Origin of the sequence: Allomesorhizobium aridi, from assembly GCF_043769475.1 — a bacterium.
Classification (GTDB): domain Bacteria; phylum Pseudomonadota; class Alphaproteobacteria; order Rhizobiales; family Rhizobiaceae; genus Allomesorhizobium.
The window spans coordinates 5,105,108-5,326,340 of sequence record NZ_CP171729.1; the positions used below are offsets into that span (position 1 = coordinate 5,105,108).

225 protein-coding genes, 1 tRNA gene and 14 pseudogenes (2 of these 240 cut by a window edge) are annotated in these 221,233 nt (G+C 63.8%); 134 read left to right on the top strand and 106 right to left on the bottom strand.

The genetic code is table 11. The features are described 5' to 3' along the window. Together ACG873_RS27200 and lptC are read right to left on the bottom strand one after the other, a co-directional pair. Window positions 1–133, bottom strand: the start of a protein-coding gene (locus tag ACG873_RS27200; protein ID WP_394888846.1) for an LptA/OstA family protein. The gene continues 464 nt to the left of window position 1, outside the view; only the first 133 of its 597 coding nucleotides appear in the window; the start codon lies at window positions 131–133; its stop codon lies beyond the left edge, outside the window. Then, complete coding sequence (lptC, locus tag ACG873_RS27205) at window positions 120–830, bottom strand: LPS export ABC transporter periplasmic protein LptC (protein WP_394893736.1); 711 nt, start codon at window positions 828–830, stop codon at window positions 120–122. The genes ACG873_RS27200 and lptC overlap by 14 nt, the downstream gene beginning before the upstream one ends. 355 nt (window positions 831–1,185) lie before the next feature. On the opposite strand from lptC, the gene sppA reads away from it, so the two are divergent. The 8 genes and pseudogenes from sppA (at window position 1,186) to ACG873_RS27245 (ending at window position 8,332) form a co-directional block, all read left to right on the top strand. Then, on the top strand, window positions 1,186–2,142 hold the full coding sequence (gene sppA / locus ACG873_RS27210; RefSeq protein WP_394888847.1) for a signal peptide peptidase SppA: 957 nt from the start codon (window positions 1,186–1,188) through the stop codon (window positions 2,140–2,142). An 81-nt stretch (window positions 2,143–2,223) separates the two neighbouring features. Then, window positions 2,224–2,508: an integration host factor subunit beta gene (locus ACG873_RS27215; protein WP_394888848.1), complete on the top strand. Its 285-nt coding sequence runs from the start codon at window positions 2,224–2,226 to the stop codon at window positions 2,506–2,508. A gap of 51 nt (window positions 2,509–2,559) precedes the next feature. Next, window positions 2,560–2,886, top strand: coding sequence for a lipopolysaccharide assembly protein LapA domain-containing protein (locus tag ACG873_RS27220; protein ID WP_394888849.1), 327 nt, complete (start codon window positions 2,560–2,562; stop codon window positions 2,884–2,886). Window positions 2,887–2,929: 43 nt separating this feature from the next. After that, window positions 2,930–3,883 (top strand): annotated as a pseudogene (locus ACG873_RS27225) (ornithine cyclodeaminase family protein); the annotation flags it as partial. 918 nt (window positions 3,884–4,801) lie between these two features. Beyond that, window positions 4,802–5,854 carry an RsmD family RNA methyltransferase gene (locus ACG873_RS27230; protein ID WP_394888850.1) on the top strand — a complete coding sequence of 351 codons (1,053 nt, stop codon included), beginning with the start codon at window positions 4,802–4,804 and terminating at the stop codon, window positions 5,852–5,854. 82 nt (window positions 5,855–5,936) lie between these two features. After that, window positions 5,937–6,792, top strand: a pseudogene (locus tag ACG873_RS27235) (TrmH family RNA methyltransferase). 80 nt (window positions 6,793–6,872) lie between these two features. Next, window positions 6,873–7,283, top strand: a pseudogene (lspA, locus tag ACG873_RS27240) (signal peptidase II); the annotation flags it as partial. A 59-nt stretch (window positions 7,284–7,342) separates the two neighbouring features. Next, entirely contained in the window at window positions 7,343–8,332 is a 990-nt protein-coding gene (locus ACG873_RS27245; RefSeq protein ID WP_394888851.1) for an MDR family oxidoreductase, read from the top strand. Between the two features lie 14 nt (window positions 8,333–8,346). Here ACG873_RS27245 and nhaA read toward each other — a convergent pair whose 3' ends face one another. Beyond that, the gene (gene nhaA, locus ACG873_RS27250; RefSeq protein WP_394888852.1) at window positions 8,347–9,528 is read right to left on the bottom strand and encodes a Na+/H+ antiporter NhaA; all 1,182 of its coding nucleotides are present in this window, start codon (window positions 9,526–9,528) and stop codon (window positions 8,347–8,349) included. A gap of 149 nt (window positions 9,529–9,677) precedes the next feature. On the opposite strand from nhaA, the gene ACG873_RS27255 reads away from it, so the two are divergent. The 3 genes from ACG873_RS27255 (at window position 9,678) to ACG873_RS27265 (ending at window position 13,317) form a co-directional block, all read left to right on the top strand. Then, a complete protein-coding gene (locus ACG873_RS27255) occupies window positions 9,678–11,966 on the top strand; it encodes an ATP-binding protein (protein ID WP_394888853.1) in 2,289 nt (762 codons plus the stop codon). Between the two features lie 159 nt (window positions 11,967–12,125). Next, entirely contained in the window at window positions 12,126–12,959 is an 834-nt protein-coding gene (locus ACG873_RS27260; protein ID WP_394893738.1) for a GNAT family N-acetyltransferase, read from the top strand. Next, the gene (locus tag ACG873_RS27265; RefSeq protein WP_394888854.1) at window positions 12,928–13,317 is read left to right on the top strand and encodes an MmcQ/YjbR family DNA-binding protein; all 390 of its coding nucleotides are present in this window, start codon (window positions 12,928–12,930) and stop codon (window positions 13,315–13,317) included. The genes ACG873_RS27260 and ACG873_RS27265 overlap by 32 nt, the downstream gene beginning before the upstream one ends. On the opposite strand, the gene ACG873_RS27270 is transcribed toward ACG873_RS27265, so the two are convergent. After that, complete coding sequence (locus ACG873_RS27270) at window positions 13,318–13,950, bottom strand: trimeric intracellular cation channel family protein (RefSeq protein ID WP_394888855.1); 633 nt, start codon at window positions 13,948–13,950, stop codon at window positions 13,318–13,320. It abuts the gene before it with no gap. A 110-nt stretch (window positions 13,951–14,060) separates the two neighbouring features. Then, window positions 14,061–14,696, bottom strand: coding sequence for a nucleotide exchange factor GrpE (grpE, locus tag ACG873_RS27275; RefSeq protein ID WP_394888856.1), 636 nt, complete (start codon window positions 14,694–14,696; stop codon window positions 14,061–14,063). Between the two features lie 214 nt (window positions 14,697–14,910). Here grpE and ACG873_RS27280 point away from each other — a divergent pair, with 214 nt between their 5' ends. Beyond that, complete coding sequence (locus tag ACG873_RS27280) at window positions 14,911–15,201, top strand: hypothetical protein (RefSeq protein WP_394888857.1); 291 nt, start codon at window positions 14,911–14,913, stop codon at window positions 15,199–15,201. A 78-nt stretch (window positions 15,202–15,279) separates the two neighbouring features. Next, on the top strand, window positions 15,280–16,305 hold the full coding sequence (locus ACG873_RS27285; protein WP_394888858.1) for a fatty acid desaturase: 1,026 nt from the start codon (window positions 15,280–15,282) through the stop codon (window positions 16,303–16,305). A 69-nt stretch (window positions 16,306–16,374) separates the two neighbouring features. On the opposite strand, the gene ACG873_RS27290 is transcribed toward ACG873_RS27285, so the two are convergent. After that, window positions 16,375–16,989, bottom strand: a complete 615-nt coding sequence (locus ACG873_RS27290; protein ID WP_394888859.1) for a hypothetical protein — start codon at window positions 16,987–16,989, stop codon at window positions 16,375–16,377. 194 nt (window positions 16,990–17,183) lie between these two features. Here ACG873_RS27290 and ACG873_RS27295 point away from each other — a divergent pair, with 194 nt between their 5' ends. After that, entirely contained in the window at window positions 17,184–17,357 is a 174-nt protein-coding gene (locus ACG873_RS27295; RefSeq protein WP_394888860.1) for a hypothetical protein, read from the top strand. A gap of 201 nt (window positions 17,358–17,558) precedes the next feature. Further along, window positions 17,559–17,846 carry a hypothetical protein gene (locus ACG873_RS27300; RefSeq protein ID WP_394888861.1) on the top strand — a complete coding sequence of 96 codons (288 nt, stop codon included), beginning with the start codon at window positions 17,559–17,561 and terminating at the stop codon, window positions 17,844–17,846. A gap of 65 nt (window positions 17,847–17,911) precedes the next feature. On the opposite strand, the gene ACG873_RS27305 is transcribed toward ACG873_RS27300, so the two are convergent. From ACG873_RS27305 to cysG, 6 genes are all read right to left on the bottom strand, one after another. Further along, a complete protein-coding gene (locus tag ACG873_RS27305; protein ID WP_394888862.1) occupies window positions 17,912–18,535 on the bottom strand; it encodes a DJ-1/PfpI family protein in 624 nt (207 codons plus the stop codon). A 138-nt stretch (window positions 18,536–18,673) separates the two neighbouring features. Then, the gene (locus ACG873_RS27310) at window positions 18,674–19,210 is read right to left on the bottom strand and encodes a DUF934 domain-containing protein (protein WP_394888863.1); all 537 of its coding nucleotides are present in this window, start codon (window positions 19,208–19,210) and stop codon (window positions 18,674–18,676) included. Between the two features lie 11 nt (window positions 19,211–19,221). Then, window positions 19,222–19,974, bottom strand: coding sequence for a phosphoadenylyl-sulfate reductase (locus ACG873_RS27315; RefSeq protein ID WP_394888864.1), 753 nt, complete (start codon window positions 19,972–19,974; stop codon window positions 19,222–19,224). Next, window positions 19,949–21,619, bottom strand: coding sequence for a nitrite/sulfite reductase (locus ACG873_RS27320; RefSeq protein ID WP_394888865.1), 1,671 nt, complete (start codon window positions 21,617–21,619; stop codon window positions 19,949–19,951). The genes ACG873_RS27315 and ACG873_RS27320 overlap by 26 nt, the downstream gene beginning before the upstream one ends. Window positions 21,620–21,650: 31 nt before the next feature. Then, the gene (locus ACG873_RS27325; protein WP_394888866.1) at window positions 21,651–21,959 is read right to left on the bottom strand and encodes a DUF2849 domain-containing protein; all 309 of its coding nucleotides are present in this window, start codon (window positions 21,957–21,959) and stop codon (window positions 21,651–21,653) included. Further along, complete coding sequence (gene cysG / locus ACG873_RS27330) at window positions 21,956–23,404, bottom strand: siroheme synthase CysG (RefSeq protein ID WP_394888867.1); 1,449 nt, start codon at window positions 23,402–23,404, stop codon at window positions 21,956–21,958. The genes ACG873_RS27325 and cysG overlap by 4 nt, the downstream gene beginning before the upstream one ends. A 222-nt stretch (window positions 23,405–23,626) precedes the next feature. On the opposite strand from cysG, the gene ACG873_RS27335 reads away from it, so the two are divergent. From ACG873_RS27335 to ybaL, 3 genes are all read left to right on the top strand, one after another. After that, complete coding sequence (locus ACG873_RS27335; RefSeq protein ID WP_394888868.1) at window positions 23,627–23,839, top strand: hypothetical protein; 213 nt, start codon at window positions 23,627–23,629, stop codon at window positions 23,837–23,839. A gap of 17 nt (window positions 23,840–23,856) precedes the next feature. After that, on the top strand, window positions 23,857–24,306 hold the full coding sequence (locus tag ACG873_RS27340; protein ID WP_394888869.1) for a host attachment protein: 450 nt from the start codon (window positions 23,857–23,859) through the stop codon (window positions 24,304–24,306). Between the two features lie 220 nt (window positions 24,307–24,526). Beyond that, complete coding sequence (gene ybaL, locus ACG873_RS27345) at window positions 24,527–26,353, top strand: YbaL family putative K(+) efflux transporter (RefSeq protein WP_394888870.1); 1,827 nt, start codon at window positions 24,527–24,529, stop codon at window positions 26,351–26,353. Window positions 26,354–26,356: 3 nt separating this feature from the next. On the opposite strand, the gene ACG873_RS27350 is transcribed toward ybaL, so the two are convergent. Together ACG873_RS27350 and ACG873_RS27355 are read right to left on the bottom strand one after the other, a co-directional pair. Further along, entirely contained in the window at window positions 26,357–27,106 is a 750-nt protein-coding gene (locus ACG873_RS27350; RefSeq protein WP_353643668.1) for an SDR family NAD(P)-dependent oxidoreductase, read from the bottom strand. A gap of 158 nt (window positions 27,107–27,264) precedes the next feature. Continuing rightward, window positions 27,265–28,315: pseudogene (locus tag ACG873_RS27355) on the bottom strand (transglycosylase domain-containing protein). Between ACG873_RS27355 and ACG873_RS27360 the strand changes: the two are divergent. Beyond that, on the top strand, window positions 28,314–28,520 hold the full coding sequence (locus ACG873_RS27360) for a hypothetical protein (protein ID WP_394893829.1): 207 nt from the start codon (window positions 28,314–28,316) through the stop codon (window positions 28,518–28,520). The pseudogene ACG873_RS27355 and the gene ACG873_RS27360 sit on opposite strands and share 2 nt — an antisense overlap. A gap of 152 nt (window positions 28,521–28,672) precedes the next feature. Here ACG873_RS27360 and ACG873_RS27365 read toward each other — a convergent pair. From ACG873_RS27365 to ACG873_RS27375, 3 genes and pseudogenes are all read right to left on the bottom strand, one after another. Beyond that, window positions 28,673–29,481: pseudogene (locus tag ACG873_RS27365) on the bottom strand (transglycosylase domain-containing protein); the annotation flags it as partial. A gap of 182 nt (window positions 29,482–29,663) precedes the next feature. Then, complete coding sequence (locus ACG873_RS27370; protein ID WP_394888871.1) at window positions 29,664–29,993, bottom strand: hypothetical protein; 330 nt, start codon at window positions 29,991–29,993, stop codon at window positions 29,664–29,666. Between the two features lie 565 nt (window positions 29,994–30,558). Continuing rightward, window positions 30,559–32,490 (bottom strand): adenylate/guanylate cyclase domain-containing protein, encoded by a 1,932-nt coding sequence (locus ACG873_RS27375; protein WP_394888872.1) that lies wholly within the window; start codon window positions 32,488–32,490, stop codon window positions 30,559–30,561. Window positions 32,491–32,677: 187 nt separating this feature from the next. Between ACG873_RS27375 and ACG873_RS27380 the strand changes: the two are divergent. Continuing rightward, window positions 32,678–32,905: pseudogene (locus ACG873_RS27380) on the top strand (hypothetical protein); the annotation flags it as partial. Here the strand turns inward: ACG873_RS27380 and ACG873_RS27385 are convergent. Further along, entirely contained in the window at window positions 32,893–33,813 is a 921-nt protein-coding gene (locus ACG873_RS27385) for a class I SAM-dependent methyltransferase (protein ID WP_394888873.1), read from the bottom strand. The pseudogene ACG873_RS27380 and the gene ACG873_RS27385 sit on opposite strands and share 13 nt — an antisense overlap. A 391-nt stretch (window positions 33,814–34,204) precedes the next feature. Between ACG873_RS27385 and ACG873_RS27390 the strand changes: the two genes are divergently transcribed. Next, window positions 34,205–34,594, top strand: coding sequence for a hypothetical protein (locus tag ACG873_RS27390; RefSeq protein WP_394888874.1), 390 nt, complete (start codon window positions 34,205–34,207; stop codon window positions 34,592–34,594). A 130-nt stretch (window positions 34,595–34,724) separates the two neighbouring features. Here the strand turns inward: ACG873_RS27390 and ACG873_RS27395 are convergent. Further along, a tRNA-Ser gene (locus ACG873_RS27395) sits at window positions 34,725–34,814 on the bottom strand. 304 nt (window positions 34,815–35,118) lie between these two features. Between ACG873_RS27395 and ACG873_RS27400 the strand changes: the two genes are divergently transcribed. The 5 genes from ACG873_RS27400 (at window position 35,119) to ACG873_RS27420 (ending at window position 39,118) form a co-directional block, all read left to right on the top strand. Next, the gene (locus ACG873_RS27400) at window positions 35,119–35,439 is read left to right on the top strand and encodes a hypothetical protein (protein WP_394888875.1); all 321 of its coding nucleotides are present in this window, start codon (window positions 35,119–35,121) and stop codon (window positions 35,437–35,439) included. Between the two features lie 60 nt (window positions 35,440–35,499). Continuing rightward, window positions 35,500–36,165 (top strand): peptide-methionine (S)-S-oxide reductase MsrA, encoded by a 666-nt coding sequence (gene msrA / locus ACG873_RS27405; RefSeq protein WP_394888876.1) that lies wholly within the window; start codon window positions 35,500–35,502, stop codon window positions 36,163–36,165. Window positions 36,166–36,392: 227 nt separating this feature from the next. Continuing rightward, the gene (locus tag ACG873_RS27410) at window positions 36,393–37,382 is read left to right on the top strand and encodes a BMP family lipoprotein (RefSeq protein ID WP_394888877.1); all 990 of its coding nucleotides are present in this window, start codon (window positions 36,393–36,395) and stop codon (window positions 37,380–37,382) included. Window positions 37,383–37,531: 149 nt separating this feature from the next. Continuing rightward, window positions 37,532–38,725 (top strand): MFS transporter, encoded by a 1,194-nt coding sequence (locus ACG873_RS27415; protein WP_394888878.1) that lies wholly within the window; start codon window positions 37,532–37,534, stop codon window positions 38,723–38,725. Window positions 38,726–38,752: 27 nt separating this feature from the next. Then, entirely contained in the window at window positions 38,753–39,118 is a 366-nt protein-coding gene (locus tag ACG873_RS27420; protein WP_394888879.1) for a VOC family protein, read from the top strand. A gap of 3 nt (window positions 39,119–39,121) precedes the next feature. Here ACG873_RS27420 and ACG873_RS27425 read toward each other — a convergent pair whose 3' ends face one another. Then, window positions 39,122–39,553 (bottom strand): hypothetical protein, encoded by a 432-nt coding sequence (locus ACG873_RS27425; protein WP_394888880.1) that lies wholly within the window; start codon window positions 39,551–39,553, stop codon window positions 39,122–39,124. Between the two features lie 100 nt (window positions 39,554–39,653). Then, complete coding sequence (locus ACG873_RS27430) at window positions 39,654–39,863, bottom strand: SlyX family protein (RefSeq protein ID WP_394888881.1); 210 nt, start codon at window positions 39,861–39,863, stop codon at window positions 39,654–39,656. Window positions 39,864–40,075: 212 nt separating this feature from the next. On the opposite strand from ACG873_RS27430, the gene ACG873_RS27435 reads away from it, so the two are divergent. The 7 genes and pseudogenes from ACG873_RS27435 (at window position 40,076) to deoA (ending at window position 46,864) form a co-directional block, all read left to right on the top strand. After that, window positions 40,076–41,608, top strand: coding sequence for an ABC transporter ATP-binding protein (locus ACG873_RS27435; RefSeq protein WP_394888882.1), 1,533 nt, complete (start codon window positions 40,076–40,078; stop codon window positions 41,606–41,608). Continuing rightward, window positions 41,605–42,156, top strand: a complete 552-nt coding sequence (locus tag ACG873_RS27440; RefSeq protein WP_394888883.1) for a cysteine hydrolase family protein — start codon at window positions 41,605–41,607, stop codon at window positions 42,154–42,156. Before ACG873_RS27435 ends, ACG873_RS27440 begins: the two co-directional genes overlap by 4 nt. After that, a complete protein-coding gene (locus tag ACG873_RS27445) occupies window positions 42,153–43,292 on the top strand; it encodes an ABC transporter permease (protein WP_394888884.1) in 1,140 nt (379 codons plus the stop codon). The genes ACG873_RS27440 and ACG873_RS27445 overlap by 4 nt, the downstream gene beginning before the upstream one ends. Before the next feature lies 1 nt (window position 43,293). After that, complete coding sequence (locus tag ACG873_RS27450) at window positions 43,294–44,265, top strand: ABC transporter permease (RefSeq protein WP_394888885.1); 972 nt, start codon at window positions 43,294–43,296, stop codon at window positions 44,263–44,265. Window position 44,266: 1 nt separating this feature from the next. Further along, window positions 44,267–44,662: a cytidine deaminase gene (gene cdd, locus ACG873_RS27455; RefSeq protein ID WP_394888886.1), complete on the top strand. Its 396-nt coding sequence runs from the start codon at window positions 44,267–44,269 to the stop codon at window positions 44,660–44,662. Continuing rightward, a pseudogene (locus tag ACG873_RS27460) lies at window positions 44,659–45,464 on the top strand (purine-nucleoside phosphorylase). Before cdd ends, ACG873_RS27460 begins: the two are co-directional and overlap by 4 nt. 80 nt (window positions 45,465–45,544) lie before the next feature. Further along, window positions 45,545–46,864, top strand: a complete 1,320-nt coding sequence (gene deoA, locus ACG873_RS27465) for a thymidine phosphorylase (protein ID WP_394888887.1) — start codon at window positions 45,545–45,547, stop codon at window positions 46,862–46,864. Window positions 46,865–46,869: 5 nt separating this feature from the next. On the opposite strand, the gene ACG873_RS27470 is transcribed toward deoA, so the two are convergent. From ACG873_RS27470 to ACG873_RS27490, 5 genes are all read right to left on the bottom strand, one after another. Further along, window positions 46,870–47,436, bottom strand: coding sequence for a TIGR02281 family clan AA aspartic protease (locus ACG873_RS27470; RefSeq protein ID WP_394888888.1), 567 nt, complete (start codon window positions 47,434–47,436; stop codon window positions 46,870–46,872). 102 nt (window positions 47,437–47,538) lie between these two features. Then, window positions 47,539–47,874, bottom strand: a complete 336-nt coding sequence (locus ACG873_RS27475; RefSeq protein ID WP_394888889.1) for a DNA-binding protein — start codon at window positions 47,872–47,874, stop codon at window positions 47,539–47,541. A 1-nt stretch (window position 47,875) separates the two neighbouring features. After that, a complete protein-coding gene (locus ACG873_RS27480) occupies window positions 47,876–48,199 on the bottom strand; it encodes a type II toxin-antitoxin system RelE/ParE family toxin (RefSeq protein WP_394888890.1) in 324 nt (107 codons plus the stop codon). Window positions 48,200–48,241: 42 nt separating this feature from the next. Continuing rightward, window positions 48,242–48,868 (bottom strand): uracil phosphoribosyltransferase, encoded by a 627-nt coding sequence (gene upp, locus ACG873_RS27485; protein ID WP_394888891.1) that lies wholly within the window; start codon window positions 48,866–48,868, stop codon window positions 48,242–48,244. A 100-nt stretch (window positions 48,869–48,968) separates the two neighbouring features. After that, window positions 48,969–49,943 carry an adenosine deaminase gene (locus tag ACG873_RS27490; protein WP_394888893.1) on the bottom strand — a complete coding sequence of 325 codons (975 nt, stop codon included), beginning with the start codon at window positions 49,941–49,943 and terminating at the stop codon, window positions 48,969–48,971. A 114-nt stretch (window positions 49,944–50,057) separates the two neighbouring features. Between ACG873_RS27490 and ubiE the strand changes: the two genes are divergently transcribed. The 8 genes from ubiE (at window position 50,058) to ACG873_RS27530 (ending at window position 59,612) form a co-directional block, all read left to right on the top strand. Further along, window positions 50,058–50,834, top strand: coding sequence for a bifunctional demethylmenaquinone methyltransferase/2-methoxy-6-polyprenyl-1,4-benzoquinol methylase UbiE (gene ubiE, locus ACG873_RS27495; protein WP_394888895.1), 777 nt, complete (start codon window positions 50,058–50,060; stop codon window positions 50,832–50,834). Window positions 50,835–50,847: 13 nt separating this feature from the next. Continuing rightward, window positions 50,848–52,422 (top strand): 2-polyprenylphenol 6-hydroxylase, encoded by a 1,575-nt coding sequence (gene ubiB, locus ACG873_RS27500; RefSeq protein ID WP_394888896.1) that lies wholly within the window; start codon window positions 50,848–50,850, stop codon window positions 52,420–52,422. Between the two features lie 60 nt (window positions 52,423–52,482). After that, a complete protein-coding gene (gene coaBC, locus ACG873_RS27505) occupies window positions 52,483–53,946 on the top strand; it encodes a bifunctional phosphopantothenoylcysteine decarboxylase/phosphopantothenate--cysteine ligase CoaBC (RefSeq protein WP_394888898.1) in 1,464 nt (487 codons plus the stop codon). Between the two features lie 136 nt (window positions 53,947–54,082). Further along, window positions 54,083–55,723, top strand: coding sequence for a N,N-dimethylformamidase beta subunit family domain-containing protein (locus ACG873_RS27510; protein ID WP_394888899.1), 1,641 nt, complete (start codon window positions 54,083–54,085; stop codon window positions 55,721–55,723). Window positions 55,724–55,735: 12 nt separating this feature from the next. Further along, window positions 55,736–57,109, top strand: a complete 1,374-nt coding sequence (locus tag ACG873_RS27515; RefSeq protein ID WP_394888901.1) for an aspartate aminotransferase family protein — start codon at window positions 55,736–55,738, stop codon at window positions 57,107–57,109. A gap of 8 nt (window positions 57,110–57,117) precedes the next feature. Next, complete coding sequence (locus ACG873_RS27520; RefSeq protein WP_394888903.1) at window positions 57,118–58,062, top strand: 3-keto-5-aminohexanoate cleavage protein; 945 nt, start codon at window positions 57,118–57,120, stop codon at window positions 58,060–58,062. A 5-nt stretch (window positions 58,063–58,067) separates the two neighbouring features. After that, window positions 58,068–58,574, top strand: a complete 507-nt coding sequence (locus ACG873_RS27525) for a GNAT family N-acetyltransferase (protein ID WP_394888905.1) — start codon at window positions 58,068–58,070, stop codon at window positions 58,572–58,574. Between the two features lie 6 nt (window positions 58,575–58,580). Continuing rightward, window positions 58,581–59,612 carry a histone deacetylase family protein gene (locus tag ACG873_RS27530; protein ID WP_394888907.1) on the top strand — a complete coding sequence of 344 codons (1,032 nt, stop codon included), beginning with the start codon at window positions 58,581–58,583 and terminating at the stop codon, window positions 59,610–59,612. Window positions 59,613–59,653: 41 nt separating this feature from the next. Here the strand turns inward: ACG873_RS27530 and ACG873_RS27535 are convergent, their stop codons facing one another. The 5 genes from ACG873_RS27535 to gyrB all read right to left on the bottom strand — a co-directional run bounded on the left by ACG873_RS27535 (window position 59,654) and on the right by gyrB (window position 65,753). After that, complete coding sequence (locus ACG873_RS27535; RefSeq protein ID WP_394888908.1) at window positions 59,654–60,553, bottom strand: hypothetical protein; 900 nt, start codon at window positions 60,551–60,553, stop codon at window positions 59,654–59,656. Window positions 60,554–60,992: 439 nt separating this feature from the next. Beyond that, window positions 60,993–61,199: a hypothetical protein gene (locus ACG873_RS27540; RefSeq protein ID WP_394888910.1), complete on the bottom strand. Its 207-nt coding sequence runs from the start codon at window positions 61,197–61,199 to the stop codon at window positions 60,993–60,995. A gap of 114 nt (window positions 61,200–61,313) precedes the next feature. Further along, complete coding sequence (locus ACG873_RS27545) at window positions 61,314–61,640, bottom strand: hypothetical protein (protein ID WP_394888912.1); 327 nt, start codon at window positions 61,638–61,640, stop codon at window positions 61,314–61,316. Between the two features lie 437 nt (window positions 61,641–62,077). Next, window positions 62,078–62,941, bottom strand: a complete 864-nt coding sequence (locus tag ACG873_RS27550) for a Ku protein (RefSeq protein WP_394888914.1) — start codon at window positions 62,939–62,941, stop codon at window positions 62,078–62,080. Between the two features lie 364 nt (window positions 62,942–63,305). Beyond that, window positions 63,306–65,753 carry a DNA topoisomerase (ATP-hydrolyzing) subunit B gene (gene gyrB, locus ACG873_RS27555; RefSeq protein WP_394888916.1) on the bottom strand — a complete coding sequence of 816 codons (2,448 nt, stop codon included), beginning with the start codon at window positions 65,751–65,753 and terminating at the stop codon, window positions 63,306–63,308. A gap of 294 nt (window positions 65,754–66,047) precedes the next feature. On the opposite strand from gyrB, the gene ACG873_RS27560 reads away from it, so the two are divergent. Together ACG873_RS27560 and ACG873_RS27565 are read left to right on the top strand one after the other, a co-directional pair. After that, window positions 66,048–67,427 (top strand): PQQ-dependent sugar dehydrogenase, encoded by a 1,380-nt coding sequence (locus ACG873_RS27560; protein WP_394888918.1) that lies wholly within the window; start codon window positions 66,048–66,050, stop codon window positions 67,425–67,427. A gap of 81 nt (window positions 67,428–67,508) precedes the next feature. Continuing rightward, the gene (locus ACG873_RS27565) at window positions 67,509–68,879 is read left to right on the top strand and encodes a cytochrome P450 (RefSeq protein ID WP_394893739.1); all 1,371 of its coding nucleotides are present in this window, start codon (window positions 67,509–67,511) and stop codon (window positions 68,877–68,879) included. Between the two features lie 176 nt (window positions 68,880–69,055). Here ACG873_RS27565 and ACG873_RS27570 read toward each other — a convergent pair whose 3' ends face one another. The 3 genes from ACG873_RS27570 to rsmI all read right to left on the bottom strand — a co-directional run bounded on the left by ACG873_RS27570 (window position 69,056) and on the right by rsmI (window position 71,233). After that, the gene (locus tag ACG873_RS27570) at window positions 69,056–69,883 is read right to left on the bottom strand and encodes a cyclase family protein (protein WP_394888919.1); all 828 of its coding nucleotides are present in this window, start codon (window positions 69,881–69,883) and stop codon (window positions 69,056–69,058) included. 79 nt (window positions 69,884–69,962) lie between these two features. Then, window positions 69,963–70,337, bottom strand: a complete 375-nt coding sequence (locus ACG873_RS27575) for a YraN family protein (protein WP_394888920.1) — start codon at window positions 70,335–70,337, stop codon at window positions 69,963–69,965. Continuing rightward, complete coding sequence (gene rsmI, locus ACG873_RS27580) at window positions 70,337–71,233, bottom strand: 16S rRNA (cytidine(1402)-2'-O)-methyltransferase (RefSeq protein ID WP_394888921.1); 897 nt, start codon at window positions 71,231–71,233, stop codon at window positions 70,337–70,339. The genes ACG873_RS27575 and rsmI overlap by 1 nt, the downstream gene beginning before the upstream one ends. Window positions 71,234–71,363: 130 nt before the next feature. Between rsmI and ACG873_RS27585 the strand changes: the two genes are divergently transcribed. Next, window positions 71,364–71,561 (top strand): hypothetical protein, encoded by a 198-nt coding sequence (locus ACG873_RS27585; RefSeq protein WP_394888922.1) that lies wholly within the window; start codon window positions 71,364–71,366, stop codon window positions 71,559–71,561. A 2-nt stretch (window positions 71,562–71,563) separates the two neighbouring features. Here the strand turns inward: ACG873_RS27585 and hemW are convergent, their stop codons facing one another. The 4 genes and pseudogenes from hemW to rph form a co-directional block, all read right to left on the bottom strand. Further along, the gene (gene hemW / locus ACG873_RS27590; RefSeq protein ID WP_394888923.1) at window positions 71,564–72,718 is read right to left on the bottom strand and encodes a radical SAM family heme chaperone HemW; all 1,155 of its coding nucleotides are present in this window, start codon (window positions 72,716–72,718) and stop codon (window positions 71,564–71,566) included. A gap of 11 nt (window positions 72,719–72,729) precedes the next feature. Beyond that, window positions 72,730–73,375, bottom strand: a pseudogene (gene rdgB, locus ACG873_RS27595) (RdgB/HAM1 family non-canonical purine NTP pyrophosphatase). Further along, a complete protein-coding gene (locus ACG873_RS27600) occupies window positions 73,375–73,803 on the bottom strand; it encodes a VOC family protein (RefSeq protein WP_394888924.1) in 429 nt (142 codons plus the stop codon). Before ACG873_RS27600 ends, rdgB begins: the two are co-directional and overlap by 1 nt. An 8-nt stretch (window positions 73,804–73,811) precedes the next feature. Then, window positions 73,812–74,528 carry a ribonuclease PH gene (gene rph / locus ACG873_RS27605; RefSeq protein WP_394888925.1) on the bottom strand — a complete coding sequence of 239 codons (717 nt, stop codon included), beginning with the start codon at window positions 74,526–74,528 and terminating at the stop codon, window positions 73,812–73,814. Window positions 74,529–74,689: 161 nt separating this feature from the next. Here rph and hrcA point away from each other — a divergent pair, with 161 nt between their 5' ends. From hrcA to ACG873_RS27640, 7 genes are all read left to right on the top strand, one after another. Then, a complete protein-coding gene (gene hrcA, locus ACG873_RS27610; RefSeq protein ID WP_394888926.1) occupies window positions 74,690–75,760 on the top strand; it encodes a heat-inducible transcriptional repressor HrcA in 1,071 nt (356 codons plus the stop codon). 319 nt (window positions 75,761–76,079) lie between these two features. Next, complete coding sequence (locus ACG873_RS27615) at window positions 76,080–76,277, top strand: hypothetical protein (protein ID WP_394888927.1); 198 nt, start codon at window positions 76,080–76,082, stop codon at window positions 76,275–76,277. Window positions 76,278–76,418: 141 nt separating this feature from the next. Beyond that, entirely contained in the window at window positions 76,419–77,036 is a 618-nt protein-coding gene (locus ACG873_RS27620) for a LysE family translocator (protein ID WP_394888928.1), read from the top strand. A 143-nt stretch (window positions 77,037–77,179) separates the two neighbouring features. Then, window positions 77,180–78,160, top strand: a complete 981-nt coding sequence (gene cysK, locus ACG873_RS27625) for a cysteine synthase A (RefSeq protein WP_394888929.1) — start codon at window positions 77,180–77,182, stop codon at window positions 78,158–78,160. Between the two features lie 114 nt (window positions 78,161–78,274). Beyond that, on the top strand, window positions 78,275–79,234 hold the full coding sequence (locus ACG873_RS27630; protein ID WP_394888930.1) for a TAXI family TRAP transporter solute-binding subunit: 960 nt from the start codon (window positions 78,275–78,277) through the stop codon (window positions 79,232–79,234). 246 nt (window positions 79,235–79,480) lie between these two features. After that, window positions 79,481–81,589, top strand: a complete 2,109-nt coding sequence (locus tag ACG873_RS27635; protein ID WP_394888932.1) for a TRAP transporter permease — start codon at window positions 79,481–79,483, stop codon at window positions 81,587–81,589. Further along, window positions 81,586–81,969: a DUF1850 domain-containing protein gene (locus tag ACG873_RS27640; protein WP_394888934.1), complete on the top strand. Its 384-nt coding sequence runs from the start codon at window positions 81,586–81,588 to the stop codon at window positions 81,967–81,969. Before ACG873_RS27635 ends, ACG873_RS27640 begins: the two co-directional genes overlap by 4 nt. Before the next feature lie 44 nt (window positions 81,970–82,013). On the opposite strand, the pseudogene ACG873_RS27645 reads toward ACG873_RS27640, so the two are convergent. From ACG873_RS27645 to ACG873_RS27655, 3 genes and pseudogenes are all read right to left on the bottom strand, one after another. Continuing rightward, a pseudogene (locus tag ACG873_RS27645) lies at window positions 82,014–83,582 on the bottom strand (DUF4166 domain-containing protein); the annotation flags it as partial. 7 nt (window positions 83,583–83,589) lie between these two features. Continuing rightward, on the bottom strand, window positions 83,590–84,033 hold the full coding sequence (locus tag ACG873_RS27650; RefSeq protein ID WP_394888936.1) for a thiol-disulfide oxidoreductase DCC family protein: 444 nt from the start codon (window positions 84,031–84,033) through the stop codon (window positions 83,590–83,592). A 138-nt stretch (window positions 84,034–84,171) separates the two neighbouring features. Continuing rightward, entirely contained in the window at window positions 84,172–84,327 is a 156-nt protein-coding gene (locus ACG873_RS27655) for a hypothetical protein (RefSeq protein ID WP_394888938.1), read from the bottom strand. Window positions 84,328–84,725: 398 nt separating this feature from the next. Between ACG873_RS27655 and ACG873_RS27660 the strand changes: the two genes are divergently transcribed. Continuing rightward, complete coding sequence (locus ACG873_RS27660; protein WP_394888940.1) at window positions 84,726–85,232, top strand: ferritin-like domain-containing protein; 507 nt, start codon at window positions 84,726–84,728, stop codon at window positions 85,230–85,232. Between the two features lie 52 nt (window positions 85,233–85,284). Here ACG873_RS27660 and ACG873_RS27665 read toward each other — a convergent pair whose 3' ends face one another. Then, window positions 85,285–85,965, bottom strand: coding sequence for an ArsR/SmtB family transcription factor (locus tag ACG873_RS27665; RefSeq protein WP_394888942.1), 681 nt, complete (start codon window positions 85,963–85,965; stop codon window positions 85,285–85,287). Between the two features lie 68 nt (window positions 85,966–86,033). Here ACG873_RS27665 and ACG873_RS27670 point away from each other — a divergent pair, with 68 nt between their 5' ends. From ACG873_RS27670 to ACG873_RS27685, 4 genes are all read left to right on the top strand, one after another. Further along, a complete protein-coding gene (locus ACG873_RS27670) occupies window positions 86,034–86,249 on the top strand; it encodes a DUF1127 domain-containing protein (RefSeq protein WP_394888944.1) in 216 nt (71 codons plus the stop codon). Between the two features lie 114 nt (window positions 86,250–86,363). Beyond that, window positions 86,364–86,750, top strand: a complete 387-nt coding sequence (locus ACG873_RS27675) for an NIPSNAP family protein (protein ID WP_394888945.1) — start codon at window positions 86,364–86,366, stop codon at window positions 86,748–86,750. Beyond that, window positions 86,747–87,109, top strand: coding sequence for an antibiotic biosynthesis monooxygenase family protein (locus ACG873_RS27680; protein WP_394888947.1), 363 nt, complete (start codon window positions 86,747–86,749; stop codon window positions 87,107–87,109). The genes ACG873_RS27675 and ACG873_RS27680 overlap by 4 nt, the downstream gene beginning before the upstream one ends. Before the next feature lie 63 nt (window positions 87,110–87,172). Then, a complete protein-coding gene (locus tag ACG873_RS27685) occupies window positions 87,173–87,655 on the top strand; it encodes a DUF305 domain-containing protein (RefSeq protein ID WP_394888948.1) in 483 nt (160 codons plus the stop codon). Here ACG873_RS27685 and mbfA read toward each other — a convergent pair. Beyond that, the gene (mbfA, locus tag ACG873_RS27690) at window positions 87,652–88,635 is read right to left on the bottom strand and encodes an iron exporter MbfA (protein WP_394888950.1); all 984 of its coding nucleotides are present in this window, start codon (window positions 88,633–88,635) and stop codon (window positions 87,652–87,654) included. The genes ACG873_RS27685 and mbfA overlap by 4 nt on opposite strands. A 316-nt stretch (window positions 88,636–88,951) precedes the next feature. Between mbfA and ACG873_RS27695 the strand changes: the two genes are divergently transcribed. Further along, a complete protein-coding gene (locus ACG873_RS27695) occupies window positions 88,952–89,731 on the top strand; it encodes a ZIP family metal transporter (protein WP_394888951.1) in 780 nt (259 codons plus the stop codon). A 386-nt stretch (window positions 89,732–90,117) separates the two neighbouring features. Here ACG873_RS27695 and ACG873_RS27700 read toward each other — a convergent pair whose 3' ends face one another. The 4 genes from ACG873_RS27700 to ACG873_RS27715 all read right to left on the bottom strand — a co-directional run bounded on the left by ACG873_RS27700 (window position 90,118) and on the right by ACG873_RS27715 (window position 93,970). Beyond that, window positions 90,118–91,254: an ABC transporter permease gene (locus ACG873_RS27700; RefSeq protein WP_394893740.1), complete on the bottom strand. Its 1,137-nt coding sequence runs from the start codon at window positions 91,252–91,254 to the stop codon at window positions 90,118–90,120. An 11-nt stretch (window positions 91,255–91,265) separates the two neighbouring features. After that, window positions 91,266–92,183 carry an ABC transporter ATP-binding protein gene (locus ACG873_RS27705; RefSeq protein ID WP_394888953.1) on the bottom strand — a complete coding sequence of 306 codons (918 nt, stop codon included), beginning with the start codon at window positions 92,181–92,183 and terminating at the stop codon, window positions 91,266–91,268. 153 nt (window positions 92,184–92,336) lie between these two features. Further along, window positions 92,337–93,284 carry an HlyD family secretion protein gene (locus tag ACG873_RS27710; protein WP_394888954.1) on the bottom strand — a complete coding sequence of 316 codons (948 nt, stop codon included), beginning with the start codon at window positions 93,282–93,284 and terminating at the stop codon, window positions 92,337–92,339. Continuing rightward, window positions 93,281–93,970 (bottom strand): CerR family C-terminal domain-containing protein, encoded by a 690-nt coding sequence (locus ACG873_RS27715; RefSeq protein ID WP_394888956.1) that lies wholly within the window; start codon window positions 93,968–93,970, stop codon window positions 93,281–93,283. The genes ACG873_RS27710 and ACG873_RS27715 overlap by 4 nt, the downstream gene beginning before the upstream one ends. A gap of 80 nt (window positions 93,971–94,050) precedes the next feature. Between ACG873_RS27715 and ACG873_RS27720 the strand changes: the two genes are divergently transcribed. Genes ACG873_RS27720 through ACG873_RS27730 form a run of 3 tightly spaced genes read left to right on the top strand, consistent with a single transcriptional unit; the run spans window position 94,051 to window position 96,258 of the window. Beyond that, window positions 94,051–94,521: a CYTH domain-containing protein gene (locus ACG873_RS27720; RefSeq protein ID WP_394888958.1), complete on the top strand. Its 471-nt coding sequence runs from the start codon at window positions 94,051–94,053 to the stop codon at window positions 94,519–94,521. Beyond that, a complete protein-coding gene (locus ACG873_RS27725; RefSeq protein ID WP_394888959.1) occupies window positions 94,518–95,453 on the top strand; it encodes a CHAD domain-containing protein in 936 nt (311 codons plus the stop codon). The genes ACG873_RS27720 and ACG873_RS27725 overlap by 4 nt, the downstream gene beginning before the upstream one ends. Then, entirely contained in the window at window positions 95,446–96,258 is an 813-nt protein-coding gene (locus tag ACG873_RS27730) for a lipo-like protein (protein ID WP_394888961.1), read from the top strand. The genes ACG873_RS27725 and ACG873_RS27730 overlap by 8 nt, the downstream gene beginning before the upstream one ends. A gap of 4 nt (window positions 96,259–96,262) precedes the next feature. Here ACG873_RS27730 and ACG873_RS27735 read toward each other — a convergent pair whose 3' ends face one another. The 5 genes and pseudogenes from ACG873_RS27735 to ACG873_RS27755 all read right to left on the bottom strand — a co-directional run bounded on the left by ACG873_RS27735 (window position 96,263) and on the right by ACG873_RS27755 (window position 102,081). Then, entirely contained in the window at window positions 96,263–98,362 is a 2,100-nt protein-coding gene (locus ACG873_RS27735; RefSeq protein ID WP_394888963.1) for a putative bifunctional diguanylate cyclase/phosphodiesterase, read from the bottom strand. Window positions 98,363–98,573: 211 nt separating this feature from the next. Continuing rightward, a complete protein-coding gene (locus ACG873_RS27740) occupies window positions 98,574–99,050 on the bottom strand; it encodes an SRPBCC family protein (RefSeq protein WP_394888964.1) in 477 nt (158 codons plus the stop codon). 89 nt (window positions 99,051–99,139) lie between these two features. Beyond that, window positions 99,140–100,856 (bottom strand): annotated as a pseudogene (locus ACG873_RS27745) (SulP family inorganic anion transporter). Window positions 100,857–100,985: 129 nt separating this feature from the next. Then, complete coding sequence (locus ACG873_RS27750) at window positions 100,986–101,258, bottom strand: helix-turn-helix domain-containing protein (RefSeq protein WP_394888966.1); 273 nt, start codon at window positions 101,256–101,258, stop codon at window positions 100,986–100,988. 109 nt (window positions 101,259–101,367) lie between these two features. Further along, window positions 101,368–102,081, bottom strand: a complete 714-nt coding sequence (locus ACG873_RS27755; protein ID WP_394888967.1) for a phosphatase PAP2 family protein — start codon at window positions 102,079–102,081, stop codon at window positions 101,368–101,370. 166 nt (window positions 102,082–102,247) lie between these two features. On the opposite strand from ACG873_RS27755, the gene ACG873_RS27760 reads away from it, so the two are divergent. After that, window positions 102,248–104,236 (top strand): PhoX family protein, encoded by a 1,989-nt coding sequence (locus ACG873_RS27760; protein WP_394888969.1) that lies wholly within the window; start codon window positions 102,248–102,250, stop codon window positions 104,234–104,236. A 237-nt stretch (window positions 104,237–104,473) separates the two neighbouring features. On the opposite strand, the gene ACG873_RS27765 is transcribed toward ACG873_RS27760, so the two are convergent. Then, a complete protein-coding gene (locus ACG873_RS27765) occupies window positions 104,474–104,812 on the bottom strand; it encodes a hypothetical protein (protein ID WP_394888971.1) in 339 nt (112 codons plus the stop codon). A 201-nt stretch (window positions 104,813–105,013) separates the two neighbouring features. Here ACG873_RS27765 and ACG873_RS27770 point away from each other — a divergent pair, with 201 nt between their 5' ends. From ACG873_RS27770 to ACG873_RS27785, 4 genes and pseudogenes are all read left to right on the top strand, one after another. Next, window positions 105,014–105,718 carry an SDR family oxidoreductase gene (locus ACG873_RS27770; protein WP_394888973.1) on the top strand — a complete coding sequence of 235 codons (705 nt, stop codon included), beginning with the start codon at window positions 105,014–105,016 and terminating at the stop codon, window positions 105,716–105,718. A 153-nt stretch (window positions 105,719–105,871) separates the two neighbouring features. Further along, window positions 105,872–107,134, top strand: a complete 1,263-nt coding sequence (locus ACG873_RS27775; RefSeq protein ID WP_394893742.1) for a PQQ-dependent sugar dehydrogenase — start codon at window positions 105,872–105,874, stop codon at window positions 107,132–107,134. 114 nt (window positions 107,135–107,248) lie between these two features. Next, window positions 107,249–108,629: pseudogene (locus ACG873_RS27780) on the top strand (cytochrome ubiquinol oxidase subunit I). A gap of 169 nt (window positions 108,630–108,798) precedes the next feature. Further along, window positions 108,799–109,803: a cytochrome d ubiquinol oxidase subunit II gene (locus tag ACG873_RS27785; RefSeq protein ID WP_394888975.1), complete on the top strand. Its 1,005-nt coding sequence runs from the start codon at window positions 108,799–108,801 to the stop codon at window positions 109,801–109,803. Window positions 109,804–109,886: 83 nt separating this feature from the next. On the opposite strand, the gene ACG873_RS27790 is transcribed toward ACG873_RS27785, so the two are convergent. Then, a complete protein-coding gene (locus tag ACG873_RS27790) occupies window positions 109,887–110,207 on the bottom strand; it encodes a hypothetical protein (RefSeq protein ID WP_394888977.1) in 321 nt (106 codons plus the stop codon). 194 nt (window positions 110,208–110,401) lie between these two features. Between ACG873_RS27790 and ACG873_RS27795 the strand changes: the two are divergent. Next, window positions 110,402–110,497: pseudogene (locus ACG873_RS27795) on the top strand (cytochrome bd ubiquinol oxidase, subunit II); the annotation flags it as partial. A 39-nt stretch (window positions 110,498–110,536) separates the two neighbouring features. Here ACG873_RS27795 and ACG873_RS27800 read toward each other — a convergent pair. The 3 genes from ACG873_RS27800 to ACG873_RS27810 form a co-directional block, all read right to left on the bottom strand. Further along, entirely contained in the window at window positions 110,537–110,977 is a 441-nt protein-coding gene (locus ACG873_RS27800; RefSeq protein ID WP_394888978.1) for a carboxymuconolactone decarboxylase family protein, read from the bottom strand. Between the two features lie 169 nt (window positions 110,978–111,146). Continuing rightward, window positions 111,147–111,347: a DUF1127 domain-containing protein gene (locus ACG873_RS27805; protein WP_394888980.1), complete on the bottom strand. Its 201-nt coding sequence runs from the start codon at window positions 111,345–111,347 to the stop codon at window positions 111,147–111,149. Between the two features lie 74 nt (window positions 111,348–111,421). Next, window positions 111,422–112,369: a homocysteine S-methyltransferase family protein gene (locus ACG873_RS27810; protein WP_394888982.1), complete on the bottom strand. Its 948-nt coding sequence runs from the start codon at window positions 112,367–112,369 to the stop codon at window positions 111,422–111,424. Between the two features lie 244 nt (window positions 112,370–112,613). Between ACG873_RS27810 and ACG873_RS27815 the strand changes: the two genes are divergently transcribed. Next, on the top strand, window positions 112,614–113,270 hold the full coding sequence (locus ACG873_RS27815) for a TetR/AcrR family transcriptional regulator (RefSeq protein WP_394888984.1): 657 nt from the start codon (window positions 112,614–112,616) through the stop codon (window positions 113,268–113,270). 384 nt (window positions 113,271–113,654) lie between these two features. Here ACG873_RS27815 and ACG873_RS27820 read toward each other — a convergent pair whose 3' ends face one another. The 3 genes from ACG873_RS27820 to ACG873_RS27830 all read right to left on the bottom strand — a co-directional run bounded on the left by ACG873_RS27820 (window position 113,655) and on the right by ACG873_RS27830 (window position 116,190). Further along, window positions 113,655–113,837 (bottom strand): hypothetical protein, encoded by a 183-nt coding sequence (locus tag ACG873_RS27820; RefSeq protein WP_394888986.1) that lies wholly within the window; start codon window positions 113,835–113,837, stop codon window positions 113,655–113,657. A 102-nt stretch (window positions 113,838–113,939) separates the two neighbouring features. Then, window positions 113,940–114,155: a hypothetical protein gene (locus ACG873_RS27825; protein WP_394888988.1), complete on the bottom strand. Its 216-nt coding sequence runs from the start codon at window positions 114,153–114,155 to the stop codon at window positions 113,940–113,942. Between the two features lie 58 nt (window positions 114,156–114,213). Then, a complete protein-coding gene (locus ACG873_RS27830; RefSeq protein ID WP_394888989.1) occupies window positions 114,214–116,190 on the bottom strand; it encodes a PatA/PatG family cyanobactin maturation protease in 1,977 nt (658 codons plus the stop codon). A gap of 208 nt (window positions 116,191–116,398) precedes the next feature. On the opposite strand from ACG873_RS27830, the gene lepA reads away from it, so the two are divergent. The 4 genes from lepA to tnpC all read left to right on the top strand — a co-directional run bounded on the left by lepA (window position 116,399) and on the right by tnpC (window position 120,910). Further along, complete coding sequence (gene lepA, locus ACG873_RS27835; RefSeq protein WP_394888991.1) at window positions 116,399–118,207, top strand: translation elongation factor 4; 1,809 nt, start codon at window positions 116,399–116,401, stop codon at window positions 118,205–118,207. A 288-nt stretch (window positions 118,208–118,495) separates the two neighbouring features. Further along, entirely contained in the window at window positions 118,496–118,879 is a 384-nt protein-coding gene (gene tnpA, locus ACG873_RS27840; protein WP_394893487.1) for an IS66-like element accessory protein TnpA, read from the top strand. Between the two features lie 50 nt (window positions 118,880–118,929). After that, complete coding sequence (tnpB, locus tag ACG873_RS27845; protein ID WP_394888993.1) at window positions 118,930–119,223, top strand: IS66 family insertion sequence element accessory protein TnpB; 294 nt, start codon at window positions 118,930–118,932, stop codon at window positions 119,221–119,223. A 97-nt stretch (window positions 119,224–119,320) separates the two neighbouring features. Further along, window positions 119,321–120,910, top strand: coding sequence for an IS66 family transposase (gene tnpC, locus ACG873_RS27850; protein ID WP_394888994.1), 1,590 nt, complete (start codon window positions 119,321–119,323; stop codon window positions 120,908–120,910). On the opposite strand, the gene ACG873_RS27855 is transcribed toward tnpC, so the two are convergent. Beyond that, window positions 120,891–121,124, bottom strand: coding sequence for a DUF6429 family protein (locus tag ACG873_RS27855; protein ID WP_292592689.1), 234 nt, complete (start codon window positions 121,122–121,124; stop codon window positions 120,891–120,893). The genes tnpC and ACG873_RS27855 overlap by 20 nt on opposite strands. On the opposite strand from ACG873_RS27855, the gene ACG873_RS27860 reads away from it, so the two are divergent. Both ACG873_RS27860 and ACG873_RS27865 read left to right on the top strand, forming a co-directional pair. Beyond that, window positions 121,008–121,331, top strand: a complete 324-nt coding sequence (locus tag ACG873_RS27860) for a hypothetical protein (protein ID WP_394893830.1) — start codon at window positions 121,008–121,010, stop codon at window positions 121,329–121,331. The genes ACG873_RS27855 and ACG873_RS27860 overlap by 117 nt on opposite strands. 35 nt (window positions 121,332–121,366) lie before the next feature. Next, the gene (locus tag ACG873_RS27865) at window positions 121,367–122,191 is read left to right on the top strand and encodes an IS5 family transposase (RefSeq protein ID WP_394885740.1); all 825 of its coding nucleotides are present in this window, start codon (window positions 121,367–121,369) and stop codon (window positions 122,189–122,191) included. Window positions 122,192–122,233: 42 nt separating this feature from the next. On the opposite strand, the gene ACG873_RS27870 is transcribed toward ACG873_RS27865, so the two are convergent. Genes ACG873_RS27870 through ACG873_RS27880 form a run of 3 tightly spaced genes read right to left on the bottom strand, consistent with a single transcriptional unit; the run spans window position 122,234 to window position 125,395 of the window. Next, entirely contained in the window at window positions 122,234–123,304 is a 1,071-nt protein-coding gene (locus tag ACG873_RS27870; RefSeq protein ID WP_394888996.1) for a serine/threonine-protein kinase, read from the bottom strand. Continuing rightward, entirely contained in the window at window positions 123,301–124,353 is a 1,053-nt protein-coding gene (locus ACG873_RS27875) for a serine/threonine-protein kinase (RefSeq protein ID WP_394888998.1), read from the bottom strand. Before ACG873_RS27875 ends, ACG873_RS27870 begins: the two co-directional genes overlap by 4 nt. Further along, window positions 124,340–125,395: a PP2C family protein-serine/threonine phosphatase gene (locus ACG873_RS27880; protein ID WP_394889000.1), complete on the bottom strand. Its 1,056-nt coding sequence runs from the start codon at window positions 125,393–125,395 to the stop codon at window positions 124,340–124,342. Before ACG873_RS27880 ends, ACG873_RS27875 begins: the two co-directional genes overlap by 14 nt. A gap of 229 nt (window positions 125,396–125,624) precedes the next feature. Between ACG873_RS27880 and ACG873_RS27885 the strand changes: the two genes are divergently transcribed. Together ACG873_RS27885 and ACG873_RS27890 are read left to right on the top strand one after the other, a co-directional pair. Next, window positions 125,625–125,861, top strand: coding sequence for a type II toxin-antitoxin system Phd/YefM family antitoxin (locus ACG873_RS27885; RefSeq protein WP_394889002.1), 237 nt, complete (start codon window positions 125,625–125,627; stop codon window positions 125,859–125,861). Then, a complete protein-coding gene (locus tag ACG873_RS27890; RefSeq protein ID WP_394889004.1) occupies window positions 125,862–126,239 on the top strand; it encodes a type II toxin-antitoxin system death-on-curing family toxin in 378 nt (125 codons plus the stop codon). 747 nt (window positions 126,240–126,986) lie between these two features. On the opposite strand, the gene ACG873_RS27895 is transcribed toward ACG873_RS27890, so the two are convergent. Then, complete coding sequence (locus tag ACG873_RS27895; RefSeq protein ID WP_394889006.1) at window positions 126,987–127,169, bottom strand: hypothetical protein; 183 nt, start codon at window positions 127,167–127,169, stop codon at window positions 126,987–126,989. Window positions 127,170–127,187: 18 nt separating this feature from the next. On the opposite strand from ACG873_RS27895, the gene ACG873_RS27900 reads away from it, so the two are divergent. The 11 genes and pseudogenes from ACG873_RS27900 (at window position 127,188) to ACG873_RS27950 (ending at window position 138,756) form a co-directional block, all read left to right on the top strand. Next, the gene (locus ACG873_RS27900; protein ID WP_394889007.1) at window positions 127,188–127,436 is read left to right on the top strand and encodes a hypothetical protein; all 249 of its coding nucleotides are present in this window, start codon (window positions 127,188–127,190) and stop codon (window positions 127,434–127,436) included. Window positions 127,437–127,539: 103 nt separating this feature from the next. Then, a complete protein-coding gene (locus tag ACG873_RS27905; RefSeq protein ID WP_394889008.1) occupies window positions 127,540–127,944 on the top strand; it encodes a hypothetical protein in 405 nt (134 codons plus the stop codon). A 168-nt stretch (window positions 127,945–128,112) separates the two neighbouring features. After that, window positions 128,113–130,134 carry a hydantoinase/oxoprolinase N-terminal domain-containing protein gene (locus ACG873_RS27910; RefSeq protein WP_394889010.1) on the top strand — a complete coding sequence of 674 codons (2,022 nt, stop codon included), beginning with the start codon at window positions 128,113–128,115 and terminating at the stop codon, window positions 130,132–130,134. Window positions 130,135–130,271: 137 nt separating this feature from the next. Then, window positions 130,272–132,485, top strand: a pseudogene (locus ACG873_RS27915) (malate synthase G). A gap of 124 nt (window positions 132,486–132,609) precedes the next feature. Further along, on the top strand, window positions 132,610–133,293 hold the full coding sequence (gene tsaB, locus ACG873_RS27920; protein WP_394889012.1) for a tRNA (adenosine(37)-N6)-threonylcarbamoyltransferase complex dimerization subunit type 1 TsaB: 684 nt from the start codon (window positions 132,610–132,612) through the stop codon (window positions 133,291–133,293). 2 nt (window positions 133,294–133,295) lie between these two features. Next, complete coding sequence (gene rimI, locus ACG873_RS27925; protein WP_394889014.1) at window positions 133,296–133,778, top strand: ribosomal protein S18-alanine N-acetyltransferase; 483 nt, start codon at window positions 133,296–133,298, stop codon at window positions 133,776–133,778. Between the two features lie 29 nt (window positions 133,779–133,807). Beyond that, entirely contained in the window at window positions 133,808–134,599 is a 792-nt protein-coding gene (locus ACG873_RS27930) for a lysophospholipid acyltransferase family protein (protein WP_394889016.1), read from the top strand. 57 nt (window positions 134,600–134,656) lie between these two features. Then, entirely contained in the window at window positions 134,657–136,066 is a 1,410-nt protein-coding gene (miaB, locus tag ACG873_RS27935) for a tRNA (N6-isopentenyl adenosine(37)-C2)-methylthiotransferase MiaB (RefSeq protein ID WP_394889018.1), read from the top strand. Window positions 136,067–136,137: 71 nt separating this feature from the next. Continuing rightward, window positions 136,138–137,133, top strand: a complete 996-nt coding sequence (locus tag ACG873_RS27940) for a PhoH family protein (RefSeq protein WP_394893744.1) — start codon at window positions 136,138–136,140, stop codon at window positions 137,131–137,133. Between the two features lie 13 nt (window positions 137,134–137,146). Then, on the top strand, window positions 137,147–137,659 hold the full coding sequence (gene ybeY / locus ACG873_RS27945) for an rRNA maturation RNase YbeY (protein ID WP_394889020.1): 513 nt from the start codon (window positions 137,147–137,149) through the stop codon (window positions 137,657–137,659). A gap of 26 nt (window positions 137,660–137,685) precedes the next feature. Continuing rightward, window positions 137,686–138,756 carry a hemolysin family protein gene (locus ACG873_RS27950; protein WP_394889022.1) on the top strand — a complete coding sequence of 357 codons (1,071 nt, stop codon included), beginning with the start codon at window positions 137,686–137,688 and terminating at the stop codon, window positions 138,754–138,756. 100 nt (window positions 138,757–138,856) lie between these two features. On the opposite strand, the gene ACG873_RS27955 is transcribed toward ACG873_RS27950, so the two are convergent. Beyond that, window positions 138,857–140,392: an MFS transporter gene (locus ACG873_RS27955; RefSeq protein ID WP_394889024.1), complete on the bottom strand. Its 1,536-nt coding sequence runs from the start codon at window positions 140,390–140,392 to the stop codon at window positions 138,857–138,859. Between the two features lie 327 nt (window positions 140,393–140,719). Here ACG873_RS27955 and lnt point away from each other — a divergent pair, with 327 nt between their 5' ends. The 4 genes from lnt to trmB all read left to right on the top strand — a co-directional run bounded on the left by lnt (window position 140,720) and on the right by trmB (window position 145,028). Continuing rightward, the gene (lnt, locus tag ACG873_RS27960) at window positions 140,720–142,309 is read left to right on the top strand and encodes an apolipoprotein N-acyltransferase (protein ID WP_394889026.1); all 1,590 of its coding nucleotides are present in this window, start codon (window positions 140,720–140,722) and stop codon (window positions 142,307–142,309) included. 124 nt (window positions 142,310–142,433) lie between these two features. Further along, entirely contained in the window at window positions 142,434–142,856 is a 423-nt protein-coding gene (locus ACG873_RS27965; RefSeq protein WP_394889028.1) for a helix-turn-helix domain-containing protein, read from the top strand. Between the two features lie 185 nt (window positions 142,857–143,041). After that, window positions 143,042–144,325: a methionine adenosyltransferase gene (metK, locus tag ACG873_RS27970; protein ID WP_394889029.1), complete on the top strand. Its 1,284-nt coding sequence runs from the start codon at window positions 143,042–143,044 to the stop codon at window positions 144,323–144,325. Window positions 144,326–144,329: 4 nt separating this feature from the next. Then, a complete protein-coding gene (gene trmB, locus ACG873_RS27975) occupies window positions 144,330–145,028 on the top strand; it encodes a tRNA (guanine(46)-N(7))-methyltransferase TrmB (RefSeq protein WP_394889031.1) in 699 nt (232 codons plus the stop codon). Here trmB and ACG873_RS27980 read toward each other — a convergent pair. Further along, a complete protein-coding gene (locus ACG873_RS27980) occupies window positions 145,018–146,412 on the bottom strand; it encodes a sensor histidine kinase (protein ID WP_394889033.1) in 1,395 nt (464 codons plus the stop codon). The genes trmB and ACG873_RS27980 overlap by 11 nt on opposite strands. Beyond that, window positions 146,412–147,086 carry a response regulator gene (locus ACG873_RS27985; protein ID WP_394893745.1) on the bottom strand — a complete coding sequence of 225 codons (675 nt, stop codon included), beginning with the start codon at window positions 147,084–147,086 and terminating at the stop codon, window positions 146,412–146,414. Before ACG873_RS27985 ends, ACG873_RS27980 begins: the two co-directional genes overlap by 1 nt. Window positions 147,087–147,166: 80 nt before the next feature. Between ACG873_RS27985 and ACG873_RS27990 the strand changes: the two genes are divergently transcribed. The 15 genes from ACG873_RS27990 (at window position 147,167) to pnp (ending at window position 163,005) form a co-directional block, all read left to right on the top strand. Then, on the top strand, window positions 147,167–148,234 hold the full coding sequence (locus tag ACG873_RS27990; protein WP_394889035.1) for an ABC transporter substrate-binding protein: 1,068 nt from the start codon (window positions 147,167–147,169) through the stop codon (window positions 148,232–148,234). 278 nt (window positions 148,235–148,512) lie between these two features. After that, a complete protein-coding gene (locus ACG873_RS27995) occupies window positions 148,513–149,457 on the top strand; it encodes a Bug family tripartite tricarboxylate transporter substrate binding protein (protein WP_394889037.1) in 945 nt (314 codons plus the stop codon). After that, window positions 149,454–149,939 (top strand): tripartite tricarboxylate transporter TctB family protein, encoded by a 486-nt coding sequence (locus ACG873_RS28000; RefSeq protein ID WP_394889038.1) that lies wholly within the window; start codon window positions 149,454–149,456, stop codon window positions 149,937–149,939. Before ACG873_RS27995 ends, ACG873_RS28000 begins: the two co-directional genes overlap by 4 nt. Before the next feature lie 17 nt (window positions 149,940–149,956). Continuing rightward, on the top strand, window positions 149,957–151,474 hold the full coding sequence (locus ACG873_RS28005) for a tripartite tricarboxylate transporter permease (protein ID WP_394889040.1): 1,518 nt from the start codon (window positions 149,957–149,959) through the stop codon (window positions 151,472–151,474). Beyond that, window positions 151,474–151,686, top strand: a complete 213-nt coding sequence (locus ACG873_RS28010; protein WP_394889042.1) for a hypothetical protein — start codon at window positions 151,474–151,476, stop codon at window positions 151,684–151,686. The genes ACG873_RS28005 and ACG873_RS28010 overlap by 1 nt, the downstream gene beginning before the upstream one ends. A 340-nt stretch (window positions 151,687–152,026) precedes the next feature. Continuing rightward, a complete protein-coding gene (gene rimP, locus ACG873_RS28015; RefSeq protein WP_394893747.1) occupies window positions 152,027–152,599 on the top strand; it encodes a ribosome maturation factor RimP in 573 nt (190 codons plus the stop codon). Window positions 152,600–152,647: 48 nt separating this feature from the next. Beyond that, window positions 152,648–154,249 (top strand): transcription termination factor NusA, encoded by a 1,602-nt coding sequence (gene nusA / locus ACG873_RS28020; RefSeq protein WP_394889044.1) that lies wholly within the window; start codon window positions 152,648–152,650, stop codon window positions 154,247–154,249. Between the two features lie 38 nt (window positions 154,250–154,287). Further along, window positions 154,288–154,938: an RNA-binding protein gene (locus ACG873_RS28025; protein WP_394889046.1), complete on the top strand. Its 651-nt coding sequence runs from the start codon at window positions 154,288–154,290 to the stop codon at window positions 154,936–154,938. Further along, window positions 154,935–157,487 carry a translation initiation factor IF-2 gene (gene infB, locus ACG873_RS28030; RefSeq protein WP_394889047.1) on the top strand — a complete coding sequence of 851 codons (2,553 nt, stop codon included), beginning with the start codon at window positions 154,935–154,937 and terminating at the stop codon, window positions 157,485–157,487. The genes ACG873_RS28025 and infB overlap by 4 nt, the downstream gene beginning before the upstream one ends. Window positions 157,488–157,591: 104 nt before the next feature. Then, the gene (rbfA, locus tag ACG873_RS28035) at window positions 157,592–157,993 is read left to right on the top strand and encodes a 30S ribosome-binding factor RbfA (protein ID WP_394889049.1); all 402 of its coding nucleotides are present in this window, start codon (window positions 157,592–157,594) and stop codon (window positions 157,991–157,993) included. Beyond that, entirely contained in the window at window positions 157,993–158,385 is a 393-nt protein-coding gene (locus ACG873_RS28040) for a hypothetical protein (protein WP_394889051.1), read from the top strand. The genes rbfA and ACG873_RS28040 overlap by 1 nt, the downstream gene beginning before the upstream one ends. Then, complete coding sequence (locus tag ACG873_RS28045; protein ID WP_394889053.1) at window positions 158,354–158,962, top strand: hypothetical protein; 609 nt, start codon at window positions 158,354–158,356, stop codon at window positions 158,960–158,962. Before ACG873_RS28040 ends, ACG873_RS28045 begins: the two co-directional genes overlap by 32 nt. A 44-nt stretch (window positions 158,963–159,006) precedes the next feature. After that, a complete protein-coding gene (gene corA / locus ACG873_RS28050; RefSeq protein WP_394889055.1) occupies window positions 159,007–160,101 on the top strand; it encodes a magnesium/cobalt transporter CorA in 1,095 nt (364 codons plus the stop codon). A gap of 184 nt (window positions 160,102–160,285) precedes the next feature. Then, a complete protein-coding gene (rpsO, locus tag ACG873_RS28055; protein WP_394889057.1) occupies window positions 160,286–160,555 on the top strand; it encodes a 30S ribosomal protein S15 in 270 nt (89 codons plus the stop codon). 302 nt (window positions 160,556–160,857) lie between these two features. Next, entirely contained in the window at window positions 160,858–163,005 is a 2,148-nt protein-coding gene (gene pnp, locus ACG873_RS28060) for a polyribonucleotide nucleotidyltransferase (RefSeq protein WP_394889058.1), read from the top strand. 62 nt (window positions 163,006–163,067) lie between these two features. Here the strand turns inward: pnp and ACG873_RS28065 are convergent, their stop codons facing one another. The 14 genes from ACG873_RS28065 to ACG873_RS28130 form a co-directional block, all read right to left on the bottom strand. Then, complete coding sequence (locus ACG873_RS28065) at window positions 163,068–163,493, bottom strand: aconitase X swivel domain-containing protein (protein ID WP_394889059.1); 426 nt, start codon at window positions 163,491–163,493, stop codon at window positions 163,068–163,070. Then, window positions 163,490–164,749 (bottom strand): aconitase X, encoded by a 1,260-nt coding sequence (locus ACG873_RS28070; protein WP_394889060.1) that lies wholly within the window; start codon window positions 164,747–164,749, stop codon window positions 163,490–163,492. Before ACG873_RS28070 ends, ACG873_RS28065 begins: the two co-directional genes overlap by 4 nt. Beyond that, window positions 164,746–165,234: a GNAT family N-acetyltransferase gene (locus ACG873_RS28075; protein ID WP_394889061.1), complete on the bottom strand. Its 489-nt coding sequence runs from the start codon at window positions 165,232–165,234 to the stop codon at window positions 164,746–164,748. Before ACG873_RS28075 ends, ACG873_RS28070 begins: the two co-directional genes overlap by 4 nt. A gap of 5 nt (window positions 165,235–165,239) precedes the next feature. Beyond that, window positions 165,240–165,998 (bottom strand): molybdopterin-synthase adenylyltransferase MoeB, encoded by a 759-nt coding sequence (locus tag ACG873_RS28080; protein ID WP_394889063.1) that lies wholly within the window; start codon window positions 165,996–165,998, stop codon window positions 165,240–165,242. Window positions 165,999–166,029: 31 nt separating this feature from the next. Then, entirely contained in the window at window positions 166,030–167,166 is a 1,137-nt protein-coding gene (gene recF, locus ACG873_RS28085; protein ID WP_394889064.1) for a DNA replication/repair protein RecF, read from the bottom strand. Window positions 167,167–167,195: 29 nt separating this feature from the next. Then, window positions 167,196–168,314, bottom strand: coding sequence for a DNA polymerase III subunit beta (gene dnaN, locus ACG873_RS28090; RefSeq protein ID WP_394889065.1), 1,119 nt, complete (start codon window positions 168,312–168,314; stop codon window positions 167,196–167,198). 226 nt (window positions 168,315–168,540) lie between these two features. Continuing rightward, a complete protein-coding gene (gene dnaA, locus ACG873_RS28095; protein WP_394889066.1) occupies window positions 168,541–170,073 on the bottom strand; it encodes a chromosomal replication initiator protein DnaA in 1,533 nt (510 codons plus the stop codon). A gap of 813 nt (window positions 170,074–170,886) precedes the next feature. Next, a complete protein-coding gene (rpsT, locus tag ACG873_RS28100) occupies window positions 170,887–171,153 on the bottom strand; it encodes a 30S ribosomal protein S20 (RefSeq protein ID WP_394889068.1) in 267 nt (88 codons plus the stop codon). Between the two features lie 146 nt (window positions 171,154–171,299). Then, the gene (locus tag ACG873_RS28105) at window positions 171,300–172,073 is read right to left on the bottom strand and encodes an enoyl-CoA hydratase (RefSeq protein ID WP_394889069.1); all 774 of its coding nucleotides are present in this window, start codon (window positions 172,071–172,073) and stop codon (window positions 171,300–171,302) included. Between the two features lie 35 nt (window positions 172,074–172,108). Continuing rightward, window positions 172,109–172,999: a bifunctional DNA-formamidopyrimidine glycosylase/DNA-(apurinic or apyrimidinic site) lyase gene (gene mutM, locus ACG873_RS28110; protein ID WP_394889071.1), complete on the bottom strand. Its 891-nt coding sequence runs from the start codon at window positions 172,997–172,999 to the stop codon at window positions 172,109–172,111. Beyond that, a complete protein-coding gene (locus tag ACG873_RS28115; RefSeq protein ID WP_394889073.1) occupies window positions 172,992–174,233 on the bottom strand; it encodes a phosphopentomutase in 1,242 nt (413 codons plus the stop codon). The genes mutM and ACG873_RS28115 overlap by 8 nt, the downstream gene beginning before the upstream one ends. A gap of 115 nt (window positions 174,234–174,348) precedes the next feature. Further along, window positions 174,349–174,945 (bottom strand): TadE/TadG family type IV pilus assembly protein, encoded by a 597-nt coding sequence (locus tag ACG873_RS28120; protein ID WP_394889074.1) that lies wholly within the window; start codon window positions 174,943–174,945, stop codon window positions 174,349–174,351. Between the two features lie 276 nt (window positions 174,946–175,221). After that, the gene (locus ACG873_RS28125; RefSeq protein WP_394889075.1) at window positions 175,222–175,605 is read right to left on the bottom strand and encodes a TadE/TadG family type IV pilus assembly protein; all 384 of its coding nucleotides are present in this window, start codon (window positions 175,603–175,605) and stop codon (window positions 175,222–175,224) included. Between the two features lie 148 nt (window positions 175,606–175,753). After that, the gene (locus ACG873_RS28130) at window positions 175,754–176,182 is read right to left on the bottom strand and encodes a pilus assembly protein N-terminal domain-containing protein (protein WP_394889077.1); all 429 of its coding nucleotides are present in this window, start codon (window positions 176,180–176,182) and stop codon (window positions 175,754–175,756) included. Between the two features lie 353 nt (window positions 176,183–176,535). On the opposite strand from ACG873_RS28130, the gene ACG873_RS28135 reads away from it, so the two are divergent. From ACG873_RS28135 to ACG873_RS28180, 10 genes are all read left to right on the top strand, one after another. Then, window positions 176,536–176,712 (top strand): Flp family type IVb pilin, encoded by a 177-nt coding sequence (locus tag ACG873_RS28135; protein WP_394889078.1) that lies wholly within the window; start codon window positions 176,536–176,538, stop codon window positions 176,710–176,712. Between the two features lie 120 nt (window positions 176,713–176,832). Next, window positions 176,833–177,354, top strand: coding sequence for an A24 family peptidase (locus ACG873_RS28140; RefSeq protein ID WP_394893748.1), 522 nt, complete (start codon window positions 176,833–176,835; stop codon window positions 177,352–177,354). A 197-nt stretch (window positions 177,355–177,551) separates the two neighbouring features. Further along, a complete protein-coding gene (gene cpaB / locus ACG873_RS28145) occupies window positions 177,552–178,370 on the top strand; it encodes a Flp pilus assembly protein CpaB (RefSeq protein ID WP_394889080.1) in 819 nt (272 codons plus the stop codon). Next, window positions 178,367–179,956, top strand: a complete 1,590-nt coding sequence (locus tag ACG873_RS28150; RefSeq protein ID WP_394889081.1) for a type II and III secretion system protein family protein — start codon at window positions 178,367–178,369, stop codon at window positions 179,954–179,956. Before cpaB ends, ACG873_RS28150 begins: the two co-directional genes overlap by 4 nt. A gap of 14 nt (window positions 179,957–179,970) precedes the next feature. Next, complete coding sequence (locus tag ACG873_RS28155) at window positions 179,971–180,708, top strand: CpaD family pilus assembly protein (RefSeq protein ID WP_394889083.1); 738 nt, start codon at window positions 179,971–179,973, stop codon at window positions 180,706–180,708. A gap of 30 nt (window positions 180,709–180,738) precedes the next feature. Then, window positions 180,739–182,022, top strand: a complete 1,284-nt coding sequence (locus tag ACG873_RS28160) for an AAA family ATPase (protein WP_394889084.1) — start codon at window positions 180,739–180,741, stop codon at window positions 182,020–182,022. Window positions 182,023–182,045: 23 nt separating this feature from the next. Continuing rightward, window positions 182,046–183,551, top strand: coding sequence for a CpaF family protein (locus tag ACG873_RS28165; protein ID WP_394889085.1), 1,506 nt, complete (start codon window positions 182,046–182,048; stop codon window positions 183,549–183,551). Between the two features lie 19 nt (window positions 183,552–183,570). Continuing rightward, entirely contained in the window at window positions 183,571–184,584 is a 1,014-nt protein-coding gene (locus tag ACG873_RS28170) for a type II secretion system F family protein (protein WP_394889086.1), read from the top strand. A gap of 4 nt (window positions 184,585–184,588) precedes the next feature. After that, on the top strand, window positions 184,589–185,575 hold the full coding sequence (locus ACG873_RS28175; protein ID WP_394889087.1) for a type II secretion system F family protein: 987 nt from the start codon (window positions 184,589–184,591) through the stop codon (window positions 185,573–185,575). A 123-nt stretch (window positions 185,576–185,698) separates the two neighbouring features. Continuing rightward, the gene (locus tag ACG873_RS28180) at window positions 185,699–186,061 is read left to right on the top strand and encodes a VOC family protein (protein WP_394889088.1); all 363 of its coding nucleotides are present in this window, start codon (window positions 185,699–185,701) and stop codon (window positions 186,059–186,061) included. Window positions 186,062–186,097: 36 nt separating this feature from the next. Here ACG873_RS28180 and ACG873_RS28185 read toward each other — a convergent pair whose 3' ends face one another. After that, complete coding sequence (locus tag ACG873_RS28185; protein ID WP_394889089.1) at window positions 186,098–186,922, bottom strand: tetratricopeptide repeat protein; 825 nt, start codon at window positions 186,920–186,922, stop codon at window positions 186,098–186,100. 126 nt (window positions 186,923–187,048) lie between these two features. On the opposite strand from ACG873_RS28185, the gene ACG873_RS28190 reads away from it, so the two are divergent. Continuing rightward, the gene (locus ACG873_RS28190; protein ID WP_394889090.1) at window positions 187,049–188,407 is read left to right on the top strand and encodes a leucyl aminopeptidase family protein; all 1,359 of its coding nucleotides are present in this window, start codon (window positions 187,049–187,051) and stop codon (window positions 188,405–188,407) included. 40 nt (window positions 188,408–188,447) lie between these two features. On the opposite strand, the gene ACG873_RS28195 is transcribed toward ACG873_RS28190, so the two are convergent. Beyond that, window positions 188,448–189,047, bottom strand: a complete 600-nt coding sequence (locus ACG873_RS28195) for a YdeI/OmpD-associated family protein (RefSeq protein WP_394889091.1) — start codon at window positions 189,045–189,047, stop codon at window positions 188,448–188,450. Between the two features lie 224 nt (window positions 189,048–189,271). Between ACG873_RS28195 and ACG873_RS28200 the strand changes: the two genes are divergently transcribed. The 3 genes from ACG873_RS28200 to ACG873_RS28210 all read left to right on the top strand — a co-directional run bounded on the left by ACG873_RS28200 (window position 189,272) and on the right by ACG873_RS28210 (window position 191,837). Continuing rightward, a complete protein-coding gene (locus ACG873_RS28200; RefSeq protein WP_394889092.1) occupies window positions 189,272–189,622 on the top strand; it encodes a MarR family winged helix-turn-helix transcriptional regulator in 351 nt (116 codons plus the stop codon). After that, window positions 189,619–190,479: an NlpC/P60 family protein gene (locus tag ACG873_RS28205; RefSeq protein ID WP_394889094.1), complete on the top strand. Its 861-nt coding sequence runs from the start codon at window positions 189,619–189,621 to the stop codon at window positions 190,477–190,479. Before ACG873_RS28200 ends, ACG873_RS28205 begins: the two co-directional genes overlap by 4 nt. 884 nt (window positions 190,480–191,363) lie before the next feature. Next, entirely contained in the window at window positions 191,364–191,837 is a 474-nt protein-coding gene (locus tag ACG873_RS28210) for a hypothetical protein (RefSeq protein ID WP_394889095.1), read from the top strand. A 5-nt stretch (window positions 191,838–191,842) separates the two neighbouring features. Here ACG873_RS28210 and ACG873_RS28215 read toward each other — a convergent pair whose 3' ends face one another. From ACG873_RS28215 to ACG873_RS28225, 3 genes are all read right to left on the bottom strand, one after another. Next, window positions 191,843–192,844 carry an LLM class flavin-dependent oxidoreductase gene (locus ACG873_RS28215; protein WP_394889096.1) on the bottom strand — a complete coding sequence of 334 codons (1,002 nt, stop codon included), beginning with the start codon at window positions 192,842–192,844 and terminating at the stop codon, window positions 191,843–191,845. A 90-nt stretch (window positions 192,845–192,934) separates the two neighbouring features. Next, window positions 192,935–194,080, bottom strand: a complete 1,146-nt coding sequence (locus ACG873_RS28220) for an AI-2E family transporter (protein WP_394889098.1) — start codon at window positions 194,078–194,080, stop codon at window positions 192,935–192,937. Between the two features lie 131 nt (window positions 194,081–194,211). Next, a complete protein-coding gene (locus tag ACG873_RS28225) occupies window positions 194,212–195,270 on the bottom strand; it encodes an LLM class flavin-dependent oxidoreductase (RefSeq protein ID WP_394889099.1) in 1,059 nt (352 codons plus the stop codon). A gap of 218 nt (window positions 195,271–195,488) precedes the next feature. On the opposite strand from ACG873_RS28225, the gene ACG873_RS28230 reads away from it, so the two are divergent. After that, window positions 195,489–195,890, top strand: coding sequence for a DUF6481 family protein (locus ACG873_RS28230; protein WP_394889100.1), 402 nt, complete (start codon window positions 195,489–195,491; stop codon window positions 195,888–195,890). A 16-nt stretch (window positions 195,891–195,906) separates the two neighbouring features. Here the strand turns inward: ACG873_RS28230 and sugE are convergent, their stop codons facing one another. The 3 genes from sugE to ACG873_RS28245 form a co-directional block, all read right to left on the bottom strand. Then, the gene (gene sugE, locus ACG873_RS28235; protein ID WP_394889101.1) at window positions 195,907–196,221 is read right to left on the bottom strand and encodes a quaternary ammonium compound efflux SMR transporter SugE; all 315 of its coding nucleotides are present in this window, start codon (window positions 196,219–196,221) and stop codon (window positions 195,907–195,909) included. 151 nt (window positions 196,222–196,372) lie between these two features. Continuing rightward, window positions 196,373–196,501, bottom strand: a complete 129-nt coding sequence (locus tag ACG873_RS28240; RefSeq protein WP_394889102.1) for a hypothetical protein — start codon at window positions 196,499–196,501, stop codon at window positions 196,373–196,375. Between the two features lie 86 nt (window positions 196,502–196,587). Then, complete coding sequence (locus tag ACG873_RS28245) at window positions 196,588–197,847, bottom strand: DNA recombination protein RmuC (protein WP_394889103.1); 1,260 nt, start codon at window positions 197,845–197,847, stop codon at window positions 196,588–196,590. 97 nt (window positions 197,848–197,944) lie between these two features. Between ACG873_RS28245 and def the strand changes: the two genes are divergently transcribed. The 4 genes from def to truA all read left to right on the top strand — a co-directional run bounded on the left by def (window position 197,945) and on the right by truA (window position 200,791). After that, window positions 197,945–198,475, top strand: a complete 531-nt coding sequence (gene def / locus ACG873_RS28250) for a peptide deformylase (protein ID WP_394889104.1) — start codon at window positions 197,945–197,947, stop codon at window positions 198,473–198,475. 119 nt (window positions 198,476–198,594) lie between these two features. Next, the gene (gene fmt, locus ACG873_RS28255; protein WP_394889105.1) at window positions 198,595–199,530 is read left to right on the top strand and encodes a methionyl-tRNA formyltransferase; all 936 of its coding nucleotides are present in this window, start codon (window positions 198,595–198,597) and stop codon (window positions 199,528–199,530) included. Next, complete coding sequence (locus tag ACG873_RS28260) at window positions 199,527–200,039, top strand: GNAT family N-acetyltransferase (RefSeq protein WP_394889106.1); 513 nt, start codon at window positions 199,527–199,529, stop codon at window positions 200,037–200,039. The genes fmt and ACG873_RS28260 overlap by 4 nt, the downstream gene beginning before the upstream one ends. Then, window positions 200,039–200,791, top strand: coding sequence for a tRNA pseudouridine(38-40) synthase TruA (gene truA, locus ACG873_RS28265; protein ID WP_394889107.1), 753 nt, complete (start codon window positions 200,039–200,041; stop codon window positions 200,789–200,791). The genes ACG873_RS28260 and truA overlap by 1 nt, the downstream gene beginning before the upstream one ends. Here the strand turns inward: truA and ACG873_RS28270 are convergent. From ACG873_RS28270 to dapD, 7 genes are all read right to left on the bottom strand, one after another. Beyond that, window positions 200,776–201,369: a transporter gene (locus ACG873_RS28270; RefSeq protein WP_394889109.1), complete on the bottom strand. Its 594-nt coding sequence runs from the start codon at window positions 201,367–201,369 to the stop codon at window positions 200,776–200,778. The two genes, truA and ACG873_RS28270, sit on opposite strands and share 16 nt — an antisense overlap. Before the next feature lie 7 nt (window positions 201,370–201,376). Further along, entirely contained in the window at window positions 201,377–202,564 is a 1,188-nt protein-coding gene (dapE, locus tag ACG873_RS28275) for a succinyl-diaminopimelate desuccinylase (RefSeq protein ID WP_394889110.1), read from the bottom strand. Window positions 202,565–202,596: 32 nt separating this feature from the next. After that, window positions 202,597–203,286: a class I SAM-dependent methyltransferase gene (locus ACG873_RS28280; RefSeq protein WP_394889111.1), complete on the bottom strand. Its 690-nt coding sequence runs from the start codon at window positions 203,284–203,286 to the stop codon at window positions 202,597–202,599. Then, window positions 203,286–203,996 carry a hypothetical protein gene (locus ACG873_RS28285; RefSeq protein ID WP_394889112.1) on the bottom strand — a complete coding sequence of 237 codons (711 nt, stop codon included), beginning with the start codon at window positions 203,994–203,996 and terminating at the stop codon, window positions 203,286–203,288. Before ACG873_RS28285 ends, ACG873_RS28280 begins: the two co-directional genes overlap by 1 nt. 22 nt (window positions 203,997–204,018) lie before the next feature. After that, entirely contained in the window at window positions 204,019–204,390 is a 372-nt protein-coding gene (locus ACG873_RS28290; RefSeq protein WP_394889113.1) for a DUF805 domain-containing protein, read from the bottom strand. After that, window positions 204,383–204,745: a DUF805 domain-containing protein gene (locus ACG873_RS28295; RefSeq protein WP_394889115.1), complete on the bottom strand. Its 363-nt coding sequence runs from the start codon at window positions 204,743–204,745 to the stop codon at window positions 204,383–204,385. The genes ACG873_RS28290 and ACG873_RS28295 overlap by 8 nt, the downstream gene beginning before the upstream one ends. 74 nt (window positions 204,746–204,819) lie before the next feature. Further along, window positions 204,820–205,674: a 2,3,4,5-tetrahydropyridine-2,6-dicarboxylate N-succinyltransferase gene (dapD, locus tag ACG873_RS28300; RefSeq protein ID WP_394889116.1), complete on the bottom strand. Its 855-nt coding sequence runs from the start codon at window positions 205,672–205,674 to the stop codon at window positions 204,820–204,822. Between the two features lie 147 nt (window positions 205,675–205,821). Between dapD and ACG873_RS28305 the strand changes: the two genes are divergently transcribed. The 8 genes from ACG873_RS28305 (at window position 205,822) to ACG873_RS28340 (ending at window position 211,736) form a co-directional block, all read left to right on the top strand. After that, on the top strand, window positions 205,822–206,661 hold the full coding sequence (locus tag ACG873_RS28305) for an LOG family protein (protein ID WP_394889117.1): 840 nt from the start codon (window positions 205,822–205,824) through the stop codon (window positions 206,659–206,661). A gap of 97 nt (window positions 206,662–206,758) precedes the next feature. Then, window positions 206,759–207,583 carry an IS5 family transposase gene (locus ACG873_RS28310; protein ID WP_394885740.1) on the top strand — a complete coding sequence of 275 codons (825 nt, stop codon included), beginning with the start codon at window positions 206,759–206,761 and terminating at the stop codon, window positions 207,581–207,583. Between the two features lie 717 nt (window positions 207,584–208,300). After that, window positions 208,301–208,711, top strand: a complete 411-nt coding sequence (locus ACG873_RS28315; RefSeq protein ID WP_394889119.1) for a hypothetical protein — start codon at window positions 208,301–208,303, stop codon at window positions 208,709–208,711. Between the two features lie 33 nt (window positions 208,712–208,744). Further along, window positions 208,745–209,179, top strand: coding sequence for a hypothetical protein (locus tag ACG873_RS28320; protein ID WP_394889120.1), 435 nt, complete (start codon window positions 208,745–208,747; stop codon window positions 209,177–209,179). Between the two features lie 74 nt (window positions 209,180–209,253). Then, the gene (locus ACG873_RS28325; protein ID WP_394893749.1) at window positions 209,254–209,664 is read left to right on the top strand and encodes a lysozyme inhibitor LprI family protein; all 411 of its coding nucleotides are present in this window, start codon (window positions 209,254–209,256) and stop codon (window positions 209,662–209,664) included. Between the two features lie 182 nt (window positions 209,665–209,846). Then, window positions 209,847–210,263: a hypothetical protein gene (locus ACG873_RS28330; RefSeq protein WP_394889121.1), complete on the top strand. Its 417-nt coding sequence runs from the start codon at window positions 209,847–209,849 to the stop codon at window positions 210,261–210,263. Between the two features lie 64 nt (window positions 210,264–210,327). After that, window positions 210,328–211,287: a DUF1775 domain-containing protein gene (locus ACG873_RS28335; RefSeq protein WP_394889123.1), complete on the top strand. Its 960-nt coding sequence runs from the start codon at window positions 210,328–210,330 to the stop codon at window positions 211,285–211,287. Between the two features lie 59 nt (window positions 211,288–211,346). Beyond that, window positions 211,347–211,736, top strand: a complete 390-nt coding sequence (locus ACG873_RS28340; RefSeq protein ID WP_394889124.1) for a hypothetical protein — start codon at window positions 211,347–211,349, stop codon at window positions 211,734–211,736. Here the strand turns inward: ACG873_RS28340 and ACG873_RS28345 are convergent. Further along, complete coding sequence (locus tag ACG873_RS28345; RefSeq protein WP_394889125.1) at window positions 211,626–212,507, bottom strand: DUF817 domain-containing protein; 882 nt, start codon at window positions 212,505–212,507, stop codon at window positions 211,626–211,628. The two genes, ACG873_RS28340 and ACG873_RS28345, sit on opposite strands and share 111 nt — an antisense overlap. Next, a complete protein-coding gene (locus tag ACG873_RS28350; protein ID WP_394889126.1) occupies window positions 212,504–213,214 on the bottom strand; it encodes a pyrimidine 5'-nucleotidase in 711 nt (236 codons plus the stop codon). Before ACG873_RS28350 ends, ACG873_RS28345 begins: the two co-directional genes overlap by 4 nt. 163 nt (window positions 213,215–213,377) lie before the next feature. On the opposite strand from ACG873_RS28350, the gene ACG873_RS28355 reads away from it, so the two are divergent. Then, the gene (locus ACG873_RS28355) at window positions 213,378–214,139 is read left to right on the top strand and encodes a GGDEF domain-containing protein (RefSeq protein WP_394889127.1); all 762 of its coding nucleotides are present in this window, start codon (window positions 213,378–213,380) and stop codon (window positions 214,137–214,139) included. Here the strand turns inward: ACG873_RS28355 and ACG873_RS28360 are convergent. The 7 genes and pseudogenes from ACG873_RS28360 to ACG873_RS28390 all read right to left on the bottom strand — a co-directional run bounded on the left by ACG873_RS28360 (window position 214,105) and on the right by ACG873_RS28390 (window position 220,834). Further along, the gene (locus ACG873_RS28360) at window positions 214,105–215,079 is read right to left on the bottom strand and encodes a DMT family transporter (RefSeq protein WP_394889128.1); all 975 of its coding nucleotides are present in this window, start codon (window positions 215,077–215,079) and stop codon (window positions 214,105–214,107) included. The two genes, ACG873_RS28355 and ACG873_RS28360, sit on opposite strands and share 35 nt — an antisense overlap. A 10-nt stretch (window positions 215,080–215,089) precedes the next feature. Next, a complete protein-coding gene (locus ACG873_RS28365; RefSeq protein WP_394889130.1) occupies window positions 215,090–216,286 on the bottom strand; it encodes a mandelate racemase/muconate lactonizing enzyme family protein in 1,197 nt (398 codons plus the stop codon). A 68-nt stretch (window positions 216,287–216,354) separates the two neighbouring features. Further along, window positions 216,355–217,365 (bottom strand): TRAP transporter substrate-binding protein, encoded by a 1,011-nt coding sequence (locus ACG873_RS28370; RefSeq protein ID WP_394889131.1) that lies wholly within the window; start codon window positions 217,363–217,365, stop codon window positions 216,355–216,357. A gap of 62 nt (window positions 217,366–217,427) precedes the next feature. Continuing rightward, window positions 217,428–218,705: a TRAP transporter large permease gene (locus ACG873_RS28375; protein WP_394889133.1), complete on the bottom strand. Its 1,278-nt coding sequence runs from the start codon at window positions 218,703–218,705 to the stop codon at window positions 217,428–217,430. Next, a complete protein-coding gene (locus ACG873_RS28380) occupies window positions 218,702–219,238 on the bottom strand; it encodes a TRAP transporter small permease (protein ID WP_394889135.1) in 537 nt (178 codons plus the stop codon). The genes ACG873_RS28375 and ACG873_RS28380 overlap by 4 nt, the downstream gene beginning before the upstream one ends. Further along, on the bottom strand, window positions 219,201–219,947 hold the full coding sequence (locus tag ACG873_RS28385) for a FadR/GntR family transcriptional regulator (protein ID WP_394889136.1): 747 nt from the start codon (window positions 219,945–219,947) through the stop codon (window positions 219,201–219,203). Before ACG873_RS28385 ends, ACG873_RS28380 begins: the two co-directional genes overlap by 38 nt. A 118-nt stretch (window positions 219,948–220,065) precedes the next feature. Further along, window positions 220,066–220,834, bottom strand: a pseudogene (locus ACG873_RS28390) (IclR family transcriptional regulator domain-containing protein). A gap of 128 nt (window positions 220,835–220,962) precedes the next feature. On the opposite strand from ACG873_RS28390, the gene ACG873_RS28395 reads away from it, so the two are divergent. Then, window positions 220,963–221,233, top strand: the beginning of a protein-coding gene (locus ACG873_RS28395; RefSeq protein ID WP_394889137.1) for a CoA transferase subunit A. 605 nt of this gene lie beyond the right edge of the window; the window shows 271 of its 876 coding nt (coding positions 1–271); its start codon is at window positions 220,963–220,965; its stop codon lies off the right edge, out of view.

Here is a 221,233-nt window from a genome sequence, read left to right on the forward strand (position 1 = left end):
GCTCGTCGCCCGACATCTCGAGCCCCAGCCTTGTCGCGGTGCTTTCCTGGGCCGAAAGCACGCCAGGCGCCGCCGTCAGCGCAAGGAGACCGAGCGCCGCTGCTGCCAGCGTCCGAAAATCAATTGACCACATCCGGGTCTCCATTTGCCTGTTGTGCCGCCTTCAACCGCTGCGGATCGATGTCCATGCGGACGCGCTTCTCGAATACCAGAACCTTGCCGTTCTCGCGAATCGCCATCGTGTCGGACGTGATCGTCGCGCCGTCCATCCTGATGTCGACCGGATCGCCGGTCGTCATGCCGCCGCCGCCAATATCGAGCGAAGCCGATTTGAGCTTGGCCGTCATGCCGTCCGCGGTGGTTACCGTCAGTTCGCTGTTGATGTCGAGCGTGTTCTTGTCGCGGTCGTAGACGCCGCTTTCCGCGCCGAACGTCGCCCAGTTTTCGGCGTCGACCGGCAGCTTGGCGCTGATGCCCTCAAGCTGGACGATGCCTTCGTTCTGAAAATCCTGGATGGCGCGCAGCGCCGTCATCGAATAGGGGCGATTGTCCTTGGTGAAGCCGTTGAGCTTCGGATTGGCCATGACCAGCTTGCCGTCCGAGATCGCCGACCCGTCGGTCTTCATAGCCACCGCCGCGGGAGTCATGAGATAGGAGTATCCGAAAAAAACGGCCGCCATGATGACCGCAAGCAGCGGCAGCGCGGTCTTGAGCAGGCGGACGGTGCGCGAGTGCCTTTGCGCGCGCAGGAAGGCTTCGCGGGACGCGCCGGTCGCTGCGGTGCCGATAGCTTCCCTGTCGCTGCTCGTCTTTGCGGATCCCGCCAAGATCAATGCCTTTTTCTTTCCGGCTTGATGCCGGGCTTAGCCGTCATTGCAAGATCCCCGACATGCGAATGCTGGATCAAGCCTCTGAAAATCGCGAAATTATGGCTGCGCCGCTTCCGCCACCATATCGGCGGACCGCGCATTTGGCGCCATCCGCCGCAAAAGATGTTCCGTAACCCTTGTCCAAGCCTGGCGCAGAAAAACCGGCCACCGCCCGATGCCTGCGACTTGCACCCCAATATGGTTATATTTGGATGAATTGTCAGCCCTTTACGTGCAGGATGGAATCCGAAAAGCGGTAGCTCTCGTCGGCTGCTTCCTCTAGAACCGACGGCTACATCAAATGCGAGACGAAACCATGGCACACAGAGTCGACGACCTGATCGACCGCCGCCGTTTGCGGCGCAAGCTGACCTTCTGGCGCATCGCCGCGCTCGCGATCGCGGCGGTCGCCATCGTGGCCGCCTCCGCCTGGATCTATGGCGACGATTTCGGCGGAACGGCGGTCGACCACATCGCCAAGGTCGAGATCGAAGGCACCATCACGGAGGACCAGGACCTTCTCGACCTCCTCGAGGACGTCCGCAAATCGGCCTCCGTCAAGGGCGTTATCCTGTCGATCGATTCGCCGGGCGGCACGACCGCCGGCGGCGAGGCGATCTTCGACGCCGTGCGTCTGCTGGCAGCCGAGAAGCCGGTAGTCGCCCAGGTCGGCACGCTGGCCGCTTCCGCCGGCTACATGATCGCCAGCGCATCCGACCATATCGTCGCCCGCAAATCGTCGATCGTCGGCTCGATCGGCGTCCTGGTGCAGTTTCCGGACGTGACCGGGCTGATGGACAAGGTCGGCATCAAGCTGGAAGAGGTGAAGTCGTCGCCGCTCAAGGCCGAACCGTCGCCGTTCAGTCCGACGACGGAGGAGGAGCGGGCGATGATCCGGGCCATGATCCTCGACAGCTACGACTGGTTCGTCGGGATAGTCGCGGAGCGCCGCCCGCTATCGCGCCCGGAAGCGCAGGCGCTCGCCGATGGCTCGGTGTTCACCGGCCGACAGGCGCTCGAAAGAAAGCTGGTCGACAGCCTGGGCGGCGAACAAGCGGCCACCGACTGGCTGACCACGAAAGGCGTGCAGCCGGACTTGCGGGTGATCGAGTGGGAACCCGACGAGGACGATTCGGTGTTCTTTTTGGGCAGTTCGCTGGCCGAAATGGCCGGCCGGGCGCTCGGCATGCCCGGTTATGGCGCCGAATTCGTACGCGAGATCGGCGCCGATCGCTTGTTCCTTGACGGGCTGGTGTCGGTCTGGCACCCTTGAAAACGCGCGCGGAGGAACGAAAAAGCAAATAAAATCATCCGCGTACAGTTTGCATAGAAACCATTTGCGAGGGACGCGCTCATGATCAAATCAGAACTCGTGCAGATCATTGCCGCACGCAATCCGCACCTTTTCCTGCGGGATGTCGAAAACATTGTCAGCGCCATATTCGACGAGATCACCGATGCGCTTGCGGACGGCAACCGCGTCGAACTGCGCGGTTTCGGCGCGTTCTCGGTCAAGAACCGGCCGGCCCGCACCGGCCGCAATCCGCGCACCGGGGATTCGGTCGAGGTCGAGGAGAAGTGGGTGCCCTTCTTCAAGACCGGCAAGGAACTGCGCGAGAGGCTCAACGCGCAAAAATGATCTGTCAAATCCGCAGCGTTTGGCTGCGGATGGGCCTTTCCGGGAAAACATATGCTCAATCGTATCCTGCTCGTCGCCGTCGTGGTTCCGATCGCGATCATCCTGATCGCGCTGGCAGTGGCCAATCGTGCGCCGGCCGCCTTCACGCTCGACCCGTTCAACCCCGGCAATCCGGCGCTGACAGTGCAACTGCCGCTGTTTTTCCTTCTGTTTGCCGCGCTGGCGCTCGGCATGATCATCGGCAGCGTTGCGACATGGTTCCGGCAGGGACGTTACCGCAAGCTGGCGCGGCAGCGCGCGCGGGAAGCCGAGCTGCTGCGCGAGGCGGCGCCACGGCCCGAGCGCGATTCGCCCTCCCTGCCCAAGCCGACCCTTTGAGCGCCTCAACCTTTTCCGGAGAAACCGAGACAAGGACAAAAAAATGCTGACAATTTCGGCCGGCCAGGTCGACCGGGCGCTGACTTTTCCGGGACTGGTCGAGACGCTGCGGACAGCGTTTCGCGAAGGCGCGGTGCAGCCGGTGCGGCACCATCACACGATAGAGCGGCCTACCGGCGCGGCCTCGACGCTGCTCCTGATGCCGGCCTGGACCGATTTCAACACCGCAAGCGAAGCTGGCGGCCATATCGGCGTCAAGATCGTCACAGTCTCACCGGACAACAACGTCATCCAGAAACCGGCCGTGATGGGGCTTTACCTGCTGCTCGACGGGATTACCGGTGAACCGCAGGCGCTGATCGACGGCCAGCGGCTGACGCAATGGCGCACCGCTTGCGCCTCGGCGCTCGCCGCCAGCTATCTCGCCCGCGAGGATGCCTCGAAGCTGCTGGTCGTCGGGGCTGGCGCACTGTCGCCCTTCTTGGCCAGGGCGCATTCGGCGGTTTGCCCCATCCGCCAGATAAAAATCTGGAACCGCACGCACGCCAACGCCGAGAAAGTCGCGGCCGAACTTCGTGCCGAAGGCTTTCCCGCGCAGGCCGCCGACGATCTCGACGCCGCGCTCGGCGAGGCCGACATCGTCTCCTCGGCTACCATCTCGACAACTCCGCTCATCAAGGGCGCCGTGCTGAAACCCGGCGCGCATGTCGATCTGGTCGGCGGCTTCACGCCAATGATGCGCGAAAGCGACGATGAGGCGATCCGCCGCGCTCGGGTCTACGTCGACACTCGCGCCGGCGCGACCAAGGAGGCAGGCGACATCGTCCAGCCGCTGGCTTCTGGCGTTCTGTCGAAGGACGCGATCGTCGCCGACCTGCACGAACTGACGCGCGGCGAGAAAAAGGGCCGCGAGACCGCGGACGAGATCACGCTGTTCAAGTCGGTCGGCGCGGCGCTGGAGGATCTGGCGGCGGGAATAGCGGTGTACAGGGCGATGACAAACCAGGGCCCAACCCGGCGGCCTGGCTCCCGAACCGCCACGCTCAGCGCTTTCCTACGCCTCGTCCACCGCTTTCGGCGTTCCGGCATGGATCCTAGGGTCTCCGCTACGTCGCTTCGCTCCTGCTTCGCCCTAGGATCCATGCCGTATCATCGCGGCAGTGCTCCGGCGGTAAAGAACGCGACCCTCGAAAGCGGCAAAGACGCCCACTCACGAAGTGTGGATAAAACCAGTCCGATCCTGGCTGGTTTTCGCCGCTGCCGAAGATTCTTCGCAGCGATTTCAATTGCTTGGCGATTCTGCAAAAGAACCTTTTATCCACACATCCTGCCCCACCCGCATAATCCGTGGCATCGCCCTTGCGGGAACCGGTTCCGGACCGGGGATCGGTAGGGTGGCGGTGACCTCTCCCCGTGGATTCGGTTCCCACGGGCCTGAGGGCGTCCGACGGGCCGGCATTCCGAGCGAAGCGTCAATGCTTCGTGAACGGAAGGCGGATCATCCGCGCGTCATTGTCCATGGAAAGAACATGGAGCGGGGCGCGTGACCGGTCGACCGGGGCGACAGACACCGGCGGGGCGCGGAAGCTGCGCCACGTATTTCAGTTTCGGTAGGCAAGGCCATGCGCCCCGCTTCCCGGCTCCTGAAGCCCTGAGTTCATCGAAGGGTCGAAGGCTCTAACAATAGCCAGGGCGGAAACGCAGCGTGGCAATGGAGCGGTGTGTGCCAGGGACAGTTTACTTTCTTTACACAGAAGAGCAGCAGCAGTCACATGGCGGTCGCGGCGATCAAGCTTGTCGGCTTCATCATGGTCGCGCTGACGCTCGTCTCGATCCGGCGCAAAGACTAGCCTTTGTTGCGCCGCCGGATGCGCTGTGCCAAAAGCGGCCCGATGCCGCCGGGAGACGCCTCTTCTTGAAACCTTCGCGTGACAAACGCCGCGAGAGACGCCCGGAGCGCGAACGGCCGAAGCCCGCCGCGACGGCGGTCCAGCGTGCCGAGCCGCGCCCGGCGCCGAAGGCCAACGAACCCGCAGCCGGGCCGCGCGTGCTCCGCCGCCGCGAAGGCGCGTTGCCGGCCGAAAGACTGCCGGTCATCCTCGAAGTCGCGCCCAATGCCGATTATGCACTGATCGACAGCGGCGGCGGCGAGAAACTCGAACAGTACGGCCCCTACCGCATCGTCCGGCCCGAAGGTCAGGCGATCTGGCAAAAGGCGCTGCCGGCCCGCGAATGGCAGCAGGCGGACGCGATCTTCACCGGCGACACCGACGAGGAAGGCATGGGCCGCTGGCGTTTTCCCAAGACGCCGCTCGGCGAAACCTGGCCGATGCGGCATGACGGCATCGACTATCTCGGCCGCTTCACCTCGTTCCGCCATGTCGGAGTCTTTCCCGAACAGGCCTCGCACTGGGACCACATGGCCGGACTGATCCGGGATGCGAAACGCCCGGTAAAGGTGCTCAACCTGTTCGGCTATACCGGGCTGGCGTCGCTGGTCGCCGCCCGCGCCGGTGCGGAAGTGACCCATGTCGACGCTTCGAAGAAGGCGATCGGCTGGGCTCGCGAAAACCAGCAGGTGGCCCGGCTTTCCGACAAGCCGATCCGCTGGATCGTAGACGACGCCATGAAATTTGCCGAGCGCGAGGAGCGGCGCGGCAATGGCTACGACATCATACTGTTCGATCCGCCGGCCTATGGCCGCGGGCCTAAGGGCGAGGTCTGGCAACTTTTCGAGGATCTGCCGGCGCTGGCCGACATCTGCCGCGCGATCCTGACTCCGAAGCCGCTGGCGGTGGTGCTCACCGCCTATTCGATCCGCGCCTCGTTCTTTTCGATCCACACGCTGATGCGCGACACTTTCGCCGGCATGGGCGGAACCGTCGAATCCGGCGAACTGGTCATCCGCGAAAAGGCCGCCGGCCGGGCGCTTTCGACCTCGCTGTTTTCGCGTTGGATCGCCGCATGATCCCGAACCAACGGTCCGCGACAGCGAAAAGTGGAAGCCGGTTTTCGGACAAGATCATGCGGCAACTAAAGAGAACAGCTGCATGAGTGAACATCGCCACGGTGCGCCAGGCCAGGTCAAGGAGGTCACCAGCCTCGCCAACCCGCTGATCAAGGATATCAAGGCGCTGGCGCTGAAGAAATTCCGCGACCAGCAGCATGCCTTCATGGCGGAAGGACTGAAGCTGGTGATCGACGCGCTAGATCTCGGCTGGTCGATCAAGACGCTGGTCTTCGCCAAGGCCGGGCGCGGCAATGCCGCTATCGAGAAGGTCGCGGCGCGCACCGTCGCCGCCGGCGGCACGGTGCTGGAGGTTTCCGAGAAAGTGCTGACTGCGATCACCCGCCGCGACAACCCGCAAATGGTCGTCGGCGTCTTCGCGCAGCGCCTGATGCCGCTGAAGGACATTCAGCCGAAGGACGGCGACGTCTGGGTGGCGCTCGACCGGGTGCGCGACCCGGGCAATCTCGGCACGGTGATCCGCACCGTCGACGCGGTTGGCGCGAGAGGCGTCATCCTCGTCGGCGAAACCACCGACCCGTTCGCGGTCGAGACCGTACGGGCGACCATGGGCTCGATCTTCGCCGTGCCGGTGGCGCGCGCCACCACGGAAGCGTTTCTCGGCTGGCGCAAGGGATTTTCCGGCCTCGTCGCCGGCACGCATCTGAAGGGCGCGGTCGACTACCGTTCGATCGACTATTCGGGACGCCCGATCGTGCTCCTGATGGGCAACGAGCAGCAGGGCCTTCCGGACGAACTCGCCAATACCTGCGACAAGCTCTTGCTCATCCCGCAGGCCGGGCGCGCCGATTCTGCTCAACCTGGCGGTCGCGACCGGCGTCATGCTGTTCGAGATACGGCGTGGCGCGCTGAAGCTGGGCGCGGAGGATGCGCGGTGAATTACAGATCGCTTGCAGCCTATGGCGGCCTCGTCGCGGGAACAATCGTGCTCGACCAGTGGGTAAAGCGGCTGGTGGAAGCCGGGCTCGCTTTGCACGAACAGGTCGACGTCCTGCCCTTTCTCGCGCTCTACCGCACCTATAATACCGGCGTCGCCTTCTCCATGTTCTCCTGGGTCGGCGACAAGGGCCTGATGGTTATGTCGCTCGCCGTCATCGCCTTCGTGCTGTTCCTGGCGAGGCGGACTGAGCCCAACCAGGTCATGGCGCGCATCGGCTTTTGCCTGATCATCGGTGGCGCGATCGGCAATCTCATCGACCGCGCCGTGTACGGCCATGTCATCGACTACATTTTTTTCCACACTCCGGTCTGGTCGTTCGCCGTGTTCAACCTCGCCGACGCCTTCATTTCGGTCGGAGCGTTCGTCGTGGTGCTGGACGAGTTCCTGAACTGGCGAAGCGAGAAGCCGGAGGAGCCTTCGGGCGATTGATTTTGCCGGAGCGCGACCGCAAACTTGCTATCGATCAAGAGAGAACGAGCGAGGACAGAATGCCCGATACCTTCAAAGCCATCCTCGTTTCACGCGGCGAAGACAAGAAACAGTCCGTCGCGGTAACGGAAATCAGCGAGGCCGACCTGATGGAAGGCGACGTGACCGTCGCCGTCGAAGCGACCACCGTCAACTACAAGGACGGGCTGGCGATAACCGGCAAGGCGCCTGTCATCCGGCGTTTTCCGCTGGTTCCGGGCATAGATTTCGCCGGCACGGTGCTGGCGTCCTCCCATCCCGAATGGAAGAAGGGCGACAAGGTCATCCTCAACGGCTGGGGCGTCGGCGAAACCCATCATGGCGCCTACGCCGAGCGGGCCCGCGTCAAGGGCGAGTGGCTGGTGCCGCTCCCCGAGGGCATGAGTCCGCGCGACGCCATGGCGGTCGGCACCGCCGGCTATACCGCAATGCTCTGTGTCATGGCGCTGGAACACCACGGGATAATGCCCAAACGTGGATCGGTCGTGGTGACCGGGGCTGCCGGCGGCGTCGGCTCGGTGGCGATCTCAATCCTTTCCAGGCTCGGCTATCATATCGTCGCCTCGACCGGCCGAACCGAGGAGGAAAGCTATTTGCGCGACCTGGGCGCGACTGAGATCATCTCGCGCGACGAGCTTTCCGGGCCGGCCAAGCCGCTCGCAAAGGAGCGCTGGGCCGGCGGCGTCGACGCGGTCGGCAGCCACACACTGGCCAATGTGCTGTCGATGACGAGCTACGGCGGCGCGGTCGCAGCCTGCGGTCTTGCGCAGGGCATGGACCTGCCCGGCAGCGTCGCCCCCTTCATCCTGCGCGGCGTGTCGCTGCTCGGCATCGACTCGGTGATGGCGCCAAGGGAACTCCGCCTCGAAGCCTGGCGGCGCATTGCCACCGAACTTGACCACGCCAAGCTCGCGGCGCTGTCGACCACGATCGGCTTCGACGGCATCATCGACGCCGCTCACCGGATCATGGACGGAACTGTCCGGGGCCGCGTCGTCGTCGAGATGTGAGCCGTGGCGGATCGTCAGCGCTGCTTGGGAAAATCGGCCGTGGTCAGGCGCAGGATCAGCCAGCCTACGAGCCCGGCGGCCGTCGAGCCCAAAAGCACGCCGAACTTGGTCTCGTTCTGGAGTTGCTCCGAATAAGGGAAGGCGAGCAGCCCGATAAACAAGCTCATCGTGAAGCCGATGCCGCAAAGCACCGCCACGCCATAGAGATGAGCCCACGAAGCATACCGCGGCATGTCGGCAAGCTTCAGCCGGACCGCGAGCCAGGCAAAGCCGAACACGCCAACCTGCTTGCCGGCGAAAAGGCCGAGCGCGATGCCAAGCGGCACCGGTTCCGCCAGCTTGGCGAAGGTGAGGCCGGCGAAGGATACGCCGGCATTGGCGAAACCGAAGATCGGAACGATCGCGAACGCGACCCACGGCTGGAGCGTGTGCTCGAGCCGGTGCAGCGGCGATTCCGGGTGGTCGCCGGCCGAGACTTTCAGCGGGATGAAGAGCGCCAGCGCGACGCCCGCAAGCGTAGCATGGATGCCCGACTTCAGCACGAAGAACCAGAGCAATGCGCCGAGGGCAAGGTAGGGCGCAAGATGCTTGACGCCGGCCCTGTTGAGGGCCGCCAGCACCAGCAGCACCGCGGCCGCAAGACCGAGCATCAGCGGCGAGAGGTCGGCCGTGTAAAAGACCGCGATGATCAGCACAGCGCCAAGATCGTCCAGGATGGCCAGCGCCGTCAGGAATATTTTCAGAGAGATGGGCACGCGCGGACCGAGCAGCGACAGCACGCCGAGCGCAAACGCGATGTCGGTCGCCGACGGTATCGCCCAGCCGCGCAGCCGCTCCGGATCGCCCCAGGTCAATGCGATGAAGATCGCAGCGGGCACGACCATGCCGCCGAGCGCCGCTATGCCAGGCAGGACGCGGCGCGACCAGGTCGCAAGCTGCCCGTCCAGGAATTCGCGCTTTATCTCGAGCCCGACAAGCAGGAAGAACACCGCCATCAGCGCGTCGTTGATCCAATGCAGCACGGACAGGCCAAGCACATAGCGGTGCAGCACGTCGAAATAGAGCGGAGCCAGCGGCGAATTGGCGATCAGCAGCGCCAGGGCGGCGACAAACATCAGCGTCAGCCCGCCTGACGCTTCGCTATCGAGGAAAGACCGGAGAATCGAAGGGGCACGGAGCCGATTTTTTGTCTGCATGGTTCCACCTTCCACAAATCCAGCTCTGCCTCAACCGGAAGTGTGCGAAACGGGTGCTGCCGTGATCAGACGCGCCTTCGCGGCATACCGCTAAAATTCGAACGATCGGCCAAAAGCTTCCCTAAGCAATATCTGCCAATGAATTGCTCATGACGGCGGTATTGGGCGAAGACAGGCGGGTACGGGAGGCGAGCCACGCTTCCGGCGGGGGGCCGGCGGCGCCTGCGCGCAGCCACATTGCCGCGCCGCCGCTTGCGCCCGAGCTTCCGCCGAAGCGGTTTCGCCCGTTCGCCTATGCGACGCTCATCGCCGTCGTGATGCTGGCCGGGATAGCGAGGCTGACCGGCGCGCCGGTCTTCATCAGCGTGTGCCTGCTCGCCACCGCTGCCGCCGGGCTGTTGGTGCTGCTTCGCAGCTTCAGGGCGGAAAGGGAAACCGCCTCGATCATCGACGAGCGGGTGGCGCGGAGCCGCGCCGAGATCGAAACCCTCGCCGACCAGATGTGGGAGCTGCAGGAAAGCGAAGAGCGCTTCCACGGCCTCATCGATGCGCTCGGTGACCTTGTCGTGCACCGCGATCGCGAAGGGCGCATCGTCTACGCCAACAAGGTGTTCGCCGAACTCATCGGCGCGGATGCCCGCGATCTTTATGGGCAGGCGCTGTCGGAACTCGGCATCGAGGTCGGCATCGTGCCCGACGCCGCGTTTTCCGACGGTGAATGCCTGAGTTCGACCGACGTGGCGATCCAGGCTCCCGGAGGAACGCGCTGGTTTTCATGGATCGAGCTGTCGGTGCGCGACAAAGCCAGCAAGAGCGTGTCGCACCGGGCGATCGCGCGCGACATCACCGCGCGCAAGCGCGCCGAGACGGCCCTGATCAACGCCCGCGAGCGCGCTGAATTTGCAAGCCAGGCCAAGTCCCGCTTCCTGGCGACCGTGAGCCACGAGATCCGCACGCCGATGAACGGTATCATGGGGATGGCCAGGCTCCTGGCGGATACGAACCTGTCGCCCGAGCAGCGCACCTATGTCGGCGCGGTCTCGACGTCGGCCAGTGCGCTTCTGGCGCTGATCGAGGACCTGCTCGACTATTCGAAGATCGAAGCCGGGCGGTTCGAGCCCGAGCCCCAGCCCATGTCGCCGCGCGAACTGACCGAAAACGTGGTCGAGCTTCTCGCGGCGCGCGCCTTCGCCAAGAATATCGGCCTCGGATGCCATGTCGCGCCCGACGTGCCGCATATGATCACCGCCGATCCGGGGCGCGTCCGGCAAGTGCTGCTCAATCTCATCGGCAATGCCATAAAGTTCACCGATGCCGGCGGCGTGCTGGTCACCGTCACCCGTTCAGGTGCCGGCCGTTCCGGCATGATCCGCTTTAACGTCGCCGACACCGGACCCGGTCTGCGGGAAACCGACATCGAGCGCATATTCGAGGAATTCGAGCAAGCGGACGGAACGTCGACGCGCGCGCATGGCGGCGCAGGCCTCGGGCTCGCCATCTCGAAACGCATCGTCAAATCCATGGGCGGATCGATTTCGGTCGCCAGCGAATATGGCGCCGGGTCGGAGTTCACTTTCGAAATTCCGGCGGCAGCGGCAACTGAATCGCAGCAGGCGCGCGGCGCGGTGCTCAGCGGACATCATGCGGTCATCCTCTCCAGAAATGCGGTGGAGGCCAAGGCGATCGCGTGCACCGTACGCGCCCATGGCGGCACGGTGGATATCGCCGCCACGGTTGAGCAGACGACGGCGCTTGCAGGCCGTTGCGATGCGCTGCTCGTCGACGCAGCGCTCGAGGCGGGCGACGGCCGGGTGCTCAAGCGCCTTCGACAGGCTGGCTTCACGGCCGGCGAAGCCATCACGCTGATCGCGCCAACCGACCGCGGCATGCTGGGCGAGTTCCGCGCAAGCGGCTACGCGACTTTCCTGGCCCGTCCTGTCAGAGGCGAAACCCTGCTTCGCGTGTTGCTTGCGGGCGCCGCGCCGGCCGCGCAGGCCCAAACGGCGGCCTCCAAGGCTTCTTCGCTCCCGGCGCGGAACGCCAAACCGCTCGGACTGTCGATCCTGATCGCCGAAGACAACGACATCAACGCCATGCTGGCGCGAGCCACGCTGCAGAAGGCCGGCCACAGGGTCGAGATCGTCGGGAACGGCAAGGCCGCGGTGGAGGCCGTGACCGGTGCGGGCCCGAAACACCGCTACGACGTCGTGCTGATGGACCTGCACATGCCGGTCATGGACGGTCTCGACGCGATTGCCGTGATCCGCCGCCACGAGGAGGAGATGGGCGTCGCGCCGGTACCGATCATGGTGCTGTCGGCCGACAACCAGGAAAAGACCCGCCATGCGGTTCTGGCCCACGGCGCCAGTGGCTTCGTCACAAAGCCGCTCGACCCGGAAGCGCTGGTGGAAGCGGTCGAGGAACAGGCCGCGGCGTAAGTCTTTAGCCGGCTGTTGCAGCCAATCCGCTGGTCGCCTAAGGTCACAATCCTGTTGCATAGCCCCGCTAATTCCGCGGCAAAGGGATGGCTCGAAGGAGATTCGCCCGTGCAGACAGCATTGCCAGAGCTGGACGGTTTCCGAGGCGCCAACAGCGGCATCGCCCCGCCACATCACCCGGATACGGGTCTCGCGGCCTCGATTCTCGGCCGCATCGGCACTCTGCAGGTGCGGCTTGCGCGCAACGAAGCCGAAATCGCTGCGGCGCAGGAAGTGCGCTACCGCATCTTCTTCGACGAACTCGGCGCGACGCGGGAGGCATCGTCGCCTCAGCGCCTCGACGCCGACCGGTTCGACGCGGCCTGCGATCATCTCCTGGTCTTCGACACCGCGCTTCCCGGCCCCGAACACCGCCGCATCGTCGGCACCTACCGCTTGTTGCGGCAGGAGAAGGCGCTGGCCGCCGGCGGCTTCTACTCGGACGGGGAATTCGAGTTCGGCAAGCTCATTGCGCGCCATCCCGGCCAACGGTTCCTGGAGCTCGGCCGGTCCTGCGTGCTGCCGCAATATCGCTCGAAGCGCACGATAGAACTGCTCTGGCAGGGCATCTGGGCCTATATCAGCCATTACCAGATCGGCGTCATGGCCGGGTGCGCCTCGTTTCACGGAACAGTTCCAGCTGCCCACGCCGAGGCGCTTTCCTATCTGGCGCATCACTGCCGGACGAGCACCGAATTCGACGTGCGGGCGGTGCCCGAACGCTACCGCAGCATGGATTTGATGCCCGCCGAGGCGATCAATATCAGATCGGCGGCCATGGCCTTGCCGCCGCTGATCAAGGGTTATCTGCGGGTCGGCGCGAAAGTGGGCGACGGCTGCGTCGTCGACCACGAATTCGATACGGTCGACGTCTTCGTTGTCATGCCGGTCCGGGAGATCGGCCAGCGCTACATCAGCTATTATGGCGGGGAGACGCACCGTTTCGCGGCATAATCCGCAATTTACCGAGGTCGAGCTTGCTCCCGCTTTCGCGAAGCTGGTCCAGGCAGCCGGGTATCTGCCCGAAATTACGCAAAGCACCTGGTTCAACACCCCCTCGTTGAAGGTGCGTGGCAAATCGCTCTGCCGGGTCAAGGATCCGGATACCGTGGTGCTGATGTGCCCGCTGGAGGAAAAGGAACTGCTGATCGCCGCGGCGCCGGAAATCTATTTCGAGACCAGCCACTACAAGGGCTGGCCGGCGGTCCTCGTGCGCATCCATGCCATCGCGACCGCCGAACTTGCGCTCCGGCTCGAGCGCGCCTTCGCCATGCAGGCGCCAAAGGCGGTGCTCAAGGCATGGCGGAAATAGTCAGGGAATATCGTCCGGGTTCCTTCCCGGTCGGCTGCGATAGGCCGGAAACGACCAGCCGAATTTCAGCGCGCCGCCACGTACGATAAAGGCCGCCGCGAAGGCGATCAGGGCAGAGGCGACGGTTGGAAATCCGATGAGGTCGGCGCCTGTGAAGACCGCGGCGCCCGTCACGGCCGCGGTCACGTAGATTTCCGGGCGCAGCAAGACTGAAGGCTCGCCTGCAAGCAGATCGCGCAATATGCCGCCGAAGGTCGCCGTCAGCATGCCCATGATGATCGCAACGGTCGGCGAACCGGTGATCGCCAGCCCCTTTGCCGCGCCCATGACGGAGTAGGCGGCGAGACCCAGGGCGTCGAGCCAGAGCAGCAGCCGATAGCGCGATTCGACGAAATGGGCGGTAAAAAACACGACGACCGCGACCGCGGCGCAGACGAGCACATAGGCGTGGTGGTCGACCCAATACACCGGCACGTCGAGGATAATGTCGCGGAGCGTGCCCCCTCCGATGCCGGTGATGCTGGCCAAGAACAGGAAGCCGATAATGTCGAGCTGCTTGCGCGATGCGGCGAGCGCGCCGGTGGCTGCGAACACGGCGATGCCGGCATAGTCGAGAAGCAGGATTGGATTCATGAAGCGAGCGATAAGCAGCAGCGAATAGCGACAAGGGAAACGCAGGCCGTGGTGGCTTACATTACCCTCCAATTCCCTATTCGCTACTCCCTATTCGCTAATCGCTTGCTTCACGCATCCTTCTCGGCCTGTTCGTTGACCGGGCCCGGCTCAGGCGGCGCTTCGTTTGCCGCATGCTTCGGGCCGCCCTTGGCGACGCCGACCATGGCCGGACGCAGGACGCGCTCGCCGATGGAATAGCCCGGCTGCACGACCTGGACGACCGTGTTGGCCGGAACGTCGGGATTGTTTACCTCGAACATGGCTTGGTGAAAATTCGGATCGAACTTCTCGCCTTCCGGCTGCAATTTCCTGACGCCATGGCGCTCCAGCGCGGCAAGCATGGCCCGTTCGGTCATTTCGACGCCTTCGATCAACGTTTTAAAGCCGGCGTCGCCCGCAGCCTTCGCTTCGGCCGGAATGGCGTCAAGCGCACGGCGCAGATTGTCGGAAACCGACAGCATGTCGCGCGCGAAATTGGCGGCTGAATAGGCGCGTGCGTCCTGCAATTCGCGGGCCGTGCGGCGACGCAGATTCTCCATCTCGGCGGCGGCCCGAAGAGCGCGGTCCTTGAGATCCTCGTTTTCCTTCAGGAGCCGCACAAGCGCTTCGTAATCGCCATCGACACTCCCATCATTGGTCTCGGACGCCGCTTCTGCCGCTTCGTTCTCGTCAGGCGCGCGTTCGTCTTTTATCTGGTCGCTCATCGCCACATCCCGTCATTCGGAAAGGTTTGGAAGTTGCGCCCGATATCGAGCTTCGGGTGCCAAAAATCAAGGGGCAAGGGACATCCGCCGCCCTGACAGGGAGTCCCCCCTTCGCCGATTACGCAATCCCGGCCGCTATCCTCGACAGCGGCCGAAATCGCTCACCCGATCATGTAAAAATTAATTAAAACTTTACCGTGTCGGCGGGTTGCGCTTGCAACCGGCGACCAATGCAGGAACCTTTGCTTTGCGCAGGGAGTTTCGAAGTAAAACAAAAATCGGCCCTGGAATGATGACCCGCGACACCGAACATCGATTGGACAATCTATCGCCGGAGATCCGGCGGCAGCTTCGCGGCGAACCCATGAGGAGGTATGTCCGGTCCTTTTCGTCATTCGCCGTCAAGCCCGACATACCGAAAAACCTGCGCGATCTGTTGGACCGCCTGGATGATGCCGAGAAGGCATCCAAGGCAGGCAAGAGCAAGTCGAACGGCCGCTCCTGACGATCTGCCGCAGGCCATCCCCACAATTCGTCGGCTTTCCGCCTTGCACCAGCCTCAAAGGCACGCTTATGGTCCGCGATGAACATGATGCCCCCCAATCTTTCAACCGGCACGGCCGAACGCGCCTGGCTCAAAATCCTCGCACGCTATCGCAAGCCGGACCGGTTGCGCAGCGCCTTCGAACTCGCGGTCACCGTCATTCCGTTCGCGGCGCTCTGGGCGCTTTCCTGGGCGGCGGTCGAATATAGTCATTGGTGGGGGCTGGTGCTTACCATTCCGGCCGCCGGCTTCCTCGTCCGCCTGTTCATGATCCAGCATGATTGCGGCCATGGATCGTTCTTCGCCCATCGCCACACCGACGACTGGATCGGCCGCGCGATCGGAGTGCTGACGCTAACCCCGTACGATTACTGGCGGCGGGCGCACGCGGCCCACCACGCCTCGGCTGGAAATCTCGACGAGCGCGGCGTCGGCGACATCACCACGCTGACGGTCGCCGAATACCAGGCGCTGTCGCGCTGGGGCAAGCTTCGCTACCGGCTCTACCGGCACCCGGGCGTCATGTTCGGCATCGGGCCCGCCTGGCTCTTCCTGATTCAGCAGCGGCTCCCGTTCGGCATGATGCGGTCAGGCCTCACGCCCTGGATGTCGACCATGGCGACCAATCTGGCAATCGCCACGATCGCAGCCGGGCTGATATGGCTGGTTGGCATCGTCCCGTTCCTGTTGGTCCACCTGCCCATCGTCATCATCGCGGGCGCCGTCGGCGTGTGGCTGTTCTACGTCCAGCACCAGTTCGAGGACACCCACTGGGCCGAAGGCAACGAATGGGAGTTCCAGGAAGCTGCATTGCACGGCTCCTCGCACTACGATTTGCCAGGCATTTTGAGGTGGCTCACCGGCAACATCGGTATCCACCACGTGCATCATCTGTCCAGCAAGGTGCCGCACTACCGGCTTCCAGAAGTGCTTAGGGACTATCCGGAATTGCGCGATGTCGGACGCATCACTATTGCCGACAGCCTGCGCTGCGTGAAGCTCGTGCTGTGGGACGAGAGCCGGCGCAAGCTCGTATCGTTTCGCGAGGCGCACGCGCCGGGGTGACCGGCCGGACAGGGCGCGGATAGGTTAGCGCTGTCGGCCTGATGTCCCGCAGTTGGGCGACGTTGCAGGTCAACCCTCCAGGCCTGCGCCAGCCGGCGTTTGCTCCCTTGCAGCTTTCCGAAACAACCAAGCCGATCCGAGAAACAGCGCGACGAAGAATCCGTTCAAGGCCACTATTTCCGAGACGGAGCTGTAGCTGGCATGCTGCATACCGGCGATCAGCGCGATGGCTGCGACCAGCGCCTGAGCGATCGCCGTCGCGAATAGCGCGCGCGCCATTCCATGCGGCTGGCAGCGCGCGATGATCGCGCCGATGATCCCGACGGCGAGCACTCCGCCATACATAAAGTTGATGGGGTTATCCTCGTTCCCGATAATTCCAACGGCAAGGTTCATCCAGACGAGGATGAATGCTGCCGCAATCGCAACGCCGACGGCGGCTCGGTACGCGCCATTGCCCGTCATCCTCGCTGCCAGCTCGTAGGCGCCGCCAGCGCCGACCAGCATGGCGCCGAAGATAGCGAAATCGGCCACATCCCAGTCCACTTGATCGGTGACCTGCATCGCCAACAAGGGCAGCAGCAGTATGAGCGCCGCAAAGGCCCAAGCCGCTATCCTCCAACGGCTCCGGCCCAGTCCGCCATGGTTTTCCGCGTTTCCAGCCATCGCCTTGCCGTCGTGCATGAGTGAGGCTTTCAAGTTAGCATGGGCGGCGAGCGAGCGGCATGAGCAAATTCTGAGGTTCGGGCAACGTCTCCCTGCCGATGAGCAGGCTTTTGCCAACGTCCGGAATAGGCCGCTATGGTGGATTGCTGGCCGGAGAGGCGTGCAAGCCCCTCGGTTCAAGCGAGCGAAAAGGAACATGCTGAGGAAGCATCATGCCTCGCGAGATCGGCATCCATCATCCGGAACATCGCAGCAGAGCAATCGGGATTGGCGAGCGGCTCGCCGTCCTCATCGACTACCCGGCATCGCCTGGCTGCACGTCGCCCTACGCACCGGCCTGGATCGCGGAGATGGTTCGCCGACGCGAGGAGGCGGAAAGTCCATGACAACTGCGTAAGGTGAGGCCTGGCCAACCTTTTGCTGATAGGGAGTTGCTGCTGGCATCGCCGTTGGGCGCATTCCTCCGAGCCGATGAGGAATTCTTATCGGGCAGCTAAAAATTTCTCATTTGCTAAATTGTGCGACGCACCATACTTGCATGCTGCAACGCAGCAACAAGTGAGATTGGCTTCGGCCAACGAAAGAAAATGAAGAAAACAATCGTATCGTCTTTGGCCGCCGCGGCGGTTATCGCCACCGCAGTCTCGGCAACCGCCGTGGTGCTCTCCCCCAGGGGTGACACTTACGCAGTAAACAAGTTTTCGGTCGGCATGCCCGTCCGTCCGCAAATGTTTTACGGACAGGATCCGACCGCCTCCGATTTGCGTCCCGTCAACAACGGCTATGTGTTCACGGCCAAGCTTGAAGACGGCAAGCTCCGCCTTTTCCCGTATGGCGGCGCCGGCCGTTTCCCGCGCGAAGCGCCCTCGAATTGACGCTTGGCGTTCGGGTGGCTGGCAGGTCACCCGAACTTCCGGGTTTCGGAGGCGCCTGAATTAATCTATTCGGCAGCCTGCCGCGTCTCGCGCATCATGATTTCGCCATGGGCGATTTCGGTCCCGAGCACCTTCAGGCATTCACGCATGAAGGCGGCAAGGCCCGGCCAGCCCTTGGCCGATACGAGGTTACCGTCGACATGGGCGCCATCGGGCGCAACGTCGATATAGATGCCGCCGGCCAGCGTGACCTCCGGCTCGCAATATTGAAGCGCCGCGACCTCCCTGCCGCGCACCACGCCATCGACCGCTATCAGAACCTGCGCGCCGTGGCAGATGGTAAAGATCGGCTTTCCGGTCTCGTGGAAGTGGCGGACGATCTTCTGCACGCCCTTATCGATGCGGATATATTCCGGACCGCGGCCGCCGGCGCAATATACTGCGTCATAGTCAGCCGGGTTCACTTCGGAAAAAGTCTTGTTCACGTAATAGTCGTGACCTAGCTTCTCGGTATAGGTTTGATGCCCCTCGAAGTCGTGCAGCGAAGTCTTGATCATCTCGCCCGCCTTCTTGCCCGGACATACGACATGCACCGTATGGCCGACCGCGTGCATGGCCTGCTCGAAAACGAAAATCTCGTACTCTTCGCTGAATTCACCGACCAGCATCAGAATTTTCTTGCCCGGCATCTCGGTTCTCCTCCCAGATCAGATTTATTTCGGCAGCCGAAATAATCGCGCGCATCCTATGGCGGAAACTCTGAAAGGAAAAGCCGGAAATGCGGCGCGGCGTTGGCGGCGCGGATCACATATTTGGGTGAACGGCGGCTAAGCGGTGGGAGCCCGGCGCCACGAGTATCCGACGCTCTTGCCGGCCGGCTTGGCCGTCGGCTGATAGTAGAGCGGAATGCCGCCAGTGCGCCCGGCTTCGAGGCGGGCGATCAATGTCGGATGCGACACCTCGAATTCACTGAAGCCTAGCCGCAGCATGTGCGGAAGCTGGTCGATCAGCACCTGGCCCGTGGCGCGGACCGCGCCTTGGAAGCTGTAGCGGCTGCGCAGAAGCTCTCCCTTGGAGAAGCTGCGGCCGTCGTTGAACGCCGGAAACGCGAGCGCGACGAGCGAGACCGTGTCCAGCAGTTCGGCGATCTTTTCCAGCGCATCACCGGGAAGAAGCAAGACGCCGAGACGTTCCTTCGCGGATTTCCGCACCTCTGGATCGAGATCGAGGAAAGCCTGCAACGGTAGTATAAAACGGCCATTGCCGGAGAGCGCATCGGCGCTCTCGGCGTGGATCCATTCGTCCTCGCGAAAGCCTTGCGGCGTCCACAGGCGCGTGGCGGTCGGCGCGTTCGGTTCGGACATTCGAAAAGTTCCTAGTGGGCCGCGCTGGCGAGCGACCGGTCGAGTTCGGGCAGATGAATGCCACACTCGGTTTTGGCCTGTCCAGCCCAGCGGCCGCTGCGCGCGTCCTCGCCCGGCTGCACGATCGAGGTGCAGGGAAAGCAGCCGATGGAGAGATAGCCATAGGCAACTAAAGGGTTTTCCCGCAGTGTATGCGTTTTCATATAGTCGGCCAGATCGGCGGTGGTCCAGCGCGCGAGCGGATTGATGCGGATGCGAGTGCCTACGGCCTCGAAGACCGGCAATGCCTGCCGCGTAGCGGCCTGGAACCGCTTGCGACCCGTGAACCAGGCACGAAACGGCTCGACGCCGCGCGCCATCGGCTCGACCTTGCGAATGGCGCAGCAGGCATCGGTGTTGGTAAGGTGAAGCTTACCGTCCGGATCGTCGCGGTTTAGCGCGGCTTCCTCCGGCGTGATGACGCGGATGTCGCTCAGGCCGAGATCGGCGGCCAGCGCATCGCGGTAATCGAGCGTTTCGCCGAAATGCTTGCCGGTGTCGAGGAAGATGATCGGCAGCGACCGGTCGATCTCGGCAACCATATGCAGCAGCACGGCCGAATCCGCGCCGAAGGACGACACTGCGGCGATGTCGCCGCGACCAAACAGCTCTATCGCGCGCGAAATAATCTCGGCGGGCGGGAGGTGACCGTAGAGCGCGTCGAGACGCGCGGCTTCGGCCAGCGTCTCTGCTTCCAAGTCAGGCAGCCTTCGCTTCGCTTCCATAGAGCGCCTCCTTGAACGGAGCAGCGCCGACGCGGCGGTAGGCGTCGAGGAATTTTTCGGAACGGTCGGCGCGGATGCGCAGATAGGTCTCGACCACCGTCTCGATAGCGTCGGTGATCTCTTCCGGACCGAAGCCGCGACCGATGATCTCGCCGATCGACGTGTTTTCGTCGCCCGAGCCGCCGAGCGTCACTTGATAGAGTTCAGCGCCCTTCTTCTCGACGCCCAGTATGCCGATATGGCCGACATGATGGTGGCCGCAGGCATTGATGCAGCCGGAGATCTTCAGCTTCAACTCACCGATGTCGCGCTGCCGCTCCAACGAGGCGAAGCGGCGCGAAATCTCCTGCGCGACCGGGATAGAACGGGCATTTGCCAGCGCGCAATAATCCAGTCCCGGACAAGCGATGATGTCGCTGATCAGGCCGTAATTGGCCGTCGCAAGGCCGATCTCGACCAGCGCGTCATAGACGGCGCGGAGGTCGGCGCGCGCTACGTGCGGCAGCACCAGGTTCTGCTCATGCGTGACGCGGATTTCGTCGAAGCCGTATTTCTCGGCGATGTCGGCGACAGCTTCCATCTGGCTGTCCGAGGCATCGCCCGGAGCCTCGCCGATGCCCTTCAGCGAGATCGTCACTGCGGCATAGTCGGGATGGCGATGCGTGAACACGTTCTGGTCCAGCCACTCGCCGAAGCTCTTGCTGTCCAGCCGCGCGGTCTTGACCGCCTCGTCGCCCCCAGGGCGTGCGACTAAGGCGGGCGGCGCGAAATAGGCCTCTATGGCGCGAATGTCGGCTTCCGGCAGCTTCAACTCGCTGTCCTTCAGCGCCTCCCACTCAGCCTCGATCTGACGGGTGATTTCCTCGACGCCGGTCTCGTGAACCAGGATCTTCACTCGCGCCTTGTATTTGTTGTCGCGGCGGCCGTTGAGATTGTAGACGCGCAGAATTGCCGTGCAGTAGGAGAGAAGCTCGCTCTCCGGCAGGAAATCGCGCACCTTCTTGGCGATCATCGGCGTCCGGCCCTGGCCGCCGCCTACATAGACGGCGAAACCGAGTTCGCCCTTCTCGTTCTTCTTGAGATGCAGGCCGATGTCGTGCGTCTTGATCGCGGCGCGGTCGCGCTCCGCCCCCGTCACCGCGATCTTGAACTTGCGCGGCAGGTAGGAGAATTCCGGGTGGACCGACGACCACTGCCGCAGGATCTCGGCATAGGGACGCGGATCGGCGACTTCATCGGCGGCAGCGCCCGCGAAATGATCGGCGGTGACGTTGCGGATGCAGTTTCCGGAGGTCTGGATGGCGTGCATCTCAACCGAGGCGAGATCAGCCAGGATGGCCGGCACGTCCGACAAGGCAGGCCAGTTGAACTGAATGTTCTGGCGCGTCGTGAAGTGGCCGTAGCCCTTGTCGTATTTGCGCGCGATATGCGCCAGCATGCGCAATTGCCGCGGGTGCAGCGTGCCGTAGGGGATGGCAATGCGCAGCATGTAGGCGTGGAGCTGCAGATAGACGCCGTTCATCAGCCGCAGCGGCCGGAACTGGTCCTCGGTGATTTCGCCGGCCAAGCGCCGGTCGACCTGGTCGCTGAACTCGGCGACGCGGGCATTCACGAAATCCTGGTCAAACTCGTCGTAGCGGTACATTTTTGTCTTTCAGGGCTGGTCAGCCGGTGGCTCAGGCGGCTTGCGGCACGGCGGGCCGCGCCTGTTTGCCGAGATCGTTGCGGTTGGTGGGTCCGCTCGCGCGGATCTGCTCGCGCAGTCGGATCGGGCGGATAGTGCCGTCGACAAGCTGAATGTCGATCATGTCGACGTCGACGACCTCATTGTTCAGAAAAGCGGCCTTGCCGATCGCCTCGAGCTTTTCCTCGCCGGCCTTGTCGCGGGCGATTTCGGAATTGTCGATGGTTTCGGCCCAGGAATGGTCCGTCGCATACCAGACGGCTTCGCCATCGGTGAGGCGGTTTGCGGTGAGAACTTTCATCTTTCTGCTCCCTCGGTCTCTCGTGCCGCGGCAACGCGGTTTTGCGCGGCGAGCGGCGTCGACCGTGCGAAGTTGGCGCCGGCGACGGCGTCCCCGATGAGTGTCATGACCGGCCCGGTAAGTTCATCGCGGGCCTGAAGCGCCGGAAGGTCGGCGATCGTGCCGTGGAACAGCCGGCGATCGGCAAGGCTGGCGTTCTCCACGACCGCGACCGCGGTGTCGGGCGACAGCCCGGCTTCGATCAGTCGCGCCGCGACGTCTGCGGCGACCGAGCGGCCCATATAAACGGCGACCGTCGCGCCGGAAATGGCGAGCTTCGCCCAGTCCGGCAGCGTCGAGCCCTTGAGGTCGTGTCCGGTGGTGAACACCATTGACGAGGTCACGCCGCGCAGCGTCAGCGGCAGTTCGAAATCGGCGGCGGCGGCGAATGCGGCGGTGACGCCCGGCACCACTTCGTAGGAAATACCCGCATCGCGCAGCGCCTGCATCTCTTCGCCGGCGCGCCCGAAGACCAGAGGATCGCCCGACTTCAGCCGCACCACACGCTTGCCCTCGCGGCCGAGCTTGACCAGCAGCGCGTTGATTTCATCCTGCGACTTGGAATGGCAGCCCTTGCGCTTGCCGACCGGCAGCCGCTCGGCGTCGCGCCGGCCCATGGCGACAACCGCCTCCGGCACAAGCGCGTCATACATGATCACGTCGGCTTCCATCAGATGCCGCTGCGCCCGCAGCGTAAGCAGGTCCTCGGCGCCCGGTCCGGCACCGACCAGGGCGATATGACCCGAGGCGGGCGCATTGCGCGCCAAGAGTTCGGCGGCGGCCGCACGGGCCTCGGAAGCATGGCCGATCTCCATCGCACGCGCCGGCGCGCCGGTGAAGAAATCGTTCCAGAATCTGCGGCGGCGGCTGCCCTTGGGCAAAACCCTGTCGGCGGCCTCGCGCAGCGAGTTGCCGAGCGCGGCGAGCGGCCCGAGCGAGGGCGGCAGCATGCGATCGATCTTGGCCCGCACCATCTGCGCCAGAACGGGACCCGCGCCTTCCGTGCCAACGGCGACCGCCAGCGGCGCGCGGTTGACCAGAGCGGGCGTAAAGAAATCGCAGAGTTCGGGGCGATCCACGGCATTGACGGCGATGCCGAGCCGACGGGCGTCGTTCGACACCTGCCGGTCGAGCGCCTCGTCGCCGCTTGCGGCAAAAACCAGCACCGCGCCTTCGAGCAGCGCAGGCTCGTAAGGGGCATTCACATGCGTCGCGCCATTGGCGGCAATCCATGCGGCGAGGGCAGGCTCGGCGTGATCCGCAACGATCGTGAGGCGGGCGCTCGTCTGTCCCAGCAGCCGCGCCTTGGCCAGCGCCTCCTCGCCGCCGCCGACTATGATCACAGCTTCGCCTTCAACCCGCACGAAGACGGGAAATGCATTGAGTTTCGCTGCGCCGTTGGTCACTTCAGGCAGGCTCCTGGACACTGGATAGGGATTGTCGGCGAAAGCTCTTGCCATAAGAAGGCATGGCCTCGCGTCACGCCACGCGCATGACGATCCATTTTCCGGATTATGCCCGACAGGCAGAAAAATAATTCTTAGACCTCGCCGCCGCCGGTCGGATTGGCGGAACATCGGAGCCTAGCCGGCGTTAGTGACGACAGCCAACAATACGGAGATGACGGCATGGAACGCAAGAAGAGCGAACACGACAAACAGCTCGAAAGCGCCGAACATCTCGGCACCGAAGGCAGCATGGAAGGCGGCGCAAGCGGCGGCGGCGTGGCTCGCGACGTGGGCAGCCAGGACGATATGAAACGCGGCTTCGAGCGCCCCGCCGGCGCGACACGCGTGCAGAAGGAAGAGAAAAGCAAATCCCGCCACCATTCAAGCCGATAACAATGAGGAAGCGTCCGATGAGCGATGTCAGGCTGAAGCACGGCCTCTGGATACTGGTGGCCGATGGCGAGAAGGCGCTGTTCCTGAAGAATGACGGCGACGCCCGAACCCCCGACCTCAATGTTGTACGCGAAGTGCGCGACGAAAATCCGGCGACTCGAGAGCAGGGCACCGACCGCCCCGGACGCTTCAGCGACGGGCCGAACATACACAAGAGCGCGGTCGCCGACACGGACTGGCACCGGCTCGGCAAGGAACGCTTCGCCGACGAGATCGCCGAGCGGCTCTACACGATGGCGCATCGCGGAGATTTCGAGCAGATCGTGCTGATCGCTCCGCCTTTGGTGCTGGGCGAAATGCGCAGGAAGCTGCACAAGGAAGTGACCGACCGCATCCTCGCGGAAGTGCCGAAGACGCTGACCAATCATCCCGTCCCGGAAATCGAACGGATTCTTCAGGAGGCGTAAGAACGCCTCTTGCGCTGTAATGATTTCGCCGAGGGCCGTGCGCTCGTCACACGGCCCTCGTGCGGTTGCTTGGGGCAGGCGCAAAAATTTTCATTAAATGTACCGACGGCCGGATATCCCGCCAAGTCGGGGTTGCGCGGGGACTGACCTCTCCACCATATTGGAATCGCGGCGACTTTCGCGGCAGTCCTCCATTTTCTAGAAAGGCGCACTCTGAACAATGCCGCATGAAACGCCCCTGATCGCAACTATCGTAGCCGGTCTGGGGCTGGCATTCATCTTCGGGGCGCTGGCTAACCGTTTTCGAGTGCCGCCGCTGGTCGGCTATCTCATCGCTGGCGTTCTCGTCGGCCCGAACACGCCCGGCTTCGTCGCCGACCAGAGCCTGGCGCTGGAACTCGCCGAGATCGGCGTGATCCTGCTGATGTTCGGCGTCGGCCTGCATTTTTCGCTCAAGGATCTTCTATCGGTACGGGCGATCGCGATCCCCGGCGCCGTGGTGCAAATCGGATTTGCGACGGCGCTGGGCGCCGGCCTCGCCTGGATGCTGGGCTGGCCCGTCGGCGCCGGCATCGTTTTCGGTCTGGCTTTGTCGGTGGCGAGTACGGTCGTGCTGCTGCGCGCATTGCAGGAGCGCCGCATGATCGAGACCGAGCGCGGCCGCATCGCCGTAGGCTGGCTCATCGTCGAGGATCTGGCGATGGTGCTCGCACTGGTGCTGCTGCCGGCGCTCGCCGGTGTCCTCGGCGGCACGGAGCAGGCGACGCAAAGCGATGGCGGGCTCCTGTCATTGCCGTTCGACGCCGGCATATGGGGCGTCGTCGGCATCACGCTGGCCAAGGTCGCCGCTTTCGTCATCGTTATGGTCGTGGTCGGCCGTCGGGTCATTCCGTGGGTCCTGCACTATGTCGCGCATACCGGCTCGCGCGAATTGTTCCGGCTCGCGGTCCTCGCCATTGCGCTCGGCGTCGCTTTCGGCGCGGCGCAACTGTTTGGCGTATCGCTGGCGCTCGGCGCGTTCTTTGCCGGCATGATCATGAGCGAATCCGAACTGTCGCATCAGGCGGCGGAGGAATCGCTGCCGCTGCGCGATGCGTTTTCGGTGCTGTTCTTCGTCTCCGTCGGCATGCTGTTTGATCCGACCAGCCTGTTTCACGAGACCTGGCCGATCCTGGCGACGCTGTTCATCATCGTCATAGGCAAGTCGGTGGCGGCATTCCTTATCGTCATTGCTTTCGGCTACCCGATCGCCACCGCGCTGATCATCTCGGCCAGCCTGGCGCAGATCGGCGAATTTTCTTTTATCCTTGCCGAACTCGGCGTCGGCCTGAACCTGCTACCCGAGCAGGGGCGCGACCTGATCCTCGCCGGCGCGATCCTTTCCATCGTGCTCAACCCTCTGGTCTTTGCCAGCGCCGAGCGCCTCAAGCCCTGGCTGGAAAAGCGGACAGGAAAAACCACTGTTGCCCCTGCGGCCAAACCGGTCGCGCCGGCGACGGAGCCCGGTGAGGTAGCGACGTTGGCCGAGGCCGAAACGCCGGCCGACAACGGCCCGCCGCCGATGACCAAGCTCAACGAGCACACCATCCTCGTGGGCTACGGCCGGGTCGGTGGCCTGGTCGGTCAGGCGCTGAAGCAGGCCCGCTTGCCGTTTCTCGTCATCGAGGACGCCGACAAGACGCTTGCCCGGCTGCACGCCGACGGCATCGAGACCGTGGCCGGCAACGCCGCCAAGGGCGACGTCTTCGCCTCGGCCAATGCCGTCGGCGCCAAGCGGCTGATCCTCGCCATCCCTAACGCCTTCGAAGCCGGCCAGATCATCCTGCGCGCGCGGGCCGCCAATCCCGCCATCGCCATCATCGCCCGCGCCCATTCCGACGCCGAGGTCGAGCACCTGAAAGGGCTCGGCGCCGACACTGTGATCATGGGCGAGCGCGAGATCGCGCGCGGCATCGTGGAACAGGTTCTGGAAGGCAGCACGGAGCCGCCTTTGTCGGGCGATGGGCCTGACGAGCCTAAGCCGGACGACCCGCCGCCTGCCGCCTGATCCTCAGACGTGCTGGCCGCCATTGATGTGGATCTCGGACCCTGTGACATAAGACGCCTGGGTCGAGCACAGGAAGAAGATGATGTCGGCGACTTCCGAGGTCGCGCCGAGCCTGCGCAGCGGTATCGTCTCGACGATCTTTTCCGTGCCCGGCGACAGGATCGCCGTGTCGATCTCGCCGGGGGCGATAGCGTTGACGCGAATGCCGTGCGGACCGAAATCGGCCGCCATCTCGCGGGTCAGCGAGCCGAGGGCCGCTTTCGAAGTGGCGTAGGACGTTCCGGCGAATGGATGCACGCGGGTGCCGGCGATCGAGGTGACGTTGACGATCGAGCCGCCTGCCGCTGCCAACTCTTTGAATAACCCGCGCGCGAGCATGATCGGCGCGAAGAAATTGACCTGGAACACGTCGCGCCAGAGATGCATCGGCGTATCGATCGAGTTCATCCGGCTGCCGTCCTTGAGCTTGGGCGAAATGCCGGCATTGTTGACGAGAGCGTGGAGCTTGCCGCCATGCGCTTCGAGCCGGTGCCGTATCTCCGAAATGGCGATGCCGACGTCCTCCTGATCGGCCAGGTCGACCTTGATATGGTCGTCGGGGCCGGCCGGCCAGGGGCAGTCGGCAGTGAACGCCTGTCTGGAACAGGTGATGACGCGCCAGCCCTCGCGCGAAAAGCGCTTCACCGTGGCATGGCCGATGCCGCGGCTGGCGCCGGTGAGGACAATGGTTTTTCGGGTGTCTATCTCGGCCATAGGATCAATCTTCTCCAACCCGCTATGTAGCCGATGCCATTCAAGCTGGCGAGAGGGCGATCCCTCGTCTCAAAGGCGATCGATTCCGATTGAATCGCCTCTGCTTGTTCTTCCGCATGATCTTATCCGAAAAGTCTGCAACTTTTCGGGATCAAGCTCTAGTTGCCCAGGATGATGTCCAGGATCGAGGTCTGGCGCTTCACCGCCGGACCGCCGACTTCGGCCGACGGCACCGGGCGGCGTATCGAAGCGGTCGGCGCGTCCTGGCGGGGCAGTTCAAAGCCGCCGGCGGCCTCGACCGTCTCGACGGCGCGCTTCTGACGGGCCGGCTGCGGCGCTGTCTTTTCGGTCCCAGCGATCGCATCGGAAACAGCATCCTCGAAGCCAGGCGTCGTCTGCGGCGTGGGCGTCCATGAGCCGGGCAGGCGCGCCACCGGCACGCCCTCGTGCGCCGCCACCATGAACTCATGCCACGCCTGCGCCGGCAGGGCGCCGCCGGTGACCTTTTTCATCGGAGCGTCGTCGTCGTTGCCGAACCAGACGCCGGTGGTCAGATTGGCGGTGTAGCCGACGAACCAGGCGTCGCGCGACTTCTGGCTGGTGCCGGTCTTGCCGGCGGCCGGCCAGGCGAAGCCAGCCTTGGTGGCGGTGCCGGTCTCGACCGTTCCGGTCATCATCGAATTCATCATGCCGACGATCTCGGGCCGGATGACGCGCGGCGCGGAGCCGCCGGTGTTTTCGTAAAGCACCTCGCCGGAGGTCGTGGTGACACGCCGGATGAAATGCACTTCCGGGCGGTAGCCGCCATTGGCGAAGGGGACATAGGCCGCGGTGAGCTCCAGCGGCGTGACCTCGGACGTGCCGAGCGCAATCGAGGTGTTGGCCTGGAGCTCGGATTCGATGCCCATGCGATGGGCGGCCTCGACCACGGCTTCCGGGCCGACCTCCATGGTGAGTTGCGCCGCGACCGAGTTCAGCGATTTCGCCAGCGCCGTCGCCAGCGTGACCTTGCCGAAATATTTGCCGTTGTAGTTTTCCGGCGTCCATTTGCCGATTTTTATGGGCGCGTCGGTGCGGACGCTGGCCGGTGTACGGCCCTGCTCGAGCCGCGGCCAGGAAGACGAAGGGCTTGAAGGCCGAGCCGGGTTGTCGGCGCGCCTCGGAGGCGCGGTCGAACTGGCTGTTGGCGTAGTCGTAGCCGCCGACCATGGCGCGCACCGCGCCCGAATTGTCGATCGACACCAGCGCGCCCTGGCTGACGTTCAGCTTGTCGCCATTCTCCACGATCAGCCGGCGGATGGATTTTTCGGCGATATCCTGCAGCGTCATGTCGACCGTCGTGTCGACGATGATGTCGGCGCGGACATCGCCGATCAGGCCGGGCAGCTCCTCCATGATGCGGTCGGCGACGTAGTGCTCCGAGCCGGTCCAGTAGGCGGCGGCGCGGGTTGCCGGCGCGCTCATCGCTACGGTGAGTTCTTTCTCTCCGATCATGCCTTCGCCGCGCATCGCGGCCAATACGAGCTGCGCGCGATCTTCGGCTGCCTTCGGGTCGCGCGCCGGCGACAGCCGCGACGGCGCCTTCAGCAGGCCCGCGAGAAGCGCTGCCTCCGAAAGCGTCACGTCGCGCGCCGACTTGCCGAAATAACGGCGCGAGGCCGCTTCCACGCCATAGGAGCCGGAGCCGAAATAGACCCGGTTCAGGTACATTTCCAGGATCTGGTCCTTGGTGTGCTTGTGCTCCAGCCAAAACGCCAGCAGCACCTCCTGTACCTTGCGCTCGATCGTCCGGTCGGGTTTCAGGAACAGGTTCTTTGCAAGCTGCTGGGTAAGCGTCGAGCCCCCTGCGAGAAGCGGCCGCTGGTAACATTCTCGAACACCGCCCGCGCGAGCCCGATCGGATCGATGCCGAAATGCGAATAGAAACGGCGATCCTCGATCGCCATAACCGCCTGCGGGATATAGGGCGACATTTCGTGCAGCCCGACCGCCTCGCCGCCGGTCATGCCGCGATTGGCGAGAAGCTTGCCGTCGACGGAAACGATCTTGATGTTGGGCGAGCGGTCGGGGATGGCCCAGGTCGTAGCGCTCGGCATCTGCGCGCCGTACCAGGCGACGATGCCGGCGGCTGCGATGCCACCCCAGATCGCCATCACGAAGCACCAGTAGAACAGCCTCGCGAACCCGCCGAACAGTCCGCGCCGCTTTCTGGTCCGGCCGCGCGCGGTCTTGGCGGATTTGCGCTTGCCTGCTGCCGGCTTGCGATGGCGCGGCAAGACGCGGTCGTCCTCGCTCGCCGAAAGACCCTGCGAGGATTTTCCCCGCGACGGCCCGTCGAACGTCGGTTCGATCCGCGTCTTTTCCCGGTTCGCCATGCCGTCCGCTGTCCAGTCCCGTTTGCCGGCGCCGGATTGGACAGTAAATGCGGCGATTTAAGGGGGCGTTAAGCCGGGCGCGGCTCCGGCGCGGTCCCACCAACTAACGACGTTTTGGCGTGTCCGACAAAGAAAAGCCCGCCCCGGTCGACCGGAGCGGGCTTCGCTCGCTTTCAGGATTGTTACATCCCGCCGATGGTCCGGCACAGATCCGTGAATCTCACGTCGTCGTTTTTGTCGCAGGCCACCACCAAGCTAGTCCTGTCGGTCTCGGGCAAGGCCAGGTATGTGGTCCTGATCTCTACTTCGGGACGCAGGGTCGTCATCCCTTCATCCACATAGAACCGATGGATGTTGGGTCCTTCGAGATAGGTGGGGGCATCGGTTGCGCCGCCTCCTGCATCATCGTCGGTGCCGAGCGCGTCTGGCTGGGTGGCGCCAGTTTCCTGGGCGTAGACGGCTCCGGAGAGCGAGAGAACGACGGAGAATGCCGTGGCTAGAAGAATTTTCATGGCCTTTACTCCTGTACGGATTTCACGGGTCATTTCACTGACCCCTCGGTTTCAACAGCCGTGCCAATGAAATGTTCCGAGTTTTGCACGGCGAGCGAGTGCCCGCCGCCGCCTGAAAAAGTGGCTTTCCGCGGCTCTCAGGGGCAAATCCGCATCATTTCACGCATCTTTGATCGTAGCGTACGGCAAAATCCCGCCCTGCGGCCACGCAATCACGCAATCGCGGGGGAAGCCTATCTCACGCCCTGGGTGGATTCCCCCGGCAAAGGCCAGGAGGAATCCGAAGGGCGCGACACGGTTTCAGGCTTCCGACCGCGGATTTTTCAGGATGCGTGCTGTGACGCTGCTCCTCAAACAATGAAGAAATCGGCGTTGGTGAGTGCAAGCCCGGCGACAAGCTGGGCGAACTGCACCGTCCCTCCGACGCTGCTGCCATCAGCGTCATAGATCAGCTTGCCGGTGCTGCTATCGTAGATGATGCGGTCGTCGGCGTCCTGCGCCGTACCATTCCCAAAGCGTCGGCTTCTTCAAAGCGCCGGTCAGCGCCATGGAAGCGGCATGTTACTCAGCCCGCTTGGGCGCGGTGAACGTCCATAGGGGGCGATGCTGACGTCGCGACTTTGCCAAGCTTGAAGACCTCAGTCGCCTCGCCGCGTCCGCGCAGCCGGTGCTTGCCCGCCGGGATCGTTTCGAACCTTTCGTTGAGCCGCGACGCAGTCTCGCCGGAAATGGCGATTGCTGCGGTGGCGCCCGGTTCGAGCTGCTTGCCGAGGTCCTGCAGCCGTTGGCTGACATTCACGGTGTCGCCGACGATCGTATAGTTGACGCGGTCGGATGCGCCGATATTGCCGACGATGACGGAGCCCGTGTGGATGCCGATGCGGACATGAAGCGGAGGCCGGCCTTCGCCGACCGCTTCCAGATTGTCCTTCTCCAGCTCCTCGCGGATCGCCGCGGCGGCGCGGACGGCCGCGGCGGCATGGCCCTTCAGACGGTCCGGCGCGCCGAAGAACGCCAGCATGCCGTCGCCCAGGAACTTGTCGACAGTACCGCCATGTGCGTCGACCGCGCCGCACAGGATCGCGAAGTGGTGGTTCAGCAGCCTGGCCGCGGCGGCGGCGTCCATCTGCTCCGACAGCGTGGTGAACCCGGCGATGTCGGTGAACATGACGGTGACGACCGCTTCGCGCGGTTCGGCGATGCCGACCTCCCCGGTGCGCACCAGCTTGGCCACCAGCGAGCGCGGAATATAGGTCGAGAATGCACGCAGACCGATCAGCATGGCATTGAACGCCGAAGCCTGGTTGTCCAACTCCAGCACCCTGCTGCGCGGCAGGGGGCTCACGCCGTCGAGATCGAAATCGGCAACGCGCATAGCCTGGCCGGCGATCGCCTGGATAGGGCGCGACAGGCGCCTGCCAAGTAGAATCGCTACGATGACCGCCACCGCCATCGCCCCAAGACCAAGCAGAGCTGACCCCATGACCCGCTCGATCTCGTCACTGATCTGACTGCTTTCGAAATACCCGCCGATCGTCCAGGGCTTATCGCCATAGCCGGTGATCTTGCGGGTGATGGCGATGTAAGTGTTCTCTCCTTCCCATGAGGTAGGATCGTCTCGGTCATCAACGCGGATCTCGGCGATTTCTATGTCGCGGGCGTGGCGCGTGTCGAACTCCCGCTCTACCTTGCGCGAGCTATATGCGGCCAATACCGGATCGCCATACGTGGCCAGCGGCGTCAGCGGCAGGACGCCATTCTTCAGAGCGTCGGGATCGGCCAGCCTTTGGTCGGCGAGCACGCGATCTTCGCCATCGAGAATGAAGGCATGCGTGCCAAATCGCGATGACAGCTCCCGCGTGATATCGGACAGTTTCTGCAATTCGACCGCCGCGATCACCCATGCATGCGTCACGCCATCACGTGCCAGCGGCACGGAGACATGCGCGTATAGGCCGAACTCGTTGGCCACGAACGCCCCCCACTGCCGGCCGCCGACCCGTCGGCGTTGCTCGAGCGCGGCGCGGACTTGGGGCGACTTCTCGGGCTCGGCCGGAAAATGCTCGATCGCGCCCGTTGCAACGTTGTTTTCGATGGAGCGCGCGGCGCCGCGGCAGACCAGGTCAGGGGTGCAGATCAGCATCGCCTCGACCCCCGAAGCGGCAGCTAGAGCACCGGCAACGGCTGCAGACATCGCCCCGTCGTCGATCTGGAACTCGCCCTGGGCATAGAGCTGCGCGATGCCGTTCACCGCGTTCTCGGCGTCTCCCATCTCGGCGCGCAGCGAGTCCTCCATCGCGTCGATAAGAAGCGTTGATTGCGCGCCGAGCAGGTCGAACGTGTTGCGAAAATTGGCACCGACCGACAAAGCGAGCACACCGCCGACCGACAGGAACACGAGCGTGCCGAAACTCAATGCCATGATGACGGCAACGGGGATGCGACGCCGTTTCTTTTCGGAGCGGACCAGACGCGTTGGTTGTGCGGACGTGCTCATGCAGCCAATGTCGCAATGCGCCACCGCATTGCAAGCCCGGTGACGGCCTTAAGGAGAGGACGCGCCCGAAGCATTCGTACCAATGTGGCGCCGATGTTTCCAGCGCCTATGATTCCGATCCTCATAGGGGGTGTCCCTTTCGTAAATATAGAAGAGCGCCCGCCTCAGCCGCGGGCGCCTCGAAGAGATCCTGACGGCACTCGCCGCCGTGCTGGCCTTCATCCCCCTCACGCACTCCGTCTTCTGGGGATCGATGGCCTATACGCTGATCGGCGGCACGGCGGTCGGCACGGTGCTGATCCTGCTCTTCCTTCCCGCGCTCTATGCCGCGTGGTTCCGGATCAAGCCGGCTTCGGATGAGATCCATGAGGAGCCATCCGACTCGACAGATGAAAAGGTGTTCTACGCGCCTTGAAATCTCAACCATTTCCGGGCGAGATATTTTCTCCACTTAGGGAGGCGATAAACCGGATCGGGGATCGGCCTCTTCGGCTGCCTGGGGTCGAACTCAAGCACCACCTCGAAGAAGTCGGTTTTCAAGTCCCATTCGGGATATAGGCCGAGAGTCTGTTCGTTTGCGTCGTAATACTCGCGGTCGAAATGAACCTGCCAGAAATGCTCGTGGGTAATGAAGAACCCAAGCTGGCGGAAGTAGAACAGATATTGCTGGTAGGTCAGCTTGTTGACCCAAAACGCCCAGCCAAGGTCCGGCCGGTTGAATCGTGCCCTGATCTCATCAGGTGAAAACATCAGGTGCGGCCACGGTTCCTTGACTTGGCGGTACAGATGGCTGGCGATGGCCGACCGATAGAGATTTGCGCGCAGAAATTTCTTCCCGGTTGGTTTTAATAGCCGCTGGCAGTGCTGCAGTGCTGACCAGGGATGCCGGATGTGCTCCCATACCACGAAGGAAATAATTAGGTCGAAGCTCTCGTTTTCGAGCGGCGGCGGATTGGCGATGTCGCCCTCAATCAGACGGATGCGCGGGTGCTGCTGAACTTCCGGCCAGTTCGGGTGCGTCAGCGGGTCAATACCGACGACATCACAACCGTATTCCGAGGCGAGGACAACGCTCAAATCCCCAAGGTGCGGGCCGATTTCGAGAACGTGTTTGCCGCGCAGATCGAGCAAAGAATCCAGATGCTTAGCGTTTTTGCGGGCGCGTTTCACGCGCGAGTCGTTGTCGTATTGCGGTTTCGTTACCTCGCTCTTTATTTCGGAGCCCAGGAATTTTGCTATGGGCGTTCGACGCGGAGCAACAAACCCCATACGGGCCAACACCCGGCGGGCCAGCGACCGGCCAGCCTTAATGAGAACCCTCATCCTTTAGGAACCCCTCCGTCTGCGACAGCCGGCAGGATAAACGTAAACGGTCGCCGCTTCCAGTCAAACGCGGCGGGGCTTTTTTGCGTTCAGCAGTCTCGCTTGACCCCCGGATGCAGGTAAGCCGGCGGGGTTTTCATCCACGGCGCTGTATCGGCAGTAATGGCCTCAATCGCGCTAATAATCGCCGCATTGAGTTCTGTCAGCGTACGCGAATGAGCGCTCGACGGTGCGATGACCGCTCTGGCCTGCTGCTCCCGAGGCAATCGTCTGTCGAGAGCGTCGTTACTATGGCGATGAAATCGAGCGCGGCCTGTCGGGCGGTGGTCTGACACGTCTTGGCGAAGAAAAACCGCTTCGCGTCTGGTCGGCCAAAGACCTCGCATGGGAAGTGGAGTTTGATGAACGTCAGATAGCAGGCAAGCGCATCAAGAGCGAAGCGCGTCGGGCTGACATCCGCAACAAGCTGAAGGACACCAAGCGGCAACTCGCGTTCGCAAAAAAGTACGAAGCCGAATGCGCTCGCATCCTGAAAGCCTCGGGCATCCGCGCTGCCCAAACGCGCGAAGCTGAAACGGCGAAGGCGCTGACCGCTCATGTCGACGCCATAATGGCGCTCTCTGAAACCTCGATGGCGGGCATCATGATAAAGGCGCAGGCGATGTCAGCATGGGGCAAGTGCAGAATGACGAGCGGCCTTTGCGGGCTTCTTGAAGCGAGGAAGTGGGGGCCGAAGTTCGCTGCCTCCATCATTCGGCTCTCGGAAGGCGATGCGGCATGACGAAGATGAGGCTGCGGCGCGCACGGTTCATTAAGGGTGGCGTCGCCAACCCGAATTAGGGGTGGGATTGGCTAGTTCTGCCCGTGTTTCGGAAACTAACAACGAGTTCAAGTGCTTAGGCATGGGCGTATGGCGGAGAGAGCGGGATTCGAACCCGCGATACGGTTCCCCGTATACACACTTTCCAGGCGTGCGCCTTCAACCACTCGGCCATCTCTCCGCATGCGTCCGCTTCCGGCCAGAGCCTGATCCCGAAAGTTGCAAACTTTTCAGACGAGATCATGCGCTGATCAAACTTCGGAGCCCGTTCGATCGTTGGGCTCCAAGGCATGGCGGACGCCGGGGCTCATCTAGTCGATCTCGCGGCGAATGCCAAGCCGCGCGCCGTGCATTGTTTGTCGGTTGCGACCATATTTCCGCCGCTGCCGGCTTCGCTCCCGCCCTTGGACCTTCAAATTCGCGTGTGGCTGATTGCGAAGTGTCGCACCGCACCATATGTCTCGTCTCGAAATCTGAGGATATGAATGGTGCGCCTGCTGTTCCGGCTGCTTGCGATGATCGCGCTGGCTGTCGCCGTCATTATGGCGGTGCTGGACGCCACGCGCACCATAGCGGCCGAACAACTCGTGCTGACACCGCTCAATACCAGCTGGATGACGATGTCGCCCGACACGCTGGATGCCGTGCGGGTTTTCGTCCAGGACCGTATTCACCCGCTGATCTGGGATCCGGTCGCGGTCCTGGTGCTCGGTTTGCCCGGCTTTGTCGTCTTTGGCGCGATCGCTTTCCTGCTCTATGCGATCGGCCGCCGGCCGCAGCGGCGGGTTGGCCGTTTTGCCGCGTGAAATTGACATCCGGCCGCCGCAGCCGCCGGTGGATCGCCCGAACAAGGAAAGGAATTGCAGATGTTCTTCCTGAGCGACATGTTGAACAAGAAGCTGAACCTGCCCAAGCCCGAAGAGGCGCTGCCGGGCCGTGACAGGCCGATCCCGACCGCCTCGACGCATTTCGTTTCCGGGCGGCCGCTCAAGGGGCCTTATCCGGAAGGAATGGAAAGGGCGATGTTCGGCCTTGGCTGCTTCTGGGGCGCCGAGCGCATGTTCTGGCAGATGGATGGTGTATGGGTGACCGCGGCCGGTTATGCCGGCGGCGTCACGCCCAACCCGACCTACCAGGAAACCTGCACCGGCCTGACCGGCCATACCGAGGTCGTGCTGGTCGTGTTCGATCCGAAAATCATCTCCTATGCCGAGCTCCTGAAGGCGTTCTGGGAAAACCACGACCCGACGCAAGGGATGCGCCAGGGCAACGATGTCGGCACCACTTACCGTTCGGCAATCTACACTGTTGGCGATGAGCAGTACCAGGCGGCAGTCGCCTCGCGCGACGCCTACGAGGCTTCGCTGCGCGGCGCGGGCCGCGGCAAGATCACCACGGAGATCGCGCCGGCGCCGGAATTTTACTTCGCCGAGGAGGATCACCAGCAATATCTGGCCAAGAATCCCTACGGCTACTGCAATCTAAGGGGCACCGGAGTTGCCTGCGCCATGCCGCAGGCTGCATCGGCATAGAGCGGTTCCCCGGGCTGCCCCGACCAGGCCGTTTCGGCCGTTAACCTCGCGGGATGCTTGCCTCGCGGGGTTTTCCAAATGGTCAAGATTCCGCGTGAATTTTGTTTTTCGCCGTGCAAGAGTGGCTGCCGAGCGGGGGCGGAGCCCTGCGCCAAATGCTGCGAAGCGCCCGGGGAACGAGCTTGACGCGGCATCCAACGAAAAACAACCGACAGGGTGTGGATCACATGAAGCGTATGGTTCTTGGCCTTCTGGCCGCAACAGCAATGTCCTTCCCGGCTTTTGCCGCGGACATCAAGCCGGCGATCATCTACGATCTCGGCGGCAAATTCGATAAATCCTTCAACGAATCGGCCTTCAACGGCGCCGAGAAGTTCAAGTCCGAAACCGGCGTCGAATACCGCGATTTCGAGATCCAGAACGACGCCCAGCGCGAGCAGGCGCTGCGCAAGTTTGCCGAGGACGGCAACAACCCGATCGTCATGGCAGGCTTCTCCTGGGCCGCTACCCTCGAGAAGGTTTCGGCCGATTTCCCGGACACCAAATTCGCCATCATCGACATGGTCGTCGACAAGCCGAACGTCCGTTCGGTCGTCTACAAGGAGCAGGAAGGCTCCTATGTCGTCGGCGTGATGGCCGCCATGGCCTCTGAGACCAAGAAGGTCGGCTTTGTCGGCGGCATGGACATTCCGCTGATCCGCCGCTTCGGCTGCGGCTATGTCGGCGGCGCAAAGGCTGCGGGCGCGACCGATGTCATCCAGAACATGACCGGCGACACGCCCGCCGCCTGGAACGACCCGACCAAGGGCGGCGAGATCGCAAAGTCGCAGATCGACCAGGGCGCGGATGTCGTCTACGCAGCCGCCGGCGGCACCGGCGTCGGCGTGCTCCAGGCCGCCGCGGATGCCGGCAAGCTCGGCATCGGCGTCGACTCGAACCAGAACGGCCTGCAGCCCGGCAAGATCCTGACCTCCATGGTCAAGCGTGTCGACGTCGCGGTCTACAACGCCTTCATGGACGCCAAGAACGACAAGTTCACGCCCGGCATCAACGATCTCGGCCTCAAGGAGGGCGGCGTCGACTACGCCATGGACGAGAACAACAAGGATCTCGTGACCGAAGAGATGAAGGCAGCGGCCGAAAAGGCCAAGGCCGACATCATCGCCGGAACCATCAAGGTCCACGACTACATGTCGGACAATTCCTGCCCGTACTGATCCTAATTTCAGGAAATGAAGCCGCCGGCCTCGCGCCGGCGGCTTTTTTGTGGCCGGTGCGATCCGGCGGCGTCATCCGGAAACATTCATGCCCGAGTAATGCGGAGCCGACGCCTGTTGCGTGCGCGGCGGACGTAAAGGACAAGCCGATGACCGACAAAAGCATGCGCCTGACGGCGATCGCGGCTCTGCTCCTGGCCGGCATCCTGGCCGGAACCCAACTCGGCAAGATCGCGCCGCTGGTCGGCTGGTACCAGGACGACATCGGCTTCTCGCTGGTCCTGATCGGCTGGCTGACCTCGACGATCGGCATATTCGTGGCGCTGGCGGCACTTCCGGCCGGATGGGCCATCGAGCGCGCCGGCATGCGTGTAAGCTTCGCGGCAGCCTGCGTGGTCATGGCCGCCGGCGGCATCGCGCTCGCCTTCCTGCAGAAGCCTGAAGCCATCCTCGCTGCCCGCACCGTCGAGGGGGCCGGTTATCTGGTCTTGGTCATCGCCATTCCGGCGCTGCTAAATTCCATCTCGCCGCCAACTTGGCGCGCGCCAGTTTTGGCGATCTGGGGCGGCTTCGTTCCGGTAGGCTTCGCCGTCGCCGATTTCATGGCGGCCCGTATCCTGCCGGCGGGCGAGACCAACTATCTGCTTGCGGCGATCCTGGGCTTTGCGCTGTTTGCGGCCGCAGCGACCCCACTCGTATTCAAAGTCGCGGATTTCGATGGCCCGCAGCGCCCCAATGCGGAAGAGGGCGGCGGCGCGTTCGCCGCCACGATGACCGCCGGCGTGGCGCTGATCTCGCTCGCTTTCGGCGTCTATGTGATCCTGTCGGTCGGCTTCTTCGCCTTCATGCCAGCCTTCATCGCGGGGGGTGCATCGGCAATCGTGCTCTCGGCCGGAACGATCGCGCTGCTCGTTCCGCTCGGCAATCTCCTGACCGGCTGGCTGGTGCGCGGCCGCGACGCTCGCTTTGCCGCCTGGCTTGCCGCAATCGGCTTCGCCGCGACCGCGGCGGCCGCCTTGCCGGCTTTCGCCGGGACATCGGGTTGGTCCGCAACGCTCGCGGCAATCGTGCTGGCGATCTCGGGCGGTGTCACCGCTTCGGCGCTTTTTGCCTCTATTCCCTTGATTCTGCCGAAGGGCGGCTCGGCCGCTGTCGCCATAGGCCTCGTCTGCCAGGCTGGCGGTATCGGCACTGTGTTCGGCCCGCCGCTTGCCGGCCAGGTCATCGAGAGTTATGGCTGGCCGGGATTCGGCTGGTTCCTGGCGGTGTCGTCGGCGATCGGAATCGTGACCCTCACACCGCTGCTGATCGGAAGATCCCGGAGGCCGATCGTCGTCCGGTGAACCGGGCGCATGCAAGGGAGAGCAACAATGGCCAAGGTGACCGGCATAGGCGGATTCTTCTTCCGCGCGCGCGATCCGAAGGCGCTCGCCGCCTGGTATGAGACGCATCTCGGCATAGACGACATAGCAAGGACGGTGTGGCGGCAGCAGGCGGGGCCGACCGTGTTCACGCCCTTCGCCGAAAACACCGATTATTTCGGGCGCGCCGGGCAGCAATGGTTGATCAATTTCCGCGTCGACGATCTCGACGCGATGATGGCCGATCTCAAGGCGGCGGGTATCGCAGTCGAGACCCGTGCGGAGTGGGATTCGGAAGCCGGGCGCTTCTGCCGCATCCATGACCCGGAAGGCAATCCGATTGAACTGTGGGAGCCCTCGGCGGACAATCGGTAGAACTCACGGGTTGGTGCGTTCAACCATCCCAGGCGCTTCCGGAACGCTGGACATGCCTGCGACGTAGCCGAGTGCGAAGGCGGCGATCAGGCTGGCAGCCACGAGTGCTGTACGCCAGCCCCGGACGGAACGCAGGCCGACGCGATGAATGGCCACCTTGGGACCGGCTGTTTGCGGCATTGCTGCCAGGGTTATGGCAGGCGCGACGCCGCGCATTTGCGGCATTTCGGCGATGCGCTCAGAGATCGCCCGCCATTTGCTGTCCGGCGTGGGACCGGCGTCCAGCACATGCATCCGCTCGGCAATGCTCAGCACGGCGTCGCGAAAAGCCCCGTCGCGCTCGAGATCGCGTTCGGCGCGCTCGCGCTCCTCGTCATCCATCAGGCCGAGCACGTAATGGCCGGCCCGCGCCAGGCGATCGCCTTCATCGATCATGGCAACCCTCCGTTCGGCAATCATGCGACCGGCGGGCCAGCCCGTAAAGAGGCCTGTGTTCAAGAGAATGGGATCGCCGCCGAGAGACAGTTTCGCCGCGCTACCAGTGCGGCGGCCTGGTCACCGGCACGTCCGCCGCGCCTTGTTCCTCGAGCGCCAGAAAGCGGGCGGCCAGCGCATCGACCTTCTTTTGCAGGCTCTCGATCACCTTCCACTGCTCGACGATCTGAGTGGAAAGCTCCTCGATCGTCTTTTCATGTTCGGCGGCGCTGATTTCAAGCGTCGTCAGCCGGTCGCCGGGCATCGTCATCGTAGAATACCTCATCCTGCTTCAGCGTGGCGGCCAAAGGCCGCAAATCGCTGGATAGGAGATTGATTATAGTGCTCGGCCGGTCTTGGGAAATTGACAATCGCACCGGGATTTGCCGAGAGTGATCCTGATCCGCATGCCGATTGGCACCGCAAAGCCGGCATGCTAGTTTTTGACCAAGCGATAAAAAACAACAAGAGGTGGGACGTCGCATGGCGGAGGCCGCAATCGAGCTTGTCGGCATCAACAAGAGCTTCGGCGCCGTGCGTGCCAACCGGGACATCAATCTCGAAATCCAGCGCGGAACCATTCACGGCATCGTCGGCGAAAACGGCGCCGGCAAGTCGACGCTGATGTCGATCCTGTATGGTTTCTACCAGGCCGACAGCGGCGAAATACGGGTCGGCGGCAAGCCCGCGGTGATCAAGACGCCGAACGACGCGATTGCCGCCGGCATAGGCATGGTGCATCAGCATTTCATGCTGGTCGAAAATTTTTCAGTCATCGAAAACATCATTCTGGGCGCCGAGGGAGAAGCGCTGCTGAAAACCAGCATTTCCAAGGCGAGATCCGAACTGGTGCGGCTGGAAAAGGAATACGGCCTCGAAGTCGATCCGGATGCGCTGATCGAGGAATTGCCGGTCGGCCTGCAGCAGCGCGTCGAAATCCTCAAAGCGCTCTACCGCAGCGCCGATATTCTCATCCTCGACGAGCCGACCGGCGTCTTGACGCCGCCGGAGGCCGATCACCTGTTTCGCATCCTCCAGAAGCTGAAGGACGAGGGCAAGACGATCGTCCTCATCACCCACAAACTGCGTGAGATCATGGCCATCACCGACAATGTTTCGGTGATGCGGCAGGGCGCGATGGTCGCGACCCGCGAGACCGCCAGAACCACCGTCGGCGAACTGGCCGAATTGATGGTCGGGCGTCGCGTGCTGCTCAGGGTCGAAAAGGGCGAGGCGAAGCCGGGCGCAGTCAAGCTTCAGGTGAAAAACCTGACTGTGAAGGACTCCCGCGGCGTCACCATGGTCGACAACGTCTCCTTCGACGTGCGCGCCGGCGAGATCGTCGGCATTGCGGGCGTCGCCGGCAACGGCCAGTCGGAGCTGATCGAGGCAATTTCCGGCATCCGCCGGGCTATCTCGGGCAGCGTCGAACTGGACGGCGAGACGATCGACGTGACCGGCGTTGCCGATCCCGGCGAATTGCGCGACCGCGGCCTCGCACACGTGCCGGAGGACCGCCATCATGTCGGGCTGGTTCTGGCCTTCGAGGAGAACGAGAATTCGATCCTCGGCTATCACGACAAGCCGCAATATCTCAAAGGGCCGTTTCTTAACATCGAGGCGATCCAGAAGGACGCCGAGGAAAAGATCGCGAAATACGACATCCGGCCCGGCAATGCGCGGCTGAAGACCGCCAATTTCTCCGGCGGCAACCAGCAGAAGATCGTGCTCGCGCGCGAGATGGAACAGGATCCCGGCGTGCTGATCGTCGGCCAGCCAACGCGCGGCGTCGATGTCGGCGCCATCGAATTCATCCACAAGCGCCTGATCGCCATGCGCGACCAGGGCAAGGCCGTGCTGCTGATCTCGGTCGAGCTGGACGAGATACGCTCACTGTCGGACCGCATCCTGGTGATGTTTGCCGGCCGGGTCGTCGGCGAGCGCGGCGAAGACGCGACCGAAGGCGAGCTTGGCCTGCTGATGGCCGGCGTCGAGCGCCAGGAGGCCGCCGAATGACGACGCCCGCGCTTCTCGTCATCGATGTGCAGAACGCGATCGACGATCCCAAATGGGGCCGGCGCGGCCAGCCGGAGATGGAACAGACCATCGGCGAACTGCTGTCGGCCTGGCGCGAGCGGCGCCTGCCGATCGTCCACATTCGCCACGATTCGACCGATGCAGCCTCGCCCTACCGGCCGGGCACGCCCGGCAACGAATTCAAGGCCGAGGTCGCGCCGCAGCCGGGCGAGCCCGTGGTCGACAAGCGCACCAACAGCGCCTTCATCGGCACCGACCTGATGGATCTGCTCGACGAATTGCAGGTCAGCCAGTTGGTTCTCACCGGCGTGCTGCTTGAAAATTCAGTCGAGGCGACCGCCCGCATGGCCGGCAATCTCGGCTTCGAGGTGGTCATCCCGGAAGACGCGGTGGCGAGCATCGACCGCACCGACCTGCGCGGCAGGCATTGGCCGGCCGAGGATGTGCACGCACTGACGCTGGCCATCCTCGATAAGGAGTATGCGAAAATTTCTGACGCAAGATCGGTCATCGAGGCCCTGCCATGAGCGCGCCTTACGCAAAACTCCCGGGCTGGGCCGATTACGGGCTGATCCCCATAGTCAATCTGCTGGTCGCGTTCCTCGTTGCCGGCGTCGTCGTGCTGCTCGTCGGCGAAAATCCGCTGAGCGCCGCCGTCATCCTGATCGACGGCGCCTTTGGCAACGGCCAGAACATCGCCTACACGCTCTACTACGCCACCAATTTCATCTTCACGGGGCTGGCCGTCGCGGTGGCGTTCCATTCCGGCCTGTTCAACATAGGCGGCGAGGGGCAGGCCTACATTGCCGGCCTCGGCGTTGCGCTGGTCTGCCTCACCTTCGACGCCGTCCTGCCCTGGTGGCTGACATTTCCGCTGGCGATCATTGCTGCGGCTGCGGTCGGCGCGCTGTGGGCGCTCATCCCGGCCTATCTGCAGGCCAAGCGTGGCTCCCACATCGTCATCACCACCATCATGTTCAATTTCATCGCGGCCAGCGCGATGGTCTATCTGCTGGTCGACGTGTTGAAGCCGGCCGGTTCGATGGCGCCGCAGACGCGCGATTTCCTCGATGGCGCGCAACTGCCGAAGATGGGCTGGCTGCTCGAATCTTTCGGCTTGGCAGTGCGCTCCGCCCCGCTGAACATCTCCTTCCTGCTGGCGCTGCTTATGGCCTTCGCGGTCTGGGTGCTGATCTGGCGCACCAAGCTCGGCTACGAGATGCGCACCTTCGGCTTCAGCCCCAAGGCGGCGCGCTATGCCGGCATTTCGGAAAGCCGCATCATCATAATCGCCATGATGATCTCGGGCGGGTTGGCCGGCATGATGGCGCTCAATCCGATTATGGGTGACCAACATCGCGTGGCGCTGGATTTCGTCGCCGGCGCCGGCTTCGTCGGCATCGCCGTGGCGCTGATGGGGCGTTCGCATCCGGCCGGCATAGTGCCGGCGGCGGTCCTGTTCGGAGTGCTCTACCAGGGCGGCGCCGAACTCGCGTTCGAGATGCCCAACATCTCGCGCGACATGATCGTCATCATCCAGGGCCTTGTCATCCTGTTCGCAGGAGCGCTGGAACACATGTTCCGTGCGCCCATCCAGGCGGTATTCGCCTCGTTCAGCCCGCGATCGGTCGGGGTCGCGGCGCCGAAGGGGGAGGGCGCCTGACATGGAATTCGTCGGGATAATGCTGCAGATATTCGACGCGACAATCCGCGTCTCAGTGCCGCTCCTGCTCGCCTGCCTGGCAGGGCTCTATTCGGAGCGGGCCGGCGTCTTCGACATTGGCCTCGAGGGCAAGATGCTCGCCGGCGCCTTCGCGGGAGCCTCGGCCGCGGCGGTTTCGGGATCGGCCTGGATCGGTCTTGCGGCGGCGGTGCTCACTTCCGTGTTCTTCGCGCTGGTGCACGGCTTTGCCTCGATCACCCATCGCGGCAATCAGATCGTCTCGGGCGTCGCCATCAATTTCATCGCTGCCGGCTCAACCATCATCCTCGGCCAGGCCTGGTTCCGCCAGGGCGGGCGCACGCCGTCGCTTTCCGGGGACGCTCGCTTCGGGGCGATCACGCTGCCGGGCGCCGATGCGGTGCGGGACGTGCCGGTGCTCGGGGCGCTTTATTCCGAGTTGCTCTCGGGTCACTCGCTGCTGGTCTATGTCGCCTTCCTGATGGTGCCGTTCACCTGGTGGGTGCTGTTTCGCACCCGCTTCGGCTTGAGGCTCCGCGCCGTCGGCGAAAACCCGGCCGCCGTCGATACGGCGGGCATTTCGGTGGCATGGCTACGCTACCGCGCCGTCATCTTCACCGGCGTTTTGTCCGGCCTGGCCGGCGCCTATCTGTCGATCGCCCAGAATGCCGGCTTCGTGAAGGACATGACCGCCGGAAAGGGTTTTATCGCGCTGGCCGCGCTCATCTTCGCCAAGTGGAAGCCGGTGCCGGCCATGTTCGCGTGCCTGCTGTTCGGCTTCCTCGAGGCGGCGTCGATCCGTTTCCAGGGACTGCCCTGGCCGGTCATCGGCCGTGTACCGGTGCAGCTCATCAATGCGCTGCCGTTCATCCTGACGGTGATCCTGCTCGCCGGCTTCATCGGTAAGGCGATCCCGCCGCGCGCCGGCGGCGTGCCTTATGTGAAGGAAAGATAGCTTGTCTCATGATCTCTTCCTGGCGGCCAAAGCCGCCATGAAAAACGCCCATGCGCCCTATTCGAAATTCCCGGTTGGCGCGGCGATCCGCACCACCGACGGACGGATTTTTTCGGGCTGCAATGTCGAGATCGCATCCTATCCGGAGGGCTGGTGCGCCGAGACGACGGCGCTCGGCCACTATGTCACGGGCGGCGGCGGCGAGATCGCCGAGATCGCGGTCATCGCCGAGCGCATGGCCAAGGTGACGCCCTGCGGCGGCTGCCGCCAGCGCCTCGCCGAATTCGCGCCGGCGGAAGCCAAGGTCTATCTCTGCGACGATGCCGGCGTGGTTGGAACGGTGACCATGGGCGAGTTGCTTCCCTACGGCTTCAAAGGCGGGATTCTCAAAAAATGAAGGAAGCTGTCGGTCGGCTGGTCGAGAAGCTGGATGGGCTGATGCCCTCGGTCGCATTGGTGCTGGGCTCCGGCCTCGGGGGCTGGCCAGCGAGGTCGAGAACGCTGTTCACATCCCGTATGCTGAGCTGCCCGGCTTTCCGGCGAGCGGCGTCACCGGCCATGCCGGCGAGGTCGTCGCCGGCAATTTCGCCGGAACGCCGTTGCTGATGCTGGCCGGCCGCGCGCATTATTACGAGCACGGCAACGCCGCCGCCATGCGCCCGGTGCTGGAGACGCTCGCCGGCATAGGCGTGACCAAGCTCATCCTCACCAATGCCGCCGGCTCCGTCGATCCGGATATGCCGCCGGGCTCGGTCATGCTGATCACCGACCACATCAATTTCTCCGGCTCCAACCCGCTGTTCGGCGAGCCGACCGACCGCCGCTTTGTCGGCCTCACCGAGGCCTACGACTCGGGCCTGCGCGCAGCCTTCGAAAAGGCGGCGCTGGCGACCGGGACGAAGCTGCACAAGGGCGTCTACATGTGGTTTTCGGGCCCTTCCTTCGAGACGCCGGCCGAAATCCGCATGGCCCGTTTGATGGGGGCGACCGCCGTAGGCATGTCGACCGTGCCGGAGGTCATCCTCGCCCGATTCCTCGGCCTGCGCGTTGCGGCGGCCTCAGTCATCACCAATCTTGCCGCCGGCATGACCGGTGCTGAGCTGTCGCATCAGGAAACCAAGGACATGGCGCCGATCGGCGGTGCGCGGCTGGCGACGGTGCTGAAGCACATGTTCGCGGAGGGGCTGGTGGATGGGTAGCGCCATGAAGGAAGGCCACGCCGCATTCGGTCGCAACGTCGAGCGCCAATCTTCAGAGTTGTCGGACTGAGGGAGAAAAAATGCTCCCTCAGGAAATCATCCGCCGCAAGCGCGACGACCAGCCGCTCTCCGCCGAGGAGATCGCCGGGTTCATTGCCGGCGTCACCTCCGGTGCAGTTTCCGAGGGCCAGGCGGCGGCGCTGGCGATGGCCATATTCTTCAACGGCATGAGCCGTGACGAAGCGGTCGCGCTGACGCTTGCGATGCGCGATTCCGGCGAGGTGCTGGACTGGTCCGACCTGCCCGGTCCGGTTACCGACAAGCATTCGACCGGCGGCGTCGGCGACAATGTCTCGCTGATGCTGGCGCCGATTGTGGCCGCCTGCGGCGCATACGTGCCGATGATCTCCGGCCGCGGCCTCGGCCATACCGGCGGCACGCTGGACAAGATGGATTCGATTCCCGGCTACAAGACCCAGCCGGACATAGCGCTGTTCCGCAAGACGGTGCTGTCGGCCGGCTGCGCCATCATCGGCCAGACCGCCGATCTCGCTCCCGCCGACAAGCGGCTCTACGCCATTCGCGACGTCACCGCGACGGTGGAATCCGTACCGCTGATCACGGCGTCCATCCTGTCGAAGAAACTCGCCGCCGGGCTGCAGTCGCTGGTGCTCGACGTAAAGCTCGGCAAGGGGGCCTTCATGGCTAAATCGCGCGATGCAACCGCGCTCGCCACCAGCCTTGTCGAGGTTGCGAACGGCGCAGGACTGAAGACATCGGCGCTGATCACCGGCATGAACGAGCCGCTGGCCTCGGCCGCCGGCAACGCCGTCGAGGTCGAAAACGCGGTGGATTTCCTGACCGGGCGGTTCCGCGACGCGCGGCTGGAGGGGGTGACCCTGGCGCTCGCCGCCGAGATGCTGCAGGCCGCCGGCATCGCGGGATCCAACCGGGAGGGGATGGAGCGCGCCGGCCAGGCGCTGCGGAGCGGCAAGGCGGCAGAGGTGTTTTCGCGAATGGTGGCCGAACTCGGCGGCCCGGCGGATTTCGTCGAAAAGTGCCGGCACTATCTGCCCAAGGCCAAGGTCGAACGCGCCGTCAGGGCCTTGAAGGACGGCTATGTCGCCGGCATCGCGACCCGCGACATCGGCCTTGCCGTCGTCATGCTCGGGGGCGGCCGCACCCGGCCGGAAGACAGCGTCGACCACTCGGTCGGCATCACCCGGCTGCTTCCGGTGGGCGCGGAGGTGAAAGCCGGCGAGGCGCTGGCGCTGGTTCATGCCGGATCGGAAGCCGATGCGGGAGAGGCAGCAGCCGCGATCCAGTCGGCTTACACGCTCGGCGAAACGAAGCCGCCGTTGCAGAACGCGGTGATCAGGCGCATCGGCGCGCGGATGTAATCAAGCTACTGCACCAGCAGCAAAGCGCCGTTTTCCACCTCGAACCGGTCGAGCCGCTTGAGGAAGCTCATGCCGATGAGCGTGCCCGACAACGCCTTGTCGTCGAGCACCACGGCTTCGATGTTCTCGACATGGACGCGGCCGATCTCTATGCGGTCGATCATCACGGCTGCTGCCCTTGTCTCGCCGTTGGCTGTGTTGACGGAATGCCGAAAATCGGAGCTTTTCAGGGAAAGTCCGATGCGCCTGGCCGTGGAGGCATTGATCGCCACTGCGGTCGCGCCGGTATCGACCAGCGCCTCGACCCTGCGGCCATTGAGCTTGAAGTCGGCCAGGAAGTGCCCGCGCGCATCGGCCGCGAGCCGCACCTTCCTGCCGGTCAGCATTTCTGGTTTGGTAGGTGCTTTCGGCCTTACCGTCTTGACCGCGGCTATGGGCGTGGTGCTGGGCACGCGGTCATCGGCACCCGGTTGCAGCATAGCATGAAACGCCTGCGGGTTGGCCTGGTAGGCAATGGGGATCAGCACCGATGTGCCGGCGCAGACGCCGAGGATGATAAGTTGCCGCAGCATGGTCGTCGCGCCCTGGTTCAAAAACCATTCTGCTTCGCGAACATGACCACGCCTTTAACATGACGCATCAAGCTTTCCAGAACTGGGTTTTACCGGCACCTGTCAGGAATGGGTAGTTTGACGGGAAGCGGGCCGCACGGCCAAGTGCACGCCAGTCAGTTGCTGAAGGCTGCTGATTACGGAAAACAAGTTGTCAGCCCGGGGATTTCCCTTGGCGCTGAACATGCGCATCAGGCTCTTGGAGGGAGTTCCAACTTCTTCGGCGAGATCCTCGAAGCCGACGGTCGCATTGATGTAATCGCGAAGCACCGCCTTTCCGGTCCCGACATCACCGGACAGCAGGAGATCGACTGCCTCGGTCAACAGTGCTGAACGGAATGCAGAATCCGTCGCCGCTCGAGCCTTGATGGTATCCTTGAAGCTGCGAGTCAGGGGCATATCAGCGTGTTTTCCTTCGTTCCTTGTAAATTCGCCAATTTTCCTTGGCGCGCTCGATGTCATCTTGCTGACGCCGCTTGGTTCCTCCCCCGAGCAAGATCACCAGTTCATCGCCCTCTCTGCCGAAATAGATGCGGTATCCAGGTCCGAAATCGATCCGGTATTCCAAGACGCCGTCTCCAACACCTTTGACATTGGAAAGGTTGCCTTGCTCGACACGGACCAGAGCAACTGTGATCTTGACAGCGGCCGCCGCGTCAAGTTCCTCGAACCAGGACGCAAACGGGCTTCGATTGCGAAGGTCGACGTATTCGACGATCCTCATATCACATGTGGTAACGTTTGTGCAACTATCGTCACCCTCGCCCTACTTCGTCCCGTAGAGCCGGTCGCCGGCGTCGCCCAGGCCCGGCACGATATAGCCCTTTTCGTTGAGCAGGCGATCGATGGCGGCGGTATAGACCGGAACGTCCGGATGCGCCTTGGTGAAGCGCTCTATGCCTTCCGGCGCGGCGAGCAGGCAGAGATAGCGCAAATTGGTCGCGCCGCGGCCCTTCAGCTTGTCGATCGCCGCAATCGCCGAATTGGCGGTGGCCAGCATAGGGTCGACGACGATGACCAGCCGGTCGGCCAAATCGCTTGGCGCCTTGAAGAAATACTCGATCGCTTCCAGCGTTTCGTGATCGCGGTAGAGGCCGATATGGGCGACGCGTGCGGCCGGGACCAAATCGAGCAGGCCTTCGAGCAGGCCGTTGCCAGCGCGCAGCACCGAGGCGAAGACCAGCTTCTTGCCCTCCAGTATCGGCGCCTCCATCGTCTCGATCGGCGTCTCGATGGTCTTGGTGGTCAGCTCCAGGTCGCGTGTCACCTCGTAGCCGAGCAGCAGCGAGATTTCGCGCAGCAGCCGGCGAAAGCTCGCGGTCGACGTTTCCTTGTCGCGCATGATGGTGAGCTTGTGCTGGACAAGCGGGTGGTCGACGACGGTAACGCCCATAATGCTTTCTCCTGAGTTCCGGCTGCCGTGCGATACTATAGACTGCGCTGCCGGCAAGAAACGCCCGGTCCGGGCCCGACCACAGTTTTGTCGATGCGCGTCAGCGCTGGCCGCCGTTCAACCGCGCAAGAAGCTGCGCTTTCGTCTTCTTGTCGACGAAGGCTGCCTCGATCGCAGTGCGCGTCACTGCCGTAAGATCCTTGTCGCTCATCCCGAAATGCTCCGCCGCAATGTCGTATTCGTGTTTCAGCGTCGTCCAGAAATAGGGCGGGTCGTCGGAATTGAGCGTGACCTTGCAGCCGGCGTCCCGCAGCGCCGGAAACGGGTGCTCACCGAAACTGCCGAACACTTTCAGCGCGATGTTTGATCCGGGGCAGCATTCGAGCACTACGCCTTCGGCGGCGATGCGTTTGACGAGATCCGGGTTTTCAATGGCGCGCACGCCGTGGCCGATGCGCGACGGGCGGATGTGGTCGAGCGCCGCCTGCACGCTTTCCCATCCGCCGAATTCGCCGGCATGGACAGTGATGCCGAGCCCGGCTTCGCGCGCGATCTCGAAGGCGCGCACATAGTCTTCCATGTCGCCATGGCGCTCGTCGCCGGCGACCCCGAAGCCAGTCACCAGCGGGTGGCCGCATCTGGCGGCGAAACGTGCCGCGGCCTCAATCGATTCGAGGCCGACATGCCGCACTCCGGTGACGATCATGCGGCCTTCGATGCCGGTCTTGGCCTTGGCCCGCGCCATGCCTTCGCCCAGCGCGTCGGTATAGGCCTGTGGCGACAGGCCGGCCTTCATCGCATGATCGGGCGAGGTGAAGACCTCCGAATAGATCGCGCCGTCGCGCGCCAGGCTGGTCAGGTAGTGTTCAGAGAGCCGCGCATAGTCGTCCTCGCTGCGGAACAGGTCGGCGGCGAAGTCGTAAGCCTTCAGAAAGCTGGTGAAATCATGCCAGACGAAGGACCCGTCCTGGATGTAGGGGGAGACATCCTTGCCGTATTTCTGCGCCTGCCTGATCACGAGTTCGGGTGCTGCCGCACCTTCGATGTGGCAGTGCAGTTCGGCTTTCAAAGGCATTCGTTCGTCCCTGTGATCTGACGTCCCAAGCGCGGCTGTTCATCGCGGCTTAAACAATAGCGCCCCGTATTCCGATCGGCTATGGTCCGGCCGATTTTATGGCGGATCAAAATAATGTCAGAGCAGCGCACAACGGCCGCCGGCGGCATGGAAACCTCCTATGGTTTCAAGGATGTCGGCGCCGGCGACAAGCAGACGCTGGTCAACGATGTGTTTCATCGCGTCGCCGGCCGCTATGATTTGATGAACGATCTGATGTCGGGCGGCCTGCACCGCCTGTGGAAGGACGCACTGGTGTCCTGGCTCAATCCGCCGAAGCGGCCGGGCTGGAAGGTGCTGGACGTCGCCGGCGGCACCGGCGATATCGCTTTCCGTATCATCGACGCCTCGCACGGCAATGCCCATGCGACCGTGCTGGACATCAACGGCTCGATGCTCGCGGTCGGCCGTGAGCGCGCCGCAAAGCGCGGGCTGGAAGCCAACACCGACTTCGTCGAAGCCAATGCCGAGGAACTGCCTTTCGCCGACGAGACGTTCGACGCCTATACGATCGCCTTCGGCATTCGCAACGTGCCGCGTATCGAGGTCGCCCTGTCGGAAGCGTTCCGCGTGCTGAAGCCCGGCGGCCGCTTCCTCTGCCTGGAGTTTTCCGAGGTCGAGATGCCGCTGCTCGACCGGGTTTATGAAGCGTGGTCGTTCAACGCCATTCCGCGCATCGGCCAAATTGTCGCCGGCGACGGCGAACCCTACGCCTACCTGGTCGAATCGATCCGCAAATTCCCTAACCAGGCCAATTTCGCTTCGATGATCGGCCGCGCGCGCTTCGACCGCGTGACGTGGCGCAATTATTCCGGCGGCATCGCAGCGCTGCATTCAGGCTCGAAGCTTTGACGGGCGCATCCGCATGAGCAGTCTCGGAGCAGCATTCCGGCTTGCCTGGGCAGGCTGGATATTGACCCGCGAGGGCGTGATCGCGGCTTTGCCGGGCGACGAGCTCTATGGCCTGCCGAGGTTTGGCTGGCGGGTGGCGCGGCTGCTCACGCGCAGGCGCGCCATCGGCCGCGGCCGCTCCGAGAGGCTGGCGCAGGCGGTCGCGCGCCTCGGCCCGTCCTATGTCAAGCTCGGCCAGTTTCTCGCGACGAGGCCCGATGTCGTCGGCAACGACATCGCGCTCGACCTTGCGCTTTTGCAGGACCGTATGCGGACATTCCCGCAGGAGCAGTCCATCGTCGCGATCGAAGCCTCGCTCGGGCGGACCATCGACGACCTCTACGTCCGCCTTGGCGATCCCGTCGCCGCCGCCTCGATAGCGCAGGTGCACTGGGCCGAGGTCGCCCACAGCGACAGCGTGTCGAAGGTCGCCGTTAAGGTCATACGGCCCGGCGTGCGCAAGGCCTTCTTCCGCGATCTCGAAAGCTTCTTTCTCGCGGCTAGGCTGCAGGAGCGCTACATCCCCTATACCCGCCGCCTGCGGCCCGTCGAGGTCACGCAGACGCTTGCCGAAACCACCAAGATCGAGATGGATTTGCGGCTGGAGGCGGCGGCGCTGTCCGAACTTGGCGAAAACACGAAAAATGACCCGGGTTTTCGAGTGCCTTCCGTCGATTGGGAACGCACCGGCCGCGACGTCCTGACCCTGGAGTGGGTCGACGGCGTCAAGATGAGCGATATCGAGGGTTTGCGGGCGGCCGGTCACGACCTGAAGCTCATTGCGGCGAACCTCATTCAGTCATTCCTGCGCCATACGCTGCGCGACGGCTTCTTCCATGCAGACATGCATCCGGGTAACCTGTTCGTCGAGGACGATGGCACCATCGTCGCGGTCGATCTCGGCATTGCAGGCCGTCTGGACAAGAAAGAGCGGCGCTTCCTCGCCGAGATCCTCTACGGATTTATCACACGCGACTACTTCCGTGTCGCCGAGGTGCATTTCGAGGCGGGATATGTGCCCCGCCACTTCAACGTCGCAGGCTTCGCCCAGGCGATCCGGGCGATCGGAGAACCTATCCACGGCCAGCCTGCCGAAACAATCTCCATGGCCAGGCTTTTGACGCTGCTGTTCGAGGTCACCGAAATATTCGACATGCAGACCCGGCCCGAACTGGTGCTGCTGCAAAAGACCATGGTCGTGGTGGAAGGCGTTGCGCGCACGCTCGACCCGGCCTTCAACATGTGGAAGACATCCGAGCCGGTGGTCAGCCACTGGATCAAGGATAATCTCGGGCCGCGCGGGATGCTTGCGGATGCGCGCGACGGCGCCAACGCGCTTCTGACGCTCGCTCGCCAGGCGCCGGACCTCGCCGCCCGCACCGAACGTCTGTCGCGCGAGATCGACCTGATGGCGGAGCACGGACTGCGCTTCGATCCGGCGACCGCCAACGCAATTGGCAAGGCCGAAGCGCGTCATACCCGCTCCGGCCGTGTAGCGCTATGGGTGATTGCTCTGACGCTGGTGTGGATTGCCGTCCAGCTGGCTTGATTGCAATGCTGTCATTGACAGCACGAGGCTCTCGGCTACTATTTCCCGCAGGAGGCAAGGATGAGCGCTGTGACAGTCAGGAACATCGACGATTCCATAAAACTGGAACTGCGCAAGCGCGCCGCCGAACGCGGCATCTCGATGGAACAGCATCTGCGGGACGTTATTGCGGCAACGGTGGCAATACCTGCCGGACACACGGTGCCGATCGAGGAGATTCCGGCGCCGGCGCGGACGTCCATCGCGCGGCCGTATCAGACGGCGTCCACGAATTTGGAACGGCCTTATCTTGCAGACGACGGCCGCAAAATCCTTTCCGGCAAGCGCATTCTCCTGATCATCGGCGGCGGCATCGCGGCTTATAAGTGTCTGGATCTGATCCGCCGCCTGCGCGAGCGCGGCGCTTCGGTGCGCTGCGTCATGACCGCCGCCGCCCGGGAATTCGTCACGCCCTTATCGGTAGGAGCGCTGACTGCCGATCACGTCTTCACCGATCTCTTCGACCGGCATGACGAGCACGATGTCGGCCACATCCGCCTGTCGCGCGAGGCCGATCTGCTGGTGGTCGCGCCCGCCACCGCCGATTTGATGGCGAAGCTCGCCGGTGGACAGGCTAACGATCTGGCCTCGACCGTGCTGCTTGCGACGGACAAGAAAGTGCTGCTAGCGCCGGCGATGAACCCGAAAATGTGGGCGCATCCGGCGACACGCCGCAACCGCGCCACGCTGGAGAAGGACGGCGTGGAGTTCGTGGGTCCGGCAAAAGGAGAAATGGCGGAGCGCAATGAGGCCGGCGAGGGCCGAATGGCCGAGCCCCTGGAGATCGTCGCGGCGATCGAGGCAATGCTCGATCAGCGCCCGAAACCGCTGGCGGGGCGCAGGATCATTGTCACCTCCGGCCCCACTCACGAGCCGATCGACCCGGTGCGCTACATCGCCAACCGCTCGTCCGGCAAGCAGGGTCACGCCATAGCGGCGGCCCTCGCGCGTCTTGGCGCCGATGTGCAGCTGGTTTCCGGGCCGGTGACGATCGCCGATCCTGCCGACGTCGATACGCTGCATGTCGAAACCGCGCGGGAAATGCGTGACGCGGTGGAAAGCTTGCTCCCAGCGGACGCTGCAATCATGGTCGCCGCCGTCGCCGACTGGCGCACGGAAAATTCGGCCGGCGAGAAGATCAAGAAGGTCGCTGGCGAGGGGCCTCCGGCACTGCAGATGGTCGAGAATCCGGACATTCTGGCCGGCGTAGGACATCACAAAAAGCGGCCGTGGCTGGTCGTTGGATTCGCCGCGGAAACGCAGAATGTGCTGGAGAATGCCCGGGCCAAGCTCGGGAAGAAAGGCGCGGACATCATCGTCGCCAACGATGTCTCGCCCGAAGGCGGCGTCATGGGCGGCGACGGAAACCGGGTCAGGATCGTGTCGAAGTCGGGCGTCGAGGAATGGCCGGAAATGACCAAGCACGACGTCGCCGAAAGATTGGCTATGCTGATTGCCGACCGCCTGAAGACGATCGAAGTCTGAGGGCGCCTGTCTCTGCTGTTGCCGCAATCTGTATCTACCGGCGCGCGATCCGGTTGCGTAATCGGCGATGAGACGCGATGCTGGGTCCGGGTTGACAATGCCAGAAAATGCCGACGCGCCGGATAGCTGAGCCACGATGCACGATACACCGAGCGCGTTTCCCGACTTCGGCCTGACGCCCGAGCAGCGCCGCTTCGCCGTGCGCGGCTGCTATTACGAACATCCCGGTATGGACGGCGAGCGCGGCGAGATCTGGTGCTACACCGACCGCCTTTCCTACGCGCCGGGCGAGTCGGTCGCGCTTCATGTCAGTTCGACCGCATCGAGCTTCGGGATCGAAGTCACGCGCGACGGCGGCGTCGAGACACAGGTGCTCACGCGACAAAACCTGGCAGCGCGCTGGCAGGACACGCTCGACCATTGCTCGGTCGAGGGTTGCGGCTGGCAGGCGTCGTTCGAGTTCCGCGTCGAGGAAAGCTGGCCATCCGGCGCATACCGCATCACGCTGACGGCCGAAGGCCGGGACGGCGATCCGATCCGCTGCCATCATTTGTTCATCGTCCGCCCGCTTCCCACCCGGAAGCAGCGCCGCATCCTGCAGGTCGCCGCCACCGGCACCTGGCTCGCTTACAACACATGGGGCGGGTCGAACGCCTATGACGGCATAACCGGCCCCAATCGCAACGAATATGCCCGCATGGTCTCGACGCAGCGCCCATGGGGCCGCGGCTTCGTCGTGCTGCCGCCCGATGCCCCGCGCGTGCCGCTGGAAGTGTCGATGCCGCCGAAGACCGTGCCGCGCTATCCGCACATGGAATGGGCGTTCGCCACCGGCCATTCCAAGAAATACGCCTCGGCTGGCTGGGCGAGCTATGACAGTCACTTTTTCCGCTGGGCCGAGCGCGCCGGCTATGCCATCGACCTCGCCAGCCAGCACGATCTGCATTTCACCCCCGAAATCCTGGATGGCTATGATTGCGTCGTCTTCGTCGGCCATGACGAATACTGGACCTGGGAGATGCGCGACGCCGTCGACGCCTATGTCGAACTCGGCGGCCATGCCGCTCGTTTTGCCGGCAATTTCATGTGGCAGACCAGGCTGGAGGACGAGGGCCGCCGGCAGGTCTGCTACAAATACCGCGCCCGCGCCGAGGACCCGGCCTATCGCGGCGGCGACGCGACGCGGGCCACCAATTCCTGGGAAGCGCCGGAAATTGGCCGGCCGGGGGCGCTGACCTTCGGTCTCAACTCCACCAAGGGGGTTTACGCAGGCTGGGGCGGCTGCGCGCCGCGCGGCATGCGCGGCTTTCCCGTCTATCGTCCCGAGCACTGGGCGTTCGCCGGCACGGGATTGTTCTATGGCGATCTGCTGGGCGCCGACAGCCATGTGTACGGCTACGAAGTCGACGGGCTCGACTACGAGATCCGCAACGGCCGGCCATATCCCACGGCCGCCAGCGGCGCGCCGGCTGGACTGGAGATTCTGGCGATGGGCATGGCGAGCCAGGTCGAGGAGGCGGACTTCCTCCGGCCGGAAGACCAGTTCTTCGGCGACGAGGACGGCCGCTTCATCGCCGAGACGCTTTACGGCGACGCCAGCGACGAGAACCTGGAAAAGGTCCGCTATAGCAACGGAATGATCGTCAACTTTCCGAATGGCAAAGGCGAGGTTTTCCACGCCGGAAGCTGCGAATGGGTCGCCGGTCTGCTGCGGCGCGACGCAATGGTCGAGCGCGTCACCGCCAATGTGCTAGACCGGTATCTTGGCCGGAAATAGCAGAGGAATTGGATGACAGCCGTGACCGCCCAGCCCGTCGGAGCCAACCCGCGACCAAACCTTTTCCATTTTATCCGGCGGCCGCGCCCAGTGGTGGACCGCGCCGACGGCATCTATCTGTGGGACAGCAGCGGTCGCCGTTACATCGACGGAGCGAGCGGCGCGGTCAATGTCAATGTCGGCCACGGAAACCGCAATGTCATCGATGCGATGAAGCGGCAGATGGACCGCGTCAGCTTCGCCTACATCTTTCAATTCGAGAACGAACAGGCCACTGAACTCGCGCGGAGGCTGGCTGCGCGGCTGCCCAACACGCTCGACCGCATCTATTTTGTCTCTGGCGGTTCGGAGGCGATCGAGGCCTGCCTCAAGCTGGCGCGGCAATGGGCCGTGGCGATAGGTCAGGACAAACGCTGGAAAATCATCGGGCGCATGCCGTCCTATCATGGCGTCACAGTCGGCACGCTCGGGGTAACCGGCGACGATATGCTGACCAAAGCTTTCGACGCGATCGGCAGGCCCATGCCATTGATACCGGCCCCATTCGTTCACCGGGATCACGACAATCTGTCGATGGAAGAACGGGGCATCCGCTACGCGGATATGCTGGAGGAAAAAATACTGGAGGAGGGGCCGGAAAGCGTGCTCGCTTTCGTCGTGGAGCCGATAGGCGGCGCAGCGACGGCAGCGCTGGTCCCGCCCGATAGCTATTTTCCGCGTATCCGCGAAATTTGCGACAGATATGGCATCCTCCTGATCCACGATGAGGTGATGACGGGTATCGGGCGGACCGGAAAATTCCTCGGCGGCGATCACTGGAACTGCCGGCCTGATATCATCGCGCTCTCCAAGGGCCTTTCCTCCGGCTACGCGCCGCTCGGCGCGCTTGCCGCGACCGAGAAGATCGTCGGACCGGTTCTTGAGATGGGCGGCTTTCAGCATGGCCATACTTATGGCGGCAACCCCGTCGCTTGCGCAGCGGGCGTTGCCGTGCTTGGCGAGATCGACCGCCTTGGCCTGGTCGAGAATGCTGCCGCCATGGGCGAACTGTTGAGGAGTGAGCTTGAGGCCCTGTCTGGCCGCTTTCCTTTCATTGGCGACGTGCGCGGCAAAGGACTGCTCATAGGGGCGGAACTTTACGCCGATCCCGTGGCAAAGAAGCCATTGCCGCAGAATCTTAACGCCAATTTGCGGCTCATCGACTTGGCTTTCGAGCGCGGACTGATCATCTATTCGCGACGCGTGCACGGCGGGCCAGTCAGCGATAATTTCATGGTCTGCCCGCCGCTTATCGTGACCCGCGATCAGATCGGCGAGATCATCGCGGTCCTTGATGACACGCTCGCTGCACTGGCGACCGAACTCGACCTTCCAGTGAACGGCTGAGGTCGCACATGGCCGAGAACAGGAAGACCCGGAAGAAAGTCGTCATCACCTGCGCGGTCACGGGATCGGTGCACACGCCGTCCATGTCGCCCTATCTGCCGGTGACGCCGGACCAGATCGCCGCCGAGGCGATAGCGGCGGCGGAAGCCGGCGCATCGATCCTGCATCTCCACGCCCGTGACCCCAACGACGGCCGCCCGACCGCCGATCCGGACGTGTTCATGCAGTTCCTGCCGCGTATCAAGCGGGCGACGGACGCGGTCATCAACATCTCGACCGGCGGCTCGTCGCTGATGTCGCTCGACGAGCGGCTTGCCATCTCCGTCAGGGCCGAGCCCGAAATGTGCTCGCTCAACATGGGGTCGATGAATTTCGCGCTGTTCCCGGCGCTCGACAAGCCGACCGAATGGAAGCACGACTGGGAGCCGAAGCTGCTCGAGGCGACGCGTGGCACGATCTTCAAGAACAGCTTCGCCGACATCGAAGCGATCCTGACGCGCCTTGGCCAAGGCTGCGGCACACGCTTCGAATTCGAGTGCTACGATGTCGGCCACCTCTATTCTCTGGCGCATTTCCGCGACCGCGGCCTGGTTTCAGGCCCGCTTTTCATCCAGTTTGTGTTCGGCGTTCTAGGCGGCATCGGCGCCGACCCCGAAAACCTCACCCACATGAAGCGCATCGCCGACAAGCTGTTCGGGGGCGACTACAGCTTTTCCGTGCTGGCCGCCGGCCGCAGGCAGATGCCGATGATCACCATGGCCGCGGCCATGGGCGGCAATGTCCGCGTCGGGCTGGAGGACAGCCTCTATGACGGCCGCGACCTGGCTAAGTCGAACGCCGATCAGGTCCGCCGCATCCGCACCATCCTGGAGGCGCTGGCGCTGGAGGTCGCGACGCCCGCCGAAGCGCGCGAGATGCTGGCGCTCAAGGGCGGCGACCGGGTGGCGTTTTAGACGCTATGGCCGGCCACAATCACCCCCTCATCCGCCCGGCGACCATTGACGACGCCGAGACGATCCATGCTGCGATCCTCGGCATCGCCGAGGCGGTTGGCGAATTGCACAAGGTGAGAAGCACGCCGGATGACATACGCCGCTTCGGTTTCGGTCCAACTCCGGCATTCGAGGCGCTGATTGCCGAAGTCGAGGGCATCTTCGCCGGCCTCTGTCTCTTCTTCCCGAGCTTCTCGACTTGGCAAGGACGCCCGGGCGTCTATGTTCAGGATCTGTTCGTGGCGAAGGATTTTCGCGGACTTGGCGTCGGCGAGAAGCTGTTGAAACGGCTGGCGGCGGTGACGCGGGAACGCGGCGGCCACTACATCCGCCTTTCCGTCGACACCGGCAATCACAGCGCCCAGGCATTTTACCAGCGTCTCGGGCTTCGCCTATCGGACGCCGAGCAGATATATGCCGCCTATCGCGAGGATTTCAACGCGCTCGCCGACGCTGGCGATGACGAGGGGTAAGCTGTTATGAAAGCCTTCTTTGCCGACGAACAAAGACGCCACGACCCGAAGGCATTCTTATCAAGCGGGGCGCCGCAGCCCAATCCGGAAAAGCCGGAACGCGTCGAGCGGCTGCTTGCCGGCGCACGCGCTGCTGGATGCGAAATCGTCCGCCCGCGCGATTTTGGTCTTGGGCCGATCGCCGCCGTCCACACGCCGGAATATCTGGAATTCCTCGAAAACATCTTTGCGCGCTGGCGGCGCATCGAAGGCGCGTCGGCGGAAGTGATCCCCAACATCCATCCGATCGCGCGCGGCGGCAGCTATCCGGCGTCGGCGGTCGGACAAGCCGGCTATCATATGGCCGACACGGCCTGTCCGATCTCGGCCGAAACTTTTGACAGCGCCTGCTGGAGCGCATGGTCGGCGGTCGAGGCAGCCGAAGCGGTGATGTCCGGCGCACCGGCCGCCTATGCGCTCTGCCGCCCGCCCGGCCATCATGCCTTTGCCGATGTCGCCGGCGGCTTCTGCTTCATCAACAATTCGGCGGTCGCCGCCGAGCATCTGCGGAAATCGGCGGCCCGCGTGGCGATCCTCGATGTCGACCTGCATCACGGCAACGGCACCCAGGGCATTTTCTACGCCCGGCCGGACGTGCTGACGGTTTCGATTCATGCTGATCCCGTCCGGTTCTATCCATTCTTTTGGGGTCATGCCGACGAGCGCGGCGAAGGGCCGGGCCTCGGTTACAATTTGAACCTGCCGCTCACGCGCAAGTCTGGCGACGAGCGATTTCTGGAAGCGCTGGCCACTGCCCGCCAGCGAATCCGCGCTTTTGCGCCGGACGCACTGGTGGTGGCGCTCGGGCTGGACGCGTTCGAGGGCGATCCGTTCGGTGGACTGTCGGTCACTACGCCAGGATTTTCTCGCATTGCCGAGGCGATCGCTGGGCTTGGTCTACCGACTGTTATCGTCCAGGAAGGCGGCTATCTCTGCGACGCGCTCGGCGACAATCTGACCGCCTTTCTCGGCGGCTATGGCAACGCGTTGAAAGTATAGGGGTGAGAAAAGAGCTGCGCCGCCAGCGCAGCTCTCGATCGCTACCAGGGACGCCGCCAGTCGGCGAACACCGTCTTGTTGTCGCGGTGGTTGCCGCCCAATGTCGCGCCGTAATACGCGCCGACTGCGCTGACCAGAAACGAGGCGGCGGTGACGAAGGCCGCGATCATCGCCACTTTGCGCGCCGTTTCGGCCGCCTGCCTCGCTTCCGCTTCGGCCGCCTGCGCATCGGCCAGCAACGCATCGACGCGTTGCTGCGCCTGCGCCTCATCCAGGCCTGCGCGGGCGGCGATGGTTGTCGTCAGATATTGCCGGTCGGCGTCGTTCAGCGCGCCGTCTGATACGGCGGTGGTGAGCACGCGGCCTATTTCGTCACGCGCTTCGGCGCTCACCGGCGCCGCCGCCGGGTCTCCGGAACGCAGGAATCTGTCGACCAAAAGGTCGTAGGCGCCCGACAGAGGATCTTCGCCTTCGGCGGTGCCCGCGCCGCTGGCTGCGCCCGCCGCTATCGTGCTCATCGAAGTGGCGGCGGTGCTCGCCGCGCCGCTTATGCCGGATACGGCGATGAAGGCGCCGACCAGGGCGCCGAGTGCCCATACGATCAGCCCGTGCGAGCCGTCGCGAATGTCCGACTCGTCTTCGGTCGCGTCATGTTTGCGTCGCCGCAGCCTCCCGGTGAGGTAGCCGCCGGCGATGAAGCTCGAAATCTGCACCCAAAGCAGCCACAGCGCGGCGGCAATCAGGAACCAGAACAGCGACATGCCGCTGCCTTCATAAGGTGAAGTAAGCGACAGGCCGAGCGCCGAACCGAATGTCAGGAGCACGAATGATATGGCAGTGGCGAATATTGTGCCGGCAAAGATCGCCGGCCAGTCGACATAGGAACTTTCCTCGGCCTGCACGCCGCCGACCGATATCAGGGGAGAGTCGGAAATGGCCATCGAAGATCTCCTCGAAACGTTGCGGAAACTCAGCGCCGCCGACGTCAGAAGTCAGGCGGGAGGTTCCCGGATTGCGCGGCGGTCAGCGCAGCCCGAACAGCGACAGCACTGCTAGAATGACCACGACAAGGCCGATGAGATAAATGATACCGTGCATTTCGGTCTCTCCCTTCGCGCGCATTGAATAAATGCCCGAAATCAACCAGCAGCAGGCAAGTTGGTTCCCGCGGCGCGCCAGAACAGGTTTTGCGCAGCAGACGTTGGCCGTCCTAGGCATAACACGGAAGGCGTGGCCGAAGCGCTTCACGCCCTTGATGGCGGCTCAGGGCGAGCCACAAAGGCGGGCCACAGGAAGTTACTTGGCAATTGGCCAGGGCGGCCAGTTTGGTGGGGTCGGAAATCGGTGCGCGATTCTTCCCTTGTCACGCCTCCGTTGCGCTCAGTGCCTTGTGTGGGCGTCGCGCGGGGCTTGCGCGCCGGCATGGATGCCGGGGCTACGTTTCTGGAACGGAACCCATGGATTGGCGCGGATGATCTGTTCGAGCTGTTCGGGCCTGTCCACGGAACGGCCCAGTCCCTGCTGCCTGCGCTGGTTGAGCCACAGAGGCTTCATTTCTGCCAGGAAACTGCTGATCAATTTCTTCATTTGGCGTACCTCCCAGGAGCATCGGCCGCACCCACTCTTCAACAGCGGAGAAGCCCGTTGGTTCCCCATATTGCGCAAGAATGCGCCTTAAAACGGGCGGTTTAGGGCCGGAGGTCAATCGCCGAAGCGGCCGCCGTTGTCGGGCTTCCGGAGGTGGCTGCGGATAGCAGCTTCCTCCCCGTCGTCGGGCAGCGCCTCGTCGCTCTCCTGGTAGGGGTTGTCGTCGTCCTCCTCCTGCGAAAGGTCGACGTCCTCGGAGACTATTTCCACCTCTTCCGAGGCGAAAACGTCCTCCTCGTCGGCGCCTGCTTCAGCCTCGGCGGGGTCGATGCGTTCCCAATCCTCTTCCACAATCGGCTCATCGTCCTCTACCACAACCGGGGCATCGTCCTCTGTCGGATTGCTGGACTGCCCTGGTTTGTCCTGATCTGCCATCGTCATCGCGGATGCCTTTCTTGTTGCCCCTTCAGGTGTTCTTGCCGCCTCCCGCCGGGCGGTGGCAAAAGCGCGATTGGACGCCGTATCCGGTTTTCCGCCATTACGCGGTTGACCACCCAGCCGGCAAAGAGAATGGAGAGCATGCGAACCATGTTCAGCGTCTCTTCACGGGCTTGAAATCGGCCGTTTCGGGTGGCCAATGCGGAAACCAGCGCGCCTTCGCCAGGGCCAGAAGCAGATTGATCAACCTGTCCATCGCTTTCTCCCTTTAGAAGGCCGCGCGTCCTTTCGGACGCGCAAAGGACGCTCTTGATCCGCGCATGATCCTTTCCGAAACCGATTCCGGTTTTCGGGTCATGCGTTAGTGGGGAAAAAGCGGGTGAGCGCGGATTTGGTTCCGGGACGACGCGGAATTTTGTGACGGTCGACGAACGGCGGTTCTAGGCCTTCGTCTTGGCCTTGTCGGAGCCCGACGCCTTCTTGCCCGACGCGGGCTTGTCGTCCGTCTTGCCGCCCGATTTGCCGGCGTCCTCCGCCAGGCTCTTTCTCAAAGCGTCGAAAAGATTGACGACATTGGAGGGTTTCGTTTCCGGTTTTGCCTTCTGTACCTTCTTGCCGGCTTTCTTGGAGCGGACAAGTTCGGCCAGCGCGGCCTCGTAATGGTCCTCGAACTTGGAAGGATCGAACTTCGCCTTCTTCTTGTCGACGATGCCGGCGGCAAGGTCGATCATGTCCTTGTCGAGCTTTACGCTTTTGACGTCGTCGAACACCTCGCCGGGCCGGCGCACCGTGGTGTCGTAGCGCAGCGTGGTCACCAGCATGCCCTTGCCAAACGGCTCGACGAGCACGGGCCGTTCGCGGCGATAGAGCACGACGCGGGCCAACCCGGCCATCTTCTTGGCGCTGAGCGCCTCGCGGATGACGGCGAAGGCCTCCTCCGAGACCTTGTCGGCCGGCGCCAGATAATAGGGCGTGTCGAGATAGACCTCGTCGATTTCGGATTTGTCGATGAAACCTTCCATATCCATCGTGTGCGACGATTCGATCTGGACGGCCTCGATCTCCTCTTCCTCGATCAGCAGGAACTCGTCGTCGCTGATTTCATAGCCCTTGACCTGATCGTCCTCGCCGACAGGCTTGCCGCTGGCGCCATCGATATACTGGCGCTTCACCCTGTTGCCGGTCGCCCGGTTGATCGTGCGGAACGAGATCTTGCCGCCCTGCGTCGTGGCGTTCGACAATTCCACCGCACAGGTCACCAGCGAAAGTTTCAGATAGCCTTTCCATGCCGGGCGGAGCGCCATCACTATGCCTCACATTGTCATGTGCAGGGACAACTCCGACGAGCGGAGGGCCTGCGGAACGCCATAATACGCCTAAACCGGGTTAACGCTATCCTACGCAATGTGCGGCGCGCTCTCCGGTTCCGCGGCTACGATGTGCCCCTTGCTCGCAATAGTGAGGGTTTCGATCTCGCGGAAATAGCGGCTGCCCAGTTCGCCGGCCTTCCTCGCCAGTTCAACCGCGAATCCGGCTGCAACGCGCGAGCATTCCTGTATTCGGGAAACGCAGTGCTCCCCGCCATCTGACTGGCAGACCGATAGCAGGCTTGAATTGGCGGTCGAACTGGCAGCGGCCGCCAGGCTTCAGAAGAATTTCGACGCCCAATTAAACGTCCAGATTGGCCACCGACAGGGCGTTTTCCTGGATGAAATCGCGGCGCGGTTCGACATCGTCGCCCATCAGCCGCGCAAACAGCGAGTCGGCGTCGGTGGCGTCGTTCACCTTGACCTGCAGCAGCGAGCGCACGTTCGGGTCGAGCGTGGTTTCCCAGAGCTGTTCGGCGTTCATTTCGCCGAGACCCTTGTAGCGCTGCATGGTCAGGCCCTTGCGACCGGTGGCGAACACGGCGTCGAGCAGCGCCAGCGGACCCGAAATCGTCTCGGCATTGTCCTTGCGGCGTAGCACCGGCGATTGCGAATAGACCTCGCCGAGGCGATCGGCGTAGCGATGGAGCGCGCGCGCATCGGCCGAGTTGATCAGGCCCATGTCGAGATGCGCATATTCCTTCACGCCGCGCAGCATGCGCTCGAAAATAAAGCCGCCAGGCCCCTCGTTGGAGGTCGCGGTGCGGCCTTCCCAGCCGCGCTCGATGTCCTCGGCGATGGCGTCGAGCCGCTCGGCCACCCTCTGCGCCATCTCGTTGGCGCGGCCGAGATCGTTGAAGATTTCCGGGTTGAGCGCGCCTGCGATCGCCGCCTGCTCGACCACGCCACGATTGTAGCGCGTGTGCAGGCCGTTGATCAGCGAGCGCACGGCGAGCGCGTCGTCGATGGCGCCGCGCAGATCCTTGCCGGCGCGCACTTCGCCGGAAGACAGCGTCAGCGAAGCCTCCTCCAGCCCCGATCCGATCAGGAATTCCTCGAACGCGCCTTCGTCCTTGATGTATTGCGAACTCTTGCCCCGCGTCACCTTGTAGAGCGGCGGCTGCGCGATGAAGAGATGGCCGCGCTCGATCAGTTCCGGCATCTGCCGGAAGAAGAAGGTCAAGAGCAGCGTCCTGATATGCGCGCCGTCCACGTCGGCGTCGGTCATGATGATGATCTTGTGGTAGCGCAATTTGTCGGCGTTGAACTCGTCCTTGCCTATCGAGGTGCCGAGTGCGGTTATCAGCGTGCCGATCATTTCGGACGACAACATGCGGTCGAACCGCGCGCGCTCGACATTGAGGATTTTTCCACGCAGCGGCAAAATGGCCTGGTTCTGGCGCGAGCGTCCGCCCTTGGCCGAGCCGCCGGCGGAATCGCCCTCGACGATGAAGATTTCGGATTTGGCCGGGTCTCGTTCCTGGCAGTCGGCGAGCTTGCCGGGCAGCGAGGTGATGTCGAGCACGCCCTTGCGCCGCGTCAGTTCGCGCGCCTTGCGCGCCGCTTCGCGCGCCGCCGCCGCCTCGACAACCTTGGCGATCAGCGTCTTTGCTTCCGCCGGATGCTCCTCGAGCCAGGTGCCGAGCGCCTCGTTGACGAGGCTTTCGACCACGGGACGCACTTCCGAGGAAACCAGCTTGTCTTTGGTCTGGGAGGAGAATTTCGGATCGGGCACCTTCACCGACAAAACGGCAGTCAGGCCTTCGCGGCTGTCATCGCCGGTGATCGACACCTTTTCCTTCTTGGCGATGCCGGAGGTTTCGGCATAGCCGGTGACCTGGCGCGTCAGCGCACCGCGAAAGCCGGCCAGATGGGTGCCGCCATCGCGCTGCGGGATGTTGTTGGTGAAGGCCAGCACATTCTCGTGATAACTGTCGTTCCACCACATCGCCACTTCCACGGTGATACCGTCGCGCTCCGCCTTGATGGCGATCGGCGTGGAGATCAGCGGCTTCTTGGCGCGGTCGAGATATCTGACGAACTCGATCAGCCCGCCTTCGTAGAGCAGTTCCTGCGTCTTCACATCGGCATGCCGCGCATCGGTCAGGACGATCCTGACGCCCGAATTCAGGAAAGCCAGTTCGCGCAGCCGGTGCTCCAGCGTGCCGTAGTCGAACTCGACCATGGTGAAGGTCTCGCTCGACGGCATGAAGGAAACCTCAGTGCCGGTCGCGTCGCCCGCATCGCCGGTTTCACGCAATGGGGCGTCAGCCACGCCATGCGTGAAGCTCATTTCGAAGATCTTGCCCTTGCGGCGGATCTTCAGCTTCAGCCAGACCGACAGCGCGTTGACCACCGACACGCCGACACCGTGCAGGCCGCCCGAAACCTTGTAGGAATTCTGGTCGAATTTGCCGCCGGCATGCAGCTGCGTCATGATGACTTCGGCGGCCGAAATGCCTTCTCCGGTGTGGATATCGGTCGGAATGCCGCGGCCATTGTCGGTCACCGTCACCGAACCGTCCGGGTTGAGCGTCACCGTCACCAGCGTGGCGTGGCCGGCCAGGGCCTCGTCGATGGCGTTGTCGACCACCTCGTAGACCATGTGGTGCAGGCCCGAACCGTCGTCGGTGTCGCCGATATACATGCCGGGCCGCTTGCGCACGGCGTCCAGGCCCTTGAGAACCTTGATGGAATCGGCGCCGTACTCGGCCGATGCGCCGGCAGCGTTCTCGGAATTATCGCTCATGAAGGACCGTTTTCTCTATGCCGAAAGAAAGCGCGCGAAAAGCAATCGAATCGCGCGCGCTGAGATACTGCAGATATAGGCGTTCCAGGCGGTTTTTCCAAGGTTTGCGGGCGTTTTGATGGCGAGAGAGAACCGCCACGAATTTTGCGCCGGCGCACCTGTCGGCGCCGGGCGGCATCACATTCGGGTGACACTGCGGCCGCAGGCACCAAAGTGCGAAACAGATCGCTGCTTCACCAGTTGTCGGGCAGATAGGGACGAGAATCCGACCGCCACAAAGGAGGAAACGCTGCGATGATTTCCCTATTCAGACTGACGGCGGCGACCGCGCTTGCGACCGCCGCGTCCACAGTCGTCCAGGCGCAGGACGCCCAATCCCCCATGGCCGACCAGGAACCCGGCAAACGGTTCGAAATACGGGTCGAGAACCTGCCCGAACCCTTTGCCGACGAGGCGGTGCGCAACCCGCCGAAAGTGATCCCTCGCAATGGCGAGGCGCCTCAGGCCCCGCAAGGCTTCTCGGTCTCACTATTTGCCGAAGGGCTGAAACATCCACGCAAGTTGCTGGTGCTGGAGAATGGCGACGTGCTTCTGGCCGAACAGGACGCCGGCTACATCACCTTCCTGCGGGATGAGGACGGCGACGGCAAGGCTGATACCGTGTCGCGCTTCGCCGACGGCTTCGAGGAACCCTACGGCATGGCCGTCGTGCCCGACGGCGAGCACAAAGGCCATATACTGGTCGCGGATGCGCAGGGAATATGGCGCGTGCCGTTCAAGATGGACGGCATCAGGCCCGATATGGGCAATCTGCTCAAGCAGGGCGGGGAAGCGACTGGCCCGCAAACGCCTGCAGACCACATCGCCGTAACGGAACAGGGCGTGTTCGGTCCGGTGCAAGGCCATACCTCGCGCTCGCTCGCTGTCGATCCGAAGGACGGCTCCCTCTATGTCGGGGTAGGTTCGATGGGCAACATCGCGGAGGAGCCGGAGATGAAGGCCTCGATCCAGAGGTTCGACGCCGACGGAAAGAACCAGCGAACATTCGCATCCGGAATGCGCAATCCCACCGGCATCCATTTTCATCCCGACACCGGCGAACTATGGGCCGTCGTGCAGGAGCGGGACGGGCTCGGCAACCAGCTGGTCCCGGACTACATGACGCGGGTGACGGAGGGCGATTTTTATGGCTGGCCTTACGCGTATTTGGGCGGCAAGCCGATGCCGGGTTTCGCCGAGCGCGCGCCGGACAAGGTCGAGCAGACGAAAATGCCCGAACTGCTGTTCGAGGCGCATTCCTCGGCCATGGACTTCGCTTTCGTGCCGAACAGCTGGCCCGAAGAATATCGCGGCGACGCGATCGTCGTGCTGAAGGGCTCGTGGAACCGCGCCGACCCGACCGGCTACAAACTGGTGCGCGCGGCTTTCATTGAAGGCGCACCTGAAGGCTGGTACGACAATTTCCTCACCGGCTTCTGGACCGAGGGAGACGCCAGGGCGAATGTCTGGGGCCGCCCCGCCAGCGTGGCCTTCCTGCCTGACGGCGGACTGCTGGTCGCGGACGACAGCGGCGGCACGATCTGGAAGGTTAGCCCGGCCGATCCGACAGCGACTGGCGCGACCGAGCCCGCAATGCCGGCCGGCGAAACGCAGCCCGAAGCGCCGGCCGAGTAGCGGCCGTCCGTTGAAAGCCGGGCAGCGGCGGCCCGGCTTTTCACCGTGACGCCGCCGAGGGGCGGGCCTATATTCCCGGCCATGGACATCAAGCCGGCCCCCTTCATCCCACCCGCGCCGAAGCCGCGCACGAAACCGCCTTCGACGCTGGAGATGATCCGTATCGTCTACCGCAACCCGCTCGAATTGTGGGGTGAGCCCTCCTACAACGAGCCGTGGATTTCGGTTAACGGCATCGGCGGGCCGCTGGTCATCGCCAACGATCCGGGCCTCATCCGCCACGTCCTCGTCGACAACGCCAAGAACTACAAGATGGCGACAGTTCGCCAGATGATCCTGCGACCGATCCTGCGCGACGGGCTGCTGACCGCTGAAGGCGAGGTCTGGAAGCGTTCGCGCAAGGCGATGGCGCCGGTATTCACGCCGCGCCATATATTCGGTTTCGCCAAGCCGATGCTCGACCGCAGCCTCGATTTCGTCAAACGCTACGAGGAAGTCGACAGGACCGACATCTCGCACGACATGACGCAACTCACCTACGACATCCTCGCCGAAACGCTGTTTTCCGGCGAGATCGCAGGCACGCCGGGCGGCTTCAACGCCGAGATCGACCGCCTGTTCGAGACGATGGGCCGCGTCGATCCGCTCGACCTGTTGCGCGCGCCGGAATGGCTGCCGCGCCTCACCCGCTTGCGCGGGCGCAAGACCATGGCCTATTTCCGCAAGATCGTTGCCGACACGGTGGCGATGCGCAAGGAGAAGATCGCCCGCGATCCCAAGGCCGCGCCGGAGGATTTCCTGACGCTGCTGCTGCGCGCCGAAGGCCCGGACGGCCTGTCGCGCGCCGAGATCGAGGACAACATCATCACCTTCATCGGCGCCGGCCACGAAACGACGGCGCGCGCGCTCGGCTGGACCATTTATTGCCTGGCCGAAGCGCCGTGGGAGCGCGACCAGGTCGAGGCCGAGATCGACGCGGTGCTCGCCCGCGAGCCCGATCCGGTCAAATGGCTCGACGCCATGCCCTTTACCCGCGCCGCCTTCGAGGAGGCGCTGCGCCTCTATCCGCCCGCGCCCTCCATCAACCGCGAGCCGATCGAGCCGGAGACATACAAGGGCCTGTACATACCGAAACGTGCGGCCGTTCTGATGATGCCCTGGACCGTGCACCGCCACCGCAAGCTCTGGGACCAGCCCGACGCCTTCATGCCAGAGCGCTTCCACCCCGGCAACCGCGAAAAAATCGACCGCTACCAGTACCTGCCGTTCGGCGCCGGGCCTCGCGTCTGCATCGGCGCGAGCTTCGCCATGCAGGAAGCGGTAATCGCGCTGGCGGCCCTGTTCTCACGCTTCCGCTTCGACACGCTCGCCGAGACGAAGCCATGGCCGGTGCAAAAGCTGACGACGCAGCCGCAGGGCGGCCTGCCGATGCGGGTCACGCCGCGGCGGTAAGAATGGACATTGGATAGTGCCAAGCGCCCTCGTGGTTCGACAAGCTCACCATGAGGGCTACTGTTGCGCCTCCAGATTTTGCCCTCAGGCCGTGAGCCAGTCTCGATGAACGACGTACCTATTGCCTCATGGTGAGCCTGTCGAACCACGAGGCAACGCACAACCGGCCAACCGCTTCACACCATCGCAAATATCCGCGCCGGGCCGCCGGTGCCGCCTCTGATCTTCGGCGCGCCGACCACGATCGTCGCGCCCTTTGCCGGCAACTTGTCCAGATTGGCGACGGCCTCGATACCGTAGCGGCCGGTGGGCAGCCACGTTTTGTGAACGATGAAATCGGGCGATGGCCCGTGATCGAGCGACAGTGTATCGACCGCGATGGCCTTCACCGAAGGCTGCTCGATCAGGAACTGCGCCGCCTCGACATGAAATCCGGGGAAATGCAGCGTCTTGCCGTCATCGCCGACATTGCGGAACTTTTCGGTCGCCACATGCGCGCCCCAGCCCGACAGCATGGCCACCACCGCGCCTTCGGGCAGATCGCCATTGGCGGAGATCCACGCCTTGATGTCGTCCGGGGTCACCTGTGCGTCGGGGTCCTTGTCGGCCTTGGCGCGTATGTCGATGACCGCCAGAGGCGCGATCAAATCCTCGACCGGCAGTTCGGCCACCGATTTGCCGTCGGTGGTGAAATGCAGCGGCGCGTCGATATGGGTGCCCGTGTGCTCGCTGATGCGCCACTCATAAAGATTGAACGTGTCCTTGGCGAAGCTGAATTTCTGCTCGGCGAAGAATTGCTGGCCGCCGAAATAGGTCGGAAAATTATCCCAGAGTTCGTGAGTGAGGTCTTCCGCTTTGACCGGATTGTCGGCGGCGAAGAGAGGCTTGGGCGTGGCCGTCGCCGCCAGCGCCGCAGCCGCTGAGGCGGCGATGCTTCCCTTGAAGAAATTGCGGCGGCTGAGCATGCCCGCCTTCACGGATCTGATGACGCAATGATTGCACATGACGCTCTCTCCTTCTGGTAGTCACATCGAAGAGAATGTTGCGCGGATGACTTAAGGGCAAGGCAAAATCCGGTTCGCTTCAGTTCCGCCCGTAAAACGCATTCGGCACATGCACGGGCCAGCGCCACGGCAGCACCGCCACCATGTCGAACCGCACCGACAATTTCCCGAAATCCGGCTGCCGCGACAGCCAGAGATCGGCGCAACCCTCGATGCGCCGCTCCGATCTGCGCGCCAGCGCCTCCATCGCGGCGATCAGCGTTGGCCGCGCCTTGACCTCGACGATGAGCACGAGGTCGCCGCGCCGCGCGATAAGGTCGATTTCGCCGAGTTTTGTCCGGTATCGCCGCTCGACGATCCAAAAACCCTTGGCCATCAACGCCAGCGCCGCCAGCCACTCGCCGCGATGGCCGCGCCGGTAGGCCTTGAAACGTCTGGCCGAGGCGTCGGTCACTAGGCGCTGTCCTTGAGTTCCAGCAGTCGGCGATAGAGCGCCGGCTTCTGCCCGCCGGTCATGCGCGCCGCTTCGGCCGCCGCCTTCGATGCCGGCATTTCCTTTGCCAGCGACAGAAGCAGCCGGTCGACATCCCGCGGATCGGCCGCTTCCGCCTCTTGCGGTGGCCCGACGCAGACGACGATCTCGCCCTTTGGCGTAGGCGCTTGCGCGTAATGCGCCGCGAGCTCGGGAAGCGTGCCGGTGCGCATCTCCTCGAATGTCTTGGTCAATTCGCGGCCGATCGCCGCCGGCCGATTGCCGAACACCTCGGCCATGGCGACGAGAGTGTCGGAGAGCCGGCGCGGCGATTCAAAGAAGATCAGCGTCGCCGGCACAGCCGTCAGCGCAGAAAGCCGCGACCGCCGCTGCCCGTCCTTGACCGGAAGGAAGCCGGCAAACATGAAAGCGTCGGAGGGCAAGCCGGAAGCGGTCAGCGCCGCCAGAACCGCCGAAGCGCCCGGTATCGGCACGACGCGAATGCCCGCCTCCAGCGCCTGCCCGACCAGCCGGAACCCGGGATCGGAAACCAGCGGCGTGCCGGCGTCCGAAACCAGCGCTACGCTTTTCCCGGCCTCCAGCGCCGCGATCAGCCTCGGTCCCGCCTCGCCGGCATTGTGCTCGTGATAGGGTGTCGGCCGCTGGCGGATGCCGTAGCGGTCGAGCAGCACGCGCGTCACCCGCGTATCCTCGCAGGCCAGGATATCGGCGCCGGCCAGCGTCTCCAGCGCCCTCAGCGTGATGTCGCCGAGATTGCCTATCGGCGTGGCGACGAGATAGAGCGCCGGCTCCAGCGGGCGGGCGACGATTTCCGCCTGTCCGACCACGAACGCCCTGCTTTTTTCGTCTTTCTGCACGTTGATCCCCGCTGGCTTTCACCCTCTTCTGCCATGCGCGCGCGGTCGTTGCAAAAGCCGTTCGCGGCGCGCGGAATTTGCGGAACCAAACCGTCACTGCCGTGTTTCACCGGCCCAGCGGAGGATCGAGATGGGCGGTATTGAGTTCCAGGATGTGTTCGAACCCTATTATGCCGGCCGGAAGAACCCGATGCCGCATGAATCGGCTGCCAAGGACAAGGATGCGAACCGCGAGGAAATCAAGCATCAGCTCGCAGAACGCGCCAAGCGATCAAAGAGGCTGAAATCGGCTGCAGCCGCCGTTAAACACCCAAAGCCTCAGCGATAGGATCACCGCGCCAAGTCGGCCACCACGGCGTCGAGCACGATCATGCCCGACTGCGTCGCGCGCAGGCGCGAATTGCCGACCGGCGCCACCAGCCCTTCGCCCTGCAGGATCGATATGCGCGGCGAAGACAGCGGCCGGCCCGAAAGCTGCTCGTAGCGCGCCAGATCGATGCCTTCGGCCAGCCGCAGCCCCATCAGCAGGAACTCGTCGGCCTCATCCGAACGCGTCAGGACCTCTCCGCCGACGACGCCGTGGCCCTTGGCTTCGACCAGGTTCGCCCAGGTTTCCGGCATTTTTTCCGCGATCGTCACCACGCGCCGACCGTTCTCGATGAAGCGCCCATGTGCGCCCGGCCCGACGCCGACATACTCTCCGTAGCGCCAGTAGGTGAGGTTGTGCCGGCTTTCCGCGCCCGGCCTGGCGTGATTGGAAATCTCGTAAGCCGGCAGGCCGCGAGCAGCCGTAACCTCTTGCGTGATCGCATAGAGGTCGGCGGCATGGTCGCCGTCGGGAATTTCGAATTTCCCGGCCGCATAAAGCGTGTGAAAGCGCGTGCCTTCCTCGATGGTCAGCTGATAGAGCGACAGATGGTCCGCCGCATGGCCGATCGCCTGTTCGAGTTCGGCGCTCCAGGCCTCCGGCGTCTGGCCGGGCCGCGCATAAATCAGGTCGAAGGACAAACGTGGAAAGATCTCGCGCGCGAGTTCGATGGCTTGCAGCGCCTCCGAGACATTGTGCAGCCGGCCCAGGAACCGCAGATCGGCATCGTTCAGCGCCTGCACGCCGAGGGAAACCCGGTTGACCCCGGCTGCGCGGTAGCCGCGGAAGCGCTCTGCCTCGACCGAAGACGGATTGGCCTCCAGCGTGATCTCGATGCCGTCCGGCACCGTCCAATGTCGCGCCACCGAGTCGAGCACGCTGGCCACTGTTTCGGGCTGCATCAGTGACGGCGTCCCGCCGCCGAGGAATATGCTGGTCACTTCGCGCGGCCCGGTTCGGGCGCGCATCGTCTTCAGTTCGGTGTCGAAGGCGAGGGCGAAGCGCTCCTGGTCGACCGGCTGATGGCGGACATGGCTGTTGAAATCGCAATACGGGCATTTGGCCGCGCAGAACGGCCAATGCACATAGACGCCGAAGCCCGGCTCGCGGCCTGTCAAGACGCCCTCCGTCACGCCGCGCCGAGCTTCGCCGTGGCGAATTTCTGGAAGGCGCGGGCGCGGTGCGACAGCGCCTCGGCCTGGCCCGGCTTCCAGCCGTGCTTCTGCTCCGCGTCCATTTCGCCGAACGTCTTGTCATGGCCGATAGGCTGGAAAACCGGATCGTAGCCGAAACCCTTGGTCCCGCGCGGCGGCCAAACAAGCGTGCCCTCGGCCTCGCCGCGGAAATATTCAGCGTGCCCGTCGGGCCAGGCCAGGCAGATCACGGCGACGAACCGGCCGGTGCGGCGGTCGGGCTCGACCGCGCCTACTTCGTGGAGGGCTATCTCGGTGCGCTGCATGGCGATGGCGAAGTCGCGCCCCCTTCCGGGGTTTCGGCCCAGTTGGCGGTGTAGATCCGGGCTGGCCGTCCAGCGCGTCGACGCAGAGCCCTGAATCGTCCGAAAGTGCCGGCAGGCCCGTCGCCTTGGCGGCGGCGAACGCCTTGATGTAAGCGTTCTCCTCGAACGTCTCGCCGGTCTCGTCTGGTTCCGCCAGGCCGAGTTCCGCAGCCGACTTGGCCTCGAAGCCAAACGGCGCCATCAGTTCGGCGAATTCGCGCAGCTTGCCGTCATTGTGGCTGGCTACGACGATTTTCCTGTCTTCCAGCGGCCGCATCACATTCCCCAGATTCTTGGCTCGGCGAATTCCAGCGAATTGCCGGACGGATCGCGGAAATAGATAGAGCGGCCGCCTCCTGAGCTCTTGCCGGAGGAGGGCCACTCGAAATCGGCTTCGACGGCGATTTTCAGCGCTTCGAGATGCGCTTTCCACCGCACGATCTCCTCCGCCGTCGCGGCAAAGCATAGATGCCCCTGGCCGACGGCGCCGTGCGGCGGCACCGGCAATTTCGCGTCCGGCGCCGGCGCTTGCCGCGTTGCCTCGGCGTTGAACAGCAGCAGCACGCCCACCCCGCAGCGGAAGAAGATATGGCGGCCTTCCGCCTTGGCGATCACCTCCAGCCCCAGCACCTCGCGATAGAACGTCTCCGCCGCATCGAGGTCGGTAACGTAAAGCGCGGATTCAAGGATTGCCGAGGGGGTCATGTCAGCCTCTACCCCACCGCCATCTGCTGCAGGCTGACCAGCCGCGAAATGCCCTTCTTGGCCAGCGCCATCAGCGCCGCGAATTCTTCCTCGGTGAACGGCACGCCCTCGGCCGTGCCCTGGATTTCGACGAAGCCGCCCTTGCCGGTCATGACGAAATTGGCGTCGGTGCCGGCCGACGAATCCTCGAGATAGTCCAGGTCGAGCACAGGCTGGCCATCGTGGATACCGCAGGAGATCGCCGCGACATGGTCCTTCAGCACTTTCGACACGCTCGTCATCTGGCGCGCCTCCATCCAGCGCAGGCAGTCGTGCAGCGCCACCCAGCCGCCGGTGATTGCCGCCGTCCTGGTGCCGCCGTCGGCCTGGATTACATCGCAGTCGACGGTGATCTGCATTTCGCCGAGTGCCTGAAGGTCGACAACGGCGCGCAGGGATCGCCCGATCAGGCGCTGGATTTCCAGCGTTCGGCCGCCCTGCTTGCCGGCCGAAGCCTCGCGGCGCATGCGTTCGCCGGTCGAGCGCGGCAGCATGCCGTACTCCGCCGTCACCCAGCCTTTGCCCGAATTGCGCATCCAGCCCGGCACCCGCTCTTCAAGGCTCGCCGTACACAGAACGTGCGTGTCGCCGAATTTCACCAGGCACGAGCCTTCGGCGTGCTTGGAGATATTGCGCTCGAAGGAGATTGCGCGCATTTCGTCGTATTGGCGTTTTGAGGGGCGCATCAGGCACTTTCTGTTCAAAATTCGAATTTGGAGGCCGTTTCAGCCTAGTGGCGGCTTGTAGCGTCATGCCGTCGAAGGCGCAAAGGAAAACCGGCCGGCCATGGAGCAAGGTTGTGTTCCCGCAGGGCCCATCTATATCTTAGCCGGAGGTTGGAGTTTCGATGACGAAGCCGCTGCTGGACCAGAATCTGCAATCGCTCGACATGCGCTCGCGCGAGATCTTCCGGCGCATTGTCGATTCCTATCTGCTCGATGGCGAGCCCGTCGGTTCGCGCAACCTGTCGCGCATGCTGCCCTCGTCGCTTTCGCCGGCCACCGTGCGCAATGTGATGAGCGATCTCGAGCATCTAGGCCTCGTCTATTCACCGCATATTTCGGCCGGCCGTCTTCCGACGCAGAAAGGGCTGCGCTTCTTCGTCGATGCCTTCATGGAACTTGGCGACCTGTCGGACGAAGAGCGACGCTCCATCGAGGCGCAGCTCAAGGCATCCGGCAGCGGGGCTACGCTGGAACACATGCTGACCGAGGCCAGCCAGATGCTGTCGGGCATGTCGCGCGGCGCCGGCCTCGTACTCGCCGCCAAGAATGAGGTTCCGCTGAAGCATATCGAATTCATCCAGCTCGAGCCTGAGCGCGCTTTGGCTGTCATGGTCACGCAGAACGGCGACGTCGAGAACCGCGTGGTCGAACTGCCGGCCGGCGTCACCAACTCGCAGCTTCACGAAGCATCGAATTTCCTCAACGCCCATATACGCGGCCGCACGCTTGCCGAGGCCCGGGTGGAGATCGCGCGTCTCAAGGAGGAGACAAAGGCCGCCTTGGACACGCTATCGCAGGATCTGGTGGAAAAGGGCCTTGCCGTCTGGGCCGGTTCCGAAAGCGGGCTGCCGTCGCGGCTGATCGTGCGCGGTCGCGCCAATCTGCTGGAAAACGTAACCGCCCAAGCCGACCTCGAACTGCTCCGGCATCTTTTCGAGGATCTTGAGACCAAGGAGGGCATGGTCCAGCTTCTCGACCTCGCGGAGGCAGGTTCCGGCGTGCGCATCTTCATCGGCTCGGAAAACAAGCTGTTTTCGCTGTCCGGCTCGTCGCTGGTGGTGGCGCCGTACCGCGACAAGGACGCGCGCGTCGTCGGCGCGCTCGGCGTCATCGGCCCGACCAGGTTGAACTATGCCCGCATCGTGCCGATGGTCGACTACACCGCCCAGCTCATCTCGCGCATGCTTCGCTGATGCCGACGCAGGCAGATCCTTATTCGGAGGTTACGAGGTGGGCGGTTTGTACGGCTTTATGCTAGCAGCCATTCTTGGCTTGGGCCTTGTTGCGGTAGGGTTGGTACTGATCGTTCGAGGTTCGATGAAAAAGGACCACCGACGGGTCCAACGCTCGTCCTATTGGTTCGCGGGAGGCGCCGGCGTCCTGTTGGTGGCTTTGATTCTGACGTTCAGCGCCTAAGATTAGCTTGTCTCCCGCTTCGCTGAACAGGCCGCCTGTGGCGGCGGCGCGGCATCTGGTGTAGGGTTACGGTTGGAGTAAATGGGGGAACCCGCCATGGCGCTCGAACAGATCAAGGCCCAGATCAGCCTGCTTTTGGAAGGGATGATCAACCAGCCCGAGGATGAGCGTGAAATCCATGAGCAATTGCGTGAAAAGCTCAACGAGCTGCGCGCCATGGGCATGCCGCTGCCGGCCGACCTCGTGGCGCTCGAAAAGCGCCTCGACGACGGCCTTTACGCCGGCGGCAACTGAGCAGATCGCGTTTCGCCATTGATGATCGGCGTTGACGGCAGGCGAGGTTCGGCTGCGCCAAGCCAAGAGCGCCGCTGCCGTATTCTCTTGGCGGAACGCCTGTGCCATAGAGGCGCGCGATAACCGAAGGTATCTTCTTCCATGACCCTTGCCGGCTTTCTCGCCTACAGCGCCGCACTCGCAATCGCAGCCGCCATTCCGGGACCGGGTGTCACCGCCCTTGTCGCCCGGGCGCTCGGTTCGGGCTTCCGTTCCGCGCTCGCAATGTCGTTCGGGCTGGTCGTCGGCGACCTGACTTATCTCACCGCGGTGGTGCTCGGCCTGGCGCTGGTCGCGCAGACCTTCGGCGCCGTGTTCCTGGTCATCAAATGGCTTGGCGTCGCCTATCTCTCCTGGCTGGCATGGAGCTTCTGGAAGAGCGGCATCACGCCGGAAACGGTCGAGGCGCGGAAGGGCAAGGGCGGACTTTTCGCGAGCTTCCTCGCCGGACTCACCGTCACGCTCGGCAACCCCAAGACGATGATCTTCTATCTGGCGCTGACGCCGACGCTGGTCGACTTGAGGACCATCACCTTCGCCGATTACGCGATACTGGCCGGGTTGACCGTGGTCGTGCTGCTCGTTGTGCTCGTGCCTTATCTGGCGCTTGCTGCCAAGGCGCGCTGGTTCCTGAAGACGCCGCGCGCGCTGAAGGCGCTCAACCGCACCGCGGCCGCGTTCATGGCCGGCGCTGCGCTCGCCATCGCTTCGCGCCAGTAGCGGGATAGGCAGCTAATCCATTCTCCGGAATCGGGGCGGGCGGGAATACTTTTCCGCAGAACTTGCGGCTTAGGTACTTCGGCCACTCGGATTTTGCAGGGCGCAGGGATATCCTGAATTCGAATGCAGTGGGAGCGAAATCGATGAACAAGCCGGCCACCCCGACGCGCGTACCCGGCCGCGGGCGCGTCTTCAACTCGATCACCGAAACGATCGGAGATACGCCGCTGGTCAGGCTGGACAAGTTTGCGAAGGAAAAGGGCATCGTCGCCAACCTCCTAGCCAAGCTCGAATTCTTCAACCCGATCGCCAGCGTCAAGGACCGCATTGGCGTCTCGATGATCGAGGCGCTGGAAGCCGCCGGCACGATCTCCCCCGGCAGGAACACGCTGATTGAGCCGACATCGGGCAATACCGGCATCGCGCTGGCCTTCGCCGCCGCCGCCAAGGGCTACAAGCTGATCCTGACCATGCCCGAAACCATGTCCGTCGAGCGCCGCAAAATGCTGGCGCTGCTCGGCGCCGAGCTGGTGCTGACCGAGGGCCCGAAGGGCATGAAGGGCGCGATCGCCAAGGCCGAGGAACTGGTCCAGACCATCCCCGGCGCGGTTATACCGCAGCAGTTCGAGAACCCGGCCAATCCCGAGATCCATCGCACGACCACCGCCGAGGAGATCTGGAACGATACGCAAGGGTCCGTCGACATCTTCATCTCCGGCATCGGAACCGGCGGCACCATCACCGGCGTCGGCCAGGTCATCAAGAAGCGCAAGCCATCGCTGCAAGTCGTCGCCGTCGAGCCGGAAGCCTCGCCGGTGCTTTCGGGCGGTCAGCCCGGCCCGCACAAGATTCAGGGCATCGGCGCTGGCTTCGCGCCGAAAATCCTCGACACGACCATCTATGACGAGATCGTCCAGGTCTCCAACGAGGATGCAGTCGCCAATGCCCGCCTCGTCGCGCGGCTGGAAGGCGTGCCGGTCGGCATCTCGTCGGGCGCAGCACTCCAGGCCGCGATCGTCGTCGGCTCGCGGCCCGAAAACGCCGGCAAGGACATGGTGGTGGTCATCCCGTCCTTCGCCGAACGCTACCTCTCGACGATCCTGTTCGAGGGGCTGGGCAGTTAGGCATTCCAGCCAATAAACCCTTTGCATTTCCGTCCCAACCGCTAAAACAGTCACCCAGCCCGCGCCGCCGTCACGGCGGCGCGATCATGAAAAGACTGTCCCGGGAGGAATTGCATGCTCAACCTAAAAACCGGAATCCTTGCTGCCGGCGCGGTCGCGCTGTCGCTCGGGCTCAGTGCCGTGTCCGTCAAGGCGCAGGAATTCATCAATGTGCTCACCGGCGGCACCTCCGGCGTCTATTATCCGCTCGGCGTTGCCCTGTCGGAAATCTACGGCAAGGGCATCGAGGGTGCGCGCACGCAGGTCCAGGCCACCAAGGCATCGGTCGAGAACCTCAACCTCCTGCAGCAGGGCAAGGGCGAGATCGCGTTCGCGCTCGGCGATTCCGTCAAGCTCGCCGCTGAAGGCAACACCGAGGCCGGCTTCCCCGGCAAGCTCGACAAATTGCGCGGCATCGCCGCCATCTATCCCAATTACATCCAGATCGTCGCCAGCCAGGAATCCGGCATCAAGACGCTGGCCGACCTGAAGGGCAAGAGCCTGTCGGTCGGCGCCCCGGCGTCGGGCACCGAGCTCAACGCCCGCGCCATTTTCGCCGCCGCCGGCATGAAATACGAGGATCTCGGCAAGGTCGAATATCTGCCCTTCGCCGAATCGGTCGAACTCATCAAGAACCGCCAGCTCGACGCGACGCTGCAGTCGGCCGGCCTCGGCGTAGCCTCGATCCGAGATCTCGCCACATCGCTGCCCATCAATGTCGTCGCCGTGCCCAAGGCGGACGTGGAAAAGATCGGCTCGCCCTACATGTCGGTCGTCATCCCGGCCGGCACCTATGACGGCCAGACAGCCGATGTCGAAACCGCCGCGGTCGGCAATTTCCTCGTCACCCATGACGGCGTATCCGACGAGACCGCCTACCAGATGACCAAGCTGCTGTTCGAAAGCCTCGACCAGTTGACCGCCGCCCACGCCGCCGCCAAGGCGATCGACCCGGCCAAGGCGCTCGACGGCATGCCGGTCCCGCTGCATCCGGGCGCCGAGCGCTACTACAAGGAAGCCGGCCTGCTGAAGTAAGAGAGGCGCTGGCGCTGCCCCTCATCCGCCTGCCGGCACCTTCTCCCCGTGAACGGGGAGAAGGGAGATACTGCGCCGGTGAACGCTTATCCTGCTGCGCTGGAAATTGGCTTTCGCCATAGCTGAAGTCCCACCTTCTCCCCGTCCGTATACGGGGAGAAGGTGCCGTCAGGCGGATGAGGGGCAGCGCAAAGCCTGCCGGAATGGAATGCCCCGGACGATTCAGCTGAGCCTCGGATACCCGCAATGACTAACGCCCATCCCAAAACCCCGACCATACTCTCCCCATCCGTGGAAGAACCCATCGAAGGGCTGCCACCGGGCTTCGGCGAAGGCGTAGCGGGCCGCATCGCCTTCTGGATCGCCGTCTCCTTCTCCGCCTTCCAGCTCTATACCGCCGCCTACGGCAATTTGCCGAGCCAGGTGGTGCGCGCCATGCATGTCGGCTTCCTGCTGCTGCTCGGCTTCGCGTTGCTTGCCACGCTCCGCGCCAGGACGCCTGTCGGCAAAGCCTGGTTCTGGACGCTTGCCATCCTTGGGTTCCTCACGGGCATCTACAACTGGGTGTTCTATGACGACATCATCCAGCGGTCCGGTTTCCTCACCACTACCGATCTCGTTGTCGGCGCGGTGCTGATCGTGCTGGTCTTCGAAGCCGCGCGCCGCATCATGGGCCTGCCGCTCGCCGTCATCGCCGGCCTGTTCCTCGCCTACTGTTTCTTCGGCAATTACCTCCCGGCGCCCTTCATCCATCGCGGCTATGATTTCGCGCAGATCGTCGAACATTTCGGCTTCGGCACCGAAGGCATATACGGCACGCCGGTCTATGTGTCGGCAGCCTATATCTTCATCTTCGTTGTCTTCGCCGCATTCCTCGAACGCGCCGGCATGATCGCGCTGTTCAACGATTTCGCGCTCGGCCTGGTCGGTTCGTGGCGCGGCGGCCCGGCACAGGTCTGCGTGCTCTCCTCGGCGCTGATGGGCACCATTTCCGGTTCCGGCGTCGCCAATGTCGTGGCTTCGGGCCAGTTCACCATTCCGTTGATGAAGAAGTTCGGCTTCCGCTCCGCCTTCGCCGGAGGGGTCGAGGCGACCTCGTCGATGGGCGGCCAGATCATGCCGCCGGTCATGGGTGCCGTCGCCTTCATCATGGCCGAGACGCTGAACCTCCCCTATGCCGACATCGTCAAGGCGGCGATCATCCCAGCCGCGCTTTATTTCGGCGCCTGCTTCTGGATGGTGCATCTCGAATCCGGCAAGTTCGGCCTGCAGGGCATGGACAAGGCCTCGCTTCCCAACCCGTGGGACGCGGTGAAGCTGCATTGGCCACTGGTATTGCCGCTGGCAGCCCTCGTTTACCTGCTGTTTGCCGGCTACACGCCGATCTTTGCCGGCACGATGGGCCTGGCGCTGACCATCGTGCTCATCCTCGGAACGCCGCTCGCGGCGCTCATTGGCCCCTTCGCCTTCCGCGTCGTGTTCTGGGTCGCGCTCGGCCTGGCTGCCGCATCCTTCATGAGATACGGCGTCGATATTCTGGCGCTGGTCATCGGCGCGCTGGTCGCCGCCTGCCTGTTTTTCAAGGGCGGCCGCGAAACGCTCATCATCTGCATCGAATCGCTCGCCGAAGGCGCCAAGAACGCGCTGCCGGTCGGCATCGCCTGCGCCATCGTCGGCATAGTCATCGGCACGCTCACCTTGACCGGCATCGCCTCGACCTTCATCGGCGCCATCATCGCCATCGGCCAGAACAACCTGTTCCTGTCGCTGGTGCTGACCATGCTGACCTGCCTGGTCCTCGGCATGGGCATCCCGACCATCCCCAACTACATCATCACCTCCTCGCTCGCCGGCCCGGCGCTGCTCGAACTCGGCGTGCCGCTGCTGGTCAGCCACATGTTCGTCTTCTATTTCGGTATCATGGCCGACCTGACGCCGCCCGTGGCGCTCGCCGCTTTCGCCGCAGCGCCCATGGCCAAGACGTCGGGCATGAAGATCGCCATGCAGGCTTCGAAACTCGCCGTCGCCGGCTTCGTGGTGCCGTTCATGGCCGTCTACACGCCGGCCCTGATGCTGCAGGACGCCGGACCGATGGCCGCGAGCTACGGCTATCCGGTCGAGGTTTTCTACATCGTCTTCAAAGCCTGCCTCGCGATCGGTCTGTGGGGCGCCGCCGTGGTCGGTTTCCTGTTTGCCCGCATGGTCGCCTGGGAGAGGTTGCTCGCCACCGCCGCCGCCTTCAGCCTCGTGCTCGCCTTGCCCTACACGGACGAACTCGGCTTCGCGCTCGCGGCAATCGTCATCGGCCTGCACTGGTGGCGCAACCGAAGCCGCACCGCCGGCGCCCTGCCGTGAGCCTCTGCGTCTTCGCGGCCGGCAAGACGATCACCCTCGCCGCGACGGCGTTCACGCTCTCCTGGACCCATTCGGTCGAGAAGACCCGCTGGGAGGAGGACTGGCGCATCACCCCCGCCGGCCTCAAAATGGTCGAGGCGCGTATAAAGGGATCCGGCGCGGGCATGGAGCCGCCGCAGGATGCTCGTCTCGAGGACGGCTGGTGGGTCTATGTTCCGGAAATTCCGCCGAGGCCCGAAATCGTGCTTGCCGCCTCGGGCGCGACCGGCACCGGCTGGTCGCTTTGCGCGGCGGGCAGATGCATCGAGCTCGGCGCGGCCGCCGGCGAGCCGGTGCAGCTCAAGCCGTGCGGGGAAGCCGGCTCCAGCCAACCGCGGTAGCGCACGATCAGGCCGGCGAAAGGCATCGAGATTTTAACGTCGAAGCGGAACCTGCCGTCCGCTCCCTCATGCTCGAAGGTTTCGCTCCTCGGCATCAGTGCGCGCGGCAGCGGAACGCCAAGGACACGCCCGCTTTCGACGGGCCAAGCCACGCGGCCGCCCTCGGCGGAGAGCCTTAGCAGGAAGGAGAACGGCCCAAACCGTTCCCGGAGCATACTTGGCCCGTCATCCGGTTTTCGCGACAAATGCGAGACAAAGGATTTTACGCCAAAGCGTCGCGTCCACTTTTCGCCCGAGGCCGTCTTCTGCTTGGTCACGCTCACGGAAACGGCGGGCGCGGCAGGAGGGAAACCAAAAAGCGCGCCGATTAGACGAGCGGACAAACCAGCGCCGCGTTCCACCGAGGCCAAACCTTCGAAACGGTCGATGTCGTGGATTTCAGCGAGCCTGCGCCAGCTTTGCGGAAGCGCCGCGAATTCCACGGGCAGCACGCGCTCCAGCAGCGGCGTCGCCTGCTCGTCGCTGCGGCCGAACCGGATGCGAAACGGCGACAGGCCGGCTTCGATCTCGCTAAGGGTCAGCAACCCAACCGCTGGGCGGGCTCCAGCCGTCAGCCCGGAACCGCTCGCCAGCTTGAGCGCCAGAAGCAGCGCCGGTGTCGGCGGAACCTGCGGCCCGTCGCCTGCCTCGGCGATCAGCGTCCATCGTCGATCCACCGCCCGCCCCGCACTGTCGCGCCCGACTGCGTACACGACCATTCCGCCGCGGTCTGAGCCGAAACCTCCCAGCCATCCAGCCACTCGTCTAAGCAACCCGGCTAGGGGTCCGAGCGAGCCCGCGAGGCCAAAGCGGACTGGCAATGACAGAAGCCAGAGGCCGAGATGCATGACTTTCAATTCCAGCCCGGCGTGGAACAGAACCGAGCGTGCGCCGTAGCGTTCGGGAAAGAGGATGAGGTCGGGCGCGCCGATTGCGCTCGCCAGGCGGCCCTTCAACGGAGCAACTCCATCGGCTTCGAGCGCGAAACGCCGCAGATCGCCCCATGCCGTCATGTTCGTCCAGTTACCGCCTCGCCAGACGCGCAGCGGCCGTCCCGCCTGTTCGACGATGGCGCGCACGACCGAAAGACCGCGCGGCGCCTGGTTGCCGGGCAGGATCGCCGAGCCGACCAGCGAGACTGCCGCAAGCCCGTGCACCAGTTCGTCGAGCGCTGCAGCGGAAATCCCCGGGACGCTGCTCGCGCCGGAGATCACGGCGACGCCCGCCGCTTTCGCGCTATCATCAAGAGTGCCAATTCCGGCTACGAATGCGCCGTCGTCGGCGAGATCGAGATAATGCGCCTTCGCCGCAATCGCCGCTTCCGCGACCCGGTAGGGATTTTCACCATAGGCCTGAAACGGCCCGGCGGCGTCAACGACGATCGTCGGCCCGAGCCGCGCTATTTCGCCGAAGAGGTCGCCGTCGCGGTCGATCCGCACCGGCGTCCCACCTTTATGGTGGCAGTGAGCCGCTGCTTTTTCCAGCGAGCGCCCGCCGACAAGAACTTCGGCCTCGGTTTGCTGCACGAGCCGCTCGGTCAGCCTTCCTCCGAACGCCCCGTAGCCGCCGAGCACGAGGATCTTAGCCAATGATGCGCTCTCTCAAAGCGATGGAAGGTATCGCGCAACTCTCCTTTCGGCCGAACAGCGCATAGCGGTTGCGCGCTATGAGGCCGTAGAGCGCATCGCGCAGCCGCCGCGGCAGCATGCGGAGCATTTTCGCCGAGCGCCGCCAGCCCACCGCGTCGAGCACGGCGATGAAGCCATCCATCCGCGTGTACGCGATGCCGTCGATGATCACGAGATTGGTTTCGTAGACATCCGTCCGCAGGCCATGCCGCCGGTAAAGCGCCTCGCCGAACGGCGACTGGGCGGTGGTGAAGCGGAACCGCGCTTCCCGGTCGAGCCTGACGACGGTGCGGGCGAAGCCCGAACACAGAACGCATATGCCATCGAACACGATCAGCGGATGACTGCCGTCATATCCGGGCATGTGCTGGCGGGCGGGTAGAACGGCGTCTGCCACTTGGCTCCAGCCTGGCTGTTGCGTCGGGAAATCCTACGACGCCGGATGGCAGTGGCAAAGAGGCTGCGATGTCGCGCCTACGCCGGCGGCGCGCGGCCGCCGGCGAGCCGGTTAGGCTCAACCGTGCGGCGACAGCGGTTATTGAAACGAGGCACGGGCTCCGAGCGAGGCGCCGCCGCGACGCGCGCAGGCCGGGCCGGGGCCGCGCATGTAATAGCGCTCGGGCCGGTAGGTCGGCGCGACGAATTCGCGGAATGCGAACGCATAGCTCGTGATGTGATTCCAGATAGTCATTGTCCCTGTCCCAAATCCCTCGGATGTCCCTTCCGATTGGACGTGATCGTAGCGTTCGGTAGTGAATACTCTGTGAACGCGATGTTAATCTTCTCCAGGATCCGTCCCGGTTCGTGGCTGAAATGCGTTTGATTCGCGGCGTTTGAGCGCCAAATCCCAACATTCCCCCGCCTGTGCCTTTTGCGCCACAGTTGTTTCGCGCGTATGCCGCCGCGACGGCATTTTCGTTTCCGACGGGTAACAGAGAGTGCCTGCGCCGTGCCGGCGTTCTGCGCACAGATTTTTGGAACCGCGCGAGGTGCCGCACGTTCAGGCCCCAGTGCGGGACACCCGCCATGCAGGCGCCGGTCCGCCGGCACTGCATTTTTCAGTCAACACGAAAAGGAAGGGCCAGAGCCATGGGATTTTTTTCGAAGGACATCAAGTCGCTTGACGATCTCTTCGTGCATACGCTGCAGGACATCTACTACGCCGAGAAACAGATCGAGAAATCGCTTCCGGACATGATCTCCAAGGCAACGAACCCGCAGCTCAAGCAGGGTTTTGAAAAGCACATGGAGGAGACCAAGGGCCACATCCAACGCGTCGAGCAGGTATTCCAGATGCATGGCGTGCCTGCCAAGGCCGTGAACTGCCCGGCCATTGACGGCATTATCGAAGAGGCCGACGAGGTCGCCGGAGATGTGGACGACAAGCAGGTTCTCGACGCCGCCCTGATCGCGGCCGCGCAGGCCGTCGAGCACTACGAGATCACGCGCTACGGCACGCTGATCGAATGGGCCAAGCAGCTCGGCCGCGACGATTGTGCCTCGGTGCTGAAGCAGAACCTTGAAGAAGAGAAGGCCACCGACAAGAAGCTGACCGTGCTGGCCGAAAGCAAGGTCAACCTTCAGGCCGCCCAGTAGACATAAGTCGAAGCTGAAGGGGCCGGCGAGGAATCGCCGGCCTTTTGCGTCGCTATCCCAAAAACGCCTTCTCGAACGCTATCTTGCCCTTCGGTGAAAACACGACGGCGCGGCTGTCGGCGTCGCGCCTTGCCCACTTCTCCGCGATGATTTTGTCGAGGATCGCAGCGCCCAGCGCGCCGGCGAGATGAAAGCGCCGCACGCTCCAGTCGAGGCAGGCGCGGCAGGCTGGCCGCCGCTGCTTGCCGAGCGCGCCGGTGTCGATGCCGACTGCCGCGAAATGCGCCGGACCAGCTTGGCCGAGGCGTATTTCGCCATTGTCCGAGGTCAGCACGCCGCGCGCCAGGAAGCCGTCGAGCATGGCCACCGCATGTTCGCCGGCCAGATGGTCGTAGCAGATGCGCGCCTCGCGCATCACCGCCTCGCGCGGGCCAGGCCGCGTGCGCTTCGGGCCGACGGCCGCCGCCACGCCGATGATCGATTCCAGCATCGCCGCGACCTGCGGGCCTGCAAGCGAATAGTACCGGTGCCGGCCCTGCGCTTGAAGCGATAGCAACCCGCCTTCCATCAGCTTTCCGAGATGCGAACTCGCAGTCTGAGCGGTCACGCCGGCTTCCAGCGCCAACTCGCTGGCGGTCAGAGCGCCGCCGTCCATCAGCGCCGTCAGCATATTGGCGCGCGCCGGGTCGCCGACCAGATTGGCTATGCGCGATATATCGGGGCCGTCTCTCATACTTCGACGCTAATCGAACCGTCCGCGTAGGGCAAGTGGTAATCTCCACCCATGGAAAGGAGACGACCATGACCGCCCACCGCGCCACCGCCAGGAGCGCCCGCTGGCCCCTGTTGTCACGGCTACGACTCGCTGCCCGCGCCGTCGTCCTCTGGCTCGATCGCGTGATCGAACGCCGCAACCAGCGCCTCGCGCTCGCCGAACTCACCGACGAGCAGCTTGAAGATATCGGCCTCACCCGCCGCGACGTCGAGCGTGAATGCCGACCCTTCTGGAAGCGCTGACCGCGGTGTCGCCAAGAGCTGTCTACCCCAAATGTGGCCCGGACGCTTCGACCGCGATGGAAGCGTCTGCATCGCCGGCCTCGCTATCATCCCCGCATTCTTATGGAGAAAGAAATGACCATCACCTGCTTCATCCGCTACGAGATCGATCCGTTCGGCAAAGCCGATTTCGAGGAATACGCCCGCAATTGGGGGCAGGCGATCCCGCGTTGCGGCGCCGACCTGATCGGCTATTTCGCGCCGCACGAGGGTTCGGCCACGACCGCCTACGGCGTCTACAACATCGAGAATCTCGCTGCCTACGAGGCCTATCGCGCCCGGCTCGCCGCCGACTCGCTCGGCAGGGAGAACTACGAATTCGCACGAGCGAAAAAGTTCATCCACAAGGAGGACCGCATTTTTCTGAAGCTCGCTTCGGGGCCGCATGCGGCGTCGCTTGATCCCGAAAAGTTGCAGACTTTTCGGACAGAGATCATGCGCGCGGAAAAGGTGCGGCCATGATCGCGGTCATCTTCGAGGTCACGCCGGCCGCGGGCAAGCGCGACGCCTATCTCGGCATCGCCGCCGAACTGCGGCCCCTCCTGGAGAGGATCGACGGCTTCATCTCCATCGAGCGCTTCCAGAGCCTGTCCAACCCCGACCATGTGCTGTCGCTTTCCTTCTTCCGCGACGAAGAAGCGGTCAAGGAATGGCGCAACACGGTCGAGCACCGGCAGGCGCAGAATGCGGGCCGCGGCGGCGTCTTTGCCGACTACCGCCTGCGCATCGCCCATGTCGTGCGCGACTACGGCATGTTCGAGCGGGCGGAGGCTCCGGCCGACAGCCTGGAGGCGCATGCCGAACGATCGCCGACCTCGTGAAACCAAACCCGCCGGCGGTCGTTGAGCATCGGCGCGGCGGGCTGATTGCACGAGGAAAATGCCATGGCGGCGGACCATTCAATGCATTCGAGGCCGTACCTTCGCCTGTCGGCGATGGTGCTGCTCTCGTTCATCGCGATGTACATCCTCATGTACGCGATGGTGGACCGTTTTGGCCATGTCTACAACAGCCTCAACCAGGTCTACATGGCTGCCCTGATGGCGGCTCCCATGCTGGTCATCGAACTCGCGCTCATGGGCGCCATGTACCCCGACAGGCGGCGCAACGCGGTGCTGATGGCGGTCGGTCTGGCTGCGCTCCTGCTGTTCTGGCTTCTAATACGCTGGCAGGTGGCCATCGACGATCGCCAGTTCCTGCGCTCGATGATCCCGCATCATTCGGGGGCGGTGCTGATGTGTGAGGAAGCGTCGCTCAGCGACCCACGCTTGCAGGCCCTGTGCCGCCAGATTGTCGAGAGCCAGCTTGCGGAAATCGCCGAGATGGAAACGCTGCTGGCGCAGCCTCTCGGTCAGACGGCTCCCTAGGCGTTCCCGATCAGCACGCCCGCCGCGAACACCAGCGCGCCGCCGAGCACCACCTGGAACGTCGCGCGCCAGAACGGCGTCTCCATGAAGCGGTTCTGGATATAGGCGATCGCCCACAGCTCGATGAACACGACGATCGCCGCGAGCGTCGTCGCCGTCCAGAAATGCGGGATGAGATAGGGCAGGGCGTGGCCTAGCCCGCCGACCGTGGTCATGATGCCGGTCGCCAGCCCGCGCTTCACCGGCGAGCCGCGCCCGGAGAGCCTGCCGTCGTCCGAGGCGACCTCGGTGAAGCCCATCGAAATGCCAGCCCCGATTGAGGCGGCGAGCCCGACCAGAAAAGTCTGCCAGGTGTCGTGGGTGGCGAAGGCGGCTGCGAAGATCGGTGCCAGCGTCGAGACCGAACCGTCCATCAGCCCGGCCAGGCCCGGCTGGACATAGGTCAGGATGAACTGGCGGCGCTCGGTAGCCTCTTCTTTCCGGCCGACCTTCTCGGGCACGTGCTCCATGCCGAGCCGCTGCGCCAGCGACTGGTGGTCGCTCTCGGCCGCAGCCAGTTCGTCGAGCAGCTTTCGGGTCGATGCGTCCTCGGTCCGCCTGGCAGCCTCGAAATAGAAGCGCTGCGCCTGCCGCTCCATGGCCTCGGCTTGGCCGCGCACCTTCTCGATGCCGAGCGGCCGCACCAGCCAGTCTGGTTTGCGCTCGAAATAGCCGCGCACATGCTCGCGGCGGATCAGCGGAATGCGTTCGCCGAAGCGTCTGCGGTGCAGTTCTATGAGCTGATTGCGATGCCCGTCCTCCTCGTCGGCCATGCCGTCGAAAACCTTCGCCGACTGCGGAAAGTCCTCGCGCAAGCCGTCGGCATAGGCGCGATAGATCCGCCCGTCATCTTCTTCCGAGGAGATCGCCAGCGCCAGTATCTCCTGCTCGCTGAGCGAATCAAAGGAGCGGCGGCCGAAGCCGAAGACACGGGAAAGCATACTTGAACGATCCAGTTTAGAACGATTCTAAAGTAAGACGCGCACCTCCATCCGTCAACGGCCCGCGGCCCGACGGCGGACAACCGCGCTTCGGTTTGAGCTGCCCCCTCTCCCCCGTAAGGACGGGGAGAGGGGGCGCCAGCGTTGCAGCTAGTCTCCTCTCCCGTCCTGAGTTTGCCGAAGGATTACGGGGAGAGGATGCCGGCAGGCAGGTGAGGGGCAGCATGGGCCGATCCAGGAAGACGCGGCGGACCGCCCGAGCGCAACCTTATCGTTGTACGGTACGTTGACTCCTCTTTCGCGCGAGGAGCCAACTGTGGACGGGCAGTTTCTGGTTGTCTTTTCGGTGGCGCTCGCCGCTGCGCTGGCCTCGCCGCTCGGTGGCGCGATCGCCATATTCGTCCGGCCCTCGAGCCTGTTCCTGTCAATCGCGGTCGGTTTGGCAGCCGGCGTCCTGTTTGGCACCTTCGCTTTCGAGATGGTTCCCAAGGCGCTCGAACTGTCCCCGCTCGCCTCCGTGGTCGGAGCTTTCGCCGTCGGTTTCGCCCTCGTCTACGGCCTCGATCTCTACGTCAATCGCGGCGCGCTGGCCGGAAGCCGCGCCGAGCAGAGACAGCGCGTCGAGCGGTTTCACATGCGTCACCGGCCGCTCGGCAGCGAAGTCACGGTGCTTGCCGGCGCAACCAGCGTGGAGGAACTGATCGAGGGCATTACCATCGGCGTCGGCGCGGCGATCGAACCGGGCGTAGCCTTCATCGTCGGCCTGGCGATCTGCATCGACAATATCAGCGAGGCGCTTTCGATCGGCGAACTGGCGCGTGAGGAAAGCGGAAAGGACTACAAGGCAAGAATTCTGAAATGGACCGGGCTGATCGGCGCGTCACTCTTCGGTTCGGCCATGGCTGGATGGTTCCTGCTCCGCGGCCTGCCCGAGGGCGTGCTCGGGTTTCTGCTGGCCGTCGGCGCGGGCGGCATGTTCTATCTCACCGTCACCGATCTCATTCCTGAGGCAGAAACCCACCACTACCTGCAATCCGCCGCCATCGCCGTGGCCATCGGCTTCCTGGTCATGCTCGTCCTGTCGGAACTGATGTGACTACTGAGGCGACCCGTCCAACAAATTCAGATCGAACCACACATCCTCGTAATGCTCTGCCAGAAGAAAGCGCCAACCAGGCGGCAGTCCCAGATACGAGACGACTGCGGGGCATCGCTCTGTCAGATGTGCAATGTGCAACGGTTGAAAGAACTCCGGGTCCTGAGAAAAGATTTCACCCGCCCAGAAATACCATCCTGTTGTGCCTCGCTCCGGGGTGTGTCGTAGTCCATTGAGCGGCCAAGCGCCGACTCTCACATTCTCCGCGATGCCAACTTTCATTATTTGAGGGGAAGGCACAAACTCGACGCCAAATCGGTTACACAATTGACGCTGTTCCTCAGCCTGATATGGCAATGCCACCTCCGCGATTTTTGACCAGAACTTCAATCCAACGTCCGCCTGAACCTGAGCAGCGCCACCGCGGCAAACAGCGCGACGAAGATCGCCAGCGCGCCGACCTCTCCGGCGATCGCCGCGAAATCAGCGCCTTTCAGCATCACGGCGCGGGTGATGCGCAAGAAATGCGTCAGCGGAAAAATCTCGCCAAAGATCTGCGCCCAGCCCGGCATGCCTCGATAGGGGAACATGAAGCCGGAGAGCAGGATCGACGGCAGGAAGAAGAAAAACGTCAGCTGCAGCGCCTGCATCTGCGTGCGTGCCATGGTCGAAATGGTGTAGCCGAGCAGAACCAGCGACAGCACGAAGACGAGGATTGCGAAAAGCAGGAGCGGCATCGATCCCATGAAGGGCACCGAGAACAGGAGCTTTGCCGCAATCAGCACCACCACCACCTGCACCGCCCCGACGACGAGATAGGGCAGAATCTTGCCAAGCATGATCTCCAGCGGGCTTGCCGGCATGGCGAGCAGGTTTTCCATCGTCCCGCGTTCGGTCTCGCGGGTCAGTGCGATCGAAGTCATCATCACCATGGTCATTTGCAATATGACGCCGAGCAGGCCGGGCACGATGTTGTATTGCGAGATGCCTTCCGGGTTGTAGCGCCGGTGCACCACCACCTCGAGCTGGCTTCTTGCATTATCCGCCGCCGCGGCCTCCATGCCCCGTTCGCGCAACAGCGCGTTGGCGGCTACGGTGCCGAGCGTCGAAATCGCTCCGCTCGCCACCGCCGGGTCGGTGGCGTCGGCCTCGATCAGCAATTGTGGATTGTCGCCCCGTTCCACCCGGCGGGCAAAATCGGACGGGATCGTCACCACGAAGGCAACGCTGCCGCTGGCCATCAGCGCCTCGGCCTCGGCTGCGCTCTCGGCGACATGGTCGAAGCGATAGTAGCCGGTCGTCTGCAGCGCGGAGACCATGGCGCGCGTATAGTGATCGTTGCTGGTCGCGACCAACGCCGCCGGCAGGCTTTTCGGGTCGTTGTTGATGGCATAGCCGAACAGCACGAGCTGCATCAGCGGCACGCCCAGCATCATGGCGAAGGTGATGCGATCGCGCCGCATCTGGATGAATTCCTTCAGCAGCAGCGCGCCGAGCCTCGCGAAGGAGAACAAAGTGCTCAGGCGGCTCTTCTTCATGCCATGTTGTCCTTCGACCCGGCCATGAACTGGATGAACACGTCCTCCAGGCTGGTCTCCCCCGGCCGGACGGTGGTGCCTTTGCGCTGGCTGATATCCTTCAGCGCTGCCTCGAGCAGCTTCTTGTCCGAGCCGACGACATGCAGCGTAGTGCCGAACGGCGCGACCTGCTCGACGCCCGCCCGGCCCTCCAGCGCGTCCGCCACCTGGTCGAGCCGCGGCCCCTCGACCACGAAGGTCGTCAGCCCGGCATTCGCCACCACCTCGTTCACGGTGCCGGTGGCCAGCAGCTTGCCGTAGGAAATATAGCTGATGCGGTGGCAGCGTTCGGCCTCGTCCATATAGTGCGTCGACACCAGCACGGTCAGCCCGCCGCGCGCCAGGCGGTGGATCTCGTCCCAGAACTCGCGCCGCGCCTTGGGATCGACGCCCGCCGTCGGCTCGTCGAGCAGAAGCAGCTTCGGCTCATGCATGATGCAGGCGGCCAGCGCCAGGCGCTGCTTCCAGCCGCCCGACAGCGTGCCGGCAAGCTGGTTGCGCCGCGAACTCAGGCCCAGATCATCGAGCGTGCGGCCGACATACTCCTCCACCGGCCTCAGCCGGTAGAGCCGGGCCACGAATTCGAGATTCTCGGCGATTGTCAGATCCTCGTAGAACGAGAATTTCTGCGTCATGTAGCCGACCTCGCGCTTGATCTTGAGGCTCTCGGTCAGAAGATTGTAGCCGAGCACCTGGCCTTCGCCCTCGTCCGGCGTCAGAAGCCCGCACATGATGCGGATCGTGGTCGTCTTGCCCGAGCCGTTCGGCCCCAGGAACCCAACAATCTCGCCCTCGGCGACGTTCATCGTGACATGGTCGACGACGGTCTTGGTGCCGAAGCGCTTGACGAGATTGCGGACTTCGATGGCGTTCATGACGCTGCGCCTACGGCTTGCGGGGGAGTAGCGAATAGGGAGTAGCGAATAGGGGAACTGGGGTTTGACATGTCCTCGACCTGACCGGATGCCTTCGCTATTCGCTATTCGCTATTCGCTATTCGCTATTCGCTATTCGCTATTCGCTATTCGCTATTCACTCGCCAAACTCACATCCACGATCTGCCCCGGCTGCAGCGGCGATGCTTCGTCCTCCGGCCGCGCCTCGACGAGGTAGACCAGCTTCTGCCGGGTCTCGAGCGAGAATATCACCGGCGGCGTGAATTCGGGGTCGGGCGAGACATAGCTGACGCGCGCCGTCAGGCCATCCGGGCAACCGTCGCAGCGCACGTCGAGCAGGTCGCCGACCTGCACCGACGAAAACGCCGCCTGCGGCACGAACACTTTCAGTTTCACCGCGCCGTCGGGCAGCATCGAGATCACCGGGGCGGATGGCCCGGCGATGTCGCCGGCGTCGCGGATGACATCGTCTATGCGGCCGGGAGAGGGCGCTTGCAGCGCGCGCTTGGAAAGCCGCCACCGCGCCTGCTCAAGTTGCGCTTCGGCCTGCTTCACCTGGTATTCGGCGGCCCTGATCGTTTCCGCCCGCGCCGCCAGGCCCGCCACGGCCAGATTGGCCTCGGCCTGCCTGACCTCGGAATCGGCCAGTTCCGCCCTGGTGGACGCCTCGTCGAACTGCGACTGCGGGGCGATCCCGCGCTTGAAGAGGTCCTCGGCTCTTGCCAGCACGCGCTTTGCTTCCTCCGCCTGCGCCTTGGCCGAACGAACGGCTGCTTCCAGCACCGCGATCTCTTCCGGGCGCTTGCCGAGCCTGAGGTCGGCAAGCTGAGCCTGCGCCCTGGCCAGGCCTGCCTCGGCCTCGGCGACCGCGATTTCGGCATCGCCGCTTTCGAGCGTAGCCACGACCTTGCCGGTATCGACCCGGTCGCCGCGGCGCACCGAAACCGTCTCCACCTGCGCCGTTTCGATCGGCGCCAGCAGCACGAACTCGCCCTCGACATAGCCGACGGCCAGCGGCGCCGCTGGCCCGCAGGCGGAAAACAGCGAAGCTGCGAGCGGGATGGCGCAGAGGAAGCTCATGATTTTGCGCCTTTGCGAGCGGCGATGATCGCCTCGAGGTTGCTCTTGACGACGGAGATCACAGCCGCGGCTTCCGACGGGCCGACGCTTTCCCAGCCCAAGCGCCGCATCACCGCCGGGCCCGCGATCCGGAAATAGACGACCTGTCCGATCATGGTGAAGACGGTGATCTTGGTGCGCTCGCTTTCCGGATCCTCGCCGGTCGCCTGTGCCCAGATACGGCAGAGCCGGTTGTGGACCGGCTCGAACACGCCGTTGTAGATGATGTCGAGCGCCTCGCTCGGCTGCGAGAGTTCGCGCAGCACGAATTGCACGAATTCGCCGGCTTCCGGGCGGGCCACGATGAAGCCCACCATAGCTTCGAGCACGATGTTCAGCCGCTCATGCGCCGTCTCCGCGCCTGGGGTCTCGCTGGGATCCTCTGCCATTGCCGCTCCGGCAATGCCGCCGATCGTCTCGACGATGTGGTTAGCGCAGGCCGCCCTCAAGCCGTCCTTGCCGCCGAAATGATAGGCGATCGAGCCGATATTGGCTCTCGCCGCGGCCGCGATCTCTCGCGTCGAAGTGGCGTGAAAGCCTTGCCGGCCGAACAGCCTGAGCGCTGCATGGATGAGGGCGGCGCGGGTCAGGTCGGCCGAGGATGGCGGCGCTTTCGAAGGCGCAGGGTTTTGTGGCGTCTTGATCATGCAGGCATGTTTATTCAATCGAATGATTAAAGTCAAGGGTATCTTGCCCTGCGCGGCCCGGTGCGCTTTATTCACGCGCCATGGCCAAGGAAATCGAGCGCAAATTCCTGGTGACGAGCGACGACTGGCGCGGCCATGTCGACGGGAGGGCGGCGATCCGCCAGTTCTACCTCGCCGCGGTCGACGGCCGGTCCTTCCGCCTGCGCATACGCGACGGCAGTTCCGCGGTCCTGACGCTCAAGTTCGGCGCCCACGGGCGTGAAAGAGACGAATTCGAATATCCGATTCCCCTGCGCGACGCCGAGGAGATGCAGGAATTCGCCGTCGGTCTGGTGATCGAGAAGACTCGTCACGAGGTCCGGCACAACGGTTACGTCTATGAAGTGGATGTTTTTGCCGGTGCTCTTGCCGGGCTGGTCATTGCCGAACTCGAGACGCCCGACGACGTCCAGAAGGCGAAGCTTCCCCAGTGGCTCGGCCGCGAGGTCACCGGCGAGAGCGCCTTCTACAACGCCTCGCTTGCCCGCAACGGTCTGCCGGTAGCCGCATGAGCTACCGCATCGAACCACGGCTTCCGGTGACGGCCGAAGTAAGGCGCATCGCCAGCGTCGAAATCGACGCCGCGCTCGATGATCTTTCGGTCTCCCGGACCGCTCCCGAAACGGGCCTGCACGCGTGCCGCAAGAAGATCAAGAAGCTCCGCGCCCTGTTTCGTCTCGTGCAGTCGGGGGACGAGGCATTCTGCCGGGCCGAGAACATGCGCTATCGCGACATTTCGCGCAGCCTCGCCGGCGCACGCGAGGACACGGCGCTGATCGAGACGGTCGACCGCCTCGTCAAGACTTTCCCCGGTCAGACCGCCGGCGGCAAGCTCGATGCGGTGCGCGCAGCCCTGGTTTCCCGCCGCAGCCTGAAAGCGCGCGAAGGAACCGGCCGGGAAGACACGATCGACGCGGCTGTCAATGCCTTCGAGCAAGGCCGTCTGGCGCTCGCCAATATGGACTTGCCCGACGAGCCGCAAGCTGCGGCCGACATGCTGGCCGACGGCGCCAGGAAAGCCATGCGCCGGGCCAGGCGCGCGCTGAAGGCCGCCGCCAAGGACGGCCGGATGGAAGATTTCCACGAATTGCGCAAGGCCGTGAAATCGCACTGGCAACACGTCCTGTTGCTGCATCGGTTCTGGCCGGCGCCGGTCAGGCGTCGCCGCAAGGCGCTCGAGACGCTGGGCGACAGGCTCGGCGATTTGAACGATGTCTTCGTCTTGCAAGGATTGATCGCAACCGAACCCGGCGAACTCGGTCCGAAGGAGCAGATCGCCCTTCTGCTTCGGCTTCTGAAGCGCAGCGAGAAATCGCTGCGGAAAGAATGTCTCCGAAAGGCAAACAACCTGTTTGGCGATGCGCCGAAGCCGAGGGCCGGAAAGATAGCGGGCCGTTATCGGGCCGGCGTTTCCGATGTCGGCGACGGGCCGGCCCATGTCTGAAGCCGCCGACACGCTGCTGGACCGGTTTGGCCGCTGGATCGCGGGCCGGCTGCAGGAGGAATCCTCCGGCTACGAGCCGTATACGCCGTCCGATCCGCAGACGCTGCGCCGCTCTCTGGAGCCTGGCGATGTCCTGCTGATCGAGGGCAATCAGCGGATCTCGGCCACCATCAAATATCTCACCCAATCGACCTGGTCGCATTCGGCGCTCTATGTCGGCGACGCCTTGCCCGAGGCCCAGGACGGGTCCGAGCGTCCGCGCCTCATCGAGGTCAATTTGGGCGAGGGCTGCGTGGCCGTGCCGCTGTCGAAATACCGGACCTACAACACCCGCATCTGCCGCGCCCGCGGCCTGACGCCGGAAGATCGCGACCATGTCGTCGGCTTCATGGTCGCGCGGCTCGGCCTGAAATACGATCTGAAGAACATTCTCGACATGCTGCGCTTCTTCATGCCGGCGCCGCCCATCCCGGTGCGCTGGCGCCGGCGCGCTTTGGCCTTCGGCTCCGGCGACCCGACCCGCGCCATCTGCTCATCCATGATCGCCGAGGCCTATGAGGGCATTCGCTATCCGATCCTGCCCGAAATCACTCGCGCCCCCGGCCGCGCCTCGGCGCAGTCCACCTACATGCGCCAGGAAATCCTGCACATCCGCCACCATTCGCTCTACACGCCGCGCGATTTCGACCTCTCGCCCTATTTCCAGATCGTCAAGCCGACGCTGGAATACGGCTTCGACTACAAGACGGTCACCTGGGCCGAACAGGAGAAGCTGGACGCGGTTCCGGAGGGCGGCACGGCCTGAGCTGTCACCCGGCGAGAGCTTGCTCGGGCTCGGCGGCGCAGGCGCCGATCTGGCTGCGGCTGAGCGGCGGCGACAGCAGAAAGCCCTGCAATTCCTGGCAGCCCATGGCAACCAGCGCATCGCGCTGCTGGACGGTTTCGACGCCCTCGGCGGTAACCCGGATGCCCAGCGCTGCCGCCAGGTCCACCAGCGCCTTCACGATCGCTGCCGACTCATCCGAGCTGCCGAGCTGGCGCACGAAGGAACGGTCGATCTTCAGCTTGTCGATCGAATAGCGCCGCAGATAGTTTACCGAAGAATAGCCCGTACCGAAATCGTCGAGCGCGATCCGCACGCCGCGCCGGCGAAGCGCCTTCAGAACGGCCGTCGTCGCCGGAGTGTTCTCCAGGAGCACGCCTTCTGTGATCTCCAGCTGGATGCGGCTCGGCTCAACGCCGGCCTCCGCCATAATTGCGAACAGATCGGCCGCGAAATTCTCGTCGCGCAATTGCAGCGGCGAGACGTTGACCGCCAGCCATGGCAGGTCGCTGGTCGCGGCGAAGCTGCACGCCTCGCGCAGCACCCAGCCGCCCAGCAGGCCGATCATGCCGCGCTCCTCCGCAATCCCGACGAAATGCGATGGCGACAAAGCGCCATGCGCGGGATGGTCCCAGCGGATCAGCGCCTCTGCTCCAAGCAGGGTCCCGCTGTCTGCGGCATAGATCGGCTGGTAGAGAAGCCGTATCTGATCTCCCGTTTGCAGGGCCGCGCGAAGATCGCTCTCGATCATTCGCCGGCGCAGCAACAGGTCGTCCATGTCGCCGGCAAACACCTGGTGGCGTCCGCGGCCGCCGCGCTTGGCCTCGTAAAGCGCAATGTCTGCCTTGCGCAGCAGATCGTCGGGGTCGGCGCCGAAATCCGGCGAAATCGCAATGCCGATGCTCGCGCCCACGAACACCTGGTCGTCGGCGAGCTGGAATGGCCGGCTGAGTTCCTCCAGCAGCTGCACCGACACGTCTTCGGCCGTGCGCACATCCTTGATGCCGACCAGGATAACGGCGAACTCGTCGCCGCCGAGCCGCGCCACCGTGTCGAGCTCGCGCACTGCCTGCGCCAGCCGCATCGCAGTCTGACGCACCAGTTCGTCGCCGGCCGGATGGCCGAACGTGTCGTTGACATGCTTGAAGCGGTCCAGATCGAGATAAAGCAGCGCGATCCTGTCCTTGTCGCGCTTCACCGACACCAGCGCGCGCTTCAGCCGGTCCTCGAACAGCGCGCGGTTGGGCAGACCCGTCAGCGTATCGTGGAACGCCAGGTATTGCGCCTGGTCCTGGCTTCTCTGCAGTTGCGAGGAGGCTCGGCGCAGCCGCCGCAGCAGGAATATCAGCACGCCCATCGCCATGATCGCGCCGCCGATCAGGGCCGGGCTGGTCTTGTGGATCAGGGTCAGACCGGGCCGGTCCTGCTGCCACGCGATGTAGCCGAGCGCAATTCCTTCCGCATTCTCGAACGGGATCGCGGCGCCAGCCTGCGGCCGCTCGGTCGCGAGGCGCGCGTCTGCAAGCTGGTACTGCTCGGCGATCTTGCCGATCACCTCGCCGTCCAGATACTTCACGGTGACGTGGAGATATTCGGAGCCGGGCTCCTGCACGATCTGGTCGGTGCTCGGCACGATCGGCATGATGCTGAGAATGGCGGGCTGACCAGCCAGTTCCACCAGATCCGACGCAATCAGCTTTGGCGCTTCCGCCTCGCTCGCCTGTGCCTCGGTTATCAGGCCGCGAAGTCTGCGCACGTAGGCGCTGATGGCGCTCTCGTCCTGCCGGTATGTTGAAGGCTCGATGGTCTTGCCGTCGTGCATCGCGTGTATCGGCGCGTCATGCTCGTCGAGCACATAGATGCGATCGTGCCCATAATATTCATGCATCCACTCGCCGAGATTGTCGCGCATCCAGGGATCGTCGCGTCCCTTGGCCTTCACGACCGCGTCGTCCCAGACGGCTATGCTCTCCTGTTCGCGCTGAACGTTCCGGATCTGCTCGGCCAGGCCGTTGGCGACAAAGGTCTTCTGCTTTTCCAGAGCCTCGCCATCGGCCCGCTGGGTGGCGAAAAACCCAAATCCCACAACCAGCGCCAGACATAAAAAACCCACGGCTAGGACCGTGGACGTGACTTGATGGGTCAACTCGTTATGCCGTGCTTGCGATGTCATCCAGATGGCGTCCGCGCTCAGGTTGAGCCGGCATCCAAGCAACTCCGCCTTAATATCACGTTATGCTGAAATATCATGGCCGGCAGGACACTGCCGCGCCGGCCATTTTTTTGGCGGATGGCGCTTAGATTTTCTTGGCGAGGGCCGCCAACTGGTCGGCGCACTGGCCCCAGCCTTCGTGAAAGCCCATCTCTTCATGCGCCTTGCGGTCCTCGACGGTCCAGTGGCGGGCGATCGCCGTGTAGCGCGTCTTGCCGCCCTCGTCCTCGAAGGTGATGATGCCCGTGAAGAACGGCTTCTCGGAAGGCACCCAGGCCTCGGTGTAGGCGTCGGTGAAGACGATCTTCTCATTCGGCACGACTTCCAGATAGACGCCCAAATTCGGGAATTCCTGGCCCTCGGGGCTGCGCATCACGACCTTGCTGCTTCCGCCGGCCCTGAGGTCGACTTCGACATGCGACAGCTTCCAGGGCAGCGGCGCGAACCACTGCTTCATCAGTTCCGGCTGCGTCCAGCATTTGAACAGCTTTTCGCGCGGCGCGTCGATCAGCCGGGTCAGCACGAGTTCGCGGTCGTTGGCGGTCCGGGCGGTGTCGGTCATGGTCTTTCTCCGTTGATTGGGTGGTTCGGCCTAAGGACGAACCTTGAAAGACAAATCCGACAACGCTGTGAAAGTTTTTCGTGGAGCGGTCACTCCCTTTCGAGCCGCAGTTGCTGCAGCGCGTTTTCGATCGTCGCCTTGTAGCGGACATGCGGCGGCTTCACGCCATGAGTAAACAGCATACGCCGGACGTTGGGCGACGCGCCGGTGATGAAGAAGCGCACACCCGCCCTTTCCGCCTTGCGCACCGCGCCCTCCAGCACATTGGCCGCTGTCGAGATCGAGGAACGGCACGCCCGAGCAGTCGAGAATGAAGCTCTTGCGCTGGTCGGCGATGCGGTCGAGCACAGTGCCGACGGTCGTGGCCGCGCCAAAGAAGAACGCCCCCGATATCCGGTAGATCACTGTGTCCGGATCGCTCGCCTTCTCCGGATCGTAGCTCGTGCGGCGGCCGTTACGGTCGTCGGCGACATCGTCGCGCACCATCGGCACGTCCGCATCGACCGCGATCGCTTTCGACATGCGGTCGATGAACAGCACCGATCCGAGCGCGAAGCCGACCACTATGCCCTCTGTCAGGTCGCGGAATATCACCAGCGCGAAAGTCACCAGAAGCACGATGGCGTCGCCCCATGACGAGCGGATGAGCGCGGCGAACGCGGTTTTCTCGACCATGTTCCAGGCCACGACCGCCAGCACTCCGGCAAGGGCCGCGAGTGGAATGTAGCTGGCCAGCGGCGCGGCGATCAGCATGAAGAGCAGCAGGAAGCCCGAGTGGAGCATGCCCGAAACCGGACCGTGCGCGCCTGCCCGCACATTCGTCGCCGTTCGCGCTATGGTGCCGGTCACGCAGATGCCGCCGAACAGCGCCGAGCCGATGTTGGCGAAACCCTGCGCCACCAACTCGCAGTTGGAGCGGTGCCGCCGCCCGGTCATGCCGTCGGCCACGACCGCCGAAAGCAGCGATTCGATCGCGCCGAGCAGAGCGAAGGCGACGGCGTCGGGAAACACCGCCTGCACTTTCTCAAGGCTGAATTCCGGCAGCGAAGGCAGCGGCAGCGAGCGCGGTATGCCGCCGAACCGGGTGCCGATCGTTTCGACAGGTAGGCTGAAGACATATGCCGCGAGCGCTGCGGCCGCCACCGCAATCAGCATGCCCGGCCAGGAAGGCCGCAGCCGCTTGAGCCCAAGGATGACGCCGATCGTCAGGGCAGCGACGCCGACAGCCGCCGGGTTGACCGTGCCGGCGGCTTCGCCCAGCGAGACCAGCTTTTCAATCAGCTCTCCCGGCTCCTTGCCAGGAAGCGTCAGGCCGAACAATTCGCTGAGCTGGCTGGCGAAGATGATGACCGCGATTCGGAGGTGAAGCCGACCGTCACCGGATAGGGAATGAACTTGATATAGGTCCCGAGCCTCAGATAGCCGGCGGCGACAAGGAATGCGCCCGACATCATCGTCGCCAGAATCAGCCCTTCCACCCCGTGCCGCGCCACGGTGGCCGCGACCAGCACGATGAAAGCTCCAGCCGGCCCGCCGATTTGGAAACGGGCTGCCCCCAAGCGCCGAGACCAGGAAGCCGCCGACGATCGCCGTATAGAGCCCGCGATCCGGAGAGACGCCGGAGGCGATGGCGATCGCCATAGACAGCGGCAGCGCCACGATCGCCACCGTCAATCCCGCGAGCAGGTCGGCCTGCAACTGCGGTAGGCCGTAGCCCTCGCGCAGCACCGTCACCAGCTTGGGGGTGAAGAGCTCCCGGAATGTAGGCTGCCTCGTCGCCCGACCGGGATGGAGATCTGCTTTCATGTTTGCCTTTCGCGGTGCGAAGGGCGGCGGGATCGTCGGCTGGGATGTGTCGGATCACCGGTCAGGGCCGGCGCCCGATTCAACATCACCAAAATGTCGGCGTCGCCGTCGCGACTTGGTCTGCCAGATTCAGCCGGATCGCCGGTTCTGCCCCGACGGCTGGCGCAGGCGAACGCCCCTGCCGCCCTCGACGCTCGCCTGGTTGTCCGCGATCAGCTCCACGCCTGACATCTCCAGCGCGTGGATGACCTTGACCAGAGTGTCGACGACGCCCCTGACGACGCCGTCGCTCGCTTCCATCCGCTGGATGGTGGGAAGCGAAACGCCGGCGCGTTCGGCGAGCGTCTTCTGGTCGATGCCGGCCAGCGCCCGCGCGGCGCGCATCTGCGCTGCGGTGATCACGGACAGTGCTCCTGTCTGAGTCTGCGAGATGAATGTATCATACATTCATTATGATGTTTCAAGCATCATTTTGGAACATTGCGGAAATAGAGCTTGGGAGAAAACCGCATCAGGTGTCCGCCGGAGTAGAATTATCGATGTCTCCCGCCCGCCGCAGCATCAGCCGCGCGATGAGCCAGCACAGCATTGCCCAGGCGGCGCCTGCGCACCAGCCGGCCAGCACGTCGGAAGGCCAATGAACGCCGAGATAGACGCGGCTGCCGCCGACGAGGAATGTCGCCAGAACGGCGACGCCGAGCACATATATCCTGAGCGCGGTGCTGGGCATTATCCGCGCCAGCAGCGCGCCGAGCGTCAGATAGGTTACCGCCGACATCATGGCGTGCCCGCTCGGAAAGCTCAGTGTGTGCACGTCGGCCAGATGCGACACGAGTTCCGGGCGCGGGCGGTCGACGCCGAGCTTGAGCACGCTGCTCAGCAACTGGCCCCCAGCGACGGAAACGAATACGAATAGGGCGGCCGCCGGTTTGCGGACGATAATCAGATAGAAGATGACGACCGCCGTGAAGAAGATAAGCACCGCGGCGCTTCCCAGGCTGGTCATGTCACGCACTGCCTCTTCCATCCAGAACGGACCGATCGGATTGTCGGGCTGGTCCGGCGTGCGGAAGGCGAGTAGTATGCGCGTGTCGAATGTGTGCGGCGTTGTCTCGCGCGCGATCTCCGTGAGTTCGACGAAGCCATAGGCGCCGCCGGCAATGATCATCGCCGCCAGCAGCACGGAAAACTCGATCCTCTTCAGAAAATCGGGAAAAAACGGCATGGCGTCTCTCGTTGAGGATGTGTGCGGGCGCGGCTTTCAACCGCGCTAGACCTATAGGCCCGGCGCCTTGGCCGGCAAGTCCGCCAGGCGCAAAAACTGTCATGCTCCTGTTATAAGTCGGCACTAGCCATCGCTCATCTCAAGCCGTCAGCCAGAGGTCATCCCGATGAACGAACATCCCGACACGAAATTCCGCACCAGTCTGCTCGAGGACAATGACGGTCCCGGCCACAATCCCACTGAAAACCGCACCATGGGCGAGATCATCGCCGCGCGCTTCTCGCGCCGCGGTTTTCTGAAAGGGTCGCTCGCTGTTTCGGCAATTGCCGCCACCGTCAGCCCGATCGCGTTGATCACTGCCGACAATGCACGGGCCGCTGCCGGTGCATCCGCCTTCACCTTCGACGAAGTCGAGGCAGGTATCGACGACAAGCACCATGTCGCGGCCGGGTATGACGCCGACATCCTCTTGCGCTGGGGCGATCCGATCTTTGCCGACGCACCCGAATTCGATCCCGCCAACCAGACGCCGGAAGCGCAGGCAAGGCAGTTCGGCTATAACAACGACTACGTCGGCTACATCCCGCTCGACGGTTCGTCCGAACACGGCCTGCTCGTGGTCAACCACGAATACACCAACGAACATCTGATGTTCCCCGGCATCGTCACCATCAAGGACGGCAAGGCCGAAGTCGCGCCGGCCGACCAGAAGCGGGTCGATATCGAAATGGCCGCCCACGGCATGTCGGTCGTCGAAATCCGCAAGAGGGACGGCAAATGGCAGGCCGTTCGCGACGGCAAGCAGAACCGCCGCATCACCGCGAGCACCGAAATGCTGTTGACCGGCCCGGCTGCCGGCCACGACCGGATGAAGACCAGCGCAGATTCGTCGGGAACCAAAGTGCTTGGCACGCTCAACAACTGCGCCGGCGGAACGACCCCTTGGGGCACCGTCGTGTCGGGCGAGGAAAATTTCCACGGCTATTTCCTCGGCGAACTTGCTGCAGGCCACGCCGAAGCCGCGAATTTCGAGCGCTACGGCATCCCCGGTGAGTCATACGAATGGGGGAATTTCTACGACCGCTTCGACGTCTCAAAGGAGCCGAATGAGGCCAACCGCTTCGGCTGGATGGTCGAGATCGATCCTATGGATCCGAACTCCGTACCGAAAAAGCGCACCGCGCTCGGCCGCACGAAACATGAGGGCGCCGAATCGATCGTGGCGCCGGACGGCCGCGTCGTCTTCTATCTCGGCGACGACGAGCGCTTCGACTATGTCTACAAGTTCGTCACCGCGGGCAAGTTCAACCCCGAGGACCGCGCCGCCAACATGGACCTGCTCGACGAAGGCACGCTCTATGTCGCCAAGTTCGCCGAGGACGGCTCGGTCGAATGGCTGCCTCTGGTCCATGGCCAAGGCCCGCTGACCGCCGAAAATGGTTTTGCCAGCCAGGCCGACGTGCTGATCGAGACGCGCCGCGCCGGCGATCTGCTCGAGGCCACCAAGATGGACCGCCCCGAGGACATCCAGCCCAACGCCGCCAACGGCAAGGTCTATGTCATGCTGACCAACAACACCAAGCGCAAGGCCGAGCAGGTCGACGGCGCCAACCCGCGCGCCGAAAACGCCTTCGGCCACATCATCGAACTGATCGAGGACGGCGGCGATTTCGCCGCGACCAAAGGCAAGTGGGAGATCCTGCTGAAATGCGGCGACCCGTCGGTAGCCGACGTCGGCGCTTCCTTCTCGACCTCGACGACCGCCAATGGCTGGTTCGGCATGCCCGACAACTGCGCCATCGATGCCGCCGGCCGGCTCTGGGTCTCCACCGACGGCAACGGTCCGAAAGAAACCGGCCGCACCGACGGACTGTGGGCAGTCGACACCGAGGGCGAGGCGCGCGCGACGTCGAAACTGTTCTTCCGCGTGCCGATCGGCGCGGAAATGTGCGGTCCGCTGTTCACCCCCAACGACGAAACCGCCTTCGTCGCCGTTCAGCATCCGGCCGACGGCGGCGAGGACTGGGAAGGTTTCGGCCGCCCGTCCTACTACGAGGATCTTTCGACCCGCTGGCCCGACTTCAAGGATGACATGCCGGTGCGTCCGTCGGTCGTCGCCATCACCAAACAGGGCGGCGGCAAGATCGGGGTGTAGAGCAAAGTCGCGCAGGCTGGTGCCGCCCCTCACCCTACCCTCTCCCCGTGAAGAACGGGGAGAGGGGGCGTCGACGTTGCGGCCATCGCTCCTCTCCCCGTCCTGAGCTTGTCGAAGGATACGGGGAGAGGATGCCGGCAGGCAGGTGAGGGGCGGCGCTAGCGTCAGATCGCCAGCGTGAATCGGCAGAGAAAAAACCGCGTCAGATGCCCGACGGAGTAGAATTATCGAAGATCTCTACCGCCCGCTCAACGCCGGCCCCAGCGTAATCAGCCCCACAGCCACGATCGCCAGCACGATGCCGCCGCTCTGCAGCCCGTTCAGCCGCTCGCCGAAAAACGCCAGCGCGATCACGTTCACCGCCACGAGCTGGATTACCGCCGACAGGCTGAAGGCCGACGCCATGCCGAACTCGCGCACCAGCCTCAGCATGATGAGGTTGCCGAGCGAATAGAGCGCCAGTGTCAGCAGCAGCTTGGGAATGCTCGGCGCCAGTGCCCAGCTTTTTGCGCCGGCCGCCGCCAGCAGAAAAATCACCGTCGAAGCGCCAAGCTGCAGGAAGCCGGATAGGGTCAAGTCGATTCTCCGCCACACCGGCGACTCTTGGTGGCCGGTAACCGTGGCGATCTCTCGGGCAAACCTCTAACCGCGTCAAGATGGCGGCAATGACCGAAGCCATGGGCCATGTGAGGCCCGGCTGTTTCTCGAATCTGGCTGCTTGCCCTGCCGCGTCGATATGGCTACCGCATCCCTCCGATGCAGCGACGGAGAGCAAAAATGTCAGAACTCAAAACGGCGATCATCACCGCAGGCGGCAGCGGCATGGGCGCGGATGCGGCGCGCAAGCTCGCCGAGGACGGCTTCATGGTCGCGATCCTGTCCTCCTCCGGCAAGGGCGAGGCGCTGGCGAAAAAGCTCGGCGGCATCGGCGTCACCGGCTCCAACCGCTCCAACGACGATCTGAAGCGGCTGGTCGACGCGACGGTCGACAAATGGGGCCGCATCGACGCGGTGGTCAACAGCGCCGCCCATGGCCCGCGTGCGCCGGTGCTGGAGATCAGCGACGAGGACTGGCATCTCGGCATGGAGATCTATCTGCTCAACGCCATCCGCGTCGCCCGCCTCGTCACGCCCGTCATGCAGGCTCAAAAATCCGGCTCGATCGTCAACATCTCGACCTATGCCGCCTTCGAGCCCGAGGCGCTGTTCCCGACTTCCGGCGTGTTCCGCGCCGGGCTTGCTTCCTTCACGAAACTCTTCGCCGACAAATACGCACCCGACAATGTCCGCATGAACAACGTCTTGCCGGGCTTCATCGACAGCCTGCCCGAAACCGGCGAACGCCGCGAGCGCATCCCGATGGGCCGCTACGGCCGCGTCGAGGAAGTATCGGAACTCATCGCCTTCCTGGCCAGCGACCGCTCCGGCTACATCACCGGCCAGAACATCCGCATCGACGGCGGCATTACGAAATCGGTGTAGCGTCAGCCTGGCGGTCGGCGCCCGAAACAATGTCCGCCGAAGCGAGTTAGGCGAGTTCCATCCCCGGATCGGAGCAGGCCCGTGAAAAGAATCCTCGTCGCCATCGCCATACTCGTCGTGCTCGCCATTCTTGCGGGCGTCGCCGTCTTCTTCATGTCGCGCGAGGAGGCGACGGTGCCGGTCGGCGAGGGCTACGGCGCCAATCCGACCTTGCCCGAGCCGAACGCGACCCTGATCCCGACGGTCAATATCGCTCCGGCCAGTCCATGGCCCGAGGGAATGACGCCGACGCCGGCACCTGGCTTCGCGGTCAACGAATATGCCGGCGATCTCGACCACCCGCGCTGGCTGCACGTCCTGCCCAATGGCGATGTGCTTGTCGCCGAAAGCGCCAGTCCGCCCAAGCCCGAGGAGGAATTCAGCTTTCGCGGCTGGATTACGGGCCTGATCATGGGGCAGGCCGGCGCCGAGACGCCGAGCGCCAACCGCATCACCCTTCTTCGCGACGCCGACGGCGACGGCATCGCCGAAACCCGCTCGGCCTTCATCCAGGGCCTGAACTCGCCCTTCGGCATGGCGCTCGTCGGCGACAAACTCTACGTCGCGAACACGGATGCAATCATGGCGTTTCCCTACACAGAGGGCGCAACCGAAATCACCGCGCCCGGCGAAAAGATCGCCGATCTGCCCGCCGGGCCGCCCAACAACCACTGGACCAGGGACATCATCGCCGGCCGCGACGGGACAAAACTCTACGCAACCGTCTGCTCCAACAGCAATGTCGGCGAAAACGGCATGGAAGCCGAGGAGAACCGCGCCGCCGTGCTGGAGATCGACCTGGCGACGCGGCAGACCCGCCTCTTCGCCTCCGGCCTGCGCAATCCGAACGGCCTGGCTTGGCACCCCGACACCGGCGCCCTCTGGGTCGCCGTCAACGAGCGCGACGAGATCGGCAGCGATCTGGTCCCCGACTACATGACCTCGGTCAGGGACGGCGGCTTCTATGGCTGGCCCTATAGCTATTTCGGCCAACATGTCGACACCCGCGTCGAGCCGCAGCGTCCCGACCTCGTCGAAAGGGCGATCGTGCCCGACTATGCGCTCGGCGCGCATACGGCTTCGCTCGGCCTGACCTTCAATGAAGCCGACCTGTTCGGCCCGGAGTTCCGGGGCGGCGCCTTCGTCGGCCAGCACGGCTCGTGGAACCGTCGCCCGCGCAGCGGCTACAAGGTCATCTTCGTGCCTTTCCAGAACGGCAAGCCGTCCGGCCCGCCACGCGATATCCTCACCGGCTTCATCAGCGCCGACGACAAGGCGCTCGGCCGGCCGGTCGGCGTCGCCATCGACCGCCAGGGCGCTCTGCTGGTCGCCGATGATGTCGGCAACAAGGTCTGGCGGGTGGTCCCGGCGCAGTAACGGTACCGCAACCGCAGGCTGCGACACTCCGCCTCCGCGCCATAGCGCCGCTTTGACCGCCGGCCGCGCCGGGCTTACCTTTCGGTTGCAACAGCCGGGAAGGCTCGACTAGCCATGGAAGCAGACCCGCTCATCCTGTCGCGCATCCAGTTCGCCGCGAACATCTCGTTCCATATTCTGTTTCCCGCGATCACCATCGCCCTCGGCTGGATGCTCCTGTTCTTCAAGCTCCGCTATAACGCCACCTCCGACACCGCCTGGATGCGCGCCTACTTCACCTGGGTGAAAGTGTTCGCGCTGTCCTTCGCCATGGGCGTGGTCTCAGGCGTCACCATGAGCTTCCAGTTCGGCACCAACTGGCCGGGTTATATGGAAAAAGTCGGCAACATCGCCGGTCCGCTCCTCGCCTACGAGGTGCTCACCGCCTTCTTCCTCGAGGCGGTGTTCCTGGGCATCATGCTGTTCGGCTTCCGCCGCGTCTCCAACAAGGTCCACACCGCCGCGACCTTCCTGGTCGCCTTCGGCACCACCATGTCGGCCTTCTGGATTCTGGCGCTGAATTCCTGGATGCAGACGCCGGCCGGCTTCGAGATGCGCGACGGCGTCGCCCACGCCACCGACTGGTGGGCGATCATCTTCAACCCGTCCTTCCCCTACCGCCTCGTCCACATGCTGCTGGCCTCCGGCCTCACCGTCTCCTTCTTCATCGCCGGCCTGTCGGCGCTGCGCTATCTCGTCGGCGACCGCTCCGAATCGATGTGGAAGGCGCTGCGCACCGGCGTCTTCGCCGCCGCTATCCTGATCCCCATTCAGATCTTTGCCGGCGACCAGCACGGGCTGAATACGCTCGAGCATCAGCCGGCCAAGATCGCCGCCATGGAGGCCAACTGGGAGACGCAGGCGAACATGCCGCTGGTTCTCTTTGCATGGCCCGACGAGGTCGCCCGCGAAAACCGTTTCGAGATCGCCATCCCCAATGCCGGCAGCCTGATCCTGACCCATCACGCAAGCGGCGTCGTTCCCGGCCTCAACGACTTCGTCGGCAATCATCCGCCGGTCGCGCCGCCTTTTCTTTGGCTTCCGCATCATGGTCGGCACCGGCATCCTGATGCTCGTCATCTCCTGGTCCGCCGCATATTTCCTGTGGCGGCGGCGCACTTTGCCGCGGATGCTGGCCTGGCTCCTGGTGCCGATGACATTGTCGGGCTGGGTGGCGACGCTCGCCGGCTGGTACACGACCGAGATCGGCCGCCAGCCCTGGCTGGTCACCGGCGTCATGACGACCCACGAGGCGCTCGGCCCGGTCGCCGGCGGCCATGTCGCGTTGACGCTCGCCGGCTATCTGGCCCTCTATGCGGTCCTCATCATCGCCTATCTCGCCACCTTGGTGCATCTGGCGCTGAAAGCGGCGAAGGACGGCGACGAGTCTCCGCTTCCCTCCGTTCTCGGCCGGCCTTTGTCGCAACCGCTTCAGCATGAGGGGAAGATACCATGATCAATCGTTCCATTTGGTTCTGCCCCTCACCTGCCTGCCGGCATCCTCTCCCCGTAAGAACGGGGAGAGGAGAGATGGCCGCGACGCTGACGATCCCCTCTCCCCGTTCTTCACGGGGAGCGGGTAAGGGTGAGGGGCAGTTTTCAGGCCCCGCCGTTGGAGATGCGCCATGAACCTCGACTGGCCGATCCTCCTTCCGTTCATCTTCGCCGGCCTGATGGGCCTCGCTATCTTGATCTACGTCATCCTCGACGGCTTCGACCTCGGCATCGGCATCCTGTTCGCCTTTGCCGGCGACGAGGAGCAGGACACGATGATCGCCGCCATCGGCCCGTTCTGGGACGCCAACGAGACCTGGCTGGTGCTCGCCGTTGGCCTTTTGCTCGTCGCCTTTCCGCTGGCGCACGGCGTCATTCTGACCGCGCTTTATCTGCCGGTTTTCGTGCTCCTGTTCGGCCTGATTCTGCGCGGCGTCGCCTTTGATTTCCGCGCCAAGGTGCCGGCCCATCGCAAGCAGCGCTGGAACCGTATTTTCTTCGCCGGTTCACTGATCGCATCGCTGGCGCAGGGCTACATGCTCGGCGTCTATGTGCTGGGCCTTGCAACCGGGCTTCCCGCCATGGTTTTCGGCGCGCTGGTGGCGCTCTGCCTTGCTGCCGCCTACGCCGCCATGGGCTCGGCCTGGCTTATCTACAAGACGGAAGGCGAATTGCAGCAGAAGGCCGTGCTCTGGCTGCGCTCGGCGCTGGTCTTCACCGCGCTCGGCATGGCAGCCGTGTCGATCGCCACGCCGCTCGCCAGCCCGCGCATCTTCGACCGCTGGTTCATCTTGCCCGACATGGTCTATCTGGCGCCGCTGCCCATCCTCTCGGCAATTCTTTTTGCCTGGCTCTGGTGGCAGACCTTTCATCTGCCCAAGGCCAATGATCGCCACTCCATGCTGCCCTTCCTGACGCTCGCCGCCATCTTCACGCTGGGCTTCGCCGGGCTCGCCTGGTCGTTTTATCCCTTCGTGGTGCCCGACCGGCTAACCATCTGGCAGGCGGCGTCGGCGCCCGAAAGCCTGGCCATCATTCTCGCCGGCACGCTGTTCGTGCTGCCAGTCATCATCGGCTATTCCTTCTACGCCTACCGCGTCTTCGGCGGAAAGGCGTCGGACCTGCGCTACGATTGAGCGGGCAACGAATTCGTGGAGGGATGGCGATGCCAGATCGGCAAGCCGAGAAGAAGACTAGTTGAGACAGCCGTGACGCGCGGTCATCCCCAACGGGCAGGTTCAAAAATTTCGTATTTCCCATCAGGCTTCATCCTGACGCGCCAGGGTTCACTCAATTTCTCTAGTTCGGCGTTCATCCAAACGGCAGGAGGATTTTCAAGGCCCATTTGCATGCGGGGGGATGCGGAGTCCCGATGAGTATCGAGATAACGGCCGGTCAATTGGCCGATGAGGTAGTGCCTCTTTGCGCTATTTCCATCGTCGTCGTCGCCAGCGTTTGCCAACTGCTTCTCCAAGGCGGCAATGGTTTCGTCACGCTTAGTGATCCGCTCGTTTAGTGTGGCGATCCTCTCTCCAAACATGAACCGGCCAGCGGCCCCATCCACTTGCCAAAAGGAGTAGCGCCAAAGACGCAAACACCCACGGTGCCTGCGTGATCAAACCCCATACTGGTTGTAGATTGTCCAGAAGCCCCATGCACGACTCATATCAGAGTCTAGGGGCTGAAGGCGAGGGAGCGTCCCCTGTGCGGCTTTCGCCAGGCAGGACAACGGCCGCCCGCACGCTGTTCGTGCTGCCGGTCATCATCGGCTATTCGTTCTACGCCTACCGCGTATTCGGCGGAAAAGCGTCGGACCTGCGCTACGATTGACGATCCCCGGCATGCGCCGGGGATCGTCGTGCGCCGGCTTCAGTCGCCGCCGAATTCCGCCTTGAACGCCTCGAAGTCGATCTGCATGCCGTTCAGCACCGCGCTCCAGTGCCGGGTCAGGCCGGCCTGCGCCACCGCCTCGGCGATCTCCTGGTCCGTCGCGCCGGCCTGCCTGGCGAATTTGGTATCGAGCCAGACGCAGTAGCGGCACGGGATCTGCGCCGCCACCGCGATGTTGATCAGCGACTTGATCTTCGGGTCGAGCGCGCCTTTCTCGATCTCCAGCCTCTTGGTCAGTGCCCAGGCGCCGGCGATGCCCTGCTTCGGATAGACCTTCATGAATTCCGGCAGAACGCCGTAATTCGCTTCGATGTCCTTGTAGGTCTCCTCGACGGACGGCGCCTGCTGGGCGAAGGCCAGCGAGGCGAAGGTGAGCGCTGCGGCCGCAGCGGCAGCGGCGACGATGTTGTTCGTTCTCATGTCGTTCCTTTCGGTGGTGTGAAGGCGAGGGGGAGGCTCCCTGCGCGGCCTTCGCGCGCAGGGCTGTGCGGGGCCGGCCTGTCGGCCCGCCGCGTCATCCGCCAGGCCGCCCCTGAGGAGGGCGGCCGGTCCAGGATCTGGTTGTGCGGTGTTGGGTGGCTAAAGGGTTTCAAAACCGCATCAGATGCCGCCAATGGCCATGGGGTTCGCGGCGGATGCCGATGTCCCGCAGCAAATGATCGTTGAATGTTTCGAGCGACGCGAATTCCCGCGCCCTGCGGCGATTGTCGCCTGCGGCCGCCAGCCGACGTCTCAATCGGCCGGCAATGCCGTAGTGGCGCGTCTCGTCGGGAAAGGTCGAAATGGTCATGGCAATGCTCCGCCTCGGCGGGACGATCCGTCCCGCCGCAAAGTGGGTTCAACTGTTCGGATTGCTCTTTCGCGCTACGCCGCTTGCGGCACACACGCCTCGCAGATCGCCGCGATGTGGCGGTGGTCGGTGCCGCAGCAGCCGCCCAGAATCCGCATCGTCGGAAACGAGGCTCTCAGCCCGCTGTAGCGCCGCCCAAGATCGTCCGGGTCGCCCGCGTCGAGCGTTGTGGATTCATCCAGTTCGGCATGACTCTTGGCCGAGGCGTTGGCCTTCACGCCATAGACGCGGTCGAACCATTTCTCGCCCTTTTTCAGCGCCTGCGTGAAATGCGTCGGATGCGCGCAATTGATCATGTAGTAGGCCGGCGAGCCGCCCGTCGCGTCGTCCACCCTCTCGATCGCCTCGCCGAGCGCCGTACCCGTGGCCAGCCTGCCATCGGTCTCCACGGTGAACGAGATCATGCAGGGCATCCGCGCCGCTTTCGCCGCGCTGGCGATGCCGATCGCCTCCTCGACGGTGTTCATCGTATAGGCCGCCACCATGTCGGCCTCGGTGCGCGCAAAACTCTCGATTTGCGCCGAGTGATAAGACTGCGCCTCCCCGGTTTCCATCCGGCCGGCCTTGTAGCCGTCGCCGCGCGGTCCGATCGTGCCGCCGATCACGCAGGGCGTTTCTGACGTCTCGAATTCCCGCCGCAGTTCGAGCAGCAGCGCGATTGAATCCTCGTTGACTGCGCGCAGCGCCTCCGGTCCGTAGCCAAGCAACTTTCCCCAGTCGGGGTTAGCCCGCCAGGTCGGCGTATCAAGGATGAAGCCTGTCCTGCTCCGGCGTGCGATCGTCAGGTACCGGACATAGTACTCCTTGAGCTGCTGCCGTCCCTCCGGGGTCGCCATCAGCGCGAACGAAGCAAAATGCGGAAGATCGATGCCTTCGTGGAAGATGAGCGTTGTTTCCATGCCGCCGTCGCTCAGGAAAGTCCTGTTGGCGAGTTGCGGCAGATTTTGGCGGTACTTGGCCATGCTTGTCTCCGGTGGTAGAATAATTTCCGCGCCGCTCGGTTGCGGCCGGTTCGGAATGGTCGTGTTTTACTCGCAAGGGCCGACCGCAAACTAGAAAGCTTGTGGTCCGGTAGCTCCGTCGAAGCTGGAACCGCTGAAATTACAAATGGATAGCCGGACCCGATACTGTCCGTGTTATTGCCGGTTCATTGTTCGCCGGCTGAAAACCGTACCGCAGGTACAGTAATTCGAGGGGGATTTGGTCATGCGCAAGGGTGCGGAAACGCGCGAACGTATCCTGGAGATCGCCGAAGCCTCGGTGCTCGCCAAGGGCTTCGCCGCGACTTCCATCGAGGAGGTGATCGCCGAGGCCGGCATCACCAAAAGCGGCTTCTTCTACCATTTCAAGGACAAGAACGAGCTCGCCCGCGCAATGCTGCGTCGTTACGTGGAAGCCAACGACCGGCTGTTCGACGACATCTTCGAGCGCGGCCGCCAGCTTTCCGACGATCCGCTGCAGGCCTTCCTCATCAGCCTGAAGCTTCTGGCCGAAATCATGGCTGATTTGCCCAACGGCCATCCCGGCTGCCTGATCGCCAGCATCTGCTATCAGGAGCGGCTGTTCGACCGCGAGGTCCGCGAACTGACCACGCAGTCGGTGCAGAGCTGGAACGCCCGCTTCCGCGCCATCATCGACGGAATCGCCCGCGTCCATCCGCCTTGCCAGCACATCGATCTCGATGACGTAGCCGATATGCTGTCCTGCGTGGTCGACGGCGGCATCATAATGTCCAAGGCGCTCAACGACCCGCGCCGGCTTGAAAGGCAGGTGCTGGCCTTCCGCGGTTTCGTGAAGCTGGTGTTCACGCCGGCGGCACAGGCCGTAATGCCGCCACCTGCGTCCGCCGTCGCCGCCGAATAGGGTGTGCGGCGGAAGCTCGCCGCGGCCGTCGCGCGAGCGGGAGTCTTGCCGTGGAATAGTAAAGCTCACATAGCGGCAGCGAGCGGCATCAGCCGCTCGCTGCGTTCTGATCGCGCAAGTCGGATTACGCCTGGCTTAGCACTGGCCTATGTTGGGGATGCAAGCACCCGCACAATGGCCGAACACGCACGCGCCAACGCAGCATTTACCCGCGCCGCAGCAGTCGGAGGGCGCAATGCCCGAGGTTTCGTCATTGGCCTTGCTCGCCTGCCGGGCTACCGGCCGGGCCTGGATCGGGAATTTCATGTCAGTCTCCTCTGGATTGGCCGGCTTGATGCCGGTCCGGTGAATGATCGTGCGTCTGCGCCGATGCCTGCGCTGCCGTCAGCAAACCGCCTGGTCGCAAGCGATGTGGCAGGCCTGCTTCGCGAGCGGATTGCTGATGGCTTCGCAGGCGAGGTGGCACAGCGAGCATTCGATGCCGCCGGAGGCGGTCAGGCCTGTCTGGCCCAGGCGGCTCTGGCTCGTCTGCCGGGCAATCGGCCTGGCTTGTACCGGAAATTTCATCTCGGTCTCCTCTGCATGGCGGCCCGGGAGGCCGGTCTGTTGGACGAAGTCTCTCGCGAGACGGCTAGGCGCACCGCTCCCGCCACGATGCGCTGTGCGTGTTCACACGCAGTCGATGCAGCCGGCTGCGCCGATGCCGGCCAGGCATTGCGCGCAGGCTAAACCCCCGGTGCCGATGCACACGGCTCCGCATGCGGCAAGCGCCCCAGCGCACGAGATCTTCTTCCAGATGCTGCAGCCTGACGGGTCGATTGTGCCGCTCATCGGGCTGGTGCTGACGCCGCGCGCAACCGTCCGCGCCTGAATAGGGAGTCTCATGGCAGTCCTCTCCTTGTTGATGCCTGTTGCGATGTGCGAATGTTGGTGTGCTTTTTCATCACGCCCGCCTCGTCCAGCTTCGCACCGCGCCGACGGTGACGGGGATGACGTCGCTCACGTCGACCGTGAAGCGGTAGACCCTGTTGGCGACGTTGGTGTTGTTCGGATTGAAGAACGACAGTTCCACGTCGTAGCAATCCGAATCCGGCCGGCAGACGGGGCTCTTCTTGACCGCAAGCCGGTCGAGATCGAGCTGGTCCCTGGTCGTGCTGCGGATCACGTCGGCGATCTGCACCGCATTGGTCGCCGAATAATTGATCGCCCGCTCCTCGCCGGTGACGCCCAGGTTGCGCAGGTCGTAATAGACGCGGTCGAGGAAGTTGCTGAGTCCCGCCGAGAATCTCTCATAGGTCTCGCGCTCCGCCGCTGCTTTGGGCACCGCGCCGAGCACATGCGTGACCAGCGGCTGCGTCGCCCAGCTATACATGCCGCGGATCGCCGGCACGATGATCGGCACTACCTGGCCGGATTGCAGCCGCATGCTGCCGGAAATCACGCCTGGAACCGAGATCAGCTCGACGCCCTCGTTGAGCTGCGCCCTGAGCGCCTCGCGCAGGCGCATATAGGCGTCGGCGCCGAACGGCCCCATCGGCAGTATGGCGTAGATCGGCGTCGCGTCGAGATTGAGCGTCCAGATCACCGACGACGCGTCATAGGGGCTGGCGTCGAGATAGGAGAGCAGATGGTTCGGCAGCAGCGGATTGTTGGCCTCGCCGGTCATGGCCTGCGCCAGCGAATCCCGGCGCGCCTCGGTGCCGAAATCATAGCCGAGCTTGCCGAGCGCATAGACGAGCTGCGGCTTCTTGGCCTCGCCGCCCTTGCCTCCGCAGCCGCAACCGCAGTCCTTGTGCTCCTCGCCGCCATTCTTCTTGCCCTTGCCGCCGCAGCCGCAGCCGCAATCCGACGGCTCGATCTGCCCGGACGCGGTCACGGCAGCCGGCTGCGCGAACTCCTCCGCCGCTTCCGGCGCATCGTCGCTCGACATGGCGATCGCGCCGCTCGCTGCCGAAGGCGCGATTGCCGACGGTCGGAAGGCTTCGGCCGGCGCCTGCGAGACCATGTCCCGCTCCGCGAAAATATCCATGTCGGTCTTCATGTCGTGTCCCCCTCCAAGGTCTCTGATGGTTGCTTCGATATCGATGCGGCCGCCCAGGAATTTCCGGCATTCCTCGCCCGTCTTTTCCGGGCAGGGTTTCGCGTTGCGCAGGATCGCCGCGCGTATGCCGTGCGGGTCGGGCGCTTCGCCCCTCGCCAGTTGCGCCGCCGCGAGCAGCGCGCACACGCCCGAGACGTAAGGCGTGGCGAAGCTCGTGCCGCTCTTCGAAACCGTGCCGCCGCCGGGCGACGCGCCCAATACCGCCATGCCCGGCGCCAGCACGCCCTGTGCGAGATAGGCCGCGCCCCAATTGCTGGAGGCGAGCGGCGCGCCGAGATAGTCCATCGCGCCGACCGCCAGCACCGAGGGCGCAGCGGCGGGAATGTGCAGGCAGTCGCAGCCGTCATTGCCGGCAGCCGCCACGATCAGCACGTTGCGCCTGAGGCAGGTCTCCACCGCCTGCGCCAGCATCGGCTCAGCCAGGCCCGACGGCGTCAGCTGGCCGCCGCTGATGTTGATGATGTGCGCGCCGTGCTCGACCGCAAGCAGGATCGCCCGCGCCAGGTCGAGCTGCGAGCAGGTCAGCCCGCTGCCGCCGTCGGAGAAGATCGGCGCGATCAGCCCGCGGCAGGCCGGCGCGATCCCCCGCACCGCGCTGCCCGGCTGGCCGAAGATGACGCTGGCGACATGCGTGCCGTGCGCCAGCGCCCGTCCGTCGCCGCTTCCCGCCGCCAGCGTCTCGAGTTTCTCGATCCGCGCGCCGGCAAAGCACGGATGCGCAAGGTCCACCGGCCCGTCCAGCACCGCGATCGTGATCCGTTCGTCGCCGCCACCCGGCAGCGCCGTTTCCAGATCCGCATAGGCGGTTGACCCCTGCACGCGACCGCTCCCCTGGACCGATGTCCAACCCCACGGCCATGGTGTTCCTTCCCAAACGGAAAGTCAACTATAGATTGCATAAGCATAAGATGTACAACCACAACGATCTACGACCGCCGCACACCCCATGTCCCGAGCCCGCCGAAGGGCTGACCTTGCCGCAGCGCCGCGCTTGCCCCTGCATGTCGCCCCTGCTACATGCGCGCGAATGACAACACCCCTCTCCCACATCCGCAATTTCTCCATCGTCGCCCATATCGACCACGGCAAGTCGACGCTTGCCGACCGCCTGATCCAGTCGACCGGCGGGCTCGAGCTGCGCGACATGAAGGAGCAGGTGCTCGATTCCATGGACATCGAGCGCGAGCGCGGCATCACCATCAAGGCCCAGACCGTCCGCCTGAATTACCGCGCCAACAACGGCGAGGATTATATCCTGAACCTCATCGACACCCCCGGCCATGTCGACTTCGCCTATGAGGTGTCGCGCTCGCTCTCCGCCTGCGAAGGTTCCCTCCTGGTCGTCGACGCATCCCAGGGCGTCGAGGCGCAGACGCTCGCCAATGTCTACCAGGCCATCGACAACAACCACGAGATCGTCGTGGTCCTGAACAAGATCGACCTGCCCGCCGCCGAGCCCGAGCGCATCAAGGAGCAGGTCGAGGAGGTCATCGGCCTCGACGCCAGCCAGGCCGTCTACATCTCCGCCAAGACCGGCCTGGGCATCCCCGACGTGCTGGAGGCGATCGTCAACCAGCTTCCGCCGCCGCGCGAGGGCGACATCAACGCGCCGCTGAAGGCCATGCTGGTCGATTCCTGGTACGACACCTATCTCGGCGTCATCGTTCTCGTCCGCATCATCGACGGCCGCCTGAAGAAGGGCCAGACCATCCGCATGATGGAGACCGACGCAAAATATCTGGTCGAGCGCACCGGCGTCTTCACGCCCAAGATGATCACCGTCGACGAGCTAGGCCCCGGCGAGTTCGGCTTTCTCACCGGCGCCATCAAGGAGGTGGCCGACACCCGCGTCGGCGACACCATCACCGAAGACAAGCGCCCCACCGCACAGGCGCTGCCCGGCTTCAAGCCGGCGCAGCCGGTGGTGTTCTGCGGCCTGTTCCCGGTCGACGCCGCCGACTTCGAGGATCTGCGCGCCGCGATGGGCAAGCTGCGCCTCAACGACGCCAGCTTCTCCTTCGAGATGGAGACGTCCGCCGCGCTCGGCTTCGGCTTCCGCTGCGGCTTCCTGGGCCTGCTCCACCTCGAGATCATTCAGGAGCGGCTGGAGCGCGAGTTCGACCTCGACCTGATCGCGACCGCCCCCAGCGTCGTCTACAAGCTCAACATGCTCGATGGCTCGCAGCGTGAACTGCACAACCCGGCCGACATGCCCGACGTGATCAAGATCGTCTCGATCGAGGAGCCGTGGATCCGCGCCACCATCCTGACCCCCGACGATTATCTCGGCGGCATCCTGAAGCTCTGCCAGGACCGCCGCGGCGTCCAGGCCGACCTCTCCTATGTCGGCAAGCGCGCCATGCTCACCTACGATCTGCCGCTCAACGAGGTGGTGTTCGATTTCTACGACCGGCTGAAGTCGATCTCGCAAGGCTACGCCTCGTTCGACTATCACCTTTCCGGCTACCGCGAGGGCAATCTGGTAAAAATGTCGGTGCTGGTCAATGGCGAGCCGGTCGACGCGCTGTCCATGATGGTCCACCGCGCCGCCGCCGAAAAGCGCGGCCGCGTGCTGGTTGAAAAGCTCAAGGACCTGATCCCCAAGCACATGTTCAAGATCCCGATCCAGGCGGCCATCGGCGGCACGGTCATCGCCCGCGAAACCATCTCCGCCCTGCGCAAGGACGTCACGGCCAAATGCTACGGCGGCGACGTCACCCGCAAGCGCAAGCTGCTGGAAAAGCAGAAAGAGGGCAAGAAGCGCATGCGCCAGTTCGGCAAGGTCGACATCCCGCAGCAGGCGTTCATCGAAGCGCTGAAGATGGGCGACAGCTAGCCCCCTTCTCCCCGTCACTATACGGGCAGAAGGTGCCGGCAGGCAGATGAGGGGCGGCGCGAGCGCCGAAGGCGCGGCATCGAAATCCTCACCGCCAGCAGGGTTCTGGCTCCCGGCGATTGGCAGAAAGCGCGCCGGCCGGGAAGCGCCGCATACGCGGCGGAGTGAATTGCTGGGTTAGCACCCGGTGAGGACCGCCTTGTTTGTGAGGAGGTGAAGCGCTGTTGTCGTGGTTGATTTCATGACCACGATGCAAGCAGCGAGGATAGCCACGTGTCCATTCATCGGATGGAGATTGTGAGTGGGACAGGTCGGCGTCGGAGCTGGTCGACGGCGCTGAAGGAGCAGCTTGTCTCAGAAACGCTGGAGCCCGGGGTCACGGTGACCGAGGTGGCGCGCCGCCATGATCTCGATCGGTCGCTGATTTATCGCTGGCGTCGCGCCTTTGGGGTGAGACGCGTTCGTGCGGCCGGCGCCTTTCTGCCGGTTGAAGTCGTCGACGACGCCGTGGCAGCGACAGAATCTTCGCCGCCAAGGATGACCAGTGCTCCTGCGCCGGGCGCGGGGCGGATCGAGATCGAGTTCTCTGATGGCTATCTCGTGCGGGTCGACAATCAGGTCGATGACAACGCTCTTGCCCGTGTTCTGCGGGTTCTGGCGCGCCAAGGATGATTCCGGTCCCGACTGGTGTTCGGGTGTGGCTGGCCACTGGTCACACCGACATGAGGAAGGGCTTTCCGTCGCTGGCTCTGCAGGTCCAGGAGGTGCTGAAGCGTGACCCGCTGGGTGGCCATTTATTCTGCTTCCGCGGCCGCAGGGGTGATCTTTTGAAGGTCATCTGGCACGACGGCCAGGGGGCGTGCCTGTTCACCAAACGACTGGAGCGGGGACGCTTTTTGTGGCCATCGCCGGCCGACGGCGTGGTGACGATCTCGACTGCCCAACTCGCTTATCTGCTCTCCGGGATCGACTGGCGAAATCCGCAGGAAACCTGGCGCCCGACGTCGATGGGGTAGCGGTTTTGTCTTTGCGATCGGGGGAGGATGTGATTCGCTCGGGCCTGTGAAATCCGCCCCTGATTCGCTTCCGTCCGACCTTGCTAGCGCCCATGCGATGATCCTCGCCGAGCGGGCCGCGCGCATGGAGGCGGAGGCCGTTGCGGCGCGTGCTCAAGCGGTGAGCTCCTCGACAGAAGCGTTGATCGCATACCTCAAGCTGGAGATCGAGAAGCTGCGGCGCGAACTCTACGGCAGCCGCTCGGAGCGCAAGGAGCGGCTCCTGGCGCAGATGGAGCTGCAGCTGGAGGATTTGGAGGCGTCAGCCACCGAGGACGAGCTGGCCGCCGAGAAAGCGGCGGCGCAGACGCAGTCGGTCAAATCGTTCGAGCGCAAGCGGCCGTCGCGCAAGCCGTTCCCAGAGCACCTGCCGCGCGAGCGCGTCGTCATCGCCGCGCCCGAAAGCTGTCCCTGCTGCGGATCGGCGAAACTGTCGAAGCTGGGCGAGGACGTGACGGAGACGCTGGAAGTGATCCCGCGCCAGTGGAAGGTGATCCAGACGGTGCGCGAAAAGTTCTCGTGCCGGGAATGCGAGAAGATCGCGCAGCCACCGGCGCCCTTCCACGTAACCCCGCGGGGCTTCGCCGGCCCGAACCTTTTGGCGATGATCCTGTTCGAGAAGTTCGGTCAGCATCAGCCGCTGAACCGGCAGAGCGAACGATACGCCCGCGAAGGCATCGATCTGAGCGTGTCGACGCTGGCCGACCAGGTCGGCGCCTGCACGTTGGTGCTGCAGCCGCTGCATGCGCTGATCGAGACCCATGTGCTTGCCGCCGAGCGGCTGCATGGCGACGACACCACCGTGCCCATCCTGGCCAAGGGCAAGACGGCCACCGGCCACATCTGGACTTATGTCCGTGACGACCGGCCGTTTGGCGGAACCTCGCCGCCGGCCGCGCTCTACTACGCTTCGCGTGATCGACGACAGGATCACCCCGAGCGCCATCTGCAAGACTTCACCGGCATCCTGCAGGCCGACGCCTATAGCGGGTACAACACGCTTTACGATCCGTCGCGGGCTCAGGGACCAATCACACCGGCGCTGTGCTGGGCCCATGCGCGACGCCAGTTCTTCGAGCTCGCCGACATTGCCGCCAATACGGGGCGCGGAAAGAAGGCGCCGGCGATCTCTCCGGTGGCGTTGGAGGCGGTGAAGCGCATCGACGCGCTGTTCGACATCGAGCGCGACATCAACGGCCTGCATGCTCAACAGCGGCTGGCGGCACGCAAGGAAAGAAGTGTCCCACTGTTAATGAAGCTCGAAGAATGGCTGCGGGACGAGCGCTCCCGCCTGTCGCGCTCGGCCTCTGTCGCCAAGCCGATCGACTATATGCTCCGGCGGTGGGACCGCTTTGCCCGCTTCATCGAGGACGGCCGGATTTGTCTTACGAACAATGCCGCCGAACGGGCGCTGCGCGGTTTTGCCCTGGGCCGCAAATCCTGGCTGTTCGCCGGCTCCGAACGCGGCGCTGCCCGGGCGGCGGCCATGGCGACGCTGATCGTGACGGCGAAACTCAACGACGTCGATCCGCAGGCCTGGCTGGCCGACGTCCTCGCCCGCATCGCCGATACGCCGCAGAACCGGCTTCATGAACTGCTTCCGTGGCATTGGCAGCCCCGCCAGATGCTTATGGCCTCGGCCGCGTGAACAGCGCGCGGAACAGTTCCTCCGAACGCTGAAGACCTTCGTCCGTCAAGACCAAGGACTTAGCCTTGTTCACAGGGTCTGCAATCAGCCCCTTCCGATGCAGACGATCCGTCACATTCCAATCGAAGCTCTTCCAGGCGCATCGTTCATTGTGCAGCGTCAGCCAAAGCAGCGCCAAGACCGCATCATCGATCTTGTCCGTGTCGATCTCCATCCGCCCAGTCTAGCACGGATCGCGCGTCTGCCGCGGTCCAGACCGGATGCTTACATTGCTGGACAGAATCAGCAGGAGCGCATGCGCCAGTTTGGCAAGGTCGCCATCCCCCAGGCTGCGTTCATCGAAGCGCTGACGATGGGGGATTGGGGAGATCTGTCTAAGTGTCCGTTCCAAAAAGAGTTGAGTGATTTCAGCAGGTTGTGATTCCGTCGGATTTGCGAGATTCGATGGAGATCACGATGGCCTGGACTGAAATCACCCGTGCGCATTATGAGCGGCGTTGCGCCCGTTACGCAAGCGATCTGACCGATGCGGAGTGGGCGCTGATTGCGCCGATGATGCCGTCGGCGAACCGCATCGGCCGGCCGCGCAAGACGGACCTGCGCGAGGTCGTGAACGCACTTCTTTACCTCGCCTCGTCGGGCGGCGCGTGGCGATTGCTGCCGAAAGACTTCCCACCCTTTTCAACGGTGCAGAAGTACTTCTATCGCTGGCGTGAGGAGGGCCTGTTGCGGACCATCAGCAACAGCCTCGTCATGGCGGCGCGCGAGGCCGAGGGTCGGGAAGCGAGTCCGACGGCGGGCGTGATCGACAGCCAATCGGTCAAGACCACGGAAAGCGGCGGAATTCGGGGCTTCGACGCAGGAAAGAAGATCAACGGGCGCAAGCGTCACATCGTTGTCGACACCATCGGGCTGATGGTCGGTCTCGTCGTCCATGCCGCCGATATCCAGGACCGGGACGGCGCACCGGCTGCCCTCAAGACCATTCTCGAACGCTGGCCGTGGCTGCGACACGTCTTCGCCGACGGCGGCTATGCCGGGCCGAAGCTTAAGGGCGCGATGCAAAAGATCGGCACGTTCACCCTGGAGATCGTCAAGCGGACGGACAAAGCCAAAGGCTTCGAGGTCCTGCCGCGCCGCTGGGTCGTGGAGCGCACATTCGCATGGCTGGGGCGATGCCGCAGGCTGGCTAAGGACTGGGAGAAATCCATCGCCTCCGCAGAAGCCTGGTTATACGTCGCCCACATTCGCCTGCTCACACGCAGGCTCGCAAGAGCTTGATATCAAAACATCCTTTTGATTCAGGCTCTAAAAGGCTTGGCCTCAGCCAATAACTACTATTGGGTGCCCTCGATGGCGAGGATTTCCAGGAAACATGCAATAACAAAGTTTCGTATTTTTTGCTGTTCCTGGCCGAGTAGTGCCATAGACGCTTTCCATGCTAAAAAATATCTGCCCATCTCTGCCGGTGGCAAACCCACTATAGCCATTTTGAATGAAGTTGGTTACCGTTCCTTCCGATCTGTGTACATTGATGTAGCAAAGTTGATCGCATTCGGCCACAAGTTGGTCCGCAGTCGGTCGTTTATCTGGATCATATTCAAGGCATCTATCGACCATCGAAATTAGTTCCGACGCAAGCGGTTCGTACTGAGGATTCGCTTTCATAAAGGCAGGCCATGCTTTGCGTGTCTTGTTCCGCACATTTACGGCAGCATCCAAGAAAACCCCGAAAGGATATTCGCCTGTTAGAAGCCTGAACATCAACGCCCCGAGCGACCAAATGTCAGCCGGCGGTCCCGGATGATCACCTGGAGCCCGAAACATCATTTCTGGAGCCATATACGGTAAGGCTCCCTTAATCGTTCCTGAAGTTGAACGCGTCAAGTCACCCCCTCTTGCCGCCTCGTCGAGTAATCCCTCAGTTAGGGTCGCTATCCCGAAATCAGTAATTTTGAGCCTATGAAGATTCACACCAGGCTCAGCCATTATGTTGCTGGGCTTCAAATCGCGATGGACGACGCCTGCGTGGTGCGAAGCAGCAATCCCCTTCGACATGTGGTGCAGAATTCTTGCACTCAGGTGTGGATCCACAAGGCCGAAGCGAGCTAGCTTGTCCTCCAGTGTTTCACCAACGACATACTCTTCAATCAAAAAGAGTTTACCGTTCTCCTCGAAGTAGTCCAGGGTCTTCGCTACATTGTGGTGATTCACCCGAGCCGCAAGTATCGCGCTTTGAGAGAACCGCTTGTCTTGCTGGCCTGCCTGCGGCGTCTTAAGTGCGACCTCCATCTCCAACAACTTATCCATGGCTAGGTAGACGTCTTGCATACCCCCGCGTCCAACATGACGCTTAATCTCGTAGCGTCCGGAAATGACATCACTTGCGTTCACGGCATTGCCTCCGGATTGGAAACGTCGAAAGTGACAAACTTGCGCGCTCGCCCATCTCCAAAAGTGATAACGCAGCAGCCGGGAACAATATCCCCTACATTGATATCCGCATTGTTGAAGAAAACAGATCCGGTGACCGACGTTACCAAAAAATCCATTCCGTCATACTCGATGACAAGACCGCCGACACCAGGCGCATTGAGAGTTATTTTCCGGCTATTTTTATTAAGATGGTGCTGCCTTCCGTTCATTACTACCAATGCGCGATGCTGATCACGCAGCAGATGCCCAGCAAGCACCCCCTGGACCACTTCCATGTCGGGTCGCATTGAGGGATTTGGATTTAGGCAATTGAAAATGATGTCCCCAACATCAGCGGCCAGAGCGCCAATTATTGGGTTCAGCGTTGTCCGGCCAATTGGCTGAGGCGGTTCTTTTGCCAATCCTGTAGGTACAGAAGAACTGAGCAGTGCAAGGGCTGTTACTCCGAAGGCGTACGTATCAATTGACTTGCTAAAGCTTACGGTGGCCGTTCCCCACAATTCGGGCGCCATGAATACCGGCGTGCCAATGATGCTTCGGGTTTTAGCTTCCAATCCGGCAGTGCGCGCTAGCCCAAAATCAATGATTTTTATTACACCCTCTTTGTCAAGGCGAATGTTGCTTGGCTTGATATCTCGATGTATAATATTGGCGCCGTGTATGTCGCGAAGGCCACATGCAAGCTGCCACAAGATCTTAACGTACAAAAGATCGGAATTTAATTTTCCTACATCTAGGTTATCACCGTCTATAAACTCTAAGACAATAGCCCTCTCAAGGAAACCGCGGTCGGTTAGTTCAACGATATCGAAAAGTTGCACGACATGTTTTGATCGGAGCTTTGCTAAAGCCTTTTGCTCATCAACAAGGCGGCGTTGTTCTATCCCAGTTTGGAGGCGCTTAATGATTACTCGTCGTCGTAGATGAGTGTCGGTGCATTCAATAATTTCACCCATTCCCCCCGCCGCGACATTGCCGGTCGGTTCATAGCGATTAGCTATCATCATTTGTTTGCGCCGGGTTGCCAGATTGTTCTATCTCGATCTCAAACTGAATTTCTTTGGCGCCGTCTTTCGGCTTTTTCGGCTTCTTAGCTGTCGATCGGTTCCTTTGCTTATCTGTTTTTGTAGGTTGGGGAGCATCTCGGTCTAGCGGCGGCGATACCCGTTCTTGGGTAATATGCTCGGCTTGATCACGCTCATTTCGGCCTTCCTGGCGTAACCATAATGTCTGAAGGCTGCCAAATGGGTCCCAAAGCTGAATTCCCTCCACGTCCTTTGCGTCCAATGCGTATCGGAGTTCCGGAACATCTACGAGCGCGGATGACGCATTGTCCGAGCCACCAGACCACCGTGCCAGAGCAGCCAATCGATCCGTAGCTGCCTTGAGATCAGGCGCATTGTGCAGAATGTCGGTTAACGATTGATGGGAAACAAAGTGTATCCCATCGGTCGTAATAGCTATTCTTGATGCATCTCCTGGCACTTTTATGATGTGCGGCCGAATACCAGTGCCCATGCCCATGAACTGTAACAGCTCACGACCATGCCCCCCGACGGCTTCCGCAAGCGAATCGTCGACGGTAAGGCGCGATATGTTTTTACCAAAAGCGTAGACCCGGCTATCCCCTACATTTGCAACAAGTGGCTGTATATCGTGATCTATTAAAAATGCAGAAAGTGTGGCCCCGCCATTTCCGTTTGAGTAAGCAAAAACGCTGTCGTTCGCATGCAACACAGCGGCCATTGTTCGATCATCTAGTTGCTTATATCGGTAAAGCGTCAGCGCAAAGAAAAATGATGATAAAGCGATGGCAGCGCAACGGGCACCGTCGCGCATTCCACCCATGCCGTCAGCGACGGCAATGGCAATCAAGGGGCGTCCAGCGGAAGAACGTGCGGTAATCTTCATCGCTGCGACACGATCTTGGTTCTCGTGGCGTTGTAGTCCGATGTCGGTAGCCAATACGACGGGCAAGTCAAAGCATTGATTTACTGATCTTTCGGGTACTTTTCGGGAGAGCCAAGCTTCGATTTTTTCTTGGAACATTCCCCCTCCAAGTTTCCGGTGAATCCAGGTTTCTATATACATACCGCCAAGCAGGCCACCTCATTTGGCCTGCCAGAATCGCTGCGCCGACTGCGTCCTATCGGAAAACAAAGATATACAAAGCATGAGTCGGCTTTGCAAACCGAGTTGTCTAAGCCGTATCGAGCGTATTGCCACTCCGCTGTGCGCATTTCTTGCCCAAATTAGCCAATTCAGCTAATCTCTCTCCATGAAAACCCTCACTGCCACCGACGCCAAGAACCGATTCGGCGAACTGATCGACATGGCGCAGGCCGGGCCCGTCCGCGTGCAGCGGCAGGGCCGCGACGTGGCGGTGGTGCTGTCCCCGGAAGAATTCCGCCGTCTCTCCGAGGCTGCCAGCGGCAAGGTCAGCCCCGCCGTCCAGAAGCTGCACGCCGAAAGCGCGAAACGCTGGGCCAAGGTCTACGAGGCGCTGGCGAAATAGGTGGAATACCTCACCCTCGACGACGCGCTTTTTATCCATGCCGAGCAGTTGCGCCTGTTCGGCGGCGCTGAAGGCGTGCGCGACCTCGGCCTGATCGAATCCGCGCTGCTTCGCCCGCAGACCGGCTACTACGCCGACCTCATCGAGCAGGCGACGGCGCTGTGGGAAAGCCTGGCGATGAACCATGGCTTCGTCGACGGCAACAAGCGCGTCGCCTTCGCCTGCATGGACATCTTTCTCGGCCTCAACGGCGCGCGGCTGGAGGCCGAGCCGGACGACGTCATCGCGTTCATCTACCGCCACCTCGAAGCCGGCACCTTCCGCAAGCCGGTGCTGGAGGAATGGCTGCGCCGGCACGTCTCGCTTTCGTCATCCTAGGGCGAAGCAGGAGCGAAGCGACGTAGCGAAGACCCTAGGATCCATGCCGTACCATCGCGGCAGTGCTCCGGGGGGCGGAACAGTCGCTCACCTGCACCGCCGGCAGGCATGTTCGACGTTCCGGCATGGATCCTCGGGTCGAGCCCGAGGATGACGAAGGTGGGGAACGACACGGCGTTTCACCGCTCCCCAAAAAAAATTTCCACGCCTCTTTATCCACACCCCCCAACCCCTCCCGCATAATCCCCTCGTCCTTCCTGCCGGGAACGCTCCGGAGTCGTTCGAAAGCGGGGAAGGATCGGCGCCTCCGTTCCATGGCCGACGAAGCCGTGGGGCCGGGGAGGCTCTGCCCAATGGTTCCCCTCGGGACAATACGGTCCCGGCGTGCTGGAGGAGCACACAGGCCCGAAAAGCCGCAAGGTTTAAGGGCGCAGCGGAACGGGCGGGGACAGAAATCGCCGGACGGGCGGGTCGCGAGATCGCACATACATAAAAGATGAGCGATCCCGCGACCGCCCGTCTTCCCGGTCCTGAGCCTGCCGAAGGGCTTTCACCAACTCGGCCTCGCGGCGCGGGAACGGAGACGCTTGTGCAAAAAATCACCCCAGGAGCAAAACATGCCCGACGATAAACCCCAGCCGCTGCTCTCCCAGGCCGGCAACCCGTTCCCACCCCAGCTGACGCCGGTCTTCCTGGATATGAGGCCGGTGAACGGCGTGCCGCTCGAAAGGATGTGGCCGCGTCCGCTCAAGGAAGGAAAAAGACGGGCTGCAGGACCACGAAGGCTGCGTCACCACGAGCGAATATCTCTACGAGACGATCGAGCCGTACTGGCCGCGCTTCAAGCTGCGCCTCTGCCCGCGGACTGACGAGACCGACGCGCAATATGCGGCCTACCGGCGCGACATCGAGCACCATACGCTGGTCCACAGCGTCTATCTCGGCACGATGCAGCAGATCTGCACCGCGCTGGGCAACCACAAGGGCTGCGCCAGACGCGCCTGCCGCCGGCGCGGCCGCTGCTGCGGGCGTCGCGACGAGGACAGATACGCGATCTCCTTCGCCATTTTCCCGCCCTGCGTGCCGATCGACATCGACATCATCGAAACCTACCGCATGGCGGCGGTTGAGTTTCTGACGGCGGTGGTGCGGCAGTCGCCCGAACGGAAGCCGGACGACGGCGGAAACGGCGGTTGATGGGCGTGCGGTCCCGCCGATTGCCGCTTCCAAAACCCCCGGCCGCGTGCCAATCTCGCCGGCGCGGCCGGGTGGGCCGTTTCTTTGTTTTCGGGGGCTTATCATGAACTTTTCCGCCGTGGCGCGCCGCGCCGCATTTTCCGTTCGCCTGTGCGCGGCTGCCCTTCTCGGGCTTGCGGCGCTCGCCGGCTCGGCCACCGTCGCCGGCGCTGACGACGTCACCTTCGTCATGAACAACGGCCATCCCAATGCCGTGCGGGTCGAACTCTACAGCCAGGATCGCGACCATGTCTGGCCGGGCGGCGGCGAGGATTATTATCTCGACGATGGCGAAAGCAAGGAGATGTCGCTCGCCTGCGAGGCGGGCGAGTCCATCTGCTACGGCGCCTGGATCGACGGCGACGAAAACACCTACTGGGGCGTCGGCCCCAACAATGCGCAGACATGCGAAAATTGCTGCTACACCTGCGAGGGCGGCGAGACCGAGGAGATCAATCTGCTGCCGTGAGGCTCCTTTTCCTCGCCCCCGCGCAGCGGGGGAGAGGTGGTGAGCGAAGCGAACCGGAGAGGGGGCCAGCGCCAACCTGGTCCAAGCGGGCGGTGCTAGCCTGCCGGACGGCTATGGGCTAAGGGGCGCGGGAGAAAAATATCCACGCCCCTTGGAATGCCCTTTAGAATGACCGCCAGGAAAACACCGCCCGCCGCGCCGCTCTTCTTGGGCATAGACACCGGCGGCACCTACACCGACGCCGTGCTCTGGTCGGAGGCGGCGGGAGTGGCGGCGAAGGCGAAGTCGCTGACCACGCGGCACGATCTGGCGGTCGGCATTTCCGGCGCGGTCGGCGCCGTGCTGGAAAAGGCGAAGGTCGACCCGGCCGCCATCAAGCTGGTGTCGATGTCGACCACGCTCGCCACCAACGCCCTCGTGGAAGGGCAGGGCGGGCGGGTCGCGCTGGTCATGATCGGCTTTTCCGAAGCCGACCTCGCCCGCGACGGATTGAAGGCCGCGCTCGGCACCGACCCGGTGGTGTTCTGCGGCGGCGGCCACGATGTCCACGGCAACGCAAAGCCGCTTATGCTGGACGAACTGGAAGCGGCGCTGCCGGAACTGGCGAAAGGCGTCTCGGGCTTCGCCGTCTGCGCCTATTTCGCCACCCGCAACTCGGCCCACGAGATCGCCGCCCGCGATCTGATCCGCGAAAAGACCGGCCTCCCCGTCACCGCCAGCCACGAGCTTTCCGCCAAACTCGGCGGCCCGCGCCGCGCGCTGACCACGCTCCTGAACGCCCGCCTGATCTCCATGATCGACCGCCTCGTCGCCGCCACCGAAGGTTTTCTCGCCGACCGCAAGATAAAAGCCCCGCTCATGGTGGTGCGTGGCGATGGCGCTCTGGTCTCCGCCGCCTTCGCGCGCGCAAGGCCGATCGAGACCATTCTGTCCGGTCCCGCCGCCAGCCTCGTCGGCGCCCGCCACATGACCGGCCTCGAAGACGCCGTCGTGTCCGACATTGGCGGCACGACCACCGACGTCGCGGTGCTGGACAAGGGCCGGCCGCGGCTCGATCCGGAAGGCGCCACCGTCGGCGGCTATCGCACAATGGTCGAGGCGGTCGCCATGCGCACCTTCGGCCTCGGCGGCGATTCCGAAATTTCGCTGGAGGATGGCGGGCTGCGCCCGCGCCTTCTGCTCGGCCCCCGCCGCCTCGTGCCGCTGGCGCTCGCCGGCATGATGCATGGCGAGGTGGTCACCGGCCAGCTCGAACGGCAGCTGCGCGCGCCCAATCCCGGCCGCATGGATGGCCGCTTCGCGATGCGAACCGGCGTGCCGGAGCGGCTGGCCGCCGGCCTATCGGGACCGGAATCCAAACTTTACGAGGCAATCGGCGCTCAGCCTCTGCCGCTCGATACCCTGCTCACGTCCAATGCGCAGAATGCGACCCTCAACCGCCTAGTCGCGCGTGGTCTCGTCCATGTCGTGGGCTTCACGCCGTCGGACGCCGCCCACACGCTCGGCAAGCAGGCGAACTGGGACGCCGTTGCCGCCCGCCTTGGCGCGGAGCTCTTCGCCCGCAAGCGCGACGGCCGCGGCCAGCCGATCGCGGCGAGCCCGGAGGCTCTCTCCGAACGCGTGCTGGCCGCGCTCACCCGCTGGTCGGCCGAGGCGATCCTCGAAACCGCCTTCGCCGAGGACGGCCTGGATGGCGCGGCGACAGTAGCTCATGCGCTTGTCCAGCGCTCGGTCGACGGCCATGAAGGCATCGCCCGGCTCACCGTCGCGCTGGATCGTCCGGTGATCGGCCTCGGCGCATCCGCCCGGCTGCATTATGCCGGGCTGCCGCAACTGGTCGGCAATGAATGCATCGTGCCGGAGGATACGGATGTCGCCAATGCGCTCGGCGCCGTCGTTGGCCAGGTCCGCGTCTCGGCCGAGGCCGGCGTCAGCCAGCCCAAGGAGGGGCTGTTCCGCGTCTCGTCTGGCGACACCGTGCGCGACTTTGCGAGCGAGGCCGAGGCGATCGCGGTCGCGGAAGCCGATGTGCGCGAGATCGCCGCTTGGCGCGCCAGGGCCGCCGGCACCGACACGGCCGAGATCGAGGTGCTGCGCGAGTTCCGCACCTCGACGGTGGAAGGCCAGCGTATGTTCATAGAGGCGCAGATTCTCGCTGTCGCCACCGGCCGCCCGCGCATCGCGGTGTAGGCCGGCGGATTTGTCCACGGGGTGCGATCCCCGCGTTATCCTGTACGTATCCGGAACTTAGGGTGAATTGACCCGTTCCGCCCGGCATGGTCAAAGGCGCGAAAATGAAGCCCCGACGCCTTTTTGGAGAAGAAACGATGACGGATCTGGTCGAGGTCGCCGGCTTGCGAATTGCGCACCCGCTGCATGATTTTGTGGCGCGCGAAGCGTTGCCGGGCACGGGGATCGACCCCAATGCCTTCTGGGCCGGCTTTTCCGCGATCGTCCACGATCTCGCCCCGAAAAACCGCACTCTTCTGAAAAAGCGCGACCATATCCAGGAGCGCATCGACCTCTGGTACCGGGAAAACGGCGCGCCGGTCGACATGGCCGCCTACAGACGGTTCCTTGAAGAGATCGGCTATCTCCTGCCCGAGGGGCCGGATTTTCCCGTGACGACGGAAAATGTCGATCCGGAAATCGCCGTCGTCGCCGGGCCGCAACTGGTCGTGCCGGTTATGAATGCGCGCTATGCGCTGAACGCCGCAAATGCGCGCTGGGGCTCGCTCTACGACGCGCTTTACGGAACCGATGTGATCTCCGAGGAAGGCGGCGCCGAAAAGGGCAAAGGCTACAATCCGGCGCGCGGGGCGAAAGTCATCGCCTGGGCGCGAAAATTCCTGGACGATGCAGCCCCCATTGAGGGCCCTTCGTGGAGCGCGGTGACGAGGCTCGAAGTGGCGGACGGCGCGCTAGTGCTCGGCGCCGGCACGCCCGCCCAGCGTTCGGTCGGCGACGGCGAGGAAGAGCTGCAGCAGATCGCGCTTGCCGACCCAACGCAGTTTGCCGGCTACCGAGGTGAACCGGATTCCCCTTGGCGATCCTGCTGAAGAAAAACGGCCTGCACATCGAGATCGTCATCGACCGCAGCAGCGCGATCGGCAAGGCCGATCCCGCCGGCATTTCCGACGTGATCCTGGAATCGGCACTGACCACCATCCAGGACTGCGAGGATCTCGGTCGCGGCCGTCGATGCCGAGGACAAGGTCCTCGCCTACCGCAACTGGCTAGGCCTGATGAAGGGCGACCTGGAGGAAGAGATCGAGAAGGGCGGCAAGACCTTCGTTCGCAAGCTCAATCCGGACCGGACTTACACCGCGCCAGGCGGCGGCGAGCTGACGCTGCCCGGCCGCTCGCTGATGCTGGTGAGGAACGTCGGCCACCTGATGACCAATCCGGCGATCCTCGACCGGGATGGCAACGAGGTTCCGGAAGGCATCATGGATGCGATGATCACCAGTCTCATCGCGCTGCATGATGTCGGTCCGAACGGCCGGCGGAAAAATTCGCGCGCCGGATCGATCTATATCGTCAAGCCGAAGATGCATGGGCCCGAGGAAGTAGCCTTCGCTGTCGAGATATTTTCGCGCGTCGAGACGGTTCTCGGCATGGCGCCCAACACACTCAAGATGGGCATCATGGACGAGGAGCGCCGCACCACGGTCAATCTGAAGGAATGCATCCGCGCGGCCAAGGAGCGGGTGGTGTTCATCAACACCGGCTTCCTTGACCGCACCGGCGACGAGATCCACACCTCGATGGAAGCCGGCCCGATGATCCGCAAGGGCGACATGAAGCAGGCCGCATGGATTTCTGCCTATGAGGCCTGGAATGTCGACATCGGGCTCGAATGCGGCCTTTCCGGCCACGCCCAGATCGGCAAGGGCATGTGGGCGATGCCCGACCTGATGGCGGCCATGCTCGACCAGAAAATCGCGCATCCCAAGGCCGGCGCGAATACGGCCTGGGTGCCGTCGCCGACTGCGGCCACGCTGCATGCGACGCATTATCACAAGGTCGACGTGCAGGCGGTGCAGGAAAGTCTGAAAAGCCGGCCCAAGGCGAAACTCGACGACATCCTTTCCGTGCCGGTCGCCGTTCGGCCGAACTGGACGCCTGACGAAATCCAGCACGAACTCGACAATAACGCGCAAGGTATTCTCGGCTATGTGGTGCGCTGGATCGATCAGGGCGTCGGCTGTTCGAAAGTGCCCGACATCAACGATGTCGGCCTGATGGAGGACCGCGCTACGCTCCGGATTTCCTCGCAGCACATCGCCAACTGGCTGCATCACGGCGTCTGCACCGAAACGCAGGTGATGGAGACGATGAAGCGCATGGCCGATGTGGTCGACCGCCAGAACGAGGGCGATCCGCTCTACCGGCCGATGGCGCCCAACTTCGACAATTCGATCGCCTTCCTCGCCGCCTGCGATCTCGTCTTCAAGGGCCGCGCCCAGCCCAACGGCTACACCGAGCCGGTGCTGCATGCGAGGAGGCTGGAACTGAAGGCTGCGGAGCGGGCGGGGTGAACTCCAGAAATTTAGCTGGAAGCGGAACGACCGTGGTGCGCCAATTCGGGCGGCTCTGCGTGGACGGAGATGTTTTGCCCGGTTTTATACCTGCGGTCGCGCGCACCAAATCTGCGCGTGTGCCATGAAACTCCTCGCAATCGATTGCTCGGCAAGCCTCTGCGCCGCCTGCATCTATGACGCGCAGACCGACAAGGAACTCGGCCGCGCCGTGCTCGACCTCGGTAAGGGCCACGCTGAGCAACTGATGACCGTGGTTGGCCATGCGCTGAAAGAAGCCGGAATCGCCTTCCCTGACCTCGGCGCGGTCGCCGTTTCGGTCGGACCCGGCTCCTTCACCGGCGTGCGCGTCGGCGTCTCGGCCGCGCGCGGCTTCGCGCTGGCGCTTAAAATCCCGGCGATCGGCGTCACCACGCTGGAGGCGCTTGCCGCCGAGTCGCGGGACAAATTCGGCACACGCAATGTCCTCAGCGCGCTCGATGGCGGTCGTGGCGAAATCCAGGCAGCCGTTTACGATGGATTGGGAGGGATGCTGTATGCTCCGGCGGTGATAACATTGTCGCAGGCGGCGGAATTGGCGACGGAATTCTCACCCGTGCTCGCAGGCACGGCTGCGAAGGTGATCGCGGACGCGGTTCCGTCGCAGGCGTTCGACACCGGGCCGCTCAGCGCCACCGCCGACATCGCGGTCTATGCGCGCGTCGCCGCGAAGAAGGGTGCTGACGGCCAGAAGCCGGCGCCCGTCTATCTGCGCGAGCCGGACGCCAAGCCTCAGGCGGGCTTCATCCTGCCGAGGAGCGGTGGCTAGCCATGCGCTTCCCCTTTATTCCGCCGCGCCGCAGGGATTATTCCCTGGAGCCGCTCACCGTCGCCGACAGCGCGGCGGTAGCCGCTCTGCACCAGGAGGATTTCGTGCGGCCCTGGTCCGACGGCGAATTCGAGGCGCTGCTCGAACAGGACACAGTCTTTGGCTATGCGGCGCGCGAGGTCGGCCATGGAAACGAGCAGCCGGTCGGCTTCTTGCTGGCGCGGCTGGTCGCGGGAGAGGCCGAAATACTGACTGTCGCGGTCGCTCGCGCGCACCGCCGGCAGGGGCTCGGCTGGCAATTGCTCGACGCCGTGCTGCGCGAACTGCACGCGCAGCGCGCCGAGGCGCTGTTCCTCGAAGTCGACGAAACCAATATCGGCGCGATCGCGCTTTACCGGCGCATGGGGTTCCGCGAGGTCGGCAAGCGGCCGGGCTATTATCAGTCCGATCGAGGCGCGCTCGTCATGCGCCGCGACCTTCGCTAGCCGGTAGTCTTTGCGGGGGAAAGGCGGCGATGATCGGCAGGATCCGCATGTTTGTCGCGCTGCTGTTCGTCGCCATATCGACGCTCGTTCTCGTGCCGCTTCAGCTTCTTTCGATGAAGACGGGACTCTATCGCGAAAACCTGGTCCTGCGGATCTGGCACCGGATGATCCTCGCCGCGCTCGGATTCCGGGTCCATGTGAGCGGCGCGATGGCGGAAAAGCGTCCGCTCCTGATCGCGTCCAACCATGTTTCCTGGACCGATATCATGGTGCTCGGCTCCATAGTCGATGTCTCCTTCATCGCGAAATCCGAAATGGCCGGCTGGCCGCTGATCGGCGGCCTGTCCAGGCTTCAGCGCACGGTGTTCATCGAGCGCGAGCGCAGGCGCAAATCCGGCGAGCAGGCGAGCGAGATCGCCGCGCGTCTCGCGCGAAACGATGTGATGGTGCTGTTTGCCGAAGGCTCGACCGGCGACGGCAATCTGCTGCTGCCGTTCAAGAGCACGCTTTTCGGCGCGGCGGCGATGGCGATAAGCGAAGGCGCCGTCGAGCATGTGTTCATCCAGCCGGTGGCGATCGTCTATACAAGGCTTCATGGCTTGGCCATGGGCCGCCAGCACCGTCGCGTCGCGGCATGGATCGGCGACCAGGATCTGGCGCCGCATATCGGCGAACTGCTCGCCGAGGGCGCTGTCGACGTGGAAGTCCGCTTCGGCGAGCCTATCGAATTTTCGGCCGGAACGAGCCGCAAGGCAGCCGCAAAGCTTGTCGAGCAGCGCGTCTCCGCAATGATGCAGGAAGCGCTACGCAGCCCGCGCTGAACGGATGCAGGCAGAATCGTCTGTTTTTTGCCGCCGAAAAGCGTTAGAAGCCGCCGCATGGACTTGAATGACATCTCCCTACCGATGGCGGACACTCTGCCGGACGAGGCCGTCGCGGCTTCTCCGGCGGCGAAGAAGGTTTTTGTCAAAACCTACGGCTGCCAGATGAATGTCTACGATCTGCAGCGCATGACCGATGCGCTGGCGGCCGACGGCTATTCCCCGACGAGCGAGATCGGCGACGCCGACCTCGTGCTGCTCAACACCTGCCACATTCGCGAAAAGGCGGCGGAAAAGGTCTATTCCGAACTCGGCCGCATCCGCGAACTCAAGGCTGAGCGGGCGGCTTCCGGTCACGAGATGCTGATCGGCGTCGCCGGCTGCGTCGCCCAGGCGGAGGGCCGCGAGATCATCCGCCGCGCGCCGGCCGTCGACCTGGTGATCGGGCCGCAGACCTATCACCGGCTGCCGGAGGCGCTGAAGCGCGCCCGCGGCGGCGAAAAGATCGTCGAGACCGACTACGCGCTCGAGGACAAGTTCGAGCACCTGCCGAATACGGCGCGGGCGGAGATCATCAAGCGCGGCGTGACCGCGTTTCTGACCGTGCAGGAGGGCTGCGACAAGTTCTGCACCTTCTGCGTGGTGCCTTATACGCGCGGCTCGGAAGTTTCGCGCCCTGTGGCCCAGATCGTCGCCGAGGCCGAAAGGCTGGCGGAAGCCGGCGTTCGTGAGGTGACGCTGCTCGGCCAGAACGTCAATGCCTGGCATGGCGAGGGGCCGGACGGCGGTGAGTGGGGCCTCGGCCGGCTTCTGTTCCGCCTCGCCCAGATCCCCGGCCTGGCGCGCCTTCGCTATACGACCAGCCACCCGCGCGACATGGATGATGCGTTGATCGCCGCGCATCGCGACCTGCCAGCGCTGATGCCCTATCTGCACCTGCCGGTGCAATCCGGATCGGACCGCATCCTGAAGGCGATGAACCGCCGGCACACGGCCGCCGACTATCTGCGCCTGATCGAGCGCATTCGCGCCGCCCGGCCCGATATCGCCATGTCCGGCGATTTCATCGTCGGGTTTCCGGGCGAGACGGACGAGGATTTCGAAGCGACGATGCAACTCGTCCGCGACGTGCGGTACGCGCAGGCGTTCTCGTTCAAATATTCGCCGCGGCCGGGCACTCCGGGCGCGGAAATGAAGGCTCAGGTCGCCGAGGACGTGAAGGACGAGCGCCTCCAGCGTTTGCAGGCGCTGTTGATGGAACAGCAGGGCAATTTCGCCGTTAGCCTTATCGGCAGGACAATCGATGCGCTGATCGAGAAGCCCGGACGCCAGCCCGGCCAGATCGTCGGCCGGTCGCCATGGCTTCAGCCGGTTATTCTTGATGAAACGGCCGGCGAAATCGGTGACATTGTAAAGGCGCGAATCATCAGGGTTGGACAAACCAGCCTGTTCGCGCAGCCGGCTTGAACGGCACGGATGAGGAGAGACGGTTGAGCGCTACCGCAGACCTGAAGAACGTGCCCTCCGGGGCTTCGGACATGGCGCACATCGTACTGACCTTTGACAACAACAAGCTTGCCAGCGCCCTTTACGGCCAGTTCGACGAGAATCTGGCGCGGCTTGAGCAGAAGCTCGGCGTCGACATCAATTCGCGCGGCAATCAGGTCACCATCAAGGGCAGTTCTTCCGTGGCCGAGCAGGCGCGCCGGGCGCTCGACCATCTCTACGGCATCCTGCAGAAGGGGGCCGACATCGGCCAATCCGACGTCGACGGCGCGGTCAGGATGGCGGTCGCCGCCGATGACCAGCTGACGCTGCCGACGCTGGAGCGAAAAGGCAAGATGGCCGCCGCGCAGATCGCGACGCGCAAGCGCACCATCTATGCCCGCTCGCTCAACCAGGACGCCTATATGCGCGCGCTGGAGCGGTCCGAACTGGTGTTCGGCATCGGCCCCGCGGGCACCGGCAAGACTTATCTGGCGGTCGCCCACGCGGCCATGCTGCTCGAGCGGGGGTTGGTCGAGCGCATCATCCTGTCGCGGCCGGCGGTCGAGGCTGGCGAGCGCCTCGGCTTCCTGCCCGGCGACATGAAGGAGAAGGTCGACCCGTATCTGCGGCCGCTTTACGACGCACTCTACGACATGATGCCAGCCGACAAGGTCGAGCGGGCGATCACCGCCGAGGTCATCGAGATTGCGCCGCTGGCCTTCATGCGCGGGCGCACGCTGGCGCATGCCGCCGTCATCCTCGACGAGGCGCAGAACACCACGCCGATGCAGATGAAGATGTTCCTGACGCGTCTCGGCGAGAATTCGCGCATGATCGTCACCGGCGATCCGACGCAGATCGATCTGCCGCCCAACACCAAGTCGGGGCTGGTGGAGGCGCTGCGCATCCTTGACGGCGTTACCGGCGCGGTAACGGTTCGCTTCAACGAAACCGACGTGGTCCGCCATCCGCTGGTCGCCGAGATCGTCAAGGCCTATGACCGCGACGGCAAGATCGCGCGTGGCCTCGACGTGTCGGAACACTGACCGGCCGGAAGTCATGAGCGGAAATTCCAATGGAAGGGGCACGCCGGCGCCGCTTCCGGTCGAGATCGATCTGCTGGTCGAGGGCGGCGACTGGGCGCCCGAAGCAGAGCTCGAAGCCATCGTCCGCGAGGCGGTTGCAGCGGCCATGTCCGAAACGGGCGCGGTTGCCAAAGAGGGCACCGAACTTAGCGTCGTCTTCTCCGACGACGAACATATAAGGGAGCTCAACGCGCAGTGGCGAGGCAAGGACAAGCCCACCAACGTCCTGTCCTTCCCGGCCTTTATGCCGAAGCGCGGCGCTCCTCTTCCGCCGCTGCTCGGCGACATTGTGCTGGCCGCCGAAACCGTGATCCGCGAGGCGGCACTGGAAGGCAAGGCCGTCCGGCATCATATTACGCATCTCGTGATCCATGGCTTCCTGCACCTGTTGGGTTATGATCACGAGACCGGCGAAGAGGCGGAAGAGATGGAGGCAGTCGAGCGCAGGGCGCTCGCAAGGCTTGCCATTCCCGATCCCTACGCGTAACAAAGACCGATAACCGACGGACGAAAATGAACGAGATACCCGAGACCGCCGCGAGAAACGAAGCCGGCGGTATCCAGTCGCCATCCGACAGCGCCGAAGACGGACCTAGTCCCAGTACGGCCTATGGCGTCCCCGCGCCCGAACCTGCCACCGATCGCCCGTCCCTGTTATGGCGGCTCGCCAGCCTTTTCAGGTCCCGCAACGGATCGAGCCTCCGCGAGGACCTGACCGACGCGCTTGCCGAGATCCACACGGACGCCGACTCCTTCTCGCCCGCCGAACGGGCGATGCTCAACAACATCCTGCGGCTGCGCGAGGTGCGGGTCGAGGACGTGATGGTGCCGCGCGCCGATATCGAGGCGGTCGAAATCACCACCACGCTCGGCGAGCTCATGGTCCTGTTCGAGCAGTCGGGCCATTCGCGCATGCCAGTCTATGCCGAGACGCTCGACGATCCGCGCGGCATGGTCCACATCCGCGACGTGCTTGCCCACATCACCAAGCTCGCCCGCGTCCGGAAAGGCCGGCAGCCGAAGAAGCCCGCGCCGGTGCAGCTCGATTTCGCCAATGTCGATCTTTCCCGCACCATCGGCGAGCTGAACCTGATCCGAACCGTCCTGTTCGTGCCGCCTTCGATGCTGGCTTCGGACCTGATGGCCCGCATGCAGGCCTCGCGCACCCAGATGGCGCTGGTTATCGACGAATATGGCGGCACTGACGGGCTCGTCTCGTTGGAAGACATCGTCGAGATGGTGGTGGGCGACATCGAGGACGAGCATGACGAGGACGAGCCGCTGATCACCGAAACCGGCGACGGCGTCTTCGTGGTCGACGCCAAGGCCGAGATCGACGACGTCGCCAAGATGATCGGCAACGACTTCGCCGCCGGCGAGCACGGCGAATATGTCGACACGATCGGCGGCATGATCTTCAACACGCTGGGCCGGGTGCCCGCGCGGGGCGAAGTCGTGCAGGCGATCCCGGGCTTCGAGTTCCACGTGCTGGACGCCGACCCGCGCCGGGTCAAGCGTGTCCGTATCGTCAACGTACAGAAGAGCGATCGTCGCCGCCGCGCGATAAGAGCGGAGCAGGCCTGACGCGCGGTACCATCGCGGCGCGCCACAGCCAGCAGCCCTCATAGCTTGTCGAACCCTCATTGTGAGCTTGTCGAACCACGAGGGCGCCTGCGAAACGTCGTTACTCGCCGTGATCCGCATCGACCTCGATGTGCCGCAGCGCCATCACAGCTGCAACGGCGGCCGCCAGCGCGACCGCCACGCTGATTGCGGCCGTCATCTGTAGCCCCTGAGTGAAGGCGTCGCGCGCCGCCTCAAGCAGCGGTCCCGCCAGCTCGGCTGCCAGGCTTTCGGCCACTCCGACGGCGCCGCCAAGTGTGTCCCTGGCGGTCTCGACCAGATCCGGCTGGATGCCATTCGGCAGGTCGGCCGCCATGCGGCTGCGGTAGATCGCCGTGCCGACGCTGCCGAGCACCGCGATGCCGAGAGCGCCGCCGAATTCCGAGCCGGTCTCCGACAGCGCGGCGGCGGAGCCAGCCCTTTCCGGCGGCGCGGCGCCGACGATCATGTCGGTCGCGAGCGTGATTACCGGGGCCAGGCCCATTGAGAATATGATCGACGCGGTCACCAGAACCGCCAATCCGTAGTCGCCGGCGATCTGGGTCATCACGCCGAAACCCACGGCCGCGGCGGCAAGGCTCGCGCCCATCACATAGGCGGGGCGGACCCTGCGCAGGATCGTCGGCGTCGACATGGTGACGGCGATGAAGCCGATGGTCGACGGCAGCGACCAGAGGCCCGCCTGCAGCGGCGGCAGACCGATCACCAGTTGCAGATACTGCGCCATGAACAGGAACGAACCGAAGAAGACGAAGAATACCGAAATGTTTACCCCGAGCGCAGTGCTGAAGGCCGCGCTCCGGAAAAGCTCAAGGTCTATCAGCGGATCGGCGAGCCTTCGCTGACGCCGCACGAAAACCAGGCCGATCGCCACGCCGGCCAGGATCGAAAGGGCGGGCAGCCACCCGAAGCCGTTTTCGGCGGTCTGCTTGAGGCCGAATATAACTGCCAGTACCGACACGAGCGACAGGGCGGCGCTGGCAAGATCGAGCCGCCCGGCTTCCGGATCGCGGTATTCGGGCAGAAGGACCGGACCGAGGACGAGCAGCAGCGCCATGACCGGAACGGCTATCAGGAAAACCGAACCCCACCAGAAATATTGCAGCAGGATGCCGCCGACCAGCGGCCCGAGCGCCCCGCCGACAGAAAAGCTGGTGATCCACACGCTGATGGCGACCGTGCGCTGGCTCGGATCGAGGAACATGTTGCGGATCAGCGATAGCGTCGAGGGCGCCAGCGTCGCGCCGGCGACGCCGAGCATTGCCCGCGCCGCAATCAGCATCTCGGCGCTCGTGGAGAAGGCGGCGAGCACCGAGGCCAGGCCGAAGGCCACAGCGCCGATCAAAAGCAGCCGTCGGCGGCCGATCCGGTCGCCCAGCGTGCCCATGGTGATGAGCGACCCGGCGATCATGAAGCCGTAGATGTCGACGATCCACAGCAACTGCGAGGCGCTGGGCGCGAGGTCCTCGCTGAGCTGCGGCACGGCGAGGTTGAGAACCGTCAGGTCCATGGAATAAAGCATGCAGGGAAGCGCGATGATTGCGAGGCCGATCCATTCGCGTCGCGTTGCCTGCGGTTCGGCTGCCAAGGCAGTCATGACAAGTCTCCGTGCCCGTCGCGGGCGCTCGTGTTTCGGGCCGCGTCGGCCCGCCGTGGCGGATGCACTCACCTATAGACGTTTGAGCGAGGCACAAACCGACACACGATGCGGAAAAAGCCATCGCTACTCCACGGCTAAGGACGTCGAACCCGCACCGCCATCGGATCGTGAGCGACACAATCGCACATGTCTGCTGACAACTCTCTGTCAGCAGAGGGCGCGCCACGCCGGATGCTCGGGAGCAGCCCCAGCTGGCGGGTTTGGAGCAAATGGCTCGTCCTGTTAGAAAGTTGCTCGCGTGATTCTGGCGACGAGGGGCTGTGCATGGAGCGCCTGGCAGGGCGGATTATCTTGCTGTGGGGATGGCGTCGCGCCCTGACGGCGTTCCTGGCCGGCGCGTTCGCCGTGCTGGGCCAGGCCCCATACGATTTTTTTGCGGCCTGCTTTGTCTCTTTTCCTGTGCTGGTCTGGCTGCTCGACGGGGCTGCCGTTTCCGGGCCTGCGGGGCTGTTGCGGCGTCTTGCTCCTGCCTTTGCGGTCGGCTGGTGGTTCGGCTTCGGCTATTTCCTCGGCGGGCTCTGGTGGATCGGCAGCGCGCTGCTTGTCGAAGCTGACAGCTTCGCCTGGGCTTTGCCGCTGGCGGTGATCGGCATTCCGGCCTTGATGGCGTTCTTCTATGGCTTTGCGGTCGCGCTGGCCCGGCTGTTCTGGAGCAACAACATAGGCCGCATCGCTGCGCTGGCATTCGGCTTCGGCATCTCCGAATGGCTGCGCATGGTTCTGTTCACCGGATTTCCCTGGGCCGCCATCGGATATGCGGCCATGCCCGTGCCCATGCTCATGCAGAGCGTCTCGGCGGTCGGGCTGATCGGCATGAACGCGCTCGCTGTGTTCGTGTTCGCGATGCCTGCCTTGCTCGCGGGAAACCGTGGCGCCCGGCTGGGCCTGGCGCTTGCGGTGCTGATCGTAGCCGCCCACGTCGCCTTTGGATATTGGCGGCTTTCGGCGCCATTGGGGCCTCCGGAGCGCACACTGGCCGTCCGCATCGTCCAGCCGTCGATATCCATGAACGAGAAGTGGGATGCAGCCGTCCAGGATCGTGTGTTCGGATCGATCGTCGAACTGAGCGCCGGGCCGCCGCAGGACGCTTCCTTCAAGCCGCAATTCATCCTGTGGCCGGAAACGTCGGTGCCCTTCCTGTTCACCGACAGGCCGGACGCCTTGGCGGCGCTGGGCCAAATGTTGTCGGATGGACAGGTTCTGATCGCCGGGGCCGTGCGTTCCGAAGGCGCCGGCGGCAAGGAAGGCACGCGCTATTACAATTCTGTGGTGGCCATTGACGAAGGCGGCGAGATCGTCGACGCAGTCGACAAGATCCATCTCGTCCCATTCGGCGAGTACCTGCCCTTCGCGGACTGGCTCGGCAGGCTCGGGCTGGAAAAACTCGTTGCCGGCCCGATGGATTTCACCGCCGGTGCCAGCAGGCACCCGATCACTCTTCCGGGCGACATCCGCGCACTGCCATTCATTTGTTATGAAATAATTTTTCCGGACCTGGTGGCAGTTGACGTTGGGTCAACAGATATTATTGTGAATGTCACAAATGATGCGTGGTTTGGCGACACGCCCGGCCCGTATCAGCATTTCCGGCAGGCTCAGGTCCGTGCCGTGGAGACAGGGCTACCGCTCGTGCGCGCCGCCAATACCGGGGTTTCCGGCGTGATCGACCAGAGGGGGAGAGTGGTCGATGCATTGGCGATCGATGTACGGGGAGTGGTCGATGTGACCATCCCGTTCCACGATCCTGACACAATGACCCGCTTTCCCTTCCGCCTTATCGGTGTAGGAATTCTGCTCGGCTTCGCCGCCTTCGCTTTTGGCGCGAAATTGCGTCAGAGGCTACGCGCGAATTGACAGGACGTATATTAGAAACTCATACTGTAAGCATTGCATAGCCTGTGGACTGTCATCTGAAGGGGAGTGCCCGGCGCCAGAGAGATGAAACGAATTTAATTAGCCGGGAGACGGCGAGGACCAAATGGTTGACAAGGAAAACAAGAAAAAACCGAATCCGACCGATGTTCACGTAGGGAGCAGAATCCGCCTCCGCCGAAACATGCTGGGTATGAGCCAGGAAAAATTGGGCGAAAGCCTAGGCATAACGTTCCAGCAGATCCAGAAATATGAGAAGGGCACCAACCGGGTCGGCGCGAGCCGCCTCCAGGCGATCGCCAATGTTCTCGGCGTTCCGGTCTCCTTCCTCTTCGAGGACGCGCCCGGCCAGGCGCCGGCCTCGGGCAAGGGCTTCGCCGAAGACCACCCGGCGAATTTCGCCCTCGATTTCTGCAGCAGCACGGAAGGCCTGCAGCTCAACAGGGCCTTCGTGAAGATCCAGGACGTCAAGGTGCGCCGCAAGGTCATAGAACTGGTCAAGGCGCTGGCCGTCGACGACGCCGAATAGCCTCGCTGCCGGCCGGCAGGGAGGTCCTGATCGCCGAAGGGCCGGGGGCGAGCCGGCCACACGCCGAAACCGAGGCTCGGCGGATTAGGGCACGCTGTGTCTTGACGAATGGCACGCCGCTTCGCTAACACCTTTCCCGCTCGAACTCGGCATTCTGCCGACGACGCCTTCAAGAGGGGACACCCGTGACGCGGCAGAATTATCTTTTTACCTCGGAATCGGTTTCCGAGGGCCATCCCGACAAAGTTTGCGACCGCATTTCCGACGAGATCGTCGATCTGGTCTATCGCGAAGCCAAGAAGGCCGGCATGGACCCATGGGATGTTCGCGTCGCCTGCGAGACGCTGGCGACCACCAACCGCGTCGTGATCGCGGGTGAGGTGCGGGTTCCACCGACCCTTCTCAAGACGGGCAAGGACGGCAAGCTGATCGCGGACGCCAAGGGCAATCCGATCGTCAACCCCTCCAAGTTCCGCTCCGTCGCCCGGCGCGCCATACGCGACATCGGCTACGAGCAGGACGGCTTCCACTGGAAGACCGCCAGGATCGACGTGCTGCTGCACGGCCAGTCGGCCGACATCGCGCAAGGCGTCGACAGGGCTGCCGGCGCCAATGCGGAAGGCGCTGGCGACCAGGGCATCATGTTCGGCTATGCCTGCCGCGAGACGCCGGAACTAATGCCGGCGCCGATCTACTACAGCCACAAGATCCTGGAAGTGCTTTCGGCGGCGCGCCGCACCGGCATTGGCGACGTCGGCAAGCTTGGGCCCGACGCCAAGAGCCAGGTGACGGTCAGTTATATCGACGGCAAGCCGACCTCGGTCACGTCGATCGTGCTCTCGACACAGCATCTCGACGAAAGCTGGGACTCCAAAAAGGTCCGCCAGGTCGTCGAGCCGTATATCCGCGAGGCGCTGGGCGATCTGGAGATAGCGCCTAACTGCCAGTGGTATATCAATCCCACGGGCAAGTTCGTCATCGGCGGACCCGACGGCGACGCCGGCCTGACCGGCCGCAAGATCATCGTCGACACCTATGGCGGCGCGGCCCCGCATGGCGGCGGCGCGTTTTCGGGCAAAGACACCACCAAGGTCGACCGCTCGGCAGCCTACGCCGCGCGTTATCTCGCCAAGAACGTGGTCGCAGCCAAGCTAGCTGACCGCTGCACGATCCAGCTTTCCTACGCGATCGGAGTCGCCCAGCCGCTGTCGGTCTATGTCGACCTGCACGGAACCGGAAAGGTCGAGGCTGCGGTGCTGGAACGGGCGCTGCGCGAGGTGATGGACCTGTCGCCCTCGGGCATTCGCCGCCATCTCGACTTGAACAAGCCGATCTACGCCAAGACGACTGCCTATGGCCATTTCGGCCGCAAGCCGGGCGGCCGCGACGGTTCGTTCTCGTGGGAAAAGACCGATCTGGTCAAGGCGATCAAGGAAGCAGTGATCGTCAAGGAGCCGGTCGCAGCCTGACCCGATGAACGGCGAGCGCCGCGAACGGTCCACCGAAGGGTTCTTCGGCCGGCGTCATGGCAAGACAATCCGGCCTTTCCAGGCCGCCGCCCTGGCGGCGGGTCTGGAAAGATACAGGATCGATCTGGAAAAGCCTGCTCCGGGCGACCTCCGCACGCTGTTTCCGGCGGAAGTGTCGAAGCTCAGGCTCGAGATAGGCTTCGGCGGCGGCGAGCATCTTCGCCACGCCGCTGCCGACGACCCGGATACCGGCTTCATCGGGGTCGAGCCGTTCGTCAACGGCCTGGCCAAGATGATGGTGGCGCTGGACCGGCAGCCGCTCGCCAATCTGCGCATCTATGACGACGACGCGACCCGGGTGCTCGACTGGCTCCCGCCGGCCTCGCTCGACGGCATCGACCTCTTCTATCCCGATCCGTGGCCGAAGCGGCGGCACTGGAAACGCCGCTTCGTCAGCCCGGCCAATCTCGACCGCTTCGCTCGCGTGCTCAAGCCGGGCGGCAGCTTTCGCTTTGCCTCCGATATTGACGACTACGTCAACTGGACGCTGCTGCACTGCCGGGCGCACCCCGCGTTCGAATGGCAGGCGCGCGACGCCGATGATTGGAGGCTGCCGTACGAAACCTGGGTGCGGACCCGGTACGAGGCGAAGGCCATCCGTGAGAACCGCATTCCGGCCTATTTGACCTTCGTCAAGACGTGAGACCGGCGGGCGGAAACGAGATCCGCGCCCGCAGCCCTCGTCCCGAGTGCGATGCCAGCAGTTCGAGCGTCGCCCCGAACAGCGCGGCGATTTCCTCCACGATCGGCAGGCCGAGGCCGGCGCCGGGCTTGATGCCGCTGTTGCCCCGCGCAAAGCGCTGCCGCACGGCCTCGATCTGGCCGGGCGGGATGCCCGGGCCGCTATCCTCGACCTCCAGCACCACCGCGCCATCCACCATCACGCGGACCGTGGCCTCGGCTCCGCTGCCGGCATAGGCGATCGCGTTTTCGATCAGGTTTCCGACCAGTTCGGCCAGAAGCAGCGGCTCGCCGCGGACCATCGCCGGTTCGGCGCCCTCGAAGCCGAGATCGATGCCGGCATCGCGCGCCGCCAGGATGCGGTCGGCCGTGCAGCCTTGCGCAAGCTGGGTGAGGTCGACCGGAACCAGGTGCTTCAGCCGCTCGGAGGCGGTCTCGTCGATTTTGGCAAGCAGGAGCAGTTGCGCGAGAACCCGCTCTGCATGGGCAACCGCCTCGTCTCCGCTCTTGGCCGCCGCGCGCGCCTCTTCGAGAGAGCCGGCCCTCGCCGCGAGCGCAAGCTGCGTTCTGATGATGGTCAGCGGCGTGCGCAGCTGGTGGCTGGCATTGCCGGTGAAGTGGCGCAGCGCGTCGATCGCTGCGTTCAGCCGGCCCATGAACGAATTGACGGAATCGACCAGCCCCTTGACCTCGTTCGGCGCCGGCTGCTCGATCGGGTGCAGGTCGCCGGGATTGCGCTCGGCAATCGCGTCGCGCAGCCGGTAGAGCGGTCCGAGCGAGGCCGTCACCGCGAACCAGACGATGACCGCCGCCCCGAGGATCAGGATCGCCAGCCGGACCGCCGACCGCAGCAGGATCGTGTTGGCAAGCTGGCTGCGCGCAATCGTGGTTTCGGCGACTGTGACGACGAAGGGGATGGAATTCACGCCCGTCGAGGCCGATCGCGCCAGCGCCGCCACCCGGATCGGGTCGCCTCGGAAGCTGGCGTCTTCGAAGGTGGTGTTCTCTTGCCGCTTGCCGGCCACCGTGGGCAGGCTTTCGTAGCCGGTGATGAACGTGCCGGGCGGCCCATCGACGCGGTAGAACACCCGGTCCTGCGCCGCCGATGTCAGCATTTCGAGTGCCACATAGGGGATGTCGACCTCCAGGCTGCCGTCCTCTGCCACCACCACGCGTTCGGCGATGGCCAGCGCCGATCCCGCCAGCACCCGGTCGGAAACCGCGTCGGCGGTGCGGACCGCTTCGCGGTATGTGTCCAAAAGCGCGATCAGGCCGATCGCCACAAGCGGAACCAGCAGCCAGGCGAGCAGCCTTCGGCGCAGCGAATAGCCGGCGGGGCTGGCCATCACGAGGCCGGCATCTTTTCGAGGTAGTAGCCGATGCCGCGCGCGGTTCTGACGGTCAGGCCGTGCGGGGCCAGCCGCTTGCGCAGCCGGCTGACGTACTGCTCGATCGCATTGGCGCTCAAATCCTCGTCGAAGCCGGCGAGCGATTCAATGATCGACTGTTTCGCCACCACCTTGCCGGCGCGCATGAACAGCGTCTCCAGCAGGCTGATCTCTCGCGCCGGAATGTCGATGGCGACCCCGGCGGCCGAGAAGGTGCGCGAGTTGAGATCCAGCGAGACGTCTCCGAACGACACTGTCGCGGACTTTTGGCCGGCCTGGCGCCGCAGCAGCGCGCGTACCCGCGCCTCCAGTTCGCCGACGTCGAAGGGTTTGACCATGTAATCGTCAGCGCCGAGATTGAGCCCCTTGACCCTGTCGTCGGCCGCTCCGCGGGCCGACAGGATAAGCACGCTGGCGTCGTGCTGGCGCGCCCGCATGACGCGCAGCACCTCCAGCCCGTCATGCTCCGGCAAATTGAGGTCGAGGATGACGAGATCGAAGCGCTCGGTCGCCAGAACGGCGATCGCCGATGCGCCGTCGCCGACGATATCCACCGCGTAGCCGCTGCCTTTCAGCACCGCGGCCAGGCCGTTTGCCAGCGTGGCATTGTCTTCCACCACCAGTATGCGCAAGCAGTCCCCTCCCATGACCAATCCTAGAACCCTCGCCCCAACTTGTGAACACCGCCGGCATGCGGCATGGTCGGCCGACCATGCGGCTTTTCGCTCTCATCGCCTTTCTGCTGGCCGGTCCTTGTCCCGCATATGCGGATGTTACCCTGTTTCCTGCCGTCAACGGCGACGCCGAAGGCCGCACGCTCACCGTCTATTCCTCGCTCGACGCGCCGCTGGCCAAACCGATGATCGAAGGCTTTCAGAAAGCCAATCCGGCGGTCGCGGTCCGCTACGAGGAACTCCTGACCGTCGACATCTACGACCGCATCGTCGCCGAAACCGATGCCAAGGGCGAAACGGCCGACATAGCGTTTTCCTCGGCCATGGACCTGCAGGTCAAGCTCGCCAATGACGGCTACGCGCAGCAGAGCGACCTGCCGATGAGCGCGCGCTGGCCGCGCTGGGCGAACTGGCGCAACACCGCCTATGCGCTGACCTTCGAACCGGCGGTCTTCGTCTATCACAAGCCAAGCTTCAAGGACGCTGCACCGCCCGCCACGCGGCGGCAGTTCATGGATTTTCTCGAGGCAAGGGGCGACGCCGTCTTCGGCCGCATCGCCACATACGACATCGAACGCTCCGGCGTCGGCTTCATGTTCATGTCGCGCGACCAGGAGCAGTTCGGTGACATCTGGTCGGTGATCGGAGCGATGGGCGCTGCCGGCGTGAAGCTCTATTCGACCAGTTCCGCAATCCTCGAGCGTATCGCCGACGGCCGTTTTGTCCTGGGCTACAACATTCTCGGCTCCTATGCCGCCGACTGGGCGTCGCGCGATCCGGATGTCGGCATCGTGCTGCCCAGGGACTATACCGTTGTCATGTCGCGGATCGGGCTGGTGCCGGCGGCGGCGCGGTCTCCCGATCTCGGCCGCAAATACCTCGAATATTTCATGTCGGCGGAAGGCCAGGCGGTGATGGCTCGGGAGTTGCAGATTGCCGCCGTCAATCCCGACGTTTCTGGCGAGAACACGGCAAACACCATGCAGGCCAATCTCGGCGCGCAATTGCGCCCGGTGCCGGTCAGTCCCGGGCTGATGGTCTATCTCGATCAGGTCAAGCGCACCCGGCTTATCAAGCGCTGGAACGACGCCTTGCGAGGCCGATAGCGACCTGACAAGATGCTGGCCAGGTGTCAGCCTGATGACAGGTTGATGTGGTGATGTGATGCCCGGTCCGGTCGCCGGAGGCGGCCAGGCCTGAAGAAGTTTGGGAGGACTTCAAGCTCTTTTCCTCGACGCATCGTCCGGCCTCGCAAGCCGGCGCGGAAGCGGTACGAGGCTTCCAAACCGGAAGCAGGGGGCGTCGGCGCTTGCCGTGCGCTCCGGCGCGATAGCCACAATGACGCTGCCTCTCCGAAGGCAGGCGAACAGAAGGAGGAAATTCAGTGAAGCATTTCGTACTCGCATCCATCCTCGGCGCCGTTCTGGCGCTGCCGGCCCATGCGGCCGATTACAAGATCATGGCGCCCGCTGCTCCCGGCGGCGGCTGGGACCAGACCGCCCGTTCCATGCAGACCGCGCTCCAGGACGAGAAGATTTCCGGCAGCGTCCAGGTCACCAACGTGCCCGGCGCCGGCGGCACGATCGGACTTGCCCAGTTCGTCAACCAGGCCAGCGGCGACCCGAGCCAGTTGATCGTAGGCGGCTACGTCATGGTCGGCGCCATCCTCACCAACGCCTCGCCGGTGTCGCTCGATCAGGTGACGCCGATCGCCCGCCTTACCGGCGAATATGAGGCGATCGTGGTGCCCGCCGCGTCCGATATCAAGGACATGGCCGGTCTGGTCGAAAAGCTGAAGGCCGATCCGGGTGCGGTTTCCTGGGGCGGCGGTTCCGCCGGCGGCACCGACCACATCACGGCCGGCCTGATCGCCAAGGCTGTCGGCGTCGACCCGACGAAGGTCAACTACATCGCCTTTTCCGGCGGAGGCGAAGCGCTCGCCGCCATCCTGGGCGGCCAGGTGACGGTCGGTATCTCGGGCTACGGCGAGTTTGCCTCGCAGATCCAGGCCGGCGCGCTGCGCATCATCGGCATTTCCAGCGACGAGAAGATTGAAGGCATCGACGCTCCGACGTTCAAGGAAGCCGGCGTCGACGTCTCGATCCAGAATTGGCGCATGGTCGCGGCTGCTCCCGGCATCACCGACGAGCAGAAGACCGCCATCAACGCCGATATCGAGAAGATGGTGATGTCCGAATCCTGGAAGAAGATTCTCGCCGACAAGGGCTGGGCGAACACCTATCTCGCCGGCGACGAGTTCAAGGCCCAGCTTGCCAAGGACATCGAGGCGACTTCGGCCATCTTGAAAGACATCGGCCTCGTCAAATGAGCAATGGCGGCCAGCCAGTTCAGGAGCGCCGCCCCGACCGGGCGGCGCTTGTCATTGCCGCGGCGCTGGCAGTGGCCGCGGCCGTGATCGCATGGAGCACCGCCACCACGGGCGGCCCGGCCGCCGGCGGCCAGATCGGCCCCAAGGCTTTTCCCTATCTGATCGCCGCCTGCCTGTTCGGCTTTTCGATATGGACGGCCATCGAAGCCTGGCGCGGCGATTTCCCGCAGCGCGAGGCACAAAATCTGCCGCCGATGCTCTGGATCGTCGGGGGCCTCGCGGCGCAGATGCTGCTCCTGAAATATGTCGGCTTTTCCATAGCCACCGGCCTGCTCTTCGCCGCGACCGCGCGGGGCTTCGGACGCGGGCCTTTGTGGATGACGGTTCCGCTCGGCATCGTTCTCGCCCTTGCGATCTGGTTCATCTTCGCAAAGGGACTGCAGCTAGCCCTTCCCGCCGGCCCGATCGAGCGTCTTTTTTAAGCGAGGTAGACGAAGGCATGGATACTTTCGGTCTGCTCGCGCAAGGTCTGCTCGTCGCCCTCGAGCCCATCAATTTGTTTTATGCGCTGGTCGGCGTCACCCTCGGCACCGCCGTCGGCGTGCTGCCCGGGATTGGCCCGGCGCTCACCGTCGCGCTGCTGCTCCCGGTCACCTACAAGCTGGATCCGGCCGGATCGCTCATCATGTTCGCCGGCATCTATTACGGCGGCATGTATGGAGGCTCGACCACCTCCATCCTGCTCAACACGCCCGGCGAAAGCGCCTCGATCGTCACAGCGCTGGAGGGCAACAAGATGGCCCGCGCCGGCCGTGGCGGCCCGGCCCTCGCCACCGCCGCGATCGGCTCCTTCATAGCGGGCCTGCTTGCAACCATTGGCCTGGCTTTCCTGGCGCCGTGGGTCGTCAGTCTCGCGCTGGCCTTCGGCCCGGCCGAATATTTCGCGCTGATGGTGCTGGCCTTCATGACGGTGTCGGCGGCCTTCGGCGATTCCACGCTGCGCGGCCTGACGTCATTGTTCATCGGCCTGACGCTCGGCCTCATCGGCATCGACCTGCAGACCGGCCAGGCGCGGCTTGCCTTCGGCGTCCCCGATCTGCTCGACGGCATAGAGGTGACGACGCTCGCAGTGGCGCTGTTCGCCGTCGGCGAGGCGCTGAGCGTGGCCTCGAGCAAGACCGGCGCCGAACAGAAGATAGAGCCGGTGAGGGGATCGGTGTGGATGAGCCGGCAGGACTGGGCGCGATCCTGGAAAGCCTGGCTGCGCGGTACAGCAATCGGCTTCCCGATCGGCGCCATGCCGGCCGGCGGCGCCGAAATCGGCACCTTCCTGTCCTATTCGGTGGAAAAGCAACTCACCAAAAAACCCGAGGAATTCGGCCACGGCGCGATCGAGGGCGTCGCCGGGCCAGAGGCTGCCAATAACGCTTCCGCCGCCGGTACGCTCGTGCCGCTTCTGACGCTGGGCTTGCCCACGACCGCGACTGCGGCGATCATGCTCGCCGGCTTCCAGCAGTTCGGCCTGCAGCCCGGGCCGCTGCTGTTTGCCAACAGTCCTCAGCTCGTCTGGGGCCTCATCGCCAGCCTGCTGGTGGCGAATTTCATGCTTCTGGTGCTGAACCTGCCGCTGATCGGGCTATGGGTGAAGCTGCTGACTATCCCGCAGCCATGGCTCTACGCCGGCATCCTGACGTTCGCGACGCTGGGCACGATTGGCGCAAACCCGTCGAGCTTCGAACTCGGCCTGCTCCTGGCTTTCGGGCTGATGGGCTATATGCTGCGCCGTTTCCACTACCCGATCGCGCCGGTTGTCGTCGGGCTGATCCTCGGCCCCATGGCCGAACAGCAATTGCGCCGCGCGCTGGCGATCAGCCAGGGAGACTTCACGGTTCTGGTAAGCTCGCCGACCGCCGTTATCCTGCTGTTGCTGGCGCTTACAGCCGTGGTTTTGCCGATGATCCTGCGGGCACGCGGCAAGGGCAAGGTGCTGGCGCAACTGGCCGGCGACGAGGATTGATGTTTTCCGCCGCCCGGCAACAGTTGAACCTGGGCCGGGCTCAGACGAATTTAGAAGCGCTTGATCTGGCGGAATTGCTCGGGATCGATTCCGAGGCCGCGAAGATCGCGCGCCGCGGGTTGGCGGCCGTGCGAAACCGCGGAAGCAGCCGCAATGGCGTTGCCGAAGACGGTGAACAGTTCACCCAGTCTGGCGCGCTGCTGACGATATGACATGCTGTGTTCCTTTCGCATTGTGCGATGCAACATAGATAGATGCTCACCCGGCGGTTTGTCAGGCCTTCCGCCGCAACGCAGTCATGCGGCAGGCGCATTGGTGCTTCGTTTTGCGTTTGCTGCGGCGGGACCATCGTCGAGATCGTCTGGGGGTATGCGTCAACTCTTGCAAACGACTCCCGATGGGACTATATCGGCATCAAATTCTTGGTCGGTATGACGAAGAGTGGGTCCACCCGGTCCCGCTCTTTTTTGTTACCTGGACCGCCCGGAGACGGCATTGAACGCAAACACAGGCGAAAGCATCGGCGACGACCGCATCATCCGCGAGAGCGGCATGGATGCGCGCGTGGCGTCGATCATCCAGCCGGTGCTGCGCGCCATCGGCTTCCGCCTGGTGCGGGTGCGACTGTCGGGCCAGAACGGCCTGACCCTGCAGATCATGGCCGAACGCGAGGACGGCACCATGACCGTCGAGGATTGCGAGGAGGTCAGCCGCGCGGTGTCGCCGGCGCTTGATGTCGACGATCCGATCGAGAAGGCCTATCATCTCGAAGTATCGTCGCCAGGCATCGACCGTCCGCTGGTCCGCAAATCCGATTTCGCGACCTGGACCGGCCATCTCGTCAAGATGGAGACATCGATCCTCGTCGCCGACCGCAAGCGCTTTCGCGGCAAGATCGCGTCGGCCGACGAGGATGGCGTCGTCATCGAGCGCGACCAGGCGGCCTATGGCGAGGAGCCGAGCGTCCGGGTGCCTTTCGAGGCGATCGCCGAGGCGCGGTTGATCCTGACCGACGATCTCATTCGCGACGCGTTGTCGAAGGACAACAAGGCGCGCAAGGAAGCCAGGAAGCGCCGGGGCGAACCCGACGACGACCAGGAAGAACAGAACGAAACCGAAGATTGATTGAGCAGCTGCGCGAAAAAACCGCCGGCATTGTTCCAGGAGACGAAAATGGTAGTCAGTGCGAACAGGCTTGAACTGCTGCAGATCGCCGATGCGGTCGCGCGTGAGAAGTCTATCGACAAATCGATCGTGATCGCGGCCATGGCCGATGCGATCCAGAAGGCCGCGCGCTCGCGTTACGGCCAGGAAACCAATATCCGCGCCGACATCAATCCGAACACCGGCGAGATGAAGCTGCAGCGGCTGATGGAAGTCGTGGAAACCGTCGAGGACTACGCCACGCAAATCGCGCTGTCCTCGGCCCGCGAGCGCAATCCCGACGCGCAGCTTGGAGATTTCATCGCCGAGCAGCTTCCGCCGATGGATTTCGGCCGCATCGCCGCACAGTCGGCCAAGCAAGTCATCGTCCAGAAGGTGCGTGAGGCTGAGCGCGACCGCCAGTACGACGAATATAAGGACCGCATCGGCGAGATCCTCAACGGCACGGTCAAGCGCGTCGAATACGGCAACGTCATCGTCGATCTCGGCCGTGGCGAGGCGATCATCCGGCGTGACGAGCTGATCCCGCGCGAAAACTACAAATACGGCGATCGCGTCCGCGCCTATGTCTACGACGTGCGCCGCGAGCAGCGCGGCCCGCAGATATTCCTGTCGCGCACCCATCCGCAGTTCATGGCGAAGCTGTTCACGATGGAAGTGCCGGAAATCTATGACGGCATCATCGAGATCAAGTCGGTCGCCCGCGACCCGGGCTCACGCGCCAAGATCGCCGTGATTTCGCGAGATTCCTCGATCGATCCGGTCGGCGCCTGTGTCGGCATGCGCGGTTCGCGCGTCCAGGCGGTCGTCGGCGAGCTGCAGGGCGAGAAGATCGACATCATTCCGTGGTCGCCGTCTGCCGCCTCCTTCATCGTCAATGCGCTGCAGCCTGCCGAGGTGGCCAAGGTCGTTCTCGACGAGGACGCCGAGCGCATCGAGGTCGTGGTGCCGGACGATCAGCTTTCGCTGGCCATCGGCCGTCGCGGCCAGAATGTCCGCCTCGCCTCGCAGCTGACCGGCTGGGATATCGATATCCTTACCGAGCAGGAAGAATCCGAGCGCCGGCAGAAGGAATTCGTCGAACGGTCGACACTGTTCATGGACGCGCTCAACGTCGACGAGATGGTGGGCCAGGTGCTGGCCTCGGAAGGTTTCACCAGCGTCGAGGAAGTCGCCTTCGTCGACCAGGACGAGATCGCCTCGATCGACGGCTTCGACGAGGATACGGCTAACGAGATCCAGTCGCGCGCCAAGGAATACCTGGACAAGATCGAGCGCGAGCATGACAGCCGCCGCAAGGAACTCGGCGTCGCGGATGAACTGCGCGAGATTCCGGGCATCACCACCGCTATGATGGTCACGCTCGGCGAGGACGGGGTCAAGACGGTCGAGGATTTCGCCGGCTATGCGGTCGACGATCTTGTCGGCTGGAAGGAGCGCAAGGACGGCGAGACCAAGTTCTTCCCGGGCGTGTTTGCCAATCATAGCGTGTCGCGCGCTGACGCCGAGCAGATGGTCATGGCCGCCCGCCTCAAGGCCGGCTGGATCACCGAGGAAGAGGTGGCCGGCGAAGAAGACGAAGAAGCGGCCGATCTCGCCGCCGGTGCGTGAGGTGAACGCGCATCGCACACAAGCCGCTCCACGACGAGATGAACGATCGCACCTGCATCGTCACGCGCAGCAGCGCCGAGCCGGATGAGCTGATCCGTTTCGTCGTCGGCCCGGACGGCGCCGTCGTTCCCGATTTGAAAAGAAACCTTCCCGGCCGCGGTTGTTGGGTCACCGCTGATCGCCTACATATAGACAAGGCGGCAGCCAGGAACCTCTTTTCCCGTGCATTCAGGAAAGAGGTCGCCGTTCCGCCGGATCTTGGCGCCGCGGTCGACTCGTTGCTTGCGAAGTCCGCGCTCGGCGCACTCGGTCTGGCTCGCAAGGCCGGCGCCGTGGCGCTCGGAGCCACCAAGGTCGAGAGTTCGGTGCGCAGCGGCGAAGCGCTTCTCGTGCTCCATGCCGAAGAGGCATCGGCGGACGGGTTGCGCAAGATTACCCAGGCCAGGCGGGCGACCGCTTATGCCGGCGGCCCCCAAATCCATGCCTACAAACTTTTTTCGGAAGCCGATTTGAGTTTGGCATTGGGGGGTACAAATGTGATACATGCTGCCGTTCTCGCGCAAGACGCGGGAAAAGCGGTGCTGAAGCGCATGGTTGCGCTTGACCGATACCGGGGCGGATCCCCGGATGACCGGGCAATGTTTGCGGCGATTGCTGACGAAGAAGAAGCCGCAGAGGATATGGAATGAGCGATACGAAAACGGGTGACGACAACAAGCTGAGCGTCAACACGAAGAAGACCCTGACGCTGAAGCGGCCCGGCCTGGAGCAGGGCACCGTGCGTCAGAACTTCTCGCATGGGCGCACCAAGGCTGTGGTTGTCGAAACCAAGAAGCGCAAATTCAGCATGCCCGGCGACAAGTCGGAGGCCGCCTCGGTGTTCACGCCGAAGTCCGCGGCTCCCGCTGCGCCGGCCGTGCAGCAGCAGGAGGCGCCGAAGGCGCCGCCGGCAGCGGAGCGTCCGCACATCGTGCTGAACGAGCTTTCCACCAGCGAGATGGAAGCGCGCCGCCGCGCTCTCGAAGGTTCCAAGGTCCGCGAGGTCGAAGACCGTCAGCGCGCCCTCGAGGAAGCCAAGCGCCGCGCCGAAGAGGAAGAGCAGCGCAAGCGCGAACGCGAAGCCTCCGCCCGTCGCCAGGCCGACGAGGAAGCCCGCCTTCAGGCCGAAGCCGAAGCGCGCCGCCGCGCGGAGGAGGAAGCGCGCCGCCGCGCGCCGCAGTCCGACGTTGCGATCGACGAGGAGCCGGAGGTTAAGAGCAAGAGCCCGGCGCTCGCCCGCGGCGCACCGATCAAGCGCATTGTCACGCCGGAAGTGGCCCGTCCCGCCAAGACCAAGGGCGAGGAGGACCGCCGCCGCGGCAAGCTGACGCTCAGCACCGCGACCTCCGACGAGGACGCGCGCGCTCGCTCGCTTTCGTCGATGCGCCGCCGCCAGGAAAAATTCAAGCGCTCCATGCATCAGGAGCCCCGTGAGAAGGTGATGCGCGAAGTGGTGCTGCCCGAGACGATCACAATCCAGGAACTGGCGAACCGCATGTCGGAGCGCGCGGTCGATGTCGTCAAGTATTTCATGAAGCAGGGCCAGATTCTGAAGCCCGGCGACGTGATCGATGCCGACACCGCCGAGCTGATCGCTTCCGAATTCGGCCACACGGTCCGGCGCGTCGCCGAGTCCGACATCGAGGAAGGCCTGTTCGACGTCGTCGACAAGCCGGAAGACATGAAGCCGCGTTCGCCGGTCGTCACCATCATGGGCCATGTCGATCACGGCAAGACCTCGCTGCTGGACGCCATCCGCAACGCCAATGTCGTGTCGGGCGAGGCCGGTGGCATCACCCAGCATATCGGCGCCTATCAGGTCGAGAAGAACGGCCAGAAGATCACCTTCATCGACACGCCGGGCCACGCCGCCTTCACGGCGATGCGCGCCCGCGGCGCGCAGGCCACCGACATCGCCATCCTGGTGGTCGCGGCCGACGACAGCGTCATGCCGCAGACGATTGAATCGATCAGCCACGCCAAGGCGGCAGGCGTCCCGATCATCGTGGCGATCAACAAGATCGACAAGCCGCAGGCCGACCCGCAGAAGGTTCGCGCCGAACTGCTTCGCCACGAGGTATTCGTGGAATCGATGGGCGGCGAAGTGCTGGATGTCGAGGTTTCCGCCACCAAGGGCACCAACCTCGACAAGCTGCTGGAGACTATCCTGCTGCAGTCCGAACTTCTCGATTTGAAGGCCAACCCCGACCGCACGGCCGAGGGCGTCGTCATCGAAGCCAAGCTCGACAAGGGCCGCGGCGCGGTCGCCACGGTTCTGGTTCAGGCCGGCACGCTCATGGTTGGCGACATCGTCGTCGCCGGCAGCGAGTGGGGCCGTGTCCGCGCGCTGGTCACCGACCGCGGCGAGCATCTCGACGAGGCGCTTCCGGCCACGCCGGTGGAAATCCTCGGCATCCAGGGCACGCCCCAGGCCGGCGACCGCTTCGCCGTCGTCAACAATGAGGCGCGGGCCCGCGAGATCACCGAGTACCGCCAGCGTCTGGCGCGCGACAAGGCGGTGGCCCGCCATGTCGGCCAGCGCGGTTCGCTCGAGCAGATGATGACGCAGTTGCAGTCGAGCGGGCTCAAGGAATTCCCGCTGGTCATCAAGGGCGACGTGCAGGGTTCGGTCGAGGCCATCGTGGCCGCTTTGGACAAGCTCGGCACCGACGAGGTGCGTGCGCGCATCGTCCATGCCGGCGCCGGCGGCATCACCGAAAGCGACGTGTCGCTGGCCTTGACCTCGGGCGCGGCCATGATCGGCTTCAACGTTCGCGCCAATCCGCAGGCGCGCGTGGCCGCCGAAGCGGCGGGCATCGAGATCCGCTACTACAACATCATCTACAATCTCGTGGATGACGTTAAGGCGGCGATGTCGGGCCTGCTCTCGCCGGAGCGTCGCGAGACCTTCATCGGTAACGCGGAAATCCTCGAGATCTTCGATATCACCAAGGTCGGCAAGATCGCCGGCTGCCGTGTCACCGAAGGCAAGGTCGAGCGTGGCGCGGGCGTCCGCCTGATCCGCGACAATGTCGTGATCCACGAGGGCACGCTGAAGACGTTGAAGCGCTTCAAGGACGAAGTGTCGGAAGTCCCAGCCGGCCAGGAATGCGGCATGGCCTTCCAGAACTACGAAGACATGCGCGCCGGCGACGTCATCGAGTGCTTCCGCGTCGAGATGGTGACAAGGACGCTGTAGCCGCCTTGTAGCGCATACAGGAACGGCGGCAGACGCCTCCGTTCGTAACGACCAGACATGGAACGCGGTCCCACACCCGTTCCATGTCTTTTGGATTTTGCACGATGCCCCGATCCCAGTCTTCAGGCCCATCACAGCGCATGCTTCGCGTCGGCGAGCAGGTGCGCCACGCACTTTCGGAAGTTCTGCAGCGCCGAGAAGTCAGTGACGACGTGATCGAGGGAACGGTCATCTCGATCTCCGAAGTCCGCATGTCGCCTGATCTCAAGATAGCGACGGCTTTCGTCTCGCCGCTTGGCGCGAAGGACGACGAGGCGGTTATCGAGGCGCTGAACAGGAACGCCAAATTCATTCGCGGACGCGTCTCGTCGGCGCTCCGGCAGATGAAATACATGCCCGAGTTCCGCTTCCGGCGCGACACGAGCTACGACAATTTTGCGAAGATCGACGAGATATTGCGCTCGCCCGAAGTGGTGCGCGACCTGGACAAGGACGACGAGGAATAATGTCCCGCCGCGGCAAGAAAAAGGGCCGGCCGGTTTCCGGCTGGCTGATCCTCGACAAGCCCGTCGGCATGGGGTCGACCGACGCCGTCGCCAAGATCAAGTGGCTGTTCCAGGCCGAGAAGGCTGGACATGCCGGCACGCTCGACCCGCTAGCCTCAGGCATGCTGCCGATCGCGCTCGGCGAGGCCACGAAGACGGTGCCCTACGTCATGGACGGCGCGAAGGTCTACCGCTTCACCGTCGCCTGGGGCGAGGAGCGCTCGACCGACGATCTCGAAGGCCCGGTGACGAAAACCTCCGACAAGCGCCCCAGCGAAGCAGAGATCTCGGGCGCTACTGCCGAAATACACCGGCGTCATCATGCAGACGCCGCCGCAATTCTCCGCGATTAAGATCGGCGGCGAGCGCGCCTACGATCTCGCCCGTGAGGGTGAAACTATCGACATCCCGCCGCGCGAGATCGAGATCGGCCGGCTCGACCTGGTCGAGACCACCGCCGATGACCGCTCCGTTTTCGAGACCGAATGCGGCAAGGGCACCTATGTCCGCTCGCTGGCCCGCGACATGGGCCGCGACCTTGGCTGCTTCGGCCATATCGCCGAACTGCGCCGCGTCGAGGTCGAGCCGTTCACGGCAGAGGATTTCGTGACGCTGGAGATGCTCCAGGCAGCCGCGCCTCCAAAGTCCGACCCGGACCAGCCGGACGCAGCACTGGGCAGCCGCTCGGACCGCTTCGCCGCAATTGATGCCTATCTCGTCGATACCGGCGCCGCGCTCGAATGCCTGCCGCAGATCGTCGTCACCGACGACGCCGCGGCAAAAATCCGCCTCGGCAATCCGGTCATCATCCGCGGCCGCGACGCGCCCGTGGAGGCCGAGGAAGCCTGCGCCACGGTCCGCGGCCGGCTGGTCGCGATCGGCGCGGTGGAGGCCGGCATGTTCAAGCCCAAGCGGGTATTTACCGGCTGATTCCTGTATTCTCGCTACAGCGAATCGGCTGGGCGAGGGGCTGTATGGCGAAGGCTGAGACTGTAGCGAGGCGACCCCCGCGGAAGGCCAAGCGTTCGCCGGTCGGCGCTTCGCCCGGCACCCTGATCGTCCATCCCGCCGCCCGCCAGTCGGCGCTCAGCTTCACCCTGATCTCGCCCGACGAGTTCCGGTTCATCAAGGACGCCAGCCTCAAGGATGTCGCCGAGAGCTGCGCCGAATGGCCGGTCATCTGGCTCGATTGCGTCGGCCTCGCCAATGTCGACCTCATCGCCGAGATCGGTGCGATCTTCAAGCTGCACCCTCTCGCGCTCGAGGATACGGTCAATACCGGCCAGCGCCCGAAGGTCGATTTCTTCGACGATCACGCCTTCGTCGTGATCTCCATGATCGACGACGCGCTCGCCGGTCGGTACGAGCAGATCTCGCTTTTCTTCGGCGAGAATTTCGTGGTCACCTTCCAGGAGCGCGAGGGCGACCCTTTCGGGCCGGTGCGCAAGCGCATCCAGGCGGCGCTGCCCAACCGGCTGCGCACGCGCAAGGCCGACTATCTCGCCTATGCGCTGATCGACGCGATCGTCGACAGCTATTTCCCCATCCTGGAAACGAAGGGCGAAAGGATCGACGGCCTTGAGGACGAGATGCTGAGCGGCGTCAGCCACCGGCAGATGCGCGAACTGCACGAACTCAAGCGCGGCATGATCGTGCTCAAGCGGGCGCTATGGCCGCTCCGCGACGCGCTCGCCGGCCTGCTGCGCGCCGAGGTGCCCTTCATCCATCCCGAAACCAAGGTCTATCTCAACGACACCCACGACCATTCGGTCCGGCTGATCGAGGTCGTCGAGATGCACCGCGACATGCTGACCGGGTTGATCGAGATGCACCTTTCGCTGAGCCAGGCGCGCACCAACGACGTGATCAGCTTCCTGACCATCGTCTCGGCGATCTTCATCCCGCTGACCTTTCTGGCCGGCATATGGGGCATGAATTTCGATCCCGGCGCCTCGCCTTGGAACATGCCGGAACTCTTGAGCTATTACGGTTATCCGATCGCGCTGGGCATGATGGTCTTTATCGCGCTCTCGCTTGTCGGCTTCTTCCGCTGGAAGAAATGGCTTTGACCTGAGCCACCGCAGGCTCGCCAGCGCCGATTGTTTGCCGGTTTGGATTCGCTCTGGCTTTCCGTACGGTTTTGCACTATATGCGCCGCAGCATTGCGCAAGAGGCGCGATGTACACCGGCCCCTGCTGGACGACATCCCGGCTGAGGGCGTCCCGTTTCCTCAAATTCGAAAGGAAAAGCACGATGTCGATTACCGCTGAACGCAAACAGGAACTGATGACGGAATTTGCGGCCGCCAAGGGCGACACCGGTTCGCCGGAAGTCCAGGTTGCCATTCTTTCCGAGCGCATCAAGAACCTGACCGAACACTTCAAGGACCACAAGAAGGACAATCACTCCCGCCGTGGTCTGCTCGCACTCGTTTCGCAGCGCCGCCGTCTGCTCGACTACCTCAAGTCGCGCGAAGAAGGCCGCTACCAGACGCTGATCGAGAAGCTCGGTCTGCGCCGCTAACTACCGGAACGGCGGACTTCATCGAAGTCCGCCGTTCGCTTATCCGGGCCGCCCGTTAAAAGGCTGCCCGTCAGGACATGACCGAGGGATCATGCCCGAACAGGTTCCGGACGCGGCAGAGGGCAGCGTCGGAACCGCCTCATGAGACGGTCATGGGGCAGGATTGCAGGATGCCTGGGGCGTTGATTTGAACGCCGACTGTCCAGACACCCCGTTGTCTTGCCCGTGGCTCGTCTAAAACAAGCCAGGAGAAGGATGCCGCGCATGTTCGCGGCCCTTTCCGCATTACGCAAGGACAAGATATGTTCAATCATCACAGAGTAGAGATCGAATGGGCGGGCCGTCCGCTCGTTCTGGAAACCGGCAAGATCGCCCGCCAGGCCGACGGCGCCGTTCTCGCCACCTACGGCGAAACCGTCGTGCTCGCCACCGTCGTTTCGGCCAAGGAGCCGAAGCCGGGCTTCGACTTCTTCCCGCTGACCGTCAACTATCAGGAAAAGACCTACGCCGCCGGCAAGATCCCGGGCGGCTATTTCAAGCGTGAAGGCCGTCCGAGCGAGAAGGAAACGCTGGTTTCCCGCCTCATCGACCGCCCGATCCGCCCGCTCTTCGCGGACGGCTACAAGAACGACACGCAGGTCGTCGTCACCGTCGTCCAGCACGACCTGGAGAACGATCCGGACATCCTGTCGATCGTCGCCACCTCGGCCGCGCTGACGCTTTCGGGCGTGCCCTTCATGGGCCCGATCGGCGGCGCCCGCGTCGGCTACATCAACGGCGAATATGTGCTCAACCCGCATGTCGACGAGATGGAGGAATCGAAGCTCGACCTCATCGTCGCAGGAACCGGTGAAGCCGTTCTCATGGTCGAATCGGAAGCCAAGGAGCTTCCCGAGGACGTCATGCTCGGCGCCGTCATGTTCGGCCACAGGGGCTTCCAGCCGGTCATCGACGCGATCATCAAGCTCGCCGAAGTGGCCGCCAAGGACCCGCGCGATTTTACCCCGCCGAGCTACGCCGATCTCGAGACCGAGATGCTGGCGCTGATAGAAGGCGACCTGCGCGAGGCCTACAAGATCACCCACAAGCAGACCCGCTATGCCGCCGTCGACGCCGCCAAGACCAAGGTCAAGGCTGCATTCGCTCCGGCCGAGGGCGAGGAAGCAAAGTACTCTTCCGAACAGGTCGCGACCGTGTTCAAGGAACTCCAGGCCAAGATCGTGCGCTGGAACATCCTTGATACCGGTTCGCGCATCGATGGCCGCGACTTGAAGACCGTCCGCCAGATCGTGTCCGAAGTCGGCATCCTGCCGCGCACCCACGGTTCGGCGCTGTTCACCCGCGGCGAGACCCAGGCGATCGTTGTCGCCACGCTGGGTACCGGCGAGGACGAGCAGTACGTCGATTCGCTGACCGGCATGTACAAGGAGAAGTTCCTCCTTCACTACAACTTCCCGCCCTATTCGGTAGGCGAGACCGGCCGTATGGGTTCGCCCGGCCGCCGCGAAATCGGCCACGGCAAGCTCGCCTGGCGCGCTATTCGTCCGATGCTGCCGGCAACGGAATCCTTCCCTTACACGCTGCGCGTCGTGTCGGAGATCACCGAATCCAACGGTTCGTCGTCGATGGCTACCGTCTGCGGCACCTCGCTGGCGCTGATGGATGCCGGTGTGCCGCTGGCTAAGCCGGTTGCCGGCATCGCCATGGGTCTGATCAAGGAAGGCGAGCGCTTCGCCGTCCTTTCCGACATTCTCGGCGACGAGGATCACCTCGGCGACATGGATTTCAAGGTGGCCGGTACGCAGGGCGGCATCACTGCGCTGCAGATGGACATCAAGATCGAAGGCATCACCGAGGAGATCATGAAGGTCGCGCTCGCCCAGGCGCAGGAAGGCCGCGTGCACATCCTCGGCGAAATGTCCAAGGCGATCGCCGAGGGCCGTTCGGAACTCGGCGAGTTCGCGCCGCGCATCGAGGTCATGCATATCCCGACCGACAAGATCCGCGACGTGATCGGCTCGGGCGGCAAGGTCATCCGTGAGATCGTCGAGAAGACCGGCGCCAAGATCAACATCGAGGACGACGGCACGGTCAAGATCGCTTCGTCGAACGCCAAGGAGATCGAGGCGGCGAAGAAGTGGATCCACACCATCGTCGCCGAGCCGGAAGTCGGCGAAATCTACGAAGGCACGGTCGTCAAGACTGCCGACTTCGGCGCTTTCGTGAACTTCTTCGGCCCGAAGGACGGCCTCGTCCACATCTCGCAGCTTGCCAACGACCGCGTTGCCAAGACTTCGGACGTGGTCAAGGAAGGCGACAAGGTCTTCGTCAAGCTGATGGGCTTCGACGAGCGCGGCAAGGTCCGCCTGTCGATGAAGGTTGTCGACCAGGAGACGGGCAAGGAAATCGCACGCGAGAAGCGGACCGAAGGCGAAGAGACCGCCGCCTGATTTTCCGTACGCTGAACCAACAAACGGGCGCGCCGCAAGGCGCGCCCGTTTTTGTTTTTGCGTCAGCCCGGCTCCTCCGCCGTCACAATGCCGTCCTGCGAAACCGCGACCTCGCTGCCCGAGAAGCCGGCGAAGCGGCTCCTGTCCATTCTCACGGCCACCGGCGTCTGCCAGCCCATCTCGCGGGCGACGATCAGCCCCAGCAGCAGGATCGCATCCGGCTCGTGCAGCACGAGTGCCGCCGGCGCATGGCCATTGTGGACCAGTTCCATCAACACCGCCGAGGCCGACGAGGAGCCGATGGTGCCGGGTAGGAACAGCACCTTCCCGGAAATCGTCTCGCCGCATTGCGGGTGGCGCACGTCGGCGATGCGCCCGCTCTTCGGGTCGATGCCGCCCCAGAAGCTGATCGGCGCAGTCAGCACCAGCGCCCGGCCTTCGCCTGCGACGCCCGGAACCAGGATCTCGCCCTGCACGGCCGGGATCACGTAAAGACTTCCGAAAACACAGGCCTGCCGACAACCGCGCTCTCCACGCAGTCGGCCAGCGAGCCGTAAAGCACCGAATAGCCGGTATTGCCCGGCGCATATTGCGCGAATTTTCCTGAATTGGTCATCAGGATGCCGCCCGGCATGTCGGCCAGTATCGGCGTGACGACGACGCAGGTGTCGGCGACGATGACCACGCCCAGCGCCTCGAGCGCCTGCCGCCGCCCGCTCTTCTCCAGTTCCGATAGCACGTGCCGGCCGGTGCAGGCGTGGATAGGCACGGCGAGCCGCCGCCCGGCGATCAGCCGCTCAAGCGTGTCGAATTCGGCGGGCGACAGATGCGGACTGCCGATCGCCACCGCATCGATTGCGTCCGGCGCCTCGGTCGTCGACAGTCGCGCCTGCGCCTGCGCCACCATGTCAGGCATCACGCGGATCGTCGCTTCAGGCGGCGCGAAGCCCAGCGCCGTCTCGATGTCGGGCGCTTCCGGCGTCACCCCGGCGATATGAAAGAGCCCGACCGCGCCGGTCGAAGCCGCCGCAGCTCCGAATGCCTTCAGTGCGTCATCTCCCGGATGTTCCCGCACCCCGGCGATCACCCCGACCGTATTCCCAACCTCGCGGCCATAGAGGCTGCCGAGTACCGGCCAAGCGATCTCGGACGCCATGAAGCCGGTGGGCAGCGCGCTGACATCGAACAAAAGCGTGGCGATGCGGTTTTCCGGCCGGTGCAGGCCGTAGTCGGGCGCACGGCCGCTGATCGCGCAGGCGATGTCGAGGAAGTCGCCATAGCGGTTTGTGCGCGCGCCGAGCACCGAGTTGCAGAATGCGACCGCATTGGATTCGCCCCAGGCGACGTCGCTGCCCAATGCCGGGCGGTGGCCGGCCTGATAGGGCGCGCAGGTCCAGCTCTGCTCGCAGCCGAGCTTGCGATAAGCCTCCATCATACGCCGCGCCATGCCGCACTCCGGCTCTTCCAGACGCACCCGCGAGCAGCCCATCAGGTCGAGCGCGCCGACATTCAGCGTCGCCCGCACCGCCACCTGAGCGCCGCCTGCGACCAGCTTTTCGGCAAACAGCGTGCCGGAATCGCCGTGATAGAGCGCTCCGTCGATATGCGCCGAGGCGATCGGGATCAGCCGCGGCGCGCCGAGCAGCCGTGCGCTGTCGGCCACGATCCGCATCGCCATCGCCGCGCCGCTTCCATTCTCGCCCGCCGCGACGGCTTGCTCTTCCGGCGACAGCGCGAGCGTCACCGCAGCACCTTGCGCATGGTGACCGACGTCGCCCGGTCGTAGCCGTCATGCGCGGTGCGGCCCGTTTCGCGAAAGCCGAGCCGGGCGAATGCCGCATGATTGGCGGTGAGCTCTATGCGCGTCTGAAGCTCAAGCGCCATTTTCCCGTCAGCCGCCGCGAATTCCTCGACCGCCTCGACGAGTTGTTTCCCGATCCCTTGGCCCTGAAGCTCCGGATCGACCGCCAGCTTGCCTATGTAGCAATCGCGCTCACGCTCGACCACGAAGACGCAGCCGACGATCCTTCCCTCCCACGTCGCCAAAAATCCGGTCTCGTCCTCAGCCTTGCGGCGCAGACCTTCCGCCGTGAGCTGATGGGCGGACGATGGCGGGTCGATAACACCGTCCATATAGGCGAAGGACCGGGCGATCAGCGAAAGCACTTCTTCCCAGCGGCCGAAACCGGCGGGCAGCCGCTCGATCAGGACGGGCGGAGGGCGAAGCATGCAGACTATGCCCGCTTGTAGCGCATAGTGTCGAAGCGCGCGGCAAGCGCATCGTAGAGCAGCAGCCTTCCGACCAGCGGCTCGCCTATGCCGGTGACGAGCTTGATGACCTCCATCGCCTGCAGCGTCCCGACCACACCGGTCAGCGCGCCCAGAATGCCGGCCTCCGCGCAGGACGGCACCAGGCCGGGCGGCGGCGGGGAAGGGAAGAGATCGCGATAACTCGGATTGGGTCGTCCCTCCGCGTCGCTCTCGAACGGTTTCAGCACTGTGATTGAGCCGTCGAAGCGCCCGACCGCCGCATGCACCAGCGGCTTTCCTTCCGCCGCACAGGCGTCGGCGATCGCATAGCGCGTCTCGAAATTGTCCGAACCGTCGGCGACGATGTCGTATTGCGACACAAGCTGTGCGGCATTAGCCGCCGTCACGCGTAGATCGTGCAGGATGACGATGACGTTCGGGTTTATCCGGGAAATCGCCGCCCGTGCGCTTTCAGTCTTGGCCATGCCGATCGACTGGGTGTCATGCACCACCTGCCGCTGCAGGTTCGACAGCGAGACGTGATCGTTGTCGACGATGGCGAGCGTGCCGATCCCGGCCGCCGCGAGATACTGCAGCACCGGCGCGCCGAGCCCGCCCGCCCCGATCACCAGCACGCGCGCCCGCTTCAGCTTCTGCTGGCCAGCGCCGCCGATTTCAGGCAGCACGATGTGGCGCGCATAGCGTTCGAGTTCCTCGGGGGTAAGCGGCGTCAGGGCATCCATGGCGCGACCATAATCCGGTCCGCAGCGCTTGTCAGGCGTCGAGCGTCGGAAAGACGCGGCCGTGGTCGACGGTCAGGAACTGCGCCTTGCCTTTCAGGCTGGAAAACAGCGCCGGCTCCGTGCCGGTCATGAAGACCTGGCAGTTCAACTCCTCCAGGATGGAAAACAGCGCGGCGCGCCGGCCGGTGTCGAGATGCGCGGCGATCTCGTCGAGCAGCAGGATCGGCACCTGCCCCGACATCTCGCCGCAAAGCCTGGCGTGCGACAGCACGATGCCGACCAGCAGCGCCTTCTGTTCGCCGGTGGAGCAGAGTTCCGCAGGCATCGCCTTGGGGCGATGGCGCACGATCAGATCGGAGCGGTGCGGCCCTTCCAGCGTGCGGCCGGCTGCGCGGTCGCGGTCCCGCCCTTGCGCCAGCGCCTCGCGAAAACCTTCCTCCGTGTCGACCGCCGGCTCCAGCCCGATCCGCGCCTCTAGCGTTCCGGCAAGGCTGATGTCGGCCTGCGGAAACGGCCCGCTGTCGGGCAGCTTTTCGATCATCGCCGCAAGCAGCCGCACCAGTTCGACCCGTGCCGCCGCGATCGCCACGCCGGTCTCGGCCATCTGGCTCTCGATTGCCTCGAACCATGAACGATCGCGCAGATCCTCGCCGAGCAGCCGGTTGCGCCCGCGCATCGCCTTCTCGTAATCCAGCGCCCGCTGGCCGTGGCGCGCGTCGATTGCCAGCACCAGCCGGTCGAGGAACCGCCGCCGTTCGCCGGCCGGCCCGGTGAACAGCGCGTCCATGGCCGGCGTCAGCCACACGACGCGCAGCCATTCCAGCATGTCCTCGGCGGAGCGGGCGTTGGCGCCGTTTATGCGCACCCGCCGTCCGCCCTCTGCCTCCGCGCCGCCGGTCCCCGTGCCGATCTCCACCGGTCCCTCCGGCCCGTCGAGGCTGGCGTGGACGGCAAAGCCGCCGGCGCTGCCCTCGCGGGTGACATCGCTATAGGGCGCGCGGCGCAGCCCGCGCCCCGGTGTCAGGAAGGAAATCGCTTCGAGCAAGTTGGTTTTGCCGGCGCCGTTTTCGCCGGTGAAAACCACCGGTCCGGGCTTGAGCTCAAGCGCCAGCGCCGCGTAGTTGCGGAAATCGGCAAGCGTGAGCCTGCTTATGTGGACCGTTTCCACGTCGGGCTCCGGTCCGGGTCAGGCCCGTCCTAGACGCGCATCGGCATGAGCACGTAGAGCGCATGCTCGTCCGACATGTCGTGGATCAGGGTCGGCGACCCGGCATCAGCCAGCATGAAGCGCGCTTCGCTGCCGGAAAGCTGCGCGGCGACATCCAGCAGGTATTTTGCGTTGAAGCCGATCTCGATCGGATCGGCGGAGTAGTCGGCGGCCAATTCCTCGGTCGCGCTGCCCGAATCCGGATTGTTCACCGCCAGCGTGACCTGCCCGTCGGAAATGGACAGCTTCACGGCGCGGCCGCGCTCCGACGAAATCGTCGACACACGGTCGACGGCGCGCGCGAAGGTCTCGCGGTCGATGATTAGCTTCTTGTCGTTGCCGGTCGGGATGACGCGCTGATAATCCGGAAACGTGCCGTCGATCAGCTTGGAGGTCAAAATCACGCTGCCGATTGTGAAGCGGATCTTGGTGTCCGAAAGTTCCGTGGTGACCGCCACGTCCGGATCATCCACGAGCTTCTGCAATTCGCTGACGGTCTTGCGCGGTATGATGATGCCGGGCATGCCCTCGGAGCCCGCCGGCGCATCCATCTCGGCGCGCGCCAGGCGGTGGCCGTCGGTCGCAACCGAGCGCAGCTTCAATTTGCCGCCGGTCTCGATGGCGTGGAAATAGATGCCGTTCAGATAGTAGCGCGTTTCTTCGGTCGAGATCGCGAACTGCGTCTTGTCGATCAGTCCCTTGAGCGCCGCCGATTCCAGGCGGAAAATGTGCGAGAACGAGCCGGCAGAGAGTTCCGGAAAATCCGACTGCGGCAGGCACTGCAGGCGGAAGCTCGACCTGCCCGAGGCCACAGTCATGGCGTTGCCGTCCTCGTCCGTCTTCAGCATCACCTCGGCGCCTTCCGGCAGCTTGCGCACGATGTCGTAGAGCAGGTGCGCCGGAACGGTGGTGGCGCCGGCGCGCTCGACCTTGGCCGCCGTCGCCTCCGTGATCTCGAGGTCCAGGTCTGTCGCCTTCAGTTCGAGGCTCTGTCCCTCGGCGGCGAGCAGCACGTTGGACAGGATCGGAATGGTATTGCGCCGTTCGACCACGCGATGAACGTGGTTCAGCGACTTCAGGAGGTTTGAGCGTTCCAGGATTACACGCATGACGAAATAGGCTCGCTTGAACGAAGGAACGGAATTCCGGGCTCGGATTCCCGCTTACGGCCCAACAGGGACAGAATGCAGTCAGACTGACAGGAAAATTCTCCGAAAGGCAAGCCCGCGAAGCCGCAAGGGTACGGTTCCGCGGTCTTTCTGGGGATAAGCCGGCGCTGGCGGCCCTTCCGCGCCAGGCGCGTCGGGATTGAGTTCAGGCCGGCTTCACCTGAATTCAGGCCTGGTCGGTGATCAGCCTCCGCAGCAGCTCCAGTTCCTGCGCCAGCGTGTTGTCGCCGCCCGAGAGATCTTCGATCTTGCGCACTGCATGCAGCACCGTCGTGTGGTCGCGGCCGCCGAAGCGCCGGCCGATCTCGGGCAGCGAGCGCGGCGTCATCACCTTGGCGAGGTACATCGCGATCTGCCGCGGCTTGACGATGGTGCGCGTGCGCCGGTTCGACAGAAGCTCGGTCTTCGACACATTGTAGTGCCGCGCCACGATCCGCTGGATGTCTTCGATGCGCACCCGCTTCGGCTCGCCGGAGCGGTAGATGTGGCCGAGGATCTCGTCGATGCGGTCTATCGTGATCTGCGGCTCGAAGGACTGGCGGAACAGGAGCTGGTTGAAAGCGCCTTCCAGTTCCCGGCCGCTGCCGGTGACGGTGCGCGCCACATGGGTCAGGATTTCCTCCGATATGTCGAGCGAGCGGTCCTCGGCCTTGGCGTTGGCCAGGCGAAGCTGCAGCATGCCGAGCCGCATGCCGAAGTCGGGCGCCGACATTTCCAGCGCCACGCCTCCATTCAGCCGCGAGCGCACGCGCGGTTCGAGCGATTCCAGCTCGGACGGGGGGCGGTCGGCCGCCACCACGACCTGCTTGGCGCTGTCGAGCAGCATGTTGATCAGATGGCAGAATTCATGCTGGATCGATTTCCCCTGCAGGAACTGCATGTCGTCGATGATCAGGAGGTCGATGTCACGCAACTGTTCCTTGAGCGTCAGCGCATTGTTGTCACGGATGGCGGTGGCGAAGCGCCACATGAAATATTCGGCCGTCAGGTAGACGACCCGCGATTTCGGGTTCTGCTTGAGGGACTCGGCAGCGATAGCCTGCAGGAGATGGGTCTTGCCGAGCCCGACGGTCGCGTGAAGGAACAGCGGGTTGAACCGCGAGTTCGATTCCGCCACCGCCCGCGACGCTGCAAGCGCCACGCGGTTTGACGGCCCCTCTATGAATGACTGGAACGTGTAGCGCGGATCGAGCGGCGAGCCGAGGACACTCTGCCTGAATTCGGTGTCGACGCCATTCGTCCGGTTCGGCGCGGCGCGCTCAATCGCGGCAGTCGCAACCGTGCCTGCCGACAAAGCGGTATGCGCCGGCCGTGCGGCCTTGCGGGGAAAGGACGGCTCTGCTTCGCCTGCCCCCGGCGCCATGCGGGTTGCCGTGCGCACCACGATGTCGATCTTGAGGACATCCGGGTCCTCCTGCTTCCACAATTCGGAGATCAGGTCGAGATAGTGGCTGTTGATCCAGGAGCGCAGGAATGCCGTCGGAACCGAGATCCTGACCACGCCTTTCGAAGCCTCGGTGACCTTCATGCGGCCGAACCAGCTGGAATAGACCTCACCGCCCAGGCGCGCCTTGAGCTGCGCCTTCACTCTGTCGAATGCCTTTTCCGCGCTGCCCGACGCTGCCATGCCGTCCCCCCCGATCAGGTTTCCAGGAAAAGGAAAGCCGGACTTAGCGTCTCCTTCGATGCCGCTTTGCATTGATCTATCCCTCGTTTCATTTCTGTTTCCGCCGACGCCGCGCCGCGCGTTGTCGACAGTCGATCCCGTTCGCCGTGCACCTGCCCGACGACATGGGTTCCTTGATAGCCGGCACGGGCTTGTCCCCGCCCGCGCCGGCTTCACCCCAAACAAGGCAAAGGAAGTTCGTTTCCGGCAAAGAGCCAGAGCGCACTCGCTTCCTGAATTTTGTCTTGCCCCAAGTCCCCTACGCTCGAAAAGGCAAACCCAGACCGCTCGCAGAGATGAACCCCACGCTCTAATTCTGCGATTTCCAGCTAGGTCGTCAGGCCATTTGGCCCGCCCCTTTCGATAGACAGACATTACAAAAATCGCTGTGGACAGGGCAAGGCCGCAGCTAACGGATTTTTAAAGGAATCTGGTTGGGGAATTGCTTGACTCGGGAGCGTCGTCGGCCGCGCAAACGACAAAAGCGTGTGGATTCAAATCGTTTCTCGCCGGTTGCCGAATCCGGCCTCTCGCGGGAAATATTTTTAAAATATTTGCTTGACAGCAAATTGCCCCGGATCATCCACTGACATATTGAACAAGCTGTGGATGACCATCTGTAAGCTTGTGATTTTACAAGGGAAAACGTGCCAGGCTAGTTATCCTCCTAGATGGGGTTTTCGGCTGCCGGACTTCAGGAATCCTGCATATGCCGGCAAAACAGTTGCAACTCTTGGGACTTCCCCTGAGGCATCCTGTTGCGGGTATTTTACAACCCATTGTCGGCAAACGAAAAAACCCGGCGGGTTAGGCCGGGTTTGGTCGGATTGGAACGTCGCCGAACGGTTAGACGGACAGCGTCTTGAGGCGCTTGGCCAGACGCGAAACCTTGCGGGATGCCGTGTTCTTGTGCATGACGCCCTTGGTCGCGGCGCGCATCAGTTCTGGCTGTGCGGCGAGGAAGGCGGCCTCAGCCGCGCTCTTGTCGCCGGACGCGAGCGCTTCCTCGACCTTGCGGACATAGGTCCGGACTCGAGAACGGCGATTTTTGTTGACCGCGGTGCGACGTGCGATCTTGCGCGTAGCCTTCTTGGCCGAAGACGTATTGGCCATGGTGCCTCTCTTTGTGTCTCTGCATGGGCGCCCGGACAAGCTGGGGCGCAAAAAACAAACGGGCAGCCACAGGCCGCCTCGGTTGTCGCGGCTTATAGTGCAGCTTTCCCGGCGCGTCAACGCCGTTCGGCGGCGATTTTGCCGTATCACTGGTTCCTGAAGTTCGCGGACCGTTTTTCGGTAAATGCAGCCATGCCTTCCTTCTGGTCTTCCAGCGCGAACATGGAGTGAAAGAGCCGGCGCTCGAAGCGTAGGCCTTCCGCCAGCGTCGTTTCGTAGGAGCGGTTGACCGCCTCTTTCGCCATCATGACCGCCGGCAGCGAGAACTCGGCGATCTTGGCCGCGGCCTTAAGCGCTTCCTCGATAAGGTCGCTCATGGGCACCACGCGCGACACGAGGCCGGAGCGCTCGGCCTCCGCCGCGTCCATCATGCGGCCGGTCAGGCACATGTCCATGGCCTTGGACTTGCCGACGAAGCGGGTGAGGCGTTGCGACCCGCCCATGCCCGGCATCACGCCAAGCGTGATTTCCGGCTGGCCGAATTTCGCATTGTCGGCGGCGATGATGAAGTCGCACATCATCGCCAATTCGCAGCCGCCGCCGAGCGCGTAGCCGGCGACCGCCGCGATCACCGGCTTGCGGATACGGGCAAACTGCTCCCAGCCGGCGAAAAAATCCTCGAAATAAGCGTCGACATAGCTCTTCGACTGCATCTCCTTGATGTCCGCGCCGGCTGCGAATGCCTTCTCCGAGCCGGTTATCACCATGGCGCCGATCCGGGGATTGGCGTCGAAGGTCTGCATCGCCGCCAGCACCTCGGCTAGCACGGCCGAGTTCAGCGCGTTCAGCGCCTTCGGGCGGTTGAGCGTGACAAGGCCGACCTTGCCGCGCGTTTCGACGATGATCGTTTCGTAAGCCATCGGAAACTCCCTGGGTGTGCTCTTCAAGACGTAGCCTAATGCTGGCAGGCCGGGCAATAGAATGTCGACCGGCCGCTCTGCACGATCCGCGAGATCCGGCCGCCGCAGCCCGGTTTCGGGCAGGGCTCGCCCTCCCGGCCGTAAACCGAGAAGGAATGCTGGAAATAGCCGAGCGAGCCGTCTGTCTGGATGTAGTCGCGCAGCGATGACCCTCCCGCCTGTATGGCGTCAGCGATTACCGAGCGCACTGCATCCGCCAGCGCCTCCGCGCGGGCCGCGGCTTTCTTTCCCCGCTCGGCAATCGTCCCCGCCGCGCGCAGTGGAGAAAGCCCGGCGCGCCACAGCGCCTCCGCGACATATATATTGCCGAGCCCGGCGATCAGCCTTTGGTCGAGCAGCGCGGCCTTGAGCGGCGCTTTCCTGCCGCGGAAAAGTTCCTGGAGGAGCCGCCCGTCAAGAGCGTTTCCCGTAGGCTCGATGCCGAGGCCGGCAAGCATCGGATGTTCGTTGCTGGCCCCTTCCGCAAACAGCATGAAACCGAAGCGCCTCGGATCGTTGAACACCACGCGCACCGCATCGCGGCCTGGCGCCTCCATATGAAACACCACATGGTCGTGCGCCGACGCCTTGGAGCGGTTGTGGTGAAATGCGCCCGGCGGTTCGCTCTCGGCTTCCGCCTCCACCCGGAACGAACCCGACATTCCGAGATGGCAGATCAGCGCCGGACCGCCGTCGATATGCGCGGTCAGGTATTTTGCGCGCCTGCTGAGCGCGGTGATCGTGCGCCCTTCGAGCCGCTCGGCGAAGCGCTCGGGAAACGGAAAGCGCAGGTCGGGGCGCCGCGTTTCGACGCGCGCGATGCGGGCGCCTTCCATCGCCGGCTGCAGGCCTCGCCGGACTGTCTCGACCTCGGGGAGTTCAGGCACGGGCCGAGATCGTCTTATGGAAGGACGCGCCGTGGCGGCCGGGCGGCAGGCCGAGATGCTCGGCGACCGTTTCGCCTATATCGGCAAAGGTATTCCTGAGGCCGACCGGTCCGCCCGAAGCTCCAGGCAATGTGCCGATGATGGGCACGCGCTCCCGCGTATGGTCGCTGCCCTGCCAGGAGGGATCGCAGCCATGATCGGCGGTCAGGAGCAGGAGGTCGCCGCTTTTCAGCCGCGCCAGCGCTTCCGGCAGACGGCGGTCGAACTCCTCGAGCGCCGCCGCATAGCCGGCAATGTCGCGCCGGTGCCCGTAAAGCGTGTCGAAATCGACGAAATTGGCGAACACCAGGTCGCCGTCGCGGGCATCGTCCATGGCGATCAGCGTCTTGTCGAACAGGGCCATGTTGCTGGCCGCCTTGCGCACTACCGAAACACCGCGATGCGCGAAGATATCGCCTATCTTGCCCATGCCGATGACCCGGCTGCCGCGTTCGACGAGGCGGTCGAGCAGCGTCGGCTCCGGCGGCGGTACGGCGAAGTCGCGCCGGTTGGCCGTCCGCTCGAAATCGGCCGGGCTCTCGCCGTCGAACGGCCGCGCGATCACCCGCCCTATATTGAGCGGGTCGACCAGCTTCCTGACGATCAGGCAAAGTTCATACAGACGCTCAAGCCCGAAATGGCTCTCGTGCGCGGCGATCTGGATCACCGAGTCGGCCGAGGTGTAGCAGATAGGCTTTCCGGTACGGATGTGCTCCTCGCCGAACCTCGCGATGATCTCCGTCCCCGATGCATGGCAATTGCCGAGGATGCCCGGAACATTGCCTTCCTTGATAATCGCGTCCGTCAGCGCGGCAGGGAAAGCGGGTTCGGTCTGCGCGAAATAGCCCCATTCGAACGGCACCGGCACCGCCGCGATTTCCCAATGCCCGGAGGGCGTATCCTTGCCGCTCGACACCTCGTCGGCCGCGCCGTGGAAAGAGGAGGGAAGAAGCTGCGGCGCATCTTGGCCGAAGGAGAAACCAGCGGCGAGCGCCCCGGCGCGGCCGAGCCCCAGCGCCAGCATGTTGGGAACCTTCAGCGCACCCCGCCGCAGCCCTTCGCGATCGGCCTTTCCGGCCGCGCAGGCCTCCGCGATGTGGGCGAAGGTGTTCGACCCGGAATCGCCGAAGCGCTCGGCGTCAGCGGCTCCACCGATGCCGAAGGAATCGAGGACGAACAGGAATGCGCGGGCCATGAAGTGTCCGGTTCATTGTTGCGGATGGTCGTCCCAGACATAAGGTCGGAAGCAAGCCTTGGCAATTCGCCGCCGCAAGCGCCGGAACCGGCCGGCGCAAACTTGGAATGCCTTCTCAGCAATCCTCACATTCGATCGTGGAGCTCATGCGCGGCCGCAGGTAATAGGTCTCCTTCATCGAGATATTGTCGAAGGCGGCTGTGAGACCGAGCGTCGGCTTGGCCTCGGCCGACCAGGTGATGACCGGCTTGTAGTTCAGATAGCTTTCAACGCGGACGAGGAATGTGTTCGGTATGTTCAGCGCCGTAGGCACTGTTGCCGCCGATCCGGCGGCGGCGGCCGCACTGTAGGCTCCGTTTTCGACCTTGCCCGACCACGCAACCTGAACCCTGGATCCTGGATCCGGCGTGATTTGGATCGCGGTCACCACGATCTTGGGTGCGGACCGGTTGTAGGGTTGCAGGATCGACTCGCCGATCTTCATGATCGCCTTGAGCTGGTCCGGCGTGATCTCGGATTGCTGGGTGATCAGGTCGGCCACCATGCTGCCTACCCGGCCGACCTTCTTGTTGGCCTCGATACCCTGTGCCACCTCCATCGTGACGAAGTACATGCACAGGAGCAGCGGCGCGACCAGCGCAAATTCCACCGCCGCCACGCCGCGCCGATCCGGAATCAGCCGGCAGACCCCAGCCAGGAGCTTCGATATCATGGTTGGTGCCCCCGCACGAACAGACATTTCACTGACCTTCCCGTGTTTCGCGCCAGGCGCGACAGCGTCCCTCAATCGTCGAACGGTTCGTTTTGCCACGTGACAGTCGCGAAATGCAGCGTCTTGCCGCCCGCCAGGTTCGACATTTTGGCGCGCATGTAATCGGTTATGACGGGCCATTCGTAGAACACCCGCAAAACGTTCTTGGACTGCGACGGACCGGGATCGAAGGTAAAATTACTTGACGCTAGGGTCCGCGTTTCGTTGCTGCTGCCCTCATATATTATCTTCAGCGCCGCGGCTTTGCTCGAACGTGTCGAAGCTGCGCAGATCGACGTGAAGCCCCGGGCAGCCTGCGGCGACCATGATTTCCAATTGCTCGCAGACCATGTTCTCGAGCTTGACCTGGGTGAATTCGGCGTCGCTGGCCCTGATCTGTCCCGTCCGCAACCGGCGAGCGATTTCGTCGGTAACGTTGGACATGACCTGCTGCCCGGCAAAGGAGATGCAGCTCTCGAGTATGGCGAAGACCAGCGCCGCGAAAGGCAGCGCCAGCACGGTGAACTCGATCGCGGTGGCGCCGCTGCGGTCTCGCGCGAACCGGGATAGTATGCCCCGGCGCCGCTTGCGCGCACCGTCCATATCTGTGTTGACAATCATTTTCGGTTCCCGCCGAGCAAAGTCGTTGCATCCGGACATTAGTGGAAACCGGTTGAAGTCCGGTTTTGATAGCCAATAGAATTGGCTTGTCCGGCTTTACCCTGCGGTTACCATGAATTGTGCGCCGCTTACTCGGTGCCGACGCCTGCTACTGGCTCGCGCCGAGTTCCGCGTCCGATTCCTTCTCGGCATCGGTTCTGTAGGAACTCTCGCAATAGGGTGTGCACGACAATGTCTGGAGATTGGCGCGCCGGTAGATGCGGACCGAGGAAGCGGTCTGCCGCGCCACCGTCACCTGTTCGTCGACGATCGGGTTGCCCGCCTCGTCGAGGATGACGAGATTAGTCACGCCGAATCCCTTGCCTGTCAGCACGATAGTGGTGCCGTCCTGCACGGCCGCGTCGGCGATCGCCGGGTTTCCGATCACGATCGTGTCGGCGGCGCGCGAAAGCTTGACGATCTTGGCCTGGTTCATGGTCACTTCGATCCCTTCGCCTGCATGTGAGGCTAGCGTGGAGGCTGCAAGCAGCAGCGCTGCCGCGCCGGCGATGCGAAAGGAGGTTCTCGACGCGGCCATTGCAATTCTCCAGGCGGAGGAAGTGTTCAACGAAAGATGAAGCATATTGGTGAACCAACGGTTAAGCGCGCAGGCCGCAAATCCGACCGGGCGGGCAGCGGCGTTTGGCCTCTCTACTAGTAGGGCTCGAAAAGCCCGGCGCTGGGCGCAATTGCCGCGGCCTGTCAGGCATTCGCGGGCTTTCCGGATTTAGCCGGCTGTTAACCAAAGGCGGCGGCAAGCGGCCGAAAGGATTCGGTAAGGCTGTTTATTAAGCCGATCGAAAGAGCTCGCTTGTAGTTTGCGGATCATCCGATCAACCCCACAAAAAAGTTGACGGAAGTGCTGTAACACGTGGAGTAAGGAGCTCTCCAATGTCTAACCTCATCGCACGTTTTGTGAAGGACGAGTCCGGCGCGACCGCAATCGAATACGGTCTGATCGCCGCCCTCATCGCCCTCGCCATCATCGTTGGCGCCGGCGCAGTCGGTAACACGCTGAACGCCAAGTTCATCGGTATCTCCACCAAGCTCAACGAGGCCAACCCGTAAGGGCTGCCAAGCCTTTCGCAGCAATCCAAAGGCCGCTCCCAACAGGGCGGCCTTTTTTACTTTGACAACCGCCGCCGCCCGCCGCCGCCCTTCGGCGAAGGCGTGGATCTGGAACAGGTCATGCTCGAAGCGCTGATATTCGTGGTCTTCCCCTTCTGCATGGTCTTCGCGGCTGTTTCCGACATGCTGTCGATGACCATCGCCAACCGCGTTTCGGTGGTGCTGGTCGCGACATTCGCGGTCGTCGCGCCATTCACAGGCATGGACTGGGCGACCTATGGCTGGCACTTCGCCGCCGGCGGCCTCGTGCTTGCGGTCACCTTCGGGCTTTTCGCGCTCGGCGGCATGGGCGGCGGCGACGCCAAGCTCATGTCCGCGACGGCCGTCTTTCTCGGCTTCAACATTCACCTTCTCGAATATTTGGTCATTTCCGCCTTCCTCGGCGGCGTCATCACATTTGCTATACTGCGTTTTCGCGGTTCCGCGCTCGCGGTCTTCACCAGCCGCAACATGTTCCTGCGCCATTTCGCCGACGACGGCGTCGGCATTCCCTACGGGATCGCGCTTGGTCTCGGCGGCCTTGTCGCCTATCCCAGCTCACCGCTGGTGGTCTGGGCGCTGGAGCGGCTGGCGTCGATTTGATCCCGAAAGCTGGACAACAAAGAGGGCGGCTCGGCGGGCCGCCCTCTTTGTTTGTCGTCTCTGTTCGGCGGCATCGGCGGCATTTGAGTAAACTTTAAATTAAGCATGATCGTAAGCACTGCATTAACCGTAATTTGACGATTGGCGATGCAATGTCCGGTTGACTGGGGTGGGTTGCCAAGGGTGGGCTGGGACAGATGGCTGCTTCGAGATTGATCATTTTGGGCGTGGCGGTCGCCGCGGCTGGCGGTGCCGGCTACGTGGCGAAGAACATGTCGGCGCCTCCGGCCGAGATCGTCGTGGAGGCCGGCCCGCAACAGCCCTCCATCCAGACCTCCGAAGTGCTGGTCCTTTCCGGAGACGTCCCAATGGGCGCCCCGGTCGGCGGCCAACTGTCCTGGCAGGCTTGGCCGGTCGACGCGGTCAACGAGCATTTCATCACCCGCGAGGCCGAACCCGACGCGCTCGAAAAGGTCGGCGCCTCGCTGGCCAGGATCGCCATGTATGCCGGCGAGCCCCTGCGCCGTTCCAAGCTGGTCGGCGAAGGCCAGAGCTTCATGTCCTCGATCCTGCCGTCCGGGTCGCGGGCCGTCGCCACCCAGATTGCGGCGGACACGTCGGCGGGCGGGTTCATCCTCCCCAACGACTATGTCGATGTCATCATGACGCGCCGTTCCGACGCCGCCAACGGCAGCGCCGGTTCAGGCTTCGTTACCGAGACGATCCTCAAGAACATCAAGGTGCTGGCGATCGACCAGGCCATCCAGGAAGACGAGGAAGGCCGCCGCGTCAAGGTCGGCGAGACGGCGACGCTGGAACTCACCCCGCAGCAGGCCGAGATCATCACCGTCGCCCAGCAGATGGCCGACCGCCTGACGCTTGCCTTGCGTTCGGTCGCCGACGCCCAGGAAGAGCCGCAGGGTGAGGCCGACTACCTGCTTTCGGGCAACGGCCGGCGTGGCACGGTCCGGCTGATCAAATCGGGCGAAGTTTCCGAAGTGGGGGCCAGGAAATGATGACGATCGGCAATTTTTCCGTCGCGGCCCGGCCCGGCGCGCGCAAATCAGCCGCGAAGGCTGCCATGACAATCGCTGCAGCCTGCGCGATGCTGCTTGCCGGCACCAGCCTCGACGGCATCGTCGGCGTCCAGGCCGCCGGCCTGACCGACGGGTTGGTGGACATCGGGTCCACATCCGGCGCCAGCCAGCGTGTGAAGCTAGGCCTAAACAAGTCGGTCGTCATCGACCTGCCCAGCGATGCCTACGATATCCTGGTCGCCAATCCGGCGGTCGCCGATGCGGTCACCCGCACGGCGCGCCGCATCTACCTGTTCGGCAAGGCCGTTGGCGAAACCAACATCTTTGTCTTCGGGCCCAATGGCGAGCAGATTACGAGCCTTGATCTCGCTGTCGAGCGCGATGTCGCCGGTCTCGAAGACTACATCAAGCGCTTCATCCCCAATTCCGACATCACCATCGAACTCATCAACGACAATGTGGTGCTGACAGGCACGGTCGACACGCCGCTCGACGCCAAGCGCGCGGCCGAGCTTGCCGGCATCTTCGTCAGCGGCGGCGAGGCGACCACGGGCCAGTATTCGCAGACCGCATCGGGCGGTTCCAGCGACGGCGGGGTCGCCATCGACAATCCGGATTCCGCACGGCGCACCAGCCAGATCGTGAATCTCTTGAATATCGTCGGCGAGGATCAGGTCACGCTCAAGGTCACGGTCGCCGAAATCAGCCGCAATGTAATGAAGCAGCTCAATGTCGGCTTGATGGCGGAGGGAGCCTCCAACGGGATCAGCTGGGGTGCGATCAGCGAGAACGCGCTGGGGCTGGGCAGCGTCGTTCCCTCTCAAGCCTCTATAGCCAGCGTCGGCAGCACGATGATCGACGCCTATTTCCAGGCCATGGAGCAGGCCGGTGTCATGAAGACCTTGGCGGAGCCCACCTTGACCGCGGTGTCGGGCGAAAAGGCCACGTTCCGGGTCGGCGGCGAGTTCAATGTTCTGAACGGTATCAGCAGCGCACGAAGCGACGAGAACCGAGATGGTGATGTGCAACTCACGTACGATAAGATCGAATATGGCATCGGCCTCGAGTTCATGCCGGTGGTTCTCTCGCCAGGGCGCATCAGTCTGAAAGTTCGTACGGCCGTCTCGGAACCCACCAACGAATCCCCGGCCTTCGGCAGCGGTGGCAGAGGCCTGACGGTGAACATGCTGTCCATCCGCAAGCGTCTCGCCGATACCACGGTCGAGCTGCCCTCCGGCGGGTCGATGATGATCGCCGGCCTGGTGCGCGACGATGTCAGGCAGGCGGTGAACGGCCTGCCCGGACTGACCAAGATCCCGGTCCTGGGCACCTTGTTCAGGAGCCGCGATTTCGTCCGCAACGAGACCGAGCTGGTCATCATCGTGACGCCCTATCTGGTCAAGCCAACCGCGCGCAATGCGCTCGCCAAGCCGGACGACAACTTTAATGCTGCGAGCGACGGCGCCGGGATGTTCCTCGGCAAGGTCAACCGCGTTTACGGCACCATGAAGACCGACAGGCCGAATGGTCGCTACCACGGCATGGTCGGCTACATCTACAAATGATCGGGGATCAGGCAATGTCTAAGGCAATGTTGAAGAACCGGACGGACGCCGGACGCAAGGTCGCTGTCCCGACGCGTATCCGCCGGCCCGCCGTTTCGGTCCTCGGCGTCGCGGCGCTGGTACTTCTCGCCGGCTGCGCCGGGCCGCGCGACAGCGTCGTTGTGGGTGCGATCCCGGACGATTATCGCACCAACCATCCGATCGTGATCGCCGAAAAGGACCAGGTGATCGACCTGCCCGTCGGCGCCAGCGACCGCGGCATGACGTCGGGCCAGCGCGCCTCTCTGGAAGGCTTCTTCGCGGACTATGATCGCAGCGCCGCTCCCGCCTTGAGCATCCTGGTGCCCGTCGGCGCGGCCAACGACGTGGCCGCCTCGCATGCCGGCCACGACTTCGCCAGGCTGGCTAAATCGAACGGCGTTCCCGAAAGCCGTATCCTGATCAGTTCTTATCAGGCGCCGACGCCGGAAATCTCGGCTCCGATCCGCGTCGCCTACACGGCCATGAAGGCGCAGACCGGCAAATGCGGGCGCTGGCCGGAGGACCTTCTGCAGACCTCTGAAAACAAGCATTACGCGAATTTCGGCTGCTCCTATCAGAACAATCTGGCCACCCAGATCGCCAATCCGTCCGATCTGCTCGGACCGCGCAAGCAGAGCAGCATCGACGCCGAAAGGCGCGGGCGGGTCATCGACGGCTACCGGAACGCGGATGTCTTCGCTCCGGTGCCTGCACAGGAAGTTGACTACTGATCCAGTCGCAGCCTTGGGGGCGCGTGAAACATGAACAATTTGGCCTACGACTCCACACTGGAACACGGCGACATCGCGCAGCAGGACATCGCTGCCATGCACGCGCTGCGTCCCGTCCCGCGCATTTCGGTGCAGGCATTTTGCGAAACCGAAGGCATCGCCAACCCGATCGAGCGCGCCGGCGAGGACCGGCGCATGTCCAAGGCCCACCTGAAGGTCCATATGGGCGGCCTTGCGACTGCGGTGGAGTTTTACCAGACGGCGCCGACGCCCAACCTGATCATCCTGGAATCGCGCAGCGAGCCTAAGGAATTGCTCGTCGGGCTTCGTCAGTTGTCGGAATTCTGCGATCCGACGACCAAGGTCGTCGTCATCGGCCACTACAACGACGTCGGCCTCTACCGGGAACTGATCCGCACGGGCATATCCGAATATGTTGTCGCGCCGATTTCGATGGCCGACATCGTCAGCGTCATCTCCTCGATCTTCGTTGACCCGGAAGCCGAGCCGATCGGCCGGTCGATCGCCTTCATCGGCGCCAAGGGCGGCGTCGGCTCGTCGACCATCGCCCACAATGTAGCCTGGGCCATGTCCAACCTTTTCGCATCCGAGGTCGTGGTCGCCGACATGGACCTCGCATTCGGCACCGCCAACATCAATTTCGACCAGGACCCTGCGCAAGGCATTGCCGACGCCGTATTCTCGCCGGAACGCATCGACGAGGTCTATCTCGACCGCCTGCTGGCGCAGTGCGCCGAACGGCTCTCGCTGCTTGCCGCACCCTCGACGCTTGATCGCGTCTATGATTTCGACATCGACGCCTTCACCCAGATCATCGACACGGCGCAACGCAGCGCGCCGCTGCTCGTGCTGGACGTTCCGCATGTCTGGAACGGCTGGACCAGGAACACGCTGATGAAGGCAGACGAGATCGTCATCACGGTGACGCCCGAACTGGCCAATTTGCGCAACGCCAAGAACCTGGTCGACATGCTGAAGAAGATCAGGCCGAATGACGGGCCCCCGAAATTGATCGTCAACCAGGCCGGCGTTCCGAAGCGGCCCGAAATTTCGGTTGCCGATTTCGTCGAACCGCTGGGCGTCACGCCGATGGCCGTCATTCCCTTCGAGCCGCTCCTGTTCGGCAACGCCGCCAATAACGGGCGCATGCTCGGCGAGATGGACGCGAAGAGCCCCATCGTCGCTTCGATCAGCGAGATCGCCCACATTCTCACCGGGCGGAGTGAGATCAAGCCCAGGAAGAAGGCCCCGTTCGGCAATCTTCTGGGCAAGCTGAAGCTGAAGAAGAAGTGATCCAGCGGAATTGGTAGCCGAACATGTTTGGTAAAAGAGGCAATGACGACGCAGGCCGGACGGCGACGCCCGAATTCCGCGCGCCCGCTCCGGTGGCCCCGCCTGCCGCCCGCCCGGCGGTCGCCGCGCCGTCCGCTCCGGCTGCGCCGCCGCCGTCCGCTGCAGCTCCAGCGGCCTCTCCGGGCCGACGTGCGGTCGCTGCGCCACCGATAGCGCCTGAGCCGCGCCGCCCCGCGCGCGAGCGCAGCGAGACCTATTACGACACCAAGTCGCAGGTGTTCGCCGCGCTCATTGACACGATCGACCTTTCGCAGCTCGCCAAGCTCGATCCTGACAGCGCCCGCGAGGAAATCCGCGATATCGTCAACGATATCATCGCGATCAAGAATTTCGCGATGTCGATCTCCGAGCAGGAAGAACTGCTGGAGGATATCTGCAACGATGTCCTCGGCTATGGTCCGCTCGAACCGCTGCTCGCCCGCGACGACATCGCCGACATCATGGTCAATGGTGCGCGGCAGGTGTTCATCGAAGTCAATGGCAAGGTCGAGCAGACCGGCATCCGCTTCCGCGACAACCAGCAGCTCCTCAATATCTGTCAGCGTATCGTCAGCCAGGTCGGCCGCCGCGTCGACGAATCGAGCCCGATCTGCGACGCCCGCCTTCCCGACGGATCGCGCGTCAACGTCATTGCGCCGCCCCTCTCGATCGACGGCACCACCCTCACCATCCGCAAGTTCAAGAAGGACAAGCTGACCCTCGACCAGCTCGTGAAATTCGGCGCCATCAGCCAGGAGGGCGCCGAGGTTCTTAAGATCATAAGCCGCGTCCGCTGCAACATCGTCATTTCCGGCGGTACCGGCTCCGGCAAGACGACGCTGCTCAACTGCCTGACAAACTACATCGATCGCGAAGAACGCATCATCACCTGCGAGGATTCGGCGGAGCTCCAATTGCAGCAGCCGCATGTGGTGCGCCTCGAAACCCGTCCGCCCAACCTTGAAGGCGAGGGCGAGGTGACCATGCGCGATCTCGTCAAGAACTGCCTGCGCATGCGGCCCGAACGGATTATCGTCGGCGAAGTCCGCGGACCGGAGGTGTTCGATCTCCTGCAGGCCATGAACACCGGCCACGACGGCTCGATGGGAACCATCCACTCCAACAGCCCGCGCGAATGCCTGAACCGTATCGAATCGATGATCGCCATGGGCGGCTATTCGCTGCCGCAAAAGACGGTCCGCGAGATCGTCGTCGGCTCCATCGACGTGATCATCCAGGCCGCGCGCCTGCGCGACGGTTCGCGCCGCATCACCCACATCACCGAGGTGATAGGCATGGAAGGCGACGTCATCATCACGCAGGACCTGGTCCTCTACAACATCAAGGGTGAGGATGCGACCGGACGGCTACTCGGTCAGCATGTGTCGACCGGCATCGGCCGCCCGGCGTTCTGGGACCGGGCCCGCTACTACAACGAGGAACAACGCCTCGCCAGCGCCCTCGAGGCAATGGAAAAGCAGGCGGACTGATGCGCAAAGGCCTGCTCTGATGTTCGGGATCGACAGCACCATATTGGCGTTCATTGTGCTCGCGGGGTTCAGCGCCGGCGCGGTCGCCTACGCCTTTATGTTCAACACGATCGAGACCGAGAAGAACGCCGGAAAACGTCTGGAGACCGTCAAGCGCGCCGATACCGACCGCTCGGTGGTCAAGGCTTCGCGTGACCGTATAGCCGAGGCTACCAAGCGGCGCAAAAACGTCCAGGATTCGCTGAAGGATCTCGACGCCAAGCAGAAGGCGAAGGATCTCAACGTCAAGAAGCCGCCTCTCAAGGTGCAGCTCCGCCAGGCGGGGCTGGCCACGACCGTCGAGCGTTTCTATCTCTATTCGCTGGTCTGCGGTGCCGTTGTGACGGCTGCGGTCTTTATACTCGGCGCTCCCTTGCTGGCCGTGGGCGGCGCTTTCATCGCTTGCACCTTCGGCCTGCCGCGCTGGTTCGTCTCGTTCAAGCGCTCGCGCCGCGTCAAGGCGTTCCTGGAGGAGTTCCCCAACGCACTCGACATCATCGTGCGCGCGGTCAAGTCTGGGCTCCCCCTCAATGACGGCATCAGGCTGATCGCCAACGAATCGCCTGAGCCGGTGAAGACCGAGTTTCGTCGCATCGTCGAATCGCAGCAGGTCGGCCTGTCGATCCCGGAGGCGACGCTGCGCATGACAGAGACCATGCCCTGTCCCGAGGCTGGCTTCTTCGGCATCGTGATCCAGATCCAGAGCCAAGCCGGCGGCAACCTGTCGGAAGCGCTCGGCAACCTGTCGCGGGTGCTTCGCGACCGCAAGAAGATGAAAGCCAAGGTGCAGGCGCTGTCGATGGAAGCAAAGGCGTCGGCCGCCATCATCGGCGCCCTGCCTTTCATCATTGCCTTCCTCGTCTATCTGTCGAGCCCCAACTACATCATGCCGCTGTTCACCACGAGCACCGGCCACCTCATTCTCGGCATCTCCGGCGTCTGGATGTCGATAGGTATCTTCGTCATGCGCAAGATGATGAATTTCGAGGTCTGAGCACATGACCGATCAAGTCGTACGGGCACTCACCGATCCCTCCTTCCTCATCGCCATGCTGGTCAGCATCGCCGTCTTCGCCACCGTCTTCACGGTGCTGCCGGCATTCGGCGGCGATCCGCTCAAGGCGCGCATGAAAACCGTCGCGCTGGAGCGCGACGAACTGCGCGCCAAGCAGCGCGCACGCCTCGCGGCGGACGCCGAGCGCCGCCGCAAAGGCCTGCGCGAAGAGCAGTCGGTCGGCATGCGCAACATCGTCGAAAGGCTGGACCTGAAGCGCGCCCTGGTCGACGAGAACACGCTGAACAAGCTCAAGGTAGCAGGCTTCCGCGGCCAGAATCCGCTGACCAAGTTCCTGTTCTTCCGCCTGGTCCTGCCTTTTGTCGGCTTCGGCCTGGCGCTGCTCTACCTGTTCGTGCTCGGCGGCCTGGCCGAACAGCCGCCCCTGATCAAGCTGTTCGTCTGCATCGTGGTCGCCTATGCCGGCTTCTACGCGCCCAATCTCTATGTCAGCAACCGCGCCTCCAAGCGCAAGCAGTCGATCCAGATGGCGTGGCCGGATGCGCTCGACCTTTTGCTGATCTGCGTGGAATCGGGCATGTCGATCGAGGCGGCGCTGCGTAGGGTCGCCGACGAGATCGGCAGCCAGTCGGCGGATCTCGCCGAGGAGTTCGTGCTCACCAATGCGGAACTTTCCTATCTCCAGGAACGCAAGCAGGCTTATGAAAACCTGGCCAGCCGCACCGGCCTGGAGACGGTCAAGTCGATCACCCAGGCGCTGGTGCAAGCTGAACGCTACGGCACGCCCGTCGCTCAGGCGCTGCGCGTGCTCGCCGCCGAAAGCCGCGACATGCGCATGAACGCGGCCGAGAAGAAGGCGGCAGCACTTCCTCCGAAGCTCACCGTGCCGATGATCCTGTTCTTCCTGCCGGTGCTGTTCGCCATCATCCTCGGCCCCGCCGGCATCCAGGTCAGCAAGCAGGGGTTCTAGCGGATCGTCGAGCAGCCAATAGCCCTTCGGGAACCGAGGCCTGGAATGCTTCAAGCTGGCCATGACCGCCCTAGATAAGGAACCGCGCCAATAGTCTTGGCGCGGTGACGATAGGAGGGTCGGATGATTGTCAAGCGCATAGTCGCCAATATCGCTACGGAGAATCTCGGCGCAGCTCGCGCCTTCTATGGCGAAATCCTGGGCTTGAGACTGGTGATGGACCACGGCTGGATACAGACCTTCGCGGGCGAGGGACTGGCGGCGCCGCAAATCGGCATCGCCACGCAGGGCGGTTCGGGCACGCCTGTTCCCGACCTGTCGATCGAGGTTGATGACGTCGAAGAGGTCCGGCGGCGTGTCGTCGCCCGCGGGCTGGAAATCGAATACGGCCCGGCGGACGAGCCGTGGGGCGTGCGGCGCTTTTTCGTCCGCGATCCGTATGGACGTCTCGTGAACATCCTCTCGCATCAGGATTCGGACGGCTGATCTCCTGATCGCCCGCCTTCGCGGGTAAGCGCAGGCTTAATTCGTGTTGCCCTCGGGCTTTTCCTCGTCCGCCTTGATCTGGGTCCAGGCGTTCTGCTGCGCCAGCATGCCGCGCAGATAGGTCACGTTGGCCTTGGCCTGGTCGGGCGACAGCTCCTGGCTGGCGATCTGCTCGGCTTCCTCGAACCGGCCCTGCAGGCCGACGACCAGCGCCAGGTTCTGCCTGACGCGGCTGTCCGCCCCCGCGGCTTCCGAAGCCGATCGCATATAGGTCTCGGCGGTCTTGAGGTCGCCTTCCAGCACGTAGGACATGCCGAGATTGGAGAGTACCGACGGTTCGTCGGGTTTGAGGTCCAGCGCCTTGCGATAGAGCTGCCGCGCCTCGGCGGTCTGGCCGAGCTGGTCGAGTATCGCGCCCTCGGCCGAGACCAGCTTCCAGTCCGGATATTCCGGCGTCTGGGCGCGGCGTACGGCGTCCAGCGCCGGCTCGAACTGTCCGACGCCGGCGAGCGCCTTGCCATAGGCGGCGAGCACTTCGCGGTCCTGCGGATGCGCGATGGCAAGCTTGCGCATGACGGCCAGCGCCTGGTCGGACTGGCCGTTCATCTGCAGCACGCTGGCGTAGCGCATGGCGGTGGGCTTGTCGTTCGTGTCGCGCGTATAGGCCTTGCCGAGCGCGTCGGCCGTGCTCTGGAGTTCGCCGGTCGACATGTTCGCTATCGACTTGCCGGTGTCGCGCGAGATCGATCCCGTGGTCATCTTGGAGGTGCCGCAGCCTGCGACGCCGGCGGCGAGCGCGGCCAGGAAAACGCCTGTGAGGAGCCGCTTGCCTGTTGCGTTCATCGAGCGATTGGTCAACATCGGCTGCGAGCCTCCATCCGTCCCCGCGGCCGTTCTCCGGTCGCCTACCCCACCCCGGAGAAATATTCCGTTAACCCTAACGGATGGTTAAGGACCGCCAGCCAGCCAGCCCCAGGAACTTGAAGAATGCCTCTCGAACTCGTTGAAAAGCCGTCCCGCAAAGCTCTGCCCGTCCATCTCGTCGCCAAGGGCGATCTCGAAAGCCTCGACCCTGCCGCGGCCGCATGGGCCCGAGCCAACGGCTTTTCCGGCGATGCCGGCAAGGTGCTGCTGCTGCCAGGCTCCGACGGAGCCCTCGCCGGCGCGCTCCTCGGCATGGGCGACGGCGAGACTTCGCTGCATTCCGGCGCATTGGCCAAGGTGCTGCCGGAGGGCGAGTGGCATTTCGCGTCGGATCCGAAAAATCCGCCGCTCGCCGCGCTCGGGCTGGTGCTCGGTAGCTACGCCTTCACCCGCTACGGCAAGAAGCCTCGCAGCGACCTGCGCTTCGCGGCGCCTTCGGGCGTCGATCTGGCGCACACGCGCCGCGTCGCCGCCGCCGTGTTCCTGGCCCGCGACCTCGTCAACACGCCGACCAACGACATGGGTCCGGATGCGCTCGAGGCGGCGGTCCGCGCGCTGGCCGCCAGGCACAAGGCGAAGGTCGAGGTCGTAAAGGGCGACGCCCTGCTCGAAAAGAACTTCCCGATGATCCACGCCGTCGGCCGCGCCTCGTCCGAAGCGCCGCGCCTCATCGACATGCGCTGGGGGCCGAAGGGCGCGCCGAAGGTGACGCTGGTCGGCAAGGGCGTCTGCTTCGACACCGGCGGCCTCGACATCAAGCCGCCCAGCGGCATGCTGATCATGAAAAAGGACATGGGCGGCGCGGCCAACGTGCTGGGCCTCGCCTCGATGATCATGGAGGCGAAGCTCGCCATCCGCCTGCGCGTGCTGATCCCGGCGGTGGAGAACGCCATTTCAGGCAACGCCTTCCGCCCCGGCGACATTCTGCCGAGCCGCAAGGGCCTCACCGTCGAGATCGGCAACACCGACGCCGAGGGCAGGCTGGTGCTGGCCGACGCGCTGGCGCTCGCCGACGAGCAAGAGCCGCAGCTGCTGATCGACATGGCGACGCTGACCGGCGCGGCGCGAGTGGCGCTCGGGCCGGACCTTCCGCCCTTCTACACGGACGATGAGGCGCTTGCCGGCGAGGTCGCTGCCGCGGCGATCGCCGTCGAGGACCCGCTGTGGCGCATGCCGCTGTGGCGGCCCTACGAAGCGAAGCTCACCTCCAAGATCGCCGACATCAACAATGTCACCACTGACGGCTTCGCCGGCTCCGTCACCGCCGCCCTGTTCCTCCGCCGCTTCGTCGAGAAGGCGGCAAGCTGGGCGCATTTCGACATCTTCGCCTGGAACCCGTCGGACCGCGCCCACGGCCCGGCTGGCGGCGAAGCGCAGGGCATCCGCGCGCTGGAGCGGGTGCTGTCTCGAAGATATGGCTGAACCTCTTGGGTGGGCAGACGCGGCCGTCGCCCGCCAGGGCTCATTTCCTGCCCTGCGGGTAGATCGTTTCGCCACGCTTCAGCATCTCCACGAACGCCTCGATCTTCCTCTTGCGGCCCGCTTCGGTCTTCATGTTGTGGGTGCGGAAGGCTAGCGCGAAGCGGTTCTGCGCGCTGAGTTTAGCCAGCATCTCCCTGGCCTTCGGCTCGGCGTCTATTGCGGCCTGGAGATCGTCGGGGATTTTCATGTCCTTGCCGCTCCCGTAGGCGCGGTTCCAGCGTCCGTCGGCCTTGGCCGCCTCGACTTGCGCGAGCCCGTGCCCGGTCATCCGGCCTTCCCTGGTCAGCCGAGCGACGTTGTCGACATTGATCTGGCTCCAGATGCTCTTGCCTCGCCGCGGCGTGTAGCGCTGCAGGTAGCTCCTGTCGTCCAGCCCTTTGCGGATCGCATCGATCCAGCCCCAGCACAGCGCCGCGTCGATGGCTTCCTTGGGCGTGATCGATTCAAGCCCCGAACCCGCCTTGTGGATCTTGATCCACACCTCGCTTTCCTTGTCGTGGTGCTTGCCGAGCCAATCGTAAAAGCTCTCGGCGTCCTTGAACTCGTGGACCTTGTCGGGATCGACCTGGACGGGCGCCATCAGCTCGCCCGGCCATTGGCTTGCATGGAAGCCAAACTCGTGAGCGCCGGCGCCAGCCTTGGCTTGCGCGAGGGACGGAAAGATTTGATCTGCATGGTTCCTCCGCTGTCACGACGCCCAGTTATATCCGGGGGCGGATCGAATTCCAGCAGGCGACTGGCTGTTTGCGGCTGTCCCGGCCAAAATGAAACGGAACCGAAACGTTTTGCGCCCATTCTGCGGCCATGACCATCACCTTGCGCCCCAGCCAGGCCCTGCGGCTCTGGCAGCAGGTCAACCTTTCGGAGGTGCGCGATGCCGCGCCTGACCTGACCACGCGCCAGGCCGCGATCCTGCTCACCGTATATCTCGACCCGCCGCCGCATACGGTGCGCGGCCTGGCCGCCCGCCTCAACGTCACCAAGCCGGTCATCACGCGCGCGCTGGATTCGATGGGCGCGCTGAAGCTTGTCTCGCGCCACCGCGACCAGCTCGACAAACGCAACGTGCTGATCCGAAGGACGGTCGAGGGCGCGCTCTATGTCGAGCGGCTGGGCGATGTTATCATCGCCAAAGCCAGGGAGTTGCCGATTTGACCGCCCGAGACGTCCGCCTGCATGCCTTTCGTTCCGATCTCGCCGACGACCGGCTCAGGGGCAAAGTCTCGGCCGAGCGCTTCGTCGTAGGGCGGCCGGCGCGCATCGCTGCTGCTGTCGCGGATATCCGCAAGGCGCCGTCGCCGGATGCGGGTCTCGACACGCAGGCGCTTTTCGGCGACGACGTCCGGGTGTTCGAGCAAGCCGGCGGCTGGGCGTGGATCCAGGCCGAACGCGACGGTTATGTCGGTTACGTTGCCGAAACGATGCTTGGACCACAAGGAATTTCGCCGACCCATCTGGTGGCAGCGCCGCGCAGCTTTCTCTATCCCGGTCCCGACCTGAAGCTTCCGCGCTCCGGCGAGCTGTCGATGGGATCGGCGGTTGCGGTTACAGGATACGCCGAAACCCGCGGCACACGTTATGCACTCCTGTCCTCGGGCGACGCGATGATTGCCGGGCATCTGCGCCCGGCCGGCGATCCCGCGCCCGATTATGTCGCCGTCGCCGAAGCGTTCCTCAACACGCCCTATCTGTGGGGCGGGGTTTCGGGTTTCGGCATAGACTGCGCCGGCCTGGTGCAGCTTTCCATGCGCATGGCCGGCAGGGCCGTTCTGCGCGATACCGACATGCAGGCGGAAAGCATAGGCGAGCCGATCCGTCCGGGCGCCGGATTTTCCGGCCTGCGGCGCGGCGATCTCGTCTTCTGGAAGGGCCATGTCGCGATCATGACCGATGCCGACAACATGATCCACGCCAACGGCCACACCATGCTGGTCTCGCGCGAGCGGCTCTCCGACGCTATCGACCGCATCGGCTATCTCTACGGCGGGCCGACCGGGTTCAGACGGCCTTAGGGGCAGGGCACTCCACGCGGCGGGATCATGCCCCGAAGCGTGGTCGAGGCATTGCCGCCCAACTGTGGATAGAATCCACCTCCATCTCGGCTCGTTAGCAAAAAGAACTGTTGCGGATCAATGGCATGGCAGCCGGCGAAAAGAATTTTCGCGCCTCCGTTTATCCACACCCCCCGCTCCTCGCGCATAATCAGCTCACCGTTCTGGCGGGACCTGGTGCGCACCGGGTATCAGGCAGAATGGCGGTGACCTCCCGGCGTGGGTTCGGTATCCACGTCTCCGAGGGCGTCCGACGGGCCGGCATTCCGAGCGAAGCGTCAATGCTTCGTGAACGGAAGGCGGATCATCCGCGCGTCATTGTCCATGGAAAGAACATGGAGCGGGGCGCGTGACCGGTCGACCGTGGCGACAGACACCGGACGGGCGGGCATGGGAGTGCCTGTTCTTTTTTACGAATTCGTGCGGCGCTTTCTGCCCGCCCGTCTTCCCGACTACGTTAATGGCCAGACGCGAAAGCGGGCGTGGCAAAGGAGAGGTGCGCGTCTCTCCCTTCTCCCCTTGTGGGAGAAGGTGGATTGGCGCGAAGCGCCAAGACGGATGAGGGGTGTTGGAAGAAATGAGGCGGAGAAAATGGGACACATACAAAGCGATACGCAGACAATCACCTCTGTATTACTCCACGCAGCACCCCTCATCCGACCTCGCTCCGCTCGGCCACCTCTCCCACAAAGGGAGAAGGTGAGGCGCGCCCCAGCACTGCCGCACCGACCGCACCGACGGGCGCTTGCGCCGATTCCTGTCGGCGCACCCTCCTGACAGAAAGCTGTCAGGAGCAGTCAATTAGACTGCTATCATCGCAAGCGCATCGGGAGAGGGAGAGCAGCATGAATTCGCGGGCAAATGAGGGCGCGGCCGGTTTCGATTTCCTGATCGGAAGCTGGACGATCGAGAACGAGCGCTTGGCGGAGCGGTTTGTGGGAAGCGACGAGTGGACGCGGTTCACGGCCACCTCGACCTGCCGCAAACTCCTGAACGGCGCCGGCAACCTTGAGGAAATGGCGATCCCCGGAAGCGAATTTGCCGGGCTGGCGCTGCGGATATTCAATCCCGACGACGGGCTGTGGTCGATCCACTGGGCCGACAATGACCGCCACCACGTGCTGCCGCCGATGGTCGGCCGGTTCGAGAACGGGATTGGCCTCTTCTACGGCGACGAGGAGCATGAGGGCCGGACGGTGCGCGCCCGCTTCACCTGGACGCCGTCGGCGCAAAACCCGCGCTGGGAGCAGGCATTTTCGCAAGACGGCGGCGAGACCTGGGAAACCAACTGGGTGATGAAATTTTCGCGGACGGGGTGAGGCACCTACGCGGCTTGCGACAGTTCCCGGTGCGCGTCGGCCAGTATCTCGAACGACCTCACCCGCGCTGCATGGTCGAATATCTGCGCCGTGACCATCAGTTCGTCGGCGCCGGTGCGGCGGATGAAGGCGTCGAGGCCGCTGCGCACGGTTTCCGGCGAACCGGCGATGGCGCAGGAAAGCGCCTGGTCGAGCATTGCGCTGGCCATCGGCTCGATCTGGCTCCTGTAGCCGGCGACCGGCGGCGGCAGCGGTCCGGGCCTGCCGGTGCGCAAATTGACGAAGGCCTGTTGCAGCGAAGAGAACAGAAGCTCGGCTTCCGCGTCCGTCGCCGCGGCGATGACGTTCAGCCCGAGCATCACATAGGGCTTGTCGAGCTGTGCAGAGGGCTGGAATCGCGAGCGGTAGATATCGATCGCGTGCTCCATTTCGGCCGGTGCAAAATGCGAAGCGAAGGCGTAGGGCAGGCCGAGCATGGCGGCAAGCTGCGCGCCGTAGGTCGACGAGCCGAGGATCCACACCGGAACGTTCTGACCCTCGCCGGGCACGGCGCGGATGCGCTGGCCGGGTTCGGCCGGCTGGAAGTAGCCGATCAGTTCAACGACATCCTGCGGAAAGCTGTCGACGCCGGCATCGAGATTGCGGCGCAGCGCCCGAGCCGTCGCCATGTCGGTGCCCGGCGCCCGGCCGAGGCCGAGATCGATGCGGCCGGGATGGAGCGCCGCCAGCGTGCCGAACTGCTCGGCGATGACCAGCGGTGCATGGTTGGGCAGCATGATGCCGCCCGCGCCGACGCGGATCGTCGAGGTGCCGGCCGCGACATGGGCGATGACGACCGAGGTCGCGGCGCTGGCGATGCCAGGCATGTTGTGATGTTCGGCAAGCCAATAGCGCCGGTAGCCGAGCCGCTCGGCATGGCGCGCCAGATCGAGCGTATTGGCGAGCGACTGCGAGGCGGTGCCGCCTTCGGTGATCGGCGACAGGTCGAGAACGGAAAGGGGGATCATGGCGCGGTTTCCGGGGATCGGAATTCGCATATGGGGAGCGATGTCCTTGGCCGCAAATACTGGCCCACAGGATCGAGACAACCTGGAAGGTTATTCGGCGGGGCTGCCTTGCGACTGCTCCTCCGCCTCTTCCGCCGTCTGCTGTGCCGCCAGGAAATTGCCGACATGGCGCAGGCTTTCGAAATGGTCGCAGAAGACCTTGATGACGACCAGGATCGGCACCGCGATCAGCGCGCCTACGAAGCCCCACAGCCACGACCAGAAGGCGATCGCGATGAAGATCGCCACTGCGTTGATCTCAAGACGCCGTCCGACCACGAACGGCGTCACGAACTGGCCCTCGATCACGTTGCAGAGCACCACGAAGGCCGGCGCGGCCAGCGCATAGGTCAGGCTATCGAAGCTGATGATCGAAATCGCCGCTACCAAAAGAATGGTCATAAGCGCGCCGATATAGGGCAGGAAATTCAAAAGCGCCGCGATGACGCCAAAGACAAACGGATTGGGCATGCCGATGGCCCAGAGGCCGAGGCCGATCGCGATGCCGAGGCCGCCATTGATCAGCGCGACGGTCAGCAGGTAGCGGGAAATTTCGCGCTCGACATCGTAGACGACGCGCAGCGCCCGCTTCTTCTCGCTCATGCGGGCAAAGGACTGGATGATTTTCTCGTAAAACATCGTGCCGGAGGCCATCAGGAACAGCGACAGCACGAAAGTGATCGCTACGGTGGTTGCGGCCGACAGGAGGTTGCCGGCGGCCTGGGAGACAATGCCCGGCTGCGCCATTACGACTTTCTGCACGCCCGGCTCCTGCGTGGTCTCGGCGACCTGCTCGACCTGTCGGGAAACCTGCATCATCCGTTCGAATGGATGGCGCAGTTCCGCCAGCCGCTCGGTAAGTTGGCGTCCGATCGCCGGCGCGTCGTTGACGAGATCCATAACCGGACCGCTCATGAAATATCCCGTGCCGCCGATGCCGATGACCGACAGGAGAACGAGAAGCGTCGCGGAGATCGGCTCGGGGACGCCGTGCTTGCGCAGGAAACGCACGATCGGCGTCAGCATCAGAGCGAGCATGAAGGCGAGGATGACCGGCATGAAGAATTCGCGCGCGAAATAGAGCGCATAGACCGCCATGAAGATGAAGATGCCGATCAGAAGCGAGCGCATGAGCCTCGTGTCGGATGCGGTTCGAATGGCTTCCGGCGTCGCTTCACCGGGTGGCTGGGCCGTCATGGCGATGTCCCCCAAGTTTTCGCGGTGTATATGGCCGCACGGCCGCGCGAAAATCCTTTCATTCGCAACAATGCGCACGCAAAGCCGATGTTCCGCCGGCACGTGAAGCGGGCTATGTCGCTGGCAGGATTTCAGTCCGCCGCCGCGGATGCCTTCGTGGCCGCCGTCTCGCGTCGGACGATCGGCGCGACCTTGGTGCCATACAGCTCGATCGCCTTCATGAGCTTGGCATGCGGCATGATGCCGATCGCCATCTGCAGCAGGAAACGGTCGTTCCCGAAGATGCGGTGGTGGGCGACGATCTTTTCGGCGACCTCTTCCGGATTGCCGACGAACAGCGCGCCGCTTGGGGACCGCGACTGGTCGAAATGCGCCCGCGACGTCGGACCCCAGCCGCGTTCGCGGCCGATGCGGTTCATCACCTCGGCCTGCGGGAGATAAAAATCGTCGGCGGCCTGTTCGGTGGTTTCGCCGACGAAGCCGTGCACGTTGATGCTGGTGGCGAGGGCTGCCGGATCATGGCCGGCGCGGCTTGCGGCCTGCCGGTAGAGGTCGAAGAGCGGCGCGAAACGCGCCGGCTCGCCGCCGATGATGGCGAGCGCCAGAGGCAGGCCGAGCACGCCCGCGCGGGCAACCGAATTGGGCGTGCCGCCCACTGCGATCCAGATCGGCAGCCTTTCCTGGAACGGGCGCGGATAGACGCCGCGATTGTCGATCCGCGGCGTATGCTTCCCGCCCGGCCAGGAGACACGCTCGCTCTCGCGAAGCTTGAGCAGCAGCTCGAGCTTCTCGGCAAACAGCGTGTCGTAGTCGTCGAGCTGGTACCCGAACAGCGGGAAGGATTCGATGAAGGAGCCGCGCCCGGCCATGATCTCCGCCCTCCCGCCGGAGAGCAGGTCCAGCGTCGAGAATTGCTGGAAGACGCGCACCGGATCGTCCGAGGAGAGCACGGTGACGGCGCTGGTCAACTTTATGCGCTTGGTGCGCTCGGCGGCCGCGGCAAGCGCCACCACGGGAGCGGATGCTGCATAATCGGGCCGGTGGTGCTCGCCGAGGCCGAACACATCGAGCCCGACCTGGTCGGCCAGTGCGATCTCTTCCATGAGATTGCGCAGGCGCTGATGCGGCGTTATCGCCCCGGGCCCGTTGTCGAGGCTGACGTCGGCGAAGGTGTAGAGGCCGAGTTCCATGGCTTTTCCTCGCTATGTTGCCCGCCACAGGTAGCGGCGCGGCGGGGCAACCGCCAGTGCCTCTCCGGTGAACAGTCCATTCGAGGATGCCGCAAAAGCGTTCCCCTGCGGCAACATAGCGGGCGATTTCATGGCTGGCATGCCGATTTGACGCTTGAACTATCGGCCATCGCGCGTATGTAAGCGGCGCGATCGACGACAAGAATTGAAGGCGGACATTGGCTATCTATAAAGAGAAAGACATTTTCGAGCGGCGTAACGCGGCGAACGAAGCAAAGAGGGCTCTGCTGGAGCGGTTCAAGGCAAAGCCGGCCGCGGATGATCCGCAGGTGCTGGCAAAGCAGGCAGAGCGCAAGGCGATCCTCGAGGCGCGCGAGAAGCGGGCCGCGGAGAAGGAAAAGCTGAGGCAGGAAAGGCTGGCGCGCGAAGCAGCCGAGCGGGCCGAACGCGAAGCGGCGGCGGAAGCCGCGCGCATCGCCGCGGAAGAGGCCGCGCAGGCCGAGGCCAAGGCCAAGGAAGCGGAAGATAACGAGCGCATCGCCCGCCTTCTCGCAGACGAAGCCGAGCGCAAAGCCAAGCGCGACGCGCGCTATGCCGCGCGCAAGCAGCGCAAGCGCTGAGCTTTCGCAGCCGGCCTCAGGCGACCAGCTTGAGGCCGACAATGCCCGCCACGATCAGGCCGATGCAGACCAGCCTGATGACCGTGGCCGGTTCGCCGAGCAGGTAGATGCCGAGGATCGCGGTTCCGACCGTGCCGATGCCGGTCCAGATCGCGTAGGCGGTGCCAACCGGCAGCGTCTTCAGGGCCAGGCCGAGCAGGCCAAGACTTACCACCATACTGGCGACGGTGAGCAGCGTCGGCGTGAGGCGGGTGAAGCCGTCGGTGTATTTCAGGCCGATCGCCCAACCTATTTCAAACAATCCCGCGAAGAAGAGATAAGTCCAAGCCATGCTGGCACTCAGTGTCTCGGCGGGCCGTCCCTACCGACAAAGTTAAGACGCAGGGCCGTCCCCGCGCCGGCGCGGAGCGCCCTTTGCGCCGCGCTCTAAAATTGCGGCCGGCGTTATCGCGCCGGCCGCCCGTTGCGAAGCCTTCCGAAGACTATTTCTTTTCCTTCAGCTTGGCTGCGGGAACCGGCGCCGCCTTGAGCGCGGGCGCGGGCGCCGGCTTCTTGGCGTCCTTCTTCGGTTTCCTGGCTTCCTTGTTGCTCTTCATCTGACCCTTGGCCATGATTCGTTCCTCCGGCTGGTTGGCGGCAGAGTGAAACAGGGGAATCGGGCGAGGGCAAGAGGGCGCGCGGAATGCTGATCCGTCGCCTATGCGTCTGCCTCGTCGACCACGCGCAATCGCAACTGTCCGGTCCGGGAATCTGCGCTCCGCGCCTGCGCCTGCGCGGCGACGATCTCGGCCGGCTCCGCTCCAGGCGTTCCGAACTCAAGCGCCTCGATCTTCTGGCCGCGCTTGGTCACCTTTGAGGACGAGACCAGGATGTCGTCGATGTCCTTCGAGGCCTGGCCGAAATGCGTCTGCAGTTTGCGTACCCGGTCGTCGAGCCGCGAAACGTCCTCCATCAGGCGGATGACTTCGCCCTGGATCAGATGCGCCTGCTCGCGCATCGAGGCGTCCTTCAGGATGGCCTGGATGACCTGGATCGACAGCATCAGCAGCGAAGGCGAGACGATGACGATGCGTGCCTTGTGGGCGCGGTGGACGATCGATTCGAAATTCTCGTGGATCTCCGCGAAGATCGATTCCGACGGCACGAACAGGAAGGCGGTGTCCTGCGTCTCGCCATTGATCAGGTATTTTTCCGAGATCGCCTTGATGTGCACTTCGAGGTCGCGCCGGAAGGCCTGCGCGGCATACTTCTGTGCCTCGGAACCCTCGATGTCGGCGGCAGCACGAATAGCGTTCCACGCCTCCAGCGGGAATTTCGCGTCGATGACCAGCGACGGCGCGCCGTTCGGCATCTTTACGACGCAGTCCGGCCGGTTGCCGTTGGAAAGCGTCGCCTGGAACTCGTATGCGCCATGCGGCAGGCCGTCCGCCACGATCGCCTCCATGCGCGACTGACCGAAGGCGCCGCGCGTCTGCTTGTTGGAGAGGATCGCCTGAAGCTGAACGACCTGGCCGGCGAGCGACTGGATATTGCCCTGCGCCGTGTCGATGACCGCCAGCCGCTCCTGCAATTTCGCCAGGCTCTCATGCGTCGATTTCGTCTGCTCGGTCATGGTCTGGCCGATGCGGCCGGTCATGGCGTCGAGGCGCTGGCCGATCGACTGGGTGAGTTCGGCCTGCCTGGCGCCGAACACCTCGGCCACGGCCCCGAGCCGGCCCTGCATTTCGGCCTGCGCCTGCAATATGCCGGCCATGCGCGCCTCGGCATCGCGGGCATGGTCGGCTGCTTCGGCCGCGGCCGCCGCACGCGCATTCGCAGCGCGCCAGAGCGCAGCGATCAGCGCCACCAGCAGGACAAGGAACAGCGTGGCGGCGGCTGCGAGCAGCTGGCCGAGCGTGACTGTCGAGGCACCGAGTTGCGCAACGGGAGCCGAGAGTATTGAGCTGAGTTCGTTCATGCCGCGCAGCGTACGCGATTCGGCTGCAGATCAAAACATGAACATTTGCGCATCTGTCACGGTTGACGGGATTAAGGCGAGCGATTACGTGAAAACGATGTCGATCAAGCCTCTCATCATCCTTCCCGATCCTGTCCTCCGCCAGGTTTCAAAGCCGATCGAGCGCGTCGACGCGCCGCTGCTCAAGCTGGCTGACGACATGCTGGAAACCATGTATGACGCGCCAGGCATCGGCCTGGCGGCGATCCAGGTCGGCGAACCGCTCAGAATGCTGGTGATCGATCTCGCAAAGGAAGGTGAGGAGCCCGCGCCGCAGGTCTTCATCAATCCGGAGATCGTCGTAAGCGGCGACGAGCGTTCCGTCTATGAGGAAGGCTGCCTGTCGATCCCGGATTATTATGCCGAGGTCGAGCGCCCGGCCGCCGTTCGCGTGAAGTACCTCGACCGCGACGGCAAGCTGCAAGAAATCGACGCAGAAGGCCTCCTTGCCACTTGCCTGCAACATGAGATCGACCATCTCAACGGCGTGCTGTTCATTGACCACATCTCCAAGCTGAAGCGCGACATGGTGGTGAAGAAGTTCAAGAAACTGGCCAAGGACCGCCCGCCGAGCCGCATGGTGGGATAGGCGACGACCACGATCCGAGTCTGGCGTTGATGCGACGGGCTTGACCTGAAACTCGTAAACCCGTTTGAAACAGGCGTGTAAAACACGCGCATCACGCCACGCCGCCAAACGGGAAATATATGCCGCTTCGCATCATCTTCATGGGAACGCCGGATTTTTCCGTGCCGACGCTTCGGGCGCTTGCCGAGGCCGGGCACGAGATCGCTGCCGTCTACACCCAGCCGCCGCGGCCGGCAGGAAGGCGCGGACTCGACCTGACGCCGTCGCCGGTGCAGCGCGAGGCCGAAAGGCTGGGGCTTGTGGTGCGCACGCCGGTTTCGCTCAAGGGCGAAGCGGAGCAGGCGGAATTTGCCGCGCTCGAGGCGGACGCTGCAGTGGTGGTCGCCTACGGCCTGCTTCTGCCGAAAGCCATTCTGGAAGGCACGAGGCTCGGCTGCTGGAACGGCCATGCCTCGCTGCTGCCGCGCTGGCGAGGCGCCGCGCCGATCCAGCGCGCCGTCATGGCCGGCGACCGGGAAACCGGCATGATGATCATGAAAATGGACGAAGGGCTGGATACCGGCCCGGTTGCGCTGGCCGAACACGCCGCGATCGCATCGGACATGATCGCCGGCGAGTTGCACGACCGCCTGATGGCGATCGGCGCCGACTTGATGGTCAAGGCTATGTCAGGGTTGGAACGGGGCGAACTGACGCTGCGGCCGCAGGCGGCCGAAGGCGTGACTTATGCGCGTAAAATCGATAAAGCGGAAACGCGCGTCGATTGGACGCGTGCAAACCGGCAGGTCCACAACCATATTCGCGGCCTCTCGCCCTTTCCCGGGGCGTGGTGTGAAGCGGAGATCGCCGGCAAGGTTGAGCGGCTGAAACTGCTTCGCTCAACTCTCGCCGATGGGCACGGCGAGCCGGGCGAAATTCTCGACGACGGGCTTACGGTAGCCTGCGGCGAGGGGGCGATCCGGCTGAGAGAAATTCAACGGGCGGGCGGCAAGCCTGTCTCCGCCGAGCAGTTTCTGCACGGCGCAAAAACAAGAAAAGGAATGAAATTGTCATGAGCATGATGTCGATCAGAACGGCAACGCCGAGGGATCGCGACGCGATCCGCCTCGTCGAGGAGCACGCTTTCGGCCAGAAGCTGGAGGCCGGGCTGGTCGACGCTTTGGTCAGCGATGGCGACGCGATCATCGAGCTCGTGGCGGAAGATGACGGCCAGGTCGTTGGTCATATCCTGTTTTCGCGACTCTTCGTGTCGAAGGGCGGCAAGAATTTTCCCGCCGTCGCGCTGGCGCCGCTTGCCGTCGAACCCGCCTTCCATGGCGCCGGCATCGGTGGCGCGCTGATCCGCGAGGCGCACCTCAAGCTCAAGGCTGCCGGCGAAAAACTCTCCGTGGTTCTGGGCGATCCCGCCTATTACGGCCGCTTCGGCTATTCGCATGAGCGCGCCGCGAAGTTCGAAAGCGAGTATCAGGGCGAGGCGCTGCAGGCGCTGGCCTGGGAAGAGGCCGCTCCTGAGACGGGAAGCCTGGTCTATGCATCGGCCTTCGGGTCTGCTCTTGCCGCTTGATGCCGCGCTACCGCCTCGACATCGAGTATGATGGCAGCACCTATGCCGGGTGGCAGCGGCAGGACGGGCCGCATTCGGTACAAGCGGCGATCGAGCAGGCGATCAAAAGTTTCTGCGGCGACGAGATAGCGCTGCGCGGCGCCGGCCGTACCGACGCCGGCGTTCATGCCACCGGCCAGGTGGCGCATGCCGACCTGACCAAGCAATGGCCGGCCGACACGGTTCGCGACGCCATCAACGCGCATCTGCAGATGGCCGGCGAAGCCGTGGCGGTGCTGGCGGCGAGACCCGTTCCGGACGATTTCGACGCGCGCTTCTCGGCGACCGGCAGGGAGTATCTCTACCGCATCATTAACCGGCGCGCGCCGGCGGCGCTGGAGAAGAACCGGGCGTGGTGGGTGCCGAAGCAGCTTGACGTCGAAGCCATGCAGGAAGCAGCGCTCATGCTGGTCGGTCGCCACGACTTCACCACGTTCCGCTCCGTGCAGTGCCAGGCGAGCAGCCCGGTGCGGACGCTGGAGCGGCTGGACGTCAGGCGCTCCGGCGAACTGATCGAGATTCGCGCCGCGGCTCGGTCCTTTCTGCACAACCAGGTGCGCTCCATGGTCGGCTCGCTGAAGCGCGTCGGCGAGGGTGGCTGGACGCCAGGCGATGTGAAAGCCGCGCTTGAGGCGAAAAATCGCGCGGCGTGCGGGGCGGTGGCTCCGCCGGAAGGGCTTTATTTGACCGGCGTCCGCTATCCGGGAATATAGATTCCAAGCGCCGCCTGCAGTAGGAAGAGCACAGCGAGCGAGGCGATGAACATGCCTGCAAACACTGCCGTGCCGATTGCAGGGCCCCTGCCGATGACGACATTGGTCAGCCGCCACGTCAGCACCATGGAAAGGCCGAACAGGCCGATCGACAGCAGCGACGCCAAGTCGGATGAGGACGGCGAAATCAGCCTGAGCAGGGCGGCTGGCAGCATAAGCCAGATGATCAGCGCCGAGCCCCAGTTGCTGGCGACGACATAGTGGACGAAGCGGGCGCCGATGCCGGCCAAGGGCGCTGCGAGCGCGAGCGCCGCGAGCGGTAGAACCCAGGCGCTGAGATCGATCGCGGCCAGCCGCAGCAGGACCGAGAGCCGACTGCCGGCTGCCGGTTCCGCGGTGATTTCGTTGGCCATGCCGATCCAGCCGACAAAAAGCGGCGGCAGGGCGACGACGATGGCGAAGAAGGAGTTCCAGAAACCGTCTGCCGAGATGTCGAGCATGAGCAGCCCGTCGGGCTTGCCCGTCATCAGCCGCCATGCGCCGGTCAGATATCGCTGGATTTCGGCTGCGCTCGGCATTTCGCGCTCAGCCGAACCAGTCTTTGATGAAGCGGGAATAGATCTGCGTCAGCGTTTCGAGGTCGGTGACCGCGACGCGCTCGTCGACCATGTGCATGGTCTTGCCTACCAGGCCGAACTCGACGACCGGGCAGAAATCCTTGATGAAGCGCGCGTCGGACGTGCCGCCCGAGGTGGAAAGCGCCGGCGTTCTGCCCGTCACGGCCCTTACCGATCCGCTCAGCGTCTCGATCAGCTTGTCGTCGCGGGTGAGAAAGACGTGGCTCGGACGGTCGCGCCAGGCGAGATCGTACTCGATCGGCTCGCGTCGGCCCTTGCGGTACTTTTTGCGGCGGCTGGCTGTATCGAGCCGGTTGTGGATCTCGGCCTGGACGGTCTCGGCGGTCCACGTGTCATTGAAGCGGATATTGAACGTTGCGGTCGCCTTGGCCGGGATGACGTTCACGGCCGGGTTCCCGACATCGATCGAGGTGATTTCGAGGTTGGTCGGCTGGAAATCGGCGGTGCCGGCATCGAAAGGCGGCTCAATCAGCGCATCGACCAGCGTCATCAGCCCGCGCACCGGGTTGTCGGCCAGATGCGGATAGGCGACGTGACCCTGCCGGCCGTGCACCGTGACCGAGCCCGACAGCGATCCGCGGCGGCCGATCTTGATCATGTCGCCGAGCGCGTCCGGATTGGTAGGCTCGCCGACGATCGCGGCGTCCCACTTCTCGCCCCGAGAGGCAGCCCAGTCGAGCAGCTTCACAGTGCCGTTGATCGCCGGGCCTTCCTCGTCGCCGGTGATCAGCAGCGACACGGAGCCCTTTGGGTTGCCATGCTTTTCGATGTGCCGCGCAAGGGCGGCGACAAAGCAGGCGATGCCGCCCTTCATGTCCACCGCGCCGCGGCCATACATCTCGCCATTGCGGATTTCGCCGGAAAAAGGCGGCTGCGTCCACGCCGAATCGTCGCCGGCCGGCACGACGTCGGTGTGCCCGGCAAACATCAGATGCGGACCATTGCCGGACAGCCTGGCGTAAAGGTTCTCGATATCCGGCGTGCCGCTTTCGGAAAAGCTCGGCCGCTCGACCGAAAAGCCGAGCGGTCTCAGCATGGCGGCAAGGACGGAGAGCGCGCCGCCCTCGGCCGGCGTGACCGACGGGCAGCGGATCAGGGTTGCGAGATTTTCGGCGGGATCGTCCGGCAGTTTCATGACAAGCGGGATACTGCAAACTTCCGCCCCTGTCACGCGGCGGCGGCTGGGCCAGCAGCGCGTCCTTGCGGCATGAGCGAGAAGACGGCGCTTGGCTTTGCTGCAGCATTGCCAGCCTCGCCGAATTCCAACACCGGATATTCGGCAATCAGCTGAAGCCGCGAGCGGGGCAGAAAGGCCCGCCACGGATCGCCGATCAGCACGTCGATGCCCGCTTCCAGGCAGCGATCGAGAAAAGCCGTGACGCGTTCGGCGAGATCGCGTGCGTAGAAAAGATCGCCGACGGCGACAACGTCCACGGGAGGCGGCGGACCGGCGGTCAGATCGTTAAGGACCGTCGAGATAGTCACGCCGTTTGCAGCGGCGTTCAGTTCGATTGCTGCCACCGCGTAGCGATCCGTTTCCGCCGCGATCACCTCGCTCGCGCCGGCCTTTGCCGCGGCGATGCCTACGATACCGGAACCGGCGCCAAGGTCGAGCACGCGTCGGCCTGCCACAATTTCCGGCCGATCGAGAATGTGCCGCGCGAGCGCCAGTCCACCGCCCCAGTAATAAGCCCAGTAGGGCGAGCCGAAACCATGCTCATCCAGTTCGGCAAGACGGCGCAGACCGCTCGCCGGACCAGCCTTGTGGAGACGGATTTCGGGGACGGCCGGAACCGGGGCGATCGGCAGGTTCGCCCGGATGAATTGCTCAAGATCCAGATCAAGGCCGCGCACCATCAGCCCCTCGTGCGGCCGCCGGATTGCTCGATCATCATGATCTTCTGCCAGATCTTGCGCGACAGGTTGGAGCCGAGGCTTTCAACGTCGTTGACGGCGTCGACGACCACCTCGTCATTCACTGATTGGGCAAAAAGCGCGGCGAGCTTTCCCGAGATCGAAAGCATTTCGGAGCAGTAATCGAGATAGCGGGCAAGATCGGCGGCGTCGAGTTCACGCACCGGCGAGTGCTCGGTCGGCGTGAAGCCGGCCGACAGCGTGGCCGGATCCTTGGTCAATTGATGCATGTCGATGACGTGGATGAGCGAACGCAGCCCGTGCAGTTCGCGAAACACCCGCTTGCGCTTGATGCGCTCCTCTGCCCGCACCAAGGCCAGAAAGCCGAGGCCCGCGAGCAGCAGTGTGTTGAGCGAAGCCTCGATGCCCTGCACGAAGTCGAATGCGCCGGTGGAGATGCGGTCGAAGGACAGGAAGGTCCCGACAAACAGGAAGACGGAAGCGCCAACGGCGATAGCCAGGCCGATCAGGATGCGGACCCACCAGATCGGCCGCTCCAGTTCCTTGGCTGCCTTGGCCAGGTCGCGGGACAAGTGAACCAGCCCGGCCGAAACCTTGCGCAAGCCTGAATTGGGGAAGCGGTCGGCGATGCGCTCCTCCAGCCGCTCGGCTGTTTCTATGATGAGCACCGGGTCTAGTGTGCGGTAGGACATGTTTCGTCCGTCCTGAACTAGCTTATTTCGGCTGGTTGGTCGCCGCGCCGTAGCGGTTCGGGCCGGGCGTTCCGGGAAAGATGCACAGCACCAGGAAGGCAATGATGGATATGACCGGTATGAACAGCGAAGCGGCGATGATGCCCGGCCTGTCGATATCGTGCAGGCGCTTGACGCCGAGCGCGACGTTCGACCAGATCGAGACCAGCACCACCGCCCAGAACGCCATCGCCCAGAGCTGCCCTTCGGTGCTGCCCTGCGGAACCAGCGTGAACCGGTAGAGCAGGAAAGCCTGGACGATCGCCAGAAGCATTCCCGCAAGAAAATAGGCCGCGCGGCTGACGCGGCCCGAGAAGCGGAAGAAAAGCCAGAAAAGCTGATCGCGGTCAGGCAAGTGGGTCCGGTCCGTACTGGTTGGCGCCTCTGTTGCCTTCGAGCATGCCGAGCTCGACGAGTATCCAGATGGCGCCGATGAAGGGCACGATGGCTATGAGCGACCACCAGCCCGATTTGTCGCGGTCATGCCAGCGTTTGGCGTAGACCGCCAGCGCCAAATAGATGGACGCCAGCGACGCGAGAATGCTGACGATGCCCATCTGGGCGCCGCCGCCGACATCGATCGACGAACCGATTATGATATCGATCACGGTAGCCACGATGCCGAGCAAGACCAGCACGCCGATCCCGGCCCAGAATTTGGCCCGGTTGATGCGGCCGTCAAAGCTGGTGAGAAGCCATTTCCAGTCCATGTCACCCCTCCTGATGTGGTTTGGAACGCGCTGGACTTCGCGCCCGCGGAGGTTGCTTCGGTTTCAGGGAAAGATCAATCTCTCAAAAGCTCGTTGATCGAGGTCTTGGAGCGGGTCTGGGCGTCGACGCGCTTGACGATGACGGCGCAGTACAGGCTCGGGCCGGGCTGACCGTTGGGGAAGGGTTTTCCCGGCAGCGCGCCGGCCACGACCACCGAATTTGCCGGAACCTCGCCATAGCTGATCTCGCCCGTAGCGCGGTCGACGATCTTGGTCGACTTGCCGATGAACACGCCCATGCCGAGCACCGAGCCCTCGCGCACGATGCAGCCCTCGACGACCTCCGAGCGCGCGCCGATGAAGCAATTGTCCTCGATGATGGTCGGCCCGGCCTGCATGGGCTCCAGCACGCCGCCAATGCCGACGCCGCCCGACAGGTGCACGTTCTTGCCGATCTGGGCGCAGGAGCCGACCGAGGCCCACGTATCGACCATGGTGCCCGTATCCACATAGGCGCCGAGATTGACGAAGGACGGCATCAGCACCGCACCGGGCGCGATGTAGGCCGAACGGCGCACTACAGCCGAGGGCACGGCGCGGAAGCCGGCTTTCTCGAAATCGACCGCGCCCCAGCCGGAGAATTTCGACGGCACCTTGTCCCACCAGACCGCGTCGCCCGGACCGCCCTTGACGATCTCCATCGGGTTGATGCGGAAGGACAGGAGCACCGCCTTCTTCAGCCATTGATTGACCCGCCATTCGCCGTCCGGCTGGCGCTCGGCAACGCGTACCTGGCCGCGGTCGAGCAGGTCGAGCGAGGTCTCGATGGCCTCACGGATTTCACCGCGCGTTCCCGTCGAAATGGCCTCGCGCTCGTCGAATGCCTTTTCGATGATCTTTTCGAGGCTGGCCAGATCGGGCTTGGACATGAAATGCTCCGCTACACGTGCTGTTAAGGGCGCTGTCGTTAACGTGGTTTAAAATCGCGCGGACCCTATGTCAGAGGGATGTATCGGGTCAATCACGCCCAGCGTCACGGGACGGCGCAGGCGGGCAGAATGTGGACGGGGAAGCATATGAATCCGACGGAAAAGGCGGGATGGACGCCGCTGCCGCACGCGGACGAGGATCTGGAGCGCTCTCGGAGCGTGCCGGACACGCCGCAGACCCGCGCCGCGACCTACCGGTTGGCCTGGAATGACGAGGAGTTCATGACTAGGCGCGAATTGCGCCCGGTCAGGCTGCAACTCGAACTGCTGAAACCCGAAATGATACTCGCCGAGCGCGGCATCCTCTCCACCGTGATCCTTTTCGGCGGCGCGCGCATTCCCGAGCCGGGCGGCGAGGCCTGGGCGGCCAAGGACGAGAGGCAGAAGCGCAACCTGGAAAAGAACAGCGTCTATTACGAGGAGGCGCGCAAATTTGCGCGGCTGTGCTCGCAGCATTCGGCGCTGTCCTACTATCGCGAATTCGTCGTGGTGACGGGCGGCGGGCCGGGCGTGATGGAGGCAGGCAACCGCGGCGCCGACGATGTCGGCGCCCCATCGATCGGGCTCAACATCGTCTTGCCGCACGAGCAGGCGCCCAACGCCTATGTGACGCCGGAGCTTTGCTTTAACTTCCACTATTTCGCGATCCGCAAGATGCACTTCGTCATGCGCGCCAAAGCCGTCGCGGTGTTTCCGGGCGGCTTCGGCACCATGGACGAGTTCTTCGAGACGCTGACTCTCATCCAGACCGGCCGCATGGAGCGAGTGCCGGTGATCCTGTTCGGCAAGGCGTTCTGGCAGCGCGCCATCGACCTCGATTTCCTGGCCGAGCAGGGCACGATCACGCCCGGCGACCAGGACATCATCGACTTCGTCGATACGGCCGACGAGGCCTGGCAGATCATCGGCAAGTTTTATGAACTCTAGGCATGATCCCAAGCCTTAGTGTCCGTTCCAAAAAGAGTTGAGTGATTTCAGCAGGTTGTGATTCCGTCGGATTTGCGAGATTCTGATGGAGATCACGATGGCCTGGACTGAAATCACCCGTGCGCATTATGAGCGGCGTTGCGCCCGTTACGCAAGCGATCTGACCGATGCGGAGTGGGCGCTGATTGCGCCGATGATGCCGTCGGCGAACCGCATCGGCCGGCCGCGCAAGACGGACCTGCGCGAGGTCGTGAACGCACTTCTTTACCTCGCCTCGTCGGGCGGCGCGTGGCGATTGCTGCCGAAAGACTTCCCACCCTTTTCAACGGTGCAGAAGTACTTCTATCGCTGGCGTGAGGAGGGCCTGTTGCGGACCATCAGCAACAGCCTCGTCATGGCGGCGCGCGAGGCCGAGGGTCGGGAAGCGAGTCCGACGGCGGGCGTGATCGACAGCCAATCGGTCAAGACCACGGAAAGCGGCGGAATTCGGGGCTTCGACGCAGGAAAGAAGATCAACGGGCGCAAGCGTCACATCGTTGTCGACACCATCGGGCTGATGGTCGGTCTCGTCGTCCATGCCGCCGATATCCAGGACCGGGACGGCGCACCGGCTGCCCTCAAGACCATTCTCGAACGCTGGCCGTGGCTGCGACACGTCTTCGCCGACGGCGGCTATGCCGGGCCGAAGCTTAAGGGCGCGATGCAAAAGATCGGCACGTTCACCCTGGAGATCGTCAAGCGGACGGACAAAGCCAAAGGCTTCGAGGTCCTGCCGCGCCGCTGGGTCGTGGAGCGCACATTCGCATGGCTGGGGCGATGCCGCAGGCTGGCTAAGGACTGGGAGAAATCCATCGCCTCCGCAGAAGCCTGGTTATACGTCGCCCACATTCGCCTGCTCACACGCAGGCTCGCAAGAGCTTGATATCAAAACATCCTTTTTGATTCAGGCTCTAAGGTCCGCCAAGGACTTCTAACCGACAGTTAGCCTCGCTCCAAAGAGCGTTGGCTGTAACTTGCGGCCACAAGAGCAACAACACAAAAGGCAATGAATTATCAACTTGGGTAGCGCCGGAACCTCACGCCTTCTCTGGCGTCAACTCGATTGAACTGACTAAGACTCCGCCATTGGGTTTTTCCTTAGATTCGAAGCCTTTAGCCTCGTTCTCGTCGCGCCAAAAAGCCTTTTCTGTTGGAATGACTTACAGGATAACTCGACACCAGCGAATGATGTTGAGCAGGTTATTCGCTGACGCTAAGTTTGATTTCGCAAATGGAAGTCAAAAGAACAAGATTAAATTTGAAGGGTTCACGGGAAACGAAGCAATTTTACTTCAGTAAATGATAAGTTTATTTAGTTAGCCGCCTATGATATCAGATTCTATCCTATCATTGTTGTCTAACATCTGATATTAGTATAATCTAAATTAAGGCAACGTCTTTTTATGCCTTGCCAGAGGTTCCATTCATGTGCAACCTTGGCGTGTCAGCAGGCATGCTGGCGCGCGTGGGTGGGCGGACCGAATGAATGAACGGAAAGGGCATCGAGATTGGTTGAGGCGGCTCGCCCAAGAACGTTTTGCCACGTCTGACTATGGATCTGATGAAGAATCCACCGCGGAAGCCAGTCAGGGATTAAACCATGAACTTCGCAATCTATGCGATCCTGGCCGCTGCTTTGCTGACGATCGCCGGCTGCACCACCGATGATTATGATGGCTGTCGCGGAACGGGCTGCCTGGTGGATAGGCCAGATGAAAGGCGGCGAAGCGTCATCGACGACAGGCCGCAATTCGACAGGAATGGCAATCCCAATTTCGATGCGCGGGGCCGCTATATCGGGTGCCGTGGGGTAGGTTGTGAAGTCGACGATCCTGATGATGACGATCAAACCGTCGACGACAGACCGCAATACGATAGCGAAGGCAATCCCAACTTCGATACACAGGGCAACTACCAAGGATGCCGAGGCATCGGTTGCGAGGTCGATACGCCCGACGACGACGGTTCGTCGGACAATGACAGTTCGTCGGACGACGATGATTCTGAGTGATGGGTCCTGCGATAAGGAAAGGAATAGCCACTCATGCCTGAATTCAACAGCCTTATCCGTCGACCTGCCAAACTCGTCATGATCAGCCTGGCGGGGCTGGGGATTACTCTGACGTCTGCCTTCGCCGCAAAGCACGACTGCGGCGGTGTAAAGGTCGAAGTGACGACGGCGCGCAAGCAGGAATATGCCCCTCTCGTCGCGTCGGCGATGGAGAACAAGGTCAAGTCTGCACAGGTGGAATTTAGCACGATCATGGAGAGCGGGGACTGGAGTGCCGCTTACGTCTCCACGCCCGTGAGCGATGACGGCATGATGTTCTTCCAGACAGTCAACGGAAAGAAGCATTTTCGCGAGGTATGGGGCGGCTACGCCGATCCGTCGGAAAAACCTGAACTGGTATCCTGGGCAGAGAAACTCGGAGCGCCGCAAGATCTGGCAAAGTGTTTTGCCGAGACAGTTACGGAATGACGGTGATGATCGCCGGAGACGGTACCATTGGCGGGGCGAACCTAGCCCGTGGATTTCTAAACGGAGGACGATCGATGAAAACCGCGATACTCACTGCTGCCACGGTTCTGGCTATGCCGGCTTTGGCATTCGCTCAGGACAAGTGCTACGACGACGCCAAGGATCAGCTTGCACTGAACGAGTGCGCCGATGTTGCGTTCAAGAAATCCGACAAGAAGCTCAACGAGCTTTATAAGCAGATCGAAACGCGCCTGAAGGACGATGCGGATACCAAGAAGCTTCTCATTCAAGCCCAGCGCGATTGGGTCAAATTTCGCGACGCCGAGTGCAGTTTCCAGACTGCAGAAGCGGCCGGAGGAAGCATGATGCCAATGCTCGTCGCGCAGTGCATGGACGGCTTGGCGCAGTCCCGCGTCAAAGATTTCGAGGGTTACCTGAATTGCGAGGAGGGGGACATGAGCTGCCCCGTTCCGGCCGCGAACTGATACATCCCACAACTGGCTGGATCACGATGAAGCCGGCGGCGAGCGTCACATCTCCGCCAAACTGACGCTACGGGAGTTGCATCTCACTTTCGGCCAAGATCATTCGGCAAAACAAGCATAGCGCCGCCATGCCGCAGAGCGGCGCGGTAGCGGGACGCCGGCGATTCCGTTAAGCAATTGCCATGGCAGGCCATAGGACATCGCTGGTTTGGTTTCAGACGCTGCGGCGCGACCGCGCGCTGTTTGCCGCGGCCGCGACGCTGGTTCTCTTCGCACATCTTTTCCAGCCGCTGGCCGAGGCGAATGCCGCAAACACCGCCAAGGCCTGGGTGATCTGCACTATGTTCGGCGAGGCCAAGTCCCAGGCCGCAGATGGCGCTTTGCCGCCTCCGGGAGCCGCAGACGATTGCCCGACCTGCATCGGCGGCCCCTGCGCCGGCATGGATGCCCCGCCAAAGCTTTCAGCGGGTTCCGAGCCCGCCTTCGCCGCGCCGCCGGCCTATGCCGGCCAGTTCCCGCATTGGCTCAAGACGGAGAACCCGCCGGGCCGTCTGAATGAACCTCCGCCGGCCATCCGCGCCCCGCCGCTTTCCGCCTGAAACAAGAATGCTCTTGCGCCCTGCGCGCGGGAGAAAATCTGTTTTGGACGCGAAAGGAAACACCATGCGCCGAATTCTCATGCCGCTTGCCGCAGCCTGTGCGCTGACGGCCATCTCGATCATCACCGCCCACGCCCACGCCTCGCTCGAAAGGCGCGAAGCCTCGCCGGGCTCATACAAGGCGGTCCTTAAAATCCCCCACGGCTGCGACGGGCAGGCGACCCATACGGTGCGCCTGCAAATCCCCGAGGGATATATCGGCGTGAAGCCGATGCCGAAGCCAGGCTGGACGGTCGCGACGGTCAAGGGCGACTATGCCAGGAAATACGACCTGCACGGCGAGGAGGTCGCTTCCGGCGTCACCGAAGTGACCTGGAGCGGTGGTGATCTGCCTGACGATTTCTACGACGAATTCACGGTCAGCGGCACGCTGGCCGGCGTCGAGGTCGGGCAGATGCTGTTCTTCAAGGCAACGCAGCTTTGCGCCGATGGCGAGGTTGCGTGGATCGAGGAGCCGGCCGAAGGCCAGGATCCGCATTCGCTTGAATATCCGGCGCCGATTCTGAAGATTGCTGCGGCCGGCAATGGCCATGAAGGACATGGCGCACCGGCTGATGCGGCAGTCACGATCGGAAATCTCGAAATCACCGGCCAGTGGGCGCGCGCGATGCTGCCCGGCCAGCCGGCCGGCGGCGGCTATATGACCATTTCCAACAAGGGCAGCGAGCCCGACCGCCTCGTGTCGATCACCTCGGCCGTTGCAGGCAGGGCCGAGGTCCATTCGATGGAGGTGGTGGACGGCGTGATGGTGATGCGGCCGGTGACCGGCGGGCTGGACATTCCGGCCGGCGCCACGGTCGAACTGAAGCCCGGCGGCCTGCACCTGATGTTCATGGAGGTGGCCGCGCGCTTCGAGGCGGGCGGGATCGTGCCGCTGACGCTGGAGTTCGAGAAAGCCGGCAAGGTCGAGCTGACGCTGCCGGTCAAGGCGGCCGCCGGCGGCGAGGATCATTCGAACCACTGATACGGGAACGTCGTGCGGGCTTCGGTGTTAACTTCGCCTATGCACAGGGGAGGACGCCGATGGCCCGCACGACGAAACCGATCGACGAAATGACCGCCAAACGACGCGCGGCCGAAGCCGGAAAGCCGGCGGTCGACCGGCCGGCGAGCGACGCGCTGGAGAAGCGCATCGAGCGGCTGGAGCGGCGGCTGGAGGACAGCGTTCGCGGCAATGACGGGCTAGGTATATCGCGAACCGATCGCGGCCTCGACGACAGCGAGACCGAAGACGCGCTGAAACGCGCGGTCGTCCGCTCGAACATCAAGCGCGGCAGCCGCAAGGCCTGGAGAGTCCCGCGCCTATTCCGCCGCTTGCGGTCTGGCGGCCAACTCGGCCTCGGCCGGCCTCGGCCGATGGACGAACGTCACCAGCACGAAGGAGATGATCATCAGAAGATACCAGGAGCCTAGCTTCTGGATCGATACCGGCGTCCAAGCGTCCCGCTGTCCCGGATAAATCCACGCACGGGACCATGTGCCAATATTCTCTGCGAACCAGATGAACAGCGCGACCAGCAGGAAGCCGACCAGCAGCGGCATTTTGTGGCGGACACGGAAGACGCGGTAGTGAACGACCGTGCGGAAATAGAGGATCGCCGTCGCGGCAAACAGCCAGTAGCGAATGTCGACGACATAGTGGTGAGCAAAGAAATTAACGTAGATCGCGACCGCCAGAACGGCTGTCGCCCAGAGCGGCGGATAAGCGGCGTAGCGCATGTCGAAAATTCGCGAGATGCGGGCGAGATAGGAACCCACCGCAGCATACATGAAGCCTGAAAACAGGGGCACGCCGCCGATCCGAAACAGGCTCTCCTCAGGATAGATCCAGGAGCCGGCCGATGTCTTGAACAGCTCCATCGCGGTGCCGACGACGTGAAAGATCAGGATCACTTTGGCTTCGGCGAGCGTTTCGAGTTTGAAGCCCAGCATGCCGATCTGGATTGCCAGAGCGGCGAGAAACAGGAAATCGTAGCGTTCGATGCTTGCGTCATCCGGCCAGAACAATCGCGTCGCGATGATCAGGGCCAGCATTGCGCCGCCGAACAGGCAGGCCCATGCCTGTTTCAGGCCGAACACCAGGAACTCGACCAATGCACCGTAAAGGCCGCGCGCCGGAAGCCGGTCGAGCACGCCATGGGCTGCGGCGTCGATCCGTGCTTCGACCGACGTGAAGCGTTTCAAGCCTTGGGATCCTGGATCAGCGTGTTGAGGAAGCTGGCGAGATCGTCGGTCACGAAATCAACCGCATCGTCGAAAGCCGGATCGCGTTCCCAGATTTCGGAGAACGTCGGCTCGAAATTCTTCGGCACGATCAGCACGGTCAGCATGCCGAGCGCCTTGGGCACGATGAGATTGCGCGCCAGATCCTCGAACATCACGGCATTGCGCCCGGCGATCTGGTGGAGTTCCAGGAATTTGTCATATGTCTGCTGCGCCGGCTTCGGGGTCAGGCCGGCCGCGACGATGTCGAAGATGTCGTCGAAATGATCAAGTATGCCGAGCTGCCGCGCGGTGCGCTCGGCGTGGCCGCGGTCGCCATTGGTGAAGATGAACTTGCGGCCCGGCAACTGCTTGATCGCGACGCCCAGCACCGGGTCGGGCACCAGCCAGGAATAGTCGATGTCGTGGACCTTGTTGAGGAAGTCGTCGGGGTCGATCTTGTGGCGCTGCATTAGGCCCGACAGGGTCGTCCCGTATTCTTGATAAAGCTCCTTCTGCAGCTTTCGCGCTTCCTCGCGCGGCAGCGTCAGCAACTCCGACACATAGGCCGTCATCTTCTGATCGATCTGCGAGAACAGATTGGTGTGGTGCGGGTAGAGCGTGTTGTCGAGGTCGAACACCCAGTCGGTGACATGGGCGAAGCGCGCGGAATCCGGAAGCTCGGTCATAGGGTTCCTTACGCAAACATCGAGACTTTTGGAAGCCGGTCGCCTGGCCGCTCTGTCGCAACCGATGGTGGTGCAAATGCCGCGATGGCTCAAATTTTAGCTATGGCGGAAAGGAGACCTTCAGCGCTTTGCGGCATTGAAGCTGCCTGGGCGGAGGCGGCGGATGACCAGCGTTATCGTGAGATCGGCAATCGTGGCGCTTCTGGCCGCCGCCGTCTCGGTGCTGATTGTTTCGGGGACCGTTCCAGCACTTGGCGGCACGGTGGACGGGACAGCCATCCTGATGTGCATCCTGTGCCCGCTGGCGACGGCGTGGCCGGCCAGCGCCTTCACCTTCTGGCAAAGCGACAGGCTGAAGCAGGCGCATCGCGAACTCGCCCGCGCGCACGCGCAGCTTGCCGCGGCGCATCGCCGCCTGGCCGAAAAGGCGAGCCGTGACGACATGACCGGGATGCTCAACCGCGAAAGCTTCTTCGCGGCTCTCGATCGATCGCGACGCAAGTCGGATCGCGGCGCGCTGCTGATTATCGACGCCGACCATTTCAAGAAGATCAACGACAGTTTCGGCCATCTGACGGGCGACCGGGCTCTGCTCGAGATCGCGGCGGCCATCACCCGCGGCGTCCGCGGCGGCGACGTGCTCGGCCGGATCGGCGGCGAGGAATTCGGGGTCTTCCTAGTTGGCGCTACGGCGAAGGAAACCGAGCGTGTCGCCGAGCGCATCCGCCGCGAGGTCGAATTGATCCGCTTCCGCCCGATCGACGAGCGGACGATCCCGCTGACTGTCAGCATAGGCGGTGCCAATTGTGCGGCCGAAGCAAGCGTGTCCGACCTGATGCGCGCCGCCGACAAGCGGCTCTACGAGGCCAAGAACGGCGGCCGCAATCTGGTCATCGTTGAAGACGGGATTGCCGAAGCGGCTTAGACGAAGCATTCCCGGCCTGATCGAGCGGCCAACTTACCCTTTGGCGGCGCTTCCTTTTTACGCGCTGCTCGCGGAAGAAGATGAACAGGCCAGCCGCCACGATGATCGCAGCGCCCGCCAGCATGGCCGGACGCGGAATGTCGCCGAAGACCAGCCAGCCGAAAATCACCGCCCATAGAAGCAGCGTGTACTGGAACGGCGCGACGGTCGCGGCGTCGGCGAGCTTCAGCGCGCGGTTGACGCAGACATGCGCGACCATCGCGACGACACCGAGCAGGGCGAGCAGGGCGAAATCCGGCGCACTGGGCGTCACCCAGCCGAACGGTGCGGTGGCGAGCCCGAACAGGCCTGCGCCGATCGTCTGCCAGAAGACCAGCGTCGTGTCCGGCGTGGCGCGCAACGAGCGGCCCGACAGCATCATGAAGGCGAAGGCGAAGCTGCCGAAGATCGAGATCAGCGCTGGAGCGGTCAGCGTGGCGGCGGACGGCTCCAGCGCCACGATGACACCGACGAAGCCGATGAAGATCGCGGTCCAGCGCCGCCAGCCGACATGCTCGCCGAGCAGGAAGGGCGAAAGCGCTGCAACGTAGATCGGCGCCGCCAGCCAGTAGGTCATCACGTCCGCGAGCGGCAGGTAGATCACCGCAAAATAGAAGCAGTAGACTTCGAGCGATGACAGGATGACGCGCAGCACCTGCATGCGGGGCTGTTCGACACTGACCAGCGAGCGAACACCCGCCTTCCAGATGAATGGCGACAGGATCAGCAGCGCCGCCGCGCTGCGGATCAAAAGCACCTGGCCGACGCTGTAGGTCGCGACCAGCCATTTGCCCATCACATCGTTGAGCGAGAACAGGAGGATGCCGGCCAGCATCACGGCGATGCCTAGCTGCGTCGAGCGAGAGGCGCTTGGATGGGCCGGCAGTGCTTCCACGGTCATCTTTTGGTTCTCAGGAATTGCTGGTTCGCACGATGGCATCCGCGCGCTCGGTCAGTCCCGGCAGAAGCGTGAGGCCAAGGCCCGGTGCGTCGCCAAGGCTGATCTGGCCGTTCTTCACGCGCGGCAGTTCGGTGACCAGTTCGGTGTACCAGCCGGTATAGAAGGCGCGGACGGATTCCTGGATCAACGCGTTGCGAGCGTGCAGCGAGAAATGGCACGACGCCATGAACACGACCGGTCCGGTGCAGTCGTGAGGGGCGACGGGAATGTGGTGCGCTTCCGCCATGCCGGCAATCTTGCGGGCTTCCGACAGGCCGCCGCACCAGGATAGGTCGAGCATCGCCACGCCCGCGACGCCGGTCGCGAGATAGTCGCGGAATGCATGCGGATAGGCGAGCGTCTCGGAGGCGCAGATCATCGCCTTCGAATGCGGAGCATAGGCTTTCAGCGTCTCCAGCGAATCCATCCGCACCGGGTCTTCGTGCCAGTAGGTGTCGAAGGGCTGGAGCGCGCGCGCGATACGCTGCGCGGCGGGAAGCTGCCACAGCGAGTGGAACTCGACCATGATGTCGATGCGGTCGCCGACGGCCGAGCGGATCTTCTCGAACGGCTTCAGCGCGGTGCGGAGTTCCTCGGCGGAGATGTCGAGGCCGCCGGTGCGTTCGGCGGCGATGTCGAACGGCCAGATCTTCATACCGGTGATGCCCTGCTCCAGCAGGGAATGCGCCAGTTCGTCGGCGCGATTCAGGAAGCCGTCGAGATCCTCATACGGGCCCTCGGTTGCGCCGACGCCCCAGTTCTCGACCGCTTGGGCGCGAGCGTCGCGGACATATTTGTAGCCGGCGCAGGTGTTGTAGGTGCGGATCGAATCGCGGCTTTTACCGCCGAGCGCGACGCTGATCGGAACGCCGAGCGCCTGCCCGAAAAGATCCCAAAGCGCAATGTCGACTGCTGAATTGCCGCGCGTCTCGACGCCCGCGCCGCGCCAGCCGAGATAGCCGATCAGATCGCGGTTGATCGCCTCGATCTGCAGCGGGTCGCGGCCGATCAGCTTCGGCGCGACAGTCTCGTGGATATAGGCCTCGACGGCGGCGGCGCCCATGAAAGTCTCGCCGAGCCCGGTCAGGCCTTCATCGGTGTGGATGCGGACCCAGATGATGTTGGCGAATTCGCCCAGCCGGACGGTTTCGACGGATGTGATCTTCATGGAGCAACCCTGCAGAAAACGGGCGGCGAACTGTGCCGCCGCCCGAAAGTTTCAGATGGCAGATGCAGCTATTCGCCGCGTAGTTTCTTGAGGTCGGCCATCATCTTGTCGACGACCTCCTGGCCGATCGTCGCGGCGTGCTTTTCATAGACCGGCTTCACCGCCTCGCGCATCTGGGCCTGCGCCTCAGGTGTAAGCTCGGTCACCTCCATGCCCGCTTCCTTGACGTTGGCCAGCGATTTTTCGCCGAGTTCGCGGCTGGCCTTGCGCTGGACGTCACGCCCGACGACAGCGCATTCCTGAAGCGCCGCCTGCTCGTCGGCAGCCAACTGGTCCCAGAGAGGCTTCGAGTAGAGCACCATGAACGGCGTATAGGCGTGGCGCGACAAAGTGAGATGGTCCTGCACCTCGGAGAATTTCGAGGTGTCGATGGTCACTACCGGGTTTTCCTGGCCGTCGATGGCGCCGGTTTCGAGCGCGGTGAACACTTCGCCGAAGGCCATCGGTACGGCATTGGCGCCGAGGTTCTGGAAGGAATCGAGGAAGATGTTGTTTTGCATCACCCGGACCTTCAGACCCTTGATGTCCTCCACCCCGGCCACGGCGCGCTGCGAATTGGTGAGATTGCGGAAGCCGTTCTCCCAATAGGCGAGGTTGACGAGGCCGAAGCCCGGCATCTGGTCGGAAATGTACTTGCCGAATTCGCCGTCGAGAATGGCGTCGGCCTCTTTCTCGTCGTTGAACAGGAAGGGCAGGTCGAACACGCCGAGCGCCGGCGCGATTCCGACCAGCGGCGAGGTCGAGGTGACCACCATTTCCTGTGTGCCGGAGCGCAGCGCCTGGGTGGCGTCGAGATCGCCGCCGAGCGCGCCGCTCCAGAACGCGTTGAGCTTCATCTTGCCGCCGGACTTTTCGGTGAGGCAGGCGGTCATGGCCTCGACGCCGTCGCCGACGGGATGTTCCTCGGCGACGCCGTTGGAGACGCGAATGGTGCGATCCTGGAATTCGGCCAGCGCCGCTCCCGAATAGACGCTGGCGCAGAGCGCTAGCGTCAGGGTTTTTGTAATCATCGATGTCATTTGGTTTCCTCCGTTGGTGGACTTCGACTTCTTCTTCTCGAAAGACACGTGCGGCCCAGCTCCTAGCGGAGCAAGGCGAGCGGCACGAGAACGAGCTCTGGGAACATGACGAGCAGGAACATGACGATTGTCTGAGCCAGCAAAAATGGCCAGACGCCGACGATAACCTGGCCGAGCGGAATTTTGGCGACGCCGCTCACCACGTTGAGGACGATGCCGACCGGCGGCGTGAGCAGGCCGATGCAGTTGTTCATGACGAACAGGACGCCGAAATAGACCGGATCTATGCCGGCTTCGCGAATGATCGGCATCAGGACGGGCGTCAGGATCAGGATCGTCGGCGCGAGATCGAGCGCCGTGCCGACGATCAGCACCAGCACCATGATTGCAGCGAGCAGGAGCTTCGGCCGGTCGACCAGCGGCTCGATGAAGCCACCGATTTCGGCCGGTATGTTGGCCGAGGTGATGAGCCAGGCCGAGACCAGCGCGGCGGCGACCAGGAACATCACGACCGACGTCGTCTTGGCGGCGGTGAGGAATACGCCGTAGAGGTCGCGGAATTTCAGTTCGCGATAGATGAACATGCCGACGAAAAGGGCGTAAACGGCAGCGACGACCGCCGCCTCGGTCGGCGTGAAGATGCCGAAGCGGATGCCGCCGAGCACGATCACCGGCATGAACAGCGCCCAGCCGGCGCGGCCGGTCGCCTTGAGTTTTACCGACATCGGCTGGCGCGGCAGGATCGCGACATTTTCCTTGTGCGCCAGGAACATCCAGGTGACGACCAGCGACAGCGCCATCATCAGGCCTGGCACGATGCCTCCGATGAAGAGCTGGGTGATGGAGACATTGGCGGCGACGCCGAAGATGATGTAGGCGATCGATGGCGGGATGACCGGCGCGATGACGCCGCCGGCGGCCATCAGGCCGGCGGCGCGCGGCACGTTGTAGCCGGCGTCGCGCATCATGGGGATCAGGATCGAAGCCAGCGCGGCGGTGTCGGCCGCGGCCGAACCCGAGATACTGGCCATGATGACGGCAGCGACGATCGCCACAATGCCTAGGCCGCCGCGAATGTGGCCGACGCAGGCGATGGCGAATTCGACGATGCGCCGCGACAGGCCGCCGGCATTCATGATTTCGCCGGCGAGCAGGAAGAACGGAATGGCGAGCAGCGTGAAGGTGTCGGCGCCGGTGATCATGCGCTGCGAGACGATCTGCGTGTCGAAGATGCCGCCATAGGTCATCAGCGCGATGCCGCAGAACATCAGCGCGAATGCCACCGGCACGCCGATCGCCATGGACCCGAGCAGCGAAACTAGGAAGACGACGATGGTCATTCGGCGCGCTCCCGGATAGCGGCTGCTTCGGCGCCTTCGCCGGCGAAGGCGTTGATCTCATCCTCCGTGATCCGGCCGGTGACGGTGCGGACGAGCCGGATGATGACGAGCCCGCCAATGCCGATCGCGGTGAAGAAGCCGATCCCGTAAATCCAGTTCATCGAAATGCCGACGACGGGCGCGGTCATCGAGGCATTGATTGGATATTGCTTCCAGGTGCCCCAGAAGAACGCGGCCATGCACAAAAGGATGATGATGTCGCTCAGCACCATGCAGATGAGCCGGCCATTGCGGCCGAAGCGCTGGACTAGGGACTCGACGCCGAGATGCGCGTTTTCGCGGAAGGTCACGACAGCGCCGATGAAGGTCAGCCATACGAAGAAATAGCGGGACATCTCCTCGGAAACGAGGATGCCCGAGTTGAAGCCGTAGCGCAGCACGACGTTGCCGAAGACCATGATCGCCATGCCCGCGAGCAGGATGACGAGCAAGACTTCAAGCCCGCGGACCAGCCAGTCGATCCCTTTCAGCATTCGTTCCTCCCGTGGAAAGCGGCAGCACCTGGAAAATATCCTCGCGCGCTGATTCAATGAGTGCGGTGAGCGCAGCCTTGGCTGCCTCCGGATCGCGGCCGATGATAGCGTCGGCGACGGCCCGATGCATAGGCAGCGAAGCCCGCGCGCTATCCATGTTGATAACCGACAGGCTGAACGACACACGCAGCGTGTTCGCCATCAGCGGCGCCAACTGGCGCAGGAACTGATTGCCCGAGCCGAGAAATATGGTCTCGTGGAACGCCAGATCGGCCTGATGATAGTCGCCGTCGCCGTCCACCGCGGCCGCCATTCGGCGGAAGTATAGATCCAGCTTCTCCCCCGGAAATTCCGGGTTGGCAGCAGCTAGTCCGGCCGCATAGGGCTCGATGCCGAGCCTGAAGTGGATCAGATCCTCTATGAATTCACGCGTCAGGCCGCTCGACAGCCGCCATGAAACCACCTGCGGGTCGAACAGGCTCCAGGAATCGACCGGCTGCACCTGTGTGCCGTGACGCCGGCGCACATTGACCATGCCCTTGGCGACCAGCGTGCGCATCGCCTCGCGCACGACCGTGCGGCTGACCCCGAGCTCGTCGCCAATCTCGTCTTCGGTGGGCAGCACGGAATCGGCGGCGAACCGCCCGCCGACGATCCAGCCGGCAATCACGTCGACCGCATCCTGGTGCCGGGTCCGTAAAATAGCCATTGGAAACATCATACGTATGATTAATGACGCGGCAAGCGCCTAATTCGCAGTCACCAGAAATTTTTGCGAACCGGGCCAAATTAATCGCCGACAGGCGAGCCGCAAGCGATGAAGCGCTTTATTGGACGATGAAAAAGTCTTCAATATTGCGCGCAGCAGCGAGCAGATGCGGCAGGATTTCGCGCTTCATCTCGGCAGTCGAAAAACGTGACGACTGCGTCGACACGTTGATAGCGGCGACGATCTTGCGGGAGCGGTCGCGGATTGGCACCGCGATAGAGCGCAACCCTATTTCCAGTTCCTCGTCGACGATCGCAAAACCGGCCTGTGCGACCCGCTCGACCTCGGCGGCCAAGGCAGTGCGGTCGGTGATGCTCTTGGGGGTGTTGCGCTCGATCTTCGCGCTCTCCAGAAATTCCCGCAATTGCGGCGCAGGCAGGTCCGACAGAAGCACGCGTCCCATCGAGGTGCACCAGGCCGGCAGTCGGGTGCCGACATGCAGCGCGACGCTCAGTATGTGCCTGCCGGGAACGCGCGCGACATAAACCACGTCCTCGCCGGAGAGCACGGCGGCCGAACTCGATCTCGTTCAGCCGCGTCGCCACTTCCCGCATGAACGGCTCGGCGTAGGACCAGAGCGATGCGCCCTGCAGCCAGGTGCGTGCCACCGAGAGCAGCCGGGGCGAGAGGCTGAAGCGGCGACCGTTTTGGACGGCGTATTCGGCGGAAACCAGGGTCAGCAGGAAACGGCGCGCGCCGGCGCGCGTCAATTCCGCCTTGTCAGCCATTTCGGTAAGCGTCAAGCCGCCGGGATGGGCGGCCAGGATCTCCATCACGGCAAGGCCGCGCTGGAGCGAACCGACATTGTCGCGTGGCATCTCGGCCATGTGTCCTCCTGATCGCGGTCCGCGCCCGCTGCAACAGCTTGACATCTGCGCGTGCGCGGGTATCAATGTATTACATATGAAACAAATGTTCGCAATACGAACATCTGAAGTTTGGGGAGGAGATGCAAATGGCGAAGTTCCTGCCGCTTGCACAAGCGGTCGCCGAAAACCTGCGCGACGGCGACAAGGTCGCTTTCGAAGGCTTTACGCATCTGATCCCGACCGCCGCGGCGCATGAGGCGATCCGCCAGGGATTCAGAAATCTCACCCTGATCCGCATGACCCCAGATCTGATCTACGATCAGATGGTCGGCATGGGCATGGCGCAAAAGCTTGTCTTCTCCTATGCCGGCAATCCTGGCGTCGGGCTCCTGCGCCGGGTCCGCGATGCGGTCGAGA

Excerpts from the sequence above, each read along its gene's own strand:
- ACG873_RS27855 (WP_292592689.1), bottom strand. The coding sequence starts at position 121,124 with ATGGAGATCGACACGGACAAGATCGATGATGCGGTCTTGGCGCTGCTT.
- nusA (WP_394889044.1), top strand. The coding sequence starts at position 152,648 with ATGGTAGTCAGTGCGAACAGGCTTGAACTGCTGCAGATCGCCGATGCG.
- def (WP_394889104.1), top strand. The coding sequence starts at position 197,945 with ATGTCGATCAAGCCTCTCATCATCCTTCCCGATCCTGTCCTCCGCCAG.
- nhaA (WP_394888852.1), bottom strand. The coding sequence starts at position 9,528 with ATGCAGACAAAAAATCGGCTCCGTGCCCCTTCGATTCTCCGGTCTTTC.
- ACG873_RS27955 (WP_394889024.1), bottom strand. The coding sequence starts at position 140,392 with ATGACTGCCTTGGCAGCCGAACCGCAGGCAACGCGACGCGAATGGATC.
- ACG873_RS27420 (WP_394888879.1), top strand. The coding sequence starts at position 38,753 with ATGGCCAAGGTGACCGGCATAGGCGGATTCTTCTTCCGCGCGCGCGAT.
- ACG873_RS27630 (WP_394888930.1), top strand. The coding sequence starts at position 78,275 with ATGCTCAACCTAAAAACCGGAATCCTTGCTGCCGGCGCGGTCGCGCTG.
- ACG873_RS28165 (WP_394889085.1), top strand. The coding sequence starts at position 182,046 with ATGTTTGGTAAAAGAGGCAATGACGACGCAGGCCGGACGGCGACGCCC.
- ACG873_RS27440 (WP_394888883.1), top strand. The coding sequence starts at position 41,605 with ATGACGACGCCCGCGCTTCTCGTCATCGATGTGCAGAACGCGATCGAC.
- ACG873_RS27480 (WP_394888890.1), bottom strand. The coding sequence starts at position 48,199 with ATGAGGATCGTCGAATACGTCGACCTTCGCAATCGAAGCCCGTTTGCG.
- rbfA (WP_394889049.1), top strand. The coding sequence starts at position 157,592 with ATGCCCCGATCCCAGTCTTCAGGCCCATCACAGCGCATGCTTCGCGTC.
- hrcA (WP_394888926.1), top strand. The coding sequence starts at position 74,690 with ATGACGAAGCCGCTGCTGGACCAGAATCTGCAATCGCTCGACATGCGC.
- ACG873_RS28370 (WP_394889131.1), bottom strand. The coding sequence starts at position 217,365 with ATGACATCGATGATTACAAAAACCCTGACGCTAGCGCTCTGCGCCAGC.
- ACG873_RS27680 (WP_394888947.1), top strand. The coding sequence starts at position 86,747 with ATGATCGCGGTCATCTTCGAGGTCACGCCGGCCGCGGGCAAGCGCGAC.
- ACG873_RS27805 (WP_394888980.1), bottom strand. The coding sequence starts at position 111,347 with ATGACCATTTCGACCTTTCCCGACGAGACGCGCCACTACGGCATTGCC.
- ACG873_RS28080 (WP_394889063.1), bottom strand. The coding sequence starts at position 165,998 with ATGGATGCCCTGACGCCGCTTACCCCCGAGGAACTCGAACGCTATGCG.
- ACG873_RS28000 (WP_394889038.1), top strand. The coding sequence starts at position 149,454 with ATGAGCAATGGCGGCCAGCCAGTTCAGGAGCGCCGCCCCGACCGGGCG.
- ACG873_RS27220 (WP_394888849.1), top strand. The coding sequence starts at position 2,560 with ATGCTCAATCGTATCCTGCTCGTCGCCGTCGTGGTTCCGATCGCGATC.
- ACG873_RS28150 (WP_394889081.1), top strand. The coding sequence starts at position 178,367 with ATGATGACGATCGGCAATTTTTCCGTCGCGGCCCGGCCCGGCGCGCGC.
- ACG873_RS27450 (WP_394888885.1), top strand. The coding sequence starts at position 43,294 with ATGGAATTCGTCGGGATAATGCTGCAGATATTCGACGCGACAATCCGC.
- ACG873_RS27930 (WP_394889016.1), top strand. The coding sequence starts at position 133,808 with ATGATCGGCAGGATCCGCATGTTTGTCGCGCTGCTGTTCGTCGCCATA.
- ACG873_RS28160 (WP_394889084.1), top strand. The coding sequence starts at position 180,739 with ATGAACAATTTGGCCTACGACTCCACACTGGAACACGGCGACATCGCG.
- ACG873_RS28295 (WP_394889115.1), bottom strand. The coding sequence starts at position 204,745 with ATGGACTGGAAATGGCTTCTCACCAGCTTTGACGGCCGCATCAACCGG.
- tsaB (WP_394889012.1), top strand. The coding sequence starts at position 132,610 with ATGAAACTCCTCGCAATCGATTGCTCGGCAAGCCTCTGCGCCGCCTGC.
- dnaN (WP_394889065.1), bottom strand. The coding sequence starts at position 168,314 with ATGCGTGTAATCCTGGAACGCTCAAACCTCCTGAAGTCGCTGAACCAC.
- ACG873_RS27905 (WP_394889008.1), top strand. The coding sequence starts at position 127,540 with ATGAACTTTTCCGCCGTGGCGCGCCGCGCCGCATTTTCCGTTCGCCTG.
- ACG873_RS27215 (WP_394888848.1), top strand. The coding sequence starts at position 2,224 with ATGATCAAATCAGAACTCGTGCAGATCATTGCCGCACGCAATCCGCAC.
- tnpC (WP_394888994.1), top strand. The coding sequence starts at position 119,321 with ATGATCCTCGCCGAGCGGGCCGCGCGCATGGAGGCGGAGGCCGTTGCG.
- ACG873_RS27825 (WP_394888988.1), bottom strand. The coding sequence starts at position 114,155 with ATGAGACTCCCTATTCAGGCGCGGACGGTTGCGCGCGGCGTCAGCACC.
- ACG873_RS27470 (WP_394888888.1), bottom strand. The coding sequence starts at position 47,436 with ATGCTGCGGCAACTTATCATCCTCGGCGTCTGCGCCGGCACATCGGTG.
- ACG873_RS27980 (WP_394889033.1), bottom strand. The coding sequence starts at position 146,412 with ATGGCCAGCCCCGCCGGCTATTCGCTGCGCCGAAGGCTGCTCGCCTGG.
- ACG873_RS27425 (WP_394888880.1), bottom strand. The coding sequence starts at position 39,553 with ATGATCGATGAAGGCGATCGCCTGGCGCGGGCCGGCCATTACGTGCTC.
- sugE (WP_394889101.1), bottom strand. The coding sequence starts at position 196,221 with ATGGCTTGGACTTATCTCTTCTTCGCGGGATTGTTTGAAATAGGTTGG.
- ACG873_RS27720 (WP_394888958.1), top strand. The coding sequence starts at position 94,051 with ATGGCCAAGGAAATCGAGCGCAAATTCCTGGTGACGAGCGACGACTGG.
- trmB (WP_394889031.1), top strand. The coding sequence starts at position 144,330 with ATGAACGGCGAGCGCCGCGAACGGTCCACCGAAGGGTTCTTCGGCCGG.
- pnp (WP_394889058.1), top strand. The coding sequence starts at position 160,858 with ATGTTCAATCATCACAGAGTAGAGATCGAATGGGCGGGCCGTCCGCTC.
- ACG873_RS27800 (WP_394888978.1), bottom strand. The coding sequence starts at position 110,977 with ATGAGAACGAACAACATCGTCGCCGCTGCCGCTGCGGCCGCAGCGCTC.
- ACG873_RS28195 (WP_394889091.1), bottom strand. The coding sequence starts at position 189,047 with ATGGCGCCCGTCCAGGTCGATCCCGACAAGGTCCACGAGTTCAAGGAC.
- ACG873_RS27635 (WP_394888932.1), top strand. The coding sequence starts at position 79,481 with ATGACTAACGCCCATCCCAAAACCCCGACCATACTCTCCCCATCCGTG.
- ACG873_RS27715 (WP_394888956.1), bottom strand. The coding sequence starts at position 93,970 with ATGATCAAGACGCCACAAAACCCTGCGCCTTCGAAAGCGCCGCCATCC.
- corA (WP_394889055.1), top strand. The coding sequence starts at position 159,007 with ATGGCGAAGGCTGAGACTGTAGCGAGGCGACCCCCGCGGAAGGCCAAG.
- ACG873_RS27740 (WP_394888964.1), bottom strand. The coding sequence starts at position 99,050 with ATGACCGACACCGCCCGGACCGCCAACGACCGCGAACTCGTGCTGACC.
- ACG873_RS27940 (WP_394893744.1), top strand. The coding sequence starts at position 136,138 with ATGGCGCACATCGTACTGACCTTTGACAACAACAAGCTTGCCAGCGCC.
- ACG873_RS27540 (WP_394888910.1), bottom strand. The coding sequence starts at position 61,199 with ATGAAGAAATTGATCAGCAGTTTCCTGGCAGAAATGAAGCCTCTGTGG.
- ACG873_RS28350 (WP_394889126.1), bottom strand. The coding sequence starts at position 213,214 with ATGACCGAGCTTCCGGATTCCGCGCGCTTCGCCCATGTCACCGACTGG.
- ACG873_RS27860 (WP_394893830.1), top strand. The coding sequence starts at position 121,008 with ATGCAGACGATCCGTCACATTCCAATCGAAGCTCTTCCAGGCGCATCG.
- ACG873_RS28175 (WP_394889087.1), top strand. The coding sequence starts at position 184,589 with ATGACCGATCAAGTCGTACGGGCACTCACCGATCCCTCCTTCCTCATC.
- ACG873_RS28385 (WP_394889136.1), bottom strand. The coding sequence starts at position 219,947 with ATGGCTATTTTACGGACCCGGCACCAGGATGCGGTCGACGTGATTGCC.
- ACG873_RS28330 (WP_394889121.1), top strand. The coding sequence starts at position 209,847 with ATGGCAGGCCATAGGACATCGCTGGTTTGGTTTCAGACGCTGCGGCGC.
- ACG873_RS27565 (WP_394893739.1), top strand. The coding sequence starts at position 67,509 with ATGGACATCAAGCCGGCCCCCTTCATCCCACCCGCGCCGAAGCCGCGC.
- ACG873_RS27520 (WP_394888903.1), top strand. The coding sequence starts at position 57,118 with ATGGCCGAGAACAGGAAGACCCGGAAGAAAGTCGTCATCACCTGCGCG.
- ACG873_RS27490 (WP_394888893.1), bottom strand. The coding sequence starts at position 49,943 with ATGCCTTTGAAAGCCGAACTGCACTGCCACATCGAAGGTGCGGCAGCA.
- ACG873_RS28220 (WP_394889098.1), bottom strand. The coding sequence starts at position 194,080 with ATGACGGCCCAGCCACCCGGTGAAGCGACGCCGGAAGCCATTCGAACC.
- ACG873_RS27790 (WP_394888977.1), bottom strand. The coding sequence starts at position 110,207 with ATGTTTGGAGAGAGGATCGCCACACTAAACGAGCGGATCACTAAGCGT.
- ACG873_RS27620 (WP_394888928.1), top strand. The coding sequence starts at position 76,419 with ATGACCCTTGCCGGCTTTCTCGCCTACAGCGCCGCACTCGCAATCGCA.
- ACG873_RS27310 (WP_394888863.1), bottom strand. The coding sequence starts at position 19,210 with ATGTCCGAACCGAACGCGCCGACCGCCACGCGCCTGTGGACGCCGCAA.
- ACG873_RS27775 (WP_394893742.1), top strand. The coding sequence starts at position 105,872 with ATGTCGCGCGAGGAGGCGACGGTGCCGGTCGGCGAGGGCTACGGCGCC.
- rimP (WP_394893747.1), top strand. The coding sequence starts at position 152,027 with ATGGATGCGCGCGTGGCGTCGATCATCCAGCCGGTGCTGCGCGCCATC.
- ACG873_RS27315 (WP_394888864.1), bottom strand. The coding sequence starts at position 19,974 with ATGGAAGCGAAGCGAAGGCTGCCTGACTTGGAAGCAGAGACGCTGGCC.
- lepA (WP_394888991.1), top strand. The coding sequence starts at position 116,399 with ATGACAACACCCCTCTCCCACATCCGCAATTTCTCCATCGTCGCCCAT.
- rimI (WP_394889014.1), top strand. The coding sequence starts at position 133,296 with ATGCGCTTCCCCTTTATTCCGCCGCGCCGCAGGGATTATTCCCTGGAG.
- cysK (WP_394888929.1), top strand. The coding sequence starts at position 77,180 with ATGAACAAGCCGGCCACCCCGACGCGCGTACCCGGCCGCGGGCGCGTC.
- ACG873_RS27245 (WP_394888851.1), top strand. The coding sequence starts at position 7,343 with ATGCCCGATACCTTCAAAGCCATCCTCGTTTCACGCGGCGAAGACAAG.
- ACG873_RS28140 (WP_394893748.1), top strand. The coding sequence starts at position 176,833 with ATGCTCGAAGCGCTGATATTCGTGGTCTTCCCCTTCTGCATGGTCTTC.
- ACG873_RS28245 (WP_394889103.1), bottom strand. The coding sequence starts at position 197,847 with ATGAACGAACTCAGCTCAATACTCTCGGCTCCCGTTGCGCAACTCGGT.
- tnpB (WP_394888993.1), top strand. The coding sequence starts at position 118,930 with ATGAGGAAGGGCTTTCCGTCGCTGGCTCTGCAGGTCCAGGAGGTGCTG.
- ACG873_RS27525 (WP_394888905.1), top strand. The coding sequence starts at position 58,068 with ATGGCCGGCCACAATCACCCCCTCATCCGCCCGGCGACCATTGACGAC.
- ACG873_RS28365 (WP_394889130.1), bottom strand. The coding sequence starts at position 216,286 with ATGAAGATCACATCCGTCGAAACCGTCCGGCTGGGCGAATTCGCCAAC.
- ACG873_RS28155 (WP_394889083.1), top strand. The coding sequence starts at position 179,971 with ATGTCTAAGGCAATGTTGAAGAACCGGACGGACGCCGGACGCAAGGTC.
- coaBC (WP_394888898.1), top strand. The coding sequence starts at position 52,483 with ATGAGCGCTGTGACAGTCAGGAACATCGACGATTCCATAAAACTGGAA.
- ACG873_RS27560 (WP_394888918.1), top strand. The coding sequence starts at position 66,048 with ATGATTTCCCTATTCAGACTGACGGCGGCGACCGCGCTTGCGACCGCC.
- ACG873_RS28270 (WP_394889109.1), bottom strand. The coding sequence starts at position 201,369 with ATGCCGAGCGCAGCCGAAATCCAGCGATATCTGACCGGCGCATGGCGG.
- ACG873_RS27585 (WP_394888922.1), top strand. The coding sequence starts at position 71,364 with ATGGGCGGTATTGAGTTCCAGGATGTGTTCGAACCCTATTATGCCGGC.
- cpaB (WP_394889080.1), top strand. The coding sequence starts at position 177,552 with ATGGCTGCTTCGAGATTGATCATTTTGGGCGTGGCGGTCGCCGCGGCT.
- ACG873_RS27655 (WP_394888938.1), bottom strand. The coding sequence starts at position 84,327 with ATGACTATCTGGAATCACATCACGAGCTATGCGTTCGCATTCCGCGAA.
- dapD (WP_394889116.1), bottom strand. The coding sequence starts at position 205,674 with ATGTCCAAGCCCGATCTGGCCAGCCTCGAAAAGATCATCGAAAAGGCA.
- ACG873_RS27885 (WP_394889002.1), top strand. The coding sequence starts at position 125,625 with ATGAAAACCCTCACTGCCACCGACGCCAAGAACCGATTCGGCGAACTG.
- ACG873_RS27685 (WP_394888948.1), top strand. The coding sequence starts at position 87,173 with ATGGCGGCGGACCATTCAATGCATTCGAGGCCGTACCTTCGCCTGTCG.
- ACG873_RS28215 (WP_394889096.1), bottom strand. The coding sequence starts at position 192,844 with ATGATCCCCCTTTCCGTTCTCGACCTGTCGCCGATCACCGAAGGCGGC.
- ACG873_RS27710 (WP_394888954.1), bottom strand. The coding sequence starts at position 93,284 with ATGAGCTTCCTCTGCGCCATCCCGCTCGCAGCTTCGCTGTTTTCCGCC.
- msrA (WP_394888876.1), top strand. The coding sequence starts at position 35,500 with ATGTTCTTCCTGAGCGACATGTTGAACAAGAAGCTGAACCTGCCCAAG.
- ACG873_RS27770 (WP_394888973.1), top strand. The coding sequence starts at position 105,014 with ATGTCAGAACTCAAAACGGCGATCATCACCGCAGGCGGCAGCGGCATG.
- ACG873_RS27730 (WP_394888961.1), top strand. The coding sequence starts at position 95,446 with ATGTCTGAAGCCGCCGACACGCTGCTGGACCGGTTTGGCCGCTGGATC.
- ACG873_RS27320 (WP_394888865.1), bottom strand. The coding sequence starts at position 21,619 with ATGTACCGCTACGACGAGTTTGACCAGGATTTCGTGAATGCCCGCGTC.
- ACG873_RS27255 (WP_394888853.1), top strand. The coding sequence starts at position 9,678 with ATGACGGCGGTATTGGGCGAAGACAGGCGGGTACGGGAGGCGAGCCAC.
- ACG873_RS27785 (WP_394888975.1), top strand. The coding sequence starts at position 108,799 with ATGAACCTCGACTGGCCGATCCTCCTTCCGTTCATCTTCGCCGGCCTG.
- ACG873_RS28105 (WP_394889069.1), bottom strand. The coding sequence starts at position 172,073 with ATGGCTTACGAAACGATCATCGTCGAAACGCGCGGCAAGGTCGGCCTT.
- deoA (WP_394888887.1), top strand. The coding sequence starts at position 45,545 with ATGCTCCCTCAGGAAATCATCCGCCGCAAGCGCGACGACCAGCCGCTC.
- ACG873_RS28240 (WP_394889102.1), bottom strand. The coding sequence starts at position 196,501 with ATGGCCAAGGGTCAGATGAAGAGCAACAAGGAAGCCAGGAAACCGAAG.
- ACG873_RS28375 (WP_394889133.1), bottom strand. The coding sequence starts at position 218,705 with ATGACCATCGTCGTCTTCCTAGTTTCGCTGCTCGGGTCCATGGCGATC.
- ACG873_RS27410 (WP_394888877.1), top strand. The coding sequence starts at position 36,393 with ATGAAGCGTATGGTTCTTGGCCTTCTGGCCGCAACAGCAATGTCCTTC.
- ACG873_RS28125 (WP_394889075.1), bottom strand. The coding sequence starts at position 175,605 with ATGATTGTCAACACAGATATGGACGGTGCGCGCAAGCGGCGCCGGGGC.
- rph (WP_394888925.1), bottom strand. The coding sequence starts at position 74,528 with ATGCGCCCCTCAAAACGCCAATACGACGAAATGCGCGCAATCTCCTTC.
- ACG873_RS27725 (WP_394888959.1), top strand. The coding sequence starts at position 94,518 with ATGAGCTACCGCATCGAACCACGGCTTCCGGTGACGGCCGAAGTAAGG.
- ACG873_RS28130 (WP_394889077.1), bottom strand. The coding sequence starts at position 176,182 with ATGGCCGCGTCGAGAACCTCCTTTCGCATCGCCGGCGCGGCAGCGCTG.
- ACG873_RS27350 (WP_353643668.1), bottom strand. The coding sequence starts at position 27,106 with ATGGCCGAGATAGACACCCGAAAAACCATTGTCCTCACCGGCGCCAGC.
- ACG873_RS27370 (WP_394888871.1), bottom strand. The coding sequence starts at position 29,993 with ATGAAAATTCTTCTAGCCACGGCATTCTCCGTCGTTCTCTCGCTCTCC.
- ACG873_RS27705 (WP_394888953.1), bottom strand. The coding sequence starts at position 92,183 with ATGAACGCCATCGAAGTCCGCAATCTCGTCAAGCGCTTCGGCACCAAG.
- ACG873_RS28120 (WP_394889074.1), bottom strand. The coding sequence starts at position 174,945 with ATGATATCGAAGCTCCTGGCTGGGGTCTGCCGGCTGATTCCGGATCGG.
- ACG873_RS27295 (WP_394888860.1), top strand. The coding sequence starts at position 17,184 with ATGCCTCGCGAGATCGGCATCCATCATCCGGAACATCGCAGCAGAGCA.
- truA (WP_394889107.1), top strand. The coding sequence starts at position 200,039 with ATGCCGCGCTACCGCCTCGACATCGAGTATGATGGCAGCACCTATGCC.
- ACG873_RS28280 (WP_394889111.1), bottom strand. The coding sequence starts at position 203,286 with ATGGTGCGCGGCCTTGATCTGGATCTTGAGCAATTCATCCGGGCGAAC.
- ybaL (WP_394888870.1), top strand. The coding sequence starts at position 24,527 with ATGCCGCATGAAACGCCCCTGATCGCAACTATCGTAGCCGGTCTGGGG.
- ACG873_RS27300 (WP_394888861.1), top strand. The coding sequence starts at position 17,559 with ATGAAGAAAACAATCGTATCGTCTTTGGCCGCCGCGGCGGTTATCGCC.
- ACG873_RS27335 (WP_394888868.1), top strand. The coding sequence starts at position 23,627 with ATGGAACGCAAGAAGAGCGAACACGACAAACAGCTCGAAAGCGCCGAA.
- ACG873_RS27445 (WP_394888884.1), top strand. The coding sequence starts at position 42,153 with ATGAGCGCGCCTTACGCAAAACTCCCGGGCTGGGCCGATTACGGGCTG.
- ACG873_RS27265 (WP_394888854.1), top strand. The coding sequence starts at position 12,928 with ATGGCGGGGAGACGCACCGTTTCGCGGCATAATCCGCAATTTACCGAG.
- ACG873_RS27375 (WP_394888872.1), bottom strand. The coding sequence starts at position 32,490 with ATGAGCACGTCCGCACAACCAACGCGTCTGGTCCGCTCCGAAAAGAAA.
- ACG873_RS27360 (WP_394893829.1), top strand. The coding sequence starts at position 28,314 with ATGGCGCGCACCGCGCCCGAATTGTCGATCGACACCAGCGCGCCCTGG.
- ACG873_RS27965 (WP_394889028.1), top strand. The coding sequence starts at position 142,434 with ATGGTTGACAAGGAAAACAAGAAAAAACCGAATCCGACCGATGTTCAC.
- ACG873_RS28225 (WP_394889099.1), bottom strand. The coding sequence starts at position 195,270 with ATGGAACTCGGCCTCTACACCTTCGCCGACGTCAGCCTCGACAACGGG.
- ACG873_RS27875 (WP_394888998.1), bottom strand. The coding sequence starts at position 124,353 with ATGATGATAGCTAATCGCTATGAACCGACCGGCAATGTCGCGGCGGGG.
- ACG873_RS28040 (WP_394889051.1), top strand. The coding sequence starts at position 157,993 with ATGTCCCGCCGCGGCAAGAAAAAGGGCCGGCCGGTTTCCGGCTGGCTG.
- ACG873_RS27510 (WP_394888899.1), top strand. The coding sequence starts at position 54,083 with ATGCACGATACACCGAGCGCGTTTCCCGACTTCGGCCTGACGCCCGAG.
- ACG873_RS28335 (WP_394889123.1), top strand. The coding sequence starts at position 210,328 with ATGCGCCGAATTCTCATGCCGCTTGCCGCAGCCTGTGCGCTGACGGCC.
- ACG873_RS27535 (WP_394888908.1), bottom strand. The coding sequence starts at position 60,553 with ATGGCCATTTCCGACTCTCCCCTGATATCGGTCGGCGGCGTGCAGGCC.
- ACG873_RS28115 (WP_394889073.1), bottom strand. The coding sequence starts at position 174,233 with ATGGCCCGCGCATTCCTGTTCGTCCTCGATTCCTTCGGCATCGGTGGA.
- ACG873_RS27600 (WP_394888924.1), bottom strand. The coding sequence starts at position 73,803 with ATGACCCCCTCGGCAATCCTTGAATCCGCGCTTTACGTTACCGACCTC.
- ACG873_RS28135 (WP_394889078.1), top strand. The coding sequence starts at position 176,536 with ATGTCTAACCTCATCGCACGTTTTGTGAAGGACGAGTCCGGCGCGACC.
- ACG873_RS28190 (WP_394889090.1), top strand. The coding sequence starts at position 187,049 with ATGCCTCTCGAACTCGTTGAAAAGCCGTCCCGCAAAGCTCTGCCCGTC.
- sppA (WP_394888847.1), top strand. The coding sequence starts at position 1,186 with ATGGCACACAGAGTCGACGACCTGATCGACCGCCGCCGTTTGCGGCGC.
- ACG873_RS27865 (WP_394885740.1), top strand. The coding sequence starts at position 121,367 with ATGGCCTGGACTGAAATCACCCGTGCGCATTATGAGCGGCGTTGCGCC.
- ACG873_RS27615 (WP_394888927.1), top strand. The coding sequence starts at position 76,080 with ATGGCGCTCGAACAGATCAAGGCCCAGATCAGCCTGCTTTTGGAAGGG.
- grpE (WP_394888856.1), bottom strand. The coding sequence starts at position 14,696 with ATGAGCGACCAGATAAAAGACGAACGCGCGCCTGACGAGAACGAAGCG.
- ACG873_RS27660 (WP_394888940.1), top strand. The coding sequence starts at position 84,726 with ATGGGATTTTTTTCGAAGGACATCAAGTCGCTTGACGATCTCTTCGTG.
- ACG873_RS27755 (WP_394888967.1), bottom strand. The coding sequence starts at position 102,081 with ATGCCGTTTTTTCCCGATTTTCTGAAGAGGATCGAGTTTTCCGTGCTG.
- ACG873_RS27820 (WP_394888986.1), bottom strand. The coding sequence starts at position 113,837 with ATGAAATTTCCGGTACAAGCCAGGCCGATTGCCCGGCAGACGAGCCAG.
- fmt (WP_394889105.1), top strand. The coding sequence starts at position 198,595 with ATGCCGCTTCGCATCATCTTCATGGGAACGCCGGATTTTTCCGTGCCG.
- rpsO (WP_394889057.1), top strand. The coding sequence starts at position 160,286 with ATGTCGATTACCGCTGAACGCAAACAGGAACTGATGACGGAATTTGCG.
- ACG873_RS27340 (WP_394888869.1), top strand. The coding sequence starts at position 23,857 with ATGAGCGATGTCAGGCTGAAGCACGGCCTCTGGATACTGGTGGCCGAT.
- ACG873_RS27305 (WP_394888862.1), bottom strand. The coding sequence starts at position 18,535 with ATGCCGGGCAAGAAAATTCTGATGCTGGTCGGTGAATTCAGCGAAGAG.
- ACG873_RS28305 (WP_394889117.1), top strand. The coding sequence starts at position 205,822 with ATGAATCCGACGGAAAAGGCGGGATGGACGCCGCTGCCGCACGCGGAC.
- ACG873_RS28310 (WP_394885740.1), top strand. The coding sequence starts at position 206,759 with ATGGCCTGGACTGAAATCACCCGTGCGCATTATGAGCGGCGTTGCGCC.
- ACG873_RS28260 (WP_394889106.1), top strand. The coding sequence starts at position 199,527 with ATGAGCATGATGTCGATCAGAACGGCAACGCCGAGGGATCGCGACGCG.
- rpsT (WP_394889068.1), bottom strand. The coding sequence starts at position 171,153 with ATGGCCAATACGTCTTCGGCCAAGAAGGCTACGCGCAAGATCGCACGT.
- ACG873_RS28025 (WP_394889046.1), top strand. The coding sequence starts at position 154,288 with ATGAACGATCGCACCTGCATCGTCACGCGCAGCAGCGCCGAGCCGGAT.
- ACG873_RS28210 (WP_394889095.1), top strand. The coding sequence starts at position 191,364 with ATGAATTCGCGGGCAAATGAGGGCGCGGCCGGTTTCGATTTCCTGATC.
- ACG873_RS28180 (WP_394889088.1), top strand. The coding sequence starts at position 185,699 with ATGATTGTCAAGCGCATAGTCGCCAATATCGCTACGGAGAATCTCGGC.
- ACG873_RS27270 (WP_394888855.1), bottom strand. The coding sequence starts at position 13,950 with ATGAATCCAATCCTGCTTCTCGACTATGCCGGCATCGCCGTGTTCGCA.
- ACG873_RS27545 (WP_394888912.1), bottom strand. The coding sequence starts at position 61,640 with ATGACGATGGCAGATCAGGACAAACCAGGGCAGTCCAGCAATCCGACA.
- ACG873_RS28320 (WP_394889120.1), top strand. The coding sequence starts at position 208,745 with ATGCCTGAATTCAACAGCCTTATCCGTCGACCTGCCAAACTCGTCATG.
- ACG873_RS28185 (WP_394889089.1), bottom strand. The coding sequence starts at position 186,922 with ATGTTGACCAATCGCTCGATGAACGCAACAGGCAAGCGGCTCCTCACA.
- ACG873_RS27665 (WP_394888942.1), bottom strand. The coding sequence starts at position 85,965 with ATGAGAGACGGCCCCGATATATCGCGCATAGCCAATCTGGTCGGCGAC.
- ACG873_RS27880 (WP_394889000.1), bottom strand. The coding sequence starts at position 125,395 with ATGTTCCAAGAAAAAATCGAAGCTTGGCTCTCCCGAAAAGTACCCGAA.
- ACG873_RS28005 (WP_394889040.1), top strand. The coding sequence starts at position 149,957 with ATGGATACTTTCGGTCTGCTCGCGCAAGGTCTGCTCGTCGCCCTCGAG.
- ACG873_RS27910 (WP_394889010.1), top strand. The coding sequence starts at position 128,113 with ATGACCGCCAGGAAAACACCGCCCGCCGCGCCGCTCTTCTTGGGCATA.
- ACG873_RS28380 (WP_394889135.1), bottom strand. The coding sequence starts at position 219,238 with ATGCTGAAAGGGATCGACTGGCTGGTCCGCGGGCTTGAAGTCTTGCTC.
- ACG873_RS28075 (WP_394889061.1), bottom strand. The coding sequence starts at position 165,234 with ATGCTTCGCCCTCCGCCCGTCCTGATCGAGCGGCTGCCCGCCGGTTTC.
- ACG873_RS28355 (WP_394889127.1), top strand. The coding sequence starts at position 213,378 with ATGACCAGCGTTATCGTGAGATCGGCAATCGTGGCGCTTCTGGCCGCC.
- ACG873_RS27435 (WP_394888882.1), top strand. The coding sequence starts at position 40,076 with ATGGCGGAGGCCGCAATCGAGCTTGTCGGCATCAACAAGAGCTTCGGC.
- mbfA (WP_394888950.1), bottom strand. The coding sequence starts at position 88,635 with ATGCTTTCCCGTGTCTTCGGCTTCGGCCGCCGCTCCTTTGATTCGCTC.
- ACG873_RS27950 (WP_394889022.1), top strand. The coding sequence starts at position 137,686 with ATGAACGAGATACCCGAGACCGCCGCGAGAAACGAAGCCGGCGGTATC.
- ACG873_RS27325 (WP_394888866.1), bottom strand. The coding sequence starts at position 21,959 with ATGAAAGTTCTCACCGCAAACCGCCTCACCGATGGCGAAGCCGTCTGG.
- ACG873_RS27760 (WP_394888969.1), top strand. The coding sequence starts at position 102,248 with ATGAACGAACATCCCGACACGAAATTCCGCACCAGTCTGCTCGAGGAC.
- ACG873_RS28360 (WP_394889128.1), bottom strand. The coding sequence starts at position 215,079 with ATGACCGTGGAAGCACTGCCGGCCCATCCAAGCGCCTCTCGCTCGACG.
- ACG873_RS28200 (WP_394889092.1), top strand. The coding sequence starts at position 189,272 with ATGACCATCACCTTGCGCCCCAGCCAGGCCCTGCGGCTCTGGCAGCAG.
- infB (WP_394889047.1), top strand. The coding sequence starts at position 154,935 with ATGAGCGATACGAAAACGGGTGACGACAACAAGCTGAGCGTCAACACG.
- ybeY (WP_394889020.1), top strand. The coding sequence starts at position 137,147 with ATGAGCGGAAATTCCAATGGAAGGGGCACGCCGGCGCCGCTTCCGGTC.
- dapE (WP_394889110.1), bottom strand. The coding sequence starts at position 202,564 with ATGAAACTGCCGGACGATCCCGCCGAAAATCTCGCAACCCTGATCCGC.
- ACG873_RS28170 (WP_394889086.1), top strand. The coding sequence starts at position 183,571 with ATGTTCGGGATCGACAGCACCATATTGGCGTTCATTGTGCTCGCGGGG.
- ACG873_RS27900 (WP_394889007.1), top strand. The coding sequence starts at position 127,188 with ATGCAGCAGATCTGCACCGCGCTGGGCAACCACAAGGGCTGCGCCAGA.
- ACG873_RS27515 (WP_394888901.1), top strand. The coding sequence starts at position 55,736 with ATGACAGCCGTGACCGCCCAGCCCGTCGGAGCCAACCCGCGACCAAAC.
- ACG873_RS28045 (WP_394889053.1), top strand. The coding sequence starts at position 158,354 with ATGCAGACGCCGCCGCAATTCTCCGCGATTAAGATCGGCGGCGAGCGC.
- ACG873_RS28325 (WP_394893749.1), top strand. The coding sequence starts at position 209,254 with ATGAAAACCGCGATACTCACTGCTGCCACGGTTCTGGCTATGCCGGCT.
- ACG873_RS27475 (WP_394888889.1), bottom strand. The coding sequence starts at position 47,874 with ATGCCCCTGACTCGCAGCTTCAAGGATACCATCAAGGCTCGAGCGGCG.
- ACG873_RS28340 (WP_394889124.1), top strand. The coding sequence starts at position 211,347 with ATGGCCCGCACGACGAAACCGATCGACGAAATGACCGCCAAACGACGC.
- ACG873_RS27570 (WP_394888919.1), bottom strand. The coding sequence starts at position 69,883 with ATGTGCAATCATTGCGTCATCAGATCCGTGAAGGCGGGCATGCTCAGC.
- ACG873_RS27815 (WP_394888984.1), top strand. The coding sequence starts at position 112,614 with ATGCGCAAGGGTGCGGAAACGCGCGAACGTATCCTGGAGATCGCCGAA.
- ACG873_RS27285 (WP_394888858.1), top strand. The coding sequence starts at position 15,280 with ATGAACATGATGCCCCCCAATCTTTCAACCGGCACGGCCGAACGCGCC.
- ACG873_RS27530 (WP_394888907.1), top strand. The coding sequence starts at position 58,581 with ATGAAAGCCTTCTTTGCCGACGAACAAAGACGCCACGACCCGAAGGCA.
- dnaA (WP_394889066.1), bottom strand. The coding sequence starts at position 170,073 with ATGCAAAGCGGCATCGAAGGAGACGCTAAGTCCGGCTTTCCTTTTCCT.
- lnt (WP_394889026.1), top strand. The coding sequence starts at position 140,720 with ATGGAGCGCCTGGCAGGGCGGATTATCTTGCTGTGGGGATGGCGTCGC.
- ACG873_RS27675 (WP_394888945.1), top strand. The coding sequence starts at position 86,364 with ATGACCATCACCTGCTTCATCCGCTACGAGATCGATCCGTTCGGCAAA.
- ubiE (WP_394888895.1), top strand. The coding sequence starts at position 50,058 with ATGTCAGAGCAGCGCACAACGGCCGCCGGCGGCATGGAAACCTCCTAT.
- ubiB (WP_394888896.1), top strand. The coding sequence starts at position 50,848 with ATGAGCAGTCTCGGAGCAGCATTCCGGCTTGCCTGGGCAGGCTGGATA.
- miaB (WP_394889018.1), top strand. The coding sequence starts at position 134,657 with ATGGACTTGAATGACATCTCCCTACCGATGGCGGACACTCTGCCGGAC.
- ACG873_RS27415 (WP_394888878.1), top strand. The coding sequence starts at position 37,532 with ATGACCGACAAAAGCATGCGCCTGACGGCGATCGCGGCTCTGCTCCTG.
- tnpA (WP_394893487.1), top strand. The coding sequence starts at position 118,496 with ATGGAGATTGTGAGTGGGACAGGTCGGCGTCGGAGCTGGTCGACGGCG.
- ACG873_RS27385 (WP_394888873.1), bottom strand. The coding sequence starts at position 33,813 with ATGAGGGTTCTCATTAAGGCTGGCCGGTCGCTGGCCCGCCGGGTGTTG.
- gyrB (WP_394888916.1), bottom strand. The coding sequence starts at position 65,753 with ATGAGCGATAATTCCGAGAACGCTGCCGGCGCATCGGCCGAGTACGGC.
- ACG873_RS28315 (WP_394889119.1), top strand. The coding sequence starts at position 208,301 with ATGAACTTCGCAATCTATGCGATCCTGGCCGCTGCTTTGCTGACGATC.
- ACG873_RS27400 (WP_394888875.1), top strand. The coding sequence starts at position 35,119 with ATGGTGCGCCTGCTGTTCCGGCTGCTTGCGATGATCGCGCTGGCTGTC.
- ACG873_RS27430 (WP_394888881.1), bottom strand. The coding sequence starts at position 39,863 with ATGACGATGCCCGGCGACCGGCTGACGACGCTTGAAATCAGCGCCGCC.
- ACG873_RS28010 (WP_394889042.1), top strand. The coding sequence starts at position 151,474 with ATGTTTTCCGCCGCCCGGCAACAGTTGAACCTGGGCCGGGCTCAGACG.
- ACG873_RS27290 (WP_394888859.1), bottom strand. The coding sequence starts at position 16,989 with ATGCACGACGGCAAGGCGATGGCTGGAAACGCGGAAAACCATGGCGGA.
- ACG873_RS28285 (WP_394889112.1), bottom strand. The coding sequence starts at position 203,996 with ATGTCCTACCGCACACTAGACCCGGTGCTCATCATAGAAACAGCCGAG.
- ACG873_RS27550 (WP_394888914.1), bottom strand. The coding sequence starts at position 62,941 with ATGGCGCTCCGCCCGGCATGGAAAGGCTATCTGAAACTTTCGCTGGTG.
- ACG873_RS27810 (WP_394888982.1), bottom strand. The coding sequence starts at position 112,369 with ATGGCCAAGTACCGCCAAAATCTGCCGCAACTCGCCAACAGGACTTTC.
- ACG873_RS27990 (WP_394889035.1), top strand. The coding sequence starts at position 147,167 with ATGCGGCTTTTCGCTCTCATCGCCTTTCTGCTGGCCGGTCCTTGTCCC.
- upp (WP_394888891.1), bottom strand. The coding sequence starts at position 48,868 with ATGGGCGTTACCGTCGTCGACCACCCGCTTGTCCAGCACAAGCTCACC.
- ACG873_RS27670 (WP_394888944.1), top strand. The coding sequence starts at position 86,034 with ATGACCGCCCACCGCGCCACCGCCAGGAGCGCCCGCTGGCCCCTGTTG.